The organism is Streptomyces sp. NPDC056169 (genome assembly GCF_042268445.1).
Taxonomy (GTDB): domain Bacteria; phylum Actinomycetota; class Actinomycetes; order Streptomycetales; family Streptomycetaceae; genus Streptomyces.
Genome location: NZ_JBHJUO010000012.1, coordinates 57,672 through 284,613, shown reverse-complemented (window position 1 = coordinate 284,613; position 226,942 = coordinate 57,672). Strand labels below are relative to the sequence as shown.

The following is a 226,942-nucleotide window of genomic DNA, read 5'->3' as shown; positions in this document are numbered from 1 at the left end:
AGGAGGGCGGCGACGGCGCTGCCGAAGACCATGACGAGGAGGACGAGGGTGAGGGGCAGGGCGATGAGCTCGGCCCGCAGCAGGTCCTCCTGGATGATCACCTGCATCTCGTGGCGGACGGCGAGGCCGCCGCCGAGGGTGACCTCGACGGGTCCGTGCGTGCCCCGGTACTCGGGAGCGATCCGTTCGAGGACGGCGCCGGCGTCCTTCTCGTCGCCGTCGATCCGGGCGGCGATCACCGCCTGCCGGCCGTCCTCGGAGCGGAGGGCGGGCGAGCCGGTGGACCAGTAGGAGCCGACGCCGTCGACGCCCGGCTCGGCGTCGAGGCGCTCGGCGAGCTTCCGGGCCTCGGCGGCGACGGCCGGCGCGTCGACCGCGGCGGTCCCGCCGGTCCCGGCGTCTCCGGCGGTCCCGGTCTCCTCGGTGTCGGGCTTGGTGTCGAGGAGGAGGAGCAGGTTCGGCTGCGAGCCGGGGAACTCCCGGGCCAGCGCCTCCGTCGCGTACGTGGACTCGGCGGCCGGGTCCTCCCAGCCGCCGCTGCCCATCCGGTCGGCGACGCCGCCGCCCGCCAGGACGGCGAGGGCGGTGAGCACGAGCGCCACGAGGAGCGTGAGGCGCGGCCGGGCGGTGACGAACCGCGTCCACCCGCCGCCCGTACCCCCACCGGGTGTGGATTTCTTGACTTCGGCCATGACGCGGTGTCCCCTTCACCTGACCCATGTGCGCGCTTCCCGGCAGGTCACATGGGTCGCCCATTGCCATAGAATGACAAACACGAGTGATCACTCGCGTTTTCCAAGAATGCGAGCGACCTCTCGCATTTGTCAAACGTGTCGCGAGGAGAGCTGGGGACAGCCATGTCCGAGAAGCGCGAGAAGCCCGAGATGTCCGAGGAACCGAAGCCGCGCCGCCATCAGGCGCGCGGCGAGCGCCGCATCACGCAGCTGCTCCAGGCCGCCGCGAACGTCTTCTGCGCGAACGGCTACACGGCGGCCAGCACCAACGCGATCGCCCGCGAGGCACACGTCTCGCCCGGCACGCTCTACCAGTACTTCCCGAACAAGGAAGCCATCGCCATAGAGCTCGGCGGCCGCCTCATGCACGAGATGCGCGAGGCCCACGGCCAGGTCTTCACCCCGGAGAACCTGTCCCTGCCGCTGCCCCTGCTGCTCGACGCGATCGTCGACCCGCTGATCGAGTTCAACTGCGCCAACCCCGTCTTCCTCGCCCTGATGCACGGCTCCGAGATCCCCGGCCGGATCGCGGAGGAGCACGACGCCCTGCACGCCTCGCTGATCGAGCGGGTCCGCCTCCTGATCACGCACTACCTCCCGGGCCGCCCGACCGAGGAGTGCGTCCGGATCGCCGACATGGCCTTCGCGGTCTTCAAGGGCGGCCTCGCCCTGGTCCTCGCCGCCCCCGAGGGGCCCGAGCGGGACGCCACCGTCGCCGAGCTGAAGCTCGTCCTCCTGCGCTACCTCGACCCGGTCATCGGCGACGCCGCCGTCGCCACCCGCGCCGGGCTCACCACGCCTCGGAACCCCTGACCGCCTCGGAGGGCAGCGCCTTCTCCCCCGCCCGCGCCCGCAGCTTCAGCGCGAGCAGCGGGAAGACGAGGACGGAGGCCATGCCGGCCCCGACGAGCGCCGCCGCGTCGCCCGCCGTCAGCTCGTGGTCGTCCACGCCGATGGTCGTGATCGCGACGACGAGCGGCAGCGCCGTGGAGCCGTAGAGGACGAGCCCGCCCCGGTCCTTGCGGTCGAGGTCGCGCGGGGCGAGGAACCAGATCGGCCCGCCGCGCACGACCAGGAAGAGCAGCAGGAAGACCGGGAGCAGGAGCAGGGTCCGGCCGCCGGAGAGCAGCGAGTCCAGGTCGAACTCGATCCCGGTGACGACGAAGAAGACCGGGACGAGGAAGCCGAAGCCGACGGCCTCGATCTTCTCCAGGATCTCCGGGCCCGCCTGGGGCGCGGCCCCGGTCAGCACGAGCCGGGTGATGAGCCCGGCCGCGAAGGCGCCGAGCAGCACGTCGAGCCCGAGCGCCGTCGAGGCCCCCAGCATCAGGGCGAGCAGCAGGAAGACGAAGCGGACGGCGAACTGGCCGCTGCTGTGCAGGGTCTTGGCGATGATCCGGGAGAACCACGGCGGGCGCGGGCGCAGCGCCCAGAAGACGGCGGCGGCCGTGAGCGCGGCGAAGACCGCGAGGAGCACGGTCGACTCGGCGGCGGCGCGCCCGCTGAGCAGCAGCGCCATCGCGATGATCGGGCCGAACTCGCCCACCGCGCCGAAGGCCATGACGACCGAGCCGAACCGGCCGTGGAGCTCGCCCGCGTCCCGCAGCACGGGCAGGACGGTGCCGAGCGCGGTGCTGGTCAGCGCCACCCCGATGAAGACGCCCTTGGCATAGCCGCCGCCCAGCAGGATCCCGGTGCCGAGCCCCAGCACGAGGGCGGCGACCCAGGCCCAGACGGCGCGCTTGAGGGTGTCGCCGCGGACCTTGCCGAACTCGATCTCGTACCCCGCGAGGAAGATCAGCATGGTGAGGCCGAGCTCCGAGAGGCCGTCGATCAGCGCGTCGGGGTGGGCCCAGCCGAGCACGTCGGGGCCGATGAGGATGCCGAGCAGGATCTCGAAGATGACCAGGGGTACGGGGATCCGGCGTCCCACCCCGTAGGCGAGCAGCGGCGCCAGGACGGCGATCGCCATGATCAGGATGAGCGTGGTCCCCGAATGCGACATAACGGGTATTTACCATAAGCTCCGGTCAGATGACCTGTCGGCGGAGGGACTTGGAGGTCTTCCGGTGCACGAGTACCCACCCACCACACAGACGCCCCCGCCGCCGGCGGCCCCGCCCACCCCGCAGCCGCGCCCCGGACTGTGGAAGCGCTGCCTGTGGGGCGGCCTGGCGCTCTGGATCCTGACGGCGGTCGTCACGTACGCCACCGAGAACACCACCCTGCTCCCCACCCTCATCCTGCTCGGCAGCTTCCTCGTCCCGGCGGTCTTCGTGCTCTGGGCGTACGAGCGGCACGGCCAGGACTTCGGCGTGCCGGTGATCCTCGGCTGCTTCCTCACCGGCGGCATCCTCGGCGTTCTCGGCGCCTCCGTCATGGAGTACTACCTGCTCCACCCCTCCCTCTGGATGTTCCTGGGGGTCGGGCTGATCGAGGAGGCCGTGAAGCTGGCGGCCCTGATGTTCGTCGTACGCCGCTATCCGCGGCTGCGCGGCATCCGCGCCGGACTCGTCCTCGGCGGCACGGTCGGCTTCGGCTTCGCCGCCTTCGAGAGCGCCGGGTACGCCTTCAACGCCGCCGTCACCATGGACGGCATCGACCTGCGCTCCCTCCTGGAAACCGAGATCCTGCGCGGGGTGCTCGCCCCCTTCGGCCACGGCCTGTGGACGGCGATCGCCGGCGCGGTCCTGCTCGCCTACCGCCGCCCCGACGGCCGCTTCCGCTTCGCGGGGCCCGTCATCGGCACGTACCTCGGGGTCGCGGTGCTGCACGCGCTCTGGGACTCCATGCACGGCATCGCGCTCTGGCTGGTGCTGCGCATGACCACCACCGACCTCGACCGCTCGCTCTTCGCCCAGGGGTACCTCCCGCAGCCCACCTCGCAGCAGGAGCACCTCTTCACCCTCTTCTCGGTGGGCGGGCTCGTCCTGGTGACCCTGGCGGGACTCGCCTGGCTGAGATCACTCGCGCGGCGCGACCGGGACAGGAGTGGAATTTATACCCCCTAGGGGTATAACCTGGTTGGGTAAGGACCTGAACCCCGAAGGAGCGCGCCATGTCCGCCGAGACGAAGACCGAACTCACCACCGTCTACCAGGTCAAGGGCATGACCTGCGGCCACTGCGAGGGCGCGGTCTCCGGCGAGATCTCCGAGATCCCCGGCGTCTCCTCGGTCACCGCCGTCGCCAAGACCGGCGAGGTCACCGTCGTCTCCGACGCCCCGCTCGACGTGGAGGCCGTGCGCGCCGCCGTCGACGAGGCCGGCTACGAACTCGTCTGACCGACCCCTTCTCGTCAACACCGCGCAGGGCCGTACCGTTACCGGGTACGGCCCTGCTCTCGTTGGGAAGCACTCATGACGTCCACGATCACCGAGCTGACGATCGGTGGCATGACCTGTGCCTCCTGCGCGGCCCGCGTCGAGAAGAAGCTCAACCGGATGGACGGGGTGACCGCGACGGTCAACTACGCCACCGAGAAGGCACGCGTCGAACATCCCCCGGAGCTCCCGGTCGGCGACCTGATCGCCACCGTCGTCAAGACCGGCTACACCGCCGAGGAACCCCTGCCGCCGGAGCCCGAGCCCGAGCCCGACGAGGCCCCCCGGGAGGACCCCGAACTCGCCTCCCTCCGGCAGCGGCTGACCGTCTCCGCCGTCCTCGCCGCGCCCGTGATCCTGCTCGCCATGGTCCCCTCGCTCCAGTTCGACAACTGGCAGTGGCTCTCGCTCACCCTCGCCTCCCCCGTCGTCGTCTGGGGCGGGCTGCCCTTCCACCGGGCCGCCTGGACCAACCTCCGGCACGGCGCCGCCACCATGGACACCCTCGTCTCGGTCGGCACCCTCGCCGCCTACGGCTGGTCGCTCTGGGCCCTCTTCCTCGGCGACGCCGGCATGCCCGGCATGCGCCACGGCTTCGACCTCACCGTGGACCGCTCCCAAGGCGCCTCCACCATCTACCTGGAGGTCGCGGCCGGGGTCATCACCTTCATCCTGCTCGGCCGCTACCTGGAGGCCCGCGCCAAGCGGAAGGCGGGCGCCGCGCTGCGGGCCCTGATGGAGCTCGGCGCCAAGGACGTCGCCGTCCTGCGCGGAAGCACGGAAGTACGGATCCCGGTCACCGAGCTGCGGGCCGGCGACCTCTTCGTCGTACGCCCCGGGGAGAAGATCGCCACCGACGGCACCGTCACCGCGGGCGCGTCGGCCGTCGACGCCTCCCTCCTCACCGGCGAATCGATGCCGCTGGACGTCACCGAGGGCTCCGAGGTGACCGGCGGCTGCGTCAACGTCTCGGGCCGGCTCGTCGTCCGGGCCGCCGCCGTCGGCGCCGACACCCGGCTCGCCCGCATGGCGAAGCTCGTCGAGGACGCCCAGAACGGCAAGGCCGAGGTGCAGCGGCTCGCCGACCGGATCTCCGCCGTCTTCGTCCCGGTCGTGCTGCTCATCGCGCTCGGCACCCTCGTCACGTGGCTCCTGCTCACAGACGACCCGACCGCCTCGTTCACCGCCGCCGTCGCCGTCCTGATCATCGCCTGCCCCTGCGCCCTGGGCCTCGCGACCCCGACCGCGCTGATGGTCGGCACGGGACGCGGCGCCCAGCTCGGCATCCTGATCAAGGGCCCCGAGGTCCTGGAGTCCACCCGCCGCGTCGACACCGTCGTCCTCGACAAGACGGGGACGGTCACCACCGGCCGGATGCGGCTGACCGGCGTGCACGTGTACGGCGGCGGTTACGGCACCTCGGGCACCGACGAGACCGAGCTGCTGCGCCTCGCGGGCGCCCTGGAACACTCCTCCGAGCACCCGGTCGCCCGCGCGGTCGCGGCCGGCGCCGCCGAGCGGTGCGGCGAGCTCCCCGTACCGAAGACCTTCGAGAACGTCCCCGGGCTCGGCGTCCGCGGCTCCGTCGACGGCCGGCTCGTCCTCGTCGGCCGCGCCGCCCTCCTCACGGCCGAGGGCGTCGAGGCGCCCGCCGCCGCGGAGCCCGGCGCCGTCCACGTCGCCTGGGACGGGGTCGCCCGCGGCACCCTGACCGTCGCCGACACCGTCAAGGACACCAGCGCCGAGGCGGTCGCCCGGCTGCGCGGCCTGGGACTCCACCCGATCCTGCTCACCGGGGACCACCGGGCGGTCGCGGAGGCCGTCGCGGCGGAGGTCGGCATCGACGAGGTGATCGCCGAGGTGCTCCCCGAGGAGAAGGCCGGGGTGATCCGGCGGCTCCAGGAGGAGGGCAGGACGGTCGCGATGGTCGGCGACGGGGTCAACGACGCCGCCGCCCTCGCCACCGCGGACCTCGGCCTGGCGATGGGGACGGGCACGGACGCGGCCATCGAGGCGAGCGACCTGACGCTGGTCCGCGGCGACCTGCGCGTCGCGGCGGACGCCATCCGGCTCTCCCGCCGCACCCTGGCGACGATCAAGGGCAACCTCGGCTGGGCCTTCGGCTACAACGTCGCCGCCCTGCCCCTGGCGGCGGCCGGACTGCTCAACCCGATGATCGCGGGGGCCGCGATGGCCTTTTCGTCCGTCTTCGTCGTATCCAACAGCCTGCGACTGCGGCGCTTCACGTGAATTGACCTACACGTGACGCACAGGACCTTCACAAAGAGATCTAGATCACAGATATTGGGGGGTAACCATCTGGGCTGTTCGCGAGTCTAAGTGGGCGATGCCGAGAACGTCTTGGGGGACGTTCATGGAATGTCTTGGGGGACGTTCCTAGGCAAGCGTTGGCCGGGGCACGTGCACCGGGGAGCTTTGAGCGGCCCTCCCGTACGTACCCCGGCAGACCGCCCCGCGCCCGACCGCGCAGCTACTGCTGACGCCGGCAGACGCCCGGCCCGGATCCCGTGGGGGGAATCCGCACCGGGGGATATGGGAAGCGCCCCGACCGTCGACCCGTGGGGGGATCGGCGGCGGGGCGCTTCCTGCTTTCTTTTAAGGCTCGGTTCGCCTCCGGGGCGCGGTCAGGTCCTGAACCGGACTAGCGGGCCTCGACCGGGACGAAGTCGCGGAGGACCTCGCCCGTGTAGATCTGGCGCGGGCGGCCGATGCGGGAGCCCGGCTCCTTGATCATCTCGTGCCACTGGGCGATCCAGCCGGGAAGCCGGCCGAGCGCGAAGAGCACGGTGAACATCTCGGTCGGGAAGCCCATGGCGCGGTAGATCAGGCCCGTGTAGAAGTCCACGTTCGGGTAGAGGTTGCGCGAGACGAAGTACTCGTCCGAGAGCGCGTGCTCCTCCAGCTTGAGCGCGATGTCGAGCAGCGCGTCGTCCTTGCCGAGCGCCGAGAGGACATCGTGCGCCGCCGCCTTGATGATCTTGGCGCGCGGGTCGAAGGACTTGTACACCCGGTGGCCGAAGCCCATCAGGCGGACGCCGTCCTCCTTGTTCTTCACCTTGCGGATGAAGGAGTCGACATCGCCGCCGTTGGCCTGGATGCCTTCCAGCATCTCCAGGACCGACTGGTTGGCGCCACCGTGCAGCGGGCCCCACAGGGCCGAGATGCCGGCGGAGATCGAGGCGAACATGTTCGCCTGCGAGGAGCCGACCAGACGCACGGTGGACGTCGAACAGTTCTGCTCGTGGTCCGCGTGCAGGATCAGCAGCTTTTCGAGCGCGGCGACGACGACCGGGTCCAGGTCGTACTCCTGCGCCGGGACCGAGAAGGTCATGCGCAGGAAGTTCTCGACGTACCCGAGGTCGTTGCGCGGGTAGACGAAGGGGTGGCCGATCGACTTCTTGTACGCGTACGCCGCGATCGTCGGAAGCTTGGCGAGCAGCCGGATCGTGGAGAGGTGGCGCTGCTTCTCGTCGAACGGGTTGTGGCTGTCCTGGTAGAAGGTGGACAGCGCGGAGACCACCGACGACAGCATCGCCATCGGGTGGGCGTCCCGCGGGAAACCGCGGAAGAAGTTCTTGACGTCCTCGTGGACGAGCGTGTGCTGCGTGATCTCGTTCTTGAAGGTCGACAGCTCGTCGACCTTGGGCAGCTCACCGTTGATCAGCAGGTACGCCACCTCAAGGAAGGTGGAGCGCTCGGCCAGCTGCTCGATGGGGTAGCCGCGGTACCGCAGGATCCCCTGCTCACCATCGAGGTAGGTGATCGCGGATTTATAGGCGGCGGTGTTGCCGTATCCGCTGTCCAGGGTGACCAGACCGGTCTGGGCTCGGAGTTTCCCGATATCGAAGCCCTTGTCGCCGACGGTGCTCTCGACCACCGGGTAGGTGTATTCACCGTCCGCGTACCGCAGTACTACAGAGTTGTCGCTCACGTCATCCCTCACCGACGTAGTGCCTCTTCTTCGAGGTGCCCTGACTGTCTCTACCATCCCCCATTTGGCTCAGGAGAGTGCACTCGGGGTCGACCATTGGGCCAATCGGCGGCACTCAGTGCCGCCAACCTTCATATCCTGCCCCCTTCGCCCCGGTTCCGGTAGACCTCCGTGATCTTTCACACCGGAGCTCCACCTGTGAGGCGATGAGACAGTGCGGTAAAGCGCCTGCCCGCCGACACCGTGCGGACCGCCTGGGCTATCGCCCGGCGCGAGCCGACCAGGACGACCAGCTTCTTGGCCCTCGTCACGGCCGTGTAGAGCAGATTCCGCTGGAGCATCATCCAGGCGCTCATGGTGACGGGGATCACCACCGCCGGATACTCGCTTCCCTGCGAGCGGTGGATGGTGACCGCGTACGCGTGGGCGAGTTCGTCCAGCTCGTCGAAGTCGTACGGCACCTCCTCGTCCTCGTCCGTGCGCACGGTCAGCCGCTGCTCGACGGCGTCCAGGGCGGTGACGACGCCGACCGTGCCGTTGAAGACGCCGTTCGCCCCCTTGTCATAGTTGTTCCTGATCTGGGTGACCTTGTCGCCGACCCGGAAGACCCGGCCGCCGAACCGCTTCTCGGGCAGGTCGGGGCGGGCCGGGGTGATCGCCTGCTGGAGCAGTCCGTTGAGCGAACCCGCGCCCGCCGGACCCCGGTGCATGGGGGCCAGGACCTGGACGTCCCTGCGCGGGTCGAGGCCGAACTTGGCCGGAATGCGGCGGGCCGCGACCTCCACGGCGACCCGCGCGGCGTCCTCGGTCTCCTCCTCGACGAAGAGGAAGAAGTCCGGCAGGCCCTGGGTGAGGGGCGGCGTGCCGGAGTTGATCCGGTGCGCGTTGGTGACGACCCCGGACTGCTGGGCCTGCCGGAAGATCCGGGTCAGCCGCACGGCGGGTACGGGGCTGCCGGGGGCCAGCAGGTCGCCGAGGACCTCGCCCGCGCCGACCGAGGGGAGCTGGTCGACGTCCCCCACGAGGAGCAGGTGGGCACCGGGTGCCACGGCCTTGACCAGCTTGTTCGCCAGGAGCAGGTCGAGCATGGAGGCCTCGTCGACGACGACCAGGTCGGCGTCGAGCGGCCGGTCCCGGTCGTAGGCCGCGTCCCCGCCCGGTTTGAGCTCCAGGAGCCGGTGGACGGTGGAGGCCTCCGCGCCGGTCAGCTCGGCGAGCCGCTTGGCGGCCCGGCCGGTGGGCGCGGCGAGGACCACCTTGGCCTTCTTGGCCCGGGCCAGCTCCACGATCGAGCGGACCGTGAAGGACTTGCCGCAGCCGGGGCCGCCGGTGAGGACCGCGACCTTGCAGGTCAGGGCGAGCCGGACCGCCTCCTCCTGCTCGGGCGCGAGCGTGGCCCCGGTGCGCTCGGCGAGCCAGGCCAGCGCCTTGTCCCAGGCCACGTCCCGGAAGGCGGGCATGCGGTCCTCGCCGGTCCGCAGGAGCCGGCCGAGCTGCCCCGCGAGCGACAGCTCGGCGCGGTGGAAGGGCACCAGGTACACGGCGGTGACCGGCACCCCCTCGGGGCCGGGCACCGACTCCCGTACGACCCCCTCGGGGTCCTCCGCGAGCTCGGCCAGGCACTCGATGACGAGCCCCGTGTCGACCTGGAGGAGCTTGACGGCGTCGGCGATCAGCCGCTCCTCGGGCAGGAAGCAGTGGCCCTGATCGGTGGATTGCGACAAGGCGTACTGCAGGCCGGCCTTCACCCGGTCCGGGCTGTCGTGCGGGATGCCGACGGCCTGCGCGATGCGGTCGGCGGTGAGGAAGCCGATGCCCCACACGTCGGCGGCGAGCCGGTAGGGCTGGTTCTTCACGACGGAGATGGAGGCGTCCCCGTACTTCTTGTAGATCCGGACCGCGATGGAGGTGGAGACGCCCACTCCCTGGAGGAAGACCATGACCTCCTTGATCGCCTTCTGCTCCTCCCAGGCCGCCGTGATGTTCCCGGTGCGCTTGGGGCCCAGACCCGGGACCTCGATCAGACGCGCGGGGGACTCTTCGAGGATGTCGAGGGTGTCGAGCCCGAAGTGCTGCGTGATGCGGTCGGCGAAGACCGGGCCGATGCCCTTCACGAGACCGGAGCCGAGATAGCGGCGGATGCCCTGGATCGTCGCCGGGAGGATCGTCGTGTAGTTGTCGACGGTGAACTGCTTGCCGTACTGCGGGTGGGACCCCCAGCGGCCCTCCATCCGCAGCGACTCCCCCGGCTGGGCGCCGAGCAGCGCACCGACGACCGTGAGGAGGTCGCCGGCGCCGCGCCCGGTGTCGACGCGGGCGACCGTGTACCCGCTCTCCTCGTTGGCATAGGTGATCCGCTCCAGCACCCCTTCGAGCACTGCCGGACCGCGACCCTCGTTCGACATGCACCGACCGTAGCGAAGGCCTCGGACACCCGGGACGCCCTGTGGACAACTCGCGTCCCGGGGTGCCGGGAAGCTCAGAGCGCCGCGGTGAGGTCCAGTTCGACCCGCTGTCCGGGGAATCCGAGCTGCGCGACCCCGAGCAGCGTGCTCGCCGTGGTGAACGCCGGACCGAGGGCGGACGCGCTGAGCCGTGCCCAGACGGCGGCGAGTACCGGCCGCTCGTCGCTCACGACGTAGATCACGGACCTGACGACCCGGTCCGGCGTCGCACCGACGGCCGCCAGCGCGGCCAGGGCGTTGGCCACGATCTGGTCGACCTGTCCGTCCACGTCGTCCCCGACGAGCGTGCCGTCCGGCCCCAGGGGGCACTGCCCGGCCAGGTAGGCCGTACGGCCCGTCTCCACGACCGTGACGTGGTGGTATCCGGGGGTCGGGTGCAGGCCTTCCGGATTGACGCGCCGTATCTCCGTTGTCATGGCCCTCATCGTGACGTCCGTCCGGCAGCCCGGCAACGGAGATTCTCCCGACGTGCCGTCCCACCGCTCCCCGCCTAGCGTTTCCGGCATGAGTGAACCTTCCTTCCAGGACGACGTCCTGACCGAGCTCGGCGACGACCGGCTCCAGGAGATCGCCGGGCTGCTCGGGACCGACGCCACCGGGGCCCAGGAGCTCGTGGACAGTTCGGTCACGGAGCTCTCCGGCGAGCTGCGCCAGGCGGCGGCCGAGCCGGCCAGCGCGGACGAGGTCCGGGCCGCCGTCGACGAGGTCGCGTCGGCCGAGCCGCCGCTCCAGGGCGTCGCCACGCTCGGCGGCCTGGCGGCCGGGGGCCTGATGGCCGGGGTGCTCGCCAAGCTCGCCCGCCCGGCGGCGAGCGCGGTCGCCAAGCGCACCGGCCTGCCGCCCGCGACGGTCGACCGCGCCGTCGACATCCTGGTCCCGGTCATCGTCGCCGCCCTCACCAAGCGCGCCGCCGCGAAGAAGGGCGGCGACGGCCTGGGCGACCTGCTGGGCGGCGGCAAGAAGTAGCCGCCGGCCTCGAAGCCTCAGGCAAGCCGTACCGTTCGCGGCACTCTCAGACCGCCAGGAAGCGTTCCAGGGTCTCCTCCAGGACCTCGACGCCGTCCCGTGCCCACAGTTCGTCGTTGAAGAGTTCCACCTCGACCGGGCCGGTGTAGCCGGCCTTCTCGACGAGGTCCGCCCAGGCCCGGAGGTCGATCGCGCCCGTGCCCAACTGGCCCCGGCCGTTGAGGACTCCCGCCGGGAGCGGGGTCGTCCAGTCGGCGAGCTGGAAGGAGTGGACGCGGCCCGCCGCGCCCGCGCGTTCCACCGCGGCCGGGGCCCGGTCGTCCCACCAGAGGTGGTACGTGTCGACGGTGACGCCCACCTGCTCGGCCGGGAACCGCTCCGCGATGTCCAGGGCCTGATCGAGCGTGGAGACCGCGCAGCGGTCGGAGGCGTACATCGGGTGCAGCGGCTCGATGGCGAGGCGGACGCCGCGCTCCCCCGCGTACGGGGCGAGTGCCCCGATGGCCTCGGCGATCCGGGCCCGCGCGGAGGGCAGGTCGGGACAGGCGGGGGTGAGGCCGCCGGAGACCAGGACGAGGGTGTCGGTGCCGAGCGTCACGGCCTCGTCGATGGCGGCGCGGTTCTCCGCCTCCCAGCCGTCCGCGGTGAAGAACCCGCCCCGGCAGAGGGTGGTGACGGCGAGGCCCGCGTCCCGTACGAGAGCGGCCGCCGCCTCGACCCCGTACTCCTGGACGGGTTCGCGCCACAGGCCGACGCCCGGGACGCCGAGCCGGACGCACTCCGCGACCAGTTCGGGCAGGGCGAGCTGCTTGACGGTCATCTGGTTGATGCTGAAGCGGTCGAGGTTCACTGCGGTACTCCGTACACGGCGAGCAGGGAGCGCATGCGGGCCTCGGCGAGCGCCGGGTCGGGGAACAGGCCGAGTCCGTCGGCGAGTTCGTAGGCCCGGGCGAGGTGCGGGAGCGAGCGGGCGGACTGGAGGCCGCCGACCATCGTGAAGTGCTCCTGGTGGCCGGCGAGCCAGGCGAGGAGGACGACGCCCGTCTTGTAGAAGCGGGTCGGGGCGGCGAAGAGGTGCCGGGAGAGCCTGACGGTCGGGTCGAGGAGCTTGCGGAAGCCCGCGACGTCGCCGGTGTCGAGGGTCCGGACCGCCTCGGCCGCGAGCGGGGCGAGGGGGTCGAAGATGCCCAGCAGGGCGTGGCTGAAGCCCTGTTCGTCGCCGGCGATGAGCTCCGGGTAGTGGAAGTCGTCGCCCGTGTAGCAGCGGACGCCCTCCGGGAGGCGGCGGCGCAGCTCGACCTCGCGCCGGGCGTCGAGGAGGGAGACCTTGATGCCGTCGACCTTGTCGGGGTGGGCGGCGATCACGTCGAGGAAGGTCTCGGTGGCGGCGTCGAGGTCCGCCGAGCCCCAGTAGCCCTCCAGGGCCGGGTCGAACATCGGGCCGAGCCAGTGCAGGACCACCGGTTCGCTCGCCTGGCGGAGGAGGTGGCCGTACGTGTCGAGGTAGTCATCCGGGGTCGCCGCCGCGGCGGCGAGGGCCCGGGAGGCCATCAGGATGGCCTGGGAGCCGGTCTCCTCGACGAGGGCGAGCTGCTCCTCGTAGGCCTGCCGGACGGTCAGGAGGTCGGCGGGTCCGGTGAGCTGGTCGGTGCCGACGCCGCAGGCGATGCGGCCGCCGACGGCCTTCGCCTCGGCGGCGGAGCGGCGGATCAGCTCGGCGGCCCCGGCCCAGTCGAGGCCCATGCCGCGCTGGGCGGTGTCCATGGCCTCGGCGACCCCGAGGCCGTGGGACCAGAGGTGGCGGCGGAAGGCGAGGGTGGCGTCCCAGTCGACGGCGGCGGGCGAGTCGGGGGTGGTGTCGGCGTACGGGTCGGCGACGACGTGCGCGGCGGAGAAGACCGTACGGGAGACCAGCGCGCCGCCCGTGGGGACGGCGAGGGGCTCCGTGCGGGGCGTGTGCTCCCCTACGCCTCCGCCCGCCTGCGGGAGGCGGATCACAGGGAGACCTCCGGGACGTCGAGGCGGCGGCCCTCGGCGGCCGACTTCAGTCCCAGCTCGGCGAGCTGGACGCCGCGGGCGCCGGCGAGGAGGTCCCAGTGGTACGGCTCGCCGAGGGTGACGTGCCGCAGGAAGAGCTCCCACTGGGTCTTGAAGCCGTTGTCGAACTCGGTGTTGTCGGGGACCTCCTGCCACTGGTCGCGGAAGGACTCGGTGACCGGGATGTCGGGGTTCCAGACGGGCTTCGGGGTGGCCGAGCGGTGCTGGACGCGGCAGTTGCGGAGTCCGGCGACGGCGGAGCCGTGGGTGCCGTCGACCTGGAACTCGACGAGCTCGTCGCGGTTCACGCGGACCGTCCAGGAGGAGTTGATCTGGGCGACGGCGCCGCCCTCCAGCTGGAAGATGCCGTACGCGGCGTCGTCGGCGGTCGCGGCGTACGGCTTGCCCTGCTCGTCCCAGCGCTGCGGGACGTGGGTGGCGACGTGCGCGGCGACGCTCGTGACCCGGCCGAAGAGCTCGTGGAGCACGTACTCCCAGTGCGGGAACATGTCGACGACGATGCCGCCGCCGTCCTCCGAGCGGTAGTTCCAGCTGGGGCGCTGGGCGTCCTGCCAGTCGCCCTCGAAGACCCAGTAACCGAACTCGCCGCGCACGGACAGGATCTCGCCGAAGAAGCCGCCGTCGATGAGCCGCTTGAGCTTGAGCAGGCCGGGGAGGAAGAGCTTGTCCTGGACGACGCCGTGCTTGATGCCCTTCGCCTCGGCGAGCCGGGCGAGCTCCAGGGCGCCGGCGAGGTCGGCGGCGGTGGGCTTCTCGGTGTAGATGTGCTTTCCGGCGTCGATGGCCTTGGTGAGGGCGTCGACGCGGGCGGAGGTGACCTGGGCGTCGAAGTAGATGTCGACGGTGTCGTCGGCGAGGACGGCGTCGAGGTCGGTGGACCACTCGGTGAGGCCGTGGCGCTCGGCGAGCGCGCGCAGGGCGTGTTCGCGGCGGCCGACGAGGACGGGCTCGGGCCAGAGGGTCTCGCCGTTGCCGAGGTCGAGTCCGCCCTGCTCGCGCAGCGCGAGGATCGAGCGGACGAGGTGCTGGCGGTAGCCCATGCGCCCGGTGACGCCGTTCATGGCGATGCGGACTGTCCTGCGTGTCACGAAATCTTCCTCTCCCGGCAATTCCGCGCCTCGATAGAAAGCGCTTTCTGTCTGGGAGGAAGCTAACCTGCCGACATCACGCCGGACAAGGGCCTCGGAGGTAACGCACACGATGACCGTCACCCTGGCGGACGTGGCCGCCCGCGCCCGGGTCTCCCCCGCGACCGTGTCCCGGGTCCTCAACGGCAACTACCCGGTCGCCGCCTCGACCCGCGAGCGGGTCCTGCGGGCGGTGGACGAGCTGGACTACGTCCTCAACGGCCCCGCGAGCTCCCTGGCCGCCGCCACGTCCGACCTGGTCGGCGTGCTGGTCAACGACATCGCCGACCCCTTCTTCGGGATCATGGCGAGCGCGGCGCAGAGCGCGATCGGGGAGGTCGCGTCGGGGCGGGCCGGGGGCGAGAAGCTCGCCGTCGTCTGCAACACCGGCGGCTCCCCCGCGCGCGAACTGACCTACCTCACCCTGCTCCAGCGGCAGCGGGCCGCGGCCGTGATCCTCATGGGCGGCTCGCTGGAGGACCCCGAGCACCTGGCGGCGACGGCGGGCAAACTGGCCAAACTCGCGGAGGCGGGGACCCGGGTGGTGCTGTGCGGGCGGCCGCCGGTGCCGGGCGACGCGAACACGGCGGCGCTCGTCTTCGACAACCGCACCGGCGCGCAGCGCCTGACCGAGCACCTGCTCGACCTCGGACACCGGCGCATCGGATACGTGGCGGGCCCGGCCGACCGGACGACGACCCGGCACCGGCTCGAAGGCCACCGGGCGGCGCTCGCGGCGGCGGGGGTCGCCGAGGGGCCGACGGTCCACGGCCCGTACGACCGCCGGTCCGGCTACGAGGCGACCGCCGAACTCCTCGACCGCGAACCGGACTTGACGGCGGTCGTCGCCGCCAACGACACGGTGGCGCTCGGCGTCTGCGCGGCCCTGCGGGAGCGGGGCCTGTCCATCCCGGACGACGTCTCGGTGGCGGGCTTCGACGACCTGCCCTTCTCGGTGGACGCGGTCCCGGCCCTCACGACCGTCCGTCTGCCCCTGCACGACGCGGGCGTACGGGCGGGCCGCCTGGCCATGGGCGCGGAGGAGCCTCCGGCGGGGGGTCCCGTGAACGTCCCGGGGGAGCTGGTGCTCAGGGGGTCGACGGCCCGGCCGCGGGGGTAGCGGGTCAGTATCGTGAGACGTACCGAAACGCGGAGGCCCCATGGCACCACCGATGATGAACGCACTCAGCGCCTGGGAAGTGCTGGACGGCGTGAACCTGCCCGGTGGATACCGCGTGGAGATCACGGACGGGAAGATCATCCTGACGCCGCGCACCGAGCAGCAGTCAGACGTCGTCATCGACGCGGCACCCCAGATCGATCAACAGCTGGCCGACGAGGGCGAGATCCTCTCGGACGTCATGATCGACTTCCCGTCCAGCCTGTACGGCTACGCCCCTGATCTCGCCATCGTCGCCCCCGGCTCCGAGCTGAACAGTCGGGGGCGCTACGAGTGGCACAGCCTGGAGGCGGTGATCGAGGTCGTCTCGAAGAGCACGCGGGACGACGACTTCGACAAGAAGTTCCGGATGTACGCCCAGTGCGCCATCCCGCTCTACGTGATCATCGACCCGTCGGACAGCACCTGCACCATCCACCGGAACCCCACGCGTACCGGCGCCTACATGGACCAGGAGCAGATCGCCTTCGGCGAAGACCTGGTCCTCCCCCTCGAAGGGCGGGAGATCGTCGTGAAGACCGACGGATTCCCCCGCTCCGAGAGCTGACCTAGTTCTCCGGCGTCAGGCCCGTCGCCGTCAGGACCGCTTCGACCGTCTCCTCGATCGTCTGGTCCGCGTTGTCGATCCAGACGCCCTCGCCGGAGAGTTCCTCGCGCATGGCCTCGTCGAGGAAAGCCCAGTTCGTGGTGAGCTTCTTGTGGCGGGCGTTGTTGCGTTCCCAGGCCTTGTCCGGGCCCGGGGCCAGGATCACCACGTGGAGCGGGACCGCCTTCGTGTGGGCGCGGTAGAAGTCCAGGTGGGAGCGGCGTACGACCACGTCGTCGAGGACCGGCAGGAAGCCGGCCGCGGCGAAGCTGTCCGCGAGGAGGCAGCCGTTGCGGGCGCGCAGCAGGATCTGGCGGTCCGCCTCCGGGTCGCCGTCCGGGCTGGGCCAGCGGCAGCCCTGGACGATCAGCTCCTGGAGGTGGTCGACCTCGATGTGCGCGGAGCGGGCGAAGCGGGCCGCGAGGGCCGCCGCGACGGTCGACTTGCCGCTGCCCGGGATGCCGGCGAGCAGGACGGCGCCGGGCGCGGGCTCGGGGGTGTCGACGGTGATGTGCTCGAAGGTCATGCGGGCCTTTCCTCGCAGGTGGGACCGGACGACGATACGGTCACGGGCTCCCGTGCCGCCAGGGAATTACGGGGCGGCGGCGTCCGGCGCGCTCCCGGTGCGAAGGAGGTCAGCGCCACTCCCCCGACCAGCAGCGCCGCCGCGCACCAGCGGAGCGGGCTCACTCCCTCTCCCAGGAACAGGGCGGCCGAGGACATGCCGAAGACGGGGACGAGGAGCGAGAAGGGCGCGACGGAGGAGGCCGGGTGGCGGCGGAGCAGCCACCCCCAGGCACCGAAGCCGAAGACGGTCGTGATCCAGGCGACGTAGAGGATGACGCCGACGCCCGTCCAGTCGAGTCCGCGCAGGGCCGCGAGGTCGCGCTCCGGTCCCTCCAGGAGGAGGGAGAGGGCGAGCAGCGGCAGGACGGGCACGGTGCTGACCCACACCATGAAGTTCAGGGCGTCGGGCGGGGAGGCCTTGCGGGTCAGGACGTTGGAGACGCCCCAGCAGGCCGCCGCCGCGACCACCAGGGCGAAGCCCGTGAGCGCCCCCGCCGCACCGTCGAACGCGCCCTCGTCGACCGCCGCGACGCCGATGCCCGCGAGGGCGACCGCCATGCCCGCGACCTTGAGCCGGCCGGGGCGCTCGCCGAGGGCCGCGAAGGCGAAGAGCGCGGTGAAGACCGCCTGGACCTGGAGGACCAGGGACGAGAGTCCGGCCGGAGCGCCGAGGTCCATGCCGGTGAAGAGCAGCCCGAACTTGGCCACGCCCAGGACGAGTCCGACGCCCACGATCCACTTCCAGGCGACGGTGGGGCGGCCGACGAGGAAGACGGCCGGCAGGGCGGCGGCGAGGAAGCGGAGGGCGGAGAAGAGCAGCGGCGGGAAGTGGTCGAGGCCGATCTCGATGACGACGAAGTTGACGCCCCAGACGGCCGCGACGAGGGCGGCGAGGGCGAGGTGGGCCGGGGCGAGACGGGTGGGGACGGAGGGGAGAGTGGGGGCCGAGGGGAGGGCGGGGGCTGAGGAGCGCGAGGGGGCGGGGCTCATGTGTCGAGCATCGCGCCGGCGACCGTGTAGCACCAGCACGGGTTCCTTCATGGTGGGATGAAGCAACACTTCATCCACTGCACCCGAACCCACCCCGACGGGAGCCCCCCGTGCTCGATCTCGGCCGTCTGCGCGCCCTCCACGCCGTCGCCGTCCACGGCAGCGTCGGCGCCGCCGCCTCCGCCCTCGGCTACACCCCGTCGGCGGTCTCGCAGCAGATCGCGAAGCTGGAGCGCGAGACCCGTACGACCCTGCTCGAACGCAGCGGCCGTGGCATCCGCCTCACCGACGAGGCCCATCAACTCGCCGACACAGCACAGCAGTTGCTCGCCATCGTGGAGGAGGCCGAGGTGCGGATCGAGGAGCGGCGCGGTCTGCCGTCCGGGCGTCTGACGATCGGCTGTTTCGCGAGCGCGGCGCGCGGTCTGATGCCCCGGGCGCTCGCGGAGCTGGCCCGGCGCCACCCCGGTCTCGACGCCCGCCTGTCGGAGGTGGACCCGCACCTCTCGATCGACCTGGTGGCGCGGGGCGTGATCGATCTGGCCGTGGTGCACGACTGGGACATCGCCCCGCTGCCGGCCCCGCCGGGGGTCGAGCGGGCGGCCGTCGGCGACGACCTGTGCGACATCCTCGTCCACCGGGACCACCCGCTGGCGGGCCGGAAGTCGGTGCGGCGGGAGGAGCTGGCGGACGAGCGGTGGATCTCGCAGCCGCCGGGCACGGTCTGCCACACCTGGCTGACCCGGACGCTGCGGGCGACGGGGTACGAGCCGCTGATCGCCCATCAGGCGGAGGAGAACCACACCCAGGTCGCCCTGGTGGCGGCCGGTCTGGGCATCGCGCTCGTCCCGCGGCTCGGCCGCGGCGGGCTGCCGCCGGAGGTGACGCCGGTCCACCTCGACCCGGTGCCGACGCGCCGGCTGCACGCCATGTGGAGGACGGGGGCGGCGCGGCGCCCGGCGATCCGGGAGACGGTCCGTACGCTCCAGGAGCTCTGGCCCTCCGTCACGTCCGTCACGTCCGTCGCGGGCGCGTAGTCGGCCGGGGCCCGAGGCGATTCCTGCGCGGATCCTTGACCTGGCAGTTACTTTCGGGCTATCCGTGACACCTTGGAAGTTTCCTTCAACCTCGCACGGCCGGAAGGAGCATCAGTGCACCACCGCGCCCCCGCCCCCTCCCGACGCACCCTTCTCACGGTGACCGCCGCAGCCGCCGCGGCCGCCGTCACCGGAGTCACCGCCCCGGTGGCCCACGCCGCGCAGGAGCGGCACGACGACAAGAAGCTCCAGCGGATCATCGATCGGATGTCCCTGGAGGAGAAGGTCGGCCAGCTCTTCGTCATGCGGGTGTACGGCCACTCCGCGACCGCCCCCGACCAGGCCGACATCGACGCCAACGTCAAGGAGATCGGCGTCCGCACCGCCGCCGAGCTGGTCGAGCGCTATCACGTCGGTGGCGTCATCTACTTCTCCTGGGCCCACAACACCCGCGACCCGCAGCAGATCGCCGAGCTCTCCAACGGCATCCAGCAGGCCGGTCTCGCGCAGCCGACCCCGGTCCCCCTGCTCATCTCCACCGACCAGGAGCACGGCATCGTCTGCCGGGTCGGCGAGCCGGCCACCCTGGTGCCCGGGGCGATGGCCCTCGGCGCGGGCGGCTCGCTCGCGGACGCCCGGAAGGCCGCGCAGATCGCGGGCGCCGAGCTCGCCGCCGTCGGCATCCGGCAGAACTACGCCCCGGTCGCCGACGTCAACGTCAACCCGGCCAACCCGGTGATCGGCGTCCGCTCTTTCGGCTCCGACCCCCAGGCGGTCGCCGGTCTGGTCGCCGCCCAGGTCAAGGGCTACCAGCGGGCCGGGGTCGCGGCCACCTCCAAGCACTTCCCGGGCCACGGCGACACGGCCGTCGACAGCCACTACGGTCTGCCGACGATCACCCACACCCGGGCCCAGTGGGCCGAGCTCGACGCGCCGCCCTTCGCGTCGGCGATCGCCGCCGGGATCGACTCGATCATGACCGCGCACATCGTGGTGCCCGCGCTCGACCCCAGCGAGGACCCGGCGACGCTCTCCCGGCCCATCCTCACCGGCATCCTGCGCGAACAGCTCGGCTACGACGGCGTGGTGGTCACCGACTCGCTCGGCATGGAGGGCGTGCGCACCAAGTACGGCGACGAGCGCGTCCCGGTCCTGGCGCTCAAGGCCGGGGTGGACCAGCTGCTCAACCCGCCGAACCTGGACGTCGCCTGGAAGGCGGTCCTGGCGGCGGTCAAGGGCGGCGAGCTGACGGAGAGCCGGCTCGACGAATCGATCCTGCGGATCCTGCGGCTCAAGGCGAAGCTGGGCCTCTTCCGGCAGCCGTACGTGACCCGTGCGGGCGTCGACCGGGTGGTCGGCACCCGGGCGCACCTCGACCGGGCCGACCGGATCGCCGAGCAGACCACGACCCTGCTCCTCAACGAGGGCGGCTTCCTGCCGCTGAGCCCCGCCGGCCACGGCAAGGTCCTCGTCGTCGGCGCCGACCCCGCCTCGCCGTCGGGCACGACCGGGCCGCCCACCACGACCCTGGCCACGGCCCTCGGGGAGCTCGGGTTCACCGCGACGGCGCTCTCCACCGGGATCACCCCGACGGCCGCGAGGATCGAGGAGGCGGTGGCGGCGGCAGCCGGGCAGGACGTCGTCGTCGTGGGCACGTACAACATCACCGCGACCAGCCCGCAGCGCACGCTCGTCGCACGGCTCGTCGCGAGCGGCGTGCCCGTCGTGACGATCGCGATCCGCAACCCGTACGACATCGCCCGGATCAGCGGCCAGCGGGCGACCCTCGCCGCCTACTCCTGGACCGACGTCGAACTCCGCGCCGCGGTCCGGGTCCTGGCCGGGCGGGCGCGGCCGAAGGGGCGGCTGCCCGTCCCCGTGCAGAGCGCGGACGACCCGACCCGGGTGCTGTACCCGGTCGGCCACGGTCTCTCGTACGGCTGACACGCGATACGGGTGTGCCCGGCGGTCCTCCGAGGACCGCCGGGCACACCCACGCGTACTGGGGAGTTACGGGCGCAGCCCGTGCTCCCGCGTCACGTCCTCGTCGACCGCCTTGTCGAGGCGGGCGTCGAAGCGCGCCAGGGGCTGCGCCGCCTCGACGGCCGGGGCGGAGACGCCGGCCCAGGCCAGGATGCGGGCGGTGGCGTTCTCGCGCTCGGCGTCGACGAGCCCGGCGACGTTGGCGCCGTGGTTCGCGCCCGGCGCCGTGTAGACGTAGCTGTCGCGCGCGCCCTTGCCGAGGTGGAACGGCTCGGAGCCCCACGGGTCGTTGCCGCCGTAGACGAAGAGCATCTGGTTCGCGTTCCTGCGGACCCAGTTGTCGACGTCCCGCATGACCTGCGGCTGGAACTTCATCGGGATGGAGCTCGGCACGAAGTTGCGGGCCGGCTGGTAGCCGTAGCGGCTGAGGCCCCCGAGGTGCGGCTGCTTGATGCTGGGCGAGCCGAGCTGGGTGGCCGCCTGGTAGTAGTACGGCGTGTAGTAGTCCAGGCCCTGGTCGGTGTAGGCGGCCCAGCCGGAGTAGGCGTCGATCGTCTCGTAGACGGCGTCGTCGCTCGCGGTCGCCGCGTCCGGGATCTGGTCGCAGACGTCCTCGCCGTAGTACTGCCAGAAGCCCCAGACGAAGTCGAGGACGACGGCCTCGTAGGCCTTGTCGACGGTGCCGATGGTGTTGAAGGTGGCGCCGTCGGCCTCGGACTTCTCCTTGAACTTCTTCTGCAGCGGCTCGCGGCGGACGAGGGCCTCGCGCTGCATGTTGTTCAGGCGGTCGCGGCAGGCCTTGGTGCCGACGTTCGCGAAGAAGCGGTCGTAGGCCGAGTCCTCGTTGTTCACCACGTCGTTCGGGGCGACGTACGCGACGACGCCGTCCATGTCACGCGGGTAGAAGCGCTCGTAGTAGGTGGCGGTCATGCCGCCCTTCGAGGCGCCGGTGGAGAGCCAGTTCTCCTGGTAGATCTTCTTCAGCGCGGTGTAGATCCGGTGCTGGTCGCTGGCCGCCTGCCAGATGTCGAGCTTGGACCAGTCGGCCGGCTGCGGGCGGGACGGCGTGAAGAAGCGGTACTCCATGGAGATCTGGTTGCCGTCGATGATCCGGGTCGGCTCGGCGCGGCTGGGAGTGGTGCTCAGGCCGTAGCCGCTGGTGCGGAAGACGGTGGGACGGCTCGTGTCCTTGTGGAGGACGGAGAGCCGCTGCTTGAAGGTGCCCGCCCACGGGCGCTTGTGGTCGATCGGCTGGACGTAGTCCAGGACGAAGTAGCGGTAGCCGGCGTAGGGCTTCTCCTCGATCAGGCTCATCCCGGGGATCGCCAGGATGCGGTCCTTGATGTCCGTGCTCTGCGAGTCGGCGACGGCGGTGGGGCTGTTGGCCTCCGTGTCCGCCGCGGTGGCCACGCCCGCGGTGCCGACGGTGCCTATGAGCACCGCGAGCGACACCAGCCCTCTGAGCGACTTGCGCATTCGTCCTCCCCTTGGTTCACAACGGTGTCGCGAACCTAGCGGGGGCAACGTGTGGACCGCCAGACCTTGTTGGTCCTTACTCTTGGACTTTCCTGTGCTTCAGCAGAGGAAAGACCCGGCGTCAGCAGGGGAAACGGGTCGGCGTCAGCACAGGATCCAGCCCGTGGACCTGCCCTGTCCGGCCACCGAACCGTAGGCGCGGACGCAGCGGTTGAGGGCGTGGACGGTGACCGGGCCGGTCTGCCGGCCGAACCGTCCGGCCTTGACGGCGGGCCGGCCGCCGCGCGGCTGGAGGGAGACGGTCATCGGACGGGCGGCGCCGGGCCGCTTGGCGACGGTGACGGCGCAGGCGTAGTGACGGGTCCGGTAGAGGCGCAGCTCGCCGGTGGCGAAGCGGTAGGTCTTGGCCGGGCGGCCGGTGCAGACGGAGACGGCCTCGGCGGTGGCGCCGCCGCCCGGTCCGGGCCAGGGGGTCAGGAGCAGCGCGAGGGCGGCGAGGAACGGGACGAGGACGCGCGCGAGCAGCCGTCGGCGGTGTGGTGCGGGTGTCGCGTCCGTCGGCATGTCCGTGAGCATGCGGTCCCCTCCCGAGCGAGTCGCCGTACGGACGTACGGAGATTCAGGCGTACGGGCGTACGACGCACGAGCCACCGGAATGGTTGCCTCCGCGTGCTGACGCGAACGTCGTCAGGACGAACAGCGGGAAGACGGCCTCGGCGCGGGGGCGGGGGTCGGGGCGCATGCCCTCGTCCAAGCCTGCGGGGCGGAGGACGGGAATCCGCTCGGATACTCAGCCGGGCGGACGGCCCGCACTCACCCGCGCACGCCCACCCGCACGCCCGCCCGTACTCACCCGCGCCCGCCCGCCCGTGCTCACACCCGCTCGGGCTCCGGTTCCTCCGCCTCCCCGATGAAGGCGCTCCACAGCGACGCGTACCGGCCGCCCAGGGCGAGCAGTTCGTCGTGGGTGCCGTCCTCGGCGACCCGGCCGTGGTCCATCACGACCACCCGGTCCGCGCGGGCCGCCGTGGTCAGGCGGTGGGCGACGACGAGCGTCGTCCGGCGGCCCGCGAGGCGGTCGGTGGCCTGGTTGACCTGGGCCTCGGTGGCCAGGTCGAGGGCGGCCGTGGCCTCGTCGAGGAGCAGGACGTCCGGGTCGACGAGCTCGGCGCGGGCGAGCGCGATGAGCTGGCGCTGGCCGGCGGAGAGGTTGCGGCCCCGCTCGGCGACCTCGTGGAGGTAGCCGCCGTCGAGCGTGGCGATCATGTCGTGCGCGCCGACCGCGCGGGCCGCCGCCTCGACCTCCGCGTCGGTCGCCTCGGGGCGGCCGTAGGCGATGGCGTCGCGGACCGTCCCGGGGAAGAGGTACGCCTCCTGGGGGACGACCCCGAGCCGGTGGCGGTACGCGGTGAGGTCGAGGTCCCGCAGGTCGGTGCCGTCGGCGGTGACCCGGCCGCCCGTCGGGTCGTAGAACCGCGCGACCAGCTTGACCAGGGTCGACTTGCCCGCGCCGGTCTCGCCGACGAAGGCGACGGTCTGCCCGGCCGGGATGCGCAGGTCGATGCCGGTGAGGGCCTCTTCCTCGCCCCCGTACGCGAAGGACACGTCCTCGAACGCGATCTCGCCGCGCAGCGACCGCACGTCCCGGGGCGCGTCGGCGGCGGCCGTCGACGTCGGCTCCTGGAGCAGCTCCTGCATCCGCTTCAGCGAGACGGCGGCCTGCTGGTAGCCGTCGAAGACCTGCGAGAGCTGCTGCACGGGGGCGAAGAAGAGGTCGATGTAGAGGAGGTAGGCGACGAGCGCGCCGGTGGTGAGGGTGCCGCCGTCGATACGGTTCGCGCCGACGATCATGACGCCCGCGGCGGCCACCGAGGACAGCAGCGTCACGAACGGGAAGTAGATCGAGATCAGCCACTGGCCGCGGACGCGCGCCTCGCGGTACTCGTCGCTGCGGGCGGCGAACCGCTCCGCGCCCGAGCGCTCGCGGCGGAAGGCCTGCACGATCCGCAGCCCGACGACCGACTCCTGGAGGTCGGCGTTGACGACGCTGATCCGCTCGCGCGCCAGCTCGTACGCCTTCACGCTCGACCGGCGGAAGAAGTACGTGGCGACGGCGAGGACCGGCAGGGTCGCGAAGACGACCAGGGCCAGCTGGAGGTCGAGCACGAGCAGCGCGACCATGATCCCGAAGAAGGTCACGACCGAGACGAAGGCGGTGACCAGACCCGTCTGCAGGAACGTGGAGAGCGCGTCCACGTCCGTGGTCATGCGGGTCATGATCCGGCCGGTGAGCTCGCGCTCGTAGTAGTCCAGGCCGAGGCGCTGGAGCTGGGCGAAGATCTTCAGGCGCAGGGCGTAGAGGACCCGCTCGCCGGTGCGGCCCGTCATCCGGGTCTCGGCGGTCTGCGCGACCCACTGCACGAGCACGGTGACCAGGGCGAGCGCGGAGGCCGCCCAGACGGCGCCGATCGCGAGCCGGTTCACGCCCTCGTCGATGCCGTGCCGGATCAGGACCGGCAGCAGCAGGCCGGCGCCCGCGTCGAGGGCGACCAGGCCGAGGCTGATGAGCAGCGGGACGCCGAAGCCGCGGAGCAGCCGGCGCAGACCGTACGCGTCCTCCGGGGAGACCGCGCGGGCCTCGTCGATCCCGGGGGTGTCGGTGGCGGGCGGCAGGGCCTCGACGGCGGCGAGCAGCTCGGGGGTGGCTCCGGGGGCCGGGCTCTCCTCGTCGGCGCGGCCGTCCCGTACCCACAGGGCCGGGGTGATGCCGCGCTCCGCGTCGAACTCGGCGTCGAGCTCGGCCCGCAGCGTGGCGTCCTCGGGGAGCTCGGCCGGGGTCACGTGCCCGGGCGAGACGGCGCCGAGCTCGTCGGGGTCGGTGAGGAGACGGCGGTAGAGCGCGGAGCGCTCCTCCAGCTCCTCGTGGGTGCCGATGTCGGAGAGCCGGCCGTCGTCGAGGACGGCGATGCGGTCGGCGAGGCCGAGGGTGGAGCGGCGGTGGGCGATGAGCAGGGTCGTACGGCCCGCCATGACCGCCTTCAGGGCCTCGTGGATCTCGTGCTCGACCTTGGCGTCGACGGCGGAGGTGGCGTCGTCGAGGAGGAGGAGCCGGGGGTCCATGAGGATCGCGCGGGCGAGCGCGACGCGCTGGCGCTGGCCGCCGGAGAGGGTGAGGCCGTGCTCGCCGACCTTGGTGTCGTACCCCTCGGGCAGCTCGGCGATGAACCGGTCGGCCTGGGCGGCGCGGGCGGCGGTCTCGATCTGCTCCTGGGTGGCGTCCGGGGCGCCGTACGCGATGTTGGCGCGGACCGTGTCGGAGAAGAGGAACGAGTCCTCGGGGACGAGGCCGATCGCGGCCCGCAGGGAGTCGAGGGTGAGCTCGCGGACGTCGTGGCCGCCGACGAGGACCGCGCCGTGGGTGACGTCGTAGAAGCGGGGCAGGAGGAGCGAGACGGTGGACTTGCCGGAGCCGGAGGCGCCGACGACGGCGACGGTCTCGCCGGAGCGGATGTCCAGGGAGAAGCCGTCGAGGACGGGGCGCCCGTCCTGGTACGAGAAGGAGACGTCGTCGAACTCGACGGTGGCCGGCGCGTCGGCCGGGAGCTCCTTCGTGCCGTCCTGGATCACCGGCTCGGTGTCGACGAGGTCGAGGACCCGCTCGACGCCCGCGCGGGCCTGCTGGCCGACGGTGAGGACCATGGCGAGCATCCGGACCGGGCCGACGAGGGACGCCAGGTAGGCGGAGAAGGCGACGAAGGTGCCGAGGGTGATCTGGCCCTTGTAGGCGAGCCAGCCGCCGAGGGCGAGGACGGCGACCTGGCCGAGGGCGGGCACGGCCTGGAGGGCGGGGGTGTACTTCGAGTTCAGCCTGATCGTGCGCAGCCGGCCGGCGAAGAGCTTGCGCCCGGCCTCCCGGATCTTGCCGGTCTCCTGGTCCTCCTGGCCGAAGCCCTTGACGACCCGGACGCCGGTCACGGACCCGTCGACGACGCCCGCGACGACCGCGGCCTGCTGCTGCGCGTGCCAGGTGGCGGGGTGGAGGCGGGTGCGGCTGCGCTTGGCGATGAACCAGAGGGCGGGGGCGACGGCGAGCGCGACGAGCGTGAGGGGGAGGGAGAGCCAGGCCATGACGGCCAGCGAGATGACGAAGAGCAGGACGTTCCCGATCGTCATCGGGAGCATGAAGAGAAGGCCCTGGATGAGTTGCAGGTCGCTGGTGGCCCGCCCGACGACCTGCCCGGTGGACAGCTCGTCCTGCCGCCGCCCGTCGAGCCGGGTGATGGTCCCGTACATGTCGGTACGGAGGTCGTGCTGGACGTCGAGGGCGAGACGGCCGCCGTAGTAGCGGCGGACGTACGTGAGGACGTACACGAGGACGGCGGCGCCTATGAGGAGCCCGGTCCAGACGCCGAGGTCCCGGGTCTTCGTCCCGACGACGTCGTCGATGATCACCTTGGTGACGAGCGGTACGAGGGCGAGCACGGCCATGCCGACGAGCGACGAGCCGAGCGCGAGCACCACGTTGGCCTTGTAGTGCCACGCGTACCCGGCCAGCCTGCGCGCCCATCCCTGCTGCCGCTCGCCCGCCTGTTTCTGCCCGACCGCCGCCACGAGTGGCCTCCCGTTCGTCCTGCTCTACCGGAAGGCCCAACACGCCTGGGCTGCGATTTCATCCCGCTGCAACAAACCGAGCGAGTGATAGGGAATGAGTCGCACCGAGGGACGACGGAGCGAGCCGCATCCGGGGACGGGGACGGGGGCGGGGACGGGCCGGGAACGCCGCCGCCCCGCCACCCGGGCGAGGGCGGCGGGGCGGTTCGGGCCGGACGTCGGTCAGAGGTGCGTCGGTTCGAACATCCTCAGGAGGGCCGGGAGCACGACCACCGACGGGCCCGGGGTCGCCAGGGCCTTCGTCAGGTCGGTCGTCAGCGTTTCCGGGGTCGTCGTCGTCGCCGGGACGCCGAAGGACTCGGCGAGGGCGACGAAGTCCGGGCGGGTGAGCTCGGTGCCCGTGGCCTCGCCGAACGCGCCCGTCATGTACTCGCGCAGGATGCCGTAGCCGCCGTCGTCGACGATCAGCCAGGTCACGTCGAGGTCGTACTGCTTCGCCGTGGCCAGCTCCGCGATCGAGTACATCGCGCCGCCGTCGCCGGAGACCGCGAGGACCGGCCGCGAGGAGTCCGCGACGGCCGCGCCGAGGGCGGCGGGGAAGCCGTAGCCGAGGCCGCCGGCGCCCTGGGCGGAGTGCATGGTGTTCGGGTGCCGGGCGTCGAAGGCCGACCACGCCCAGTACGCGAGGATCGTCATGTCCCAGAAGCTCGGGGCCCGGTCCGGGAGCGCCTCGCGCACCGCGGCGACGATCCGCTGCTCCAGGCCGAGGTCCTGGGCGGCTATCCGGTCCCGCACCTTGGCCAGGACGGCCGAGACCCGCTCGGGGGCGGTCGGGTCCGTGCGCTCGTCGACCGTCTCCAGGAGCGCCTGGAGGGCGAGCCGGGCGTCCGCGTGGATGCCGAGCGCCGGGTGGTTGGACTCCAGCTTGCCCGCGTCGGCCTCGATCTGGATCACCCGGCCGCGCGGGGCGAAGGTGTGGTAGTTCGAGGACAGCTCGCCGAGGCCCGAGCCGACGACGAGGAGGACGTCGGCGTCCTCCAGGAAGTCGGTGGTGTGCCGGTCCTCCAGCCAGGACTGGAGCGAGAGCGGGTGCTCCCAGGGGAAGGCGCCCTTGCCGCCGAAGGTGGTGACGACGGGCGCGTCGATCCGCTCGGCGAGCGCGAGGAGCTTGCCGGCCGCGTCGGAGCGTACGACTCCGCCGCCCGCGATGATCACGGGCCGGGCGGCCTTCGCCAGCAGGTCGGCCGCGACGGCGGTGAGCTCGGGGCGCGGGACGACGTCCTCGGGGGTCGCGTCCATCGCCGTCACGACCGGCAGGGTCGTCTCGGCGAGGAGCACGTCCTGCGGGATCTCGACCCAGACGGGCCCGTGCGGGGCGGTGAGCGCCGATTCCCAGGCCGCGGCGATCGCGGACGGGATCTGGGACTGCGTACGGACCGTGTGGACGGACTTCACGACGTCCCGGAAGGAGGCCTGCTGGTCGCGCAGCTCGTGGAGGTAGCCGTGCCGGCCGCCGCCGAGCCCGGCGACCGGGATCTGGCTGCCGATCGCGAGGACCGGGGCGGACGCGGCGGCGGCCTCCTGGAGCGCGGCGAGCGACATGAGCGCGCCGGGTCCGGTGGAGAGCAGCAGCGGGGCGGCCTCGCCGGTGATCCGGCCGTAGGCGTCGGCGGCGAAGCCGGCGTTGTTCTCGACGCGGAGGCCGACGTACCGCAGGGCGGAGCGGCGCAGGGCGTCGAACATGCCGAGCGCGTGCTGGCCGGGGAGGCCGAAGACGGTGGTCGCGCCGAGGCCGGTGAGGGTCTCGACGACGAGGTCGCCGCCGTTGCGCCCGGCGGGCGGGTTGAGCGCGGCCTCGGTCTGCGCGGCGGTCGGGCGCAGGACCAGGTCGTGGTCGTGGGTCATGGACGGTCCCCTTGCGGCGTGGCGTGGCGTGGTCGGTGCGGTGCGGCCCGGCGGCCCGGCCCGGCGCCTGCCGTCGGCGGGCGCCGGGCCGGGCGGGACGTTACTTCGCTTCGCGGCTCGCCGCGATCTGGCGGGACATGATCGTCGTGAGTTCGTACGCCGTGTGCGAGGCGGCGACCGCGGTGATCTCGGCGTGGTCGTAGGCCGGGGCGACCTCGACGACGTCGGCGGAGACCAGGTTGCAGGAGGAGAGGCCGCGGAGGATCTCCAGGAGCTCGCGGGAGGTCATGCCGCCGGCCTCGGGGGTGCCGGTGCCGGGCGCGTGGGCCGGGTCGAGGCAGTCGATGTCGATGGAGATGTACAGCGGGCGGTTGCCGATGCGCTGGCGGAGCTGGTCGGCGACCTCGTCGGCGCCGCGGCGGTAGATGTCGGCCGAGGTGACGATGCCGAAGCCCATCTTCTCGTCGTCGGTGAGGTCCTGCTTGCCGTAGAGGGGGCCGCGGGTGCCGACGTGGGAGAGCGCCTCGGTGTCGAGGATGCCTTCCTCGACGGCCCGGCGGAACGGCGTGCCGTGGGTGTACTCGGCGCCGAAGTACGTGTCCCAGGTGTCGAGGTGCGCGTCGAAGTGGAGCAGGGCGACGGGGCCGTGCTTCTTGGCGACGGAGCGCAGCAGCGGCAGCGCGATGGTGTGGTCGCCGCCGAGGGTCATCATGCGGGCGCCGGTGCCGAGGAGGTCGTCGGCGGCGGCCTCGATGGTCTCGACGGCCTCGTTGATGTTGAACGGGTTGGCGGCGATGTCACCGGCGTCCGCGACCTGGGCGAGGGCGAACGGGGAGGCGTCCTGCGCCGGGTTGTAGGGGCGCAGGAGGCGGGAGGCCTCGCGGATGGCGTTGCCGCCGAAGCGGGCGCCGGGGCGGTAGGAGACGCCGCTGTCGAAGGGGACGCCGACCACGGCGATGTCGGTGGTGCCGACCTCGTCGAGTCGCGGCAGCCGGGCGAACGTCGCGGGACCGGCGTACCGCGGCGTGCGGGACGAGTCGATCGGGCCGCGCGGGGTGTTCTGGTCGCTGCTGCTCATGGTCGGGTCCTCCTGGGTGTGGCGGGTGTCGTCCGGACGGGTCTCGTCCGGTGGTGCGGGTGGTTCAGCCGGTCGCGGCCACCGGGACGGGCCCGGCCTCCGGCTCGGGTGCTCCGGTGGTGTCCTGGCCCGCGAGCCGGGCTCGCCAGTTCGCGAGCACGGCCGCGTCCGTCGGGCGGGTCGCCAGGGAAACGATCACATACGCGGCGAGCGAGGCCAACAAACCATAGTAAACAGGCTCATTTGCCAGGATTCCGTAAGTCCACATCAGGCCAATGACGGCGAGACCGCCGACGGTGACCGCGGCGAGGGCGCCCTGGACGGTGCCGCGGCGCCAGAGCAGGCCGCCGAGGATCGGCACGAGGAGCCCGCCGACCAGCAGGTTGTAGGCGACGGTGAGGGCCTGCACGACGTCGTTCAGGGCGATGGCGATGACGATGACCGCGACGCCCATGATCAGGATGAAGAGGCGGTTGCCCTTCACTTCGTCGTGGTCGTCCTTGTCCGCGGTCGCGGTGCCGCGCAGCCGCGACCAGATGTCGTTGTTGGCGACGGTGGCGCAGGCGATGAGCGCGCCCGAGGAGGTGGACATGACGGCGGCGAGCGCGGCGGCGAGGACGAGGCCCCGGACGCCCATCGGCAGCTCGTCCTTGACGATGGTGGCGAAGGCGTCGTCGGCGCTGGGCAGGTTCGGGTAGAGCACCTTGGCCGCGGTGCCGATGACGGCGCCGGCCAGCGCGTACAGCAGACAGTAGGTGCCGGCGACGGTGCCGCCCCACTTGGCGACCTTGTCGGTGCGGGCGGTGAAGACCCGCTGCCAGATGTCCTGGCCGATGAGCATGCCGAAGGTGTAGATCAGCACGTACGTGAAGATCGTCTCGCCGCCGATGCCGAGGGGCTCGAAGTACGAGGTGGGCAGCGCGGCCTTCATCTCGGCGAAGCCGCCGGCCTTGACGACGGCGATCGGCAGGAGCAGGAGCAGCACGCCGATGGTCTTCACCACGAACTGGACCATGTCGGTGATGGTGATCGACCACATGCCGCCGAGCGTCGAGTAGGCGACGACGATGGTGCCGCCGAGGATGATCGCGAGCGTCCGGGGGAGGTCGAAGAGGACGTCGAAGATCGTGGCGTAGGCGATGGTCGAGGTGACCGCGAGCATCAGCGTGTACGCCCACATGACGACGCCCGAGATGACGCCGGCCCGGCCGCCGTAGCGCAGGTCGAGCATCTCGGAGACGGTGTAGACCTTCAGCCGCGCGATCCGGGCGGAGAAGAAGACGGAGAGGGCGAGCAGGCCGAGGCCGATGGCGAAGACCATCCAGGCGCCCGAGAGGCCGTACTTGTAGCCGAGCCCGACACCGCCGATGGTGGAGGCGCCGCCGAGGACGATGGCGGCCATCGTCCCGGAGTACATCCAGGGCCCGAGGCGGCGGCCCGCGACCAGGAACTCGCTCTTGGACTTGGCGCGGCGCATGCCCCACCAGCCCATCGCCAGCATGCCGGCCAGATACAGGGCGATCACTGTGTAGTCGACGGCCATGCGGCCCTCCTTCGCGAACCTCGGTGGCGTGTCGTGCGGGGGAATGACCCAGGTGCTGATCGCGGGGACATCCGCCCGTACCCGCGGCTCTGGGATGTCACGACAGTAGGTGGCCGGAATGCGACGAAGAAGTGTACGTTTCCTCCACTGTCCGGGCGGGGGATGTACGAAAGGCCCATGACGTCCATGCCCCCGACGACTCCCACGCCCCCTGTGGATCCGGCCTCCACTCCCCCGGCGCCACCGGTCCCGCTGTCCGCGCTGCTCGCCCGCCGGGACCTCGGGCTCCGGCTGCTCACCGGGTCCGAGGACGTCCCGCTCCACTGGGTGCACACCTCGGAGATGGCCGACCCGTATCCGTACCTCCTCGGCGGCGAGCTGCTCATGACGGCCGGCGTCCTGCTCACCGACCCGGCGCACTACGTCTCCCGCGTGGTGGAGGCGGGGGCGGCGGCGCTCGGTTTCGGGGTGACGCCCGTCTACGACACGGTCCCGGCGGAGCTCGTCGAGGCCTGCGCCCGGCACGGCCTCCCGCTGGTCGAGGTGCCGCCGAAGACCCCGTTCACGGCGGTGGCCCGGGCGCTGTGGCGGCTCATGGCGGAGGCCCGGCTGCACGAGCTGCGCCGGGTGACGGAGGCGCAGCAGTCCCTGGCGACGGCCGCGGCCCGGCCCGCCCCGGTCCCGGCGGTGCTCGGCGCGCTGGCGTCCCGGCTGGGCGGGCGGGCAGTGCTGTTCGGGGCGGACGGTACGGAGTCGACGGCGGCGGGCCGGGCGATCCCGGCGGAGGCGGCGCGGGCGCTGCGCGAGCTGGTGGGGGTCCTCGGGCCGCGACCCGGCGGTCCCGCCTCGGCGAGCGGGGACGGCGGCGGGCTCCGGCTCGCCGCGTACGCGCTGGGCGGCGGGGACGGGCTGACGCTCGGGGTGGCGGCGGAGCGGCGCGATCCCGGCGACCACACGATCGCGGGCGTCGCCGTGGTGCTGCTGTCGCTCCTGACGGCCCCGCACCGGGGCGCGGACGTGACGGTACGGGACGGGGTCCTGGTGCGGCTCCTCCTGGGCGCGGCCCCGGAGGAGGTCGCGGGGGCGCTGGGCGCGGGGCCCTGGACGGTGGTCCACGCCCGCGGCGGCGACGGCACCCCGTTCGCGGCGACGGCGCTCGCGGCGGCCCTGGGCACACCGCTGGTGGAGGCCGCCCCGTCGGAGGAGGCGGGCAGCGGCCCTTCCCACGGCACCCCCGTGACCGTGCGACTGCTGCTGCCCGCCTCCGCCCCCGTGACCGTCCAGCCCGGCTGGACCCTGGGGGTCGGTGCGCCCGCCGAGGCGGCGGAGCTCGCCGCCGCCGACGCGCAGGCGGCCCGGGCCCTGCGCCGGGCGGAGGCCACCCGGACGCCCCTGGCCCGGCACCGCCCGGGTGGCATCGCCGCCCTGGTGGACCCGGACGAGGCCGCCGCCCACGCCCGCGCGCTGCTCGCCCCTCTGACGGAACCGCTCGGAGAGACCCTGCGCGTCTGGCTGTCCCTGCACGGCAGCTGGGACCGGACGGCGGCGGCGATGGACATCCACCGCAACACCGTCCGGCAGCGGATCGCCCGCTGCGCCGCGCTCCTGGAGCGGGACCTGGACGACCCGGACGTCCGGATGGAGCTGTGGTTCGCCCTCGGCACGGTTTAGCCCGGAACCGGATCCGCGGGCACGACAGCGGCGCGCCCGGGTTCCGGCCTCGTCGCCGCGGAGCCGTGGTGAGCCCTTGGGGGAGCCCCCGGGTCAGTAGAGCTTGTTGACGGCGGTCTTCGTCGTCGTGCGGAAGGCGGTCAGCGGGGCGTCCTTGAAGTCGCCCATCTGACCCCAGCGGACGAGGGTGACGGTGCGGCCGTCGCGGCCGACGGAGAAGAGGTGGATGTCGGTGCTGCCGATCTGCGGGTCGGCGGTGTCCAGGCTGTAGACCCAGGCGCCCTCCTCGACGGCGAGCTTGCCGTGGGAGGCGCTGACGGCGTGGAGGCCCGGGTTCTGCCGCTCCAGCAGGGGCCCGCAGCCGGCGAGGGCCTTGCGGAGGGTGTCGACCAGCTTCACGGCGTCGGCCTCGGTGCGGGCGACGGTGGTGATCTGGACGCCGTTGGTGTCGAGCTCGGTGTTGAACTCGCGGTAGCGGGTGTTCTGCGCCGGGATCTTGTACGGGGCGCAGAGGGCGCCGCCGTTCTCCGGGACGCCGGTGAAGACCTGGGTGGCGGTCCACGGCGTCGACGACGGCGGCATCTGGGAGGCGGCGAGGAAGGCGGGCTGGGCGGCGGCCTGCGCCGGGCCCGTGGCGAGGGCGGCGAGGCCCAGGGCGGCAGCGGCGGTGGCGGCGAGTGCGGTACGGAGCTTGTTCATGGTGGTGGATCCCCCGTCGGGTCGTTCGGTCAGTGCTTCCACCAGCGTCGGGGCCCCCGCCCGCCCCGGGCAACGGCGGCGCGCCCTCCACCCGTCCCGGAACCATCCCACCCCCGCTGACGTGCAAGGACATAAAGCGTGGGACGCAGGGGCGAGGGGGATGGAATGCCGAAGGACGCCGCCGTCGAGGAGTTCGCGCGGCTCGTGCGCGCGCTGAAGGCGCGGGACGGCAGGAGTTACGAGGCGCTGGGCCGGCGCCTGAGCGTCAGCGCGTCCACCCTCCACCGCTACTGCTCCGGCGCGACCGTTCCGGAGGAGTTCGCCGTGGTCGACCGCCTCGCCCTGCTGTGCGGGGCGGGCGAGGAGGAGCGGCGGGCCCTGGAGGTGGCCTGGAGCCGCGCGGACCGCACCCGTCGCCCCCCGGTGCCGGAGCCCGACGCGGAGCCCGCGCCCGGCCCGGAACCGAAACCGGCACCGGAGCCCGAGCCCGAGCCGGCCGCGGCGCCGGAGTCCGACCCGGCCCCGGAGCCTGCGTCCGAGCCGGCCCCCGAGCCTGCGCCCGAGCCCGAGCTGGAACCCGAGCTGGAACCCGTGCACGCGCGCGTGCCGGGCCTCCCGTCCGAGCGGCGGAGGCGCCGGTGGGGGTGGGTGGGCGTGGTCGGCGGGGCGCTGGCGGTCGTGGGGACGGTGACGCTCGGAGCCGTACTCCTGCCCGGGAAGACCCCGGAGCGGGCCGCCGAACCACCGGCGCCGCTGACGTGGACGGTCGCCTCGCACCTCTGGAAGAACGGGTGCGGGCACACCTACCTCGTGGAGCGGACGCCCCCTCCCCCGCCGGAGGCGGCCGACGCGCGGAGCTGGGCGGCGGCGCGGGGGGCCGTGCACGGCGGGGAGACGCTGGTGCGGGTGTCGGTGCAGGGGAAGGGCGCGGCGGCGGTGGTGCTCCAGGCGCTGCACGTGCGGGTGGTGGAGCGGGGCGCGCCGCTGCCGTGGGCGGCGTACCGGATGGACGACGGGTGCGGCGGGGCGGTGACGCCGCGCCTCTTCGAGGTGGACCTGGACCGGCCGCGGCCGGTGGCGCGGGCGCTGGACGGGTACGACGCCTCCGGGGAGGAGGGCCGGACGCTCCCGGCGGTCTCCTTCCCGTACGCGGTCAGCGCCGCCGAGCCGGAGGAGCTGCTGGTCTCGGCGGGGGCGGCGGGGTGCGACTGCCGCTGGTACCTGGAGCTGGAGTGGAGCTCGGAGGGGCGCCGGGGCACGGTCCGGATCGGGGACGAGGACGGCGCACCCTTTCGGACGAGCGGGGCGAAGGGGCGGCCCGTGTACGGGTACGACTCCGTGGGGCGGGCCTGGATCACAGGCGAGGAGTCTGGACAGGGTGGGTGACCGCTGGGTAACTTCGTTGACGACAGACTGAGCAAGCGCTTAGACAACTGGGCCCGCCCGCACACCGGAGGAGTCGCACCGTGCGCCGTACCGTATTCAACGAGGACCACGAGGCGTTCCGGGAGACCATCCGCGCCTTCATCGAGGCCGAGGTCGTCCCCGTCTACGACGAGTGGTTCGCGGCGGGCCAGGCGCCGCGCGAGTTCTACGACAAGCTCGGCGAGCTGGGCATCTTCGGCATCAACGTGCCCGAGGAGTTCGGCGGCGCGGGCCTGGACACCCACAAGTTCGAGGCCGTCCTGTACGAGGAGACCTCGCGCGCGGGCGTGGCCTTCGGCGGCTCCGGCGTGCACGTGCTGCTCGCCCTCCCCTACATCAAGATGCTCTCCACCGACGAGCAGAAGAAGCGCTACCTGCCGAAGTTCGTCACCGGCGAGGAGATGTGGGCGCTGGCGATGACCGAGCCGGGCACCGGCTCCGACGTCGCGGGCATGAAGACCACCGCCAAGCTCTCCGAGGACGGCACGCACTACGTCCTCAACGGCTCGAAGACCTTCATCACCGGTGGCGTCCACGCCGACCGCGTGATCGTCTGCGCCCGGACGTCCGCCCCGTCGGCCGAGGACCGCCGCTTCGGCATCTCCCTCTTCGCCGTGGACACCAAGTCCGAGGGCTACTCCATCGGCCGCAAGCTGGACAAGCTGGGCCTGCGCACCTCCGACACGGCCGAGCTGGCCTTCGTCGACGTCAAGGTGCCGGTCGAGGACCTGATGGGCGAGGAGGGCAAGGGCTTCTCCTACCTCGGCCACAACCTGGCCTCCGAGCGCTGGGGCATCGCCTTCGGCGCCTACGCCCAGGCCAAGGCCGCCGTCCGCTTCGCCAAGGACTACGTGCAGGACCGCACCGTCTTCGGCAAGCCGGTCGCGCACTTCCAGAACACCAAGTTCGAGCTGGCCGCCTGCCAGGCCGAGGTGGACGCGGCCGAGGCCGTCGCCGACCGCGCCCTGGAGGCCCTGGACGCCGGCGAGCTGTCCCCGGCCGAGGCCGCGAGCGCCAAGCTCTTCTGCACCGAGGTCGCGCACCGCGTCATCGACCGCTGCCTCCAGCTGCACGGCGGCTACGGCTACATGAACGAGTACCCGATCGCCCGCCTGTACGCCGACAACCGCGTCAACCGCATCTACGGCGGCACCAGCGAGATCATGAAGTCGATCATCGCGAAGTCGATGGGCCTGTAGTCCAGGTGCCCGAACCGCACGACGCACTGGATGCCCTGCTCGATCTGCTCGACCTGGAGCGGATCGAGCGGGACATCTTCCGCGGGGAGTCCCGCTCCGCGCTCGTCCCCCGCGTCTTCGGCGGCCAGGTGGCCGCCCAGGCGCTGGTGGCGGCGGGCCGCACCGTGCCCGAGGACCGGCTCGCACACTCCCTGCACGCGTACTTCCTGCGCCCCGGGGACCCGGGCGCGCCGATCGTCTACACGGTCGACCGCATCCGCGACGGCCGCTCCTTCACCACCCGCCGGGTCGTCGCCGTCCAGCACGGCCAGCCGATCTTCCACCTCTCCGCCTCCTTCCAGGCGTACGAGGAGGGGCTCGACCACCAGGCGGACATGCCGGCCGCGCCGGACCCGGAGTCGCTGCCGACGGCCGCCGAGATGCTTCCCCGGCACCTGCCGGCGGAGGTCGCGGAACGGCTGGTCGAGGCGCGGGCGGCGGTGGACCTGCGGTACGCCGACACCCCGCCCTGGGGCTCCGTCGGGGAACCGCGCGAGCCGCGCTCGCAGGTGTGGTTCCGTACGAACGGCAAGCTGGCCGACGACCACCTGCTGCACGTCTGCCTGGCGACGTACGTCTCCGACATGACGCTGCTCGACTCCGTCCTGCTCGCGCACGGGCGGGGCGGCTGGGCCGTCGGGGACGTGGTCGGGGCCTCCCTCGACCACGCCATGTGGTTCCACCGGCCCTTCCGGGCCGACGAATGGCTGCTCTACGACCAGGAGTCGCCCTCCGCCTCCGGCGGACGCGGACTCGGCCAGGCCCGGATCTGGACGCAGGACGGGAAGCTGGCCATCTCCGTCATCCAGGAGGGTGTCGTTCGCGTTCCGCGCTGATGATCGGACATACCGTCCGGTCATGGCGGATAACGGCGAAAGCACGGGGACCGGCGAGCGCGCGGGAAACGGCGAGCACGCGGGCACCGGCGAGAGCCCGGGGAACGGCGAGAGCACCGTCACGGTGATCGTGGCGGCGGCGGCGAACCTCGGGATCGCCGTCGCCAAGGCCGTCGCCGGCATCATCAGCGGATCGAGCGCGATGCTGTCGGAGGCGGCCCACTCGGTCGCCGACACCGTCACCGAGGGCATGCTGCTCACCGCGCTCAAGCGGAGCGACAAACCGGCCGACGAGGAGCATCCCGTCGGATACGCGGGCGAACGGTACGTGTGGGCGATGCTGGCGGCCGTCGCGACCTTCGTCGGCGGCGCGGTCTTCTCCATCTACGACGGCATCCACACCCTCGTCCACGGCGAGGAGCTCGGCGACCCGCTCGTCTCCTACATCGTCCTCGGCGTCGCCTTCCTCCTGGAGGGCTACTCCCTGCGGACCGGGATCAAGCAGGTCCAGGCCGAGGCGGAGCGGATGAAGACCCCGCTCGGCCGCTACCTCCGGTACACCGCGGACACCACCGTCAAGGCGGTGGTCATGGAGGACTCCGCCGCCCTCGCCGGACTGATGCTGGCGGCGGGCGGCCTCCTCGGCGGCCAGATCACCGGCTCCGGCGTCTGGGACGGCGTCGCCTCGATCCTCATCGGCTTCCTGCTCGTGTACGTGGCCTGGGTCCTCGGCCGCTCCAACGCCGAACTCCTCATCGGCCGCCCGCTCCCCCGGTCCCTGCGGGACGCGGTCCGCGAGGAACTGCTCACCGTCCCGCACATCGTGGACGTCGTCGAGCTGACGACCCTCATCCAGGGGCCCTCCGAGGTTCTGATCGCCGCGAAGATCGACTTCCGGGACGTGGCCTCGGCGGAACAGATCGAATGGACCTGCGAGGACGCCGAGGCCCAGCTCCGCGAGCGCTTCCCGTCGATCCGCCGGGTGTACCTGGACCCGACGCCGGGCCTGGGCCAGCTCCGGGCCAGGCCCTCGGATCCCTCAGAGCAGGCCTGAGGCGTCCAGCGTGTACGCCGTCATCGGCTCGTAGAAGCGGGGGTCGACGACGTGGTCGTCGAGCGGGATCGTGACCTGCATCGTGCCCTCGGCCTCCCCGATGAAGAGGGCGGGGTCGTTGCAGTCCGCGTAACCGACGGAGTCGATGCCACGCTGGCCCGCACGCCCGGCCCAGCCGTGGTCCGCGATGACCAGGTCGGGGCGGCCCTCCTCGCCGAGCGCGTCGAGGATCGCGTTCATCGGCTCCGGGGAGTGGGTGTGCCAGAGGGTGGCACCGCGCTCGAAGACGGCGACGTCGGCGAACTGCACGACGTACCCCTCGTCGGCGATCAGCCCGCCGGGGATGCGGACGATGTCGCAGCCCTGGGCGCGCAGCGCGGCGGCGACCCGGCTGTGGACGTCGATGAGCGCGCCCGGGTGACCGGTCGCGAAGAGGACCCGCTCCTTGCCGGCGGCGGCCTTGCGGAGGCGGGCGGCCATCCGGTCGAGGCCGTCGACGGTCAGCTCGGGGTCGATGGTGTCCTGGCCGGTCCGGTGGGCCGGGTCGTCGACGACCCCGCACCGCTCGGCCATCACGGCGAGCACGTCCTGCTCGTCGGCCCAGCGGTCGCCCAGCTCCAGACCGAGCCAGTAGTGCCGGTCGCCGTTGGCGAGCTTTCTGTAGTGGGACAGGTTGTTGTCGCGCGGCGTGGCCACGTCTCCGGCGATCCGGGTGCGGACGAGGTGCTCGACAAGGGCGGGGCGGCTGAGTATCGGCATGGGGTTCATTCTGTCCGAGTGCGCTCTGTGACGAGCAGCCCGTCCCGGACTACGGACCCCGGACCCCGTCGCGCCCTACTCGGCCCCCAGCGCTCCGAACGCCCCGTGCGCCAGCCGGCGCAGCAGCGCCTCCATCGGTTCGCGCCCGAGTGCGGCCAGGTGCGGGGTCGAGTTCAGGAGCCCGAAGACGGCGTGGACGGTGGTCCGCACCTCGGCCTCGCCGACGGCCGGGTACAGCTCCCGCACCACCGGCACCCACAGCTCCACGTACTGGCGCTGGAGCTGCCGCACCCGCTTGCGGTCCTCGTCCTTGAGCCGGTCGAGCTCCCGGTCGTGGAGCGTGATCAGCGGCCGGTCGTCGAGGGCGAAGTCGATGTGCCCGTCGACGAGGGAGGCGAGGACGGCCTCCGGGTCGCCGGTGGTCTCGCCGACCCGGATGCGCCCGCCGGTGAGGAGCCGCTCGCTGATCCCGACGAGCAGCTCGGCGAGCATCGCGTCCTTGCCGGGGAAGTGGCGGTAGAGCCCGGGGCCGCTGATGCCGACGGCCGCTCCTATCTCGTCCACGCCCACGCCGTGGAAGCCGCGCTCGGCGAACAGGCGGGCGGCCTCTTTGAGGATCTGCTCGCGTCGCGTCGGTGCGGTGGTCCTGGCGGTCGTGGTCATGCGATCGATTCTAGACAACCCGGTTAGCGGTCGTTAACCTGAGCGGCATACGTTAACGCTCATTAACCGAGCAAGGGAGCTCGAGGGATGCAGCAGGCACCTGTGCTGACGAGCGCGGCGGATCCCGCGTCCGCGGCCTGGCAGGCCAACGAGGCAGCGCACCACGAGCTGGCCGCGACCCTGCGCGCCAAGCTCGCCGCCGCCGCGCTGGGGGGCGGTGAGAAGTCCCGCGCCCGGCACACGGCGCGCGGGAAGCTGCTGCCGCGGGACCGCGTGGACACGCTCCTCGACCCGGGCTCTCCGTTCCTGGAGCTGGCCCCGCTCGCGGCGAACGGGATGTACGGCGACCAGGCCCCGGCCGCCGGCGTCATCGCCGGCATCGGCCGGGTCTCGGGCCGCGAGTGCGTGATCGTCGCGAACGACGCCACGGTCAAGGGCGGCACGTACTACCCGATGACCGTGAAGAAGCACCTGCGCGCCCAGGAGGTGGCGCTGGAGAACCGTCTCCCCTGCCTCTACCTGGTCGACTCGGGCGGCGCGTTCCTGCCCATGCAGGACGAGGTCTTCCCCGACCGGGAGCACTTCGGGCGGATCTTCTACAACCAGGCCCGGATGTCGGGCGCCGGCATCCCGCAGATCGCGGCGGTCCTCGGCTCGTGCACGGCGGGCGGCGCGTACGTCCCGGCGATGAGCGACGAGGCCGTGATCGTACGGAACCAGGGCACGATCTTCCTGGGCGGTCCGCCGCTGGTGAAGGCGGCGACCGGCGAGGTCGTCACGGCGGAGGAGCTCGGCGGCGGCGAGGTCCACTCGCGGATCTCCGGCGTCACCGACCACCTCGCGGAGGACGACGCGCACGCCCTGCGGATCGTCCGGAACATCGTCGCGACGCTCCCCGAGCGCGGCCCGCTCCCCTGGTCGGTCGAGCGGCCCGAGGAGCCGAAGGTCGACCCCGCCGGGCTGTACGGCGCGGTGCCGGTGGACTCCCGCACCCCGTACGACGTGCGCGAGGTGATCGCCCGGGTCGTGGACGGCTCCCGCTTCCAGGAGTTCAAGTCCGAGTACGGGCAGACGCTGATCACCGGCTTCGCCCGCATCCACGGCCACCCGGTCGGGATCGTCGCCAACAACGGCATCCTGTTCGCCGAGTCCGCCCAGAAGGGCGCGCACTTCATCGAGCTGTGCGACCAGCGCGGGATCCCGCTCGTCTTCCTCCAGAACATCACCGGCTTCATGGTCGGCAAGGCGTACGAGCACGGCGGCATCGCCAAGCACGGCGCCAAGATGGTCACGGCCGTGGCCACCACCCGGGTCCCGAAGCTGACGGTCGTCGTCGGCGGTTCGTACGGCGCGGGCAACTACTCGATGTGCGGCCGGGCGTACTCGCCGCGCTTCCTGTGGATGTGGCCCAACGCCAAGATCTCCGTCATGGGCGGCGAGCAGGCCGCGTCCGTCCTCGCGACGGTCAAGCGGGACCAGCTCGGCGACGAGTGGAGCGCGGAGGACGAGGAGGCCTTCAAGGCTCCGATCCGCGAGCAGTACGAGACCCAGGGCAGCGCCTACTACGCGAGCGCCCGGCTCTGGGACGACGGGGTCATCGACCCGCTGGAGACCCGGCAGGTCCTCGGCCTCGCCCTGACCGCCTGTGCCAACGCGCCGCTGGGTGACCCCCAGTTCGGCGTCTTCCGGATGTGAAGGGCTCCCAAGAGATGCGCAGCATGTTCGACACCGTGCTGGTGGCCAACCGAGGAGAGATCGCCGTCCGCGTCATCCGCACCCTGCGGGAGATGGGCGTGCGGTCGGTGGCCGTCTACAGCGACGCGGACGCCGACGCCCGGCACGTACGGGAGGCGGACACGGCGGTACGGATCGGTCCGCCGCCGGCCGCCGAGTCGTACCTGTCCGTCCCGGCCCTCCTCGACGCCGCCGCCCGCACCGGGGCGCAGGCCGTGCACCCGGGGTACGGCTTCCTCGCGGAGAACGCCGGCTTCGCGCGGGCGTGCGCCGACGCGGGTCTGGTCTTCATCGGCCCGACCGCCGAGGCGATCGCCCTGATGGGCGACAAGATCCGGGCGAAGGAGACCGTGAAGGCGGCGGGCGTGCCCGTCGTCCCCGGCGCGGCCGACCCCGAACTGGTCGAGGCGGCCCGCGAGCTGGGCGCACCCGTCCTCCTCAAGCCGTCCGCCGGCGGCGGCGGCAAGGGCATGCGGCTCGTCCGGGACCTGGCGGTCCTGGAGGAGGAGATCGCGGCGGCCCGCCGGGAGGCGCGGGCCTCGTTCGGTGACGACACGCTGCTCGTGGAGCGGTGGATCGACCGGCCGCGGCACATCGAGATCCAGGTCCTCGCGGACACCCACGGGAACGTGATCCACCTGGGCGAGCGCGAGTGCTCGCTCCAGCGCCGCCACCAGAAGATCATCGAAGAGGCGCCGTCCGTGCTCCTCACCCCGGAGGTCCGGGCGTCGATGGGCGCGGCGGCCGTCGAGGCGGCGCGCTCCTGCGGCTATGTGGGCGCGGGCACGGTCGAGTTCATCGTCCCGGGCGTCGACCCGTCGGCGTACTACTTCATGGAGATGAACACCCGCCTCCAGGTCGAGCACCCGGTGACGGAGCTGATCACCGGCGTCGACCTGGTGGAGTGGCAGCTGCGGGTCGCCGCGGGCGAGCCGCTCCCGTTCGCGCAGTCGGACATCACGCTGACCGGCTGGGCGATCGAGGCCCGCATCTGCGCGGAGGACCCCTCGCGGGGCTTCCTCCCCTCGGGTGGCACGGTGCTCGCCCTGAACGAACCGCAGGGGCAGGGCGTCCGTACGGACTCGGGCCTGTCGCAGGGCACGGAGGTCTCGTCCCTGTACGACCCGATGCTGTCGAAGGTCATCGTCCACGCCCCGGACCGCCCCACGGCCCTGCGCCGGCTGCGCGCTGCCCTCGCCGACACGGTCACCCTCGGCGTCCCCACGAACGCGGGCTTCCTGCGGAGGCTGCTGGCCCACCCGGACGTCGTCTCCGGTGCCCTGGACACGGGCTTGGTGGAACGGGAAGCGGAAAGCCTGGTCCCGTCGGGCGTCCCGGAAGAGGTGTACGCGGCGGCGGCGGCCGTACGGCTGGCGGAGCTGACCCCGGCGCCCCGGGACGGCTGGGCGGACCCCTTCTCGGTCCCGAGCGGCTGGCGGCTCGGCGGGCGTCCGGCCCCGCTGCCCTTCCCCGTACGCGTCCCGGGACTCGAACCCGTGACGGTCGAGGCGCCGGGCGGCGCCCGGGTCACGGACACCGCCGTGACGGTCACGCTCGACGGGCTCACCCATCACTTCCACCGCAGCGGCAACTGGCTCGGCCGGGACGGCGATTCCTGGCACGTGCTCGACCACGACCCCGTCGAGGCCGCGCTCAGCGGGGCCCGGCACGGTGGGGCGGACACGCTCGCCGCGCCGATGCCCGGCACCGTCACCGTCGTCAAGGTGGCCGTCGGGGACGAGGTCGAGGCCGGGCAGAGCCTGCTCGTCGTCGAGGCGATGAAGATGGAGCACGTCATCTCCGCCCCGCACGCCGGCACCGTCACCGAGCTCGACGTCACGCCCGGTTCCACCGTCGCCATGGACCAGATCCTGGCCGTCGTCGCCCCCCGGGAGGAATCATGACCACGGGCCTGGGTCTGCCCATGACCGTGCGCGACCCCGCTCTGCCCGCCCGGGTGCGGATCCACGAGGTCGGGGCCCGCGACGGGCTGCAGAACGAGAAGTCGGCCGTCCCGACCGCCGTGAAGGCCGAGTTCATCCGGCGGCTCGCCGCCGCCGGCCTGGACACGGTCGAGGCGACCAGCTTCGTGCACCCGAAGTGGGTGCCCCAACTGGCGGACGCCGAGGAGCTGTTCCCGCTCGTCCGCGACCTGCCCGTCCGCCTCCCGGTCCTCGTGCCGAACGAGCGCGGTCTCGACCGGGCCCTCGCGCTCGGGGCGCGGGAGATCGCGGTCTTCGCCTCCGCGACGGAGTCCTTCGCGAAGGCCAACCTCAACCGGACCGTCGACGAGGCGCTCGCGCTCTTCGCGCCGACGGTCACCCGCGCCATAGAGGCGGGGCTCAAGGTCCGCGGCTATCTGTCGATGTGCTTCGGCGACCCCTGGGAGGGCGCCGTCCCGATCGAGCAGGTCGTCCGCGTCACGAAGGCCCTCGCCGAGATGGGCTGCGACGAGCTGAGCCTGGGCGACACCATCGGTGTCGCCACCCCGGGCCACGTCCAGGCGCTCCTGGCCGCGCTCGACGAGGCCGGGGTCCCCGCCTCCCGTATCGCCGTGCACTTCCACGACACCTACGGACAGGCCCTGTCCAACACCCTCACCGCGCTGCGGCACGGGGTGACCACGGTCGACGCCTCCGCCGGCGGCCTCGGCGGCTGCCCGTACGCGAAGAGCGCGACCGGCAATCTCGCCACCGAGGACCTCGTGTGGATGCTCGACGGTCTCGGCATCGAGACCGGGGTCGATCTGGCCGCCCTCACCGCCACGAGCGGGTGGATGGCCGAACAGCTGGGCCGGCCCAGCCCTTCCCGTACCGTCCGCGCCCTCTCCCACAAGGAGTGACGAAACCCATGTCCCTCGACCACCGGCTCACCGAAGAGCACGAGGAACTCCGCCGTACCGTCGAGGCCTTCGCGCACGACGTCGTCGCCCCGAAGATCGGCGACTACTACGAGCGGCACGAGTTCCCGTACGAGATCGTCGCCGAGATGGGCCGCATGGGCCTGTTCGGGCTGCCGTTCCCCGAGGAGTACGGCGGCATGGGCGGTGACTACCTCGCGCTCGGCATCGCCCTGGAGGAGCTCGCCCGGGTCGACTCCTCCGTCGCCATCACGCTGGAGGCGGGCGTCTCCCTCGGCGCCATGCCGGTCTTCCGTTTCGGCACGGAGGAGCAGAAGCGGGAGTGGCTGCCGAAGCTGACCAGCGGCGAGATGCTGGGCGCCTTCGGTCTGACGGAGCCGGGCGCGGGCAGCGACGCCGGCGGCACCCGCACCACCGCCGTCCGGGACGGCGACCACTGGGTCATCAACGGCTCGAAGTGCTTCATCACCAACTCCGGTACGGACATCACGGGTCTGGTGACGGTCACGGCGGTCACCGGCCGCAAGCCCGACGGCCGCCCGCTGATCTCCTCGATCATCGTCCCGTCCGGCACGCCGGGCTTCACGGTCGCCGCCCCGTACTCGAAGGTCGGCTGGAACGCCTCGGACACCCGGGAGCTCTCCTTCTCCGACGTCCGCGTCCCCGTGGAGAACCTGCTCGGCGAAGAGGGCCGCGGTTACGCGCAGTTCCTGCGGATCCTGGACGAGGGCCGGGTCGCGATCGCAGCGCTCGCCACCGGGCTCGCGCAGGGCTGTGTGGACGAGTCGGTGAAGTACGCGCACGAGCGCCACGCCTTCGGCCGGCCGATCGCCGACAACCAGGCGATCCAGTTCAAGATCGCCGACATGGAGACGAAGGCTCACATGTCCCGGATCGGCTGGCGGGACGCGGCCTCACGGCTCGTCCTCGGCGAGCCGTTCAAGAAGGAGGCGGCGATCGCGAAGCTGTACTCCTCCACGGTGGCGGTGGACAACGCCCGTGAGGCGACCCAGATCCACGGCGGCTACGGCTTCATGAACGAGTACCCGGTGGCCCGCATGTGGCGCGACTCGAAGATCCTGGAGATCGGCGAGGGCACGAGCGAGGTCCAGCGCATGCTGATCGCGCGGGAGTTGGGCCTTCCGGCCTGATCCACCGACGCACCGAAGGAGCCCGTCACCCCCACCCGGGGCGGCGGGCTCCTTCGCGTGATCCACGCCTCACGCCCCCACCCCTACTGATCGACGTTTGGTTAGGCTAACCTACCTTCGACTTACCTTGGCCCAGCATTTCGGCCCCACTTCGGCCGACCCCTGCTCGTACCGAAAGCGACTCCGCCATGCCCAGCACCGCCCGCGCCACCCGTCTCACCCGTCGCGGCCTGCTGGCCGCGGGCGGTGCCCTCGGGCTCGGCGCCGCGCTCGCCGCCTGCGGCAGCGACACGAAGAAGGACGGCGGCGCGACGGCCCCCTCCGCCTCGGCCAAGTCCGGTTCCTGGGAGTTCAAGGACGACCGTGGCCTGACCGTGAAGGCGAAGACCACCCCGAAGCGGATCGTCGCCTTCACCGGCACCGCCGCCGCCCTGCACGACTTCGGCGTCGAGGTCGTCGGCGTCTTCGGCCCGACCTACGTCGAGGACCCGAAGACCAAGGCGAGGAAGCCGGACGTCCAGGCGGGCGACCTCGACATCGACAAGGTCGCGGTCATCGGCAACGTCTGGGGCGAGTTCAAGATCGAGGAGTACCTCAAGCTGAACCCCGAGGTCCTCGTCACGGACATGTGGGAGAAGAACGACCTCTGGTACGTCCCGGCGGAGCAGAAGGACAAGATCCTCAAGATCGCCCCGAGCGTCGCCCTGTGGGCCTCGGACCTGTCGATGCCGGCCGTCCTCCAGCGCCATGCCGACCTGGCCGCCTCGCTCGGCGCCGACGTGCAGACCGCGCAGATCAAGGCCGACAAGGCCCGCTTCGAGGCCGCCGCCGAGCGCGTCCGCAAGGCCGCCAAGAGCAAGAAGGACATCAAGGTCCTGATCGGCTCCGGCTCCCCCGACCTCTTCTACGTCTCCACCCCGGCCCGCCCGACCGACACGCTCTTCTTCAAGGAGCTCGGCGTCAACCTGGTCGTCCCGACCAAGCTGGACCAGGGCGGCTGGTTCGAGGGCCTCAGCTGGGAGAACGTCGACAAGTACCAGGCCGACGTCATCATGCTCGACAACCGCACCGGCACCCTCCAGCCCGAGCAGCTGAAGGCCAAGCCGACCTGGGGCGCGCTGCCCGCCGTCAAGGCCGGCCAGGTGATCCCGCGCGTGACCGAGCCCGTCTACTCCTACGCCAAGTGCGCCCCGCTCCTGGAGGACCTGGCGAAGGCCCTGGAGAACGCGAAGAAGGTGTCCTGACCCGTGACGACCGCCGAGACCGCCCCCTTCCAGTTCTTCTCCCTCCAGGTCGACCGGACCCGGCGGCTCGGCCCGTCGCTGGTCCGCGTCACCTTCACCGGCGAGGACCTGAAGAGGTTCGCCGCCGGGGGCCGCGACCAGTCGCTCTCCCTCTTCCTGCCGCACCCCGGCCAGGAGGCGCCCGTCCTGCCGCCGCTGGACGACCCGGACATGTACGCGATCCTGGGCGCGTGGCGGGCGATGCCCGACGGCGAGCGGGCCGTGATGCGCTCGTACACGGTCCGCGAGCAGCGCACGGACCCGAACGAGATGGACATCGACTTCGCGATCCACGAGGACGGCGGACCGGCCTGCCGCTGGGCCGCGCAGGCCACGCCGGGCGACCGCGTGGTCGTCCTCGGCCCGGCGGTCGCCGCGAACACGGGCGTCCGCTTCCAGCTGCCCGAGGACGCCGACTCCGTACTGATCTGGGCGGACGAGACGGCCCTGCCGGCCGCCTCGGCGATCCTGGAGTGGCTCCCGGCCGAGACCCGCGCGCAGGTGTTCCTCGAAGTGCCGTACTCCGGCGACCGCATGGACCTCGCGACCGAGGCGGACGCCACGGTCACCTGGCTCGTACAGGAGGAGGGGGCGCCGTCCGCCGTGGACGCGGTGCGCGGGGTCGAACTCCCCGGTGAGGCCCCGTACGTGTGGATCGCGGGCGAGTCCGGCGCGGTGAAGGCGCTGCGCCGCCACTTCGTGCGCGAGCGCGAACTCGACCGCCGCCGGGTGACGTTCGTCGGCTACTGGCGCAAGGGCCTGTCCGAGGACGCGCTGCGCGAGGTGCCGGACGAGACGCAGGAAGACGCGTAACCCCTCCCTCCCCCGCCCTCCCGTAACCCCTCCCCCCCCGCTCCCCCCGTTTCCCCAAATGACCCCCAACCCTTCCCGGTTGGGGGTCATTTGGCTTTCAAAATTAGGTTAGGCTAACCTTACTTTTGCACGGCTTCCCTCAGCGTTCCTCCCGAAAGGGCCCCCACATGCGCTCCCACCTGCTCAACGACGCCACGGCGGAGAGCTACCGGCGCTCCGTCACCGAAGGAGTCGAGCGGGTGGCGGACAAACTCGCCGCGACGCGCCGCCCGTTCACCGGTGTCACGCCCGCCGAACTGGCCCCCGTCATCGACGCCGTGGACCTCGACCGGCCGCTCGGTGACTCCTCCGCCGCCCTCGACGAGCTGGAGAGCGTCTACCTCCGCGACGCCGTCTACTTCCACCACCCCCGCTACCTGGGCCACCTCAACTGCCCGGTCGTCATCCCCGCCGTCCTCGGCGAGGCCGTCCTCTCGGCCGTCAACTCCTCGCTCGACACCTGGGACCAGAGCGCCGGCGGCACCCTCATCGAGCGGAAGCTGATCGACTGGACGACCGGCCGGATCGGCCTCGGCCCCGCCGCCGACGGCGTGTTCACCAGCGGCGGTACGCAGTCCAACCTCCAGGCCCTGCTCCTCGCCCGCGAGGAGGCCAAGACGACGGACCTCTCCAGGCTCCGCGTCTTCTCCTCCGAGTGCAGCCACTTCAGCGTCCAGAAGTCGGCCACCCTCCTCGGCCTCGGCGCCGACGCCGTCATCTCCATCCCGGTCGACCGGACCAAGCGCATGCAGTCCGTCGTCCTCGCCGCCGAGCTGGAGGCCTGCCGCGCCGAGGGCCTCGTCCCGATGGCGATCGTCGCCACCGCCGGCACCACCGACTTCGGCTCCATCGACCCGCTGCCCGAGATCGCCGCCCTCGCCGACGAGTACGGCGCCTGGATGCACGTCGACGCGGCCTACGGCTGCGGACTGCTCGCCTCCCGCACCCGCCGCCACCTCCTGGACGGCATCGAGCGGGCCGACTCGGTCACCGTCGACTACCACAAGTCCTTCTTCCAGCCGGTGAGTTCCTCCGCCCTCCTGGTCCGCGACGGCGCCACCCTGCGCCACGCGACGTACCACGCGGACTACCTCAACCCGCGCCGCACGATCGCCGAGCAGATACCGAACCAGGTCGACAAGTCGCTCCAGACGACCCGCCGCTTCGACGCGCTCAAGCTCTGGATGACGCTGCGTGTGATGGGCGCCGACGGCGTCGGCGAACTCTTCGACGAGGTCTGCGACCTGGCCCGGGAGGGCTTCGCGCTGCTCGCCGCCGACCCGCGCTACGACGTCGTGGTCGAGCCGCAGCTCTCCACCCTCGTCTACCGCTACGTCCCCGAGGCCGTGACCTCGCCCGACGAGATCGACCGGGCGAACCTCTACGCCCGCAAGGCCCTCTTCGCCTCCGGCGAGGCCGTCGTCGCCGGCACCAAGGTCGACGGCCGCCAGTACCTGAAGTTCACCCTGCTCAACCCCGAGACGACCGCGGCCGACATCGCCGCCGTCCTCGACCTGATCGCCGGCCACGCCGAGCAGTACCTGGGAGAGACCCTTGTCCACGCCTGAGACGCCCGAGACGTACGACTTCATCGGCATCGGGCTCGGCCCGTTCAACCTCGGACTCGCCTGCCTGGCCGAGCCCATCGACCACCTGAACGGTCTCTTCCTGGAGTCCAAGCCGGACTTCGAGTGGCACTCGGGCATGTTCCTCGAAGGCGCCCACCTCCAGACGCCGTTCATGTCGGACCTGGTCACCATGGCCGACCCGACGTCCCCGTACTCCTTCCTCAACTACCTGAAGGAGAAGGGCCGGCTGTACTCGTTCTACATCCGCGAGAACTTCTACCCGCTGCGGACCGAGTACAACGACTACTGCCGCTGGGCCGCCGGAAAGCTGACCTCGGTCCGCTGGTCGACGACCGTCGCCGAGGTGACCTTCGACGCCGCCGACGACGTCTACGTCGTCGCCACCGAGACCGGGGAGACCTTCCGCGCCCGCCGGATCGTCCTCGGCACCGGCACCCCGCCGTACGTCCCCGAGACCTGCCAGGACCTCGGCGGCGACCTCATCCACAACTCGCGCTACCTCCCGAACAAGGAGGAGCTCCAGAAGAAGAAGTCGATCACCCTGGTCGGCAGCGGCCAGAGCGCGGCGGAGATCTACTACGACCTCCTCTCGGAGATCGACGTCCACGGCTACAAGCTGAACTGGGTGACCCGCTCCCCCCGCTTCTTCCCGCTGGAGTACACGAAGCTCACCCTGGAGATGACCTCCCCGGAGTACGTGGACTACTTCCACGCGCTCCCCGAGCAGACCCGGTACCGCCTGGAGACCCAGCAGAAGGGCCTCTTCAAGGGCATCGACGGCGAGCTCATCGACGCCGTCTTCGACCTGCTCTACCAGAAGAACCTGAACGGCCCCGTCCCCACCCGCCTCCTGACCAACTCCGCGCTGCACGCCGCCGCGTACGACGACACCAGCGGCACGTACACGCTCGGCTTCCGCCAGGAGGAGCAGGAGAAGGACTTCACCCTGGAGACCGAGGGCCTGATCCTCGCCACCGGGTACAAGTACACCGTCCCCGCCTTCCTCGAACCGGTCCGCGACCGCATCAACTGGGACGCCCAGGGCCGCTTCGACGTGGCCCGCAACTACGCGATCGACACGACCGGCCGCGGGATCTTCCTGCAGAACTCGGCCGTGCACACCCACTCGATCACCTCGCCCGACCTGGGCATGGGGGCGTATCGCAACGCGTACATCATCGGGGAGATGCTGGGCTCCCAGTACTACCCCGTAGAGAAGACCATCGCTTTCCAGGAGTTCGCGATATGACCGTCCGCTTCCGCCCGCTCGATCCCCTCAAGGACGCGGAGCTGATCCACGCCTGGGTCACCCACCCCAAGGCCGCCTTCTGGATGATGCAGGACGCGAGCCTGGAGGACGTCGAGCGCGAGTACGCGGCGTTCGCCGCCCACCCGCACCACCAGGCCTTCATCGGCCTGGTCGACGAGGTGCCCGCCGTCCTCATGGAGCGCTACGACCCCGCCCACCTGGAGCTGGTCGGCCTCTATGACCCGCTGCCCGGCGACGTCGGCATGCACTTCCTCGTGGCCCCGACCGACACCCCCGTCCACGGCTTCACCCGCAAGGTGATCACCGCCGTGATGGCGGAGCTGTTCGCCGACCCGGCGACGGCCCGCGTGGTCGTCGAGCCCGACGTCTCCAACAAGGCCGTCCACGCCCTCAACGAGATCGTCGGCTTCGTGCCGGAGCGCGAGATCCAGAAGCCGGAGAAGAAGGCACTGCTGAGCTTCTGCACCCGGGAACAGTTCGAGGCGGCCGTGGCGGTGTCGATATGAGCACGATCAACCACTCCCCCGACCCGGTGGCCCACCTCACCCCCGACCGCTGGGCGACCGCCAACCGCGCGCTGATCCGCAAGGGCCTCGCCGAGTTCGCCCACGAGCGGCTCCTCAACCCGCAGGAGCTGGGCGAGAGCCGCTACAAGGTCCTCGGCGACGACGGCACGACCGAGTACCGCTTCACGGCGGACCGGTTCGCGCTCGACCACTGGCAGGTCTACCCCGACTCGATCAGCCGCCACCGGGGCGACGAGCAGCTCCCCCTGGACGCGCTCCAGTTCATCACCGAACTGCGCGGCGCCCTCGGCCTCAGCGACGAGATCCTGCCGGTCTACCTGGAGGAGATCTCCTCCACCCTCGCCGGCACGGCGTACAAGTCGGCCAAACCTCAGATCACCTCCGCCGAACTGGCCCACGCCGGCTTCCAGGCGATCGAGACCGGGATGACCGAGGGCCACCCCTGCTTCGTCGCCAACAACGGCCGGCTCGGCTTCGGCGTCGACGAGTTCCGCGCGTACGCCCCCGAGGCCGCGAGCGACATCCACCTGATCTGGCTGGCGGCGCGGCGCGACCGCACGACCTTCACGGCCGGCGCGGACATCGCGTACGAGACGTTCATCCGCGCCGAGCTCGGCGACGCGACGGTGGACGCCTTCGCCGCGACCCTCGCCGCCCGCGGCCTGAACCCGGCCGACTACCTCCTCATGCCCTGCCACCCCTGGCAGTGGTGGAACAAGCTGTCCGTCACCTTCGCGGCCGAGGTGGCGCAGCAGCGCCTCGTCTACCTGGGCGAGGGCGACGACACGTACCTGGCGCAGCAGTCCATCCGTACGTTCTTCAACACGTCGGACCCGACGAAGCACTACGTGAAGACGGCCCTCTCGGTCCTCAACATGGGCTTCATGCGGGGCCTGTCGGCCGCGTACATGGAGGCGACCCCGGCGATCAACGACTGGCTGCACACGCTGATCGAGTCGGACGCGACCTTCCGGGCGGCCGACTTCTCGATCATCCGCGAGCGGGCGGCCGTCGGCTACCGGCACATGGAGTACGAGGCCGCGACCGACCGCTACTCCCCGTACCGCAAGATGCTGGCCGCGCTGTGGCGCGAGTCCCCGGTCCCGACGCTGGCCGAAGGCGAGCGCCTGGCGACGATGGCCTCGCTCCTCCACGTGGACCACGCGGGCGCGTCGTTCGCGGGCGCCCTGATCAAGGAGTCGGGCGTCGCGCCGACGGCCTGGCTCCGCCGCTACCTGGACGCCTACCTCCTCCCGATCCTCCACAGCTTCTACGCCTACGACCTGGCGTTCATGCCGCACGGCGAGAACGTGATCCTGGTCCTGGACGAGCAGGGCGGGGTGTCCCGCGCGATCTTCAAGGACATCGCCGAGGAGATCGTCGTGATGGACCCGACGGCGGTCCTCCCGCCGGCGGTGGAGCGCGTCCGCGCCGAGATCCCCGAGGACATGAAGCTCCTCTCGGTCTTCACGGACGTCTTCGACTGCTTCTTCCGCTTCCTGGCGGCGACGCTGGCGACGGAGGGCGTCCTGGACGAGGAGAGCTTCTGGCGGACGGTCGCGGAGTGCACCCACGCCTACCAGGCGTCGAAGCCGGAACTGGCGGACCGCTTCGCGCAGTACGACATGTTCGAGGAGACCTTCGCCCTGTCGGCCCTCAACCGCCTCCAGCTCCGCAACAACAAGCAGATGGTCGACCTCTCGGACCCGTCGGCGGCCCTCCAGCTCGTCGGCGACCTGGTCAACCCGATAGCCCGCTTCGCCTGACCCACCCCTGAACCGACGCGAGCCCCACCGGAGTACGGTCCTCCGGCGGGGCTAGCGTCTGTGAGCGGTACCGCTACTCGCCCGGCCAGGGCACCTGCGGCGAGCGGTAGTAGTCGATGCCCAGTGCGTCGAAGCGGAAGGACTGTTCCGCGAGGCGGACCTTGTACGTGTCCCAGTCGTGGGTCTCCGCCGGGGACCAGCCCAGTTCCGCGAGGCCCGGGAGGCGGGGGAAGGCCATCACGTCGAGGTCGTCCGTCGTCGCCAGGGTCTCCGTCCAGAGCGGGGCCTCGACGCCGCGGACGGCGCTCTCCGGGGCGCCCGGCAGGTAGGTCGCCGGGTCCCAGTCGTAGGAGCGCTGAACCTCGACCGTGCCGGCCCAGGCGAGGCCGAGTGGGGTGTCCTTCGTGTACTTCATGTCGAGGTAGGAGCGGTCGGCGGGCGAGAGGATCAGTCCGGCGCCGTTCCGCGCGGCCGCCGCGACCCGCTCCTTCTCGGCTGCGGGGGTGCGGTCGAGGCCCCAGTACTGGACGAGGGCGCCGTCGACGGGCTTCGTTCCGGTCAGCTGGTGCCAGCCGACGACCGTCTTGCCGTACTTGGCGACGACGGGCTGCACCTTGTCCATGAAGGTCACGTAGTCGGCGTGGCTGGTGGAGTGGGCCTCGTCGCCGCCGATGTGGAGGTAGCGGCCGGGGGTGAGGGCGGCGATCTCGCGGATCACGTCGTCGACGAAGTCGTACGTGACGTCCTTGGGCACGCAGAGGGAGCTGAGGCCGACCTTGACGCCGGTGTAGAGGGGCGGGGCGACGCCGTCGCAGTTCAGCTCGGCGTAGGAGGAGAGGGCCGCGAAGGTGTGGCCCGGCATGTCGATCTCGGGGATGACCTCCTGGTACCGGGAGGCCGCGTACCGCACGATCTCCTGGTACTCCTCCTTCGTGTAGAAGCCGCCGGGGCCGCCGCCGACCTCGGTGGAGCCGCCGTGGGTGGTGAGGCGGGGCCAGGAGTCGACGGCGATGCGCCAGCCCTGGTCGTCGGAGAGGTGCAGGTGCAGGGTGTTGATCTTGTAGAGGGCGAGCTGGTCGATGAACCGCTTCACCTCGTCGACGGTGAAGAAGTGACGGGCGACGTCGAGCATGGCGCCGCGGTAGGCGTAGCGCGGGGTGTCGGTGATCGTGCCGCCCGCGATCTTCCAGGGGCCGGTCTGGACGGAGTCGCGCTCGACGGCGGCGGGCAGCTGCTGGCGGAGGGTCTGGACGCCGCGGAAGAGGCCGGCGGGCTCGCGGGCCGTGAGGGTGACGCCGTCGGGGCCGGAGTGCAGGCGGTAGCCCTCCTCGCCGAGCTCGGTGTCGTCGGGGTCGAGACGGAGGCGGATGCCGTCGTGGGCGGAAGCCTCGTCCACGATGTGGAGCGGGAAGCCGGTGGCGGGGCGGAGCAGCCCGGCGAGGTAGCGGCCGACGGCCCGGGAGTCGCGGGAGCTCTCGTCGACGCCGATGCGGGTGGCGGGGGTGAGGGTGTACGGCTCGCCCTCGGGGGCGACGGAGGCGGGTACGGGCACGATGCGGCCGAGCGGGCGGACCTCGGGGTCGGCGGCGGCGGCCTTGCCGTCGGCGCTTCCGGTGTCGGCGGTGGCCTCGCCGCAGCCCACCCCGGCGGTGGCGACCAGGAGGAGTGATCCGATGAGGCGAGGGATCCTTCGGCGCTGACTCACGGGCATGGTCCCCTTCGGGTGATCGACACGTCTTCGGGTGATCGGCACGGCTCCGACGCCTGCTCTTCCGACGTCCTGTTGTTCTTCAGTTCTCTATATCCCGTCGGCAACCATGCGTACCGCCACCCCCACTCCGGGTCAAGGTCTGGACCAATCTCCTCGTTTCCGCTCCCGAACAGGACACGCCTGCCCGATTTCGGGCAGGATTCTTGCATAGGGGTCGCGGTACCCCTCAGTATTCACGGGTGCTCGAACGCCGCCCGTCGCATGACGACCTCGTCGACCATCTGGTCCGCAGCACCGCGCTCCAGCGCGGTGAGGCCGCCCGGGTGGTGCTCGACGTGCTGGCGTACTTCGACGAGACGACCGAGGAGTTCGTCCGCCGCCGCCACCGCGAACTGCAGTCCGGCGGGGCCGTGAACGCCGAGATCTTCGAACGGATCGCGGCGGAGCTGCCGCACCGGGCCGTGGCGCCACCGGAGCTCTCGCTCCGGCAACTGCGCCGCATCGTCTACGGCTGAACCGCCTACGGCCGAGCAGCAGCACCTGTCACCAACCTGGAGGGGTTTCACCTTTATGTGCGGAATTGTCGGTTACATCGGAAAGCGCGACGTCGCCCCCCTGCTCCTTGAGGGCCTGGCACGTCTGGAGTACCGCGGCTACGACTCCGCGGGCATGGTCATCACCAGCCCGAAGGCCACCGGCCTGAAGATGGTCAAGGCCAAGGGCCGGGTCCGCGACCTGGAAGCCCGCGTCCCCAAGCGCTTCTCCGGCACCACCGGCATCGCCCACACCCGCTGGGCCACCCACGGCGCCCCCAGCGACGTGAACTCGCACCCGCACCTGGACCCCGAGAACAAGGTCGCGGTCGTCCACAACGGCATCGTCGACAACGCCCAGGAGCTGCGCGCGAAGCTGGAGGCGGACGGCGTCGTCTTCGCCTCCGAGACCGACACCGAGGTCATCACCCACCTCATCGCCCGCTCCCAGGCCACCACCCTGGAGGAGAAGGTCCGCGAGGCGCTCAAGGTCATCGAGGGCACCTACGGCATCGCCGTGATGCACGCCGACTTCAACGACCGCATCGTCGTCGCCCGCAACGGCTCCCCGGTCATCCTCGGCATCGGCGAGAAGGAGATGCTCGTCGCCTCCGACGTCGCCGCCCTGATCGCCCACACCCGCCAGGTCGTCACCCTCGGCGACGGCGAGATGGCCACCCTCAAGGCCGACGACTTCCGTACGTACACGACCTCGGGCACCACCACCACGGCCACCCCCGAGACCGTCGAGTGGGAGGCCGCCTCCTACGACATGGGCGGCCACGACACGTACATGCACAAGGAGATCTCCGAGCAGCCCGACGCGGTCGACCGCGTGCTGCGCGGCCGGATCGACGACCGCTTCTCCACCGTGCACCTCGGCGGCCTGAACCTCGACGCCCGCGAGGCCCGCACCATCCGCCGCATCAAGATCCTCGGCTGCGGCACCTCGTACCACGCCGGCCTCATCGGCGCCGGGCTCATCGAGTCCCTGGCCCGCATCCCCGCCGACGCCGAGCCGGCCTCGGAGTTCCGCTACCGCAACCCGGTCGTGGACCCCGACACCCTCTACATCGCCGTCTCCCAGTCCGGTGAGACGTACGACGTCCTCGCGGCCGTCCAGGAGCTCAAGCGCAAGGGCGCCCGCGTCCTCGGCGTCGTGAACGTCGTCGGCTCCGCCATCGCCCGCGAGGCCGACGGCGGCGTGTACGTCCACGCGGGCCCCGAGGTCTGCGTCGTCTCCACCAAGTGCTTCACCAACACGGTGACCGCCTTCGCGCTGCTCGCCCTGCACCTGGGCCGCATCCGCGACCTGTCCGTCACCGACGGCAAGCGGATCATCGAGGGCCTGCGCAAGCTGCCCGCGCAGATCAGCGAGATCCTCGAGACCGAGGACGAGATCAAGAAGATCGCCGCGGAGTACGCGGGCGCCCAGTCGATGATGTTCATCGGCCGTGTGCGCGGCTACCCCGTCGCCCTGGAGGCCTCCCTCAAGCTGAAGGAGATCTCCTACATCCACGCCGAGGCGTACCCGGCCTCCGAGCTGAAGCACGGCCCGCTCGCCCTCATCGAGCCGGCCCTGCCGACGGTCGCGATCGTCCCCGACGACGACCTGCTGGAGAAGAACCGCGCCGCCCTGGAGGAGATCAAGGCCCGCAGCGGCCGCATCCTCGCGGTCGCGCACCAGCCGCAGGCGAAGGCCGACCACACCATCGTCGTGCCGAAGAACGAGGACGAGCTGGACCCGATCCTGATGGGCATCCCGCTCCAGCTCCTCGCCTACCACACGGCGCTCGCCATGGGCCGCGACATCGACAAGCCGCGCAACCTGGCCAAGTCCGTCACGGTCGAGTAGCAGCCGGTCGGGGCCTGTCCCCCCGACCCGCACCGCACCGCCGGGCCTGTCCCCCGGCGGTTCGACCGGACACGAGAACGGTCCCTGTCGCACACCCAGGTGCGACAGGGACCGTTCTCATTTTTTCGGGGCTCGGTTCGCCTCCGGGGCGCTGGTGCGACTGCCGACGGTCGACCGTGCTCGATCCCTCGTTCCTCGGGACCTCCGCGCGCTCTCCCTTTCGACAGCCGCGCGCCCCTTCGGCTCACTCGCCGGCGCTCGTGGTCACCCCGCGGCCGGGGCGCTCGTGCCCGCCGAGCGCCGGAGGGCCGTCGGCCAGCCCGCCACCGCGGCCGTGGCGCCGTACCAGGCGGCGAAGCCCGCGACGGCCGCGACCCAGCCGCCCGCCTTCGCGAGGCCGCCGTTGTCGGCCAGCGCGCCGATGCCGATCAGCAGCAGCGCGACGAACAGCAGCCCGTACACGCCCTGTCCGAACAGACCGCTCCCCGCGGCCGCCATCGTCAGCGTGAGCGCGAGAAGCGCCCACAGGAGCATGAAGAGCCCCACGGCGTCCGCCGAGGCCCCGCCGCCGACGGCGGTCCCCCAGGTGAACCAGAAGGCGCCGAGCGCCGCGTACGCCGTGCCCTCACCGGTGCTGCCGCCGCGCAGGGCGAGCAGTCCGACGAGGAAGAGCGCCACCCCGCCGACCCAGGTGGCGAGGCCCGCGGCATCCGCTGCCGCGACGTTGTCGATGACACCCGTCCCGCCCAGCCCGAAGGCCAGCAGGGTCAGTCCGAGTGCGAGGTTGCCGAGAGTGGAGGTGCTGTTCCCCGCGGCGACTTCGTTGTCCACGGCGGGCTCCCTTCAGGAGTGCAGACGTGCTGCGTGAGCTGCTGTGATCCGGTGACCCTTATCTACCCTTCACAAGCGCACAATTCACCTGCGGAAGGCCGAATTATTGTCCGGTGCACGCCAGTTGGGGATCGGAGCACGGGAGCGAGCCGCCGCGAAGGGGCCCTACGGGATGACGATCACGGGCCGCTGGGCGCGGCGCGCGAGGCGGCCGGCCACCGAGCCGAAGATCCGCCCGACGATCCCGTGGGTGGAGCCGACGACGATCGCGTCGGCCGAGTACTCGCGGCCGACCTCCTCCAGCTCGTGACAGATGTCGCCACCGCGCTCGACGAGGATCCACGGCACCTCGGAGAGGTGCTCGGCGCAGGCCAGCTCCAGACCGAGGACCTCGGTGCGGTGATCCGGTACGTCGACGAAGACCGGCGGCTCGCAGCCGGCCCACACCGTGGTGGGCAGCCGATTGGCCACATGCACGATGATCAGGCCGGACCCGGAGCGGCGGGCCATGCCGATGGCGTACGCGAGGGCTCTCTCACTGGACGTGGAGCCGTCGAAACCGACGACCACCCCGTGCCGGAAGGCCGGGTCGCAGGAGTGGCGTGGCTGTTCTACCGCGAGGGGGTCGACCGTGGAGTCGGCGACGCGCTTGCGGTCCGCGGGTTCGGGGAATTCGTGACCGGCCATCGGTGTCTCGGCGAAGAGAGTCCTCGTGGGAAGGGACGGGGAAAGGAGGGGGCGGAACAACGGGTGGCGGCGGAGCTGTGTCCGGGAATCATCTTCCCAAGCCCATACCCCCAAGGGTACGGCGACACTCCTCTCCTGCCCAGAGCCCGCCGTGCCACTCCCCGGCGCACGCCCCGCTCGCGCACGGCGTCCCAGGGAGCATGCCCGAGGGGTTCGCGATCTGGCAATGCCGGTTGTGCCCTACAGGCGTCCGTACGGGGGCCAAACGGACGTCGCCCACAGTGACCGGAACGTTCCACTCCTCGTTCCCCACAGGTCCAGCCCACCGTCGTAGGGAGACCGCCCGTGCCCGCACCATCGACCGCCGCAGGCCAGACCTCCACCGGATCCGTCCCCGCCGCCGCGACCGCGACCGTGATCGCGCCCGCGACCGCGTCGGCGGGTCCGGGCAGGGAGCGGGACACGGGCGCCGGGACAGGAACCTCGGACGCGGCCGGTGACGTCGTCCGGTGGGCGGTCTTCTGTTGCGTCCTCGTGCCCGTGGTGCTCGTCGTCTACGGCACCTCGATCGGCGGAGCCGCCGGGACCGCGCTGGGACTCGTCTCGGTGACGGCGGCGTGCCGGCTGCTGCTGCGCCGCTCGGAGCGCGGACTACGGGCCGAAACGGTACGAACCAGGCACCGAAACTGAGCCGGGGACGCGTCCGACCCCCTTCGAGTTGACAGGTTCGCACACCCGAACCCATATGTTTTCAGCCAACTTCCATTCCCCGGCGAGTCCTTGGCGGAACGGTTGGCCAACCCCGGCGCCGACAGCCCCCGAAGCCCCGGAATACGGCCCCACCCCCTACGCCCACCGGGCGTTCACGGCGCCGCCCCTTCCCTTGGCGGCCGCCAGGTGGAACGCTTCGCGATCGATCGCTTCGCGCCAAGTGGCCTTGTCGACAATCCACCGGATGGAGAACTTGTCACGCCGGTGCCACGGGACACAGTAGATTCGATCATGGGTACCGAAGACTGGGGTCTCGTGCAAAACCGAGGGGAAACGTGCAGGAGCGACACGACCAGGGAGACGCGAACACCGAGGGGGGCTTAGCGTCATGAGCCAGGACTCCACCGCACCGGAGGTCGCACGGAAGCTGTCCGGGCGCCGCCGTCGCGAAGTCGTCGCGGTGCTGCTGTTCAGCGGCGGCCCCATCTTCGAGAGCTCCATCCCGCTCTCTGTTTTCGGCATCGACCGGCAGGACGCCGGCGTGCCCCGCTACCGGCTGCTCGTCTGCGCCGGCGAGGACGGACCGCTGCGGACCACCGGCGGGCTCGAACTCACCGCGCCGTACGGCCTGGAGGCCATCGGCCGCGCCGGGACCGTCGTCGTGCCGGCCTGGCGGTCGATCACCTCGCCGCCACCGCCGGAGGCGCTCGAAGCGCTGCGCCGCGCCCACGAGGAGGGCGCGCGGATCGTCGGCCTCTGCACGGGGGCCTTCGTCCTCGCCGCGGCGGGCCTGCTCGACGGCCGGCCGGCGACCACGCACTGGATGTACGCGCCGACGCTCGCCAAGCGCTACCCGTCGGTCCACGTGGACCCGCGGGAGCTCTTCGTCGACGACGGCGACGTCCTCACCTCCGCCGGCACCGCGGCCGGAATCGATCTGTGTCTGCACATCGTGCGGACCGACCACGGCACCGAGGCCGCGGGCGCGCTGGCGCGCCGGCTGGTCGTCCCGCCGCGGCGCAGCGGCGGTCAGGAGCGCTACCTCGACAGGTCTTTACCAGAGGAGATCGGCGCCGACCCGCTGGCCGAGGTCGTCGCCTGGGCGCTGGAGCACCTCCACGAGCAGTTCGACGTGGAGACCCTGGCCGCGCGCGCGTACATGTCACGGCGGACCTTCGACCGCCGGTTCCGCTCGCTGACGGGCTCCGCCCCGCTCCAGTGGCTGATCACGCAGCGAGTGCTCCAGGCGCAGCGGCTGCTCGAGACCTCCGACTACTCGGTCGACGAGGTCGCGGGCAGGTGCGGCTTCCGCTCGCCGGTGGCGCTGCGCGGCCACTTCCGGCGCCAGCTCGGCTCCTCGCCGGCGGCCTACCGGGCCGCGTACCGGGCCAGGCGACCGCAGGGTGAGGTCGGCACGGTGGTGCTCGATTCCGCCGTGCCCGCCCAGGTCGCCGCCGGCATGCGGCGCCCGGTCTCCCCGCTGGACCAGGGGAAGCCGCACGCGGACGCCTACGCTCCCGGCCGCCCCTCCTTGCCGGGCCAGCGCAGCGCGCCGTAACGATGACCCGCGCGGCCACAAGCGGCGCACCGCAGGACCGACGGGCGCCCGGGGACACCTCCCCCGGGCGCCCGTCGGCCGCTCCCCCGGGGGAAAGGCACCTGGGGGTGACACCCCCTAAGGTGGACGCATGAACGATCGCATGGTGTGGATCGACTGCGAGATGACCGGGCTCTCGCTGACGGACGACGCACTCATCGAGGTGGCCGCACTGGTCACCGACTCGGAACTGAACGTGCTCGGCGACGGGGTGGACATCGTGATCCGCCCGCCGGACGCGGCCCTGGAGACCATGCCCGAGATCGTGCGCCAGATGCACACGGCCTCGGGACTGCTCGACGAGCTCGCCGGCGGCACCACGCTCGCCGACGCGGAGGCCCAGGTCCTCGCGTACATCCGCGAGCACGTCAAGGAAGCCGGCAAGGCGCCGCTGTGCGGGAACTCGGTCTCCACGGACCGCGGCTTCCTCGCTCGGGACATGCCTGCCCTGGAGGGCCACCTGCACTACCGGATCGTCGATGTCTCCTCGGTCAAGGAGCTGGCCCGCCGCTGGTACCCGAGGGCGTACTTCAACAGTCCGGAGAAGAACGGCAACCACCGGGCGCTCGCCGACATCCGCGACTCCATCACGGAGCTGCGCTACTACCGGGAGGCGGTCTTCGTCCCGCAGCCCGGACCGGACTCGGAGACCGCGAAGCGGATCGCCGCGCGCCACTCCGCGCCGACGGAGTAGACCCGTCCGAACGGGGTCGCTCGCGTCCGGAATCAATGCGGGCGCGAGCACCCCCCAGGACCCTGTAGACTTCTTCTCGGCCGGTCGGGGAAACCCGAGAAAATCGCCGGTCATGGTGGGTATAGCTCAGACGGTAGAGCACCTGGTTGTGGTCCAGGATGTCGCGGGTTCGAGTCCCGTTACTCACCCTGAAGGACGAGGCCCCGGTTCGAAAGAACCGGGGCCTCGGTCGTTTTCGTGTGCCGCTAGCCGCAGGCGAAGACCGTCGGGGGCGGGTTGGTGCCGGTCCAGGTGCCCGTGAAGCCGAAGGAGACCGAGGCGCCGACGGCGACGGGGCCGTTCCAGCCGACGTTCCGGGCGGTGACGGTGGTCACACCGGTGCTGCCGGTGCCCGTCTGTGTCGGGGTCGCGTTCCACATCTGGCCGATGCGCTGTCCCGCGCGGTACTCCCAGCCCAGCGCCCAGCCGGTCCAGGCCGTGGTGGAGGTGTTGGTCAGGGTGACGTCGGCCTGGAAGCCGCCCTGCCACTGGTTGGTGACCTTGTAGGCGACCTCGCAGGCACCGGAGGGGGCGGGCGGGTCGGTGGGGTCTGTGGGGTCCGTGGGGTCGGTGGGGTCGGTGCCGCCGCCGGTCTCCGCGGTGTCGCCGTAGATGATGCCGCGTCCGTTGGTGGAGACATAGACCCGGCCGTAGACCCGGGGGTCGCCGGTGATCGCGCCGCCGGTCCAGCCCCACTGGTGGGCGTCGTCGTTGATCCGGACCCAGCTCGCGCCCGCGTCGGTGGAGCGGAAGACGCCCCGTACGCCGCCGATCTTCGCGCTCGTGTAGAGCGCGGGGTACGTGGCGCCGGGTGCGGCCTTGCCGAAGCCGACGGTGTCGGCCTGGTCGACGCCGGAGACCCGGGTGAAGGTCGCGCCGCCGTCGGTGGAGTGCCAGAGGCCGTAGGCGGAGTCGGCGGCGCCGCCGGCGAACCAGATGTCGCCCTTCCTGCCGGGGACGGCCTTGAAGCGGGCGTTGCCCTTGGCCGGGAGGCCGGTGGCCCGGGCGGTGAAGGTCGCGCCGCCGTCCGTACTGGCGTAGAAGGTGCCGTCCTTGACGCCGTAGAAGGTCTTCGGGTCGACGCGGTCGGACTCGACGGTCGCGCCGGCGGGGATGCCGGTGGAGGCGGTCCAGGCGCCTCCGGTGCCCGTGTGGACGCCGGTGCCGTCCGGGCTCCACACGTACCGGCCGCCGTCGGCGGACGCGGCGACCGTGCCGCCGCCGGTGACGCCGGAAGGGTCCTGTCCCGGGGACCAGTCGGCGCCGTTGTCGGCGGAGAAGGCGATGTGCGGCCCGCCGTCGAGGTTGCCGGAGCGGACGACCGCGTTCGGGTTCGTCTCGGCGTAGTCGAGGCTGGTCGTGGAGGTGAAGTTCGGGGAGGTGAACATCATCGACGGGACGGTGGCGAGGTCCGTGTGGCGGAACCCGCCGATGTCGCCGAGGGCGCTGATGAGCGGGGCGCCGGAGGGCGGGGAGACGAGGTCGAGGACGGCGGTCTCCTCAAGCCCCCTCACCATGGGCCTGATGGTGAAGTTCGTCCCCGTGTCCCAGTGGGTGAGTTCCTGGGTGCCGTAGATGGTGGCGCCCGTGCCGTACATCATGCGGTTCGAGTCGAAGGGGTCGATCTCCAGGGCCTCGGTCATCCAGCCGAGCTTCGGGGTCTGTTCGGGCGCGGCCGGGGTGGCGCCCCAGGTCAGCCAGGGGACGGAGGAGACGTCCATCGTGTAGCGGTCGGCGCGGGTCGGGTACGAGGTGTAGTCCCAGGCCCTGGTCCAGGTGGCGCCGGAGTCGGTGGAGCGGAAGATCTGGGTGTCGGGCCACCAGGCGCTGTAGGCGGAGACCATGACCGTGCCGGGCTTCCGGCGGTCGACGGTGAGGCCGCTGAAGCCGTGGAAGGTGTCGGCCTCGGCGACGGGGCTGATGTTCTTCCACTCGCCGGTGGCGGTGGCGTACCGCCACACCTGGCCCTTGCCGCCGTCGTACGGGCCGGCTTTGTCGCTGTACGCGAGGTAGAGGTGGCCGTTCCGCGCGTCGAGGACGCCCTTGTGGGCGAGGTATCCGGTGGGCTGGCCGGGCAGCCGGGTCCAGGTGGCGCCGGCGTCGGTGGAGCGGTAGACGGCGTTGTCCTTGTCGCCCACGCCGACGTAGATCGTCTTCGTCGCGGTGCCGGCGGTGCCGGTGGACTCGTCGAAGGTGACCCAGACGATGCCCTGCTCGTCGGAGTCGTAGCCGCTGGTGTCGGTCGGGTCCTGCTGGTATCCGCCGGGGTTGGTGAAGGTGGTGACCTTCGACCAGGTGACGCCGGAGTCGGTGGAGCGCCACAGGCCGTTGCCGCTGGGCGCGCCGAGGTAGAGCACGCTGTTCCTGTGCGGGTCGACGGCGAGGCGCTCGCCCATGCCGCGGCCCGGCATGTTGCCGCCGAGCTTGAAGGGGAGGTCGGTGCGCTGCCAGGTGGCGCCCCGGTCGGCGGAGCGGAGGACGGCGCCGTTGCCGGGGTCCCAGTCGTTCGTGTACGTGCCGACCGCCGCGTACAGCCGGTCGGGGTCGACGGTGTCGGAGGCGAGGCCGACGACTCCGGTGTGGCCCCAGTGGTCCCAGTCGACGGAGTCGAGGAGCGGGGTCCAGGAGGCGCCGGCCTGGTTCCAGCGGTAGACGCCGCCGATGTCGGTGCGGGCGTAGACGAGGTCCTTCTCGGTCCGGTTGAAGACGATGCCGGGGACGAAGCCGCCGCCGTCGACACGGACGTTCTTCCAGGTGTACGAGGCGCTGGGGGCGGCGGAGGCGGGTGCGGCGGAGGCGGGCTCGGGGGAGGTGGGCTTGGCGGAGGCGGACGCCGCTGTGACGTTCGGCGCCGCTGCCGTGAGGAGGCCCGCGGTCAGGGCGAGGCCCGCGAGGAGGTGGCGTGTTCTGCGCATGGGTATCCCGTCGAAGATGAGTGGGAGCGCTCCCACTATTGAGTCGGGGTCAGAACACGGTCAAGGTCCGGGAGTCGTCGAAGACGTTCGACGACGCGCCCGCCGCGTACGGCCGGGAGGGTGGTGCGGGCGGGTGGATTCCGCGCGGCCCGGCGAGCTGTCCCCCGCCGCCCGGACGGGGCCGCACTACGGTCGGGGCCCATGGGGAGCAGGAGGAGGAACGGGCCCGTCGCCGTGCTCGCCCTCGCCCTCCTCCTGGGCGCGGCGCTCGCCGGCGGCTGCGCGACCGACCCCGCCGCGCCGCCCGCGGCGGGCGTCCCGGTGCGGGAGCCGGTGGACGGGAGCGGGCGGCGGATCACGCTCACCGTCGGGGTGTTCGGCACGTTCGGCCTCCAGGAGGCCGGTCTTTACGACACGTACATGCGGCTGAACCCGGACGTCGCGGTCCGGCAGACCTCCCTCACCCGCAACGACGTCTACTACCCGCAGCTGCTCACCCACCTCACCGCCGGCTCCGGCCTCGCCGACGTGCAGGCCGTCGAGGTCGGCAACATCGCGGAGGTCCTCGCCACGCAGGCGGGCCGGCTGGACGCGCTCGGCTCGGCGCCGGGCGTCGACCGGGATGCCTTCCTGCCGTGGAAGTGGGCGCAGGGCACGGCCCCCGACGGGCGCACGCTCGCGCTCGGCACCGACATCGGGCCGCAGGCCGTCTGCTACCGCAAGGACCTCTTCGCCCGCGCCGGACTGCCGACCGAGCGGGGCGCGGTGGGGCGGCTGTGGGCCGGGGACTGGCGCAAGTACCTGGCGGCCGGGGTCCGTTACCGCGAGCGGGCCCCGGAGGGCACGGCGTTCACGGACTCCGCCTCCGGGGTGATGGCGGCGGTCACGGGCAGCGCGGCGCTCCGGTACTACGACGAGCGGGGCGACCTGATCGTGGCGGTCAACCCGGCCGTACGGGAGGCGTGGGACCTCGGCGCCGCGTTCGCCCGGCAGGGGCTGACGGCCCGGCTCCAGCAGTTCACGCCCGGCTGGGACCAGGCCTTCGCGAACGGCGCGTTCGCCACGGTCGCCTGTCCCGCCTGGATGCTCGGCTACATCCAGGACAAGGCGGGCCCGGCCGGGCGGGGCCGGTGGGACGTGGCGGCGGCGCCCCGGCCGGGCAGCTGGGGCGGCTCGTTCCTCGTCGTGCCGTCCGCCGGGCGGCACCGCGCCGAGGCGGCGCGGCTCGCGGCCTGGCTGACGGCTCCCGCCCAGCAGGCGGTGCTCTTCGAGCGGCGCGGCAGCTTCCCGAGCGCCTCGGCCTCGTACGCGCTCCCGGCGGTCGCGGAGGCGCGGCACCCGTACTTCGGCGACGCCCCGGTCGGCGCGGTCTTCGCCGCGGCGGCCCGGGGCGTCCCCCGGGCCCCGGTCGGCCCGAAGGACGCCCTCGTCGCCCAGACCCTGGCGGACGTCGGCATGCTCCAGGTCGACCAGACGGGCCGCCCGCCGGAGTCGGCCTGGCGGGCCGCGATGAAGGCGATCGACAACGCGCTGGACCGGTGAGGGCGCGGTGACGGAGACACAGACGCCCACGGACCCGCCGGAACCGACCGACCCACCGGAGCCCCGACGACCGGCCGACCCGCCACCGCCGACACCCGGCCCGGGGCCCGCCGGACCCGGGGCCGGAACCGGAGACCAGGCCGGGGCCGGAACCGGAGACCGGGCCGGGGCCGGAGACCGGGCCGAGGCCGGACCCGGAGACCGGGCCGGAGCCGGACCCGGGGCCGCCGCCGCCGCCCCCTCCCGGGGTCTCGGGGTGCGCGGTCGCCCCCGGCGTACCCCCGTCGGCTCGCGCTGGGCGCCGTACGTGCTCGTCGCGCCGTTCTTTCTCTTCTTCGGGGCCTTCGGGGCGTTCCCGCTGCTCGCCACCGCCTGGACCTCGCTGCACCGGGTCGAGCTGACGGCGCCCGCCGAGGCGGAGTGGGTGGGGCTGCACAACTACGCGCGGCTGCTCGACGACGCGTTCTTCTGGAACGCCCTCGTGAACACCGTCGTCATCGGCGTCCTCTCCACCGTCCCGCAGCTGCTGCTCGCCCTCGGCGTCGCGCACCTCCTCGACGTGCGGCTGCGGGGCCGGGGGGTCTTCCGGGTCGTGGCGCTCGCCCCGTACGCCACCTCGGTCGCCGCCGCGACCCTCGTCTTCGCGCTGTTCTACGGGCGGGACCACGGGATGGCCAACTGGGCCCTGGGGGCGGCCGGGCTGCCCCCGGTGGACTGGCAGAACGGCCCGTGGGCGTCGAAGCTCGCGGTGTCGTCGATCGTGGTCTGGCGTTGGACCGGCTACAACGCGCTGATCTATCTGGCGGCGATGCAGACGGTCCCGCGCGAGCTGTACGAGGCGGCGGCGCTCGACGGGGCGTCGCGGTGGCGCCAGTTCCTGCACGTGACGCTGCCCGGGCTCCGGCCCGCGCTCCTCTTCACGGCGCTGGTCTCGACGATCGGCGCGACCCAGCTCTTCGGCGAGCCGCTGCTGTTCGGGAGCGGGGCCGGTGCGTCCGGTGGCGCGGATCACCAGTTCCAGACCCTCGGGCTCTATCTGTACGAGCAGGGCTGGGTGAACCTCCATCTGGGGCGGGCCGCGGCCATCGCCTGGGCCATGCTGCTCGTCCTGGTGGCGCTGTTCGGGGCCGTACGGCTGCTGCGCGGCGGTCTCGGGCGGCGCCGGGGGCGGGTCTCGTGAGGACGGAGCGGGCCGGCTGGGGCACGTACGCGCTGCTCGCGCTCTTCACCGCCGTCTCGGTCTTCCCGCTGCTGTGGACGGCGGTCGCCGCCTCGCGGACCGGTACGCGGCTCGCGGCCACGCCGCCGCCCTTCCGGTTCGGGCGGAACCTGCCCCGGAACCTGGAGCTCGCCTGGACCGACGCCCGGCTGGGCGAGGCGCTGGCGAACACCGCACTGGTCGCCGGGGCGGTCGCGGCGGGGACGGTGCTCTTCTCGACGCTCGCCGGGTTCGCCTTCGCCAAGCTGCGGTTCCGCTTCAGGGGCACGCTGCTCGTGCTCGTGGCGGGGACGATGCTGATCCCGCCCCAACTGGGGGTCGTCCCGCTCTATCTGCTGATCGCGCGGCTGCGCTGGACGGACGAGCTCCAGGCGGTGATCCTGCCCTCGCTCGTCTCCGCCTTCGGGGTCTTCTTCATGCTCCAGCACCTGCGGCGGGCGCTGCCGTCCGAGGTCCTGGAGGCCGCCCGGATGGACGGGGCGGGGACCCTGCGGACGGTGTGGCACGTGGTGCTGCCGGCGGCGCGTCCGGCGATGGCGGTCCTCGGGATGCTGTCGTTCGTGGCGGCCTGGAACGACTTCTTCTGGCCGGTCCTCGCCCTGACGCAGACGGGGAACCCGACGGTGCAGGTGGCGCTCACGGGCCTGGGGCGGGGGACGGTGCCCGACCAGTCGGTGGTGATGGCGGGGGCGCTGCTCGGGACGCTGCCGCTGCTCGTCGTCCTCGCGCTGTTCGGGCGGCACATCGTGGGCGGGGTGATGCGGGGTGCGGTGAAGGGATAGGGCGCTCGCGAAGGGGCGGGCCGCTCACGTCACGTCACCCGTACGGGCGAGGCGTTGATCCATAAACCCCCACCCGCTGTTAACTTCCCCTTATGTCCGATCTTCTTACCTTTTCTCCCCCTCGGGCGAGGTGACGGCGGATGGGAGTCCTGCGTGACAATCCCGAACTCGCCCTCTTCCTCTGCCTCTCGGCCGGCTACCTCGTCGGCAAGCTCCGGGTCGGTCCCATCACGCTCGGCGGCATCTGCGGCACCCTGATCGTCTCGCTGCTCGTGGGCGCCTGGACGAAGGTCACCGTCTCCGACGACGTGAAGACGATCTTCTTCGCGCTCTTCATCTTCTCACTCGGCTACATGGCGGGGCCGCAGTTCTTCTCCAACCTCAACAAGAAGAGCCTGCGCTTCTTCGCCCTCTGCCTCATCGAGGTCGTCTGCGTCGTCGGCATCGCCCTCGGCCTCGCCGAGGCCTTCGACCTCGACGTCGGCACCGCCGCCGGCATCCTCGCCGGGGCCGCCACCGAGTCCGCGGTCGTCGGTACGGCCACGGAGGCCATCGGCAACCTCTCCGACCTGACGCAGGCGCAGATCAGCGAGTACCAGGGCCATGTGGCCACCGCGTACACGGTCTGCTACCTCTTCGGCCTCGTCACCATCGTCATCTACACCAGCCAGATCATGCCGATGATGCTGCGGATCAACCTCCGCGACGCCTCGCGCGAGCTGTGGGAGAAGATGCGCGGCTCCGGCGGCGGCCTGGAGTCCGACGAGCGCGAGGCGCTCCCGGGCATGGTCGGCCGGACGTTCCTGGTCACCCTCGCGGACGGCGCCAAGGTCGGCGACCTGGAGCGGCGGCTCGGCGACCGGGTCACGATCGAGGCGGTGAAGCGGGGCAGCAAGGTCCTCACCCCTCCCCCGCCCGACTTCGAGCTGACCCTCTCCGACCTCGTGCTGACGGTCGGCCGGCGGGCGAACATCATCGAGGCGGGGCGGGTCATCGGACCGGAGACCCCGGCCGTCCCCGGCCTGGACACCCCGCTCGCCACCACCGAGGTCTCGCTGACCGACAAGAGCATCGTCGACAAGTCCCTGGACACCCTCTTCAAGGAGCACCCGGAGTTCTCCTCCGGCGGGGTGTACGTGACGGACGTGGTGCGCAACGAACAGCATCTGCCGGCGACCCCGGAGACCGTCGTCGGCCGCGGTGACGTGCTCACCCTGGTCGGCTCCCGCTCGGGCCTCGGGAAGCTGGCGTCCAAGGTCGGCGCGGTCGTCAAGAACGACGCCACGGACTTCATCTACCTGGGCCTCGGCATCGTCTGCGGTTCGCTCCTCGGGCAGGTCGTGGTCGAGTTCGGCGACGTCCCGCTGTCGCTCGGCACGGGCGGCGGCTGCCTCATCTCCGGCCTGCTCTTCGGCTGGTTCCGCTCCCGCACGCAGACCTTCGGCGCCTTCCCGCCGCAGGCCGCCACCACCCTCAAGGACATGGGCCTCGCGATCTTCATCGCCTGTACGGGTCTGATCTCCGGCCCGCAGGCCTGGCCGCTGCTCAAGGAGTACGGGGCGCTGCTGCCGTTCGCCGGGATCGCGATGGTCCTGGTGCCGGCGACGATCTCGCTGATCGTCGGCCGCAAGTTCCTGAAGATCGAGAAGCCGCTGCTCATCGGCGCCATCGCGGGCCAGCAGTGCTCGACGCCCGCGATCACCTCGATCACCCAGGTCGCCCAGAGCTCGGTACCGATGCTCGGCTACACGGTCACGTACACGCTCTCCAACTTCCTGCTTCCGCTGACCGGCCCCCTGCTCGTCGGCATCCTCGGAGCGTGAGAGGAACCCATGATCGATTTCCTCAACCGGAACATCTTCCAGCCCCACCCCGAGCTGCTGATCTTCATCACGGTCGCGCTCGGCTTCCTCTTCGGCAAGCTCCGCTACAAGGCGATCGCGCTGGGCGCCGTCACCGGCTGTCTGGTCGCCGGTCTGCTGCTCGGCGCGCAGTTCAAGGTCACGATCGACGGCACGGTGAAGAACCTCTTCTTCACGATGTTCCTCTTCGCCCTCGGCTACAAGGTCGGCCCGCAGTTCTTCCGCGGCCTGAAGAAGGACGGCCTGCCGCAGGTCCTCAACGCGGTCATCGTCTGTGTGACGGGTCTGCTCGTCTCCTGGGGCTTCGCCGTGATGCTCGGGTACGGCCCCGGGCTCTCGGCCGGTCTCCTCGGCGGCGCGCTCACCCAGTCCGCCGTCATCGGTGTCGCCCAGGACGCCATCGGCAACCTGCCGGGGCTCTCCGCCGGCCAGATGAAGAACGAGGAGAACCTGGTCGCGATCGGCTACGCCGTCACGTACCCGCTCGGCACGATCCTCTGCGCGATGCTCCTCGCCAACGTCCTGCCCAAGCTCTACAAGCGGGACCTGGCCGCCGAGTCGGCGCAGCTAGCCAAGGAGCTGGACGCGCCGGGCGACGACCCCGACCTGGCCGAGGGCTACTACGAGGTCGTCCTCCGCGCGTACCGCATCGACCGCCCCGACCTCGTCGGCCGGACGATCGACGACTTCGAGAACCAGCAGCGGGAGCTCGGCCACCGCATCTACCTCACGCGGGTGCGGCGCGACGGGAAGATCATCGACCACACGCAGTCGACGGTGCTCCGCGAGGGCGACGTCGTGGCCGTCAGCGCGCTGCGCGGCTCGCTCGTCGAGTTCGACGCCCGGACCCACATCGGCCCGGAGACCGACGACGTCGAGCTGCTCGGCTACCAGACCGAGTCGCTGCACGTCGTCGCCTCGGACAAGGCACAGCTCGGCAAGACGGTCGCCGACCTGCGGCGCGAGCCCTTCATGGTCGGCGTGTACATCGACAAGATCTACCGCTCGGGCGCGGAGTTCCCGTACCGGCTCTCCACGGCCCTGGAGCGCGGCGACACGGTCGTCCTGACGGGCCCGAAGCGGCTCGTGGACCCGGCGGGCAAGGCGATCGGCAAGCCCGTGCCGACCTCCTTCGCCACCGACATGCTCTGGGTGGGCCTCGGCATCTTCCTCGGCGGCTGCATCGGCATCCCGGCGCTCACCGTGTCGGGCGTGCCGATCTCGCTCTCCACCTCCGGCGGCGCGCTGATCATGGGCCTGGTCTTCGGCTGGATCCGCGGCAAGTACCCGACGTACGGCAACGTGCCGCCCGGCGCCCAGTGGTTCATGGACACCCTCGGCCTCTGCCTCTTCGTCGCGGTCGTCGGCATCAACGCCGGCCCCAGCTTCACCAGCGGCCTGTCGACGGCCGGCTGGGGACTGCTGGTCTGGGGCGCGGTGGCGACGGTGATCCCGCTGATCGTGGGCTTCCTGTACGGCCACTACGTCCAGAAGATCCGCTTCCCGATCCTGATGGGCGTCCTGGCCGGCGGCCAGACGACGACCGCGGCGATCGGCGCGATCAACGAACAGTCCAAGTCGCAGATCCCGACGCTCGGTTACACGATCCCCTACGCGGTGGGCAACGTCCTGCTGACCATCTGGGGTGCCGTGATCGTCATCCTCAACCACTGACGCGAACCCCTCACCAGTAAGGACGAGCCGTGCCCAAGACCACCTTCACCCGCGAGGAGATCCAGTCCTTCGCGCAGCTCTCGCCGTTCGAGCTGAAGGACAAGTTCATCCAGATCGCGCAGGCCGCGCAGGCCGACAAGCCCGGCCAGAAGGAGAAGTCGCAGGCCCAGATGCTCAACGCGGGCCGCGGCAACCCGAACTGGGTCGCCACCGGCCCCCGCGAGGCGTTCTACGCGCTCGGCTACTTCGCGCTCTCCGAGTCGCGCCGCGTGTGGACCGCCGACAACCTCGGCGGCATGCCCGAACTCGCCGGCTCCGGCACCCGCTTCGACACCTTCGTCCGGCAGCACCCGGACCTGCCCGGCGTCGAGATGCTCCAGGACTGCGTCGCGTACGCCGTCGAGCGCTTCGGCTTCGACAAGGACGCCTTCGTCCACGAGCTGACCGACAGCACGATCGGCGACAACTACCCGGTGCCGGACCGGATCCTGGCCCACACCGAGCAGATCGTCCGCGGCTACGTGCACGACGAGATGTTCGACAAGCGCCCGCCGGCCGGCAATCTGTCGCTCTTCGCGACCGAGGGCGGCACGGCCGCCATGTGCTACATCTTCGACTCCCTCATGAAGAACGGGATCCTGAAGAAGGGCGACAAGATCGCCCTGATGGTGCCGGTCTTCACCCCGTACATCGAGATCCCCGAGCTCGACACGTACGAGTTCGACGTCGTCAACGTCCACGCGAGCCTCTTCGCGGAGACCGGCGTGCGCGAGTGGCGCTACCCCGAGGAGGAGGTCGCCAAGCTGGCGGACCCGTCGGTGAAGCTGGTCTGCCTCGTCAACCCGTCCAACCCGCCGTCGCTCGCGCTGAGCCGGCGGGTCGCGGACCAGATCAAGGACATCGTCGCCACGCGGAACCCGAACCTGCTGCTCGTCACGGACGACGTGTACGGCACGTTCGTCGAGGGCTTCCGCTCGCTCGCCGCGGACCTCCCCCGCAACACGCTCCTCGTGTACTCGTACTCCAAGCACTACGGCTGCACCGGCCACCGGCTCGGCGTCATCGGCCTCCACGACGACAACGTCATCGACGGGATGATCGCGAACCTGCCGCAGGCGGAGAAGGACCGGCTGGACAAGCGGTACGGGACGCTGAGCCTGGAGCCCGGGAAGATCCGGTTCATCGACCGGCTCGTCGCCGACTCCCGGCAGGTCGCCCTCAACCACACCGCCGGGCTCTCGCTGCCCCAGCAGGTGATGATGTCGCTCTTCTCCCTCTTCGACATGCTGGACGAGGGCCAGGCGTACAAGGAGAAGATCCGGGCCATCGTGCGCCAGCGCCTCGACCTGCTCCTCGAAGGCGCCCAGATGAAGATCGCCGACGACCCGAAGCGGGCCGGGTACTACATCGAGCTCGACCTGATCGCGGAGGCCGAACGGGTCCACGGGAAGGACTTCGCGGCCTTCCTGGAGAAGAACTACGAGCCGGTGGACCCGCTGTTCCGGCTGGCCGAGCAGACCAGCGTCGTCCTCCTCAACGGCGGCGGCTTCGACGGCCCCGAGTGGTCCGTCCGCGTCTCCCTGGCCAACCTCGACGACCTGGACTACCTGAAGATCGGCCACCACCTGCGGGCGATCTTCAACGACTACGCGGAGGAGTGGAAGGCCTCCCGCGCCTGAGGCTCCGGGAAGGGAAGCGCGCCCCGGCCGGGGTGGGGTGTCTCGGCCGGGGCGCGCGCTGTGGGGGGACGGGGGCGGCTGACGGGGGTGGCCTTGCGGGGGCCTGCGGCCGGCGGCCTACTTGTAGGCGGCGAAGGCCTTCGTGAAGGCCAGGGGCTGCTGGAGGATCGACGAGCAGGTGGCGTCGGCGTAGTTCACGGCGCCGGCCGCGCACTGCTTGTCACGGGTCGAGGACCACATCGAGAGCCAGCCGATCCCCTTCGACCGCGCGAAGTCGACGAGCTGCGTGGCGTCGTCGACCCGGAAGACCTCGCTCGCGACGTCGTTCACGCCGATCATCGGGGTGACCGCGACGGCCTTCCATGCGGCCTCGTCCGAGAGCCCGAGGACGCCCTTGACCTGGGCCTGGGTGGCGGTGGCCGCCTGGATCGCGTACGTGCCCATGTCCGCGCTGTACGCCGGGCCGTAGTCCATCGCCATGATGTTGACGGCATCGACGCGGACCCCGTTCTTCTTCGCGTCGGCGAGCAGCGCCACGCCCGGCTGCGTCAGGCCCTCGGGCATGACCGGCAGGGTGAAGGAGACGTTCAGACCCGGGTGGGTCTGCTGGAGCTGGGCGATCGCCTGGGAGCGGCGGGTGTTGGCGGCGGTGTCCGGCAGGGCCGCGCCCTCGACGTCGAAGTCGACCTTGGTGAGCTTGTACTGGTCGATGACCTTGCCGTACGCGGCGGCCAGCGCCGAGGAGGACGAGCAGTTCAGGGCCAGCTCGTGGCCGGCGGCGCCGCCGAAGGAGACGCGGACGTCACCGCCCTTGGCGCGGAGGGCGCCGATCTGGGCCGCGACCTTGTCGTTCGCCAGGTCGGTGACCCCGCCCCAGAGCGGGGCGCAGGAGCCGCCGGAGGTGATGAAGGCGAGGTTGAACTCCTTCACGCCGGTGGCGTCGGCGGTCGCGAGCAGGTCGTACGTCGGGTAGAGCGAGGTGTCGACGTACGGGGCGTACTTGGCGGCCGTGGGCTCGGGGGCGGGGCCGCCCGTCGCGGTGGGGGTCGGGGTGGGCTTCACCGTGGCCGTGGCCGTGGCCGTGGGAGTCGGCGTCGGGGTCGGCTTCACGGTCGCCGTGGCGGTGGCGGTCGGCTTGGGGGAAGCGGTCGCCGTGGCAGTGGCCGTGGCCGTCGGCTGCGGGGAGGCGGTCGCGGTGGGCTGCTCGGTGGGGCGGCCGCTGGGCGTGGGGGCGGGGCCTCCGACGGAGCACGCGGCCTTGTTGATGAGGCAGTCGACCGGATCGCCCGCCGCGCCCGCGGCGGAGGTCACGAAGCCGACGGTGACGGACTGGCCGGGTGCCAGCTGCTTGTTCCAGCTCGCGGGCCGCACGGTGACGTGGCCGCCGGAGACGGTGTACTCGCCGTTCCAGAGGGAGCCGATGGCCGTCCCCGCCGGGAGGTCGAACTCCAGCGTCCAGTCGTTCTGGGTGGTGGTCGTCTCGTTGGTGACGACGTACTGGCCGGTGTAGCCGCCGGCCCAGGCGCTGGTCCGGGTGTACGCGGCGCCGACGGCGGCGGCCTGCGCGGTACCGCCGAGCGCGAAGGCGGTGCCGCCGGCGATCGCCGCCGCGACGACGGCTCCGACGACCTTGGTCCTGGTGCTCGCCCTGCGCCGGTGCGAACTGGTGCCCATCGCGTGCCTGCCTCTGTGTGCCGGGGTGTGGGGGTGGGGTGCGGCAGCACGCTAGCGACTGGGAAAGGGACAAATGACCACGATCGGCCAGGGGTTGGGATTCTTAGGCTCCGCTTAAGGAAGGCATCGGAACCACGAAAGGTTCGGCCCCGCGCACCCCGTTCCGCTCAGGCGTCGGCGGCCCGGCGGGTGCCCGTGCCGCCGCGGCGGCGGCGGGCCGGGCGGTGGCCGCGGCGGCCCGTCGTGGCGCCCGCGCGGCGCCCGTCGAGCCCGATCCAGACGCGGACCTCGGTGCCGCCGAGCACGGAGTGCCCGATGGCGACGTCTCCCCCGGTGGCCTCGGCCATCCGCCGCACGATGTCCAGGCCGAGGCCCGTCGAGCCGGGCCTGCCCCCGCTGTTGCCGCGGGCCAGGGCGGCGGCGGGGTCGGCGATGCCGGCGCCCGCGTCGGAGACCAGGACGATGACGGCGTCGTCGCCGTTGTGGACGTCGATGGAGAAGGCGGTGCCCTCGGCGGTGTGCCGGAAGACGTTGCCGAGGAGGGCGTCGAGGGCGGCGACGAGTTCGGGGCGGGCCACCGGGATGCGTACCGGACGCTCGACGCCCGCGACCCGTACCCGCCGTCCCTCGTCCTCCGCGAGCGCCGACCAGAAGTCCATCCGCTCGCGGACCACCTCGGCGGCGTCGCAGCCGGCGCCGGGACCCGTCGCCTGGGTCTGCGGCTTCGCCTCCCGGGCCGTACGGATGATGATGTCGACCTCGCGCTCCAGCTGCTCGACGGCGGCCCGGGTCTGCTCGGCGGCCGGACCCGAGCCGAGCGAGGCCGCGTTGAGCCGCAGCACCGTCAGCGGGGTGCGGAGCCGGTGGGAGAGGTCGGCGGCGAGCTCGCGCTCGTTGGCCAGGAGCTGGACGACCTGGTCGGCCATCGAGTTGAAGGCGACGGCCGCCGACTTGAGCTCCGGCGGGCCCTCCTCGGGCACGCGCGCGCCGAGCCGGCCCTCGCCGAGGTCGTGGGCGGCGCCCGCGAGCCGCTGGGCGGGCCGGACCATGCGGACGCCGAGCCGGTCGGCGACGGCGACGGAGCCGACGATCAGCGCGATGCCGACCCCCGCGAGGACCAGCCAGGCGGTGGCGACACCGTTGGTGACCTCGCCCTCGGGGACGAAGAGTTCGACGACGGCGACCTCTCCGCTGCTGAGCGCCGTGGGCTGGAGCAGCGCGAAGCCGCCCGGCACCTCGGCGATGGAGGCCCGGCCGAGCCGGCGGGTGGCGGCGAGCTCCTCCGCGTCGGCCCTGCGGGTGCCGATCTCCAGCGCGGTCCCGCCCGAGTCCTCGGCGGGCACGTGGACGGCGAGCCGCCCGGCGGCCCCGTCCTCGGTGGTGGCGACGGCCTTGTCGAGCTCCTGGCGGTCGGTGGTGATCGCGAGGACGGGGGCGAGCCCGGCGGCCCGCCGTTCGGCGTTGGAGAAGGCCCGGTCGCGGGCCATCTCCTTGACGACGAGCCCGAGGGGTACGGCGAAGGCGACGACGACCATGACGGTGACGGCCAGCGACACCTTGACGAGCGCCCACCTCACGGCTGCGGCTCCCGGGGCGGCTCCAGCTTCACGCCCACGCCGCGCAGGGTGTGCAGGTAGCGGGGCCTGGCGGCCGTCTCCCCCAACTTCCGGCGCAGCCACGACAGATGGACGTCGATGGTCTGGTCGTCGCCGTAGGACTGCTGCCACACCTCGGCGAGCAGCTCCTTGCGCGGGACGACCACACCGGGCCGCCCGGCGAGGAAGGCCAGCAGGTCGAACTCGCGCCGGGTGAGGTCCAACGGCGCCCCGTCCAGCTCCGCCTGACGGCGCAGCGGGTCGACGGTGAGCCCGCCGACCCGGATGGCCCGGGAGGGGGGCGCCTCGCCGGCGGCGGACCGCGCCCGGCGCAGGACGGCCGCCATGCGGGCCGAGAGGTGGTCCACCGAGAAGGGCTTCACGAGGTAGTCGTCCGCGCCGGCGTGCAGGAGCCGTACGATTTCGGCCTCGTCGTCCCGGGCGGTCGCGATGATCACCGGTACGTCGGTGATTCCGCGCAGCATCTTGAGCGCCTCGGACCCGTCCAGGTCGGGCAGTCCGAGGTCCAGGATGACCACGTCGAAACGGAAATGGGCGACCTCGCGCAACGCCTCCAGAGCCGTACCGACGCTCCGTACCGTGTGGGAGGCCTCGGAGAGCTGGCGGATGAGGGCGGAGCGCACGAACTGGTCGTCCTCGACCACGAGCACACTTGCCATGGGCCGCACCGTACGCCATTCGGGGGAACAGGTGAGCAGGGGCGACCCCGGTCATGATCCGCCGGGCACGCCCCAGGTCCACCCTCGCGTACGCCCCCTCACAGGGTGGTGCACTATGGGCCGGTGCGAAGAGGACTCGTTCACGCCCTGGCCTGGTCGCTCGCCACCGGCGCGGCGGTCACCCTGTCCTGGTGGGGAGTGCACACGGTGCTGTCCGGCACGGTGTACGACCCTCCGCGCGCGCTGCCGCTGCCGGTCGGCACCACCGAGGACGCGTCGGCCGTGTCCGGCGGTGATCCGCTGACCTCCTCGACGCACGGTTCCGAGACCCCCGGGGCCTCGGCGCCGCCGTCCCCGAAGTCCACGCCGAGCGAGCGGCGCACGACCTCCGCCACCCCCTCTTCGGCCCCCGCTTCGCCTCCTTCCGGCCGGCCGGAGACCACGGCCGCGGCGCCCGCCACCACCACGCCCGCGCCCGCCACCACCGGCGCGGCCGCCTCCGCCTCCTCGGTGAAGAGCTACACGGTCGACGGCGGCCGGGTCACGTTCGACCTCGGCGAGACGTCCGCCGAGCTGGTCTCGGCGACGCCCGCGTCCGGCTGGCAGATGCAGGTGTGGAAGCAGCCGACGTGGATCCGGGTCACCTTCACCCAGGGCGGCCGCGAGCTCTCGGTCTTCTGCCTGTGGCACGACAGCGCGCCCCGCGTGGAGATCGAGGACCGGCAGACCTGACCGGCCCCGGCCCCCGGCTCAGCGGAAGACAGACGCGGGCGGTACGGGCGAGGGCTTGGCGCTCGCGTCGGTGACGGGGGCCGCTCCGCCGGCGAAGTCGGCGAGCTCCCGGCCGTGCTCCACCCGGCCCGGGTGCGGATCGGTGGCGACCCGGCGGGTGAGCTCGGCCACCGGCAGCTCGCGGTCGGAGGCGAGCAGCACCGCGTTGCCGAAGCGGCGGCCGCGCAGCACCGTGGGGTCGGCGGTCAGCGCGAGTTCGGGGAAGACGGCGGCGGCCGTGGCGATCTGGCCGCGCAGATGGGTCAGGGGCGGGCCGTCGGCGAGGTTCGCCGCGTAGAAGCCGCCGGGCTTCAGGACCCGCCGCACCTCGCCGAGGAACTCGGTGCTGGTGAGATGGGCCGGGGTGCGGGCCCCGCTGAACACGTCGGCGATGACGAGGTCCGCCCAGCCGTCCTGCACCTTGGCGAGTCCGGCGCGGGCGTCTGTTGAGCGGACCCGGATGCGCGCCCCCGCGTCGAGGGGCAGTTCCCGGCGGACGAGCTGGACCAGGGGCCCGTCGAGCTCGACGATCTGCTGGGTGGAGCGGGGCCGGGTCGCGGCGACGTACCGGGCGAGGGTGAAGGCGCCGCCGCCGAGGTGCACGACCTGGAGCGGCCGGTTCGGCGGGGCGGTGAGGTCGGCGATGTGGCCGAGGCGCCGCTGGTACTCGAAGGAGAGGTGGGCCGGGTCGTCGAGGTCGACGTGCGACTGGGGGGCGCCGTCGATGAGCAGCGTCCAGGCGCGCGGACGTTCCCGGTCGGGTATGAGTTCGGCGAGCCCGCCGTCGACGGTCTCGGCGACGGAGGCGGCGGAGGCCGCCCGGTCACGCTGTTTGTTCCTGGCCACGGTCCCCATTATCGGGGCATCTCCGGCACGACCCCGCCGGTACGCCCGCCGGGGGGCTCAGTGGCAGCCGTCGGCCGCTTCGATGAGCCGGGCCGCCTCGCCGAGCGCCTCGCGCAGCACGACCGGGTCGGTGACGGGGTCGGTGTCCCCCGGCGGCAGCAGCCAGCCGGCCGGGCGGGGCGTGTCGCCCGTCGGTTCGGGCAGTTCCGGCAGCTCGGGGAGGCGGAGCCCGCGCCCCGAGGTCCGCGTACACGCGCTGCCCGGCATGTCCCAGGCCGCGGCCGTGCCCGGCGGGACGAGGAAGCCGAGGGTGTCGCAGGCCCCGTCGTGCACCACCGGGCCGACCGCGGGGGCGCTGCCGCGGCGCAGGATGTCGACGGCCTCCAGGCCCTGCCGGACCGGCACGGTCACCAGGTCCCAGGGCTCGACGGGGGGCTGGGGGGCGCCGCCGTCCGGGGCGGGTGCGTGCCACGTGGCCGACTGCGAACCGATGTCCGTCATGGGGACCCCTCCTCGCTCCAGAGGAGACACGTTCCGTCTCTCCCTTACGGTTCAACGCCCGTGCGCGTCAACGGCTACGGCGGCATGCCGCTGCAAAGGATGGCAGTTCATGGCAGATCGCAGGCGAGATATCCGATTTGTAGCCAAACTCAGCGTACGCATCCGGTCACAGCAGGTACGTTCTTGCCGCCGGACCACCCGGCAGCACCAGGAGAGGGCTCGGCCATGGCGATGTCACGGGCAGTTCCCAATCTCGCCTTCCGCCGGCTCCGCGGACAGCACTCGCCGGCGGAGTTCGCCGCGGCTGTCCGCCGGGCGGCGCGGGAGATCGGCGAACAGGTCGCGTGCGACGCCCGCTACATCGGGCGCGTGGAAGCGGGCGAGATCCGCTGCCCCAACTACGCGTACGAGCGGGTCTTCCTGCACATGTTCCCCGGACTCGGCCTCTCCGACCTGGGCTTCTCCGCGCGCGAGACCGTACGCGGCCGGCGGCAGGCCGCCCCGGCCGGGGCTCCGCCTCCCGCCGCGATCACGACCCGGAACGATGAGGAGAGCGACGTGCTGCGTCGCGCATTCATGACGAGCGGCTCCGCCACCCTGGCGGCCGCCTCGCTGGGACTCGGCGGCCCCGTCGTCGCGATCCCCGCCCCCCGCGGCACCCACAGGATCGGCGAGGCCGAGGTCCGGGCCGTCGAGGAGGCCGTACGGCAGATCCGTCTGCTCGACGACCGGCACGGCGCCGACGGGCTCTACAAGGTGGCCGCGCAGCCGCTCCGTACCGCGTACGCGCTGCTCGACACGGGAACGATGACCCGCCGCTCCACCGAGGACCGGCTGCACGCGGGCGCCGGCGAGCTGTCCCTCTCCGTCGGCTGGCTCGCCCACGACTCGGGCCGCCACGAGGACGCGCGCTCGCACTACGCGGAGGCCCTCGCCACCGCGCGGGTCTCGGGGAACGCGGCCCTGGAGGCGCACGCCTTCTGCAACACCTCGTTCCTGGCCCGGGACACCGGCAAGTACCGGGAGGCCGTCCGGGCGGCCCAGGCGGGGCTGCGGGCCGCGCAGCCCCTCGACTCGGCCCGGCTGCTGTCGCTGCTCTCGCTGCGGGAGGCGGCCGCGTGGGCGGGGCTCGGCGACCGGTCCGCCTGCGAGCAGGCCCTCGGCCGCGCCCACGGGCACTTCGACCGGGGGCCCTCCGACGGCGACCCCGAGTGGATGTCGTTCTTCGGCGAGCCCGAGCGGGAGGCCCTGGAGGCCCAGTGCTGGTCGGCCCTCGGCGACTGGGGCCGCGCCGCCCGCCACGCCCACCGGGCCACGGTCCTGCAGAATCCGTACTTCGCCCGGAACCTCGCGCTCTACCGCGCCCATCTGGCCAAGGACCTGGCGCACGCCGGGCGCCCGGACGAGGCGGCGGCGGAGGCGAAGCGCGTCGTGGACTCCCTCGAAGGCATCGCCTCGGCCCGGATCCGCGGGATGCTCGCGGAGACGAGCAGGGTCCTCGCCGCGTACTGACGGCCGGGGCCGCCAGGGCCCTCTACTCCAGGTGGCCGGTGTCGTTCCAGCGCTCGATCGCCGGCGCGCCGTACGCCCAGCCCAGGGCCGAGAGGCTCGTCGGGTCGAGGCGGATGCGGGAGGCGAACGAGACGTCCTCGCCCAGCCAGCGCGCGCCGATCGACCGCAGGATGTGGCCGTGGGCGAAGACCAGGACGTCGCGGTCGGCGGAGCGGGCCCACTCGACGATCTCGTCGGCGCGGGCCGACAGCTGCGCGAGCGACTCCCCCTCGGGAACGGCGTCGCGCCAGATCAGCCAGCCGGGGCGGACGGCCTGGATCTGGGCCGGGGTCATCCCTTCGTACGCCCCGTAGTCCCACTCCATCAGCGCGTCCCACGGCTCGGCGCGGTCGCCGAAGCCGGCGATCTCGCAGGTCTCGCTCGCCCGGACCAGCGGGCTGGTGCGCACCTCCACGTCGGGCAGCCCCCGCCAGGGTCCGCGGTGGAGCCGCTCGCCGAGCAGCTTCGCGCCGCGCCGGCCCTCGTCGAGCAGGGGGATGTCGGTCCTGCCGGTGTGCCGGCCGAGAAGAGACCACTCGGTCTGGCCGTGCCGGGCGAGCAGGATGCGCGGTGCCATGGGAAGGCTCTCCAGGGGTTCACGGTGTGCGGACGTGCCTCTCCCATCATCTCCCACCCGAATTCGGGGTGACGAACGGGCGACCTCGGGACGGTTGTCAGTGGCGGATGCGAGACTTCCGCGGGTGAGCGCATCCCCGGACAGCGGTCTGCCCCGACCCTCGCAGACGACCCTTCGGCATCAGCTGGCCGATCTGCGCGGACCGGGCACGGCACCGCGCGCCCTGGACGCGCGGGCGCTCGCGGCGCTCGCCGCCAATCCCGGCTGCCGGCGTCGGGCGCTGCTCGACGGCGCCGGGGTCGACAAGGCGGCGCTCGCTTCGAAGCTGGGCTCCCCCGCGCCGTTCGGCCAGTCGCAGTTCGCGATCATGCGGGGGAACTCCTTCGAGGCGAAGGTCAAGGCGGACGGCGGCCGTGAGCTGCTGCGGCTGCTCGGCGTCGAGGAGCCCGGCGCGGTCTCGGTGCCCGATCTGGCGGCGGCCGGGCCGCAGGGGCGGACGGCCCGTACGGCGCTCGCGCTGCGGGAGGCGACCGCGGCCGGGGCGTGGGCGCTGCTCGACCATCCGCTGCTCGCCCTGGAGGTGGCCGGCGCCCCGGTCTATCTGGAGCCGGACGCGGTGGTGGTCGATCCCGACGGGCGGTGGACGGTCGTCGAGATCAAGTCCTTCCCGATGATCGACGGCGCGGCCGACGCGTCGAAGGTGGGCGCGGCGGCCCGGCAGTCCGCCGTGTACGTGCTCGCGCTCGAACGGGTGGCGGCGGTGACCGAGGGCGCGCGGGTCGCGCACTCGGTGGTCCTCGTCTGCCCGAAGGACTTCTCGAACGTGCCGACGGCCTCGGTCGTCGACGTGCGCAAGCAGCGGTCGGTGACCCGGCGGCAGCTCGCCCGGCTGACCCGTATCGACGAGATCGCGGACGCCGTGCCGGAGGGCGTCACCTTCGACGTGGCGGGGTGTTCGGCGGCGGAGCTGACGGAGGCCGTGGAGTCCGTGCCCCACGCGTACGCGCCGGAGTGCCTGGCCGCCTGCGAGCTGGCCTTCCACTGCCGGGCGCGGGCCCGGGAGGCGGGCGCGGTGGAGACCCTGGGCCGGGCGGTACGGGGTGAGCTGGGCGGCCTGACGACGGTCGGCGCGGTCCTGGCGGCGGCGCGCGGCGAGGCCGGCGACCCGGACGATCCGGCGGTGGCGGCCCTGCGCCGGGCGCGGGCGCTGCGCCAGGAGGCGCTGGACCGGGCGTCTGTCCCGCGCGCGAAGGTTTCGGGCCGGGCGTCGGCACGGTCCGAGGAGGCTCCCGTATGTCACTGATCTCCGCGCTCGCCCGGATGGAGGCCGTCGAGTCGGGCCGCGCCCAGCCGCTGGCCACCGTCCGCCACCGGCACGTGTCCGCGCGGCCGCTCGTCCTCGTCCCCCTGACGACCGCCGGTGAGGCGGGCGCGCCGCTCGGCGCGCTCGTCGGCACCGACCGCGAGGAGCCGCGGCTCCTGGTGGTGGCGCAGCCCCGGGACCGGGACCTGCGGTTCGCGTTCCTCGCCGACCTGGCGGAGGAGGTCCTGCCGTACGTCGACGCGTTCGCGGACGCCGTCGAGGCGGCGGAGCGGAGCGAGGTCGACCCCGAGACCGGCAAGAAGGTGAAGGTCGAGGTCGAGCTGTGCGCGGACGCGCCGCAGCTGATCGTGCCGAGCCGGGCGGGCATCGAGTACGTACGGCTGCTGGGGCGGTCGACGCGGTTCCGGCGGACGGCCGAGCAGGACCCGGAGACGCCGTTCCCTGCGCCGCCGCGCGTGCCGCTGCTCGGGCGCTGGCTGACGCACTTCGGCGAGCGGGCGCGGGTCCCCGGGTCCTCGCTGCTGCTCGCCGCGACGGACCTGCTCAACCGGCACTGGGCGACCGGCCAGTCCTCCCTGGAGGACCAGCACCTGGGCGCGCTGCTCGCCTGGATCGACCCGTCCGACGGGGAGACCGGCCCCGAGGGGGCGCTGCGGGCCGAGGCGGGGCGGGACGAGCGGGGTCAGCTGCTGTGCCCGCCGGCCGGTCCCGCCACCGACCCGGCCTTCGACAACAGGCTGCTCGCGCCCGCGATCGAGCGGTACGACCGGGCCCGGCAGGCGCTCGGCGCGGCCGAGGACGGCGAGGCGGCCGACACGGGCCTCGGCGAGCTGCACCGGGCCGAGCGGGAGATCCGGCGGCTCGTCGCCTCGCAGCTGAAGCCGACCTGGGACGCGGTCTGGCAGGCGCTCGACCTGCTGCGGGAGCTGCCGGAGGGCGCCAGGGTCGAGGACCGCTGGACCCGCGACCGGTGGTCGTTCACCGGCCACCGGGACCGGATCACGGCCGGTGAGCCGCCGCAGCCGCGCCGGGACGACGCCGTGGGGGCGGCCTCGAAGCTCGCGGCCCGCGAGCAGGCGCAGGGGCAGCTGGAGGCCCACGAGGCGCTCGACGACCCGCTGGTCCTGGCGGGGCGGCGGCTCGCGGGCGAGGCGTTCGCGGCGGAGGTGGCCGAGGTGACGATGGCGTGGACGGAGTCGAAGCGGCCCGCGCCGCGCCCGCTGCTCACGGTCCGCACGGAGGACCGGCCGCACCTGGCGGAGAAGGCGAAGGTGTTCCGCTCGCTCGACGGGAAGCCGCAGGCGGCGGAGTTCGTGCGGTACGAGGAGGACGGCTCGCTGGTCCTGCGGCTCCTCGACAGGATGGGGCGGTCGAAGGAGCCGGCGGCGGGCTCGGTGCCGGAGAAGGGCGAGCGGATCGCCTGGACGCTGTTCGAGCACGAGCAGCGGGTCGGGCCGAAGCTGCCGGACCCGGAGGAGACGCCCTGGACGCACGGCGGTCCGCCGCGGACGGACGCCGTCGAACTGCCCGACGCCGTGACCCCCGAGGACGTGCTGTGACCGTGACGACCGGTGAACCTCGCTTCGATCCGTCCGCCGAGGCCGGCCGGGCGACGGACGGCATCCTGGCGGACACCCTGCACGGCACCTCCCGCGGTGTCGTCGTGGACTCCCCGCCGGGCGCCGGGAAGTCGACCCTGGTCGTCCGGGCCGCACTCGAACTGGCCGCCGCCGGGCGTCCCCTGATGGTCGTCGCACAGACGAACGCGCAGGTGGACGACCTGGTGCTGCGGCTCGCCGAGAAGGAGCCCGGCCTGGAGGTGGGCCGGCTGCACTCGAACGACAGCGACCCGTACGACAAGGCGCTCGACGACCTGGCCAACGTACGGAAGTCGGCGAAGCCCGGGGAGCTGACGGGGCTGCCGGTCGTGCTCTCCACCTCCGCCAAGTGGGCGCACGTGAAGAACGTCGAGCCGTGGGCGCACGCGATCGTCGACGAGGCCTACCAGATGCGCTCGGACGCGCTCCTCTCCGTGGCGGGCCTCTTCGAGCGGGCGCTGTTCGTGGGCGACCCCGGGCAGCTGGACCCCTTCTCGGTGGTGGGAGCGGAGCAGTGGGCGGGGCTCTCGTACGACCCCTCCGCCTCGGCCGTCTCCACGCTGCTCGCGCACAATCCGGAGCTGCCGCAGCACCGGCTGCCGGTGTCGTGGCGGCTGCCCGCATCGGCGGCGCCGCTGGTCTCGGACGCCTTCTACCCGTACACGCCGTTCCGCAGCGGCACCGGGCCCGGGGACCGGACGCTCTCCTTCGGGGTGGCGTCGGACGGTTCGGGTCCCGACCGGGTCCTCGACGAGGCGGCGGAGTCGGGCTGGGGGCTGCTCGAACTGCCGGCCCGCACGACCCCGCGCACCGATCCGGAGGCGGTCGGCGCGGTCGCCCTGGTCGTCCGGCGGCTCCTGGACCGGGGCGGGGCGGCGGTCTCGGAGCGGTCCGATCGTCCGGTGCCCCTGACGCCCGACCGGATCGCGGTCGGCACCGCCCACCGCGACCAGGCGGCGGCGGTCCGGGCGGCGCTCGCGGGCCTCGGTGTGACGGGCGTGACGGTGGACACCGCGAACCGGCTCCAGGGCCGCGAGTACGACGTCACCGTCGTCCTCCATCCGCTGTCGGGGCGGCCGGACGCGACCGCCTTCCACCTGGAGACGGGCCGCCTGTGCGTGCTCGCCTCCCGGCACCGGCACGCCTGCGTCGTGGTCTGCCGCGCGGGCGTCTCGGAGCTCCTCGACGAGCATCCGTCGACGGAGCCGGTGCGGCTCGGCGCGGCCGTGTCGTTCCCCGACGGCTGGGAGGCGAACCACGCGGTCCTCTCCCACCTGGCGGAGCACCGGGTGGCGTGGGATCCGGGCGCGGCGTAGGGCCGGTCCGGGGAACGGGCCCCGAAGGCGGGGTCCGGGCGCCAAACAGGGGTCCGGGAGCAGAACCGGGGCGCGCGGCGGGGGCCTCGCGCTCTTGCGCGGGGCGGGACAATGGAAAGCGGCCCGGGATCCCGGGCCGTGCCTGTGCGAGGAGGAGAAGAACGATGGCGGAACCCGCTGAGCGGAGCGGACAGCGACGGCTTCGGCCGGCACCGCTGGTCTTCGAGCCTGCCGAGGCGACCGCCGATCCGGAGCATTTCTTCGACCTGGAGTCGATAGACGACCCGCGTGAACTGCTGGCCCGGGCGACGGAGCTGACGCTCGCGTTCCGCGCGGCGACGGACCGCGCGACGGAGTTCCAGGCGATCGCGGCGGCGCAGCTGGCGGATCCGCGCCGGTTCGACCGGCTGACGGCGGCGGACGTCGCCGAGCGGGCGGAGTGGACCGAGGACTACGCCCTGAAGATGATCGAGTTCGGCCGCGGTCTGATCCGGTCGAACGGGCGCTCGGCGGAGGAGTAACCGCCAGGCGCGAACCTGGGGCGCGGGCCGGGGCGCGGACGGGGGCGCGGGCCGGGAAGCAGCCCGCGAGTAGGCCGGGCGGAGGCGTCCCGTGGCATATGCGGGGCGCACGATACTCCTCGCCCACCCCTCTTGTCCGAGATTCCGGCAACTCTCGGAAACCGCATGGTCACGGCCGGTAGATCTGATCACATGACGACCTGGTTGCGCGACGAGACCCCGTACGACATCTTCCGTTTCCTGCGGGAGGGCGACGAGGGGCGCCACCAGACGGCCCGCGTGACCGCCGACGGGGCGGCCTGGCTCGCCTCGGCCGCCGGGGGCCGGCCAGGGGCCGCGCTCACCCGCTGGGAGGCGAGCCCGGCCTCGCCGGCGGCGCTGCCCTGCGGGACGGTCTTCGACGTCGTCAACGTGGACCCGGTCTTCGGGCGCCGGATGCTGGACCGCCTGTGGGAGGAGGGCCCGGGTTCCGGGCCCGTCGCCGTGCACCGGGGCCGGATGATGCTGTTCGCCGCGCCCGGGACGGCCCAGCGTTTACCGGCACTGCTCGACTGGGAGGAGTGGGGCGACGCCGTCCCCCGGCCGCTCTGTCACGGCGTCGGGGACGCGGTGACCGTGCCCCCGCTCACCCCGGCCGACTCCGCCGGACCCCGCTGGCTGGTGGCGCCCGACACGCGGAACCCCTGGCTGCCCGGGCCCGAGGTCATGCTCTGGGCCTGCGTGCGGGCCGCCCGGGCCGCCTCCGCCCCCGACGTGCGGGTATCGATTTTTCCTCCCGCCGATCCGGGTGCTAATGTCTACGACGTCAGCAGGCGCCGCTAGCTCAGTTGGTTAGAGCAGCTGACTCTTAATCAGCGGGTCCGGGGTTCGAGTCCCTGGCGGCGCACAGACGGAAGAAGCCCCTCGCGGAAGCGGGGGGCTTCTTCGTTCTCCCGTGACCTCCCGGGTCAGCCCGCTCCCGGCGGGGTGACCTTCACCGTCCAGCCGCCCGCCTCGGTACGGTCCGCCACCTCGACGCGGACGCCCGTCCCGGGCACGGTGAACGTCTCGCCCTCCTCCAGCGGCGCGTCCGCGAGCGGCGGGTAGACGGAGCGGTCCCAGCACGCCTCGGTGCGCGGGTGGGCGTCGACGACCTGGACCGGGCCGTCGCCGGAGGCCGCGCCGTTGCGCACCCGGTAGACGAGGACGCCCTCGGTGCAGGTGTCGGCGTCGTTGCCGGTGGAGCCCCGGGCCTCGATGGCCAGGACGCTGTCCGGGCCGGTCCTCACGACCGCGAGCCGGGTGCCGAGAGCGCCGCTCTCGGTGGGCGGGGCGTCGGTCGGCTCCAGGCTGACCAGCCGGGGGCCGGGCCCCTGCACGCAGGTCACCTGGGCGCGGGAGAGCCAGCCCAGCTTCCACTTGTGCCAGCCGAAGAGGTCGGGCGCGAGACCGAACTGACTGCCCATGACGTCCCAGTCCCCCACATGGGTGTCCCAGTCACCCTTGCCGTCCGCCGGACGGTGGTAGAGGTCGGGCAGGTCGAAGACGTGGCCGGTCTCGTGCGCGAGGACGTTCCGGTCGGGCGGGTGCCGCTCGAAGACCGTGACGACCCGCTTGATCTCGGTGCCGTCGACCTCCATCGGGCGTTCGAGGTTGACGACCTTCGTCGCGTCGGAGTCCACGCCGGGCGCGTCCGGGTCGGCGACCAGGTAGACGACGTCGTACAGCGAGAAGTCGACGTCCGCGTCGGCGGCGGCGACCGCGTCGCGCAGATAGGCCGCGCGCTTCCCGGAGTCCCAGTCGCGCCGTATGTCGTACGCGCTCGACTCCCGCGGCATCCGGGTCCACTCGGACCGGGCGTGCGGGCGCAGGGCGAAGCGGCCGTAGGAGGCGCGCTCGAAGTACTCGCTGGTGGCCGGGAAGTGGTCGGCGGTGAGGTCGGCGGGGGTGGTGAGCGGTGTGGCGTCCGGGAACGACAGGAAGATCATGACCGCGTCGAGGGTGCGGGTGGGACGCGGATAGGAGCCGTTCCAGGTGTCGAGGCCGAGCGAGTGATGGGCCGCGGTGCGGGGCAGGACGCAGGGGTTCGCCACGGGCGCGCCCACGGCGGGGCCGGCGACGAGCCCGGTGGCGGCGAGCGCGGCGAGCGCGGTGAAGGCCGCCGCGCCGGAACGCAGGCTCGGCCGCTCCACTCCCCCGGGTGGCTGCTGACCCCTCACGTGGACCTCCGGATCGATAGGGCGGGACACCACAACCACCTTGTGATGGTTTGCGGCGTTTCGCATGTTTCCGCTGCCCCGGTCGGGTGAGGGAGCACCGCGGGGTCGACGCGACACGAGCGGGCATCGGCTCACGGAAAGTCACAATCGGTCACGTCACCACCGACCCGTGTCAGACCCGTGCAGAAACGGTCAGGCGGGGGGTGGCGGTGGGGAGCCTCACAGCGGTCGGCGCTCCCCGCGGCGGCCTCGAAGCTGGAACGGGCCCCCGAGCTGGCTCTATGATCGGCACACTTTCCTTGGCCGACCATCCCGACCACATGTGAACGGCCCGACTGCACTACGGGAGCGAGCGGTGAGCGAAACCCCCGAAGGACCGGTGCATCCAGAGCCGCCGGAGACGACCCCGACCGACCTCGCCGTCACGGAGCGTCACGTCGACCCCTGTGCCACGCAACAGACCGGCCACGACCCCGGCCACGTCGCCGACCTCCGGCCCGGCCTCTGGTCCGGTCGCCGCCCCGAGTTCGACCCCGAGCTCCGGACCGACCGCCGGACCGGGCTCCCCACCGACCGCCGGGCCGCCGAACTCCGGGACTACCGCGCCGCCTTCCGGGCCGCGCAGCTCGCCATGGCCGTCGTCGACCAGGACGGCATCGTCGTCACGGCCAACGACTCCTTCGGCGCCCTCCTCGGGACCGAGGCCGGGGCGCTCCGCGAGCAGGCCGCCGCCGATCTCGTCGACCTCGCCTCCGACGGCCGCACCTGGCACGCGTACCGCGAGGTGCTCCGCGGCCGCCGCTCCCGCTTCCGCTGCACGCGCCGCCTCAAGCACCCCGACGGGCGCTCACTGTGGGCCGAGGTCACCGTCTCCCCCGTACCGGACAGCCGGCGCGTCCTCCTGTCGATCGCGGACATCAGCGACCGGCGCGAGCTCCAGGCGCGGCTGCGCCACCTCCAGATGCACGACCCGGTGACCCGGCTGCCCAACCGGGCCCTGTTCTTCGAGCGGCTCTCGGCCGCGCTGGAGGCCGCCGCCCAGGACGCCGCCCAGACCGCCGCCGAGGAGATCGCCCAGGACGTCGCGACGGACGGCGCGCCGCCGGTCGGCTCGTCATACGAGTCGCATGAGTCACACGAGTCACATGAGTCGTACGGGTATGGCAGAACAGGGCGGATCGGTCTCTGCTACCTCGATCTCGACGGCTTCAAGGCCGTCAACGACACCCTCGGCCACCGCATCGGCGACCGGCTCCTCGCCGCCGTCGCCGCCCGCCTGACGGAGTGCGCGGACAGCGACGGCTACACCCGCAGCGGCGGCCACCTCGTGGCGCGGCTCGGCGGCGACGAGTTCGCGATCCTCGTCGAGGACTCCACCGGTACGGAGCAACTGGCCGACCTGGCCCGCTCGGTGCTCCGCGCGCTCCAGCTCCCCTTCGACCTGGGCGGTCAGCGGCTCGCGGTCTCCGCCTCGATCGGCGTCGTCGAGCGCACCGCGCACGGGACGACGGCGACCGCGCTCATGCAGGCCGCCGACACCACGCTGTACTGGGCGAAGGCGGACGGCAAGGCCCGCTGGACCCTCTTCGACCCGGAGCGCAACGCCCACCGGATGACCCGGCAGGCCCTCTCCTCCACGCTCCGCCCGGCCGTGGAGCGCGGGGAGTTCGGCCTGGAGTACCAGCCGCTCGTGGATCTGGCGGACGGGGCGGTGCGCGGGGTGGAGGCGCTGGTGCGCTGGAACCACCCGCAGTTCGGCTCGCTCCCGCCGAATCGGTTCATCGGCATCGCCGAGGAGGACGGCTCCATCGTCGAGCTCGGGCGGTGGGTCCTGCGGACCGCCTGCCGGCAGGCCCGGCAGTGGCAGAAGGACCATCCGCGCGAGCGCCCGATCTTCGTCAGCGTCAACGTGGCGGTCCGTCAGGTCTGGGACTCCGACCTCGTCGCGGACGTCGCCGGGATCCTCGCGGAGACCGGGCTCGCCCCGCACCTGCTCCAGCTCGAACTGACCGAGTCCGCCGTGATGGGCTCGGCCGGACGGCCGCTCCAGGCCCTCCAGGCGCTGAGCGACATGGGCGTGCGGATCGCGATCGACGACTTCGGCACCGGCTACTCGAACCTCGCCTATCTGAGCCGGCTGCCGGTCTCCGTGCTCAAGCTGGACGGCTCCTTCGTCCGCGGCTTCCAGGACGAGGAGCACGCCAACCCGGCCGACGAGCTGATCGTCGAGGCGCTCGTCCAGCTCGCGCACCGGCTCGGGCTCACGGTCACCGCCGAGTGCGTCGAGACCTCGGGGCAGGCCGCCCGGCTGCGCCGGATCGGCTGCGACACGGGGCAGGGCTGGCTGTACTCGCGGGCGGTGGCCCCGGACCGTATCGCCGAACTGATCGGCACGGAGCCCCTGCGGGTCTGACCCCGCCCGACCCTTACGACCCCGACCCGTACGACCCCGCCCGCCCTCGCCCCCGCCCCCGTAGGACGCAGGGCATGGAACTGCCCCCGGCCGGAGGGACATTCCGGGCGGGGGCAGTGGCTCATGAGGTGGTGCGCGGTGGGGTACCGCGTGGGGTGCCGAGTGGGGTGCTCAGCGGGTCAGGCACTCAGCAGGCGCCGAGGTCCTTCCAGACGCCCCACTCGCCGGTCGTGCCCGGCGTCTCGTTCTGGGTCCACCACTGGGCCTTGTACTTGCGGCCGTTGTGGGAGACCTCGTTGCCCGAGTTGTAGACCGTGCCGGCCACGTACGCCGGGACCGAGCCGCAGCCCGTGGGCGGCGTCGTCGGAGGCGTGGTCGGGGGCGTGGTGGGCGGGGTGGTGGGCGGCGTCGTCGGCGGGGTGGTCGGCGGCGTCGTGGTCGGCGGGGTGGTGGTGGCGCCGAGCGCGGTGTTGATCTGGCCCAGCAGGGTGGCGTTGTCGTCCAGGCCGAGGAGCGAGTACATCATCGCGCCGGCCAGGCCGCGCTGCTTGGAGTAGTCCACGCGGGCCTGGATGGACTTCTGGTTGAGGCCGGTGAAGAACTCGCCGTCCTTGTAGAAGTACGAGGACTTCGACTGGTCGTCCCAGAAGGTCGTCGACGCGTTGTCGACGATGCCGCCGAGCTCCTTGTAGTGCGCGATGCCGGCCTGCTGGCTCAGCGGGCGGACGTTGGAGCCGCCGGTCGCGGTCTGCGCGAGGCCGTTGGTCGTGCCGGCCGGCACGCCCTTCCAGCCGCGGTAGTAGAACTCGTAGCCCAGGGTCAGCTTGTTGGCGGGGAAGCCGCCCGCGATGCCGTAGGTCGGGTTGCCGTCGATCCAGGAGTCGATGGCCGAGTCGATGCTGTACTTCTCGGTGCCCGGCGCGATCACGTCGGTCGGGTCGTTCGTCGAGGGGTACAGCGGGGACTGGTGGTACGTCGGCCCGTCGCCGTCCCAGGCGCCGTGCATGTCGTACGTCATGATGTTGGCGTAGTCCAAGTACTGGCCGATCTTGTCGGTCTCGATGTACTTGATCTTGTCCTGGCCGGCCGGGAGGGCCGAGGTCAGCAGGTACTTCTTGCCGCCGTTGGCCGCGCCGTACTCGTCGAGCTGCTTGCGGAACTCGGCGAGGAGGAGGGTGAAGTTCTGCTTGTCCTCGGGGGCGTAGTGGTTGCCCAGGTGGCCGCCGGAGGAGCCCGGGTACTCCCAGTCGATGTCGATGCCGTCGAAGATGCCGGCCGCCGTGCCCGCGCCGCCGAAGCCGCCCTCGACGGGCAGGTTGCCCTTGATGTACTGGTCGATGCAGGAGGAGACGAGCTTCTTGCGGCTCGCGTCCGTCTTCGCCGCGTCGCTGAAGTACTTGGAGTAGGTCCAGCCGCCGAGCGAGATGTTGATCTTCAGGTGGGGGTACTTCGCCTTCAGTTCCTTGAACTGGTTGAAGACGCCCACGATCGGCTGGTCCCACTTGTCGGCGACGCCGTCGACGCTGTCCGCCGCGCTGAAGGACTTCTGGTAGTCGGCGTACGAGTCGCCCGCACCGTCACCCGCGTTGGGGTTGTTGTCGTCACCGGCGGCCTTGTTGGCCTCGAAACAGGTGAGGTTGGTGGGGTGGATGTTGCCGAACGAGTAGTTGATGACGTCCAGCTTGCTCGCGATGCCCCGGGTGTCGAGGTGCTTGGGGTAGAACGCGTTGCCGTAGACGCTCCACTGGTCGTAGTACGCGATGCGCACGTTGCCCGCAGAGGCAGTGGTCGACGAGTCGGCCGCCTGGGCGGAGCCGAGGCCGACGGTCGCGGCAAGCGCGCCGGCGGCGAGGGCCGAGCTGAGAAGCGCGGCGATCAAGGGCTTACGGGGGTGCACGTGCGGCCTCCGAAGTGGGGGAGAACTGGGTGGTGCCGTACAGGAGCTGAGGAAGTGATAACCGGCACATGAACATCGCGTCAATGGTCTGAACCAGATTGAGGACTAGACCAATTCGCGCACGAAAGCCCTTGTCAGAGAGGTGCAGCACAAAGCGGAACCGCCCGCCACCATGGGTGACGAGCGGTTTAAGGTTCGCTTAGGGGTGCCGCGAGGGTGGTTCAGGGGTGAACCAACCGGTCGCGGAATCCCGGGTTTTTTACCCGGCCGACCCCGGCTCGGAGTCCGACGGCGCGGGGAGATCGGGGAGCTCGGGGAGCTCGTACGCGTCGGCGATCAGCTCGTAGCTCCGGATCCGGGCCTCCCCGCCGTGCCCGTTGGCCGTGATCATCAGCTCGTCCGCGCCCGTGCGCTTCCGGAGGTCGTCCAGCCCCGTCCGGACCTCGTCCGGGGTGCCGTAGACGATGTTCGCCAGCCAGCCGTCGACGAACTCCCGCTCGGCGGGGCTGAAGTCGTACGCCTCCGCCTCCTCAGGCGTCGGCACCAGGCCCGGCCTGCCGGTGCGCAGGCGCAGCATCGCGAGGGCGCCCGCGAGGACCTCGCCGCGCGCCCGCGCCGCCTCGTCGGCGGCGAACGCCGAGACGCCGATCATCGCGTACGGGGCGTCGAGGACCCCCGAGGGCCGGAAGGAGTCCCGGTAGAGGTCGAGCGCCGGGATCGTGTTGCGGGCGGAGAAGTGGTGGGCGAAGGCGAAGGGCAGCCCGAGCAGGCCGGCGAGGCGGGCGCTGAAGCCGGAGGAGCCGAGCAGCCAGACCGGCGGCCGGCCCTTCGGGCCCTGCACGGGGCCGGGCACGGCGTGGATCCGGGCGTACGGGTGCCCGTCCGGGAAGTCGTCGTCCAGGAAACGGGTGAGCTCGGCGAGCTGCTCCGGGAAGTCGTCGGCACCTTCGTTCAGGGTGTTCGTGCGCCGCAGGGCGGCGGCCGTGGCGCCGTCGGTGCCGGGGGCGCGGCCGAGCCCGAGGTCGATCCGGCCCGGGGCGAAGGCCTCCAGGGTGCCGAACTGCTCGGCGATGACGAGCGGGGCGTGGTTGGGCAGCATCACGCCGCCGGAGCCGAGGCGGATGCGGCGGGTGTGGGCGGCGAGGTGGGCGAGGATCACGGCCGGGGACGAGGAGGCGACGCCGGGCATGGAGTGGTGTTCGGCCACCCAGTGCCGATGGAAGCCGCGCCGCTCGGCGAGCCGGCTCAGCTCGACGCTGGTGGCCAGCGCCTGTGTCGCGGTCCGCCCGCTGCCGACGGTCACCAGGTCCAGTACGGACAGCGGTACGGGCGCGGTTCCCCGCACCTCTCCTCGAATAGCGTCGGTCACCGTAGGGACCCTCCTCGGCACACGTGCGGTTGGTGCGGACACTGCATCCGATCCACAACAGGAGGGGGTCTCCGGTTATTCCGTACGTTCTCGGCCACCGGAAGGGCCCTGGGCGGGTCCGCTTCCACGTAAAAAATCTTCCGGTCCTCACCACCCGAACGCGCGCGCGAACCCGACCCCGCACGGCCCTGACCTGAGACTCCCTGAAGGAGTCATGACATAGGCATATGCCAGGGTGGTGCGCCGCAGCGTACGGCGGGGATCCTCCGCATCATTCTCGCCAACAGCCGCCCCTGAAACGGTCCTTGGCGGCTATCGTGGTACGAAAGCTTGCGGTCACAACCTGGTAGGGGGAAACCGTGGCGCTGAAGCCCGAGCCCACCGCGCCGTTCCACTCGGTGCAATACGCCTTGCGCGTCCTCGAGACGGTCTCACGGCACGGTGGCGGAGTGACGGACGTCCAGATCGCCCGCGAGACCGGCCTGCCCGTCGCCCACCTCTCGTCACTGCTCCTCATGCTCCGCCGCGAGGGGTACGTCGAGCAGGTCGCCGACGGCGCCTACGTCATCGGGGACTCCCTCGTCCTCCTCGGTTCCGGCCTGACCCGCCGCGAAGCGCTGGAGGCCAAGCTCCAGGAGACCCTGACCGAACTGCGCGACTCCGTCGGCGCGGCCGTCTACATCAGCCGCTACATCGACGGCGAGGTGAAGATCACCCAGTTCGCCGACGGCCCGCGCACCCCGAAGGTCAACGAGTGGGTGGACTTCCGCTCGGCGGCGCACGCCAGCGCGGTCGGCAAGTGCCTGCTCACCCAGCTCGACCAGAACGGGCGGCGGGACCACCTCGCCCGCCACAAGATCGCCCGGCTGACCTCCCGGACGATCACCAACGAGCGGATCCTCTTCTCGAAGCTCGACAGCCAGCCGGCGACCGTCCCCGTGCTGGACCTCCAGGAGTACGCGGTCGGCACGGTCTGCGCCGCCGTCCCGCTGACGGCGGGCTCGGCCGTGGGCTGCCTGGCGCTCTCCCTGCCGATCGAGCACGCCCACCGGCTGCGCGCCGCGGCGGACACGCTCAACCGGCGGGCCGCTCCGGTGGTGCTGTCGCTGGCGATCTAGCCGGGGTGCGCGAACCCGCCGGACGGTGCTCCGGCGGGGCGGTCACGAGCACCCCGGAACACCAGGTAGTATTTTCTCTGTCAGCAAGCGCCGCTAGCTCAGTTGGTTAGAGCAGCTGACTCTTAATCAGCGGGTCCGGGGTTCGAGTCCCTGGCGGCGCACAGACAGAGAAAGCCCCTCGCTTCGGCGGGGGGCTTTCTTGTCGTGCTCGTGCGCGTACTCCCGCTCCTCCCGCCCCTCCCGCCCCTCAGGCCCTGAGGTAGGTGAGGACGGCGAGGACGCGGCGGTGGGTGTCCTCGGCCTGCGGCAGGTCGAGCTTGGCCAGGATGTTCCCGATGTGCTTGCCGACGGCGGCCTCGGTCACCACGAGCCGGCGGGCGATCTCCCCGTTGGAGTGCCCCTCCGCGACCAGGCCGAGGACCTCCCGCTCGCGCGGGGTCAGCGCCTCCAGCGGGTCCCGGTGGCGGCGCAGCAGCTGCCGTACGACCTCGGGATCGACGACCGTACCGCCGTCGGCGACCTGGGTGAGGGCCTCGACGAACTCCTCGACCTGCCCCACCCGGTCCTTCAGGAGGTAGCCGACGCCGGTGCCGTCGCCCGAGTCGAGGAGGTCGGCGGCGTAGCTGCGCTGCACGTACTGGCTGAGGACGAGGACCGGCAGGCCGGGCCGCTCGGCGCGGAGCGCGACGGCGGCGCGCAGCCCCTCGTCCTGGAAGCCGGGCGGCATCCGGACGTCGGTGACGACGATGTCCGGGTCGTGGGCGCCGACCGCCTCGCGCAGGCCGTCGGCGTCACCGACGGCGGCGACGACCTCGTGGCCGAAACGCGTCAGGAACCCGATCAGTCCCTCGCGGAGGAGGACGCTGTCCTCGGCGAGGACGACGCGGAGCTTTCGGGGAGCGCGGGGAGCGATCGGCACGGGATCTCCACTCGGAGGAGGGTCGGCCCGCCCGGCGGGCTCATGATCGTCAGTGTGCCATCGAGGACGGCGATCCGGTCGGCGAGTCCGGTGAGCCCGCTGCCCCGGGCCGGGTCGGCGGCGCCCCGCCCGTCGTCCTCGACGTCGAGCCGCAGGACGCCGTCCGCGTGCCGGGCGGTGATCCTCGCCTGGGCGGCCCCGCTGTGCTTGCCGATGTTGGCGAGCGCCTCGCAGCCCGCGAAGTAGCCGGCGCTCTCCACGGAGGCGGGCAGCCGGGGCAGCTCGATGTCGGTGGCGACGGGGACGGCCGAGCGGTCGGCGGCGTCGGCGAGGGCCGCGCCGAGGCCGTAGTCGGCCAGGACCTGCGGATGGATGCCGTGGATCAGCTCCCGCAGCTCGGTCAGGACCTGCCCTGCCTCCGCGTGGGCCTTGGCCAGCTGGTCGGCGAGCGGTCCCGGCGGGGCGTCGAGGCGGGCGAGGCCGAGGGTCATGGTGAGGGCCACGAGCCGCTGCTGGGCGCCGTCGTGGAGGTCGCGCTCGATGCGGCGGCGCTCGGCCTCGAAGGCGTCGACGAGCCGGGCGCGGGAGGCGATGACCTCACCGATCCCGCCGTCCCCCGCGTCGGTCTCGCGCGGGGCGAGCAGGGCCCGGGCGAGGGCGGCGCGGGCCCCGGCGACGGCGGCGAGGGGGTAGGCGAGGGCGACGAGGAGGAGGGCGCCGAGGAGGGCGGCGGCGAAGGCCTCGGGGTAGGAGGTGACCAGGTACGCCTTGACGACCTTGGCCTCGTGGCCGTCGGCCGCCAGCTGGAACGGGGCGCTGAGGAGGGCGACGGGCAGGCCGACGCCGACGGCGAGCGCGATGAGGTCGAGGGGCCACAGGACGGTGGCGAGCAGCAGCCCGTACCCGAGCTCCCGCCAGGTCGCCTGCTCCCCCGCGCGGAGCCGGAGCCAGGCGGCCAGGCCGGGTGCGGTGGGGACGCGGTGCGGGTCGGGGGCCGGGTCCAGGTCGACGAGCCTCAGCCGGAGCCGCTCGACGGAGCCGAGGGCGACCCCGGAGAGGAGGAGCAGCGGCAGCCCGACGAGGAACAGCGAGAACACCCCGAGCACGAGGAGCACGAGACAGGCGAGGCCCCCGACGATCCCCCCGGTCGCGAGGTACCCGGCGGCCCGCCAGGGCCAGGAGCCGAGCGGGAAGCGTGACCGGGTGAGCGCCTGCCAGGGGTTACGGGGTTCCATGGGCGCCCACGGTAGGCGCGGGACCGGGGGCGGGGCCATGGGCCTGGGGGGCGTGGCGGGGGTGGGGCTGGGCCTACCCCGGGGCCTTCCCGCCGATCAGGCCGGGGTGCGGCCGTGGCGGGCGTACTCCTCCTGGAGGGTGGCGGTCGCCTCGGGGGTCAGGGGTTCGTACGGGGCGGTGGGGGTCGGGCGCCACCAGACCGGGTCAGGGCAGAGGAAGGACGCCCGGCGCAGGCCCACGCGGTGGATCTTGTTGGTGGCCGTGAGGGGCAGCTCGCCCATCACGCGGACGAAGCGCGGCGGCATCTTCGTGCCCAGGTCCGGCTGCGCGGCGAGGAAGTCCGCGAACTCCGCCGGGTCGAAGACGGCCCCCTCGCGCAGGGCCAGCGCCGCCATGACCTGGTCGCCGGCGACCGGGTCCGGTATCGCGTACACCGCCACCCCGGCGGCCCGGTCCCAGCGGGCGAGGATGTTCTCGATCATCGCCGCCGCCAGGTTCTCGCTGTCGACGCGCAGGCGGTCGTCCGTGCGGCCCGCGAAGTAGAGGAAGCCGGCCTCGTCCCGGTAGAAGAGGTCGCCCGTCCAGTACCAGCCCCCGCGCAGCCGGACCGCCTCCGCCTCGGGGTTGCGCCAGTAGCCCTCGAAGGGGCTTCGGCCCCGGTTGACGAGCTCGCCGACCGCCTCGTCCGTGTTGAGGAGCCGTCCCGTGGGCGAGAAGCGGGCCGGTGCGCACTCCTTGCCGGTCTCCGCGTCCAGGACGGCCAGGTCGTCGCCCGGCGCGGCCCGCCCGATCGCCCCGGTCGGGGTGTCCGGGGTCCGCTGGATCGCCGCGCCGCCCTCGGAGGAGCCGTACCCCTCGACGAGCGGGACCCCGAACCGCTCCCGGAACCGGGCCGCGTCGACCGCCCCCGCCTCCGTGCCGAAGCCGAGGCGCAGCCCGTGCGCACGGTCGTCCGGGCCGGGCGGGGTCGCGAGCAGGTACTGGACGGCCCGGCCCACGTACGTGAAGTAGGTGGCGCCGAAGCGGCGTACGTCGGGCAGGAAGCCGGACGCCGAGAAGCGGGCCCGCAGCGCGACTCCCGCGCCCGCGGAGAGCGCGGGCGCCCAGTCCGCGATCACCGCGTTGCCGTGGAACATCGGCATGCAGACGTAGTGGACGTCGTCGGCCCGTACGCCGAAGTGGGCGACGAGCGAGGCGCCGGCGGCCGCGAGCCGTCCCTGGCTGCAGAGCGCGGCTTTGGGCGCGCCCGTCGAACCGGAGGTGAAGGAGAGCAGGAAGCGGCTGTCGGGGCGTACGGGACCGAGGGTCGCGTCGCCGGGGCGGGCGTCCCCGTAGGGGGCGAGGAGCTCCCGGTAGGCGTCGGTGTCCGTGACGAGGATCCGCAGCCCGGGCAGCGCCAGGCCGTCGAGGAGCGGCAGGTGGGCGCGCTGGGTGACCAGGATCCGGCAGTCGGTGTGCCGGATGTCCCGGGCGAGTTCGGCGCCGCGCCGGGTGGGGTTGATCCCGGCGACGGCGGCCCCCGCGAGGGCCGCCGCGCTGAGCCAGAGCGGGTACTCCGGCGTGTTGTCGAGCAGGATGCCGAGGTGCGGCTCGCGCCCCGGCAGGGGTGGCATCAGGTCCACGAGCAGTGCGGCCCGCGCGGCGGCGCCCGCGGCGACCTCGTGGTGGCTGAGGGTGTGGTGCTCGTCCCTCAGGCCGATCCGGTGGTCGCCCCATTGGCGCCGTACGAGCTCCGCGACGGTGTCCGCACCCCTCATGGACCGGACTTTAACTGACGTTCCGTCAGATCTGAACGGTCAGGACGCGACCGTCAGAACGCGACGGTCAGGACGCGGCCGTCAGAACTTGACGTCCGAGCAGGCGTAGAAGGCGTTCGCGGTGTCCGCGATCGTCCACACCGCCAGGATCAGGTGACGGCCCGTCTTGCCCGCCGGGATCGTCCCGGAGTGCGAGAGGGTCGCCGGCGGCTGCTGGTTGTTGTAGGGGACGGTGAGGAACGGCTGCGGGTCGAGCGCGGCCCGGGTCAGCTTCTGACTCGGGTCCCAGCCGTTCTTGGTGATGTAGTACTTGAAGTTGCTGGTGGCGTGCCGGGCCGTGAACTGCCAGCGGAAGCTGTAGCTCTGCCCGGACGTGAGCTGCGTCGCGGGCCACGCACCGCCTCGGGGGTCGTCGAGCTGGGCGAACTGCGTGAGCCCGGCGGAACAGATCTTGCCGTCGGCGGGACCGGCGGCGGGGAAGCCCTTGAGGCCCTCGACCGACTGCGGCTCCCACTGGATGGAGCCGCAGTTGGTCACGGTGCCGTTGGCGCAGAGCTTCTGACGGCTGATCGGCGAGTCGGTGTAGCCGTGGCTTCCCGCGCTGCCGGTGGCGAGGAGGGAGGCGCCGGCGACGCCGAGCGCCACCACCGCCGTCCCGACGGACTTCTTGCGCATGTGCATGCTGTCGCTCCAGGAGAACGTGGGGGAGTTCCGTTGGGCCGTGCGCACGCGTGCGGTCTTACCGGGTTTGCTTCGGGTGACTCATTTTGGTCTGGACCAAGTACCAAGGTATGGACGGAAGTTGAACATGTCCATCCCCTCAGGCCCCCTCCGCCGGCGCCGTCCTCCCCGTGTAGAACGCCACCGTCAGGTCCTTGACCAGCGCCTTGCGCTCGTAGTCGTCCAGCTCCACCAGACCACGACTGGTCAGCCGGTGGACCACGTCGTCCACCGCGTCCACCACCGACGTCAGGACACTGTCCCGGTGCTTCGCGTCGATCGCCGCGATCCGTCGCCTCTGCATCGCCGCCGCGACCTCCGGGGCGTACTCGATACGGGTCGGCTGCGCCGAGAAGACGTCGACCCCGACCGGGGCGCACTCCGCCGACAGCATCCGCGTCAGGGCCTCGCCGACCGCCTCCGCGTCCCGGAGCGTCGGGGCGTCCTCGTGGAAGGCGTCCGCCGGAAGCTGCGACAGCACCCGGGCCATCGCCGCCTCCACCTGCTCGCGCAGGTACTCCTCGTGGCCGTCGACCCCCAGCGCGGCGCGGACGGTGTCCCGCACCCGCCACACGACGAGGACGACGACGTCCAGGGCCGTGCCCTTCGCGTCGACCGCGGGCAGCGGCTCGCTGCGCCAGTGCCGGAGCCGGACGTCGACGCGACGCCGGAGCAGGAGCGGGCTGACCCAGACCAGGCCCGTACGGCGGACGGTGCCGCGGTAGTCGCCGAAGAGGGTCAGGACCCAGGCGTAGCCGACCCGGCCGCGGCCGAGCCCGCCGAGCGCGAAGAGGGTGGCGACGACGCCGAGCGCGAGCAGCGCCCACTGGCCGAGGTGGATGCCGTGGTACGGGCGGGCCGGCAGCCGCAGCATCCGCGCCGCCTCGGCGGGCACGGCCCCGGTCCACCACACGAGCGCCGCGCATCCGGCGAGCGCGAGGGCGCCGCCGGCCACACCGACCCAACCGGGCAGCACCGGGCCTGGCCGCTCGACGAGATCCGGATCGGCGGTGGGCGCGGGGCGGGAGGCGGACCGGGACTGCTCGCGGGTGGGGGCCGGGGGGAGGGCCGGAGTCGGAGCCGGGGTCGAGGACCAGGGCTTGGCTTGCCCCTTGGTCCTCGCCTGCGGCTGCGCCTGCTTCTTCTGGCTCTCGGTCTGCGTCTGCGTCTTCGCGGGTGCCGGGATGGCGGCCTTGCCGTTCTTCGCGGGGGCGGTGGGCGCGGCCATCGCGAGGGTGTCGGGGCCTCCGTCGTCCACGGTCGCGCCGAGCGCGGGGGCGCCGCCCTCCGGCTCGTCGCGGAAGAGCAGGTGCACCGGGATGGAGCCGGTGGTCTCGGCCCCGATCACGTTCTTGCGCCGCGCCACCCGTACGACACCGGCGACGGGCACGGCGAGCGCGGCGACCCGCGCACCCGTGATCCGCGCGAAGTCGGGCACGTCGACGCGCTCCTTCACCACGGAGACCTTGGCGGTGGCCTTCGCGGTGACCGGGGGCACGGGCACGGCGGCGGGCGGGGTGTCCACGGCGGCCGAAGCGGCCACCGGGGCCGACCCGGTCACCGGAGCCGAAGCGGCCACCGGGGCCGGCGACGCGCTGTCGGCCGTCTCCGCCGGTGTACCGGTGGAGGGACGGTCGGCCTCGGGGGTCGCCGTACGGGCGGCGGTCGGGGTCAGGGCGACCGCCGGGGTCGCGGCGACCGTCGGCTTCACGGCGACCGCCGGGTCGACGGGGCGTGCGGTGGCGGGTCGCTCGGCGGCGGGCTGTTCCGCCGCCGGGGAGGCCGCGCTCGGCGCGGTGGGGGCGGGTGCCCCCGCGGGCGCGCTCGTCGGCGGCTCTTGCCGAGGTGCCGCCGGGGCGGACGGCCCCGTGGTCGTACCGGCGACCGAACCCAGGGGGTGCGCGCCCGTCGGCGTAGCCGCCTCGGGAGCCGAAGGGGCGGGCGTACCTGAGGGCGCACCCGAGGGCACACCCGAGGGCGCATCCACGGGCGCGGGCGCACTCGCCGCCGGAGCGGACGGCCCAGCGGTCTCGCCGGGGGCCGGGTGCGGCGCGATCCGGTCGGCCCGATCGGCCGGGGCGGCCGGGGCGGCCGGGGCGGCCGTCGGCGTGTCGGCGACGGTCGGGCTCGGCGGGGCGGCGACGGTCGGGCTCGGAGGCGCGGCGGTCGCGGTCGTGGCCGCCGGGGCAGGTGGTGTCGGGGTCTGGTGCGGGGGCGTGGCCGTGGCCGTGGCGGGCGGTACCGGTTCCCCGCCCGGGTGGGGTGACGTGCGCGGAAGGGTGCCGTCCGTCAGACGTCTGGCCGTGCGGGCCGCGTCACGCGAGGCCGCCGCGCCGGAGTCCGCGGGGGTCGGGGTCGATGCGGTCATTCGGGTCCACCTCATGCTCTCGGGGTCATCGGAACAAGCGCCGCCAGGTCTCCGGGCCCGGGTAGCCGTCGGCCGCTCCGCCGCGCCAGCCCTGAGCCCGCTGGAACGCCTCGACGTTGCGGCGGTCCGCCTCCGTCCAGCGCGGACCGGGTCCCGACAGGTAGTGCTTGCCGAAGCCCCGCTTCACCAGTTGTTTGCCCAGCTTCTCCACATATGCGTTGGATTGGCCCGGACGGAAGGAGCCACGCCCGGGGAACTCCGTCCCATCCGTGCTCGACCCTCCCGAACCACCCGATCCGCCGATGCTCTTCCCCGCGCCGGTCACGAGCAGCCGCCACGTCTGCGGCCCCGGCAGACCGTCCGCTTCCTTGCCCTTCCAGCCCTGCGCCAGCTGGAACGCCTGGGTCGCCCGCCGGTCCGCATCGCCCCACTTCGGACCGGCGCCCTTGCTGTAGTACTTCTTGCCGCCGCGCTCGATGAGGAGCTTCCCGAGCTGCGTGACGTACGCGTTGTCGGCGCCCGGGCCGAACATCGCCGTCCCCGGGTACGGCGTGGCCGGCGTCGTCGGATTCGACCCGCCGCCGGTCGTGCCGCCCCCGCTGCCGCCGCTCACCACGCCCTTGTAGCGGTAGGCCACGTACCGGTCGGAGTTCTCCCAGTACGCCATCGGCGTCGCCTGCTTCCGCGTGCGCGGCTTGGTCTGCTCGTACGCGATGTACGAGGTGTGGGTGTAGTCGGTCCAGCCGCCGAAGATCGTGACGTGCGAGCCGCGCGTCGGGTTGGCCGGGTTGTGGAACAGCAGGATGTCGCCGGGCTGGAGCTCGGTGCGGTCGATCCGCTCGGCGAAGCGGTCGAGGCTGCCGGTCCACTCGTTGCTGCGCAGGTTCCAGGCCATGGAGATGTAGCCGGAGCAGTCCTGGCGGTACCCGTCCGACCAGTACTTCTCCATCGAGTACGGGACCTGCGCGGTCACCCACAGCTTGGCGCGGTTGATGATCTCGGCCCGGGTCGTCTGCCGCAGCGTGCCCGTCGAGATCTGACTGGTCGTCGGGGTCGTGCCCGTACCGGTGCCGGTGCCCGGCGTCGCGTTCGGGGAGGGCTGGGAGCCGGGGCCCGGCGCTCCGTGCAGCGGCTCCCGCCCGCCCTGCGGGGTCTCCGGCCCGGGCCAGGGGGTCACCGCGTCGGCGGCGTCCGCGGCGGCCGAGCGCTCCCGCAGGACCGCCGACTCCACCTCCACGCCCGCACCCGCGCTCGTGCTCGCCCCCAAGCCCGCACCGGCACCCGTATCCGCACCCGCGCCCGCGCCCGGGGCCGCAACCGCGCCCGGGTCCGCGTCCGCCGGGGTGAACGGGCCCGTCGGGCCGGCCGGCTCCGCCGGGCGGGCGAGGGCCGTCGCCACTCCCGCCCCTCCCCCGCCAAGGACCACTCCCGCCGCCGTCACCAGGACCAGCGCGCGGCGCGCGCCGTGCGCGGCCGGGTGGCCGCCTGCCCGTACGGGCAGGCCAAGCGCGAGGCCACGGCGCTGCTGGGCGCAGCCCGGGCAGCCGCAGTCGGCCGCGGGTTCGAACTCCTCGAAGACCGGCACGCTCATGCGATTCCCCTCCACACTCGTCAAGATCTTTTGACCCTCGTTTCGGGCGCCAGTGTCTCAACTGTCTGGACAAATCGCATTTTGACGGATCGACGGCCTGATACGACCATCCGACAGGCCGGGCGCGACCGGTATTGGTCAGGAGCACACCTCCAGGTCGGGTAGAGTTCTCTCTGTCAGCAGGCGCCGCTAGCTCAGTTGGTTAGAGCAGCTGACTCTTAATCAGCGGGTCCGGGGTTCGAGTCCCTGGCGGCGCACGCAGAGTCAAGACCCCCTCACCATCGGTGAGGGGGTCTTGGTCGTTCCCGTGGCGCTTTCCCGCCCGAACTACCGGGCGTTGCGGGTCAGTTCCAGGGCGTACTCGTCGAACCACTCCCCCGCCCTCGGTCCGCCCCGGCACTCCCCGTCCGACTCGCCCGGCCGCTTGATCCACAGATGCGCGGCGACCAGCGGGTCCCCGGTGCTGCGGGTCGGCGGCGCGCCGAGCGCGCGGCCCGGCGGGTTGCACCAGTTCTGGGCCGGGTCGCCCTCGGCGTAGGGGCCGTTTCCGTTCCTGCTGGTGTCGATCACGAAGGGCTTGCCGCCGACCAGGGCCGACAGCTGCCGGCCGTAGGCGGTGCTCGCCGCCGTCGTCTGGAAGTTCGAGACGTTGACCGCGAAGCCGTCGGCCTCGGCGATCCCGGCTTCTTGGAGCGGGCCGCTCAGCTGCGAAGGTCCGACCCAGCCCGCGTTGCCCGCGTCCAGGTAGACGGTGGTGGCCGGCTGCTGCTTGAGCCGTCGGACGGCCGCGCCGAGCAGCTCGTACCGCTCCGCGCGGTGCTGCTCCTCGGTGCAGCCGTCGACGACGTGCGTCACGGCGTCCGGTTCGAGGACGACGGTCGCGCGCCGCGCGCCGATGCCGCGGGCGACCCCGTCCACCCAGGCGCGGTAGGCGTCGGCGTCCGCCGCGCCGCCCGCCGAGTGCCGGCCGCAGTCGCGGTGCGGGATGTCGTAGAGGACGAGGAGCGCCTCGCGCCGGGCGCGGGTGGCGGCCTCGGTGAGCGCACGGGTCTCGGCCTCGGGCCGGTCGGTGCCGATCCACTCGGCCACGGGCCGGGACGCGATCTGCCGCAGGAGCCCGGCCTCGGCGGTACGGCTGGCTGCGAGGTGCGCGGCCATCTGCCGGGCGGCCTTGCCGTCGGGGTTCACCCAGTACGGGACGGGAGCGGACGGCGTGGGGGCGGGGGCGGCACCGGCGGCGGGCGGGTCGCTCCGCGCGGCGGGCGGGGTGGCCGGGCCCGGGCTCGTACAGCCGGCGGCGAGGAGGAACGCGAGCGCGAGGGCCGGGAGGGTGAGTCCCGCACGACGCACGCAAGGAGATACGGACATTCGGGGCCCCTCGGCACGTACGGAGCGGTCGCGGTCATCGTGACACGACAGCCCTCTGGACCGGGCGAGGCAGGGCCTCTACGGTTCCGGAACCCCGACCTCCCGCGGCCGGCACCGGGCTCCTCCCGCCGCCCGTGAGCCCCGCGGTCGAGGACCGGTCCGGCCGGTGGCGCCCGCGGGACGCGAGCCACCGGCCGGAACCCGGTCGCCGGGATCGGTCGCCGGGGGTTCAGGTGCCCGGCGCAGCTGTCCCCGTCCCCGTGCCCGTGAGGTACGCCGAGACGACCACGTTCGCCGAGTACGTGCCGGCCGTGCGGTCGAAGGTGCCGCCGCAGGTGATCAGGCGCAGTTCGGCGCGGCGGGGCTCGCGGGGGCCGTAGACCTTCGTCGCGTCGAAGTCGTCGCGCGGGAAGACCTGGATGTCGTCGACCGTGAATTCGGCGACCGTGCCGTCCGTCCGGGTGACCCGGATCTTCGCGCCGGGGCGGGCCGCGCTCAGGCCGTAGAAGACCGCCGGGCGGGTGTCCGTGTCGACGTGGCCGACGAGGAGGGCCGCCCCGGCCGCACCCGGCCGCGTGCCGGCGCCGAACCAGCCCACCGTGTGGGGCGTCTCGAAGGGCGGCGGGTCGATCGCGCCCGTACCATCCAGGCCGCGCGCCACGACGGGCGCGGCGATGCCGAGGGACGGGACCTCCACGCGCCGGGGCTCGGCGGCGGCGATCGGCGCGTGGGCCGGGGGCAGGTCCACGCCGAGCGGCCGGCCGACGGCGGCGATGTCGCCGTGGGTGGGCGCGGAGCTGCCCCCGGGGCCCTCGGTGGCCTCGCGGCCCCAGAGCCAGAGCCCGAGGAGCAGCAGCGCCCAGGTCACGCCGGTGACGAAGCGCCCGGTGCCCGCCGGGCGGGTTCCGGGCGACATCCTCAGTCCGTGCCCGTGCCGGTGCCCGCACCGGTGCCGGCGGTCCGGCGGCGGGAGCTGCGGAAGGCGACCGCCACCGCCGCGATCGCGGCCAGGCCGAGGCCGAGCAGGGTGTACGGGGTGCCGAGGCCGCTCTCGCTCGTGGTCTGGGCGACTCCGGGGGCGGCCGGGGCGGCGAAGGCGGCGGTGCCGCCGCCGCCCGCGCGGACCGGGGCGACCGGGGTCGCGTGGTGGGTCGGCTCATGGGTCGGCTCGTGGGTCGGCTGCTGGTGCCTGACCTGCACCGTGCCGACGTCCCGGTGGTCGTGGCCGTCGCAGGTCACGCTGACCTTGTACGTACCGTCCTCGAGTCCGGACTTGACCGTGGTGTCGCCGAACAGCGGATAGCCCCCGCCGTCCCGGCCGGTGAGCTCCACGTCGGCGACGAACGCCCGGGACTTCGCGGCACCGGTCGTGCCCTTGCAGCCCTGGACGCGGACGTCCACGTCGGCGCCGGGCGAGGCGGTGGACGGGGTGACGGTGACCTTCACCCCGTCATGGGCGTACGCGCTACCGGCCGTGGGTGCCAGTACGAAGAGCAAGGCCGCCCCTGCGGCACGGAGAGCAATGGGACCTGAACGCATCGTGACCTCCTGGTACTGGCAGGGTCACCCGGATCGGCGCTCTTCGCATCCGCAGCGGGGCCGGGCGGGGCCTCAGACGCGGTCGACGATGTCCGCGATCGAGTTCACGATCTTGGACGGGCGGAACGGGAAGCGGTCGATCTCCGCCTTCGACGTCAGCCCGGTCAGCACCAGGAAGGTCTGCATGCCCGCTTCGAGGCCGGCCAGGATGTCGGTGTCCATCCGGTCGCCGATCATCGCGCTGGACTCCGAGTGGGCGCCGATGGCGTTGAGGCCGGTGCGCATCATGAGCGGGTTCGGCTTGCCCGCGAAGTACGGCTCCTTGCCGGTGGCCTTCGTGATGAGCGCGGCGACGGAGCCGGTGGCCGGGAGGGGGCCCTCCAGGGAGGGGCCGGTCTCGTCGGGGTTGGTGCAGATGAAGCGGGCGCCGGCGTTGATGAGCCGGACGGCCTTGGTCATCGCCTCGAAGGAGTACGTCCGGGTCTCGCCGAGGACCACGTAGTCGGGGGCGTGGTCGGTGAGGACGTAGCCGATGTCGTGCAGCGCGGTGGTGAGGCCGGCCTCGCCGATGACGTACGCGGTGCCGCCGGGGCGCTGGTCGTCGAGGAACTTGGCGGTGGCGAGGGCCGAGGTCCAGATGTTCTCGACGGGGACTTCGAGGCCCATGCGCGCGAGGCGGGCGTGCAGGTCGCGGGCCGTGTACATCGAGTTGTTCGTGAGGACCAGGAAGGGCTTCCCGGTCTCCCGCAGCTTCTTGATGAACGCGTCGGCGCCGGGGATCGGAACGCCCTCGTGGATGAGGACGCCGTCCATGTCGGTCAGCCAGGATTCGATCGGCTTGCGCTCTGCCATGGGTGCGGGACTCCTGCCGTACAAATGCACGCACGGGACGTGCGGTGTGCTGGGGGCGCCGCGACAGCGCTGTGGCGACGCCCCCAGGGTAGTCAGGAAGCCGTGACCTTGACCCCGTCGGTGATCAGGAAGCCGTGACCTTGACCCCGTCGATCGTCCAGTACCAGTTGTTGGCGCCGGTGTAGCGGAAGCGGAAGCTCACGCTGGACGCCCCGGCGGGGACGTTCACGGTGAGCGACTGGGGCTGGGAGATCACGTCGGAGGTGTAGCTCTTGACGACGGTCGGGGTGCCGCCGTTGAAGCTCGCCAGGACCTGGGCCGTCTGGCTGCCCTCCTGGCGGTAGAAGGTCGTGAAGTCGAGGGTGGCCCTCGTCGCGCCCGAGACGCTGTACGCGGGGGTCACGAGGGTCGTGTCGTACGCGCCCGAGAAGGACTTGTCCGCCCACTCGTCGGAGTCGGCGACGGCGAAGACGCCGCGGGCGCGGACGTTCAGCTCGCGGGACTGGTCGCGCTGGGCGCGGGACCAGAACTCGTCGGTGGCGAAGGACCAGCCGCGCCACTCGGTCATGCCGCCGGTGCCCATGGCGTTGTTGATGACGGACCAGCCGCTGGGCGCGGTGTGGGTGAAGCCGAGGATCCCGGCGGGGATGCCCGTCTCGTCGACGCGGCCGGCGAGCGAGCCGTACAGGCCGTCGAAGGGGTCGGTCGAGCGCTGCTGGACCGGCTTGCCGTCGAGGCCCCAGGACGGGTCGGGGACGATGCCGAGCTGGTGGAAGACGGTGGCGGCGACGTCGACGAGCCGGGTGTCGATCGGGCGGGCGCCGGCGGCGATGCCGGGGCCCTGCGCGAGGACGAAGGTGCGGCGCTCCTCGATGGTGGAGCCGCCGTGGCCGCCGCCGTCGGTGTGGCCGTGGTCGGTGGCGACGATGACCGTCCAGCGCTCCGTGGCGTACGCCGGGCGGGCCTTGATCGCGGTGAGCAGCCGGCCGAGGTAGGCGTCCTGGACGTCGATGGCGTCGAGGTACTTGCTGTGCGCCGCGCCGTAGCTGTGGCCGATCTCGTCGGTCTCGCCGAAGTAGACGAAGAGGACGTCGGGGTTCTGGTTGCGGAGGATGTCCTCCGTCGCGTCGGTGATCACCAGGTCGTTGACCGCGTAGTCGTTGTTGTAGACGAGCTTGGCGTCGGCGCCGGGGGTGACGGTGCCGTGGGTGTCCAGCTCGGGCCAGTCGACGGCGGCGAAGAGGGAGAGCTCGGGGCGGATCTGGTGCAGGCGGGCGAGGAAGCCGGGGTACTGGCCGTAGTTCTTGCCGGTGAAGGTGTTGTCCTTCACGCCGTGCTTGTCGGGCCAGACGCCGGTGGAGATGGTGGACCAGCCGGGGCCGGAGGAGGTCGCGGCCATCGGGTTCGCGTAGAGCAGGGAGCGGCCGAACGTGCCGTTCGTCATCAGGGACTTGAGGTTCGGGGCCTTGGCGGCGTCGATCCTGTCGTACCGCAGGCCGTCCATGCCGACGACGAGCACCTTGTCCTTGCTGGTGCCGTTGGGGAGCGTGGGCGCGGCGGTGGTGGCCGCGTGGGCGGCGGGGGCGGTGAGCGCGCCGGTGGCGGCGACGGCCGCGGTGGCGCCGGCGGCGGCGAGCACGGTGCGGCGGGAGATGCCGGTGATCGGCATGTCGTAGTCCTCCGTCAGGGGTCGATAGGGGGCGAACGCGCGCCAACGCCCCTGATTTCTCAGGGGCGTTGGTTCGTACCCGTTATCTTTCCGCGATCTGCGGAGGCTTTCCAGGGTCGTGCGGTGAACTCTTGGCTGCCGGTCGGCTACCGGTCAGCTGCCGGTCGCGGACTTCCACGCGTCGACGTACGTCTTCAGGTTCTTGTCGATGTCCGCCCAGTCCGGCTCGAAGATCTCGACGCCGTCGAGGATCTTGGCGAGCTCGATGGCGTTGGCGTCGGTGGGCTTGACGTCCTTGCGGGCCGGGAAGCCGCCGCCGATGGCGCTGACCTCGCGCTGTGCCTGCTCGCTCAGCATGAAGTCGAGGAGCTTCTTGCCGTTCTCGCCGTGCGGGGCCTTGTCGACCAGGCCCGCGGCGTACGGCAGGGCGAAGGTGGTCGGCTTGCCCGCGCCCTTCGCCGGGAACCAGATGCCGAGGTTCGGCATGGACCGGGCCTGGGCGTAGTTCATCTGGACGTCGCCGTTGGCGACGAGCAGTTCGCCCTTGTCGACCTTCGGGGCGAGCTTGGAGGTGGAGGAGGACGGGCCGACGTTGTTGGCCTGGAGCTTCTTCAGGTACTCCATCGCCGGCTCCTGGCCGCCGAAGTCGTGCATGGCCTTGATGAGGACGGCGGTGCCGTCGCCCGCGACGCCGGGGGTCGAGTACTGGAGCTTGTTCTTGTACTTCGCGTCGAGCAGCTCCTCCCAGCTCTTGGGGGCGGCCGGCAGCTCCTTCTTGTTGTGGATGAAGCCGAAGTAGTTGTTGACGACCGAGGTCCACTTGCCGTCGCCGGACTTGTCGGCGCCGCTGACCTGGTCGGAGCCCTGGGGCTCGTACGCCTGGAGCAGGCCCTTCGAGTCGGCCTGCTGGATGAAGGGCGGCAGGGTCACGAGGACGTCGGCCTGGGTGTTGCTCTTCTCGCGGAGGGCGCGCTGCACCATCTCGCCGGAGCCGCCCTCGACGTACTCGACCTTGATGCCGGTCTGCTTCTCGAAGTCCTTGAAGACCTTGTCGTACCAGCCGTCGCCCGCCTCGCCCTTGAGGCCGTCGGCGCTGTAGACGGTGACGGTCTTCTCGTCGGAGGCGGCGGAGGAACCGCCGCAGGCGGTGAGGGTGGAGGCGAGGGCGAGAGCGCCGGTGACGGCGGCGATCGGCTTGGCGTACGTACGCATAACGTCGTTCTCTCCTGGTGACGGGCGTGACTGCGTGACGGGCGTGGCTGTGTGACGGGTGCGACTGTGTGGCAGGCGTGACTGTGTGACGGGTGCGACTGCGCGACTAGCGGAAGGAGGCCTTGGTGCGGATGCGGGAGACCGCGAGCAGGGCCAGCAGGGTCGCCGCCATGAGGACCACGGCGAGCGCCGAACCGGTGAAGAGCGAACCCCGGTCGGTGGACGTGAAGATGAGCACCGGAAGCGGCAGCCAGTCCGGCGGGTAGAGCATCATCGTGGCGCTCAGCTCGCCCATGGACAGGGCGAAGCAGAGCCCGGCCGCCGCGTTCAGGGACGGCAGCAGGAGCGGGAGCCGCACCCGGAGCAGGACGTACGAGGGGCGGGCGCCGAGGCTGGCCGCCGCCTGCTCGTACATCGGGTCGAGGCGGCGGATGGCGGCCGCGACCGACTGGTGGGCGAAGGCCGTGACGAGCACGGTGTGCGCGAGGATCACGATCCAGCGCGTGCCGTTGAGGAGCAGCGGCGGCTGCGAGAAGGCCACGAGGACGGCGAGTCCGACGACCACGGACGGCACGGCGACCGGCAGCATGAACAGGGCGTCGAGGACGCGGCGGCCCCGCTTGCCCATCGCTGCGGAGGCGAGCGCCGCCCAGGTGCCGAGGGTCAGGGCGATCAGGCTCGCGGTGACGGCGGTGACCAGGCTGGTGGTGAGCGCCTGGAGGGACTCCCCGCGCACGGCCGCCGTGTAGTGGGCGGTGGTGGGGCCGGAGGGGAAGGCGCCGGACCAGTGCGTGGAGAACGAGGCGGCGACGATGACGAGCAGGGGCAGGGCGAAGAGGGGGACGAAGAGGACCGCGAACAGCGCCCACGCCGTCCACTTGCCCGTACGGCTATGCACCAGCACGGCGGCTCACCCCCCGGTAGAGGACGTAGAGGCCCACGGAGAGCGCGACGTTGACGACGGCGACGACACAGGCGGCGGCGTAGTCGGATTCGAGGATCGCCTTGCTGTAGACGAGCATCGGGAGGGTCGTGACGCCCTTGGCGCCGGTGAAGAGGACGATCCCGAACTCGTTGAGGCACATGACGAGGACGAGGCTGCCGCCGGCGGCGAGCGCGGGCAGCGCCTCGGGCAGGATCACCTGCCGGATGATGCGGGCCGGCCGCGCCCCGAGGGAGGACGCCACCTCCAGCTGGGCGGTCTCCAGCTGCGAGAACGCGGCGAGGAGCGGGCGCATCACGAAGGGCGTGAAGTACGTGATCTCGGCGAGGAGTACGCCCCAGGGCGTGGTCAGGAACTGGAAGGGGCCGGTCGCGTCACCGGTGACGTCCGTCCAGACGCCGTTGGCCATGCCGACCGTGCCGTAGAGGAACAGCAGGGCGAGCGTGATCAGGAACGACGGGAAGGACAGGAACACGTCGATGAACTTCGCCACCGCCTTCCCGCCGGGGAAGGGCACGAAGGCGATCACGAGCGCGAGCGCGAGGCCGAGGACGAGACAGCCGACGGTGGAGGCGACGGCCAGCCACACGGTGGTGACGAGGGCGTCGCGGAAGGACGCGGAGGCGAAGACGTCGGCGTAGGCGCCGGGCGCCAGGGACTCCTGGACGACCAGCACGAGGGGGTAGAGGAAGACGAGCGCGAGGACGGCGACGGGCGGCAGCGCCCAGACCCAGGCGGGCAGCGAGCGGGGCGTCCTCGCGGACCGGCCGGGCTCCTGGTCCGTCGCCGGGTCCCGGCCGGTCTCCTCGTCCGTCGCCGCCGGGGCGGCGATCCGCACGGCGCTAGCCATCGGTCACCCCCGCGCCGAGCAGCACCGCGTCCTGCGGGGCGAAGTGGAGCGCGACCTCGGTGCCGAGCGCCGGGGTCTCCCGGAGCTCGCGCACGTCCGCCTTCACGCGGTGGCCGCCGACCTCGACGTACAGCCGGTGGGTGGAGCCGCGCCACTGGACCTCGGTGATGCGGCCCCGGAGCGCGTTCGGCCCGTCGCCGAGGCCGACCAGGTGCGGGCGGACGCAGAGGGTGGCGCTCGCACCGGAGGCCACCCCGTCGGTGGGCACCTTCAGTTCGGTGCCCGCGAAGGCCACCCCGTCCGCGCCGACCGTCACCGGCAGCAGGTTGGCGTTCCCGACGAACGACGCCGTGAACTCCGTACGCGGGCGGCGGTACAGGTCCTGCGGGGTGCCGCAGTCCTGGAGCCGGGCCCTGTCCATGACGGCGATCCGGTCGGCGAGGGTGAGCGCCTCGACCTGGTCGTGGGTGACGTACAGGATCGACACGTCGGGCAACTCGCGGTGCAGCCGGGCCAGTTCGGCCAGCATGCCGGAGCGGAGCTGCGCGTCGAGCGCGGACAGCGGCTCGTCGAGGAGGAGGACGCGCGGCCGGATCGCGAGGGCGCGGGCGATGGCGACGCGCTGCTGCTGCCCGCCGGACAGCTCGCGGGGGTAGCGGCGCGCGTACGCCGCCATGCCCGTCATCTCCAGGGCCTCGGCGACCCGGGCGGGGATCTCGGCCTTGGGCGCCTTCTGGGCCTTGAGGCCGAAGGCGACGTTGGCGTCGACGCGCAGGTGCGGGAAGAGGGCGTACTGCTGGACGACCATGCCGATGCCCCGCTTGTACGGCGGGAGGGCGGTGACGTCCTGGCCGCCGATGAACACCCGCCCGGAGGCCGGCCGGACGAATCCGGCGACGGCCCGCAGCGCGGTCGTCTTGCCGGATCCGGAGGGGCCGAGGAGGGCCATGACCTCGCCGGGTTCGACGGTCAGGTCGAGCGAGTCGAGGACGGTGGTGCCGCCGTACGCGACGGAGACGCCGTCGAAGCGGATACCGCTGTTCCTGCCCGTGCCGCCGTTCATGCCTCCAACTCCCGGAGGAGGGAGGGGAGTTCGGCGATCGAGGCGAGGACGTGGGTGGCGCCGTGCTCCGTGAGCGCGGGCTCGCCGTGGGCGCCGGTCAGCACGCCCGCCACGACGCCCGCGCCCGCGCGGGAGCCGCTGAGCATGTCGTACGAGGTGTCGCCGGCGACCGCGATCCGCCGGACGTCCTCGACCGCGCCCGTACGGAGGAGGGCCGCGAGGACCATGTCCGGGTAGGGACGGCCCCGGCCGCCGGCGTCGGCCGGGCAGAGGGTCAGCCCGACGAGGTCGCGCCAGCCGAGGGCGTCGAGGATGGCGTCCTGGGTGACCCGGGCGAAGCCGGTGGTGAGGACGACGGTCCTGCCCTGCTCCTTCAGCGTGGCGACGGCCTCGGCGGCGCCGGGGATCGGTGCGATCAGGCCGCCGGAGACCAGCTCTCCGTACGCCGCCTCGAAGGCGAGGTTGGCCTGCTGGGCGCGGTGCTCGTCGCCGCCGAAGAGGTGGCGGAAGACGGAGATCTTCGACTCGCCCATGGTGGCGCGGACGTAGTCGATCATCGTGGCGGGGTCCTCGCCGAGGCGCTCGGCGGCGGTGGCGAACGCCCGCTCGACGAGGCCGCCGTCGGCGACGGTCGTGCCGGCCATGTCGAGGACGACGAGGTCGTGCTGCTTCGGGTTGTTCACTGTGTTCACCAGCCCAGTTCGTTCGCGGTCGTCTCGGCGATGGCCGGCGAGCAGGTCATGCCGCGCCCGCCGGGCCCGGTCACCAGCCACACGCCGTCGCCGACCTGCTGGCGGTGCACGACCCTGCTGGTGTCGACGCACTGCGCGTACACGCCGGCCCAGCGGCGCCTGATCTTCGGCAGCGGGCGGCCGAGGAAGGACTCGACGACCCGGGTGAGGTGCTCGTAGGGGTCTTCGAGGGTGTCGAAGGCGAAGGGGTGCTCGTACTCGTGGGTGTCGCCGATGGTCAGTCCGCCGTCGAGCCGCTGCACCATGAGGAGCTGCATCTTGTGGGCGGCGGCGGTCGGGTCCTGCGGCTGCCCGGCGTCGAGGGCGTCGAGCGCCTCGGAGGCGTACGCCGGGTAGTAGCGGAACGAGTCGGCGTCGGCGACGGAGGTGGTGAGGGGCTCGCCGAGGGGCTCGGTCTGCATCATCTGGAGCCGGACCCGGCGGACGGGTATCTCGCCGGCCACCTCGCGGACGAGGCCGGAGAGCCAGGCGCCGGTGCACAGGACGACGGCGTCGCCGGTGTGCGTCTCGCCCCGGTCGTCGCGGACGGCAGCGGTCCCGCTCCCGTTGGCGGCGACGACGTCACGGACCTCGCGGTTCGGCAGGAAGGTGTACTTGCCGGTGGCCAGCAGGGCCTCCCGGAGGGCGAGTTGGGCGAGGCGCGGCTCGACCGCGGCGTCCCGCTCGCACCAGAGCGCGGCCTGGAACTCGCCCCGCAGGGCGGGGTTGACCGCGCGGGCCTCGTCCGCCGTCAGCAGCTTGTAGCCGCGGGCGGCGGCGTCGGGCCGCGCCAGGGCGGCCTCGGCGACGGCCAGTTCCAGGTCGTTGCGCACGGGCGTCAGGGAGCCGTTGGCCCGGAAGCCGAGGCCGGGGACGCGGGCCCCGATGCCCTCCCACAGTTCGCGGGCGCGCAGGGCGGTGTCGAGCTCCTCCCCGCCCGCGCGTCCGCTCACCCAGATCTGGCCGAAGTTGCGGAGGGACGCTCCGCGCGCCTCCGCCTCGCGCTCGATGTGTACGACCTCATGGCCGCGTTCCACTGCGTGCCAGGCGTGCATGGTTCCCACCACGCCGGCTCCTACGACGATCACCTTCATGGCCGAAACGGTCGTGGGGGCGGGTGGCCCGGACGGATCCGGTGGGCAACGGGACGGTGAACGGCCCGACAAGCTTGGACCAGACCCGTTACCCTTCTGTGATATTAGAGGGGGAGTGAGTGAACGGGCCGGTCGCGTCAGCCCTGGCGGCCCAGGTGCGCGGTGAAGCTGAAGCGGTCGCCGCGGTAGAGCGTGCGGACCCGCTCCAGGGGGCGCCCCGAGGTGTCCCGGGAGACGCGGTGGAGCAGCAGCATCGGCAGGGCGGGCGGGGTGCCGATGAGCAGGGCCTCGCGCGGGGTCGCGAGCACGGTCTCGATCCGCTCGTCGGCGTCGCCGAAGGTCACGCCGAGGTGGTCGTGGAGGTAGGAGTAGAAGGAGGAGTCCGGGTCGAAGTCGACGTCCAGGCGCGGGACGCGGGCCTCGGAGACGTACGTGCTCTCCAGGCCGACCCGCTCGTCGTCGGCGAGCAGCACGCGCTCCATGTGCCAGACGGGCTCGCCGCGTTCGGCGCCGATCTCCGGCGCGAGCGCCTCCGGGCAGGGGAAGCGGTCGAGGGAGATCAGACTGCGGCCCGGGCGGCGGCCCTGCCGGCGGACGCCCTCCGTGTAGCTGGCGAGCGAGAGGGGCTGTTCGAGCTTGGGGCCCGCGACGACCGTGCCCCGGCCCTGGCGGCGCACCCTGCCCTCCAGGAGGAGTTCGCGCAGCGCCTGGCGGACGGTCTCGCGGGACACCTCGTACCGGACGGCGAGGTCGCGCTCGGTGGGCAGCAGCCCACCCTCCCCCAACTCGTCGACGAGCAGGGCCAGTTTCGCCTTCACGGCGTAGTACTTCGGGACCCTGCCGTGCTCGGGAACGCCGGAACGGACGGGGGCGCCGGGGTCGGCGGGGGCGGTCTGGTAGTTCACCTGGGGATCGTCGCAGACGGGGATGAACGGGGAGGTGTACGGAGCGTGGCTCAGGGGTGCCGGGGGTGGCGGGAGTGGCGGGGGCGGTCGGAGTGGGGGGACGCGGTGCGGCGGGCGGTACGGCGGGCGGTGCGGACGAGGGCGGTGCCGAGCAGGACGAGCGCGGCGGCGAACGGGGCGAGGAGGAGGGCGTCCCGGTCGGACTCCCGTCCGGTGTGGGCGAGTTCGGGGGTCGTGCCGGTGGTGGTGCCGCTCTTCGGATCCTTCGGTTCCTTCGGTTCCTTCGGGTCCTTCGGGACCTTCGGAGGCTTGGCCGCGGGGCCCGTGGGGGCCGGGGGCGGGTCCGTCGCGCCCACGGTCGGCTCGGGCGTACCGGATGCGGTCGGGGCGACGGGGCCGACGGTCAGGCGGTAGTCGCCGGACGCGCCGATCCAGTCGCCGTCGGCGCCCCGGCGCTGGACGACCGCCGCGCTCACGACGACCTCGTCGGGGGCGGCGTCCTCGCGGAACGCAAGCCGTACGGGGACGGTGAGGCTCCGGCCCGCGGGGACCGCGAAGCCGCCGAAGCCGGTGAACGCGCCGACGTTCTCGGCCTCCTCGGTCTCCTCGAAGGCCACCGGCCGCCAGCGGGCCGACCCCTCGTCGTAGAACTCGAAGCGGATCTGGTCCGGCCGGAGGGCGCGGTCCCGGTCGGTGAGGACGAGGACGGGGTGGACGCCGGTGCAGGAGGCGTCGGTGACGTTCTCGAGGTCGAGCTTCCAGGCCTGGGGGGAGCCGCCGGCGGCATAGTCGGCCGGGCCGCCGTGGATCCGGGTCGCGAGCGGGAACCCGCCGTCCGGGGCCGTGCCGCAGGAGGGCGTGGGCGGGTCGGGGGCGGGGATGCGGGGGGCCGGGGCGTTGGGGGCGGGGGCCGCGGTGGCCGGCGCCCCCAACGGGGCACGGGCCGTCAGGGTCAGGGGTGGGACCACGGGGGACACGGCCGCCGGCGCCCGGCTCGCGAGGGCGAGGGACGCGAGCGCGGGGGACGCGAGCGCGGGGGACGCGAGCGCGGGGGACGCCGCGGCCGGGGCCGCGAGGGCTGGGGACGCCAGGGCCGGGGATGCCAGGGCCGCCAGGACGGGGGCCGCCAGGGCCGGGGACGCGAAGGCGAGGGTCGCGGTCGCGGTGACGGCCGAGGCGACCGCCGCTCTCGCCGTCGCGGCCAGGGTCACGGTCACGGTCTCGGCGAGGGCAGTGCGCTGGCGCAGGGGGGCGGGTGCCATGGGGTGGCTGCCTTTGCTGCTCGCGGGCGTACGGGTCGGCCGCGACGCTGCCACGCCCGTGCGGGCGGGCCGGACAGCGACACCGCTCGCGCCCCCGGACGGCCCGCACAATCCGCCTGATCAGCCTATTGTCCGAAGATCGGAGTAAGGATGAGCCACGCCGCCCCCACCGCCACCGCCTCCGGGTCCGCGGCCACGGCGACCGGCGTCGGGAGCCCGAGACCCGCGAGGACGTCCCGGGACCCGCCGGCGAACACCTCCGGCGCGCCGAGCACCACCCGCCCGCCCAGCAGGACCTGATCGATGTCGAGGAGCCGTACGAGGTTGGCCGCGCCCGCGCCGAGGATCCGCGCGGCCTCGGCGAGTTCGCCGCGCCCGACCGCCGCCAGGCAGAGGACCTCCAGGCAGCCGCGCCCGCCGCAGCCGCACGGGGGCCCGTCGAGCTGCACGGTCTGGTGCCCGAACTCGCCCGCCCCGGTCCTGTCCCCGCGCAGCGGCGCGCCGCCGAGGACGAGACCGGCGCCGAGCCCCGTACCGAGGTGGACGTAGGCGAAGGAGCCGGGTGCCCCGGGCCGCAGGGCGAGGCCGAGGGCTGCGGCGTTCGTGTCCTTGTCGAGCACGACGGGCAGCCCGAGGCGCCGGGCCAGCTCGTCCCGTACCGGATACCCGTCCCAGGAGGGGAAGCCGGTCACCCGGCCGGGCACCCCGGCACGATGGTCCAGGGGGCCCGGCATGGCGACGCCGACTCCGAGGACGGGACGGAGGGCGGGACCGAGGACGGGACCGAGAGCGCCATCGAGAGCGCCATCGAGAGCGGCATCGGGAACGGCGCCGGGAACGGCATCGGGAGCGCCATCGAGAGCGGCATCCGGAATGGGGTCCCCCTCCGCGAGCAGCGCCCGTACCTCGCCCGTCACCGCCTCCAGGACCGGCCCCGCCCCCTCCCCCAGGTCGACCGGGCGGCGACGCAGGGCCACGACCGCGCCCGCGAGGTCCGTCAGGAGGGTCGTCAGCTCGTCGCGGTCGAGATGGACGCCGACCGCGTACCCGGCGGAGGGCTCCAGGCGCAGGACCGTGCGGGGCTTGCCGCCCGTCGAGGCGCGGTGGCCCGCCTCGACGGCCAGGCCCTCGGCCCGGAGCCTGGCGGTGATCTTGCTGACGGCCTGGGGGGTGAGCCCGGTCCTCTCGGCCAGTTCCAGGCGGCTGATCCCCGTCTCCCCCGCCGTGCGCAGCAGGTCGAGCACGAGCGCGGCGTTGTGGCTGCGCAGCGCCGGTACGTTCACTCCGCCCACGCCCAGGCCCCTCGCATGCCTCTGCTCCCTCTTCACGCCCCCATTGTCGCGGTCGCTTGCACTTTGGCAACAGCGTTGCTTAAGTGAGACGCATGACTGGCACCGCCCCCCGTACCCCGCGCGACCCGCACGAACCGCGTGACCCGCTCCGCGTCGGACTCGTCGGCTACGGCCTCGCGGGCTCCGTCTTCCACGCCCCGCTGATCGCCGCCTCCGAGGACCTCGTCCTCGCCGCCGTCACCACCGGCAATCCGGAGCGGGCCGCCGAGGCCCGCGCCGCCCACCCGGGCGTACGGGTCGCGGCCTCCCCCGAGGAGCTGTGGGAGCGGGGCGCGGACGCGCTCGACCTCGTCGTCGTCGCCTCCCCCAACAAGACGCACGTCGCGGTCGCGACCGCCGCCCTGGAGTCCGGGATCCCGGTCGTCGTCGACAAGCCGCTCGCCGGGACCGCCGCCGAGGCGCGCGGCCTCGCCGCCCTCGCCGAGGAGCGCGGCCTGCTGCTCTCGGTCTTCCAGAACCGCCGCTGGGACAACGACTTCCTGACCCTCCGCCGCCTCCTCGACGAGGACGCGCTCGGCGAGGTCCAGCGCTTCGAGTCCCGCTTCGAGCGGTGGCGCCCGCGCCCCAAGGGCGGCTGGCGGGAGTCGGGCGCGCCCGAGGAGATCGGCGGGCTGCTGTACGACCTGGGCAGCCACGTCGTCGACCAGGCCCTCGTGCTCTTCGGCCCGGCGGTCTCGGTGTACGCCGAGTCGGACGTGCGCCGCCCGGGCGCCGCCGCCGACGACGACACCTTCCTCGCGGTCACGCACGCCGGCGGCGTCCGCTCCCATCTGTACGTGAGCGCCACCACCGCCCAGCTCGGCCCCCGTTTCCGGGTGCTCGGGCAGCGCGCGGGCTTCGTGAAGTACGGGCTCGACCCGCAGGAGGCCGCCCTGCGCGAGGGCCTGCGGCCGGTGCCCGGCACGGTCTGGGGCGTGGAGCCGGAGGAGCTGTGGGGCCGGCTCGGCTCCGGGGAGTCCCCGCTGACCGGCGGCGGCACCCCGGTCCCGTCGCTGCCCGGCGCCTACCCGGCGTACTACGCGGCCGTCGCAGCCGCCCTGCGCGGCACCGGCGAGAACCCGGTCACCGCGCACGAGGCCGCCGCCGCGCTCGACGTCCTGGAGGCGGCGAAGCGGTCGGCCCGCGAGGGGATCACGGTGACGCTGTGAGCGAGGTCAGCGAGGTCCACGAACTGGAGGCCCAGGAGGCCCGCCTGGTCCTTCCGCGCTTCACCCACGAGGACGCCTGGACGCTCGGCACCCTCCTCGTCGGACTGGCCCGGGAGCGGCGGGCGCCCGTCGCGATCGACATCCGGCGTGGGGCGCAGCAGCTGTTCCACTGCGCGCTGCCGGGGTCCAGCGCGGACAACGACGCCTGGATCGACCGGAAGCGGCGGGTCGTCGAGCGGTACGGCGCGAGTTCGTTCCTGGTCGGCGCCCGCTTCCGCGCCAAGGGGACGACCTTCGAGGCGTCCTCGCGCCTCGACCCCGACCGGTACGCCGCCCATGGCGGTGCGTTCCCGGTCGCGGTCGAGGGCGCGGGGGTGATCGGCTCGGTCACGGTCTCGGGCCTGCCGCAGGCCGAGGACCACGCGCTGGTCGTCGAGGCACTGGAGCGACTGCTCAGTTCGTACGCCGCCGGCGACGGCTGAGGGTCACGAGGATCCCGCCGCCGAGGGCGAGACCGACGGCGGTGGCACCCATGACGATCTTCCCGGTGCCGGCGCCGGTCTCGGGCAGTTCGCCGTTCGGGCCGTGGTTGCCGCCGGAGTCGCCGTAACCACCGGAGTCGCCGTAACCGCCGGTGTCACCTCCGCCCGTGCCACCGCCGTTCGTGTGGCCGCCCGTCGAGCCGCCGGTCGTGGGGTCGGTGGGCGTCGGGGTGGGATCGGTGGGGGTCGGCGTGGGGTCGGTCGGGGTCGGAGTGGGATCGGTCGGGGTCGGCGTCGGGTCGGTCGGCGTGGGTGTGGGGTCCGTCGGCGTCGGGGTGGGATCGGTCGGGGTCGGCGTCGGATCCGTCGGCGTGGGCGTGGGGTCCGTCGGCGTCGGGGTCGGATCCGTCGGCGTCGGGGTGGGCGTGGGGTCCGTGCAGGACGGGAGGTCGCCGTTGAACGGGTAGGCGTGCATCTCCTGGCCACCGCCGCCGTCGGGCTCCGAGGCGTGCGTCAGGTTCCCGGTGGTGAAGAAGCGGCCGTTCGTGCCCGGCATCGTGACCGTCGCCGTGCTGGCCTGGTTGCCGATGAGCACGCTGCCCGCGAACTGGGCCGTCCCCTCGAACTTGACCGTCGCGGCGTCCGGGAAGTTCCACAGGACGCGGTCGCGCAGGCCGTCCGGCAGCCCGGCGATGTAGGTGTCGACGGTGCGGTCGGCGCCGAGGACGTTGACGAGGACGGTCGCGTCGGCCGGGATGTTCGCGAAGCGGATGCCCTGCTGCCCGCCGCTCGCCGACTCCAGGTCGAAGTCGGCGTTGAAGACCTGGAGCGCCGAGGTGCCGTCACCCGTGAAGACGGTCTCGGTGTCGTTGTTGGAGGCCGTTCCGGTGGGGGTGCGGGAGGCGCCGTTCACGTAGGCGTAGCACTGGCTGGCGTCGGTGAGCTGCCCCCGGAGGGCGGTGTACGGGTCGGCGGCCTCGGTGTCGTGGACCGGGGTGGGGTTCACCGTCCCGGAGAGCAGGCCCCCGTACCGTACGACGCCCTTGACCTCGGCCTCCTCGGCGAGGAGGCGCTGCCCGGACGCCACCGTCAGGTCCTTGCCGACGGTGAGGAAATCGGTGCCGTCGTCGGGCGGGACGCGTGAGCCGGCGCCGACGATGCCGACGTTGTAGACGCCCGAGACGCCGGCGCGCTTGTTCTGGTCGAAGCCGCCGAGGACGACGACCTTGCCCTCGGCCTCGGCCGCGGCCTCGCGGACGAGGAAGTCGCCCCCGACGAAGATGTTGATGTTGTTGTCGCGATAGATGACGGCGCCGCTGTTGATGTCGGGGAAGCCGTTGGGCGGGCAGTTGCCCGGCAGGCAGGGGCCGAGGCCGCCCGGCAGGGGATCGGCGAAGCCGTTGACGGCCAGCGCGCCGACCAGGGCGGTGGCCCCGACCGTGGCCGCGGCGATGACGGCGAGGCGGCGCCGGGTGGGCCGCCGGTCGTGCGTGTCGTGTTCCATATGGGGCAATATGCAAAAACGATACGAAAATGGCGACGCCCCACGCGGGACGCCGCCAATTTCACGCCAGTGCGTTCAGGCCACGCTCAGGCGCTCCCGAGCCGCCCTCAGGCGCCTTTCAGCTCCTGCCGCTGCCGGCCGAGGCCCTCGACCTCCAGCTCGACGACGTCGCCGGGGCGCAGGTACGGCTTCGGCTCCGGCTGCCCCATGGCGACGCCCGCGGGCGTACCGGTGTTGATGATGTCGCCCGGGTAGAGCGTCATGAACCGGCTGACGTACCGGACGACCTCCGCGACCGGGAAGATCTGGTCGGAGGTGTGACCGTCCTGCTTGAGCTCGCCGTTCACCCAGAGGCGGAGGGAGAGGGCCTGCGGGTCGGGCACCTCGTCGGCGGTGACCAGCCAGGGGCCGAGCGGGTTGAAGGTCTCGCAGTTCTTGCCCTTGTCCCAGGTGCCGCCGCGCTCGATCTGCCACTCGCGCTCGGAGACGTCGTGGGCGACCGCGTAGCCGGCGACGTGCGCGAGGGCCTGCTCGTCGGTCTCCAGGTAGCGGGCGGTGCGGCCGATGACGATCGCGAGCTCCACCTCCCAGTCCGTCTTGACCGAGCCGCGCGGCACGAGCACGGTGTCGTCCGGGCCGACGACCGTGTCGGCGGCCTTGAGGAAGACGACCGGCTCGGCCGGGGCGGCCTGGCCGGTCTCGGCGGCGTGGCCGTGGTAGTTCAGCCCGATGCACACGACCTTGCCGATCCGGCCGACCGGCGGGCCGACGCGCAGCCCGGTCGCGTCGAGCGGGGGCAGCACACCGGCCCCGGCCGCACCGCGGATCCGGTCGAGCGCGGAAGCGTCGGCGAGCAACCCGCCGTCGATGTCGTCGACGAGCGCGGACAGGTCCCGGAGGACCCCGTCCTGGTCGAGCAGGGCGGGACGCTCGGCTCCCGGCGGGCCTACGCGCAGCAGCTTCATGGTCTTCTCCCGGTGGTCGAGGTGGGCCCGGGAAGGGCCCTGAGGGTGCCCCGGCCGATGGAGTGCGGCCATCGGAGGATTGGTCGATCCTCCAAGAGAACGGGTCACTCTGCAAGACCCCGTTCACGCACTGGACCCTTACGCGCGAGTAGCAACGGCGCCGGAGGCCTTCTTCCCGACCTCTTTCCCTGTCTCTTTCCCTGCCTCTTTCCCTGCCGCCTTCCCTGCCTCCTGCTCCCCCTGGTCCCCCTGGTCCCGGAAGAGGAACGCCCGCTCGACGGCGCTCCAGGTGGTGCTGGTGACGACGTAGAGGGCGGCGGCGAGGGGGACGACGGCGACCGTGATCAGGGTGGCGAAGGAGAGCAGCGGCATCACCTTGGCGATGGCCCCCGCGCCGGGCGTGGGCTGCCCCAGGTCGAGGGGCTGGGCGGCGAGCTGCCGCTTCGTGCGGCGGTAGGTGAAGACGGCGACGGCGGTGACGATCGCGAAGAGGACGAGGTAGACCTGCCCCGCCGGGCCGAACACGCCTCCGCGGGAGAGGGCGTCGGCCCAGTGGTCGCCGAGCGGGGCGGCGAAGAGGGTGTGCCCGGCCATCCGGTCGCCGGAGAACAGGTGGTACATCAGGAAGAACGCGGGTGCCTGGAGGAGGCTGGGCAGGATCCCGGCGAAGGGCGAGACCTTCTCCTTGGCGTGGAGCTCCAGCGTCGCCTTGCGGAGGCGGTCGGGGTTCTTGGCGTGCTTCTTGCGGAGGGCGGCGAGCTGCGGGGCGATCCGGGTGCGGGCCTTCTGGCCGCGCGCGGCCGCCCGGGAGAGCGGATGGACCGCGAGGCGTACGAGCATCGTGAAGAGCACGATCGCGGCGGCCGTGGCGGTGGTGGCGAAGAGCGGCTGGAGCAGGTCGGCGAGCCGCTCGACCAGGGAAGCGAAAACGGACAAGGGGAGCCCTCCGTGGGGTCTCGTCGTGCCGGGAGAGATTCGGGTCTCGGCATGACGGATCCGCGTGAGGACCTTCCGGTGTGCGTCGGGCTCCGGCGTGGGCTCCCTACGCGGCCGTCGGGAGGGGACGGCCGGGAGCTCGGGGTCTGCGGCGGCCTGCGGCGTCGGGATCGCGCTGGGGCAGGAAGGCGGTACGCCGCTCCCGGTCGCGTATCGCCGTACGGACGCGGGTGGCGGGGACGGCGGGGGCCGTGGGGGCGCCGATGAGGGCGCAGACGACGGTGGTCGCGGCGAGGACGACGGCGGCGAGGCCGGCGCCGTCGGAGAGGAAGAGGCCGGCGAGGGCGAGGAGGAAGAAGAGCGGCGCGAGCACGCGCAGGAGTACGTTCCTGACCGTCATCGGCCACCCCCTCTCGCACGTCTCTCGGCTTTCCTACCCAGATGACGCACGGGATCGATCAGGAGTTCCCGACGGCCTCGGGAACAACAGGAACGACGGTACCGATGGGAACGACAGGATCGACGGACTTGCCGAGCTCGCCGGGACCAACAGGGACGAGGAGCCGGCGAGGCCGCAGCAGGGCGCGGCCGACCGGATCGCCCGGGTCCGGGTCGAGCCCGGCGCCGGGCCGCATCTCGACGTCGGCGGGCGGCACGGGGAGGCGGCAGGCGGGGCATTCGCCGTACGGGCCGAGCTCGGTGCCGCAGTCGGCGTGGTGGAAGTGGCGCACCGGTACGGCTCCGGGGACCTCGGCCCGCCCCCAGGCGCCGAGCGAGCGCAGGACGGGCCAGAGGGCGAGGCCGCGCTCGGTGAGCACGTACTCGTCGCGCGGGGGCGACTCCTGGTAGCGCCGCCGGTCGAGGACGCCGGCCTCGACGAGGGCCTGGAGGCGGGCGGCGAGGACGGCGCGGGGGGCGCCGAGGTGGACGAGGAAGTCGTTGTAGCGGCGGACGCCGTAGAAGGCGTCGCGGACGACGAGGAGGGTCCAGCGCTCGCCGACGACCTCAAGGGCGCGGGCGATGGAGCACTGCTGGTGGGCGTAGTCCTTGCCGAGAGCCATGGAACCATCGTACCCATTGCAGGTTCATTGAACGAACCTAGCTGCTAGGTTAGGTTCGTTCATTGAACTGACGGGTGGAGGTCCCTGCCATGCCCCAGCTAGCCACCACCTCCGGAGCCCCTGCCCGCACGCGGCCGGCCCGCCCCTCCGCCACGCTCGCCGTCACCGGCGCCGCCACGGCCGTCGCGCTGATGAACTACACGGCCCCGATGCTCACCCTCCCCGACACGGCGGCCGCCTTCGGGACCCCGGACTCGGCCCGGGCCTGGCTCCTCAACGGCACCCCGCTCGGCCTCGCCGTCCTCCTCCTGGTGGCCGGCAGCCTGGCCGACGCGCACGGACGGCGCCGGGTCTTCCTCCTCGGCACCCTCGCCCTGGGCGTCACCACCGGCCTCGGCGCCTTCGCGGGCTCCACCCTCGCCTTCACCCTGGCCCGGATCGCCCAGGGCGCGGCGAGCGCGGCGGTCCTCGCGGGCAGCCTGGGCCTGCTGGCCGACGCGTACCCCTCGGGGCGCGACCGGATCAGGGCGACCGGCATCTGGGGGGCGTCGGTGAGCGGCGGCATCGCGCTCGGCCCGCTGCTCGCGGGCGCGCTGAGCCTGGTCGACTGGCGGCTCGCGTACGAAGCGCTGGGGCTCGCCGCCCTGGTGATCGCGGCGGCCGGCGCACGCACGCTCGCCCCCGACACGGCGAAGAAGGCGCGGCGGACCCGCCCCGACATCCCGGGCGCGGTCGCCCTCGGCCTGGCCCTGGCGGCGCTGCTCACCGCGCTCACGCTCGGCAGGGACGGCTGGCTGCGCGCACCGGTGGGCCTCCTCCTGCTGGCCTCCGTCGCGCTGGCGGCGGTCTTCGTGGCGGTCGAGCACCGGAGCCGTACGCCCATGATCGACCTGGCGCTCCTGCGCCGGCCCGCGTTCCTGGCGTCGACGCTCGGGGCGCTGTTCACGGGCCTGGCGGTGATCGGCCTGTTCAGCGTGGTGCCCGCACTGCTCCAGAGCGGGGCGGGGATGTCGCCGCTGGGAGCGGCCGGACTGTTCGTGCTCTGGTCGGGCACCGCGTTCGTGGTGGCCCTCCAGGCGCGCCGCCTCGCGGGCCGGCTGTCCGCCGCGTACCAGCTGTCCGTGGGCTTCACCCTGTCGGCGGCGGGGGTCCTCGCCCTGCTCGGCGGCCTGGAGGGCCCCTGGCCGCGCCTCCTCCCCGGCCTCCTCGTGGCGGGCGCGGGCAGCGGCCTCCTGAACGCGGCGCTGCCCCGGCTCGCCGTCGACTCCGTACCGCCGGAGCGGGCGGCGATGGGTTCGGGCGCCAACAACACCGCCCGCTACATCGGTTCCGCGGCGGGCGTGGCCCTGACGCTGGCGCTGACGACGGCGGGCCCGGACACGGCGCTCCTGGTCTCGGCGGGCCTGGCCCTGACCGGCGCCGCGCTCACCGCCGTACTGGGGAGGCGGCCGGAACGACGGCCGCGTCCGTGAACTCCTCCAGGGCGAGGACGTCCTCGTCGGGCCGCTCGTCGCCGGTCTCCGGCGGCCCGAGGAGGCTGACGGAGACGGCCACGGCGAGATTGGCGACGAGGGCGAGCAGCCCGGCGTTGACGCCCCACAGCGGATCGTTCCCGGAGAAGACGAGCGCGCAGACGATCGCAGCCCCGACCCCGAGCCCGCACACCCCACCCCTCAGCGTCATCCCCCGCCACACCAGCCCCAGCAACACCAACGGCAGGAGCTGCGCCATCCCTTCGTAGGAGATGAGGGAGAGACGGACGAGGGTGTTCGGCGCGGTGTACGTCATGACGAGGGCGAGCGCCCCCGCGACGACGACCACGAGCTGGGCGGCGCCCTTCTCCCGGCGCCGCAGACGGGGGGAGAGCGAGAGCACGCTCCGCCCCCACATGGTGCCGATGACGAGCATGAACACGGCCATCGGGACGATCGAGGAGAGCGCGGCCGCCACCCCGACGAGACCGACGGCCCAGGCGGGGAGCGAGTCGGTGACGAGCTCGAAGAGGGCGAGGTTCGACTCGGCGCCGACGAGACCCGGGACGACGAAGAGGGCGGCCATGCCGAGGAGCATGGGAACGAAGAGAAGGACGTTGTAGGCGGGCAGCCAGACGGCGTTGCGCCGGAGGGTGTCGGCGTCACGGGCACCGAGGTACCCGGCGACGGTGGTCGGGAAGATGACGACGGTGAGGGAGTTGAGGACGGTCGTGGAGGCGAACCAGCCGACGCCGTACCCGCTCTGCTCGCCGCCGTGCCCGGGAAGCGACAGCCACTCGCTCTTCTCGTCGACGAGCCGCCCGAAGAACTCCCCGATCCCGCCGAAGTAGTGCAGCGGCACGTACACGGCAAGAAATCCCAGCGTGAGGATCACGAGCGCGTCCTTGAGGACGGACACCCAGGCGCTGCCGCGGAGCCCGCTGACCACGACGAAGCCGGTGGTGACGGCGAAGGCCAGGAAGTACGCGAGATCCAGCCCGATCGTGCCGTACGAGATCGTCGACACGACCACGCCCATGCCGGTGATCTGGAGCTGGATGTACGGCAGGAGGAACACGGTCGCGAGGACGGCGACGGCCGCGCCGAGCCAGGGCCGGCGGTAGCGGTGGGCGGCGATGTCGCTGAGGGAGACGAGCCCGTGCTTGCGGGCGTACCCCCAGAGCATGGGCCCGACGACGTAACCGACGGCGTAGCCGCAGGACATGTAGGCGACGACGTACAGGACGGGGGCGCCGTAGTTGTAGCCCCAGCCGGCGGCCCCGAGATAACTGAAACTCGTATAGCCCTCCCCCGCCATCAACACCCAGATGAAGACGGGCCCGAGCGAACGCCCGCCGACCGACCACCCGTCGAGCCCACCGCCGGTGTCCCGCCTCACGGCGAGAAGCCCGAGGAGAACGGTGAGCACCATGAAGACGCCGAAGACGGTGACGGCGACGAGCGCAGGACTCACGACCGCCCCTCCCGCCGGTCCCCCTGCCGGTCCCCTCGCCGGGCGAGGGCGACGGCGAACGGCGTGAGGACGGTCGCCCCGAACAGCCACAGGACGAACAGCGGAACGGAGTTCACCAGCGGCAGCGCGGCGACGAACAACACGTACGGAACGAGGAGCCACAGCAACTGGGGCCTGCGTCTGATCAGCCGGTTCACCCGGTCGAGACTAGCTTCGCCCAGACGACGAGCCGGTAGGCACTGCTGAACTCGGGGGTGCAGGTGGTGAGGGTGAGGTAGGACCCGGCGGCGGAGTACCCGTAGGACGGCTTGACGAGCGACCGCGGAACGGCGCGGACGACCCCGACGTCACGGGGCGCGGTCTGCGGAAGGACCTGGTCGACGCGGTACGTGTACGTCCGCTCCCGGGTCCGCACGGTGATGCGATCCCCTTCGCGGAGCCGGTTGATGTACCGGAAGGGCTCGCCGTGGGTGTTGCGATGCCCGGCAACCGCGAAGTTCCCGGGAAGCCCGGGCCCGGCGGTGCCGGGATAGTGCCCGACGTACCCCTTGTCGAGGACAGAACGCTTGGAGACGCCGCGGGCGACGGGCGCGGTAAGGCCGATCCGGGGAATACGGAGAACGGCGAAGGCGCGGGAGTCGGAGGCGGAGGGGGTACGAGGCGAGGAGGCCCGGGGAGGAGCCTCGGACCCCTGAGAAAAACCACCGACCTCCCCAGCATCGGCTTCAGGCTCCCCGGGGTCCCCGGCAAGATCCCCCGGCTCAGCCGTCACATCAGCCACATCGTTCGCATCGGCCAAACCGTCCACGGGGGGAGAGATCTCCCACTCCCGCTCGAGAACGCTCACCTGCTCGCGGGCCTCGGCGCGGGCTTGCTGGTTGGTCCACCAGAGCTGGTGCACTACGAGGAGGAGTACGAGAACCCCGCAGGTGACGACGGTCTCGGCCCCCGCCCACAGCACGCGGGCGCCGGCACGACGCCGCCCTCGCCCCTGGACGACAACCGGCACGTGCTCCCGCCGCTCCCGCACCCTGTCCCGCACCCTGTCCCGCACGCGGGGCACGATAAGCGCTGAGGCGCCAACTCTCCAGGCCCAGGCCCGTACAGCAGTACGTTGACATCCTCCCCCTCTCAGAAGAGGGGGATTCCAACCCAGGAGGGTTGAGGTTCACGGGCACTCGAGCGGCCGGTAGCCGCTGTCACCCCTCCGGCACCGGCTGAGCGCCGGGGACGGGGAATCCCGCCCTGTCCTGCCGCGACGTTATTGGCCGAGTTCTCGTCCGCGTTGCAGGTGAAGCCGCAGAGGGTGCAGACGAACTCGGCTTGGCTCTTGCGTGAGTTCTTGTCGATCCATCCACAGGCGCTGCATCGCAGACTGGTGTACGGGGCCGGAACATCCTCGACCCGACCCGGGGCTTTGTGCTCCGTCCTTCGGCGCAGGAGGCCCCAGCCTTGGGCGAGGATCGCCCGGTTCAGCCCGGCCTTCTGACGTACCTGCCTGCCAGGCCGGTCGACGGTTCCCCTCGCCGAGCGCGTCATGCTCTTGATGTTCAGCTTCTCGAAACGGATCAGGCCAAAGGAACGGGCGAGCATTGTCGAGGTCTTCTCACACCAGTCCTTGCGTCGGTTCGCCTCACGCGCCTTCAGCCTGGCGACCTTCGTGTACTCGGCCGCCTTGGCCTCACTCCCCCTGGCGGAGCGCGCAGCCCGCCGCTGATGCTTGCGGATCTGGGCACGTTCCTTGACAGTCAACTGCGGGCAGTTCAGCTTCCGTCCGTCCGACAGCGCAGCCGTGATGGTGACGCCCCGGTCGATGCCGACGACCTCGCCGGTTCCAGGTCCGGCGATCGCCTCGGGGATGACAGCGAACGCCACGTGCCACTGGCCGTTGCGGAAGCTGATCCGAAAGGTCTTCGCGGACGGAAGCTCGGCGCGCGTGAGACGAAAGCGAACCCATCCGCAGCCGGGCACCTTGACCTGCGCCCACCTGCGGTTGATCTTCTGCACCACGACAGAGCGGCCCATGACCTGCTTCCCCTTGGCATTCAGCCTGGGTGCGCCGTCCGGTTGATACTCGGGTACGCGGTCCGTGCCAATGACGCGGAAGCCCTCGTGTCTGTACCTCTTGCGCCAGGTCGGCTCACCGAACCCCAAACGGAAGCGGGCGCTCTTGGCCTTGGCGAAGTCCTTCAGGGCTTGCTGCTGCACATCCGCATTTCCGGAACCCAGCCATTCGTTACCTCGGCGGGCGTCAGTGAGCTGACGACACTGTTCCGCGAACCCCGGTGCGTTCCTACGCCCGGGCTTCCAGTGCGCGTGCTGCTCGACAGCCAGGTTCCAAACGTACCGAGCGTGCGCGCAGTGCAGGATCATCTGCTCCATCTGCACAAGTGTCGGATACATCCGGAAACGCGACATGCCACCACGATAGCGCCATAATGGTGGCGTGATCAAGCTCACTTTGCGCATCCCGGATGAACTACACGAGCGTCTGACCAGCCAAGCCGACACCGACCGGCGATCCCTCAACTCCGAGATCCTGTACCTGCTTGAGGTAGCCCTCGGCACCATAAGAGGGGACGATGAGTCGCCCTGACGGCGATTCGGCTGTCCCTGTCCACTAGCAGAAGCGGACACTCGACCCGGCCCTGAAGGGCCGGGCAGCCTACCCGGAAAGAGAGGTGGAGGGCATGCGCCCCGACACTCCTGCCGCCCACACCACCGAAGCCGAGCGCCTGCTGCGTACGGCAGCGCAGTACCCGGGAGACCGGGAACCCCTGTACCTCCAGGCCGCGGCCCACCGGGAACTGGCGGGCGACCGCCCGGGGGCGACGGCCCTCTACGACGAGCTCCTGACCTCCTCCCCCGCGAACCCGCACCTGATCAGAGCGCTGAAGGCGGCGAACCTCTGGGAGTACGGCCACGAGGCCGAGGCGCGGGCGATCATCGACGGCGTCCGGCGCGCCAAGCCGGCGGACGCGGCCCCGTGGGAGATCACGGCGGAGACGCTGGAGGCGCACGACGAACTGGAAGCGGCGGAGTCCACGCTCACCGAAGCGGCGACGCTCCTCGCCACAACCCCCCGCGATCTCCCCCACGCCACCCAGTCGCTCCTCACGACCCGCCACAGGATCCGCAGGATGCTGGCGCTCTCCCACGACGACTGGGACACCCTGGCGGACCGGCTCCACACGGCGGCCGTCCCCCTGGACGAACTCCACGACCCGAAGCGCCTCTGGTCACTGGGCTCCTCGGACCCGGCGGAACTCCAGGCCGAGATCACCCGCCTCCGCTCGGAACTGGGCACTTACCGCACGGCCCTCTCCCGCCCCTTCCCGGTGGCGGTCCTGCACTGGCCGGAAGCGGAACTCGACGAGCTCCTGACGGCGTACCCGGAACTGGAGGCGGAGTACCCCACGTACAGAGCCCACCTCACCGACATCGAAGCCTCCCTCCGCGAACTCTCCCAGGCGGGCACCCCCAACCTGGGCATCGTCCGAGCGACGGTCCCCTCCTACGAAGCCTTCGCAGCCTCGGAAGCCACCCCACCCTCCAACGCCGACCTCCTCCCCCAATACGCCACCACCCTGGCAGCCCGCGGCCGCGCCACCGCCTGGCCCCCGGCCCGCGACGCGGCGTGCTGGTGCGGCTCGGAGCGGGCATACGGGGAGTGCCACGGGACGGAGCAGCCATGAGACGCTCATCTCCAAACCCGCGCAACAAGGACGGAAACCTGGGATGGCTAGGCTTGTCCTGCAGGAACCTGGAGATCTCTGCGCAAACAGAGATGTAGGCGACCACGTTCTGCTGGACCCTGCCGACGATTCAGAGGCACAGTCCGTCCTCACCTGGCTCAGGGAACGGCCCGTTGCCCACATCTATACGGAGTCGGTAAGGAATTCGATCGACTACGTTCTCGACGGCGGCAGGACCGGAAGGTTCGACCTCCGGTCGCCTGAGGTACACCCCGGCGAGCGCGCGTCCGTGGGCGCGAAACTTGAGTACGAAGTCCTCCGGAGCTTCTCTCTGTCCAAGACAAAGCCCCTGGACACGCACATCGCGGGCGTACCTGTAGACATCAAAGCAACCGTGGGAAGCAACTGGGCGATCCCTGCAGAGGCCCACTGCCAGCTCTGCCTCTGCACCCAGATACAACTGAAGAACAACCGGCACAGAACCTGGCTTGTGCGGACACACCGCTCTTGGCTCTACCGTGGAAAAGGAAACAACGACGGCAAGCGGGGCCTGGCCGTCGAGGCTCGTGAACGATGGAGCGTACCTCTGTATGACTGGGCACCATTGCCCGTCAATCCACTCCAGTACCTGCCCGAGGAAGTGGCCCATCAGGTACTGGCAGAAAAGCCTGGGCAGGTGGAACGGCTGCTCATCATGTTCCGGGCACTTGAAGGGCGCGTCATCCCGCGCAACACCCTCCTTACGGTGGCACGGAGCCACGACCCCATGCGCCGAGCCAGGGACGTGAAGAAAGCTGCCGCCGCAGAGGGGATGACGCTGCTCTGCGGGCGCGACGCAGGGGCGGCTCGGGGAATCTCCCTGCAGGCTGGGGAGTGGATAGCCATACGGGACGGCGCCACTGGGGATACGCCACCAGCGGCAGGTGACAGTCCCACCGGGCAAGGAAGTGGATCCAGTGCCTGAGAACGCGGAATGGACCCCGCCCGAGGGGTCCTGGGCCTCTTCCGCCGCCAGGCGCAGGAACATGCAGGCCATCCGCAGCCGCGACACCAAGCCAGAACAGGCCATCCGTCGGCTTGTCCACGCTCAGGGGCTCCGCTACCGCGTTGCCGCCAAACCACTGCCGGACCTTCGCCGAACCGCGGACATGGTGTTCCGGCCCGCGAAAGTAGCCGTGTTCATCGACGGCTGCTACTGGCACGGCTGCCCCGAGCACTACGTTCCCCCCAAAACCAACCCCGGCTACTGGTCGAAGAAGGTCGAAGGGAACGTAGCCCGGGATCGCGATACCGACCAGCGGCTCACGGCTGCGGGGTGGCTGGTGCTGCGCTTCTGGGAGCACGCAGCCGCAGAGGAATGCGCGGCTGAGATCACCCGAACCGTGGCCAGAAGGCGACCCGTGTCTTAGACAAGGGTGCTCTGAGCCGACTCCCATGTCGTACCGTCGGGCTCCAGGTCTCCAGCGGACGGGACAAGCACGGCACCCTCACGCTCGAGGGCCTCCTTGATCGCACGGCCCACAGCCTCGGCTACCAGCGGCGGGAAGGCGTTGCCCACCTGGCGGTACCGCGCTGTCTTCCGGCCGGCGAACTCCCACTCGGCCTTCTCCGGAAAGCCCTGGATCATCGCCGCCTGCTCCACAGTCAGCATGGGTCCGATCCCCTTCTGCAGGTTTCCGAGATCCCTGTCCAGGTTCACTTCATGCTCGTCGTTGGCGACACCCATACCGTTCACGCCGAGCGCGGCCCAAGCCCTCTTGGCCCGGGTAGGGCCAAGGTCGGCGCCGCCATGCTTCTTGGATCCGCCTACGAGCGTGGGAGCCACGCCTCCGCTACTGGCATCATCGAGCCACTTGTCAAAACCCTCAAGGCGGCCGGCCTCAACGAAGCGACGCTTCATGGAATCCTCGAGGACCGCGGCAACCGTGACCCGCTCCCTTCTGGGCGCGGGCCAGTCAAATCCCCTGTACTGATCCGCTCGAATAGCGACGAGGATCGCCCGGGGCCGTAGCTGCGGTACTCCGTAGTCGGCGGCCTCAAGAAGCCTCCAGCCGCACACGACATATCCGGCCTTGCGAAGACGCTGCTTGATCTCATCCCGGTACTCGAGGAACTTGTCTCGGGGCTTGACCAGTCCCGCGACATTCTCGATCATCACCGCACGGGGCTCCAGCTCCTCGACAAGATCAAGCATCGTCGGAAAGAGATCCCGCTCGTCATCCCTGCCCAGCTGCTTTCCCGCGACAGAAAAGGGAGGGCAGGGAACGCCTCCGGCAAGAAGCCCGAGTTCCCTCTTCTCAATAGAGCGCCCCATGCGTGCCTTGAACTTCTTAAGATCCCTGGCAGGCCGGAACTGCGTCACGTCCATTTCAAGGACGTCGCACTCTGCCGCAACGTCGGCGCCCCAGCGCTCGCCCTTGATAACGTTGAGTTCCAGCGTCTTCGCTGCGTGTGTATCGATCTCAACAAGCGCGAGGTGCCGGAACCCGGCCCTGTGAAGACCGACTGCTTGGCCTCCCGCCCCCGCGCAGATCTCAATCGACGTCAGCGGCTGACCGCTGGAACTCATCGGAGCCTCCTGGTGTGACTGACTACAGACACGCAAGTGTCGCATCCGCCAGTGACATCCCCCGGCGTCGCTACAGTCTCCCAGGCCAGCCGGCCCCGGCGCGCCACGCCCCACCCTGGTTCCACGCCCAGACGAACATCACACAGGGACGGTGGCGGTGATGCGCCCACCCCCTGGTCACGACGGAGTCTCCCGCACGTCCGGACAGTAAAGAGCAGGCGCGTGACCCGCCGCACACACGGAGCACCGCCCCGTCACCTGACGGCAGGAACCCCCATGTGACTCAACAGGGCGGCCATGTCACTCGGCGCCAGCCCAGCCGCTACCGCGGGCTCCTCCTCCAGGTCCGCGAGCTGCTGCACCGACGGATCATCAAGGATCCTGCCCATGAAATCCAGCTTCTGCTCCAGCCTCGTCATCACCACTTCATCGACGGTATTCCGGGCCACAAGCACCGTAGCGTTCGTTTCGGTATCCGGAGAGAGCCCAAGACGGTGGATCCGGTCCATGCTCTGAAGGAAACGACCGGCCATAAAGTCGCGGTCCACGTAGACCGCATCGTGACACACCTGGTGCAGACTGATCCCTTCACCCAGAGTAGCCGGATTAGAGATCAGCACCATACAGTCCGGATCTTCACGGAAGCGCCGCAGTTGCTCCTCCCTGTCGGGAGTCCCGCCGTAGACAACTGCGGGACCGAACTTCCCGAGAAGCTTCTCAAGTGTGGCGAGGCTCCGGACAAAGGTCGTCCAGACCAGAGTTTTGCGCCCCTTTTCCGCGTTCTCCGCCACAATAAGCGCCGCTTCCTGGTACTTGGGCGACATCTCGTGATCAGGAAGGTTCTGCATCAAGGAGTACAGAGAGCTTCCCTGCGGCACTTCCAGGGGCGGAAGCTGATAGGCAAGCGGGTCATACCGGTTCGTGCCTTCGGTAAGGAGCGCAGGGCACACCGCCGCCATCAGCAGCCGCAGGGCCGTCTTCCCGAGCGCACTGAGATCCTCACGCGCCGCACCACTCGCTTCTCCCCCGACCAGGGACGCGTAGATCTCCTCATGCAGCGGCGGCATGTCCACGTAGCGCATCTGGAGCGACATCGGCGGGAGCCCGAGTTCCTGCTTGGTCGTGCGGGTGAACAAGGGCCGCAGGACAGTGCTCGCATACGCCAGGTCTCCGCCAGCGACCGCCTGCGAAACCGTGCGCTGGCCATGCCCAGGCCAGACGAAGCCGAGCAGATTCTCCAGGTCCTTCGCTCCGTTGGGGGCCGGAGTACCGGTGAGAATCAGCCTGCGCCGGGCGAGCGGCCCGAGGGCCATACACGCGGCGCCATACGTACCCCGCGCGCCGAGCTTCATCCGGTGCGCCTCATCGAGAATGATCATCGAAGGGGCTGCCTTCAACCATGCAGCCAGCGCCGTGAGCGAGCGGTCCAGCCGCTCGTAGTTCACGATCAGCACCTCCGCCCACTGGTCATGGGATTGCCCGAGGATGTTGGTGCGCAGTGCATGACGGAAGCAGACCGCACTCTCGTACTGCCATGCCTCGTAAGCGGACTTGGGGCAGACGATGAGCAGCCGACTGACCTTCCCCTCCGCCTTCTGGCTGGCGTAGACGGCCAGGCCCACACGCGTCTTGCCAGCGCCGGGAACGCTGAAGTTGGCTCCATGCTGAAGCGCGAGCAGTTTGGCGACATCACGGCGCTGGAAGTCACTGAGGTCTGCCTTCCACTCCTCTCCCAGCAGAAAGGGAACCTCGTCGGGCTGGACCTCTCCCGCGTGGTCCGGCGCGTCCAGACGCCGCTTGACCGCCTGGGCATCCTGAAGGACACCGACGACCAGTTCCTGAAGCTCTGGAGCCCACTCGACACCGGAGGCGTCCGACCAGGTCGCGAGTGCGCCCAGGCCTCCCAGTAGGTCGTTGAGCTCCACTACGGCGGCTACGGGGCTGAGCTGGCCGCCCGAGCGGAACTGGGCGGCCAGCTGTACGAGTTCGACCCGGTACTGATGCGTCGTCCGGAGAACGACCTTCGTGCGCGTCTCATCGAAGTCGAGACGGAGTGACATGCCTGCGGTGAGCTCGCTCATCCCGATGCCTCCAGGGCCACGGCCTCGATCAGCCAGGCCACACCGTCACCGGGAGTCGAAGAGCCCCGCCCCGCCTGCTGAGCGAGCTTGCGCAGGCTCTCGCGCAGCTTCAGCACAGCCTCGTCGAGTGCTTCCTCGTCGAGGCTGCGTGACGCCCGCGCCTGTACGAGCTCCACGACGCTCTGGTCGATGTCGGCGCAGGCATCCGCGATGCGGGCGGGTGCCATCTGCTTTCTCTTCTTGAGCCTGGCGTCACGGCCCGCCGCGTCAATCGCCTGGTCGAAGGCTTCGCGTGCCTCCTGGAAGACGTCCTGAGCCCGCCGCCGGTCCTGGTCCGAGGCCACGTCGCTGGAGGCACCGGCCATCGCCTTCGCACGAAGCACCTTGTCGTTCAGAGCGCGAGCCGCCGACACTGCGGAGGAAGCGCCCGGAAGCGTCACACCACTCAGACCCGGTACGGTCACGGCCGCCTGCTCGCCCGCCGGCTCACTGAAGCCCGAGGGCATCGTCCGGGACAGGTACCGGTCACGGAAGCCCTCATCGATGTGCCGCACGTCTGTCTTGGCGAAGCCCATGACGATGGCTGCCATGCGGAGCTCCTTCAGCACGTCCGCACGGTCAGGGTCGGCCGCGAAAAGCTTCTCGTACGCGCGGTGCAGCTCCTTGAGCTTCTCCTGGTGGTCCTCGAAGTCCACGAGCCGCAGCCCAGCCACGTCGCCGTTCGCGCTGCGGGCGATCTGCTCGCGGATCGTGGCCAGGATCCAGCGCTCCTGGTGGTAGGTGGACGGCCGGATGCGGAAGTCCTTCGCGATCGCGTCAGGCGTCCTGCCGAGGCCAGCCTGCTCCTCCATGGCGAGCAGGCGGTTGATGTACGAGTAGTCCCGCCGGTGATCCCGGCGAAGCTGGAGCGCGAGCTCAACGGAGTTGATGTCATCCCAGGTGAACCACTCCGGCAGAACGCCCACTCGCATCGACTGCTGGCCCAGCTCGCGGAGTGCTGCCATACGCGTGTTGCCGTTGACGAGGATGCCGTGATGCGTAATAAGGCCGGGGTCGTTCTGACCGAACTGGTCGAGACTTTCCTTCAGCTTGTCGAAGTCCGGATCTCTGCGGTTGGGATCAGCCGGGTCTGCCTGGAGAAGCAACCGCAGGTAATCCTGGCTGCCTCCCGTCCAAGGATCCGCGGCCAGGGCCGCGTCCTTGGAGGGATCATGGCTGCGCTGCGCGCGGATGCGGTGGGTTCCGGGGTTGTAGAAGACAGAGCTGATGGTGCAGTCGATCACCTCGCAGTGAAGCGCCTGGCCGTTCCAGTCCACCGTGACCGTCTCGCGGGTTCCGCCGGCGCTCTTCACGTCCTGAAGCCGCTTCGTGACCTGGTCGCTGAACTCGGCAGCGCGCGGCGGCGTCGGAAATTCCTGCTTCATCTGCTTACTGCATCCCCTCGTCTACTTACCCATGCCGTGCACAGCGTCCCGCACCGTGTCACGGGCTGCCTCAGGCAGGGTGCGGTACTCCCCCCAGAGCCGCTCCAGCGGGCTGGGGTCACGGCGGTCAGCGTTCAGCCAGCTGATGAAAACGTCCCGCTCCAGCGGAGTGAGGCGCTCCAGGCGGCCCAGGATGCCCGGCAGATCGGCCTGACGCTGACGACCGCCCACACGGCACCTGTTGCACTCGGTAACGAGCTGGGTCTCACTCGTCCCGCCCGGAAGCTGAACCTGACGTCGCGCCACGTCCAGCTGAGCGTCCTGACCGCCATCGCCGAAAGACTCACCCGCACCGATGCCGCAGGACCGGCAGAGGAAACTGTCAGCGGCCAGGACCTTGGTCCTCTGAGCCGACGTCAGCCCCGACTTCTCCTTGGGCGACTTGGACTGCCCAGGAAGCCAGACATCAGCACCCTTCTTCACGAAGCGCTGCTCGTCGAGGTGGAGCGTCTCGTCCTCCCGCCTGGTGTCGATCTGCCAGTCGTGGTCCCGCAAGTCGCGCACCCGCCGGTCGATCTGCGCCACCTCAGGGAACGCGGCCCGCAGCTGACCCTTGGTGAAGACGTTGCCTTCCCCTACCTCCGACACCAGCCACAGGCCGGCACGCACCTTGCTACCGAACGTCTTGTCGAGCCACGACGGCACAGCCACTTGCAACCTCCGCTCAACGGAAACCTTGGAGAGCCGTCGCCTGACAGCGCACGCCCCGGGGGAATGCCCTGCCGCGCTTCCGGCTGACCCACCCATTCAGTACTGCGCACAGAGGCGCCGTCTACCCCCGGCTGGCTTTGCGCGCAAGGTAGTCAAAACCCCTTGCTGCACAATGGAATGCATTCATTCGCAGGGGGTGGCGATGGCGGAAAGAAGCGGGGCAGGCGCGGCGGGAACAGATCTGCCGCCGGGCAGGAGGGCGCTCGCTCAGGCAGTAGCAGTTCTCTACCGGCACATGGCCGTAGAGACACTGGCCCAAGCGTCAGAACTCCTGGCGGCGGATGGATGGCACAAGGGTCCGAGCGAGATCTCCCGCTATCGCAGTGGGCGCAGGAAGCCGCCCATCGAGTTCGTTCTTCTGCTCCATCGACTCGCCGTCAAGCGGTCGGCGCCCAACGCAGTTGCGCTCTCCACGGCAGAACTCCGTGATCTCCATGCAGCTGCTGAGGCAACCCTCTGCCGGAGCTGCAGCCCTCTGCGGAGCGAAAACGAGCGCCTTCGCAGCGAGAACAGCCGGCTTCTTGCCCACCAGTCCACTCCGTGCTCCCCGCAACCTGCTAGCGCCGGTGGACGCAATCCGGCCGGATCCGCACCGTGTGGTCCGCTGCCGGTCCCCCTTCCAGCGGGAGACCGGCAGCGCAGAGCCCGTGATGTGGCTGCGGCTCAGCAGCTCGCCATCAGCGCCACCACCCTCCACGAAATGGGGCAAATCGGGTATGCGGTCGCCCTGATCCAGGACGCTTCGACGTCACTGACCCCTCTGGAGAGCGCGGCGTCCATCGCGCTGCTGCGCGAAGGACAGGATGACCTTGCGGAAACCGCCATCGGTATCAACGGCCGGAGCCGTGCCGAAGAGGACGTCATGCGCATCGCTGTCGAGCTGCACGCGCTGGGCTTGCCGGATGATGCCGGCGCGATCCTCCGGGCCGCTCTTGCCCAGACGCCGACGCAGACCTGACAAAGAACGGGACATCGGAAAAGACAGATGACACCCGGCTGCGGCGCTGGGACGGTTCGGCCTCTTGTTAAGTTCAAACCCGTAAGCACCAGATCACGAAAGGCCCTCGTCATGCCCCGCATCCCCTCCCCCGCCATAGCCGCCGCCGGACTCGTCGGGGGTTATGCCGTTGCTCGGTGGACCAAGAAGCGGCCGCTTGGCGGGGTGGTGCTCGCCGTGGCCGGTGGGGTGGCCGCGCGGGAGTGGCAGCGGGTGGGTGGGACCAAGGCGGCGGTCGGGCTGACCGGTGCCTACGTGGCCGCGTTCGCCGGGTCGCATCCGCTCGCGAAGAAGATCGGAGCCTGGCCCGCGGTGTTCTCCGTCGCCGGGGGTGTGGCCGCCGCGTCCTGGGCCGTCACCCGCGGCGAGGGCTGAGGCCTCCGCCCTTGCTCGTGGCGAGGGCTAATGCCTCAGCCCTCACCGCGGCGAGGGCTGAGGCCGCACGCCGTCGCCCGTGGCGAAGGCTGAGGCCTCGCGGCGGTCTCGGGTCTCAGCCTCCCAGTGCGTGGCTGAAGGTATAGATCAGGAGGCCCGCCAGCGCGCCCACCACCGTGCCGTTGATGCGGATGAACTGGAGGTCGCGGCCGATGTTCGCCTCGATCTTCTTCGAGGTCTGGGTGGCGTCCCAGCCGGCGACCGTGTCCGTGATCAGGGACGTGATCTCGTCCCGGTACGTCGTGACGACGTACGACGCCGCGTCCTCCGCCCAGCCGTCGACCTTCCGCTGGAGGCGGGGGTCCGTCGCCAGGCGGTTGCCCAGGGACATCAGTGAGGTGCGTGCGCGCAGGCGGAGTTGGCTGCGGTCGTCGTCGGCCGCCGCGATGATGAGGGTGCGGATCGAGGACCATGCCGAGGCGATGATGTCCTGGATCTCCGGGCGGGCCAGGAGGTCCGCCTTCAGGCGCTCGACGCGGGCCCGCGTGTCCGTGTCCGCCTGGAGGTCGGCCGCGAAGTCCGTCAGGAAGCGGTCGATCGCGCCGCGCGCCGGATGCGCCGGCATGTCCCGCATCTCCGTCACGAAGCGGAGCAGCTCCTTGTAGACCCGCTCGCCGATGCGCTTGTCGACGAAGCGCGGGGTCCAGCCCGGCGCGCCGCCCTGCACCGCGTCCATGACCGAGTCGCCGTGCGTGACCAGCCAGTCGTGCGCGCGGGTGCAGACGAGGTCCACCGCCCGGTGGTGCGCGCCGTCCCCGACGATCTTTTCGAGGGTCTTCCCGAGTCCTGGGGCGATCTCCGCCGACTCCGCCCGGCGCGTGATGGCCTCGCCCACGACCGCCTGCACGTCCGAGTCGCGGAGGACCGTCAGTGCCCCCCGCAGCGCCGTCGACGCCTCCGCCGTCACCCGGTCCGCGTGCGCCGGGTCCGCCAGCCACGCCCCCAGCCGGCTGCCGATGCCGAAGGCCTGGAGCCTTCCCCGTACGACGTCCGCGGAGAGGAAGTTCTCGCCCACGAACGAGCCCAGTGAGGCGCCCAGCTGGTCCTTCTTCGTCGGGATGATCGCCGTGTGGGGGATGGGGAGTCCCAGGGGCCGGCGGAAGAGCGCCGTCACCGCGAACCAGTCCGCGAGCGCGCCGACCATGCCCGCCTCCGCCGCCGCTGCCACGTACCCCGCCCAGGGCCCCGCCCCCGAGCTCCGCGCCCAGGTCGCGAGACCGTAGATCACGGCCACCGCCAGCAGCAGAGACGTCGCCAGCGTTTTCATCCGCCGGACGCCTCTGCTCTTCTCCTCGTCAGCCGCCGTGTACGAGAAACTCACCAATGGACTCGACCTCCTACGTCCCTACATCAGGGACTCCCGGCGACCCTCCCGAGTTCCCCCGTACATCTTCGCGATCACCGCCTCGATGTCCGGCTCCCGCACCGACAGGTCGAGAAGGGGGTACCTCGCCGCCACCGCCGCCACCAGTGGCGCCGCCGAGGCGGAGGCCGGGAAGGCCAGCCACTGGCGGGGGCCCTCCCTCCGTACGAAGCGCGCCCCCGGCACCTCGATCGGCGGCAGCTCCCGCTCCAGGTCGACCACCAGGAGCCGCTCGCTCTCCCCGACCGCGTGCAGCCCGGCCAGCTGCCCGTCGTACATCAGCTTCCCGTGGTCGATCACCATCACCCGCGAGCACAGCTGCTCGATGTCGGTCAGGTCGTGGGTGGTCAACAAGACCGTGGTGCCCTGCGCCGCGTTCAGGTCCTTCAGGAACTCCCGCACCCTCGCCTTCGACACGACGTCCAGACCGATCGTCGGCTCGTCCAGGTACAGCACCTCCGGGTCGTGCAGCAGGGCCGCCGCGATGTCGCCGCGCATCCGCTGCCCGAGGGAGAGCTGCCGGACGGGTACGTCGAGGAGGTCGCCCAGCTCCAGGAGCTCCACGCAGCGAGCGAGGTTCTCGCGGAAGCGGTCGTCGGGGATCCGGTACATGCGGTGCATCAGCCGGTACGAGTCCCTCAGCGGCAGGTCCCACCAGAGCGTCGTCCGCTGCCCGAAGACCACCCCTATCCGCTGGGCCAGCCGGGTCCGCTCCCGCGCCGGGTCGATGCCCGCGACCCGCAGCCGGCCCCCGCTGGGCGTGAGGATGCCGGTCAGCATCTTGATCGTGGTCGACTTCCCGGCCCCGTTCGGACCGATGTAGCCGACCATCTCCCCGCGCTCCACACCGAAGCTGATGCCGTCGACCGCCCTGACCTCGCGTTTCGACCGCCGCAGCAGGCCCGTCCTCCGGCGGATCGTGAAGGTCTTCTCCAGTGACTCCAACTCGATGAACGGCACGGCCTCAGCTTCCTGTCGATCGGTACGAACGGATTCCGGCCCGCCACGCGAGCCCCGCCACCCCGCAGCAGACCGCCGCCACCAGCGGCGACGCGAACACCGCCCAGCCCGGCACGCCCGCCGGGGCCGGCCGGTCGAGCACGTACAGCGCGGGCAGCCAGTTCACGAACGCCAGCGGTACGACGTACACGACCCCCCGCACCAGCTCCTGCGCGAAAATCGTCGGCGGGTACCCGAGCAGCGTGTTCCCGCCGTACGTGAACGAGCTCGTGACCTCGGCCGCGTCCTGCACCCAGAACAGCGCGGACGCGCCCAGCACCATCACCGCCGAGAAGATCACCGCCCCGCAGAGCAGCATCACCGGCAGGAGCAGCACCTTCACCGGCGTCCAGTCCACGTCCAGCAGGACGAGCGACCACACCAGGACCAGCAGGCCCTGCGCGACCCGGCCGAACCGGCGCAGCGCGAACTTGTCCGCCGCGACCTGCGCGAGCAGCGGCGCCGGACGCATCAGGAACATGTCGAGCGAGCCGTCCCTGACCCGCTTCCCCATCCGCTGGACCGAGCCCATCGTCAGGTCCGCCAGCCCGAAGGACGTGCCCGCCGTCCCGTACAGCAGCGCGACCTCCGCGAAGGCGAAGCCGCCCAGGCCCTTCACCTGACCGAACATCAGGAGGATGACGACGAAGTCGAAGAAGGTGACGCAGAAGCTGGTGGCCAGGGTCAGGGCGAAGGAGGAGCGGTACGTCATCGTCGACCGGATCCACATCCCGGCCACCATCCGGTACGTACGCCAGGACTCCGACACCCACCGGTACGGACGCCAGGAGTCCGGCGCCTGTCGTTGCCCGCCCAGGTGCGCGCCCCGAGGTTCCTCCTTCGCGCGGAGCGTCTCAGCCACCCTGCACCACCACCTTCCGCGTCGCCGCCGCCTGCACCAGCCGACCCGCCCCGAACAGCACCAGCGCCCAGCACCCCTGGAAGGCGTACGCCCCCGCCAGCTCCCGCCCGCCCGCGTACTTCCCCAGGTACACGTCGGCCGGCACCTGGAGCATCGACGCCCACGGCAGCACCCGCGCCAGCTCGCCCAGCGCGCCCGGGAAGACGGTCAGCGGGAGCAGCATCCCCGAGAAGAACAGGCCGCCCAGCCACGCCACCTGCACCACGCCCTGGCCGTCGAGCAGCCAGAACGCGCTCATCGCGACCAGGTACCAGATCGCGAAACTGACGATCGAGCCGAGCGCCACCGCCACCAGGAACGCGAGCCACGTCCCCGGGCCCGACGGCAGCGTGAAGTCGAAGACGAGCGCGCCGACCGCCATCGGGACGACCCCGCGGCCGAGCAGCTGGTAGGCCGACCGGCCCAGGTTGGCCGAGAACCACCAGGTCTGGAGGTCGGCGGGGCGGTAGAGGTCGACCGCGATGTCCCCGGTCCTGATCCGCTCGATCAGCTCGTCCTCGAAGCCGCCGCCCATCAGCCCGCAGACGGTGATCAGCCCCTGTCCGATCCACACATAGGCGAGGGCGTCGTCCATGGAGTAGCCGCCGAGCTGCGGCCGTTCGTCCCAGAGAGCGATGTACGTGTACGACAGGATGAAGCCGAAGACGGTGTTGGTGAACACCCCCGCCGCCGTCGCCACCCGATAGGTCGCATGGCGCCGGAAGCCACCCGCGGCCACCGTCGCGTACAGCCGCAGCATGCCTCTCCTCCCCGGAAACGTGCGCAATGCGCCGAAAAACGCCGAAGCGCACGACCCTAGCGAGGAGCGACTCCGCACCGCGAGCGGTTTTCTCGCCGCCTTGCCCTCACATTCGGGTCGCATTCAGGAGTTTCATCGCATGACGTGCAATATGAGGTGCCATGCCCCCTTCCTCCGGTACGAGCGACACCCCCCGGCCATCCCGACCGGGCTGGGAGCCGAGGGACCCCACCCTCTCCGCTCCGCCACCCCCCGCGCCGAACCGGCCCCGACGCGCGGGACGCGTCCGGCGCGTCCTGCGGACCCTGTTCGGCCTCTGCCTGCTCGGCGTCCTGCTCCTCGCCGGAGCCTTCGCCGCCGGCTACCTCCTGGTGGACATCCCGCCCGCCAACGCCGCCGCCGTCGCCCAGTCCAACGTCTACCTCTACCGCGACGGCAGCCCCATCGCCCGCGACGGCGAGGTCAACCGCGAGAACGTCCGGCTCGACCAGGTCCCCCTCGGCGTCCGCCAGGCCGTCCTCGCCGCCGAGGACCGCGACTTCCACACCTCACGCGCCGTCGACCCCAAGGCCATGGTCCGCGCCGCCTGGAACACCGTCACCGGCAAGGGCCGCCAGTCCGGCTCCACCATCACCCAGCAGTACGTCAAGAACTACTACCTCGGCCAGGAACAGACCCTCACCCGCAAGGCCAAGGAGTTCTTCATCGCGATCAAGCTGGGCCGCGAGAAGACCGCGGAGGAGATCCTCCAGGGCTACCTGAACACCAGCTACTTCGGCCGGAACGCCTACGGGATCCAGGCCGCCGCCCGCGCCTACTACGGCAAGGACGTCGAGCAGCTCGACACCGCCGAGGGCGCGTACCTCGCCTCCCTCCTCAAGGCCCCCAGCGCCTACGACGTCACCACCCACCCCGAGAACCGGGCCACGGCCGTCGCCCGCTGGAACTACGTCCTCGACGGCATGGTCACCGAGGGCTGGCTCGGCCGCGCCGAACGCGCCGCCGCCCGCTTCCCCCTCCCCCAGACCGCCCGCCCCGCCACCGGCCTCTCCGGACAGCGCGGCTATCTCGTCCAGGCCGTCGAGGAGTACCTGACCGGCCACGACGTCATCGACGAGAACACCCTCGCCGCCGGCGGCTACCGCATCACCACCACACTGGACCGCGCCCAGCAGGAGACGCTCGTGCAGGCCGTCGAGGACCGGGTCATCTCCCGGCTCGACCCGGCACGCGACCCCGTCGACCGCTACGTACGGGTCGGGGCGGCCGCCGTCGACCCGGCGACCGGGAAGGTCGTCGCGATGTACGGCGGCATCGACTACACCCGGCAGTACGTCAACAACGCCACGCGCCGCGACTACCAGGTCGGCTCCACCTTCAAGCCCTTCGTCTTCACGGCGGCCGTGCAGAGCGGGGCGCAGACCCAGTACGGCCTGCCGATCACCCCGTACACCCTGTACGACGGGACCAACCGGCGCCCGGTCGAGGGCTGGAACGGCAGCCCGTACGACCCCGCCAACGAGGACGACACCAGCTACGGCGAGATCGCCGTCGGCGAGGCCACCGGCCTGTCGGTGAACGCGGTGTACGCCCAGATGGCCGTGGACGTCGGCCCCGCGCACGTACGGCGGACCGCCATCGCCCTCGGCCTGCCCGGCTCCACCCCCGACCTCACCGCCTCCCCGTCCATCGCCCTCGGCCCCGCCACCGCCAGCGTCCTCGACATGGCCTCGGCGTACGCGACGCTCGCCGCGCACGGCCGGCACGGCACGTACACGCTCGTCGAGGGCGTCACGAAGGGCGGCGAGACGGTGGACCTGCCGTCCCGCCCGGCCGGGCAGGCGGTCACCAGGGAGGCCGCCGACACGACCACGTCGATCCTGCGGAGCGTCGTCGAAGCGGGTACGGGCACGGCGGCGCAGGCCGCGGGGCGGCCGGCGGCGGGCAAGACGGGCACGGCGGAGGACGACAAGGCCGCCTGGTTCGCGGGCTACACCCCGGAACTCGCGACGGTCGTCGCGCTGATGGGCCAGGACCCCGAGTCGGGCCGGCAGGAACCGCTGTACGGGGCGCTCGGACTGCCCCGGATCAACGGCGGCGGGGCGCCGGCCGAGATCTGGGCCCGGTTCACCCGGGAGGCGCTGGCGGGAACGCCACCGCGCGACTTCGACCTCCAGCTGATGGCGGGGGCGGAGGCACTGCCACCGGTACCGCCGATGCCGGACGGCCCGGAGGGCCCGGAAGGACCGGGCGGACCGACCGAACGGAACGAACCAGGCGGACCGGACGGGCCGGCCGGCTCGGGCGGCTCGGGCGGCGAGGAAGACCTCTACCTGACCGGCGAGGCGGGCCCGGGGTCAGCGGTCTCCCGCAGCCCCCTGCCGCCCCGCAGCCCCCAACCGCCCGGCAGTCCCCTACCGCCTGGAAGTCCCCAACCACCCGGCAGTACCCACCCGCCCGGCAGCAGCCCTCGTCAGTGACCGGAGGTCGCCTTCAGACCCACCACCGCGACGAGCAGCAGACAGACGAAGAAGATCCGGGCGGCGGTCGCCGGCTCACCGAGCACCACCATGCCGAGCACCGCCGCACCGGCCGCGCCGATACCGACCCACACGCCGTACGCGGTACCGATGGGCAGCGTCTTGGCGGCGTGCGAGAGCAGCAGCATGGAGGCGACGATCCCGGCGCCGGTGAACACGCTGGGCCAGAGCCGCGTGAAGCCGTCGGTGTACTTCATACCGATCGACCAGCCGACTTCGAGCAGACCCGCGACCACGAGAAGAACCCAGGCCATGACGACGACACCTCCGCGAGACGGAACAACAGGGGGTGCGTCGTCTTGTCGTCATCCCGGTACGGCGCGTCTCGTCGGGTGTGTCTCCAGGCTAGCAAAGAACATGCAAAGGCCCTGGTGACGATGGTCACCAGGGCCGGCAGCTCTACGTCTACAGATACAACCCGGTCGAGTCCGTAGCGCCCTGGAACCGGTCCGCGGCCACCGCGTGCAGGTCCCGCTCCCGCATCAGTACGTACGCGGTGCCCCGCACCTCGACCTCGGCGCGGTCCTCGGGGTCGTACAGCACGCGGTCGCCGATCTCGACGGTCCGGACGTTCTGACCGACCGCGACGACCTCGGCCCAGGACAGGCGACGGCCGACGGCGGCGGTCGCCGGGATCAGGATGCCGCCGCCGGAGCGCCGCTCCCCCTCGGGGGAGTCGGTGCGGACCAGGACCCGGTCGTGGAGCATCCGGATGGGCAGCTTGTCGTGCGTGTTCTCGCTCACGGTCCGAACCTACCTGCCCGGGCGTGTCGCCCGCGGCCGGGAGGGGCCATCGACCGCTATCCCTTGCTCCTGCGGGAGGACGCGGCGATCAGCCCGACCACCGCGACGGCGACGAGCGCCACCGGCACGACCCGCTCCAGGCGGGGTGCGCCGTCCTCATGGGTGAAACGGGCCTTCACGTCCGAGACGACCCGGTTGACGGCGACGAAGGCGCGGCCGGCGGTCTGGTCGACCGTCGAGGCGACCTTGGCCTTGGCGTCCCCGATGATCGTCTTGGGGTGCACCCGAATGCCGATCTCGTCGAGAGTGACGGCGAGCTGCTCGCGCCGGCGGACGATGTCCGCCTCGATCTGCGCAGGGGTCCTGGCGTCCGACACCGCGCTGCCTCCGTAGTCGTGTATCCGGTCGTTGACGGACAGTCTGTCAGCTCCACCGCCGATGGGCCGCCCCCGACCCCTATTAGGCGACCCCCATTAGGCTCTGAACGCGTAAGCGCACTTTCCTGAGGAGAGCCATGAGCGAGCGACTGCAGACCGGCGACACCGCCCCCGCCTTCACCCTGCCCGACGCGGACGGCAACGACGTCTCGCTCGCGGAGCACAAGGGCCGCAAGGTCATCGTCTACTTCTACCCGGCGGCCCTCACCCCCGGCTGCACGAAGCAGGCCTGCGACTTCACCGACAACCTGGACCTGCTGGCAGGTGCGGGCTACGACGTCATCGGCGTCTCCCCCGACAAGCCGGAGAAGCTCGCGAAGTTCCGTGAGAAGGAGAACCTGAAGGTCACGCTGGTCGGCGACCCGGAGAAGACGACCCTGGAGGCGTACGGCGCCTTCGGCGAGAAGAAGCTGTACGGCAAGACGGTGACGGGCGTCATCCGCTCGACGATCGTCGTCGACGAGAACGGCCTGGTCGAGCACGCCTTCTACAACGTGAAGGCGACGGGCCACGTAGCCAAGATCATCAGAGACCTGGGCATCTGAGCCTCCCTGCCCTTCGATGCCGAACGGGCCGCACCGCCTTCCAGGGCGGTGCGGCCCGTTCCGCTTATCGGACGCGACAGTACGCGATATGGCGTAACCGTCCGATATTCGGCTCGTTACTCCGTGCGAGGCCACGAACTGGTGGCCGGAGCGGAGGGGGCCCGATGGGAACGAGCGCGTACACGAAGGAGCGCCTCGAAGCGGCGGCGCGGGGAGCGCGGACGCTGACGGAGGCGCTGGAGCGGCTGGCGGTGGATCCGAAGAGCTCGTCGCGAAGGTACGTGCGGGAGCGGATGCGGAAGCTGGGGGTGGACATCTCGCACTTCGAGCAGGAGGGGACACGTTGGACGCGTGACGTCCTGGCGCAGGCCGTGGCCGCCTCGACGAACATGTCCGAGGTGCTGCGGCACCTCGGGGTGGAGGTCGTCGGCGGGCAGCACACCCACATCAGCCGACGGATCAAGGCGTACGGGATCGACACCTCGCACTTCCACGCACCCTCCCGACGAGGAAAGCCCTGGCGCCCCCGAACACCCGAGGGTCTGCTCATCGAGCAGACCGGCCCACAGACCCGACGCGTCCCGAGCGACCGCCTCGCCTGGGCGATGACGGAGTCCGGGGTACGGAAGAGGTGCGCGATGTGCGGCACCGAGGCAGCATGGCGCGGCCGCCCGCTCCCGCTGGAGATCGACCACCTCGACGGCGACTGGCGCAACAACCGCATCGAGAACCTGCGGTTCCTCTGCCCGAACTGCCACTCGACGACCGACACCTACCGGGGGCGCGGCAGGAGGCGGACCTCGTGACCACCGGCCCGCGATACACGCGCGAGCGATTGACCGAGGCCGCCGCGCAGTGTTCGAGCATGGACGAGGTAGTCGCCTTCTTCGACTCGCAGCCCTACGACAAACTCCGCCGCTATCTGCTGAAGCGCTTCGCCCACTACGGAATCGACGTCTCGCACTTCCACAGCCTGAGGCGGCGCGGGGTGCAGCCTCCTCGCCCAGAGCCGGACCAACTGCGGCGAGCTGTCACCCAGGCCGGCTCGGTAGCCGGCGCTCTCCGCATCCTGGGCAGGCCCTGCACCGGGCAGATGCGCGTCCTGTTCCATCAGTGGACCGCGGCCGATGACCTGGACACGTCCCACTTCTTGGGGCAGGCGCACCAGCGAGGAAAACGAGGACCCACTCCGGTGAAACGGCCCGAGGACATTCTCATCCGCCACGACCGGGGGCGTCGGACCAGAACTCACCTGCTGCGTCGAGCACTCCACGAGTCCGGCGTCCCCGAGGAGTGCGCCGACTGCGGCGTCGGCGCCGAGTGGCTCGGCAAGCCCATGACGCTGGAGGTCGACCACACCAACGGGGACTGGGGCGACGACCGGATCGAGAACCTGCGGCTTCTTTGCCCCAACTGCCACGCGACCACGAGCACCTGGTGCCGAGGGGGTAAGCGGTCGGCCCGGAGCTAGCGCACCCTGAACGCAGCAGCCGCCCGCCCGCTACCATGGCAGGCAGGCGGCCGTAGCCAAATCGGTATCGGCGGGTGTTTTAGGGGCATCTGGGAGAAATCCTGTGTGGGTTCGAATCCCACCGGCCGCACCAACCTGACAATCGAAGGCCCGGTTCGCATCACAAGGCGAACCGGGCCTCGCCGTACCCCCTCAGCCCAGCAGCTCCCGAACCACCGGTACGAGTGCTCGGAAGGCCTTGCCTCGGTGGCTGATCGCGTTCTTCTCCGCCGGGGTCAGTTCCGCGCAGGTCACCTCGTGGCCCTCCGGCTGGAGGATCGGGTCGTAGCCGAAGCCGTTCGTGCCGACCGGGGCGTGGCGGAGGGTGCCGCGCATCTGGCCCTCGACCACTCGTTCCGTGCCGTCCGGGAGGGCCAGGGCCGCCGCGCAGGCGAAGTGGGCCGCGCGGTGGGAGTCGTCGATGTCGGACAGTTGGGCCAGGAGCAGGTCCAGGTTGGCGCGGTCGTTGCCGTGGGTGCCGGACCAGCGGGCCGAGAAGATGCCGGGGGCGCCGTTGAGGACGTCGACGCAGAGGCCGGAGTCGTCGGCGACCGCCGGGAGGCCGGTGGCCCGGGCCAGGGCGTGGGCCTTGAGGAGCGCGTTCTCGGCGAAGGTGACGCCGGTTTCCTTGACGTCGGGCACGTCGGGGTACGCGTCCGCGCCGACGAGTTCGAGGTCGAGGCCCGCGTCGGCGAGGATCGCGTGGAGTTCGGTGATCTTGCCCGCGTTGCGGGTGGCGAGGATCAGACGGGTCATGCCCCGATTATCCGGGGCTGGCGCGGCCCGTTGGACCTCTAGCCCGGGGTGCAGACCTTCGCCACTTCGCTCGCCCCGTCCGTGATCGGCTGGATGTCCGGGGTCGTGTCGCCGTTCTTGACCGCTGTACGGACGGATTCGACGCCCTTGGTGAGGTCGTCCACCGCCTTCTTGAGGTCGGCGTTGTCCGTGGTGTCCTTGAGGTTGCCGAGCTCGGTGCTGATCGAGTTCAGGGACTCCTCGATCTGCGTCGGGTCGTTCGAGGCGTTGGAGACGGCCTGGCTGAGCTTGTCGACCGACGTGGCTATCGCGTCGGCGGTCTTGACGCAGTCCATGGCGGTGTCGAGGGCTCCGCAGCCGCTCAGGACGGTGGTGAGTGCGGCGGCGGTGGCCACGGCGAGTGCGAGACGGCGCTTCACGGCGGGTTCTCCCCCAGGTACGTAGGACGAACGACGGGCGGGCGCACGGAGCTTATCCGTGTGCCCGCCCGTCATGACGCAGCGAGGGGTCAGAGGGTTCCTTCGAGCGCCTTGCGCTGGATCTCGGCCAGTTCGGCGCAGCCGCCGGAGGCGAGGTCGAGGAGCGCGTTGAGCTCCTCGCGGTCGAAGGGCTCGGCCTCGGCGGTGCCCTGGACCTCGACGAAGCGGCCGTCGCCGGTGCAGACGACGTTCATGTCGGTGTCGGCGCGGACGTCCTCCTCGTAGCAGAGGTCGAGGAGGGGGACGCCGTCGACGATGCCGACGGAGACGGCGCCGACGGTGCCGACGAGGGGCTGGCGGCCGGCCTTGACGAGCTTCTTGCCCTGGGCCCAGGCGACGGCGTCGGCGAGGGCGACGTACGCGCCGGTGATGGCGGCGGTGCGGGTGCCGCCGTCGGCCTGGAGGACGTCGCAGTCGAGGACGACGGTGTTCTCGCCGAGGGCCTTGTAGTCGATGACGGCGCGGAGCGAGCGGCCGATGAGGCGGGAGATCTCGTGCGTGCGGCCGCCGATCTTGCCGCGGACGGACTCGCGGTCGCCGCGGGTGTTGGTGGCCCGGGGCAGCATGGAGTACTCGCCGGTGACCCAGCCTTCGCCGCTGCCCTTGCGCCAGCGCGGGACGCCTTCGGTGACGGAGGCGGTGCAGAAGACCTTGGTGTCGCCGAAGGAGATGAGGACGGAGCCCTCGGCGTGCTTGCTCCATCCGCGTTCGATGGTGACGGGGCGGAGCTGTTCGGGGGTACGGCCGTCGATACGAGACATGGGACGAGGGTAGCCGGAGACGGCGGAGGGCCTCGCCCATGACGAAGGGCCCGTTCCCCTGCCGGAACGGGCCCTTGTCGATGCGAGTCAGTCGCTCGCATCAGGTCTCACATCAGGTCTTCGATCTCCGCGGCGATCGGGTCCGCGTCGGTGCCGATGACGACCTGGATGGCGGTGCCCATCTTCACGACGCCGTGGGCGCCGGCGGCCTTGAGCGCGGCCTCGTCGACGAGGTCGGCGTTGATGACCTCGGTGCGCAGGCGGGTGATGCAGCCCTCGACCTCTTCGATGTTGTCGATGCCGCCGAGCCCGGCGACGATCTTCTCAGCCTTGCTGGCCATGTGTTTCTCCCTGTCCGTTCCGTTCGCGCGAGCGCGAATCTCGGCGCACCTGTGGTCCGCTTTGTCACGGTAACCCACGGTTGGCCCAACTTCGCGAGCGAGTGCCGCCGTTCTGCCGAATGATGACGATCACCGGCGGCCTGTCCTCAGCGGGCTCCCGGAGCCTATCGCAACTGGTCTACACCAGTGTGCAACGGAATGCGGACCCGGCATGTTCCGGGCAGGGAGGACGCCGATGAGTACGGACAGCGCCGCGGCGCGGCCGCAGAAGTCCCTGTGGGGCGGGCTCTTCCAGGGGCTGCAGAAGATGGGGCGCAGCCTTCAGCTCCCCATCGCGGTGCTGCCGGCCGCGGGCATCATCAACCGGCTCGGCCAGCCGGACGTCTTCGGCGCGGAGGGTCTCGGCTGGGACAAGGTCGCCGCGGTGATGGCGGGCGCGGGCGGCGCCCTGCTCGACGGCAACCTCGGTCTGCCGCTGCTGTTCTGCGTCGGTGTCGCCATCGGCATGGCGAAGAAGTCGGACGGCTCGACCGCGCTCGCGGCCGTCGTCGGCTTCCTCGTCTACTACACGGTCCTGCGTCAGTTCCCGAAGGACTGCCCGCCGGGTACGAGGGACATCGGCGGCGGCTGCCTGGCGCCCGGGGAGGCCTTCGCCGCCTACACGTACCAGAACCCCGGTGTCTTCGGTGGCATCGTCATGGGTCTGATGACCGCGTACCTGTGGCAGCGGTACCACCGGACGAAGCTGGTCGACTGGCTGGGCTTCTTCAACGGCCGCCGTCTCGTCCCGATCATCATGACGTTCGTGGCGATCGTGTTCGCCTCGCTCTGCCTGTGGGTCTGGCCGCCGATCGGTGACGCCCTGGAGAACTTCAGCGACTGGCTGGTCGGCCTCGGCGCCTGGGGTTCCGGCATCTTCGGTGTGGCGAACCGTGCGCTGCTCGTCATCGGCCTGCACCAGTTCCTGAACGTGCCGATCTGGTTCCAGTTCGGCACGTACGAGAAGCCGGACGGCACGGTGGTCCATGGCGACATCCCGATGTTCCTGGCGGGCGACCCGAACGCGGGCCAGTTCCTGACGGGCTTCTTCCCGATCATGATGTTCGCGCTGCCGGCGGCGGCGCTCGCGATCACCCACTGTGCGAAGCCGCACCGCCGCAAGGAGATCGGGGGTCTGATGCTCTCGGTGGCGCTGACCTCGTTCGTCACGGGCATCACGGAGCCGCTGGAGTACTCGTTCCTCTTCATCGCGCCGGCCCTGTTCGCGATCCACGCGGTGCTGACGGGTGTCTCGATGGCGGTGACGTGGGCGTTCGGCGTGAAGGACGGCTTCAGCTTCTCGGCGGGTCTGATCGACTACGTGATCAACTGGGGCCTCGCGACGAAACCGTGGCTGATCATTCCGATCGGTCTCGCCTTCGCGGTCGTGTACTACGCGATCTTCCGTTTCGCGATCACCAAGTTCAACCTCCAGACGCCCGGCCGCGAGCCGGACGAGATCGGGGACGAGATGGAGCGGGAGAACGTCAAGTAGCGCTGCGGTCACCCTGGAGAACCTGACCGATTCGGGGCTTTCGCCCCCCTCGTAAGCCCTGCACAAGGCCCCTGGACCTGACGGTCCGGGGGCCTTATGTCGTGCATTTCCAGCTATGGCCGAGCACACAAAATTCGCAGGTTCCTTATCTAAGTCTCACGTGCTAAAACTGGTCTACACCACTGATTGGTGTAGACCACGCGGTCCAGACCACCGCGTTCCACGAGACGTCGCCTCCCCCCGTGTTCACTGTCCCTGGCGGCGCCTTGCCTTACTGGAGGAAGTTGATGAGTACGGCCACCGCCCAGGCCGCCGCTCCCGCGAAGAAGCGCGGATCCGGCCTGTTCCAGGGCCTGCAGAAGGTCGGTCGCAGCCTGCAGCTGCCGATCGCCGTTCTGCCGGCCGCGGGTATCTTGCTCCGTCTCGGCCAGGCCGACGTCTTCGGAAAGGACGGTCTCGGCTGGGACAAGGTCGCTTCCGTCTTCGCCACCGCCGGCGGCGCGGTCTTCGACAACCTGCCCCTGCTCTTCTGTATCGGCGTCGCCATCGGCTTCGCCAAGAAGGCGGACGGCTCCACCGCCCTGGCCGCGCTCGTCGGCTTCCTGGTCTACAGCAACGTGCTGAAGGCCTTCCCGATCACCGAGGCCGTCGTCAACACGACCGCCAACAAGGGTGTCGACGTCGCCGCGACGTTCAACAACCCCGGTGTCCTCGGCGGCATCCTGATGGGTCTCATCTCCGCCGTCCTGTGGCAGAAGTTCCACCGCACCAAGCTCGTCGACTGGCTCGGCTTCTTCAACGGCCGCCGTCTCGTCCCGATCATCATGGCCTTCGTCGGCACCGCCATGGGTGTCCTCTTCGGCCTGATCTGGGAGCCCATCGGTGAGGGCATCTCCAGCTTCGGCGAGTGGATGACCGGCCTCGGCGCCGGTGGCGCCGGCCTCTTCGGCCTCATCAACCGCGCGCTGATCCCGGTCGGCATGCACCAGTTCGTGAACACCGTCTCCTGGTTCCAGATCGGTGACTTCACCAACGCGGCCGGCGAGGTCGTCCACGGTGACCTCAACCGCTTCTTCGCCGGTGACCCGAGCGCCGGAATCTTCATGTCCGGCTTCTTCCCGATCATGATGTTCGGCCTCCCGGCCGCCGCGATCGCCATCGCCCACGCCGCTCGCCCCGAGCGCCGCAAGGCCGTCATGGGCATGATGGTGTCCCTCGCGCTGACCTCCTTCGTCACCGGTATCACCGAGCCGATCGAGTTCACCTTCATGTTCATCGCGCCGGTCCTCTACGCGATCCACGCGGTCCTGACCGCCGTCTCGATGGCCGTCACCTGGGCGTTCGGTGTCCACGCGGGCTTCACCTTCTCCGCCGGCGGCATCGACTACCTGCTCAACTGGAACCTCGCGACCAAGCCCTGGCTGATCATCCCGATCGGTCTCGTCTTCGCGGCGATCTACTACGTGGTCTTCCGCTTCGCGATCACCAAGTTCAACCTCCCCACCCCGGGCCGCGAGTCCGACGAGGAGCTCGAGGACCTCACCAAGGCGTGATCCTCACCCGCAACGCGGAAGAGCCCCGGAACCGTACGGTTCCGGGGCTCTTCCCGTGTGCTCAGATCTCGTAGACCGCGCCCGGTCTCGCCAGCTCCGACGGGCCCGTGTACACCTCGCGCGCGTCCGCCAGGTTCTGCTCGCCGTCCGTCCACGGCGGGATGTGGGTGAGGACCAGCCGGCCCACATCGGCGCGGGCCGCCTGCGCCCCGGCCTCGCGGCCGTTGAGGTGGAGCGCCGGGATGTCCTCCTTGCCGTGGGTGAAGGAGGCCTCGCAGAGGAAGAGGTCGGTGCCCTCGGCGAGCTCGTGCAGCGCGTCGCAGACCCCGGTGTCACCGGAGTACGTGAGCGAACGGCCGCCGTGCTCGACGCGGATGCCGTACGCCTCGACCGGGTGGCACACCTTCTCCGTCCGGACCGTGAACGGGCCGATCTCGAAGGTGCCCGACTTCAGCGTGCGGAAGTCGAAGACCTCGCTCATCGAGGTGGGCGAGGGGGTGTCCGCGTACGCCGTGGTCAGCCGCTGCTCGGCGCCCTCCGGCGCGTAGACGGGAATCGCGTCGCAGCGCCCGCCCTCGTGCCGGTAGTAGCGGGCGACGAAGTAGCCGCACATGTCGATGCAGTGGTCCGCGTGCAGATGGCTGAGGAAGATCGCGTCGAGGTCGTACAGACCGATGTGTCGTTGCAGCTCGCCGAGGGCGCCGTTGCCCATGTCGAGGAGCAACCGGAAGCCGTCGGCCTCGACGAGGTAGCTCGAACAGGCCGAATCCGCGGACGGGAACGACCCGGAGCAACCGACGACGGTGAGCTTCATGGAGCGTGAACCTCCGTGGACGGGTGCGGAAAGCGCGCTGAGGGAGGGGGAGGCTGTGCGGTCTGTCGAGCGTAAGGCGCACCTGGGCCTGTCGCTCCTTCGCGGCGGCCCGTTGTGGGCGAACTCACGGGCTCTGTCACCGGTTCGGATGGATGGCGGGGCGCCACGGCGGAGGGAGCCGCGCGCCGGTACCGTCTTGAGGTATGGACACGTCATGGTGGCCCGCGCTGGTCGCGGTCGTGGTGATCGCGCTGGTCGTGGTGGTCGCCGGCGGACGGAAGAGTTCGTCGAACAAGCCCACGGGCCGGCGGCCCTCGGGGCGGGGCCGGGCGCCGCAGCGGACCCGGCCGCCGGGCCGGCCGACCGGGCCGCGGAAGGCTCCGTCGCGGCTGCCGCGGGCGGGCGAGATCTGGTGGGCTGACGTGCCCTTCGAGGACGGGCCCGGTTCGAAGGACCGGCCGTGTCTGGTGCTCTCGCTCCGCGGTGACAGCGTGCTCGTCGCCAAGATCACCAGCAAGTACCACGACGAGCGGCCGGGCGTGATCGCGCTGCCGCCGGGGGCGGTGGGCGACGCTCAGGGGCGGCCGAGCTTCCTGGAGACGGACGAGCTGCGGGACGTTCCGGTGCGGGACTTCCGCCGGAAAGCGGGAACGGCGGACCCGGTCGTATGGGACCAGGTCCGCCATCTGGCGCGCTGATGCAGCGGATGTAGCTGTAGCTGTAGCTGTGGCTGTGGCTGTGGCTGTGGCTGTAGCTGATGGAGCCGGGGGAGGCTCAGGCCCAGAGCTGACCCTGGACCGTCTTGATCGCCTCTTCGGTCGTCGCGGCCGTGTAGAGGCCGGTCGACAGGTACTTCCAGCCGCCGTCGGCGACGACGAACGCGATGTCGGCGCTCTCGCCGGCCTTGACCGCCTTGTTGCCGACGCCGATGGCCGCGTGCAGGGCGGCGCCCGTGGAGACGCCGGCGAAGATGCCCTCCTGCTGGAGGAGTTCCCGGGTGCGGGTGACCGCGTCGGCTGAGCCGACCGAGAAGCGGGTGGTGAGGACGGAGGCGTCGTACAGCTCGGGTACGAAGCCCTCGTCCAGGTTCCGCAGGCCGTAGACGAGGTCGTCGTACCGCGGTTCGGCGGCGACGATCTTGACGTCCGGCTTGTGCTCGCGCAGGTAGCGGCCGACGCCCATGAGCGTCCCCGTCGTGCCGAGGCCGGCGACGAAGTGGGTGATCGAGGGGAGGTCGGCGAGGATCTCGGGGCCCGTGGTGGCGTAGTGGGCGCCCGCGTTGTCCGGGTTGCCGTACTGGTAGAGCATCACCCAGGACGGGTTCTCGGCGGCGATCTCCTTGGCGACGCGTACCGCCGTGTTCGATCCGCCCGCCGCGGGGGACGAGACGATCTCCGCGCCCCACATGGCGAGCAGCTGGCGGCGCTCCTCGCTGGTGTTCTCGGGCATGACGCAGACGATGCGGTAGCCCTTGAGCTTGGCGGCCATGGCGAGGGAGATGCCGGTGTTGCCGCTGGTCGGCTCCAGGATGGTGCAGCCGGGCGTGAGCCGGCCGTCCTTCTCCGCCCGCTCGATCATGTGGAGCGCGGGGCGGTCCTTGACCGAGCCGGTCGGGTTGCGGTCCTCCAGCTTCGCCCAGATGCGGACGGAGTCCGAGGGCGAGAGCCGGGGGAGGCGGACCAGCGGCGTGTTGCCGACCGCCGCCAGCGAGGAGTCGTAGCGCATGTGGATCAGACCATGCCGCCGGCGACGGCCGGCAGGATCGTGACGCTGTCGCCGTCGGTGAGCTTGGTGTCGATGCCGTCGAGGAAGCGGACGTCCTCGTCGTTCAGGTAGACGTTGACGAAGCGGCGGAGCTTGCCGTCGTCGACGATGCGGGCCTCGATGCCGGTGTGGCGGGACTCCAGGTCGGCGAAGAGGTGGGCGAGGGTGTCGCCGCTGCCCTGGACGGCCTTCTCGCCGTCGGTGTAGGTGCGGAGGATGGTCGGGATGCGGACCTCGATGGCCATGACGTGGGCTCCTGTCGGAAGTGGCGTGATCGGCGCGTGGCGGGGGCCCCCGCGCGGAGGGGGGTCGTACGGGAGTGCGCTCGATGTCGCGTGGGTCGCTCAGAGCGCAGCGCGGGACGTACACATCGCGCTGGAGAGGCGGCACAGGTCGACGTGCAGGCGTGCCACGAGCAGGGGTGTGCCCGGAGTCTCTTCGCTCACGTCGTGGGAAACCATGGGCTCATCGTATCGATTCCCGGTCCGGGTTCCGGAATGTGATCTCACATGGTGGATAGTTTCTGACCGACTGCCGGACTGTGCAGGTAGACGACGGTCGGGCTGCCGGTCCTCGGATGCGGGATGACCTCGGCGTCCACCCCGTAGACGGCGTCGAGGAGGGCGGGGGTGAGGACCTCGGCGGGGGTGCCGCCGGTGACGACCCGGCCACGTTCGAGGACGTAGAGGCGGTCGCAGTACGCCCCCGCGAGGTTGAGGTCGTGCAGGGCGAGCAGATTGGTGGTGCCCAGGGTCCGCACGAGCTGGAGGACGTCGAGCTGGTGGCGGATGTCCAGGTGGTTGGTGGGCTCGTCGAGGACGAGGAGCGCCGGGTCCTGGACGAGGGCGCGGGCGACGAGGGCGCGCTGGCGTTCGCCGCCGGAGAGGGTGGGGTACGGGCGGTCGGCGAGCTCCGTGAGGCCGACGCGGGCGAGGGCGGCCCCGGCGCGCTCCCGGTCGGCGCCGGTGTCGCCCTCCCAGAACCGTTTGTGCGGGGAGCGGCCGAGGGCGACGAGTTCGCGGACGGTGAGGTCGAACTCGGTGCCGCCGTCCTGCGGGACGGTGGCGACGCGGCGGGCGCGGGCCTTGGGGCCGAGGGCGTGGAGGTCGTCGCCGTCGAGCGTGGCGCGGCCGGCGGTGGGGGCGAGGGTGCCGTAGACGCAGCGCAGGAGGGTGGTCTTGCCGCTGCCGTTGGGGCCGATGAGGCCGACGGTCTCGCCGGGGCGGACGGTGAGGTCGACGGAGCGGAGGCGTTCCTCGTACGAGAGGCCTTCCAGGCGCAGTTCGGTCACCGGGGTGCTCCTTCGGTCACAGGGGTGCCCCTTCCGGACGGCGGCGCATCAGCCAGAGGAAGAACGGGCCGCCGGTGAGTGCGGTGAGGACGCCGACGGGGATGTCCTGGGGTGCGGCGACGGTCCGGGCGGCGAGGTCGGCGAGGACGAGGGCGAGTGCCCCGCCGAGCGCGGCGACCGGGAGGAGCCGGCGGTGCGGGGCGCCGACGGCGAGCCGGGCGGCGTGCGGGGCCATGAGTCCGATGAAGCCGACGGCGCCGCTGGCCGCGACCATGACGGCGGTGACGAGGGAGGCGAGGACGAAGACGGCGGCGCGGAAGCGGGCGGTGTCCAGGCCGAGGACGGTGGCGCCCTCCTCGCCGACGAGGAGGAGGTCGAGGGGGCGGGAGAGGGTGAGGAGGGCGCCGACGCCGAGGACGAGGACGGCGGCGGGCAGGGCGAGGGTGTCCCAGCGGGCGCTGCCGAGGCCGCCGAGCGACCAGAAGAGGGCTTCCTGGAACTGTTCGGGCCGCCCGGCGACGACGAGGAGCAGGGTGGCGAGGGCGGAGAGGACGTACGAGACGGCGACCCCGGCGAGGACGAGCCGGGCGCCGGTCATGGTCCCGCCGCGGCGCGCGAGCCCGTAGACGAGGACGAGGGCGACGAGGGCGCCGGCGAAGGCGCCGCCGGGCAGGGCGATCGTGGTCGTCACCCCTCCCCCGACGCCGAGGACGAGCACGAGGACGGCTCCGGCGGAGGCGCCGGAGGAGATCCCGAGGAGGAAGGGGTCGGCGAGCCGGTTGTTGACGAGGGCCTGGAGGACGGCGCCGACGACGGCGAGCCCGGCGCCGACGACGACGCCGAGGAGGACCCGGGGCAGCCGGACGTCGAGGACGATCGTGCGGTACGGGGAGGGGGCCGCCCGCCCGGTCAGGGCGTCGAGCACCTGGCCGGGCGGGATGCGGACGGAGCCGAGGGCGAGGGAGGCGAGCCCGGCGAGGGCGAGGGCCAGGGCGAGTCCGGCGACGACGAGGACGTACCGCGACGTGCCGGAGGCCGACGTCCCGGAGGTCTGCGCAGCCTTCGCGTCGGTCTTCTCCTCGGCCCTGTCGAGGGTCGTGGTCACCGGGCCGGGTGGAGCTGGGCGGCGAGCTTGTCGACGGCGGCGGGGACGCGGACGCCGAGGACGGTGTCGGAGAGCGGCATGACGGCGAACCGGCGGTTCTTGACGGCGGGCACGTCCTTGAGGGCGGGGTCGTCGAGGAGCCGCTTCTTCTTCTGCTCGACGGTGGTGGAGCCGTAGTCGTAGATGACGATGACCTCGGGCTTCCGGTCCACGACCTGTTCCCAGGTGGCGTCGCCGAAGGACTTGTCGAGGTCGGCGAAGACGTTCCGGCCGCCGGCCCGGGTGATGAGCTCGTTGCCGATGCCCTTGCCGCCCGCCGTGAACGCGGTCTTGTCGCCGCTGTCGTAGACGAAGACGGAGACCGGCGGGGTGCCCTTGAGGCGCTTCTCCGTGGCGGTCACGGTCGTGCGCGCCTCGCGGGTCCAGGTCTCGGCGCGGTCGGCGACGCCGAAGGTCCTTCCGATCTCGCGGACTTCGCGGTAGAGGTCGTCGATCGAGGTCGAACCGGTCGGGCAGTACTCGGTGTTGAGGCGGGTCGCGATGCCGGTGCGCTTGAGGTCGTCGCGGCTACGGCCGTCCTTGGCGTCGAAGGCGGAGGCGTAACCGCCGTACACGAAGTCGGGGTTGGCGGCGAGCAGGGCCTCCTTGGAGGGGTACTCCTTCGCGAGGACGGGGACGGCGTCGTAGGCCTTCTTGTAGGCGGGGAGGACCGCGTCGTCGAGGTAGGCGGTGCCGACGAGCGACTTCTCCAGGCCCAGGGCGAGCATCACCTCGGTGACGTGCTGGTTCATGGTGACGACGCGCTTCGGCGGGGCCTGGTAGGTGGTCTTCACGCCGCAGTTGTCGACGGTGTACGGGAATCCCGGGGCGGGCTTCGCCGAGGAGGTCTGCTCCGCGGGGGCCGAGCAGGCGGCGAGGAGCGGGACGAGCGCGAGCGCGGGCAGCAGGGTGCGGCGGGGCCGGGACATGACGGTTCGAGCCTCCTCCGGGGATTTCCACGTCCCCGATCGGTGGTGGAGGCGGCAGGTCAGTTCCTGGCTCCCGGCGCCCGAGGGCGCCGGTCACAGTGGCGGGACCGTGCCGGATTCACACCGGCTTCCTGGGTCCTGCCGCCCGTTGGTCCGGGCCAGTCTCTCACCCGGGTCGTCCGTCACTCGGGCCAGGCGGAGTTCCGGATGGTCTCCACGAAGTCGCCGGGCGTGAAGCCGGGGACGTAGTGGCGCAGGACGTCGGCCTTGACGTTGCCGAAGGTGGTGTCGGGCTTGGGGGCGATGCCTTCGGCGAAGGCCTCCAGGATGCGGCGCTTGAAGTCGGGGCGGGGGTGGGCGGCGACGATCGCGGCCCGGTCCTGGGGTGTGACGGCGGCGGGGTCGTCGTAGCCGATGCCGAGGACGTCGTACTCGACGCCGGCGGTGACGAGCGCGACCTCGGGTTCCATGAACTCCGGGATCCCGGGGGTGGTGTGGAGGGCGATCGCGGTCCAGACGCGGCGGACGGCGTCCTCGTCGGCGCCCTGCGCGCGCAGGAAGGCGGCGGCCTCCTCGGCGCCGTCGACCTCGAAGCGGCGGCCGCTGGACCGGTGGGCCTCGCCGAGGCCGAGGTCGTGGAACATCGCGCCGACGTAGAGGAGTTCGGGGTCGAAGGCGAGGCCGAGGGCGCGGCCCCGGAGGGCGCCGAAGAGGTAGACGCGGCGGGAGTGGTGGTAGACGAGCTCGCTCGCGGTGTCGCGGACGAGTGCGGTGGCGGCGGTGGCGAGCTTGCTGTCGGGGATCAGCGCGAGTGCGTTCATGCGGACCAGCCTCGCCGCCCGGCCCGTACCCACGCCATGTCCTCACGGACAGGCATCCCACAGAATCGGACACATGACTCTCCACTCTGTGCTGGTGCTCGCCTTCGACGGGGTCCGGCTCCTCGACGTCTCCGCTCCCCTTGAGGTGTTCTCCACGGCGGGAGCGGCGGGGGCGGCGGGGGCGGCGGGGGCGGGCTACGAGGTGCGGGTGTGCTCGCCCGGTGGGCGGGACGTCCGTACCTCGTGCGGGCTGCGGATCGGTGCCGACCTCGCGGCCGGGGAGGCGTCGGGCGCGGACACGCTGATCGTGCCGGGGGCGGTGGACGTGGAGCTGTGTACGGCGCTGGCGCCGACGGTGGCGGCCCTGGCGGCGCGCTCGCGGCGGGTGGCGTCCGTCTGCACGGGCGCGTTCGCGCTCGGGGCGGCGGGGCTGCTGGCCGGGCGGCGGGCGACGACGCACTGGGAGCACGCGGCGGGGCTGGCCCGGCGGTATCCGGACGTGGAGGTGACGGCGGACGCGATCCACGTGCGGGACGGCGAGGTGTGGACCTCGGCGGGGGTGACGGCCGGGATCGACCTGTGTCTGGCCCTGGTGGAGGAGGACCGCGGGCCGGCGGAGGCCCGTGCGGTGGCGCGGGACCTGGTGGTCTTCCTCCAGCGGCCGGGCGGGCAGTCGCAGTTCTCGGCGGCCTCGCGCACGCCCCCGACCGGGCATCCGGTGGTCCGTCCGCTCCTGGACGCGGTGGCGGCGGATCCGGCGGCGGACCACAGCGCGTCGGCGCTGGCCCGGCGGGCGGGGGTCAGTGCCCGGCATCTGGCCCGGCTGTTCCGGGAGCAGATCGGAGCGACCCCGGCGGCGTACGTGGAGCGCGTACGGGTGGAGGCGGCGCGGATGCTGCTGGAGGGCGGGGCGAGCGTGACGGGGGCGGCGGCGCGGAGCGGGCTCGGCAGCGACGAGAGCCTGCGGAGGGCGTTCGCCCGGCACTTCGGGGTGACGCCCTCCGCCTACCTGGCCCGTTTCCGTACGACGGCGGGCAAGGCCTACGCGTAGGCCTCGACGATCTCGACGTCCTCCTCGGTCACGACGCCCTCGACGATCGTGAAGGAGCGGAACTGGAAGGGGCCCGCGCCGTCGGTGTCGGCGGTGGAGACGAGGACGTAGTGGGCCTGCGGCTCGTTCGCGTACGAGATGTCCGTGCGGGACGGGTAGGCCTCGGTGGCGGTGTGCGAGTGGTAGACGATGACGGGCTCCTCGTCCCGGTCGTCCATGTCGCGGTAGAGCTTGAGCAGGTCCGCGGAGTCGAACTCGTAGAAGGTGGGCGAGCGGGCGGCGTTCAGCATCGGGATGAAGCGCTCGGGGCGGCCGGTGCCGGCCGGGCCCGCGACCACGCCGCAGGCCTCGTCGGGGTGGTCCGCGCGGGAGTGTTCCACGATCTGGTCGTACAGGGCCCGGGTGATGGTCAGCATGCCGACAGGATAAGCAGACGGGCCGTCCCGTACCGAGGAGTGGTACGGGACGGCCCGGATGCTGGACAGGGGTCGGTCAGGAGCGCTTGGCGAAGGCGGCGCCCTCGGGGTTGCGGGCCTTCAGGACCAGGTACGAGACGGCGAGGATCAGGCCCCACACCGGCGCGCCGTAGAGGGCGACCCGGTTGTCCTTGTCCATGCCCATGGTCACGACGACCATGGCGATGAAGGCGAGCGAGAAGACGCTGAACCAGATGCCGCCCGGCGCCTTGAACGGCGACTGCGGGAGCTCGCCCCGGTCGGCCTTGAGGCGGTAGCGGATCTGACAGATCAGGATGACGATCCAGGCCCACATGCCGGAGATGGTGGCGAAGGAGACGACGTAGTTGAACGCCTCGCCGGGCCACTGGTAGTTGATCCAGACGCCGACCATCATGAGCGCGGCCGAGACCGTGGTGCCGATCAGCGGGGTGCCGGACCTGGTCAGCTTGGTGAAGGCCTTCGGGCCCTGGCCGTTGAGCGCGAGGTCGCGCAGCATGCGGCCGGTGGAGTACATGCCCGAGTTGCAGGAGGACAGGGCCGCGGTCAGGACGACGAAGTTGACGATGGCGGCGCCGACGCCGAGGCCCATCTTCTCGAAGGCGGCGACGAACGGGCTGACGCCCGGCTTGAACTCGGTCCAGGGGACGACCGACAGGATCATGATCAGCGCGCCGACGTAGAAGACCGCGATGCGCCACGGGACGGTGTTGATCGCCTTGGGCAGGACCGTCTTCGGGTCCTTGGACTCGCCCGCGGTGACGCCGACGAGCTCGACGGCGAGGAAGGCGAACATGACCATCTGGAGGGTCATCAGGGTCGAGAAGATGCCGTCCTTGCCGGCGAAGAAGCCGCCGAGGTCCCACAGGTGGGTGACGGAGGCGGTGTCGCCGGCGTCGGAGAAGCCGAGGGTGAGGATGCCGGCGCAGATCAGGATCATGCCGACGATCGCGGTGACCTTGACCATGGAGAACCAGAACTCCAGCTCACCGAAGAGCTTCACGGAGATCAGGTTGGCGCCGTAGAGGATCACGGTGAAGACGAGCGCGGAGAGCCACTGCGGGATGTCCCACCAGTACGTCATGTAGGTCGCGGCGGCGGTGACCTCGGTGATGCCGGTGACGACCCAGAAGAGCCAGTACGTCCAGCCGGTCGCGAAGCCCGCGAACGGACCGATGAACTCCCGTGCGTACTCGGAGAAGGAGCCCGAGACCGGGCGGTACATGAGGAGCTCGCCGAGCGCCCGCATGATGAAGAAGATGACGAGGCCCGCGACGGCGTACGCGAGGATCAGGCTGGGTCCCGCGATGGAGATGCCCTTGCCCGCCCCGAGGAACAGGCCGGTGCCGATGGCGCCGCCGATCGCGATCATCTGGATCTGGCGGGCGCCGAGTGCCCGGTGGTAACCCTCGCCCGATGCGGAGTCCTCGGCCTCATTGCCGTCGTGCTGCTTGTCGACCTGCACTGAGGTCATGGTGGTGCGCCTTTCTCCATGCTGATCCGCGCGACTGCGAGTGCGTCTGTCGCGGATCAGGTCCTGATCCCCCCGGATGTGGAATGGAGTGCCACCGGCGGTCAGCCGGTCGAAGCGCCCTCGGGAACATGGGTGGCGTGCCCGAGTGGTCGTGAAGATTTATCACGGGGTGGGGGGTGATCGACGGAGGTGCGTGTGGCGTGGACCACAGAAAAAGACGGACAAAAAGGACTCAAGACGGCAAAGGCGGACGCTCTGATAACGCATTCGTTATCCGGATTTGAGCGTCCGCTGAGCGAACATCCCGCACGCCCGAGGGCGCGGCCACTGCATCGGCCACCGCATCGGCCACTGCATCGACTGCGACTACGACATCAGGGTCTCGACGAGGGACTCCTGGAGCGCACCGAGCCAGAGGTACGCCATCACCATCGGCTTGCGCGGGTCGGAGTCCGGCAGCCGGTACAGCTGCTCGCTCTCCTCGTCCGTGAGCTCCAGACGGGTGCCGATGGTCAGCCGGAGGTCGTTGAGCGAGCCGAGCCAGGCCCGGGACTCGTCCGGCGTGAGCTTCAGGACGACGCCGCCCTCGCCGATCGCGTCGCCGGAGAGCGCGTCCAGGGCGCGCACGACCACGAGGGCGTCCTCGCGCTTGCGGGCCCGCAGGTCGTTCTCCGTGTAGCGGCGGAAGTCGGCGGCGGACGCCCGCAGCTCCTCGCTGTCGTCCCCGTACGCGTCGGGGAAGAGGCGCCGGAGGGCGGGGTCGGACGGGGGCTCGCTCGGCCCCTCGGCGAAGAGCGCGGCCAGCGGGTCGGCGTCGGCCGCGGGCTCGTCGCCGGGGCCGATCAGCTCCATCAGTTGGACGGTGAGGGAGCGGAGGATGGAGACCTCGACCTCGTCGAGCGCGACGGCCGCGCCGCCGCCGGGCAGGGTCTCGAAACGGCCGGCCATCAGAAGCGGTCCTGGGAGAGCGTCGCCCACAGTCCGTAGCCGTGCATCGCCTGCACGTCCCGTTCCATCTCCTCGCGGGTACCGGCGGAGACGACCGCCTTCCCCTTCTCGTGCACGTCGAGCATCAGTTTGTGCGCCTTGCCCTTGGAGTATCCGAAGTACGACTGGAAGACGTAGGTCACATAGCTCATCAGGTTGACCGGATCGTTGTGCACGAGGGTCACCCAGGGCACGTCCGGTTCGACGACCGCGGAGACCTCCTCGGCCGATTCCGTACGTTCGATCTCAATAGGCGCGACGCTCACTCACCCCATGCTGCCACCCCGAGGGCCCCATCGCACAAACGGGTCACCCGTACCGCCCCCCTATTCGTCACTCTGACGATTTCTGCGCTAGCATCGCTGACATGAACGCTGCGGACCTTGGGCTGCCGGTGGACGTGCCGTCGACCGCGCTCTTCACCGATCAGTACGAGCTGACCATGCTCCAGGCGGCCCTGCGGGCCGGCACCGCCGACCGGCACTCGGTCTTCGAGGTCTTCACCCGGCGGCTGCCCGAGGGGCGCCGCTACGGCGTCCTCGCGGGTGTCGGCCGGGTCCTGGACGCCGTCGAGAACTTCCGGTTCGACCCCGCCGTCCTCGGCTTCCTGCGCGAGCGCGGCATCGTCGACGAGCCGACCCTCGCCTGGCTGGCCGAATACCGCTTCTCCGGGGACATCTGGGGCTACCCCGAGGGCGAGGTGTACTTCCCCGGCTCGCCCGTGCTGCGCGTCGAGGGCTCCTTCGCCGAGTGCGTGCTCCTGGAGACGGTGATCCTCTCCATCCTCAACCACGACTCGGCGATCGCGGCCGCCGCCTCCCGCATGTCGGCCGCGGCCGGCGGGCGCCGCCTCATCGAGATGGGCGCCCGGCGCACCCACGAGCTGGCGGCCGTCGCCGCCTCCCGTGCCGCGTACGTCGGCGGCTTCGACTCCACCTCGGACCTCGCGGCCGGCTTCCGCTACGGCATCCCGACCGTCGGCACCTCCGCCCACGCCTTCACCCTGCTCCACGACAGCGAGCGGGACGCCTTCCGGGCGCAGGTCGAGACCCTCGGACGGGGTACGACCCTGCTCGTCGACACGTACGACGTGACCGAGGCCGTCCGTACCGCCGTCGAGGTGGCGGGGCCCGAGCTGGGAGCCGTCCGCATCGACTCGGGCGACCTGCTGCTCGTCGCGCACCGGGTGCGGGCGCAGCTCGACGAGCTGGGCGCCCGGGCCACGAGGATCGTCGTCACCTCGGACCTCGACGAGTACGCCATCGCCTCGCTCGCGGCGGCGCCGGTCGACGCGTACGGGGTGGGCACGCAGCTGGTCACCGGCAGCGGCCACCCGACCTGCTCCATGGTCTACAAGCTGGTCGCCCGGGCCCGCTCGGCCGACCCGAAGGCGCCCCTGGTGCCGGTCGCGAAGAAGTCCATGGGCGGCAAGGCCTCGGTCGGCGGACGCAAGTGGGCGGCCCGGCGGCCCGACGCGTCCGGGATCGCCGAGACGGAGGTCGTGGGCACCGGACCGGTCCCGCCGGAGCTCATGGACCACCAGCTCCTGGTCGAGCTGGTCAAGGGCGGCGAGGTCGTGGCCCGGGAGCCGCTGGAGGCCGCCAGGTCCCGCCACATCGCGGCCCGCGCCGGGCTGCCGATGTCGGCGATCCAGCTCTCGCGCGGCGAGCCGGTGCTGCCGACGGAGTACGTCTAGGACCTGTCGGGCGGATCAGACTCCGCGCGACCCCGGCCGTGATCCGCCGGACAGGCCCTGGAAGCCTTGGGGCTTCCCCTCCCCTGCGGAGAGGGAAGTCTCTAGGCTCGATGCCACCCCTATCCGACGCGCTAAGGACACCCGCCATGCACCGCGCATTGATCGTTGTGGACGTTCAGAACGACTTCTGCGAGGGCGGCAGCCTCGCGGTGACGGGCGGCGCGGACGTCGCCGCCGCCATCACCGACCTGGTCGGCCAGACGGCGGGCTCCTCCTACCGGTACGTCGTGGCCACCCGGGACCACCACGTCGACCCGGGCGCGCACTTCGCGCCGGAGGGCGAGGAGCCGGACTACGTGTCCTCCTGGCCGGTGCACTGCGTGGCCGGTACGGAGGGGGTCGGCTTCCACCCGAACTTCGCGCCGGCCGTCGCCAGCGGGGCGATCGACTCCGTCTTCGACAAGGGCGCCTACGACGCGGCGTACAGCGGCTTCGAGGGTCTCGACGAGAACGGGCGGACGCTCGCGGGGTGGCTGCGGGAGCGGGACGTCACCGAGGTCGACGTGGTGGGCATCGCCACCGACCACTGCGTCCGGGCGACGGCCCTGGACGCGGTGCGGGAGGGCTTCCGGACCCTCGTGCTGCTCGATCTGACGGCCGGGGTCGCGAAGGCGACGACGGAGAAGGCCCTGGAGGAGCTGCGGGCGGCCGGCGTGGAGCTGACGGGCGAACCGGTGGTGTGATGTGAGCGGTGGTGCGCCAGGCCCTGTCGTGTGGTGCGTCAGGCCCTGTCCTGCGGTGCGCCGGGCTCTGTCCTGACCTTGATCCGCCGGGCGCCCTACGCCGCGGGCTCCTTCGGGAGCGTGCGGACCGGGTGCCAGAGTTCCTGGGCGGCGCCCGGGGCGGATCTCCAGAGCAGGCCGTCGGGGTGGTGCAGGACGGCCGTGATCTCGTCCGGGGTGGGCGGCTCGGTGTTGCCGCGGAGGTAGACCGCGCGCAGGCCGAGGTTCCGCAGCCGGGTCAGGGCGCGGGCACGGTTGGCGGCGTGGACCAGGAAACGTACCGAGGCCCCGTCGCGGGCCGGGCTGGGCAGCCCTATCGCGACGACCACACTGCCTCCCGGCAGCTTGCAGAACCCTCCGTTGGGCATGCGGAACCACTCCCCCGTGGATCAGATGTCAATAAGAACTGCGTCAGACGCACCTAAACACGATCGGCCGCCGCCCGCTAGGGGGCGACGGCCGATCATGCTTTGACCTGCAATTTTATCGACTACTTGGTCGACGGGCCAACCTGAACCGTGATCGTCTGGCCGTTCTTCGGCTCCTTGACGACCTGGATCTTGGTGTTGGTGTCAGTTACCTTCACACCGGCCCGCTCGGTCTCCGGGTACCAGTAGGTGCCCTTGCGGTCGTCGAAGACCGGGTTGCCGGCCTGCGACGGAACCCAGGTGCCCACGCCCGCCTTGTGCAGCTGGAAGCCGTCGGTGCGGGAGAGGCTGAAGGGAGAGTCGTACGCCTGGACGCGGTTGCGCATCAGCGTGCCGTCGGACCACTTCAGCGGGCTCGGGTGCGCGTCGATCGGGAGGATCCGACCCACGCCCGGGTGCTTCGAGGTGTTGTTGTCCTTCTGGGACAGGTCCCACTTCCAGATGAGCAGACCGTTCTGGTACGGGTAGTGCTCGACCCAGCTGGACTTGTCACCCGTGAAACCGAAGTTGTACGGGCCGACCTTGAGGGTCGCGTCGTACGAGACGTACTGGCGGTTCTCCGCGATGTAGTACTGCTCGTAGTCCTTGCTGAAGCCCTTCCCGATGCGCGAGAAGCCCTTCGAGACCCAGCCGTTGTCACCGTTCTCGGCGTTGTCCGAGAAGACGTTGGCACCGTCCGCGGCGAGGGTGATGGCGTCGGCGGTGAAGCCCTTGCCGCCCGCGCCGCCGTCCGTCTGGTAGCGGAAGCGGAGGTCGAACTTCTTGCCCGCGTAGGCGTCGAGGCCGTAGACGAGCTTCTTGTGCGCACCGGAGACGTCCGTCAGCGACGGGGAGCCGGCCGCGTCGCGCGGGAGCGCCACGCCGTCGGCGGTGCCGTCGAGGGCGGTCCAGTTGGCGCCGCCGTCGGTCGAGACCTCGGCGTAGAGGAAGTCGTACCCCTTCTCGATGTCCCACCAGCCCTGGAGTTCCAGGGAGGCCGAGGACTTGCCGGTCAGGTCGACCGGCCGGGTCAGGGTGTTCTTGAGGTCGTCGCCCATGTTGCTCCACCACTGGGTGGCACCCTCGGCGGGGGCCACGACATCGGTGGGGACGGACTTCTTCGGCAGCTCGACGACGAGCGCCTGCGGGTTCTTGGTGTTGTACTCCGAGACGCCCAGCTTGTGGGTGGTCTTGGTGCCACGCTGCCAGTCGTTGACCTTGGCGTAGTTCAGCCAGCCGAGCTGGAGCTTGTCCCAGGCGGTCATGTCGCCGGGCAGGTCGCCGATGGCGTCCTTGCCCTGGCCGAGCCAGGAACCGGACGACATCAGGGTCCAGAACCCGGTCGAGTTCTCGCCGCCCGAGGTGTCGTAGTGGTCCGGCAGACCGAGGTCGTGGCCGTACTCGTGCGCGAAGACGCCGAGGCCGCCGTTCTCCGGCTGCATCGTGTAGTCGCCGACCCAGATGCCGGTGTCGCCGATCTGCGTGCCACCGGACTTGTTGTTCGCCGGACCGGTCTTGCCCGCGTTGGTGCCGTACGCGTACCAGCGGTGGGCCCACAGCGCGTTGGTGCCCTCGGCGCCGCCACCGGCCGACTCGTCCTCGCCCGCGTGGACGATCTGGAAGTGGTCGATGTAGCCGTCGGGCTCGTTGAAGTTGCCGTCGGCGTCGAAGTCGTAGCGGTCCCACTGGTCGTACTGCGCCAGCTCGGCCTTGATCTGGGCGTCGGTCTTGCCGGCGGCCTTCTGGGCGGCGGCCCAGGCGGTGACGCCGTCACGGACGGTGTCCCAGACGTTGGAGCAGTTGGTGTCGCCGCACCAGTTCGAGCCGTAACGGGCCTCGTTGTAATCGACCTTGACCCAGTCGGAGACCGTGCCGTCGACCGAGTAACGGCCGGACGAGGTCTTCTCGTAGTAGGTCTTCAGCGACTGCTTGGGCTGTCCCTTGGCGTCCTTGCCGGTGCCGAAGTACAGGTCCTGGAAGTGCTTCTGGTTGAAGTCCGCCTGCCAGGCCGTGGAGTTGTCGTTCGCACGGTCCGGCTCGGCTATGGCGTTGTGCAGGGGGCCGGGCTCGCCGCCGTACTTCGGCTTCAGCTCGGTCGTGTCGTCGTCGTCACGGTCGACGAGGGTGGTGTTGTCCACCTTGTCGCCGAACTCGACGAGGATCGTGAAGATCTTGTCGGTCTTCTCGCGGCCCAGCTCGACGTACTTCTTGCTGTCGAGCTTGACCACCTTCGAGCCGCCGCGGCTCTCGACCTTGGCCTCGCCGCTCAGCACCTGCTCCAGGGCAGCCTTGCGCTGCTGCTCCTGCTGCTTGCTGAACGGACCGTCGAGGTCGTGGTCGACCGTCGTCTTGTCGACGGTCTGGATGCCGGCCGGCGACACGTTTCCGTTGCTGTCGGCCCAGGCGGTGGAGAAAGTCGAGGCGGTGGCGGCGGTGGCCGCGAGCGCCACGACGACTGCGGACGCTCTGATCGCCCGTCGTCTGTTGGTCACTTGATGTAGTCCTCCCCGGCGCCCACGCACCCGGACCGAGGTGGGGAGTCCGGCCGGCGGGGGTCGCGCGTCACAAGTGACGACATTTGACCGGAGTGGCGCAAGAAAAGACAGATCTTGACTTGCACAGACCAACTGCACTATGTGGGAGCGGATTTCCGATAATCGGGCATCCAACGGGCGCATCGCGGCGGACGACGGGGGTTTGCGTGACTCTGTGCGCCCCCCGTGCACCGGCACGGTGGGTTAGGTCACGCTTACCACTGGTTCCCTCCGGGCATCCACCGTCATAGAGTCGAACCGATGTCCTGAGGGGGCGGTACCTGTCATGCAGCGACCGAACGCCGCACAGCTCGCCTACGGTTCGGCCACCGTCGTCCTCGCGACCGTCGCCCTGCTGTTGCTCTCCCGTACGACGACGACCCTCGGGATCGCGGTGATCTGCGCCGCGGGCCTGCTGCTGGGCGTGCTCGTGGCGGTGACGATGCCGGTACGGACGAGACCCGTCAAGACCTCCGCGGCGCCGGTTCCGACCGCTCCCGCCGCCCTCGGGAACGAAGAGATCCGGATACCGGCCGCGCGCGTGGGCGCGGGCGCCGATACCCGGATCGGTTCGTGACGGTTCGTCCGTACTCGTACCGGACGGGTTCTACTGCGCGGTGACGACCACCACCGTCTTCGCCGCCTTGTCGTGCAGACCCTGCTTGTAGGGCTTGTCGACCAGGATGAGGATCAGCAGGAGCAACGGCCACAGGCAGGCGCAGCAGACCAGCGCGGGCACCCACAGCACGACGGCCCGCAGCAGCGACTGGTTCATCGGGGGCGTCGAGCCGTCGTTGAGCATCGCGACCCGGAGCTTCAGCAGCTTCTTGCCGAGCGTCTGGCCGCCCTTGGCCACCATCACGGTGTCGTAGGCGACGAACGCGACGATCGTGAGGAGCTGGAAGACCAGCTGGCTGCCGCCGTTGAAGCTGTTGACCGTGTCGCCGAAGTCGTTGCCGTCGTCGGTCACGCGCTTGTAGACGTCGAACGGGATGCCGATGAGCGCCAGCGGCACCGCGACGATCAGCCAGTCGATCAGGCGGGCCAGGATGCGCCGGCCGGACTCGGCGAGCGGCGGCATCCCGGAGAGCGGATCGGTCCCGCCGTAGCCACCGCCGTAACCGCTCCCGTACGGAGGCGGGGGCGGCGGCATGTTGTCGTACGGGGAACCGGGCGGGGAGCCGTAGGGGTTCCCGGGCGGGGGGCCGCCCGGGGGCGGTCCCGACGGAGGGGGTCCGCCCGGGGGCGGGCCCGACGGGGGCGGTCCGCCCGGCGGCCGGCCCGGCGGGGGCGTTCCGTCGGGCGGTGGCTGGCCGGCGGAGGGCGGGTTGGGCTCCTGCGGCCTCTTGAGGAACGGGTCCTCCTCGGGCGGCTGGCCGGACGGCGGCTGGTCGGTGCTCATGGGGGCAGTGCATCCCGGGGGCGACCACCCCGCAAGGAATCATCGCCCGTTCGGGGGACCGCCTCCGCCGACCGGCCCTGAACCGGCGGACCGGCGGACCGGCGGACCGGCGGACCGGCGGACCGGCGGACCGGCGGACCGGCGGTCCGACCGGCCCCGGACCACCGAACCGGCCGGCCCCGGACGACCCGGACGCCCTGGACGCCCTCTAGCGGGCGACGAAGGTGCGGGCCGCCTTGTCGTGCCAGCACTGGCGCCAGGGCCGGTCGAAGAGGCACCACAGGACGTTGAGGACGCCGATGACCAGGAGGCCCAGGACGCTGTAGACGAGCCAGCGCCGCAGGGCCGCGCCGAACCGCGGCGGCTGGTGCGACTCGATGTCCCGCACCTCGAGCCCGCACAGCTTCTTGCCCAGGGTGCGCCCCCACTTGGCGGTGGGCAGCGCCTCGTACAGGACGCCGATGACGAACAGCGAGGCGAGCGCGATGCCGAACTGCACGGAGGTCGTCGAGTCCAGGAGCCAGACCTGGACGGTGGTGCCGGACTGCTTGGCCGCCTCGATCTTGCCGTCGATGTGGTCGAGGGCTGCGGTCACGAAGGGGACGGCCGCGGCGCCGACGAGCGCGCCCAGGACGAGGGTGTCGATCAGCCGGGCCAGCAGGCGCCTGCCGAGACCCGCGGGGCGGGCGGAGGCCTGGGCGCGGGCCGCCTGCTGGAACACGTCCTCGACCGGCGGCTTCCACGGCAGGACCGGCTGCTGCGGCTCCTGTTGCGCCTGGGGGTGGGGCTGGGGCTGAGGTCGGGGCTGGGGCTGAGGTCGGGGCTGGGGCTGAGGCTGAGGTCGCGGCTGGGGTTGAGCCTGGGGCTGGGGCTGCTGGGCCCAGGAGGGTGTGGAGGGGGCGGGGGCGGGCGCCTGGGCCACGGGCTCGGGGGCCGGCTGCGGCTGCGGCACGGGGGCGGGCGCGGGGGTGACGGGCATGCCGCCGAGGCGCGCGGCTCCCCCGGCCGACCGGGGGTCCGCCGCCGGGGCGGGGGCCGGAGCGGGCGCGGGAGCCGGCGCGGCGGCGCGGGGCTCGACCGGCTCGCCCGCGCCCGCCACGGGCCACTCGGCCGGGCTGCGGGGGTCGGGGACGGCAGGGGCCTGCCGCTGCGGCAGGGCCTGGGCCGGGGCCTGGGCCGCCGGGGCTTGAGCCGGGGCCTGGGCCTCCGGCTGCGCCTGGGGCGCGCCCCAGGCGACCTTCTGGTCGCGGTCGCCGCCGAAGCCGGTCTGCCGGGAGGTGTCCGCCTGCCAGGCCGAGGAGGGCTCCGGCGTCGCCGGCGCCTCGTCGATGTCGTCGAAGAAGACGGGTCCCGTCTCCTCGACCGCCGGCACGGGAGCCGCGGGAAGGGCCGCCGGGACGGGCGCCGGGGCCAGAGCCGGGCTGTGGGCCTGGTGCTGCGCCGCGCTCGGGGCCTGATGCGGGGCCTGATGCTGAGCCTGGTTCTGGGCCTGGTGCTGGGCCTGGTTCTGGCTCGGTACGGGAGCGTGGTGTTGGGCCGGCGCGAGGTTCCGCGCCGCCGCCGGGTACTCCGCGACCACCGGCGCGGGCGCCGGGCCGGAGGCCAGGATCGGACCGGCGGGGACCGCCCCGGCGGGCGGGTTCGGTGCGCCCTCGCCGTCCTTGGGGGCCGGCCGGCTCGTACCGGGCACCCAGGCGCCCCCGTTCCAGTACCGGATGTACCCGGGAATGGACGGGTCCGGGTAGTACCCCGCCTGCGGTACCTCTCCGCCGCCTCCAGGAGGAGTAGCCACTGCCCCGACTCCGTTCAGTCACAACGCCTTTGATCCCACGGCCGCACCCCCGGGCATGCCGCGCCCAAGGAGGACAGTAACGAAGAACGTCCCCGAGGGAAGAAAGAGCCCACGAGAAAGACCGCCTTCGGGCGACAGAGGCCGGAATTGATCACTCACCGTGATGTTCGGGCCGAGACCTCCGGGGTCGGCGGGGTCCCTCAAAAACTTTCCGAAAAAACTTCCCGAAGTCGCGTAATGAACGGCGTGGACCCCGCTCTCTCCAGGTGAAGGCCCGTTCGGGGCCCATCGCGAGAGGACGTCCGACCATGCAGAACACCGACAACACCACCGTCGAGCGCGAGCTGGAGCTCAAGCTGGTGCTCTCCCCCGAGCGCGCCGTTCCCGTCCCCGCCCGGCTCGCCTACCGCACCGACGACCCGTACGCCGTCCACATCACCTTCCACGTCGGCACGGACCACCCGGTCAACTGGACCTTCGCGCGCGAGCTGCTCGTCGAGGGCGTCTTCCGGGCGTGCGGCCACGGCGACGTCCGCATCTGGCCGACGAAGGTCGACGGCCGCAGCGTCGTCCTGATGGCGCTCTCCTCCCCCGACGGCGACGCCCTGCTCGAAGCCCCCTCCGCGCAGGTGTCCGCCTGGCTGGAGCGGACCCTGCGCGCGGTGCCGCCGGGCACCGAGTCCGAGCGGCTCGGCATGGAGGACGGGCTCGCCGAACTCCTGGCGACCACCGTGATCACCGACGAGCTGTGGCTGCGCGACCCGTGGCCGTCGGACGAGTCGCAGGACGGCGAGCTGTGAGCCGGGTCCCCTACCTCACCCTCGTACCGGAGCTCTCAGAACAGCTTTCCGGGGTTGAGCAGCCCCAGGGGGTCGAAGGTGTGCTTGATCCCGCGCTGGAGCTCGACGCCGACCGGACCCAACTCCCTGGCCAGCCACTCCTTCTTGAGGACGCCCACGCCGTGCTCGCCGGTGATCGTGCCGCCGAGGGCGAGCCCGAGCGCCATGATCTCGTCGAAGGACTCCCGCGCCCGCCGCGACTCGTCCTCGTCGGCGTGGTCGAAGCAGACGACGGGATGGGTGTTGCCGTCCCCCGCGTGCGCGCAGACGCCGATGGTCAGGTCGTACTTCTCCGCGATCGCCGACGTGCCCTCCAGCATCGCGGCCAGCTTCGTCCGCGGCACGCACACGTCGTCGATCATCGTCGCGGGCCTGATCGTCTCCAGGGCCGTGAGGGAGAGCCGGCGCGCCTGGAGGAGGAGTTCGGACTCGGCGACGTCCGCGGCCGGCACGACCTCGGTGGCGCCCGCGGCCGTGCACAGCTCCCCGACGGCGGCCAGATCGGCGGCCGGGTCCGGGCTGTCGAAGGCACACAGGAGAAGCGACTCGGTGGTGTCGGGCAGACCCATGCGCGCCAGCTTGTTGACGGCCTGGACGGTGGTGCGGTCCATGAGTTCGAGCAGCGACGGGGTGTGGCCGCGCTCCATGATCGCGCAGACGGCCTCGCAGGCGGCGGCCGCGGAGGGGAACTCGGCGGCGAGCGCGAGCTGCGCAGGGGGCTGCGGCCGGAGCGCGAGGACCGCCCCGACGACGATGCCGAGGCTGCCCTCGGAGCCGACGAAGAGCCTGGTCAGGTCATACCCGGCGACGCCCTTGGCGGTGCGGCGGCCGGTGGTCAGGAGCCGGCCGTCGGCGAGGACGACGTCGAGGCCGAGGACGTACTCCGCGGTGACGCCGTACTTCACGCAGCACAGACCTCCGGAGGCGGTGCCGATGTTCCCGCCGATGGTGCACGTCTCCCAGCTGGAGGGGTCCGGCGGGTAGTACAGGCCGTGTTCGGCGACGGCCCGTGACAGCACGGCGTTGACGACGCCCGGTTCGACGACGGCGATGCGGTCGACCGGGTTGATCTCCAGGATGCGGTCCATCTTCACCAGGGAGAGCACGATGCAGCCGTCGGAGGCGTTGGCGCCGCCGGACAGGCCCGTGCGGGCTCCCTGGGGGACGACGGGGACACGGAGTTCGGTCGCGGTCCGCATGACGTGCTGGACCTGTTCGACGGTGCGGGGGAGCACGACGGCCGCGGGGGTGCCGGCCGCGCAGAAGCTCGCCATGTCGCGGGAGTAGGAGGCCGTCACGTCCGGGTCGGTGAGGAGCGCCTCGGCCGGGAGCCCGGCGCGCAGCCGCGTCAGAAGATCGTCCATGCCTCCAGCGTGGCACCCGGGGCCATCGGTGTGAACCCGCCGGGGCGGGCGCTTCGTGTGCTCTTCGTACAGGCGCGTACGGGCGCACAGTGAGCGCCATGAAGACCCAGAACGTGTCGAGGACGGTCCTGGCGGCAGGTGTGGGCGCGGTCCTCGCGGCGACGGCCCTGCTGTACGTCCCCGAGCTCGTCGGCCAGGGGCCGCCGCGCCCGCCCGGTCCGGCGGAGCGGGCGGCGATCGCGGCGCACGCCGGCGCGCAGGCCGCGCTGCCGGATCTGGCGGCGCTGATCACCGACCGCGAGACGTGGCTGCGGGCCCACCCCGACGACGACGCGTCCTGGGCGGCGCTCGGCGCGGCGTACACGGAGCGCGGGACGCGGATCGGTGACGTACGGGACTACCCGAGGGCCGAGCGGGCGCTGAAGCGCTCCCTGGCCGAACGGCCCGCCGCCCGGGGCAACGTCGACGCGCAGCTGGGTCTCGGGGCCCTCGCGGGGGCGCGTGGCGACTGGCGGTCCGCCAAGGAGTGGGGCGAGCGGGTACGGAAGGCGGCGCCGCGGCGCTGGCCCGCGTATCCGGTCCTGATCGACGCGTACAACGGCCTCGGCGACTACGAGGCCGCAGGGAAGGCGACGGAGAAGCTGGGCGAGCTGCACGCGGGCGCGGTCGTGCGCGCGCGTGCCGCGCAGACGTACCGGAACCGGGGCTGGCGCGAGGACGCCGACGCGGCGGCGCTGGACGCGGTGGCGCTGGCGGAGACGGACGCGGAGAAGGCGGCGTCGCACGCGCGGCTCGGGGACCTGGCGTGGGAGCGGGGCGAGGCGGCGGAGGCCGTTGCCTCGTACGGCGCGGCGCTGCGGCTCGTACGGGACCACGGGCCGTCGCTCGCGGGGCGTGCGCGGGCGCTCGCGGCCCTGGACCGTCCGGACGAGGCCCTGCGGGACTGGCGGGCGGCGCTGGCCCGGCTGCCGCTGCCGGAGTACGTCCTGGAGGCCGGTGAGCTGTACGAGGCGATGGGCCTGGACGGGGACGCGCGGGCGCTGTACGAGCGGCTGCGGACGGGCACGTGGGTGCGGGCGGAGGTGGCTCTGGGGCTGCTCGACGCGGACCACGGCGACCCGGCGGCGGCGGTCACGCGGCTGCGGGCGGAATGGGCGCGCGGGCACCGCTCGGTGGCGGTGGCGGACGCGCTGGGGTGGGCGCTGTACCGGGCCGGGCAGCCGAAGCAGGCGCTGGAGTTCGCGAAGCGGGCCACGGACGAGGGGCTGCGGAGCGCGCTCTTCGCGTACCACCGGGGGGAGATCGAACGGGCCCTGGAGCTGCACGGACCGGCCCGCCGCCATCTGGCCGAGGCGCTGCGGATCAACCCCCGCTTCTCGCCCCTGCTCGCGCCGAAGGCGGCGGAGGCGGTGGCGGCGCTGGGCGAACCGTCGGACGAGCTCCCGCGGGAACTGCGGCCGGAGAAGCCGGAGAAGGCGGAAAATCCTGAGAGGAAGGCGGAGAAGGCGGAAGCGGAAAAGGTATCGGGGCCGGCCGCACCGGAGCCCCCGCGCGCCTAGGGGGTGTCTTGTCGATCAGGCCGGATCAGGGAGCGGCGTCTGGTGCCGTGGATCGCAAGGCGGAGGAGGGAGTCAACGCGGAGCGTTGGCGACCGACGACAACGCGGCGAGGCGCGGTGCCAGACGCCGCGAGCCCGGCCTGATCGGCAAGACACCCCCTAGGGGGTGTCTTTCCGATCATCGGATCGTTGGTCCGGTCGTGAGGGATGGGGAGATTTCTGACGCTGCGTGGGCGGTGATCGAACCACTGCTGCCGCCCGCCGGTCGGGCTCGTGGCCGGTGGCGGGACCACCGCCAGGTGCTCGAGGGCATCGTGTTCAAGTTCCGCACCGGGCTGCCCTGGAGGGACCTGCCCGAGCGGTTCGGCCCCTGGCAGACCGTCCACGGACGGTTCGCCCGCTGGGCCGTCGACGGCACCTTCGGCCGCCTCCTTGCTGCGGCCCAGTCCCGGGCGGAGGTGGACTGGCTGGTCGCGATCGATTCCACGATCGTGCGGGCCCATCAGCACACGGCCGCCAAAGGGGGCTCGAGGAACGTGGGCTCGGACGCTCCCGCGGCGGGCTGACCAGCAAGATCCACCTGGCCTGCGACGGCCGAGGCCGGCCTTTGGCCTTCCTGGTCACCGCGGGCAACCGCGGGCAACCGCAACGACTGCACTCAGGCCGAGGCCGTCATCGGTCTCATTCGCGTGCCCCGGCCGGGTCCGGGAAGACCCAGGACCCGGCCCGACCGCGTGGTCGGCGACAAGGGCTACTCGGCCCGTACCTTCCGGGCCTATCTCCGCCGGCGCGGGATCAAGGCCACGATCCCCGAACGCGTCGACCAGCTCGCGGGCCGCAGACGGCGCCGTGAACGGCCCTGCGGGTTCGACAAGACCGCCTACCGGCGCCGCAACGTCGTCGAACGCTGCTTCCACCGCCTCAAGCAATGGCGAGGCATCGCCACCCGCTACGACAAACACCCCGACCGCTACCTCGCCGCCATCACCCTCGCCAGCACCCTCATCTGGCTCGACACATGATCGACAAGACGCTCCCTAGGGGCGTACGCGCGCGTGAGGGGCCCGGGGCTGTGGCCCCGGGCCCCTCACGCACAGCGACGACCGTCAGAGGTTGCCGCGCTTCTCCTGCTCGCGCTCGATCGCCTCGAACAGGGCCTTGAAGTTGCCCTTGCCGAAGCCCATCGAGCCGTGGCGCTCGATCATCTCGAAGAAGACGGTCGGGCGGTCCTGCACCGGCTTGGTGAAGATCTGCAGCAGGTAGCCGTCCTCGTCGCGGTCGACGAGGATCTTCAGCTCGCGCAGGGTCTCGACGGGCACGCGGGTCTCGCCGGCCCACTCGCCGAGGGTGTCGTAGTACGAGTCGGGGGTGTCGAGGAAGGACACGCCCGCCGCGCGCATCGCGCGGACCGTGGCGACGATGTCGTTGGTGGCGAGGGCGATGTGCTGGACGCCGGCGCCGCCGTAGAACTCCAGGTACTCGTCGATCTGCGACTTCTTCTTCGCGATCGCCGGCTCGTTGATCGGGAACTTCACCTTGAGGGTGCCGTCCGCGACGACCTTCGACATCAGCGCCGAGTACTCGGTCGCGATGTCGTCGCCCACGAACTCCTTCATGTTCGTGAAGCCCATGACCTTGTTGTAGAAGCCGACCCAGTCGTTCATCTTGCCGAGCTCGACGTTGCCGACGCAGTGGTCGATGGCCTGGAAGGTGCGCTTGGCCGGCGGCTCGACGATCGGGTTCGCGGAGACGAAGCCCGGCAGGTACGGGCCGTCGTACCCGGAGCGCTCGACGAGGGTGTGGCGGGTCTTGCCGTAGGTGGCGATCGCGGCGAGGACGACGGTGCCGTTCTCGTCCTTCACCTCGTACGGCTCGGTGATGCCGGTGGCGCCGTGTTCGACGGCGTAGGCGTACGCGGCACGGGCGTCCGGCACCTCGATGGCCAGGTCGACGACGCCGTCACCGTGCTCGGCGACGTGGTCGGCGAGGAAGCGGCCCCAGTCGGTCGAGACCTTGATGACGGAGGTGAACACGAAACGGGCGGCACCGTTGGTGAGGACGTAGCTGGCGGTCTCTCGGCTGCCGTTCTCCGGTCCGGAGTAGGCGACGAGCTTCATGCCGAAGGCCGTGGAGTAGTAGTGCGCGGCCTGCTTGGCGTTGCCGACGGCGAAGACGACCGCGTCCATTCCCTTGACCGGGAAGGGATCGGCCTTACGCGCGGTGGAGGGGGTGTGATCGATGGTCTCAGTCATGGCAGCAATGTCCCGCCGTTCGGCAAGGTGCGCAAGAGTTCGTTGATCTGCTGGTCAATCTGCACAGCGGCAGACGAGTATGGCCGTGCGACTTGTACATCATGACCACGAGGAGACCGTCATGGCGATCGATCATTTGGACGGCCGGCTGATCACGCTTCTCGCGCGCGAGCCGCGCATAGGGGTCCTGGAGGCCTCTCGGCGCCTCGGGGTGGCGCGCGGGACGGTGCAGGCGCGGCTCGACCGGCTCCAGGCGACGGGGGTGATCTGCGGTTTCGGACCGCAGGTGGACCCGGCGGCGCTGGGCTATCCGGTGACGGCCTTCGCGACGCTGGAGATCAAGCAGGGCCAGGGCGCGGACGTGCGGGGGCACCTGGCGACGGTGCCGGAGGTGCTCGAACTGCACACGACGACGGGCCACGGCGACATGCTCTGCCGGCTGGTCGCCCGCTCCAACGCCGACCTCCAGCGGGTGATCGACAAGGTGGTGGGCTTCGAGGGGATCGTGCGGGCGTCGACGGCGATCGTGATGGAGAACCCGGTGCCGCTGCGGATCATCCCGCTGGTGGAGCAGGCGGCGCAGGAGTAGGCGGCGCAGGCCCGGGGTGGGGGCGCAGGTCGGGGGTGGGGGCGCAGGTCTGGGGCGGGGGGTGCAGGTCCGGGGCGGGCGGAGAGCGGGGAGACGCAAAGAAGATGCTGCAAAAAGGTCTCTGCAAAGAAGAAGTTGCAAAGAACCTCTTGCAACTCCTTCTTTGCAACTCTAGGGTTGAGTCATGTCCGAGCCCGAGGAATTCCTGAGCCGCACCCTCGACCCGCGCTCCCTGCGCGGGCTCGCCCACCCCCTGCGCATCCAGCTCCTGCGCGCGCTGCGCCGCCACGGCCCCGCCACCGCCTCCCAACTGGCCGAGCGGCTCGGCGAGTCCAGCGGCGCGACCAGCTACCACCTGCGCCAGCTGGCCGCCGTCGGCTTCGTCGAGGACGACCCGACGCGCGGCAAGGGCCGGGAGAGGTGGTGGAAGGCGGCCCAACAGGGGACGCGCCTGGACGAGACGCTCCACAAGAACCCCGACCCCGAGGTCCAGGGCGCCATAGAGGTCTTCCTGTTCGAGATGGCGACCATCCACACGCAGGAGCTGAACACCTACCTCGGCACCCGGCACGACTGGGACGAGAGCTGGCACGGCGCCTCGGACATGAGCGACTTCACGCTGCAGCTGCCGGCCGAGAAGCTGCGCGAGCTGAACGAGAAGGTGCACGAGCTCATCGACAGCTACCGCGACACGGCCGACTCGGACGCGCCGGGCGCCGAGCGCGTACGACTCCATCTGCACGCGTTCCCCCAGCCGGCGGACTGACGCCACGACCTGCACAGGCTGCTCTCCTCACCGCTCACGGAAGGAACCCGCACCATGCACGCCGACATCCACCTCCACCTGCACGCACTGACCTCCGCGGAACTGCGCCACGAGGCCGCCGCCGACCGGACGTACGAGTTCACCCGCACCCCTGCCACCCCGCTCCGCATTCAACTCGGCTGGAAGCTCGTCGAGTTGGGGCTGCGGATGGTCACGCCGACGGACCGTCCGGTCACCCTGGCCGCATGACCGTTCCGGGGGGAAAAGAAGCTGATGCAGCGCCGGGCTCCCGTGGCCCTCTGACCACCGTCCTGGCCGCCAACGCCGTCTCGATCACCGGCAATTCACTCACACTGATCGGCGTCCCGTGGTTCGCGCTCGACACCACGGGAAGCCCCGGCAAAGCAGGGTTCGTCGCCTTCTGCGCGGCCCTCCCCGTCCTCCTCTCCACCCTCGCCGGCGGTCCGGTCATCGACCGTCTGGGCCGCCGACGGGTCAGCATCGCCTCCGACCTGATCTGCGGGCTCGCGCTCGCCTCGATCCCCCTGCTGCACCGCCTCGGCGTCCTCGAGTTCTGGATGCTGTGCGCGCTGATGGCGGTCACCGGTCTGTGCCACGCGCCCGGCGAGATGGCCCGGCACGTCCTGGTCCCCGACCTCGCCCAGCGCGCCGGGACGGCGCTCCCCCGGGCGGCGAGCCTGTACGACGCCGTGGCGCGCGGCGCCCGGATGACGGGCGCGGCGATCGCCGGACTGCTCGTCGCCTTCTTGGGCGCCGACACGGTCCTGTTCCTCGACGCGGCCACCTTCGCCCTCTCCGCGCTGCTCGTGACCGCGGGTCTGCGCGGGGTGCCCTCGGCGGAGCCGATGCGCGACGGGCCGCCGCTCTCCCCCGCCCGCTACCGGGCCGACCTGCGCGAGGGGTACGCCTACCTGTTCCGGGCCCGGCTCATGCTCGGGATCATGGTCATGGTGATGGTCACCAACGGCCTGAGCCAGAGCTGGAGTTCGGTGCTGCTGCCCGTCCACGCCCGGGAGGAGCTCGGCGGTCCGGCCGCCCAGGGCCTGCTGGTCTCGGTCTTCGGCGGCTGCGCGCTCGCGGGGGCGCTGCTGTACGGGGCGGTCGGGGAGCGCTTCCCCCGCCGGGCCGTGTTCGCGACGGGGTTCCTGATAGGCGGCGCCCCGCCGTACGTGGTGGCCGCGCTGACCGACACCACGGCACCGCTGCTCGTGACGATGGCGGCGGCCGGGTTCGGCGTCGGGGTCCTCAACCCGATCCTGACGACGGTCATGTACGAGAAGGTGCCGGAGGCCCTGCGCAGCCGGGTCGTCGGCGCGAGCACGGCCGGGGTGCTGCTCACGACCCCGCTCGGAGGTCTGGCGGCCGGCTTCCTGGTCGAGCGGGTGGGACTGACGTCGACGCTGCTCGGGATCGGCGGGCTCTACTTCCTGACGACGCTCGCCCCGCTGGTCTTCCCGGCCTGGCGGGAGATGGACATCCGGCCGCCGTCGGCGGACATACCCGGCGGCGGACCGGCCGCCGACACGAGACCCGGCTCCGACCCCGCCGGCTCCGACCCCGTCAGCAGCTCGGGATCTTCGACTCCTGTCCCTGCTCCAGGGCCCGGAGGGACGCCACCGCGTCGCTGAGCGCGGTGACGGGGACGAGCCGCAGGCCCTTGGGCTGCTCGGCCTGGGCGTCGGAGCACTCCGCCTTCGGTACGAGGAAGACGGTGGCCCCGTCCCGCGCGGCGGCCTGAGTCTTGAGGGAGACGCCGCCGACGGCGCCGACCGTGCCGTCGGCCTGGATCGTTCCCGTACCGGCGACGGTCCGGCCGCCGGTGAGGTCGCCGCCGTCCCCGTCGCCGTCGAGCTTGTCGACGATGCCGAGGGAGAAGAGGAGCCCGGCGCTGGGCCCGCCGATGTCGGCGAGCTGGAGGGTCACCTTCACCTCCTCGGGGTTCAGCTTGAGGTAGCCGAGGGCGGCGAGGGTCGCCGCGTCCTGGGACTCCTTCATCTGGCCGAGGTTGTGCTTCTCGATCTCGGCGTCGGACTTCCCCGACGGGTAGACGGAGTCGTGCGGCAGGACGGCCTGGTCGGTCCGGAACCAGGCGTCGGCCACGTCCCCGAGGTCGACCTCGGTGGACGGTCCCGTCGCGACGATGGTCGTCATCCGCAGCTGCCCCTCGGTCGGCCGGACCGGGGCGCCGGTGATGGTGATGATCTCCCGCCCCTTGTCCTTGCCGAGCACGTCGACGGTCGTGCCGGGCTGCGCGATCGCGAACGGCAGCGGCGCGAACCCGACGACGGCGAGGAGCGCGGCGACGGGCAGGGCGCAGAGCGCGAGGGCACGGTGACGAGGAAGGCTGGAGAGCACGCCCCCAATCTACTGGGACGCGTACCGCCCCCGGGCCGGGGGCGCGGGCGCCGACAGATGCCGCGCGAAGAAGAACCGCGTCCCGCGCCGCACGGCGTCGACCGCCACCGCCGGCTCGGCGTCCCCGACGAGCCCGGCCCGCGCCTCCGGGGTGACGAGCCCGGCGGCCTGGAGAGGGGGGACGAGGAACGCGTAGTCGGAGAAGACCCAGTGGTCGCTGTCGGGCAGCAGGACGCGCCGGGCGCGCAGCCCCTCCCAGGAGCGTCGGACGCGCTCGGCGCCGTCGAAGCCGTCGGTGCGGAAGAGGAGGAGCGGCCGGTCGAGCCCGTCCATCGGGTCCAGGTCGAGGTACCCCTCCAGGTTCACGCCCGCGGCGAGCCGGTCGTCGGCGGCCAGTGCGTGCACGGCGGCAGTCCCGCCCGCCGAGTGCCCGTACACACCGATCCGGCGGAGGTCCATGACGGGTGCGAGGGGCAGGGTTCCGAGCCGGTCGAGGACGAAGCGGATGTCCGCCACCCGGGTGTCGATCATGGTGCGGAAGGTCGCCGGGTCCGGCTCCCCGCGCAGGACGGTGACGCGCACGCCGCTCGGGAGCTCCACCTGGCTCGCGTCGCCGGGGTGGTCGATCAGGACGACGATCCGACCGTGGCTCGCCAGGTCCTCGGCGAGGGTCGTGCCGAGGGTGCGGGAGTCGCCGCCGCCGGGGCTGTACAGGAGCACGGGGCGGCGCCCCGGGAGGGCGGGCGCGTCGACGTGCCCGTGGGTGAGGACCGCGCCCCAGTCGACGGCGCCCGCGGCCGGCAGCCCGGGGCGGACCAAGGGCGCGAGCTCGGCGAAGTACCGGGCCTCGACCGGGGTGAGCTGCGGGGCGCGCGGGCGGCCGAGGACGGTGCGGGCCGGGTACAGGACGGTGATCTTGACTTGCCGTACGCCGGTCCCGGGCTCCCAGGGGTCGTCGCGGGAGGTGTCGGTCAGGACGAAGGTGCGCAGGCCCACGGGGTGCGGGCCGGTCGGCGCGGGCAGCCGGAGGACGGCCGGCTCCGCCGCAGGGCTGGCCGGCCGGGCCGTCGCCCGGGGGCCGGGGCCGAGCAGGGTGGCGGCGGCCGCGAGGAGGGCGCCCTTGGTGACGGTGCGGCGGCGGGGTGCGGGGTGCTGGGTCATGCACGGCATCCTTGGATGGCGCGGGGCCGCGCGCGAAGGTTCAGGGCCTGCCCGAAAGGCTGGCGGACGGCGAGGAGTTCGGACAGGTGCTGCGTATCCACTTCACCGCGGACGACTTCGCGCGGGTCCGGTTCGCGCCCCGGCCGTCGCCCGTGCCGGAGCTTCACGCGGCCCTCATGATGCTGGGCGCGCCGCACGAGGAGCTGCTCTTCGGCCGCTGGCGGGGCAGGCTGTCGCGCACCCTACCGGCGGCGGCCGAGCCGCTCGCGGACCTGGTGCCGGGCGGGGTGCCCCCGTCCTTCCTCGACGTCCTCGGCGGGACGCGCGAGGAGGGCTTCGCGCTGATCCGCGAGAGCCGCCCGGAGTTCGTCCGGTCCGAGCTGGAGCGGGTGTACGCGGGCGGGGGCCCGGTGCCGCCGTGGATCCGCGCCCTGCACGGCGGGGACGCCGGGGCGTGGCGCACGCTGGGCCGCGCGCAGGAGGCGGCGTACGAGACGGTCCTGGCCCCGGTGTGGCCGCAGGTCCAGGACCTGCACCGGGCGGAGTTCACCCGGCACGCGCTGACGGTCGCGGAGCAGGGCCTCGGCGCCGCCCTGCCGGCCTCGGCGCCGGGCTCGCGGCTGCGGGACGGGGTCTGGGAGTGGCCCGGAGTCCCGGGCTGCCGGGACGTCCGCCTCGACGGCCGGGGGCTCGTGCTGCTGCCGACCTTCCACTGGCGGGGCGGACCGCTGGTCCAGGACCTGCCGGGGCGGCCGGTGGTCCTGGCCTATCCGGCGGGCCGGGGGCTGCCGCTCGCCCCTGACGGCGGCGGCACGCGGGAGGGGGCCCTCACGGGGGTCCTCGGCAGGACCCGCGCCGAGCTGCTCCGCGCCCTGGACGAGGTCAGGACGACGACGGGACTGGCCCGCCGCCTCGGCGTCAGCAACGCGACGGCCTCGGCCCACGCCCAGGCCCTCCGCGCGGCGGGCCTGATCACGACGATCCGCACGGGCAGATCGGTCCGCCACGAGCGGACCGCCCTGGGCAGCCTCGTCGCGGGGAACCGGCCCTGAGACCCGTGATCCGGTCCCGTGACGGGGGCAGCCGCCCCGGAGCGGCTGCCGTGCGCGCTAGCGCAGTGCGTCGGCGACCTCGCGGGCCGCGTCCACGACCCTCGGGCCCACGCGCTCCGGTACGGCGTCCGCGAGCATCACGACGCCGACGCTGCCCTCGACGCCCGTGACGCCGACCAGCGGCGCGGCGGCGCCGCTCGCACCGGCCTCCAGCTCACCGTGGGTGAGGGTGAAGCCGGGTTCGATCAGGGAGCCCTGGCGGGCGGCGAGGATCGCCCGGCCGGCCGCGCCCCGGTCGAGCGGGTGGCGGAATCCGGCCCGGTAGGCGACGTGGTAGTCGGTCCAGGTCGGTTCGACGACCGCGACGGCGAGCGCCTCCGCCCCGTCGACGAGCGTCAGGTGGGCCGTGGCTCCGATGTCCTCGGCGAGCGAGCGCAGCGCGGGCAGGGCGGCCTCGCGCACCAGCGGGTGCACCTGGCGGCCGAGCCGCAGCACACCGAGGCCGACGCGGGCGCGTCCGCCCAGGTCGCGGCGGACGAGGGCGTGCTGTTCGAGTGTGGCGAGCAGACGGTAGACCACCGTCCGGTTGACACCGAGTTTGTTGGACAACTCGGTGACGGTCAGGCCGTGGTCGGTGTCGGCGAGCAGTTTGAGGACTCTGAGTCCCCGGTCGAGCGTCTGGGAGGTCTCCGCGGTCACGACGCCCTCTCCTTCGGAGTGAGTGGCGGCGGGCTCTCACGGGATTGCGACGCCGGTCCCGTCGGCGACGCACGTCAGAGGCCGCCGGCAGGAAGGGGTACACCGGCTGCGCTCCGCGGCGGCGCTGCCACGGGGCGATTGCTTTTGAGCCGGGACAGTAGCGACCCGCTCCGCTCAGCGGAAGACCTCGTCCAGAATCCGGGCGTCGGGGACCGGATAGAGACGGTTCGGGACTTTCGTCGGCCGGACGAAGGACTTTGGCTGACAAGATCGGCTTTGTCGTGCATCTAGCGTGGAGGGTGCCCGGAGGCCGACCGTGGGGGCCTGCCTCCGGACCGTGTCCCCTCACGCCGGGACGCGTGAGGCCCGTACGCGCAGACTCGTACGGGCCTCACTGACATCTCCGGACCTGACATCTCCGGACCGGGCGGCCCAGGGACGGGCAGCCCCGGGAGGGCGCTCAGCGCATCCGGGTGGCCCACTCCTGGACCTTCTTGATCCGCTCTCGGATCTGGCCGGCGGTGGCCTCGGCGCTCGGCGGCCCGCCGCACACCCGCCGCAGCTCGGTGTGGATCACACCGTGCGGCTTGCCGGTCTGGTGGACGTAGGCGCCGACCATCGTGTTGAGCTGCTTGCGCAGCTCCAGGAGCTCCTTGTGGGAAACGACAGGACGCCGCTCGGCGGGAAGCTCCAGGAGGTCCGCCTCGTCGTCCGGCTTCTTGCGGCTGTGCGCGATCTGCCGGGCCTGGCGCTTCTGCAGCAGCAGCTGGACCTGGTCGGGTTCGAGGAGTCCGGGGATGCCGAGGTAGTCCTGCTCCTCGGCGCTGCCGGGGTGGGCCTGCATGCCGAACTCGGCGCTGTTGTACAGCACGCGGTCGAAGACGGCGTCGGACTCCAGGGCCTCGAAGGGCAGCATGTCCTGCTCGCCGGTGTCCTCGTCCTGCTGGCGCTCGGCCTCGGCGAGCTCCTTCTCGGACTCGGCGTACGGGTCCTCCTCGCCCTGCTTCTTCGGCTTGTCGAGGACGTGGTCGCGCTCGACCTCCATCTCGTTGGCGAAACCGAGGAGGCTGGGGATCGTCGGAAGGAACACGGAGGCGGTCTCGCCGCGCCTGCGCGAACGCACGAAACGGCCGACGGCCTGGGCGAAGAACAGCGGCGTCGAGATGGTCGTCGCGTACACGCCGACCGAGAGGCGGGGTACGTCGACGCCCTCGGACACCATGCGGACGGCGACCATCCAGCGGTCGGTGTTCTCGCTGAACTCGTCGATGCGGTTCGAGGCGCCGGTGTCGTCGGAGAGGACGACGGTGGCCTTCGTGCCGGTGATCTCGCGGATCAGCTTGGCGTACGAGCGGGCCGAGTCCTGGTCGGAGGCGATGACGAGGCCGCCCGCGTCGGGGATGGACTTCCGGACCTCGGTGAGCCGCTGGTCGGCGGCCCGGAGCACGTTCGGCATCCAGTCGCCCTTCGCGTCCAGCGCGGTGCGCCAGGCCTGCGAGACGGCGTCCTTGGTCATCGGCTCGCCGAGCCGGGCGGCGATCTCGTCGCCCGCCTTGGTGCGCCAGCGCATGTTGCCGCTGTAGGAGAGGAAGATGACCGGCCGGACGACGCCGTCGCCGAGGGCGTTGCCGTAGCCGTAGGTGTAGTCCGCCGAGGACCGGCGGATCCCGTCGTTCCCCTCCTCGTACGTGACGAAGGGGATGGGGTTGGTGTCGGAGCGGAACGGGGTGCCGGTGAGTGCGAGGCGCCGCGTGGCGGGCTCGAAGGCCTCCAGGCAGGCCTCGCCCCAGGACTTGGAGTCTCCGGCGTGGTGGATCTCGTCGAGGATGACGAGGGTCTTGCGCTGCTCGCAGCGGTTGCGGTGGAGCATGGGCCGGACACCGACGCCGGCGTAGGTGATGGCGACCCCGTCGTACTCCTTGCTGAGGGGCCCGGCGCTGTAGTCCGGGTCGAGCTTGATCCCTATCCGCGCGGCGGCGGCGGCCCACTGCTTCTTGAGGTGCTCGGTGGGCGCGACGACGGTGATCTGCTGCACGACGTGGTGGTGCAGCAGCCAGGACGCGAGGGTCAGGGCGAAGGTCGTCTTGCCGGCGCCGGGGGTGGCGACGGCGAGGAAGTCTCGGGGCTGCTCCTGGAGGTACCTGTCCATGGCGCCCTGCTGCCAGGCTCGCAGCTTGCCGGCGGTACCCCAAGGGGCCCGGCCGGGGAAGGCGGGAGAGAGGTGATGGGAGGAGGTGGTGGTAGTAGTCACGATCTCCGGGTTCGACGCTCGTCCAGATATGACAACCGGGCCACCTTACCGGCGGCCCGGTCGGAACCTCGTATGAAACGGGGTGGGGATGGTGCGGTTGCGATTCAGCTCACGTCGGTGAGGACCAACTCGCGGAGCCCGCGCGCGATGTCCTCGACCTCCTCGGTCTCACCGGTCGCCACGGCGATGACCAGGCGTTCCGCGGCTTCGACGTCCGGTCGCAGCTGGACGCCGTTCATGGCGAGGAAGGTCACGCAGGACAGCCAGGCCGTGCGCGTGTTTCCGCCGACGAAGCCGCGGCGGAAGGCCAGCGACTGGAAGAGGGCCGCGGCCTTCTCGATGGCACCCGGGTAGACGTCCTCGCCTGCGTGAGCCGCCGACGGCCGGAAGGCGGCCTCCGCGACGAGCCCCACGTCACGCACGAGCGGTGTGTCCCCGCACGCGTCTTCGGCGATCCCGACGACGTCCTCGGCGGACAGGTAGACGCACGTCATGCCAGGCGCTCCAGGAGTTCGTTCCACCTGGCCGCCTGCTCGCGAGAGGTCTGCCTCACCCTCGCCTCGTGCGCGGTCCGTACGAGGTAGTCGTCCACGGCCCGGAGAACGAGCGCGTGCATGCTGACGCCCTCTTCCTGGGCCCGCCGCCTCAGCGCTTCGGTCTGGTCGTCCCGAAGACGAAGGTTCATCGCCATACCCGAACGGTACCCCCGTGGGGCCATTCCGGTACCGGATGTGTCACGCCCGCTCCGGCTCCGCCCGCAGCCGCGTCGCCACCCACGCGCCCGCCGCCGCCACCCCCGCCATCGGCAGGAAGACCGCCGCGAAGGCCGCCGGGTGGGAGCCCGTCGCCGCGTGGGAGCTCACCGCGTGGCCCACCGCGCCGCCGCCGAGGGCCGCGAAGGCCGCGCCGCCCACGGCGAGGAGCAGGACGTTCGAGAGGCCGTCCGAGATCTGGAGGGCGGCCGAGTTCGCGCCCGCCTCCTCCGGGGCCGAGAGCTTCATGAGCAGCACGCTCGTCGAGGCGATCACCGCGCCCATGCCGAAGCAGCCGAAGGCCCAGGCCACCGCGACCACCCACACCGGCACCGCCGTGATCAGCACGCTCGGCGCGGCCGCGATCGCGAGGGCGACGAGGACCATCCCGAGGACGACCAGGCGTTCGCGGTACGGCTCCGTCCGCGGCCTGGACTGGATCCACGAGCCGAGCGCCCAGGTCAGGCCGCCGACGGCGAGGGACAGCCCGGCCAGGGTCACGCTCAGGCCGCGCTGGGTGACCAGCATCAGCGGGACGAAGGACTCGGCCGCGATGAAGGACCCGGCGGCGATGCCGCGCAGCAGGATGACCGAGGGCAGGCCGCGCGCCGCCCGGACGGTGCCGCGCGGCAGCAGCCCGCGGACGGCGGGTACGAGGAGCGCGACGCCCGCGGCGGCCGGGAGGAGGGAGAGCCAGCGCAGCTCCTGCCCCGCGTACTGGAGCAGCCCCGCGCCGGCCGAGATGGCGAGCGCGAGTCCGATCTGCCGCCGGTCCCAGGGGGCGACGGGCGTGGACGGGTCGGCGGGGCCGGAGGCGGTCCTGCGTATCGCGGGGAGGGCGAGGGCGAGCGGGAGGACGACGAGGGCGGGGATGCCGACGAAGACCCAGCGCCAGCCGAGGTGCTCGGTGATCGTTCCGGCGGCGAGCGGTCCGACGACGGAGGGGACGACCCAGCTCGCGGCGAACGCGGCCATGATCGCGGGCCTGAGGTGCTCCGCGTACGCCCGGCTGACCACCACGTACAGAGCGACGATGACCAGGCCGCCGCCCAGCCCCTGCACGGCCCTGCCGAGGATGAACAGCCACATGCCGCCGGCGGTCCCGGAGAGCAGCAGTCCGGCGGCGAAGGCGGTCATTCCGGTGGCGAGGGATCCGAGCGGCCCCCGCCGGTCGGACCACTGGCCGGCCAGGACCATGCCGAAGAGGCTGGTGGTGAAGTACGCGGAGAAGGCGAAGGCGTAGAGGGAGACGCCGTTCAGCTCGCGGGCGGCGACGGGCATCGCGGTGCCGACGGCGGTCGCCTCGAAGGCGATGAGCAGGACGACGGAGACGATGCCGATGCTGAGCGCCCGGTGGTCGCCGTCGAGGACGGACCCCTTGGTGTCGTCGTGTGCGGCACGGGGTCCGGGGAGGCGGGCGTCGGCGACATCGACATCGGCGTCGGTGTCGGCTTCGCGGGGTTCGAGGGCGCTCATCCCCCCAGAGTAAGAGGTCAACCGCCGGATGACCCCTGTCAGGGTTCTCGGTCTTTGGTCCCCGGTCTCCGGTCGGAACGCCGACGGGGCGGCGTACTCCGACCTGGTGTCGGTGTACGCCGCCCTGGGGCGGAACGGGGTGCGGAAGGCTTGGCGGCGGTGGTCCGCGCTGTCACGGCGGGGCTGCTTACTTCGGGTCCCCGTTGAACTTCGACGTCGACCAGAAGTAGCCGAGGACGGTGAGGCCGACGCACCAGGCGAGGGCGAGCCAGCCGTTGTGGCCGATCTCGGTGCCGAGGAGGAGGCCGCGGAGGGTCTCGATGGCGGGGGTGAAGGGCTGGTACTCGGCGATCGGCTGGAACCAGCCGGGCATCGAGGCGATGGGGACGAAGGTGCTGGAGATGAGCGGGAGGAAGATCAGGGGCATCGCGTTGTTGCTGGCGGCCTCGGCGTTCGGGCTGATCAGGCCCATGCCGACGGCGATCCAGGTGAGGGCGGTGGCGAAGAGGACGAGGAGTCCGAAGGCGGCCAGCCACTCCAGGGCGGTCGCGTCGGTGGACCGGAAGCCGATGGCGACGGCGACGGCGCCGACGAGGATCACGCTCATCACGCACTGCAGGACGCTGCCGACGACGTGTCCGACGAGGACCGAGGGGCGGTGGATCGCCATGGTGCGGAAGCGGGCGATGATGCCCTCGGTCATGTCGTTGGAGACGGACACCGCGGTGCCGATGGTCGTGCTGCCGATGGTCATCAGGAGCAGACCGGGGACGAGATACGCGATGTAGTCGGAGCGGTCGCCGCCGCCGATGCCGGCGCTCATGGTGTCGCCGAAGATGTAGACGAAGAGCAGCAGGAGCATGACCGGCGTGAGCAGCAGGTTCAGCGTCAGGGACGGGTAGCGCCGGGCGTGCAGGAGGTTGCGGCGCAGCATCGTGGACGAGTCGCGCACGGCGAGGGAGAGAGAGCTCATCGGACTGCATCCTTCGGCTGGTCGGTCTGGCCGGGCTGGCTGGGGACGGTGGTGCGGCTGGTGAGGGCGAAGAAGACGTCGTCGAGGTCGGGGGTGTGGACGGTCAGTTCGTCCGCCTCGACGCCGGCGGAGTCGAGCCGGTTGAGGAGGGTACGCAGGGCGCGCTGGCTGCCGTCGCTGGGGATCTGGAGCGTCAGCGACTCGTCGTCGCGAGTGGCGGCCTCGCCGAGGGCGGCTGTCGCGCTCCGGTACGCGGTCGGGTCGGTGAAGCGGAGGCGGACGTGCCCGCCGGGGACGAGCCGCTTGAGCTCCTCGGCGGTGCCTTCGGCGGCGATCTTCCCGTCGTTCAGGACGGCGATGCGGTCGGCGAGTTCGTCGGCCTCTTCGAGGTACTGAGTGGTGAGGAAGACGGTGACGCCGTCGGAGACGAGCTCGCGGATGATCTGCCACATGCTGTGACGGGAACGCGGGTCGAGCCCTGTCGTCGGCTCGTCGAGGAAGATGATCCGCGGACTGCCGACCAGCGTCATGGCGATGTCCAGGCGGCGCTTCATGCCGCCGGAGTACGTGGAGGCCGGCTTCTTCGCGGCGTCCACCAGGTCGAAACGCTCCAGGAGTTCGGCGGCGACCCGCCGCCCCTCGCGCTTCGACAGGTGATGGAGGTCCACCATCAGGAGCATGTTCTCCTCGCCGGTGATCAGACCGTCGACCGCGGAGAACTGGCCGGTGACACCGATCGCGGCGCGGACCGCCTGCGGGTCGGCCGCCAGGTCGTGGCCTCCGATGCGGATGGCTCCCGAGCCGGGTCCCGCGGAGACGAGCGTGGAGAGGATCTTGACGGCGGTGGTCTTGCCGGCGCCGTTCGGGCCGAGCAGGGAGAAGATCGTTCCTTCGGGGACGGCCAGGTCGACACCGTCGAGGACGACCTTGTCGCCGTAGGACTTGCGCAGCCCGTTCGCCGCGATGGCCAAGTCGGTCATGGGGAGTGCTCCTTCAAGGGATGGGGACGATCAGGGGCTGCGCGGGGGTCTCGGGTGCTTGCGTGGGCGTCTCGGGTGCCTGCCGCGGGCGTCTGGTGCTTGCCTGGGCGTCTGGTGCTTGCGTGGGTGTCTCGGGTGCTTCAGAGGCTGCGGGCGGTGATGTCGCCGTAGGCGGTGGTGGCGTGGATGGCGAGGCCGGCGCCGGCGCCCTCGCTGTTCTGGAGGGTGTTGGTGATGCGGCCGTAGGCGGTGCCGGCGTCGAGGGTGGCGGAGACGCCGCGACCGGCGCCGACCGCGATGTCACCGGCCTGGGTGCTCAGCGCGACGGTCCCGCGCAGGGCCTCGGCGACCCGGAGGTCGCCCTTCTGCGTACGGATCTCCGCCGGGCCGCCCAGGCGGCCGACCGCGATGTCACCGGCCTGGAGGGTGAGACGCGCGGCGGCGGTCTCGTCGAGCTTGACCGTGCCCTGCGCGCCCTCGAAGGTGACGTCGCCGAGGCGTCCGACGCCCCGGAGTTCGGCGGCGGCCGTCTTCGCCTCGACCCGGGAACCGGCCGGCAGCTGGACGGTGACCTCGACCGCACCGGAGTTGCCCAGGATCTTGTTCTTGGCCTCGGCGGCCTCGATCCGCAGGACACCGTCGGCGTAGGCGACCGCGATCTGCTCCGCGGCCTTCACGTCGCGGCTCTTCCCGGCGTCCGCCGGGAGGACCTCGACCGTGGTGTCGGCGCGGTCGGCGGCGATGAAGCGGATGTGGCCGGCCGGGACGTCGAGGATGACGGCGATCGGGGCGGTGGTGGCGAAGTTCTGCATGGTTGCTCTCCTTGTTTTTCCGGACTTCCGGCCTTCCGGGCTGTTGCCCGGCGCCGTTTCCGACAAGGGAAAAGCTACGTTGCATTCAAAGAACGAGCAACATGCACGTTGCGCCAGATCTGCATCATTGCAGCTCAAAGCCTGGATTTCATTGCAATCATCCTGAGGCCTAACGCAACAAGCCTCATCGTTGCGTTGCAATGAATTGAGCGTGAACGCTATAGTGAGGCACTCAAGGAGCACGAAGGAGAACGCGATGCCCGGTGGCAGGCTCACTCAGCAGGAACGTCAGCAGATCGCACTGGGACTGGCCGACGGCCTCGCCTACGCCGAGATCGCCCGACGTCTCGACCGCCCGACCTCGACCGTCACGCGTGAGGTGATGCGGAACGGCGGCCCCACCGGCTACCGCGCCGACCTCGCCCACCGCGCCACCGAACGCCGGGCCCACCGGAGCAGGCAGGCCACGCCCCGCAGCCCGGAGGCGCTCCCCCAGGCCCACGGGCGCGACCCCGAGGCCGTGCGCGCGTACGAGGAAGTCCTCACCACCGTCTTCATGCAGTCGGGCATGCCCAAGATGATGTCCGGGGTGATGGCCTGTCTCTGCATCAGCGACACGGGCAGCCTCACCGCGGCCGAACTCGTCCAGCGCCTCCAGGTCAGCCCGGCGACCGTCTCCAAGGCGATCACGTTCCTGGAGAGCCAGAACCTGGTCCGCCGGGAACGCGGCGAAGGCCGCCGCGAGCGCTACACCGTCGACGCCGACGTCTGGTACCAGTCGATGATGGCCAGCGCCCGGTCCACCGCCCAGATCGTCGAGACCGCGCGGCAGGGCGTCGGCGTCCTCGGCCCCGGGACCCCCGCCGGCACCCGCCTCGAGAACATCGCCCGGTTCCTCGACTTCGTCAGCGAGAGCACCGCCCGCGCCGCGGAGCAGGCCCGCGCGATCCTCCACGAGGGCCCCGAGACGTCCGCGGAGGACCCTGAGGACCCGGAGGACACGCCCGCCTGACCCTTCGGCCCGAGGCCCAAGACCCGAGGCCCAAGGCCCGAGGCCCGAGGCCCGACTGTGAACGGGGTGTGGCAGCACCATTGCAGTCGTATGGCACAGCCCGGGAAACCCTTGAGCCCCTCGCGGCACCCGCTCTACGGTCGTACCAGTGCACAACACGACCGTGTGCCCGAGTGGTTCAGGGACTCGCCTGCAAAGCGAGTTACGTCGGTTCGATTCCGATCACGGTCTCTCCCAGAGGGACGGCCTTCGCCGTCCCTCTCCCTTTTCCCCTCCCCTTTCCTTCCCCCCTCCCTACTTCCTCACGGAAGCAGGTCGTCGGGGACCGTGACCTTCTCCTCGCAGCCCAGGAGCTCGCGCGTGCTCTCGGCGAGGGACTTCAGGAGCTGCTCCGTCGACACGGCCGGGTCGCCGGCCTTCCGGGCCTCGTCGTTCACCGCCACCTGGAGCGGCAGCTCCCGCCCCTGGCCGGTGGCCGTGCCCGGGACCGTGCAGGGCATGACGAGCGGCGTTCCCCAGGTGTCGGGCCGGGAGGCCACGTACACCCCGTCCGCGACCGCGCGCCAGCGGAGCCTGCCGTCACCGGACTTCACGAAGTCGATGTCGTACATCGACCATCCGACGGTGCCGGTGACGCGAGCCGTGGCCCCGTCCTTTTCGCCCTCCATCTCGCACGGGTGGAACGTGGTGCGCTGGAGGTCGTCCTTGCCGGCGGTCCAGCCGCGCGCCTCCGTGACCAGGCGTTCCTTCATCTCCGGGAGCGAGCGGTCGAACGGGCGGAACCCGTCGCCCAGATCGGCCTGCACCGCGTCGACGTTGGCCGTGCCGAAGACCTCCTGGCAGGTCTTGAGCGCCGTCGGCGACACGGCATCCGTCGCGTTCGGCGCCGGGGAGTCCCCGCCGCCGCAGGCCGCCGCCGAGAGCACGACGGCGAGCACGACGGCACTCCTGCCCACCCACCCGCTGGTGACCGACATGCTCACCTGACCTTCTGTTCGGTGCCGCTGACGAGCTGCTCGCCATCGAGATAGGCGCCCCTCGCGTCGTCGAGGAACGCACGCCGCTCGGCCTCCGTCATGCCGGTGGCCTCCGCGTAGTTCAGCAACGGGCTCATGGCACTGCCGCGCCCTGCCTCCCGTGTGGAGCCGATCGACACCCGCGCCTCGTCGTCGTTCTTGAACTCGTTGTCCTTGAGGTACTCAAGGGTGCCGGACGCGTACGACGTACTGACGGTCGACCCGACGCTCTCCATGATGATCGGCACGACGGTGGCCGCCACGACACCCGCCGCGGGGCCGAGCACGACGGCCGAGCCCACGCCCACGACCGCGGCGACACCGCCGCTGACCGCGGACTTCCGCCACTCGGCCTGCTGCTCCAGGGCCAGGTTCTTCTTGTCCTCGTCGTCCTTGAAGTCCTCGGCGATCTGGGTGACGCGCGACTCGTCGAGGACGCCGTGGACGAGGGAGCCGTTCTTGGCGAACGCCATCGCGTCGTCCCGGTCCCCCTCCAGCGCCTTGATGCCGCTCGCCTCGAAGACCTGCTGGGCCGCCGACATGCTCTTGTACGCGTCCTCGTCGCCCGCGACGCCCTTCATGAACTCCAGCGACGCGTTGAACCCGAAGTCCGTCCGCTTGCTGCCGTCGCTGCTGTTCCCGAAGAGCTCGTCCCGGTTGTACGCGTCTCCCGTGCCGCCGAAGTTCATCATCGAGTAGTTCAGGTCGTCGATGTAGGCCGCGCCCATGTTGCCCAGGCTGTCCATCATCGCCTTGTGCTGCTCCCGCAGTTCGGTGCTCGAACCGTAGGAGTCGATGACCTGCTTCATGATCTCGGCGGACTTCTCGTCGCGGTGCAGCTCGGGGGTGGGGTCGTCCCAGCCGTGACCCGTGGTCGCCGCCTCCAGGGCGTGGCCGAGGGCGTCCGGCATGTAGGCCGCGGTCTTCTTCCAGTCGTCCGGGTTGTGGCCCTCGATGTCGGGGAAGAAGTCGTACTCCTTGTTCTGGAAGTAGTCCAGGTAGCCCTTCTGGTTCCCGTCCTTCTTCGGGTCCAGGTCGACGGTGCCGCCGAGGCTGCCGTCCTTGTTGTAGGACGTCGGCTCCTTGGAGAAGTACTCCTTCGACGCGTCCGGGCTGTGCCCCAGCGCCTCCAGCATCGAGACCATCGGGTCGAAGCCGGAGCCGTTGACTCCCGACGGGTTGTACTGGTTCTGCAGCCCGCCGCTGACCATCGGCTTGCTGTTGGCGAAGAGGTACGGGTCCTTGGCGTGAAGCTGTGTGACGTGCTCCGCGATGGGGACCAGGAACTTCTTGTCGTAGTCGCCGTAGCGCATGATGCCGCCGAGCAACTGGTAGCCGAAGGCCGGGTTGTTGTCGTACTTGACGAGCGGGATGCGCTCCGTGCCGAGCTTGCGCATGTCCGTGGACCACTTGTCGGTCCAGGCGTCGCCGCCCTGCGTGGCCGTCGCCAGGTTGAGGCCCAGGTTCTTCTGGAGCTCCTGGACGTCCGCGAGGCGCTCCTTGTCGACCTTCGTGTAGTCGTACGTGTCCGTGGACAGCTGCCCGAAGAACTCCAGGGAGCCCTTCGGACCGAGACCGTCGTAGAAGTTCCTGGAGAACTCCTTCGAGCCGCTGTTGTCCTTCAGCAGCTCGTTGAGGCGCATCAGCTCCTCGTGGGAGATGTCCCGGCCCTTCTTGGCCAGGTCGACGGCGCGCTGCGCCTCCTCGGCGTCGAGGCTCGCGTACTTCGGGGCGCTGAAGTTGTTCTTGTCGCCGGTGATGTTGGCCTTGAGGGCGTTGGAGCAGGCCACGTCGGCCTCGGTGCAGACCTCCAGGATGGCCTTGATCCGCTCCTCCATCGCGTGGATGTCGGCGCGTTCCTTGCGCACCAGGTCCTGGAAGTCGGGGTCGTGCCGGGCCGCCGGGTCCTTGATGGCGGAGAGCGGCTCGCGGGCCGAGACGGTGCCGTCGGAGTTCACCCTGAAGCCCTTGGCGGGGGCGTCGGTCTCGGCGATCGTCGTCAGGTCGTCCTTCGCCTTCTTGAAGGCGTTGTAGCCGTCCTCCAGGACCTTGTGGATGCCGTCGGCGGCCTTCGCGGCGTCGTCGAACTCCTTGGCGGTCTTGTCCACGAACGGCTTCGTGACCTCGGCGTTCACCCCGCGCCAGTAGTCGTCCTTGGCCTTCGCGGCCATCGTCGTACGGGCGTCCTCGGCGAGCTTGTCCAGCTTGGCCTTCATCGCGGACCAGTCGTCGGCCGCGGCCTTCATCTTGTCGAGCGGCGCGTGGTGCACGTTGTCGTAGGTCAACACAGCAGGGCCCCCGGCCTACTTGAAGTACTCGTTGATCTTGGAGGCCGCCAGGGCCGCCTTGATGTCTTCCTCTTCCTTCGCGTGGGAGGCCGCGCTGTAGTCGAGGTGGTTGGAGATGTTGGCGCAGGCGTCGAGCAGCGTGTTCAGCTGCGAGCTCCACGTCTCCTGCACGGTCGACATCGCGGAGCCCGTGAGGAAGCCGTTGCTCGACATGCCCGTCGCGGCCTCCGTGGTGTTCGTGCGCGCGTGGTTCCCGTCCTTGACCAGCCGGCCGTGCAGGGCGTACGCGGCGCTGCCGATGGCCCCGAGCTTGTCCTGGTCGACGCTGAGGTCGGCACTGCCGCCACCGCCGCCACCGGGCTCCGGGGCGACCTGGTTGAGCCTCATGCTCACGTTGGTCGCGGATGTGGACCGGACCGACGCCCACTCCTCTTCGAACGACATGCTCTCCCCCGTGCGGTGATCGCGCCGACGATCGCGTGGTGATCGTTCCGGCTTCGCCTCAGCAAGTTCCGTGCCCACGGAATCACGGCGATCGTAGTCCCACGACCATGCGTTCGAGCACTCCTCACCGGGAAAACCCTCACGGAAAGAGATCTCCACGACGCTTCACCGCGCACACGGGCCCACTTCACCTTCGCAACCCGGACAGCCTCGGACGTTCCGGGCCCGCCCCTCCCCGGCCCGTACGCCGCCGGGGTCCGCCGCCCTCCCCCGCCCCGCCGCGGAGGCCGGCCGCCTCGATAGGCTCGACCCGCCCCGGGGCCGCCCCGGGAGCCAACGCAACGCCAGCCGCAACAGCCAGTGGCAACAAACGGTCACGACAAGCAGCGGCAACAAGCAGTGGCAACGAGCAGTCGCAGCAACAGGGGGACTCACCGGTGGAACGGTCGCGCACGCAGGGGGACGCCGCACCGTCAGGGGCGGCGCCGCGGACGGCCCCGAACCAGCCCGCGGCCCCGAACCGGCCCGCGGCGGACCGGCCCTCGGCCCCGGACCGGCGGATCGGCCCGTACCGGCTGATCACCCGCCTCGACCCGCCCGGCTCCGCCGTCCCCTGCCGCCGCTTCGTGGCCCGCACCCCCGACGGCGGCCGTACGGTCCTGCTGAGCGCCCCGCTGCCCGGCACCGACCCGGCGCGCTTCGCCGCCGAGGCCACGGCGGCCCGGCACCTCCTCGGCCCCTGGATCACCCCGGTGACGGACCTCGCCGACCCGGCCGATCCGACCGCCCCCGCCTGGTACGCGAGCCCGTACCTGCCCGCGCTCCCACTCCCCGTAGCCCTCGCCGTCCACGGCGGCCCGCTGCCCGAGGCGACCGTCCGGGCCGTCGGCGCCGCCCTCGCCGAGGGCCTCGCCGCCGCGCACTCCCAGGGCCTCACGCACGCCGGGGTCTCCCCCGCCGCGGTCCTGCTCACCGCCGACGGGCCGAAGCTGAGCTGCTTCGGCGCGGTACGGGCCGCCGCGGCCGACGGCGAGCCGCGCACCGGCCTGCCGGGCCTCGAACCGGGGTCGCTCGCCCCCGAACAGGCCTCGGGCGGCCGGCCGCGACCCCCGGGCGACGTCTTCGCGCTCGGCGCCGTCCTCGCGTACGCCGCCACCGGCCACACCGTGCCCGAACGCGAGGAACTCCCGCCCGCCCTGCGCCAGGTGGTCTCCTCCTGCCTGGCCCGCGACCCGGCCGACCGCCCCACGGCGGCCGCCCTGATGGCCGCGCTCGCGCCGCCGACCGCGCACCAGACGGTGCTGAACTCGGCCGGCACTCTGCTCGTCCCCGGCTGGCTGCCGGGCCGGGTGGTCGCCGCACTCGCCCGCCAGTCGGCGGAACTGCTCGCCGCCAAACTCCCGGCGGTACCGGACGCGCAGGCGCACACGACCCCCGCGAACCACGCGAACCACGCGGACCACGCGGACCACGCGACACGGGCCCGCACCTGAAGCCGAACCGGCACCACCGACCCTCCCCCCTCCTCGATCCGACGGACCTGACCTCATGCTGTCGCCCCTGACCCACGACGACCCGGCCGCCGTCGCCACGTACCGACTCCTCGCCCGCCTCGGCTCCGGCGGCATGGGCACGGTCTACCTGGCGCGCACGCCCGGCGGCCGCACGGTCGCCCTCAAGACCGTGCACGCCCGGCTCGCCACCGACCCCGCCTTCCGCGCCCGCTTCCGACTGGAGACGGACGCCGCGCGGATCATCGGCGCGCGCCACGGCGCGGCCGTCGTCGACGCCGACCCGCTCGCCGAGACCCCGTGGCTGGCCACCGAGTACGTCCTCGGCCCGCCGCTCGACGACGCCGTCGCGCTCGGCGGCCCGCTCCCCGAGCCGACCGTCCGCGCCCTCGGCGCCGCGCTCGCCGGAGCCCTCGCGCAGCTGCACTCCTCGGACGTGGTCCACCGCGACCTGAAGCCCTCGAACGTCCTCGTCACCGCCTACGGCCCGAAGATCATCGACTTCGGCATCGCCCGCGCGGCCGGCGACGACCACCTGACCCGTACGGGAGCGGCGGCCGGCACGCCCGCGTTCATGTCGCCGGAGCAGGCGAGCGGCCAGGAACACCCCCCGGCGGGCGACGTGTTCGCGCTCGCCGGCGTACTCGTCTTCGCCGCCACCGGCCACGGCCCCTTCGGAACGGGCTCGCCGGCCGACCTCCTGTACCGCGTGCGGTACGCCGAGCCCGACCTCGGCGGCGTACCGGAGGCGCTGCTGCCGCTCCTGACGGCCTGCCTGTCCAAGGACCCGACGGCCCGCCCCACCACCGCCGACCTGACCACCCATCTCCACGACGGCCACGGCGAGTTCGCCGACCACCTGCCGCCCCTCGTCCTCGCCGACATCGCCCGCCGCGCGACGGACGTCTGGCTCCACGCACCGCACCGCCTCCCGGTCCCGGCGGGAGCCGCGACCGCGGAGACCGCCCCGGACACCCCGCTCTCCCGCCGCCGCGCCCTCACCCTGGGCGGAGGCTCCCTCCTCGGCGTCGCGGGGGCGGGCGCGGGAGTGTGGGCGTGGCTGAACTCCCGGGACACAGACGCCGATACAGCCAAGGGCGGCGCCCCGACCCCGACCGGCCCCACGGCCGTCCCCGCCCCGACGGCCGCCGACGGCGCGCCCGCGCCGCTGTGGCAGGCCTCGGTCCTCGACCGCGAGGAGAGCATCACCCCGCTGCTGGCCGGTACCGATGTCGTGGGCTTCGCCGAGACGGTCTCCTTCCGCGCCGTCGACACGAAGAGCGGCAGCGAACTCTGGGCCGACTCCATGGTCATGGAACCCCACCAGATCACCACCGACGGCACGAACTACTACGCCTCCGACGGCAACTTCGAGGGCCCCGGCGCCCTGAAGATCCGCACGCTCGCGGCGCGCACCGGCAAGGAAGCGGCCAAGACGATCGAGCTGAAGGGCATCGACGGGACGACCACGGAGCTCCTCACCGCGGTCGGCGGCATCCTCTTCACCGCCTCGCGCCTGGGCAAACGGGAACTCGACTCGGACGCGAACCAGGTCGGCTGGCACCTGCTCGCCGTCAACCTGCGCACGGGCAAGGAGGCGTGGCGACAGCCGTACGCATGGGACGGCGTCCGCCCGTGGCTCGCCCAGGTCGTCGGCGACCAGCTGATCCTCGGCAAGAACAGCGGCGACCTCGACTCCTTCCTGGTCCAGTCGAGGGACGTGCGCACGGGCCGGCAGCTGTGGAAGCGACGGCTTCCGCTGACGGAGTCGTCCGGCTTCGTCCCCGGCCAGCTCGCCACCGACGACCGGCACGTCTACACGGGCGGCGACCGCCTTCGGGCCGTGCGCCTGACGGACGGGGCGGTCGCCTGGGAGTACGGCAGCGGTAACGACCCCTTCGCCTACGGAATGCCCGCTGTCACGGACGACCTCGTCTACACGAACGCGAGCGGCAAGGGGCTCGTGGCCGTCAGTACGGGCAAGGGCGCCGAGTTCTGGGCGGAGAAACCCGGCAGCCGTTCCTTGACCCCGCACTTCTACTACCGGCCGATCATCGGAAAGAAGTACGTCTACGCGCCGGTGCGGGGAGGTCTGAGCGCGGTCGACCTGTCGACCCGCCGCTCGGCCTGGGTTGTCCCGACGGACGCCACGCGGTACGTCGTCGACAAGGAGCGGACCCGCATCATCGGGGCCGGCGAGTCGTCGGTCGTGGCGATCCCCTTCGCCTGAGCACGCCCTCGCCTAGCTCTACCTCCACCTCCACCAACCGGAAAGCACCCTCCGTGACCACGCAGCCCCTCGCCACCGGCGACCCGCTCCGGCTCGGCCCGTACCGCCTGCTCGGCGTCCTCGGCGAGGGCGGCATGGGCAAGGTGTACGTCGGCCGCGACGCCTCCGGAGCCCCCGCCGCCGTCAAGGTCCTCCGCCCCGAGCTCGCCCACGACCAGCACCTCGCCCAGCGCTTCGTCCGCGAGGCCGACATGGCGCGGGCCGTCACGAGCCACGGCGTGGCCCGGGTCCTCGACGCGCAGACGGAGGGCGGGCGGCCGTGGATCGCCGCCGAGTTCCTCGCCGGTCCGACGCTGGACGTCGCGGTCCGCGCGTACGGGCCGATGGACGTGCCGACGGTCCGTGCCCTCGCCGCTCAGCTCGCCCGCACCCTCCACGACATCCACGCCGCCGGGCTCGTCCACCGCGACCTGAAGCCCGCGAACATCGTGCTCACCTCGACCGGTCCGCGGATCATCGACTTCGGCATCGCCCGCCCCGAGCACGGGCTCACCCTCACGACGACCGGCCAGATCCCGGTCACCCCCGGGTACGGGGCGCCGGAGCAGGTCCTCGGGCAGCGCGTCGGTCCGGCCTCCGACGTCTTCTCGCTCGGTGCTGTCCTCGCGTACGCGGCGAGCGGCCGGCGCACCTTCGACGCCGCCCATGTGGCGGCGGTGCAGTACGAGGTCGTCCACGGCACCCCGGACCTGAGCCTGGTGCCGCCGGAGCTCCAGGAGCTGATCGGCCCGTGCCTGGCGAAGGACCCTGCGTTCCGCCCGGCTCCGCCGCAGGTGGCCCTGGCCTTCGCCCCGCCGAAGGGCGCCGACCGGGCCTGGCGCAAGGGCCCGCTCGCCGAGGACATCAAGCGGCGCGAGACCGCCACGAAGCGCCTCGCGGCCCCCGAGGAGACCGCCGTACCCGGCGCAAGGCCGTCCCGGCGCCGCTTCCTCACCGGCGCGGCCGTGGGCGTGGCCGTCCTGGGCACCGGTGGCGGGGCGGGCGCCTGGTGGCTGAACCGCGGCGAGCCGAAGTCACCGACAGCCGACGTGCCGCCCGCCGTGCCGACCCCCGAGGCCGCCTTCGTCTCGATCATCGACAGCCCTTACGGCGAGGTCCCGAAGCCCTTGTGGGGGCCCCAGGACGTCACGGCGGCCGACGGAGAACTCCCCCTGCCCGTACGGGACGTGGTCATCGTGCAGGCGAGGACGGGCGGTCTGCTCGCGCTCTCCGTGACGACCGGCAAGGAGCGGTGGCGGGCCAAGGAGATCGACGCCGACGCCGGCTACGTCTCCGTCGCCGACCGGCTCGTCGTGGGCGTCGACAAGAACGGCGTCGCCCACGCCTTCGTCGCCTCGACCGGAAAGCCCGTCTGGCAGACCCAGAACGACGTCGACGACCTCCTCGCCGCCGACGACACCCACGTCTACCTGGTGTCGAAGGACAACGAGCTGCGGGCGGTCAACGCCTGGACCCTCGCCACCACCTGGACGCGCCCGATGACGTCCCCCCGCTCCCACAACGGCCCGGCGAAGGCCGCCGTGGGCAGGAAGCGGCTCGTCATCCACGGCAGGGACGGCTACGTCGCCGGGCTCTACACCGAGACGGGCGAGACGGACTGGGAGGTCAAGAACCTGGGCACCGACGGCCAGGCTCCCGTGCTCGGCGACAACACCGCCTACCTCGGCGGCCGCAAGCTCACCGCCCGCCGCCTCGACCGCGGCGACTTCCTGTGGGAGGAAGAGGCCAAGAACGACACGGGGCCGGGCTGGAGCACACCGGCCCTCGACGGCGACTACATCATCGCGGCCGACGGCTACAACATCTACCGCTACAGCACCATGCTGGACATCCGCTTCCCCGTCTCGGACTGGTACGACGTCCTGGACGGCACGGGCGTCGGCAACGTCAACCCCCCTGTCGTGGCGGGCTCGACGGTCTGGCTCCACGCGCCCGACAACAGCCATGTCCAGGTCATCCACAAGACCACCCACGAGCATCTCTTCGTCGCGAAGATGCAGCGCGAGGGTGCCTACCAGCTGGCGAGTGACGGCAACCGCGTCTTCATCGCCCGCGGCGGCCGGATCTACGCGATGCCGGCCTACGGGCAGTGACCCGCTTGCGGACGGTGAAACGCAGCGGTTGAGCGATCTCCTCAGGACGTCGGGTTCGCGGTGGGCGAGGGAACGCCCGTCGCGAGCCCGTCGTCCTCACAGCCCAGCTCCGCGGAGACCTGCCGGGCCGCCGCGTTGGCGAGGGTGATCAGGCGGGTGCGCTGCGCCAGGTCCGTGTCTGGGACACCTGCCGGGCCCCAGATGGTCGTCTCGACGACGATCTCGTGGGCGGGCGCCTTGAGGCGGCAGGAGAAGTAGACAGAACCCAGGCTGGAGGAGGTGAAGGCCTCAAGTCCCGAGGTGTAGGAGGTCACCTTCGGGGCAAGCTTCGGGCCCAGATACGGACCCTTCCCCACCGCGCCCACCTCGATCTTGAGGTTCTTCGGTCCCCCCTCGGCGGGCAGGAGGCCGCAGTACGTCACCGGCTGGGGCCGGTAGGAGTCGGCCCACGGCGCGGCCGCGTCGTCACGCAATCTGTCGAGAGCCTTGTCCGGCTTCGAGTAGTTGTCCTCGAAGCGGTCACCGCCCAGGACGGCCTTGAGCGCCGCCGTGGAGGCCGCGTCCTTGGCGAAGCCACCGCAGGCCTCCGCCGCAGTCAGGCCCTCCGGTTCCTTCGTGCCCTCCCCGCTGCCGCCGCCAGAACAGCTCGCGAGAGCAGCAACTGCCACGACCGCACCAATAATTGCCAGCGCAGGCCTCACGTCAGTCCTTCTTCTCATACGGGTCGGGGAGGTTGTTGTCCTGGGCGTGGAGGCGTGCGGTCCGGGTGTAGTTGACCAGCTCCTCCCTGAGGTAGCGGCGCTCCTCAGTACTCCAGGCGGGGTCCGTCGCGTAGGCGACACCCGGCCTGAGCGAGTTCTCCTTGCCGCTATCCAGCGCCTCGGCCTTCAGGTCGTCCGACTTCTTCTTGAGCAGCTCGTCCTTCTCGTACTTCTCCGCCATGTCATCGGCTTCCATCCCGATGAAGGTCGTCACCGCGCCGCCCACCGTCTCCGCGGCCAGCGGTACGAGTACGCCACCGGCGCCGCCGGTCAGGGCGACGACACCGCCCGCCGCGACCGCGCCGACCCCGAACTTGACCCATTCGGTCGACTTGGCAACGGCCTTCTTGTGCTCCTCGGAGTCCTTCTCGTAGTCTGCGTCGATCTGCGCCATGCGGGACCCGTCCATGATCCCCTGCGCCTCCGACCCGATCCGCAGAGTCGTCCGCGCGTCCGTGAGATCTCTCTCGTCGAAATCCGTGCCCGGCTTCGGGCCCACCTGATCGAGAACGCTCGTCGTGTACAGCGACTCGGCCGCGGAGAGTGTCGAGTGACCGGACTCGCTCTGCGACACGATGCCCATGAAATTGATGGCGTCGCCACGGTTCCAGAGCAGTCCGGTGTCGAACTCCTCGCCGAACCGGGACTTGCCCTTGGCGTCGTTGTTGCCGAAGGGGGAGCCGTCCACCTCCTCCATCGTCGAGTCGCTGTCCGTCTCCAGAGAGCGGTTCAGCTCGTCGACGTAGGCCGCGCCCATCTTGCCGAGGCTGTCGTCGATGCCCGGCTGCTCGTGCATGTACTTCGGGTCGCTGCCGTACCGCTCGACGACCTTCTGCATGACCTCCGCGTTCTCCTTGGTCCGCACATCCTTGAGGCCCTCGCCCTCGGCGTCGGACGGGTGGCCGGTGGTCGCGGACTCCAGGGCGTGACCGAGCGCGTTGTAGCCGGGCTCCTTGGTCCTGTCACCCTTGTCGTTGAGCTCCTCGGGCCACTCGCGGTCCTTCGTGAAGTAGTCGAAGGGGTCGATCTTCTTGTTGTCCTTGGAGTTCTCGGGCGTGACGTCGATGCTGCTGTTGAAGAAGTCCGTCGACGCCTTGGGGTTGTGCCCGAGCCCCTCCATGAAACCGATCATGGGGTCGTTGCCGAGGTCGCCGCCCTGCCAGTTCAGGTGGGACGGCATGCCGTTCATCGCGTGCCAGGCGCGGTCGGCGGGCAGCCGGCCGTCATGCGTCATCTTCCGCTCGGTGGTGACGAGCCCGTTGCCGTAGTCCTTGAGGAACTTGTCGTCGTAGTCGCCGACCCGCATCAGGTTGCTCATGACCTGGAAGCCGTACGGGCTGGTGCCGCGCGTCTGGATGGGCTCGCTGCCGGCCTTGATGACGTCGGCCTTCCACTGCTCCATCTCGGGGCTGGTGGAATGGGTCGCGGTGGCGAGCGTCAGACTCCAGTTCGTCTGGAGTTCCTTCAGCTTGTCGCGGTGGTCGACACCGAGGCGCGAGCCGTCGCTCGGGTCGCCCATGTCGGCCCAGTACTCCATGGAGCCCTTCGGTCCGACTTCCAGGGCGAACTTCTCGGCGAAGTACGGGTCCTTCTGGTTGGCCTTGAAGAGGGCGTTGAGCTTGTCGATCTCCGCCGGGGTGGCCTCGTCGCCCTTCTTGTACAGCTCGTACGCGGCGTGCGCGTCCTCGGCGTCCTGCACCTTCGAGGCGGCGGCGAGCGAGTCGTACTTCGTGCCGGAGAAGTTGTTCTTGTCCGGACCGACGAGTCCGCGCAAGGCGCGGGACGCCACGTCGTCGGCGTTGTTGGCCCGGTCGATCGCGGCCTTGATCGCCGCGGACATGGCCTCGAAGTCGGCCACCTCGGGCTTGGGCCCGTCGTAGTCCTTGGACCGGCTGTCGGGGCGGATCAGGTGGCTGACGGCGCCCTGTTGGTCGATACGCATCCCCTTGCCCGGGGCCTCCGCGACCAGCCTCTCCAGCTCGGTCTTCGCGGCCTGGAACTCGCTCTCCGCGTCCCGCAGGATGTTGCGGATGCTGGTCGCCTCGGTGAGGGCGTCGCCGAACTCCTTGGCGGTCTTCCTGACGAACGCCTGGGTCACCCCGGCGTTCTCACCCTTCCAGTCGGCCTTCTCGGCCTTGCTCTGGAGGCCGGTGTCGGCCTTCTCCTTGGACTTCTCCAGCTTGGACACCGCCTCCGACCAGCCCGTGACAGCCTCCTTGAGGCTGCCGAGATGGGCGTGGAGAACCTGGTCGAACTTCAGCATCTAACGTCCCTCGTCAGCCGTTCCCGTGTCGTGCTGTGCCGTGCCGTCGGCTTACTTGAAGTGTGCGTCGATCGTGGACATGGAGAAGTTCGTGATCAGCGTTTCCTCATGGTTGGCGTGGCTGACGACCGTGTCCTCAAGGTGGTTGTGGATGTGCGCGCAGGCGCTGAGGAGCGTCTCGCACTGGTCGCGCCATGTGTCCCACATGGTCCACATCGCCGACCCGGTCAGGAAGCCGTCTCCGTCGAGGCTCTTGGCCGCCGCGTCAGTCTGGGCGCCCGCGTGGAAGGCGTCCCGCTCGAACCAGTGGAAAAGCTCCTGGGCCTCGTTGCCGATGGCCTTGAGATCGGCGGAGGTCACCTTGTAGTCGCTGGGACCGCCACCCCCGCCCCCCTCGGCGGGCACGCCGTTGAGCCTCATGGCAGCTGCCTCGCTGCGGACTTGGCCCCACTCCTCGTCGAACGACATCTACTTCTTCTCCATGTGAGTCACGGACGTTCAGCGGCAGGGACGGACGGACTCAGCTCCGCCGCGAACGAAGTACGGATACGGCGACACCGGCACCGAGCAGCACGGCCGCACCGATCCCGAGCCCGATCCAGAGGCCGGTGTTGCCGCCTTCCTCGGCCGAGGCCTGCGGGGCCGGCGCGGGGGCCGCGGTGGTGGTCTCCACCGGACCGGGGTCGGCCGAGGGCAGGGTTTCCGGGGCGGAAGGCGTGGCGGTCGCGGCCTCGGTCAGGTCGTCGATCGGCCGGACGTCGGCCGGACCCGGGTCGCCGGGAGTCTTCAGCGTGCGAAGGGGGCGGATGGCCCCGTAGCCGATGAAGTCGCTGCGCTTGTCGCCGTCCTTGGGCCCGGCGATGGTGTTGAGCATGACCTTCAGGACCTGGTTGTTGGTCCAGTCGGGGTGCTTCGACCAGAGGAGCGCGGCGGCCGCGGAGGCGAGGGCGGTGGCGTCACTGGTACCGGTGGACTTGCAGACGCCGCCGTCGTCGCAGGCGGCGACGATGTCCTTGCCGGGGGCCACCATGTCGACCTGATCCCCGTGCTGGGACATCGGGATGTGCGTGAGCTTCTGATCGACCGCCCCGACGCCGACGACGCCGGGAGTGGCCCCCGGGTACTCCACGACGTTGCCCTTGTCGGCGGTGTTGCCGACGGACGCGAAGACGAGGGCCCCCTTGTCGAGGGCGTACTTCACCGCATCGGTGAGCTCCTGCGAGCCCGACTTGGCGCCTTGCGAGATGTTGATGACCTTGGCACCGGAGTCGACCGCGAAGCGGATGGCCTCGGGGGCCAGCTTGTTGAACTGCTTGTCCGCGTCGGCCATGCTGCGGTCCTGGTCCGGGGCCGGAAGCCGAACGGGGAGGATCTTCACCCCGGGGGCGAGGCCGAACGCCCCCGCGCCGCCGTTGGCCTTGCCCGTGCCGGCGATGATCCCCGCCATGCTCGTGCCGTGGCCTTCGACGTCGGTGTGTTCGTCCCCCGGCGCCTCGGGAGCCAGGTCCTTGCCGTCCAGCACCTGCCCCTGGAGGTCGGGGTGGGTGTCCTCGACGCCGCTGTCGATCACTGCGACCGTGACGCCCTTGCCCGTGCTGAGCTGCCAGATCTTCTCGGCGCCCATGGCGTCGAGGTGCCACTGCCGGTCTCGGATACCCGCCGCCTGGGCAGGGACGGAAGCGATGCCCACCAGCAGCATCCCCAAGGCGGCCGAGGCGGTGACTCGGGCACGGCTCCGACGCGTACTGCTGGTAGACATCTGCTTCCTCGCGCTGATCAGTCGATGACGGGCGGCGCCACGCGGCGGGTGCCCTGCTGCCAGGTTTCCTCGTCCTCGACAAGGTAGTCGGGACGCTCTCCGTTCGTGTCCTCGCGCTCGTCACCGGCCCGCGTGGTGCCTCCGCGCACGAGGCCGGAGCCGCCGGGCGTGAAGGGACGCGCGCCGCCCGCTGCGGTGCCGGGACGCTGCGCCTTGCCGCCGACGACCCCGCCGGTCTCACCGGCGAGGCGGCGACCGCCGCTGATGCCGTTCTGGCCGGCGCCCATGCCGCCCGTGGAACCGCCCATGCCGCCGCCCATGCCACGGCCCATGCCCGAGCCGTTGCGCCCGCCCTGCTCCGTGCCGATGGCGGTGGTGCGCGGGAGGCCGGTCGCGGGGCGCCCCTGCGTGCTCTGCACCTGGCGTCCGCCGCTGATGCCCTCGCGGGGAACGTTGAGGCCTGCGCGCTGGCCGCCGGTCACGGGACCGCGGGGGTTGCCGGTGCCTCCGGTGACGGGCCCGGTGGGCCCCACGGGACCCGGGCCGCCCTTCGAGGGGAACGGCGGCATGCCCGTGGTGACGAACGGAGGCGTACCGCCGTCCTTCGTGATCGGCGGCGGCGTGCCCTGCGTCGTCGGCCCCGGCCCGGTGGTGGTGTGGGTCGGGGACGGCAGCGTGTCCACGCTGTCGATGCCCAGGTCCACAGGAACCTCGGGCCGGACCTCGGTGCTGACGGGGGGCCGGTCGGTAGGCCGGATCACGTCCGTCGGCCCGGTCGTGTCGCCCTTCGGCGGGATCGTGGTCGTCTCGTGCGTGGACTGGGTGTCCGGCTGGGTGCGCGTGGTGTGCGTGCCCGTGCTCGTGTCCGTGCCCGTGGTGCGGCGGTCGCTCGTCGGGTACTGGACGCGCTCGGTCTCGCCCTGACGGCCGCGCCCGGGGTCCGGCGGAACGAACGCCCCCGGCGGCGGCGGGAACGTCGGCGGGACGTTGTTCTTCATGTTGGAGCTCGACCACTGGTACGCGGACGAGAGGCGCTCCATCTCGGCCGCCGCCGCCTCCTTGTTCGCCTTTTCCTTGGCCTCGATGGCGGCGAGCTCCTCGCTCGCGGCCATCTGGGACCGGGCGTTGCTGGCGATCGTCCGGGAGTCGGGATCGTTGCGGTACTTCAGCGCCGCTTCGAGGTTCTCCTTGGCGGACGCGTGGGACGTGTACCGGGGCACGGCGCTCTGCGCCGAGGCGATGGCCGCGGAGTTGTCCTCCATCCAGATGGCCCCGCGCTCGCTGTAATCCGCGAGCCCCTTGGTTGAGTTGGCCACGTTGGTGGCCCACTCGACGAAGGCCTTCTCGGCCTCGCCCTCCCAGTCCATGCGCCGCATGCTGGCGCTCAGTTCTTCGGCGATCCGCTCCAGCTGCACCGCGACCGACTTCAGCCGCTGTGCCGCGTCGCCGACGTAGAAACTGCTGGCCTCGTCCAGCCACGCCAGCATCTGCTGATGGGACATGCCGCGGAAGTTCGTTCCGCCGCCTCCGCCGCCCTCTGCAGGCCTCATGTCTCGCCTCTTCCCCGTGTCCCCGAAATTCCGTCCGCACCCGCCTACTGCAAGGAGGTGTCGCCCTCGGCGGCCTTGTCGCCGCTGCTCTCCGGCGCTCCACGGCCCGCTTCCTTGTCCGCCTTTTCCTTGGCGTCGAAGGTCCGCTGGTGGATGTCGATCATCTTGCGCTTGATGTCGTCGTCCATCTCCTCGAAGCCGTTCTTCGAGGCGACGACCGCGATCCCCAGGCCCTCCAGGCAGTCGTTGAGCAGGCCGGACAGCTCCACGAGGCGCGAGAGGGTCCCGTCGTACGCCGCGTAGGCGCCCTGGGCCTCGCCCCAGGCGGCGCCGCCGCCGCCGAACTGCGTGCGGGTCACCGGATTCTCGGCCTTCAACTTCCCGGGTTCGGCGTGCGAGCCCTGGAGGTCCTCGATGAGCCCCTCGACCTGCTTCCTGAAGGACTCCATGGAGTCGGCGCTGTACTTGACGGCCGCCGCCCGCATCCCGGACGCCATCCCACCCAACGAGGCTTCCATGCCGCGCTCCTCCCCCGTGTGAACCACCGTGCCGCGTCAACACCGTGCCGCGTCAACCAAGTCTAGGAGTTCACTGTAGTCAGGAACGACGACAGTCCGCACCTCCCGGTTGCACAAGCAACGGACATCACATGGTTACGAATTGGGCACGGCGACGGCCGCCTGTGGGCGGATCGGGAGGCGGTTGACAGGTCGTCCGGTCGCCGCGCGCACCGCTGAGGCCACTGCGGCGGGTGAGGTGACGACCGGGACCGCGCTCGCCGCCTTCGCGCCGAACGGGGCCACGACATCGCGTTCCTCGACGAGTTTCACGATGCGAATGTCCGGGGCATCCAGGGATGTCGGAAGTGCGTAGCCGGTGAAGTCGGGGTGCCGGACCAGGCCGCGGGCGGTGCGGAGGTTCTCCGTGAGGGCCGCGCCAACGCCCTGGGTGACGCCCGCCTCGATGCGGGTGGCGAGCTGGGCCGGGTTGAGGATGCGGCCGACGTCCTGGGCGACGGCCATCTCCACGACCCGTACCGCGCCGAGTTCGATGTCCACGTCCACCACCGCGCGGATCGCGCAGAAGGCGAGGCCGACGAAGGCGTCGCCCTGGCCGTCCTCGTCGAGGGGCTCGGTGGGGTGGGGCCGGCACTGGGCGGTGGCCCAGAGTTCCTTGCCGTCCATCGCCTCCGTGACCGTCGTCGAGAGCACGCCGTCGTACGAGGTGATCTTGCCGTCGGTGATCTGGAGCAGCTCGGTCGACATGCCGAACTTGTGGGCCAGCGGCTGGAGGAGCTGCGTACGGACCATCTTGGCGGCGCGTTCCACCGCCCCGCCCGAGACCCAGGTGTGGCGGCCGTGGGCGGACGGGCCCGCCGGCGGCTGGTCGGTGTCGACGGGTGCGACCTGGACCTCGTCGATGCCGAGGGTCTCCTGCACGATCTGGCGGGCGAGCGTGGAGAATCCCGAGCCGGTGTCCACGGCCGAGCAGATGACCGTGGCCACGCCGTCCATGACCCGCACGGTCGCCGTCGAGACCTCGTCCATGCCCTCCGCTCCCAGCATGTGCACCATGCCGAGGGCGTAGCCCACGCCCCGCCGCACCGCGCCGGGTTCGCCCGCGCCCTCGGGGCCGCCGGGCAGCAGCCAGTCGTCCTCCGAGGTGTCCTTGGGCAGCGGGGGGAGCGGGAAGTCGCGTACGGCGGCGAGGAGTTCGGCCACGGGGGCCGGGCAGGTCACGGTCTGGCCGGTCGGCAGGATGTCGCCGGTGGCCATCACGTTCCGCATGCGCAGCTCGGCCGGGTCCACGCCCAGTTTGGCCGCCAGCTTGTCCATCTGCGCCTCGTAGGCGGCGCACACCTGCATCGCGCCCTCGCCGCGCACATGGCCGGACGGCGGGTTGTTCGTGCGGACCGCCCAGCCTTCGACGAAGGCGTGCGGGACGACGTACGGGCCGCAGGCGAAGGCCACGGCCGCCGCGAGGGACTCGGACGAGGAGTCGGCGTACGCGCCCGCGTCGAGCAGGATCTGCGCCTCCACCTTCACCAGGTGCCCTTCCGCGTCCGCGTGGTGGCGGTAGCGCAGCAGGGTGGGGTGGCGGTGGGCGTGGCCGAGGAAGGACTCCTCGCGCGTAGCGGTGAGTTTGACGGGGCAGCCGGTACGGAGCGCGAGCAGGCCCAGCGGGATCTGGAAGCCCGGGTCCTCCCGGTCTCCGGTGGCGCCGGGGACGCCGGTCACGACCACCTTGACCTGCTCGGCCTGGAGGCCGAAGCAGGCGGCGGCCAGGTCCCGGTCGGTGTGCGGGTCGGTCGAGGCCGTGTACAGCTCGACGCCGCCGTCGGGGCGGGGCACGGCGAGGCCGGCCTCCGCGCCGATGGGCGCGGGGTCCTGGCGGCCGATCCGGTACAGGCCCTCGACGATGACCTCGCCGGTCGCGTCCGGGTCGCCGAAGCGCAGCGGGATGTGCCGGATCAGGTTGCCGTCGGGGTGCAGCGCCTCGGCGGCGAAGGCCTTCTCGGGGTCGGTCACCGGGTCGAGGAGCTCGTACTCGACGCTGATCGCGGCCGCGGCGAGCCGGGCCGTGTCGGGGTGGTCGGCGGCGATGGCGGCGATGGCCTCGCCGTGGTGCCGGACCAGGTCGGAGGCGAAGACGGGCCGGTCGGCGACGCGCCGGCCGTAGGTCGCCGCGCCCGGGACGTCCGCGGCCGTCACCACGGCCCGTACGCCCGGCATGGCGGTCGCGGCCGTCGTGTCGACGGAGACGATCCGGGCGTGCGGGTGCGGGGAGCGCAGGATCGCGGCCCAGAGCAGGCCCTCGGCCCACAGGTCCGCGGCGTACGGGAAGGTGCCCTCGGTCTTCGCCCGTGACTCGGCCTGCGGGAGCGAGGTGCCGAGGCCGTGCGCGGCCGGCTCCTGGTCCAGTGCCCCGGGGGTGTCCAGGACAGGGGGAACGGGAACGGCGGTGGTCGCGTCGCTGCTCACGCCATGCCTCCGTCGTGCGGGTGGGGAATCTGGTGCGGGACGCGGAGCTCGGCGGCGGCCTCGGGTCCGGTGGGTGCCGTGGCCGCGGCGCTCGCCTCGCGCTCGGCGACGACGTCCCGTACGGCTTCGAGGACGCCCCGGTAGCCGGAACAGCGGCAGAGGTTGCCGGCGAGCGCCTGGCGGGTCTCCAGCTCGGTGGGGGCGTGGTTGCCCTCCAGGAGGTCATGCACGGTCATGCACATGCCCGGGATGCAGAAGCCGCACTGGACGGTGCCGCACTTCGCCATCGCCCGCTGCACGTCGGACGGCTCGCCGTCGGTGGCGAGGCCCTCGACCGTCCGCACCTCGGACCCGGCGGCGGTCGCCGCCGGCACCAGGCAGGAGGCGACGAGCCGGCCGTCGACCTGCACGTTGCACGCGCCGCACTCGCCCTGGGAGCAGCCGTCCTTGGCCCCGGCGAGGCCGAGGCGCTCGCGCAGGACGTAGAGCAGGGACTCGCCGATCCAGGAACCGGTGACGGGCCGGTCGGCGCCGTTGACCCGCAGGGTGTACGAGGTGTGGGGGTGCTCGTCGCTGTCCGTGGACGCGTAGACGTCGGGCGCGGGGTCGGGCTCGGGCACGGGGGCCGGGGCCGTCTCCTCCAGCGCCTCGACCGGGATCTCGGCCGGGGCGTCCGCGTCGGGCTCCGGCTCCCGCTCGGGCTCCGGCCCGGAGGCGTCCTGGACCGCATCGGCGTCGGCCTGGCCGGCCTCCGCGACCGGCTCCTCCGGCAGCGCCCACGGCGCGGGCGCGCCGCCCGGCAGGGTCGCCGGGGCCTGGTCGTACGAGGTGCGGTGCGGGGGCTCGACCGCTTCCGCTGCGGCGGTCTCCGGTACGGCGGACTCCGGTACGACCTGCTCCGGTACGGCCTGCTCCGGCGCGACCGGGATCTCCCACTGGCCCGTGGAGTCGACCGAGGCCGTCGAGCCCGCGAAGTTCCACTCGGCCGTCGCGTGCGGGTCCTGGCCGAACCCCTCCGCGTGCTGCGACCCGTGCTGGACGTACTCGCCCTGCTCGAAGTACTCGGTCCCCTGGCCCTGCCCGAAGTCCTGCGCCTGGCCCGCGTGCTCGACGCGATCCACGTGCTCGACGTGATCCACACGATCGACGTGATCCACGTGCTCGACCTGGTCGAAGTGCTGGACCTGCTCCGCCTGCGTCGGCAGGTGCACCGTCCACGCGCCCGTCGCCGCCGGGTCGGTCGCCGCCGCCGGGGTGAGCGGCTGCAGCGGCATGATCATCGGCGGTACGTAGCCGTGGCCCGGCGCCTCCAGGGGCACGCCGTCCAGCATGAAGTCGGGCGGCAGCTGGACGAAGGCGGTCGCGTCGCCGTCGTACCCCTCGCTCTGCGGGATCGGCTCCCAGCCGCCCGGGTTCCCGTGCTGTTCGTCGTTGCTCATGCCAGTGCCCTCCCCAGTGCCCGTCGGGCGAGTGCGGCGACCGTGCGCCGCAGGTGCTGTACGGCGGGCGGCAGCTGTTCGTCGCCCGGCGGGTCCGGAATGCAGGCGGCGGCGACGTACTCGCCGAACGCCGCGAGCGCCTCGGGGGCCAGGCCCCGGTCGTTGTCCCAGTCCACCAGCGAGGCGATCCAGCGCTCCGCCTCCAGCGGGCGCAGCGGCATCGGGGCGACGGCGCCGACCGCGCAGCGCACGCCGCGCCGGGCCGGGTCGAGGACGACGGCGACGGAGGCGGTGGCGCGGGCCGGGCCGGTGCGGCCGGTGGCCTTGAGGAAGACCTGGGGGGCGTGGAGCAGCGGTACGCGGACGAAGCCGACGAGCTCGCCGGGGGCCAGCAGATCACGGCCCGCGAGCAGGTGGGAGACGGGGATCTCGCGGGTGCCGAGGGGGCCCACGACGACGAGGTCGGCCTCCAGGGCGGCGAGCACGGGCAGCGAGTCGCCGGTCGGCGCGGCGGTGACCACGTTGCCGCCGAGGGTGCCCGCGTTGCGGATCTGGGGCGGTCCCGCGGCGCGGGCGGCGGCGGCGAGGGCAGGGATGAGGGCGGCGAAGTCGGGGCGGCCCATGCGGGCGTGGGTGAGGCCCGCGCCGAGGAGGGCGTGGCCGTCCTGGTACTGCCAGCCGCGGATCTCGTTGATGCGGCTCAGGCCGACGAGTCCGGCGGGGCGGAGCTGACCTCTGTTGACGGCGGCCATCAGGTCGGTGCCGCCGGCGACGGGCACGGCGGCCGGCATGGCGATGAGCGCCGCCACGGCCTCGTCGAGCGAGGCGGGCAGCGTCACGGACTGCGCCGTCTGTGGTGCGTGCGTGGTCAACCCGCTGCCCCTTCCCGGTGTCCCGGTGGTCCCCGACTGTGCCCGGCGGTCGCGCCTGCGTGTGGGCGTACCGTACGTGCTCACAGGCCGGACGTGGCAACTCTGGCACATCTTCCGAGCCGTCCGGCGCGAGGGTCCGCGAAGGACTGTTCCGTCCGGGACGCCCCAGGAGCGACGGTAACTTCCCTTTCGCCGCTCTTGGGTGAACCGGGGACGCGAGCTGTCTCACACGATCGGGGGCGCTCCTTCCAGGGGCCTGCCGAGCACTCCCGGGCGACGCTGCCGGGGCTGGGGGCCGGTCGGCGGGCGGTAGTCGACGCCGAGGGCGTCGAGGCGCCGGTAGTGGGTGTTCATGCGGCGCTCGAAGCCGGTGTAGTCGCGGTCTTCCGGGGCGGGCAGCGCGGACCAGGCGACCTCGGCGAAGGCGGCGAGGCGCGGGAAGACCTGGTAGTCGACGCGGGACCGGTTCTCCATGACCTCGGTCCAGACGTTGGCCTGGGTTCCCAGGATGTGGGCGGCGGCCTCCGGCGAGAGCCCCGGCGGGACGGGCTCGAAGCGGTAGACGTCCTCCAGGGTGCGGACGTACCCGATGGGCATCGGCTCGTCCTCGCCCGGCGCCTGACGGTGGTCCAGGTACACCTGCTGTTCGGGGCACATGACGACGTCGTGGCCGGCCTCGGCGGCGGCGATCCCGCCCGCGTACCCCCGCCAGGACGAGACGGCCGCGCCGTCCGCGAGGCCGCCCTCCAGGATCTCGTCCCAGCCGATCAGGCGGCGTCCGCGGGCGGCGAGCCAGCGGTCGAAGTGGCGGATGAACCAGGACTGGAGCCCGTCCTCGTCGGCGAGCCCGAGCTCCTTGATGCGGGCCTGGGCGGCCGGGGAGGCCTTCCACTGGTCCTTGGGGCACTCGTCGCCGCCGACGTGGACGAAGGTGGACGGGAAGAGGCCGAGGACCTCCTCGAAGACGCCCTCGTAGAACCGCAGGACGTCCTCGGTCGGGGCGAGGACGTTCGGGTTGACGCCCCAGGTGTCCCAGACGGTGAGGGCGGCGGTGTCGACGACGTCGGTGTTGCCGAGTTCGGGGTAGGCGGCGATGGCGGCCTGCGCGTGGCCCGGGAGGTCGATCTCGGGGACGACGGTGATGTGCCGCTCGGCGGCGTACGCGACGATCTCGCGGATGTCGTCCTGGGTGTAGAACCCGCCGTACGGGGCCTCCGTCCAGAGGGGCGAGGCCCGGTGTCCCCATTTGGTACGGGCCCGCCAGGAGCCGACCTCGGTCAGCTTGGGCTGGCGCTTGATCTCGATGCGCCAGCCCTGGTCGTCGGTGAGGTGGAAGTGGAAGACGTTGAGCTTGTGGGCGGCGAGGAGGTCGAGCTGGCGCAGGATGTCGTCCTTGGGCAGGAAGTGCCGGGAGACGTCGAGGAGGAGCCCGCGCCAGCCGAAGCGGGGGGCGTCCTCGACCGTGACGTACGGGAGGTCCCAGTCGCCGCCCCTCACGGGCGCGCTGCGGTACGCCTCCGGGCCGAGCAGCTGACGGAGGGTCTGGGCGCCCCAGAACACCCCGGCGGGGCCGCCGCCCTCGATGACGACGGCGGCGTCGGGGGCCTCGGCCTCGGTGGAGAGGCGGTAGCCCTCGGGGCCGTGCTCCCGCTCCACCTCCTCGCTGATCCGCAGCCGTACGGCGTGCGGTCCCGCGCCGTCGGCCAGCGGCAGTCCGGTGGCGGCGCCCAGGGTGGTGCGCAGCCAGCGCGCGGTGCTCTCGGTGCCGGGTCCCGCGTCGAGCGTCGTCCGCGCGTCGAGCGCGACACGGGTGGCGCCGGGGCCGGTCCCGCCGCGCGCGACGGTCAACGGCGCCGGGATCAGGTTCACGTCGTCGGTCGTCACGTCGTCGGCCATCACGTCGTCTGTCATCACGTCAGTCCTTCACCGCCCCGCCGAGGCCCGAGACCAGGCGGCGCTGTACGAGTACGAAGAAGACGAGGACCGGGATCGTCATCACGGTCGAACCCGCCATGATGCCTCCCCAGTCGTTCTCGTCGGGCTTGAAGAAGACGAGCAGCGCCATCGGCAGGGTCGACTGCGAGGTGTCGCTGATCAGGAAGGACTTCGCGAAGAGGAAGTCGTTCCAGGTCGAGATGAAGGAGAAGACGCTCGTCGCCACCAGGCCGGGGAAGACGAGCGGGAAGAGGATCTGCCACAGGAACCGGGTGCGGCTCGCCCCGTCGATCTGGGCCTGCTCCTCCAGGGCCTCCGGGACCGCCTTGACGAAGCCCCGGAGCATCCAGATCGCGAAGGGGAGCGAGAAGGCGAGGTGCGGCAGGATCAGCGAGCCGAGGGTGTTGAGCTGCCCGAAGTCCCGCATGAGGAAGAACAGCGGGATGGTGAGCGCCTCGACCGGCACCATCTGGGCGACCAGGAACATGACGAGGAGCGTCGTCCGGAACCGGAAGCGGAACCGCGTGACCGCCGTCGCCGCCAGGAAGGCGATGAGCGCGGAGGCGAGGACGACCGTGCCCGCCACGATCAGCGAGTTGAGGAAGTAGCGGCCGAAGTCCTGCTGCTCGAAGACCCGCCGGAAGGAGTCGAGGGACGGGGAGAGCGTCCACGGCCGGGGGTCGGTCGACTGGATCTCGCCCGCCGGCTTGAGGGCCGAGAGGACCATCCAGTACAGGGGGAAGGCGACGGCCGCCGCGACGAGGAGCGTGACCGCCTCGGCGGCGAGGCGCCCGGGCCGGCGTATGCGGAACGCGCTCACAGTTCTTCTCCCTGGCGTCGCAGGAGCCGCAGGTAGACCAGGGTCACGGCCAGCAGGATCAGCAGCATGACCACGCCGATCGCCGAGCCCAGGCTGTACTGGGAGGAGGCGAAGGCCTTCTGGTACGCGTACACGTTGAGGACGAGGTTCTGGCCGGCGATGCCGCCGCCGTTGGTCATCACGTAGATCTGGGTGAAGAGTTTGAAGTCCCAGATGATCGACTGGATGGTGACGACGACCAGGATCGGCCGGAGCATCGGTGCCATGACCGAGCGCCAGATCCGCCACTGCGAGGCGCCGTCGAGGGCGGCGGCCTCCAGGACCTCCGACGGGATGGCCTTGATGCCCGCGTAGACGGTGACCATCACGAACGGGAAGGAACACCAGACGACTTCGAGGAGGACGAGGGCGAAGGCGCTGTACCGCCCGTACGTCCAGGAGAAGTCGCCCAGGCCGAGGAGCCGGTTCACCGGGCCGAAGTCGGGGTCGAAGAGGAAGACCCAGACGGTGGAGCCGGTGACGGCCGGCGTGGCCCAGGCGCCGAGCGCGGCCACCATCAGGACGAGCCGGGGCAGGGCCCGGACCCGGGTCAGGAGGACCGAGAGGGCGCAGCCGACGGCGAGCGTGGTGACGACGCAGGCGGCGGCGAAGACGACGGTGGCGAGGAGGACCTGCCAGAACTGGGGGTCGGAGAAGAGGGTCGTGTAGTTGCCGAACCCCTTGAAGGACGTGGGTTCGCCGCCGCTGACCTGGGCCTGGGTGTACTCCAGGAAGGAGATGAGGCCGAGCTGGTAGACGGGGTAGACGAGGAGTCCGCCGATGACGGCGAGGGCGGGCAGGAGGTACAGCCAGGGGGTCCAGGCGCTGGTGCGCCGGGCGGTGCGGGGGGTCCGCGCGCCGCGCCGGGGGGCCGGGCGCGCGGTCGTGCCGGTCCGCTTCTCCGTGCGTTCGATCGAGGTCGTCATGCGTCTCAGCTCGCCGGCGCGAAGGCCGCGTCCATCTTCTTCGCGGCGTCGTCGGCCGCCGCCTTGACGTCCTTACGGCCGCTGACGACCTCCTGGAACATCGTCGGCAGGACGAGGGAGGAGTCGATCTGGCCCCAGCCGGGGGACGCGGGGACGAACTTGGTGCCGGCGTCGAGGGTGTCGATGAAGGGCTTCACGAAGGGCTGGCGCTGGGCGGCGGCGGCCCGTACGTCGGTGTAGGTGGGCAGGAAGCCCATCGCGTCGAAGAGCTTGCCCTGGGTGTCCTTGCCGGTGAGGGACTTCAGGAGGTCGACGGCGAGGGTGCGGTGCGAGGTGCTCTTGAGGACGCCGATGTTGTTGCCGCCGGCGAAGGCCGGGGCGATCGAGCCGGGGGCCGTGCCGGGCAGCGGGACGACCGCGTACTTGCCCTTGACCGTGCCGGCCTCGACGGCCGCGTGGCTGAAGTCGCCGCCGATGGCCATGGCGGCCTTGCCGGAGGCGAAGGCGGTGACGGTGGCGTTGCCGCCCATCTGGGCGCACTTGGCGGCCGGGCAGTTGTCGTCGCCGAAGAGCGAGGTGTAGGTGGCGATGCCCTTGCGGGCGGCCTCGCTGTTGATGGCCGCCTTGTAGGAGCCGCTGTTCTCGGTGGCGATCTCGCCGCCCGCCGACCAGACGAAGGGCATGGCGCCGTAGGTGTAGGCGCCGCCGACGGCGATGCCGTAGAGGTCGGGCTTCGCCTTGCGGACCTTCTTGGCGGTGGCGATCAGTTCGGCCTGGCTCTTGGGGGCGGTGAGGCCGAGTTCCTTGAAGACGTCGGTGCGGTAGTAGAGGGCGCGGAGGCCGACGAAGAGCGGGGAGCCGTAGACCTTGCCGCCGACGGTGACGGACTGCCGGGCCGTCGGGTCGGTGTCCTTGGCCTCGTCCCAGGCCGCGAACTCGGCGCTGATGTCGGCGAGTCCGCCGTCCTTGACGTATCCGGCGGTGTCGGTGTTGCCGTACTCGATGAGGTCGGGCGCGGACTTGGGGTCGTTGAACGCGGCCTTGACGCGCTGGGCGCGGGTCTCGACGGGGATGTACTCGACCTCGACCTTCGTGCCCTGGTTCCGCTTCTCGAAGGCGGCGACGGCCTGGTCGACGACCTGCTCCTTGGGCTTGTTGCTCACCTCCTGGAAGAGCCAGACGCGCAGGGTGCCGCTCTTCTCGTCCGCCGTCGCCTTGCCGTCGGACGTCTGGGGCGCGCAGGCCGTGGCGGTGAGCCCCGCGAGCAGGAGTACGGCTGCCGGGGCGGCGAGGCGGGCAGGAAGCTTCATGGGCGGATCCCCTCCAAGTACGTCCGTTGCAACATGTGCAATGTGCGTTTCGTTCTGCACAACACGCGTGAGGTTAGGCGTGCTTCCGGCGAGCCGACAAGAGGTCTCGACCACTTCAACCACTCCGTGACCGGCGAAAGCACCCTGTGCAACGGCCCCGACGCACTGCCCGGAAACGCGAAACGGCCCCCGTCGCGCATGCCGAAGCACGCACGACGGGGGCCGTCCCCGACGTCAGGACCTACCGGACCCGCGGGATCCACACGCCCCGAGGGATCCGCCTACTTGTCCTTGCCGCCCTTGTCCTTGTCGCCACCGCCGGCGCCCATGGACTCGTAGATCTCCTTGCACATCGGACAGACCGGGTACTTCTTGGGGTCGCGCCCCGGCACCCAGACCTTTCCGCACAGCGCCACGACGGGAGTCCCGTCGAGGGCGCTCGCCATGATCTTGTCCTTCTGGACGTAGTGGGCGTAGCGCTCGTGGTCGCCGTCACCGTGGGACACCTGCGGAGTCGGCTCCACGAGGGTTCCCGTACCTGCCCCGCGCTCGGGCTCGAGAGTGCTCATAACCGCCAAGGGTACTGAAAGCCGCGGGGGTCAGTTGAGGGACGGGTCGTCGGGGTACGTCGCGATCATCGCGAGTTCACCGCGCTGGCGGCGCAGCACCTGCCGCCAGAGGGTCTCGGGGTGCGGCGCGGAGACGTCGCCGGGCTCCGACTCGACCACGTACCAGGCTCCGTCGCCCAGCTCGGTCTCCAGCTGGCCGGGTCCCCAGCCCGCGTACCCGGCGAAGATCCGCAGGGAGCCGAGGGCCGGTCCGAGGAGCTCGGGCGGGGCCTCCAGGTCGACGAGGCCGATCGCTCCGTACACCCTGCGCCAGCCGAGGGGGCCCTCGTCGCCGGGGATCACGGCGACGCCGAGCGCCGCGTCGAGCGAGACGGGGCCGCCCTGGAAGACGACGCCGGGTTCGCCGGCGAGTGCGGCCCAGGGCGCGAGGATGTCGCCGACGGTCACCGGCGTCGGCCGGTTGAGGACCACGCCGAGCGAGCCCTCGTCGTCGTGGTCGAGCAGCAGGACGACCGCGCGGTCGAAATTCGGGTCCGCCAGCGCGGGGGTGGCCACGAGCAGCCGTCCTGTGAGCGAGGACACCTCGGTCATGCGACACATGATCCCGCATCTTCGGCGTTCGCGGGGGCTGTCGGGCGCGATGGGGGTGCGGCGGCGGGAAGTCGACGGCCTTCGCAGTTCAGAAGGGCGCGGCGGGTCTTCCCGTACGGACGAACCGGCACAAGCGGACGGTAACGCTCCGCAAGATCACGGGAACAGAGGGTGTTGTGCCGAATTCATTACATCTGACAGACCCCCCGACACACCCGAACGGGGTCCCATGGCCCCTTACCCTTTTCTCTGGCCACCCGACCGACCCGACCGGAACGCGAGATTCATGACCGGCACAGACGATGTCCTGCTTGTCCACGGCGGAACCCCGCTGGAGGGCGAGATCCGCGTCCGCGGCGCGAAGAACCTCGTGCCCAAGGCGATGGTCGCCGCCCTGCTCGGCAGCGGTCCCAGCCGACTGCGCAACGTTCCCGACATCCGTGACGTCCGCGTGGTCCGCGGACTGCTCCAGCTGCACGGGGTGACGGTCCGTCCGGGCGAGGAGCCCGGCGAGCTCGTCCTCGACCCGACGCACGTGGAGTCCGCGAACGTCGCCGACATCGACGCGCACGCCGGCTCGTCCCGCATCCCGATCCTGTTCTGCGGCCCGCTGCTGCACCGACTGGGTCACGCCTTCATCCCGGGTCTCGGCGGCTGCGACATCGGCGGCCGGCCGATCGACTTCCACTTCGACGTCCTGCGCCAGTTCGGCGCCACGATCGAGAAGCGGGACGACGGTCAGTACCTGGAGGCCCCCCAGCGTCTTCGCGGTTGCAAGATCCGCCTCCCGTACCCCTCGGTCGGTTCGACCGAGCAGGTGCTGCTCACCGCCGTCCTCGCCGAGGGCGTCACCGAGCTGTCGAACGCGGCCGTGGAGCCCGAGATCGAGGACCTCATCTGCGTTCTGCAGAAGATGGGCGCGATCATCTCCATGGACACCGACCGGACCATCCGGATCACCGGTGTCGACCGCCTCGACGGCTACACCCACCGGGCGCTCCCGGACCGCCTCGAGGCGGCCTCCTGGGCGTCGGCGGCGCTGGCCACCGAGGGCAACATCTACGTGCGCGGCGCCCAGCAGCGCTCGATGATGACCTTCCTCAACACGTACCGGAAGGTGGGTGGCGCCTTCGAGATCGACGACGAGGGCATCCGCTTCTGGCACCCGGGCGGCTCGCTCAACGCGATCGCCCTGGAGACGGACGTGCACCCCGGCTTCCAGACGGACTGGCAGCAGCCGCTGGTCGTGGCCCTGACGCAGGCCTCCGGCCTCTCCATCGTCCACGAGACGGTGTACGAGTCGCGCCTCGGCTTCACCTCCGCGCTGAACCAGATGGGCGCGCACATCCAGCTGTACCCCGAGTGCCTGGGCGGCTCCGACTGCCGCTTCGGCCAGCGCAACTTCCTGCACTCCGCGGTCGTGAGCGGGCCCACCAAGCTCCAGGGCGCCGACCTGGTCATCCCCGACCTGCGCGGCGGCTTCTCGTACCTGATCGCGGCCCTGGCGGCCCAGGGCACATCCCGGGTCCACGGCATCGAGCTGATCAACCGCGGCTACGAGAACTTCATGGAGAAGCTCGTCGAGCTGGGCGCCAAGGTCGAGCTCCCGGGCAGCGCACTGGTCTAACGAAGGTCGTACGGGCCCTCCGGGGCCCGTACAGCGCCTTCTGAGGCCCGTACGACGCCCTCTGAGGCACAAACGGAAGGGCGGCCACCCCCTGACAGGGTGGCCGCCCTTTCTGCGCCTACAGGCTGCCTTACTTGCCCTTGGCGGCTTCCTTGAGCTTCGAGCCCGCGGAGACCTTCACGCTGTAGCCGGCCGGGATGTTGATCGGGTCGCCGGTCTGCGGGTTACGAGCGGTGCGAGCGGCACGGTGGGTGCGCTCGAAGGTCAGGAAGCCGGGGATGGTGACCTTCTCGTCGCCCTTGGCGACGACCTCACCGACGGTCTCGGCGAGAGCGGCCAGCACGGCGTCGGCGTCCTTGCGGGTCACCTCGGCGCGGTCGGCCAGGGCGGCCACCAGCTCACTGCGGTTCATGTTGTTACTCCCGTGTTCTTCTTGCCTGTGAGGCGTGCCACGCGGCGGAAGCCGCGTGATTGGGTACAGCGAAGCCGATGCTGCCAGGGCCTTCGGACAGTCCCCGGACCCGGGTCTAATGACAGACCCTCGCGCCCAAACACGCATCCTGCCCCCACCAGCGGCGGGAACGCCAATCCGGCACCCCCTGGGGTCACACGAAAAGCGCCGGAGCCCCGTAGTGGTGACGTTCCGTCGACTCCGTGATTTCCGTACGGAGCCGAAAAGCCACCCTAAAGGCGGGTTTGCGGCATCGCGAATCGCGACGCGCCGTCAGCGACCGCTCGCCGCCTTGGCCGCGTTGCGCACCGCGCCCGCCACCGCGCCCGCGACCTTGTCGTTGAAGACCGACGGGATGATGTAGTTCGGGTTCAGCTCGTCCTCGGTGACCACGTCGGCGAGGGCCGAGGCCGCCGCCAGCATCATCTCCGTGTTGACCGTACGGGACTGGGCGTCCAGCAGGCCGCGGAAGACACCCGGGAAGACGAGCACGTTGTTGATCTGGTTCGGGAAGTCCGAGCGGCCCGTGGCGACGACGGCGGCCGTCTGGCGCGCGGCGGCCGGGTCGACCTCCGGGTCGGGGTTCGCGAGCGCGAACACGATGGCGCCCTCCGCCATGGCGGCGACGTCCTCCGCGCCCAGCAGGTTCGGGGCCGACACGCCGATGAAGACGTCCGCGCCGACGACGGCCTCCTTGAGGGTGCCGGTGACGCCCTCGGGGTTGGTGTTGTCGGCGATCCAGCGCAGCGGCGAGTCGGCCGGGGCGTCCACGAGGTCCGGGCGGTCCGCGTGCACGACGCCCTGGATGTCGGCGACGACCGCGTGCTTGACGCCCGCCGCGATGAGCAGCTTGAGGATGGCCGTACCGGCCGCGCCCGCACCGGACATGACGACCCGTACGTCGCCGACGCTCTTGCCCACCACGCGCAGCGCGTTGGTGAGGGCGGCGAGGACGACGATGGCGGTGCCGTGCTGGTCGTCGTGGAAGACGGGGATGTCGAGGGCCTCGCGCAGCCGGGCCTCGATCTCGAAGCAGCGGGGCGCGGAGATGTCTTCCAGGTTGATGCCCGCGAAGCCGGGGGCGATCGCCTTGACGATCGCGACGATCTCGTCGGTGTCCTGCGTGTCGAGGCAGATCGGCCAGGCGTCGATGCCGGCGAAGCGCTTGAAGAGGGCGGCCTTGCCCTCCATGACCGGCAGGGAGGCCATCGGGCCGATGTTGCCGAGGCCGAGGACGGCGGAGCCGTCGGTCACGACCGCGACGGAGTTGCGCTTGATGGTGAGGCGGCGGGCGTCCTCGGGGTTCTCGGCGATCGCCATGCACACGCGGGCGACGCCCGGGGTGTAGATCATGGAGAGGTCGTCACGGTTGCGGATGGGGTGCTTGGACGCCATCTCGATCTTGCCGCCGAGGTGCATCAGGAACGTACGGTCGGAGACCTTGCCGAGGACGACGCCCTCGATGGTGCGCAGCTGCTCGACGATCTCGTCGGCGTGCGCGGTCGAGGTCGCGGCGATGGTGACGTCGATGCGGAGCTTCTCGTGGCCGGAGGCGGTCACGTCGAGGCCGGTGACGGATCCGCCGTGGGACTCCACCGCCGTGGTGAGCTGGGAGACCGCGGTTCCGCTGGCGGGAACCTCCAGCCGGACCGTCATCGAGTACGAGACGCTGGGCGCCGTTGCCATGGCCGACTTCCTCTGCTTTCCCTGAGCTTCGTTGCTACGCCGCCCCGGCTGGTTGCCTGGCGGCGCCCTCCGATGGTCGCACCTACCTGCCGGTAGCAGGTAATGCGGTCATTTTGTTTTCGGAAAGTAGTTTCCACCATACGAGAAGTCCGGGGGAAACAGAAGAGGCCCCCGTCACCGGAGGTGACAGGGGCCTCAACTTTGTGCGTATGTCTAAGTGGCACCGACCCGCCATGCTCGCCTCGCGGCAAGTGGTCCCTCAAAGGGACGAAGGTTGGGCCCGGGGGCTTGGATCGAGCCGGTGCCACGACAAGGCTAACAAACCACTCTGGATAGTGATTCCGGCGCCACAGGTTGACTGGAAATCGGCCCCCGACGGGCGCGGGAGCCCCGCCCCCCCGCGGCCCCGGGCTCAGTCCCGCAGCAGGTCCGGCACCCCCGCCTCGTCCGGCATGTCCCCCGCCCCCGCGACCACCGTGAGCTGCTGCGTCGCCCGCGTCAGCGCCACGTACAGCACCCGCAGACCGGCCGGGGACTCGTCCGCGATCTCCGCGGGCGAGA

200 protein-coding genes, 6 tRNA genes, 2 pseudogenes and 2 riboswitches (2 of these 210 only partly in view) are annotated in these 226,942 nt (G+C 71.7%); of the genes and pseudogenes, 83 read left to right on the top strand and 125 right to left on the bottom strand.

Going from position 1 to position 226,942, the window contains the following annotated elements:
* Positions 1-692 carry the beginning of an MMPL family transporter gene (locus ACFC0G_RS21915; RefSeq protein ID WP_376405678.1) on the bottom strand. The gene continues 1,603 nt to the left of window position 1, outside the view, so the window shows 692 of its 2,295 coding nt (coding positions 1-692); the start codon lies at positions 690-692; its stop codon lies off the left edge, out of view.
* 165 nt (positions 693-857) lie between these two features.
* On the opposite strand from ACFC0G_RS21915, the gene ACFC0G_RS21910 reads away from it, so the two are divergent.
* Complete coding sequence (locus ACFC0G_RS21910) at positions 858-1,547, top strand: TetR/AcrR family transcriptional regulator (protein ID WP_376405676.1); 690 nt, start codon at positions 858-860, stop codon at positions 1,545-1,547.
* Here the strand turns inward: ACFC0G_RS21910 and ACFC0G_RS21905 are convergent.
* Positions 1,525-2,739: a cation:proton antiporter gene (locus ACFC0G_RS21905; RefSeq protein WP_376405674.1), complete on the bottom strand. Its 1,215-nt coding sequence runs from the start codon at positions 2,737-2,739 to the stop codon at positions 1,525-1,527. The genes ACFC0G_RS21910 and ACFC0G_RS21905 overlap by 23 nt on opposite strands.
* 64 nt (positions 2,740-2,803) lie before the next feature.
* On the opposite strand from ACFC0G_RS21905, the gene ACFC0G_RS21900 reads away from it, so the two are divergent.
* The 3 genes from ACFC0G_RS21900 (at position 2,804) to ACFC0G_RS21890 (ending at position 6,306) form a co-directional block, all read left to right on the top strand.
* Positions 2,804-3,745, top strand: coding sequence for a PrsW family intramembrane metalloprotease (locus ACFC0G_RS21900; RefSeq protein ID WP_376405672.1), 942 nt, complete (start codon positions 2,804-2,806; stop codon positions 3,743-3,745).
* Positions 3,746-3,792: 47 nt separating this feature from the next.
* Positions 3,793-4,017: a heavy-metal-associated domain-containing protein gene (locus tag ACFC0G_RS21895; protein WP_376405670.1), complete on the top strand. Its 225-nt coding sequence runs from the start codon at positions 3,793-3,795 to the stop codon at positions 4,015-4,017.
* Positions 4,018-4,092: 75 nt separating this feature from the next.
* Entirely contained in the window at positions 4,093-6,306 is a 2,214-nt protein-coding gene (locus tag ACFC0G_RS21890) for a heavy metal translocating P-type ATPase (protein WP_376405668.1), read from the top strand.
* Between the two features lie 412 nt (positions 6,307-6,718).
* Here ACFC0G_RS21890 and ACFC0G_RS21885 read toward each other — a convergent pair whose 3' ends face one another.
* The 3 genes from ACFC0G_RS21885 to ACFC0G_RS21875 form a co-directional block, all read right to left on the bottom strand.
* On the bottom strand, positions 6,719-8,008 hold the full coding sequence (locus tag ACFC0G_RS21885; protein ID WP_351809704.1) for a citrate synthase: 1,290 nt from the start codon (positions 8,006-8,008) through the stop codon (positions 6,719-6,721).
* Positions 8,009-8,187: 179 nt separating this feature from the next.
* A complete protein-coding gene (locus ACFC0G_RS21880; RefSeq protein ID WP_376405665.1) occupies positions 8,188-10,413 on the bottom strand; it encodes an ATP-dependent RecD-like DNA helicase in 2,226 nt (741 codons plus the stop codon).
* 74 nt (positions 10,414-10,487) lie between these two features.
* Complete coding sequence (locus tag ACFC0G_RS21875; protein ID WP_376405663.1) at positions 10,488-10,889, bottom strand: RidA family protein; 402 nt, start codon at positions 10,887-10,889, stop codon at positions 10,488-10,490.
* Between the two features lie 88 nt (positions 10,890-10,977).
* Between ACFC0G_RS21875 and ACFC0G_RS21870 the strand changes: the two genes are divergently transcribed.
* Positions 10,978-11,439 carry a DUF937 domain-containing protein gene (locus ACFC0G_RS21870; protein ID WP_376405661.1) on the top strand — a complete coding sequence of 154 codons (462 nt, stop codon included), beginning with the start codon at positions 10,978-10,980 and terminating at the stop codon, positions 11,437-11,439.
* A gap of 46 nt (positions 11,440-11,485) precedes the next feature.
* Here ACFC0G_RS21870 and ACFC0G_RS21865 read toward each other — a convergent pair whose 3' ends face one another.
* The 3 genes from ACFC0G_RS21865 to ACFC0G_RS21855 are packed head-to-tail and all read right to left on the bottom strand — an operon-like array spanning position 11,486 to position 14,585.
* A complete protein-coding gene (locus tag ACFC0G_RS21865) occupies positions 11,486-12,259 on the bottom strand; it encodes a sugar phosphate isomerase/epimerase family protein (RefSeq protein ID WP_376405774.1) in 774 nt (257 codons plus the stop codon).
* A 26-nt stretch (positions 12,260-12,285) separates the two neighbouring features.
* A complete protein-coding gene (locus ACFC0G_RS21860; protein ID WP_376405659.1) occupies positions 12,286-13,437 on the bottom strand; it encodes a dihydrodipicolinate synthase family protein in 1,152 nt (383 codons plus the stop codon).
* Complete coding sequence (locus ACFC0G_RS21855; RefSeq protein ID WP_376405656.1) at positions 13,434-14,585, bottom strand: Gfo/Idh/MocA family protein; 1,152 nt, start codon at positions 14,583-14,585, stop codon at positions 13,434-13,436. The genes ACFC0G_RS21860 and ACFC0G_RS21855 overlap by 4 nt, the downstream gene beginning before the upstream one ends.
* A 112-nt stretch (positions 14,586-14,697) precedes the next feature.
* On the opposite strand from ACFC0G_RS21855, the gene ACFC0G_RS21850 reads away from it, so the two are divergent.
* Positions 14,698-15,744: a LacI family DNA-binding transcriptional regulator gene (locus tag ACFC0G_RS21850; protein WP_376405654.1), complete on the top strand. Its 1,047-nt coding sequence runs from the start codon at positions 14,698-14,700 to the stop codon at positions 15,742-15,744.
* A 40-nt stretch (positions 15,745-15,784) separates the two neighbouring features.
* Positions 15,785-16,351 carry a Uma2 family endonuclease gene (locus ACFC0G_RS21845; RefSeq protein WP_376405652.1) on the top strand — a complete coding sequence of 189 codons (567 nt, stop codon included), beginning with the start codon at positions 15,785-15,787 and terminating at the stop codon, positions 16,349-16,351.
* 1 nt (position 16,352) lies between these two features.
* Here the strand turns inward: ACFC0G_RS21845 and ACFC0G_RS21840 are convergent, their stop codons facing one another.
* Together ACFC0G_RS21840 and ACFC0G_RS21835 are read right to left on the bottom strand one after the other, a co-directional pair.
* The gene (locus tag ACFC0G_RS21840; protein WP_376405650.1) at positions 16,353-16,916 is read right to left on the bottom strand and encodes an AAA family ATPase; all 564 of its coding nucleotides are present in this window, start codon (positions 16,914-16,916) and stop codon (positions 16,353-16,355) included.
* The gene (locus ACFC0G_RS21835; RefSeq protein WP_376405648.1) at positions 16,913-17,947 is read right to left on the bottom strand and encodes an EamA family transporter; all 1,035 of its coding nucleotides are present in this window, start codon (positions 17,945-17,947) and stop codon (positions 16,913-16,915) included. Before ACFC0G_RS21835 ends, ACFC0G_RS21840 begins: the two co-directional genes overlap by 4 nt.
* A 110-nt stretch (positions 17,948-18,057) precedes the next feature.
* Between ACFC0G_RS21835 and ACFC0G_RS21830 the strand changes: the two genes are divergently transcribed.
* Both ACFC0G_RS21830 and ACFC0G_RS21825 read left to right on the top strand, forming a co-directional pair.
* On the top strand, positions 18,058-18,984 hold the full coding sequence (locus ACFC0G_RS21830; RefSeq protein ID WP_376405646.1) for a LysR family transcriptional regulator: 927 nt from the start codon (positions 18,058-18,060) through the stop codon (positions 18,982-18,984).
* A 114-nt stretch (positions 18,985-19,098) separates the two neighbouring features.
* The gene (locus ACFC0G_RS21825) at positions 19,099-20,928 is read left to right on the top strand and encodes a glycoside hydrolase family 3 protein (protein ID WP_376405644.1); all 1,830 of its coding nucleotides are present in this window, start codon (positions 19,099-19,101) and stop codon (positions 20,926-20,928) included.
* Between the two features lie 66 nt (positions 20,929-20,994).
* Here ACFC0G_RS21825 and ACFC0G_RS21820 read toward each other — a convergent pair whose 3' ends face one another.
* From ACFC0G_RS21820 to ACFC0G_RS21795, 6 genes are all read right to left on the bottom strand, one after another.
* A complete protein-coding gene (locus ACFC0G_RS21820; RefSeq protein ID WP_376405642.1) occupies positions 20,995-22,443 on the bottom strand; it encodes an aminopeptidase in 1,449 nt (482 codons plus the stop codon).
* A 144-nt stretch (positions 22,444-22,587) separates the two neighbouring features.
* Complete coding sequence (locus tag ACFC0G_RS21815) at positions 22,588-23,019, bottom strand: hypothetical protein (protein ID WP_376405640.1); 432 nt, start codon at positions 23,017-23,019, stop codon at positions 22,588-22,590.
* Between the two features lie 297 nt (positions 23,020-23,316).
* A complete protein-coding gene (locus ACFC0G_RS21810) occupies positions 23,317-27,054 on the bottom strand; it encodes an ABC transporter ATP-binding protein (protein ID WP_376405638.1) in 3,738 nt (1,245 codons plus the stop codon).
* Positions 27,055-27,276: 222 nt separating this feature from the next.
* Positions 27,277-28,959, bottom strand: coding sequence for a thiamine pyrophosphate-binding protein (locus ACFC0G_RS21805; protein ID WP_376405636.1), 1,683 nt, complete (start codon positions 28,957-28,959; stop codon positions 27,277-27,279).
* 100 nt (positions 28,960-29,059) lie between these two features.
* Positions 29,060-30,037 carry an agmatinase gene (speB, locus tag ACFC0G_RS21800; RefSeq protein ID WP_376405634.1) on the bottom strand — a complete coding sequence of 326 codons (978 nt, stop codon included), beginning with the start codon at positions 30,035-30,037 and terminating at the stop codon, positions 29,060-29,062.
* A 64-nt stretch (positions 30,038-30,101) separates the two neighbouring features.
* Positions 30,102-31,580, bottom strand: a complete 1,479-nt coding sequence (locus ACFC0G_RS21795) for a sodium:solute symporter (RefSeq protein WP_376405632.1) — start codon at positions 31,578-31,580, stop codon at positions 30,102-30,104.
* A 186-nt stretch (positions 31,581-31,766) separates the two neighbouring features.
* On the opposite strand from ACFC0G_RS21795, the gene ACFC0G_RS21790 reads away from it, so the two are divergent.
* Positions 31,767-33,251, top strand: coding sequence for a PucR family transcriptional regulator (locus ACFC0G_RS21790; RefSeq protein WP_376405772.1), 1,485 nt, complete (start codon positions 31,767-31,769; stop codon positions 33,249-33,251).
* A gap of 93 nt (positions 33,252-33,344) precedes the next feature.
* On the opposite strand, the gene ACFC0G_RS21785 is transcribed toward ACFC0G_RS21790, so the two are convergent.
* Positions 33,345-33,950 carry a hypothetical protein gene (locus ACFC0G_RS21785; RefSeq protein ID WP_376405630.1) on the bottom strand — a complete coding sequence of 202 codons (606 nt, stop codon included), beginning with the start codon at positions 33,948-33,950 and terminating at the stop codon, positions 33,345-33,347.
* Between the two features lie 165 nt (positions 33,951-34,115).
* On the opposite strand from ACFC0G_RS21785, the gene ACFC0G_RS21780 reads away from it, so the two are divergent.
* The 4 genes from ACFC0G_RS21780 to ACFC0G_RS21765 all read left to right on the top strand — a co-directional run bounded on the left by ACFC0G_RS21780 (position 34,116) and on the right by ACFC0G_RS21765 (position 38,503).
* Positions 34,116-35,336, top strand: coding sequence for a helix-turn-helix domain-containing protein (locus ACFC0G_RS21780; protein WP_376405628.1), 1,221 nt, complete (start codon positions 34,116-34,118; stop codon positions 35,334-35,336).
* Positions 35,337-35,416: 80 nt separating this feature from the next.
* Positions 35,417-36,574, top strand: coding sequence for an acyl-CoA dehydrogenase family protein (locus tag ACFC0G_RS21775; protein WP_376405626.1), 1,158 nt, complete (start codon positions 35,417-35,419; stop codon positions 36,572-36,574).
* A 5-nt stretch (positions 36,575-36,579) separates the two neighbouring features.
* Entirely contained in the window at positions 36,580-37,449 is an 870-nt protein-coding gene (gene tesB / locus ACFC0G_RS21770) for an acyl-CoA thioesterase II (protein WP_376405624.1), read from the top strand.
* 22 nt (positions 37,450-37,471) lie between these two features.
* Positions 37,472-38,503 carry a cation diffusion facilitator family transporter gene (locus ACFC0G_RS21765; RefSeq protein ID WP_376405622.1) on the top strand — a complete coding sequence of 344 codons (1,032 nt, stop codon included), beginning with the start codon at positions 37,472-37,474 and terminating at the stop codon, positions 38,501-38,503.
* Here ACFC0G_RS21765 and ACFC0G_RS21760 read toward each other — a convergent pair.
* Positions 38,489-39,262, bottom strand: a complete 774-nt coding sequence (locus tag ACFC0G_RS21760) for a phosphatase (RefSeq protein WP_376405620.1) — start codon at positions 39,260-39,262, stop codon at positions 38,489-38,491. The genes ACFC0G_RS21765 and ACFC0G_RS21760 overlap by 15 nt on opposite strands.
* Before the next feature lie 75 nt (positions 39,263-39,337).
* A complete protein-coding gene (locus tag ACFC0G_RS21755; RefSeq protein ID WP_376405618.1) occupies positions 39,338-39,925 on the bottom strand; it encodes a TetR/AcrR family transcriptional regulator in 588 nt (195 codons plus the stop codon).
* An 87-nt stretch (positions 39,926-40,012) separates the two neighbouring features.
* Between ACFC0G_RS21755 and ACFC0G_RS21750 the strand changes: the two genes are divergently transcribed.
* From ACFC0G_RS21750 to ACFC0G_RS21705, 10 genes are all read left to right on the top strand, one after another.
* Entirely contained in the window at positions 40,013-41,620 is a 1,608-nt protein-coding gene (locus ACFC0G_RS21750; RefSeq protein WP_376405616.1) for a carboxyl transferase domain-containing protein, read from the top strand.
* A gap of 14 nt (positions 41,621-41,634) precedes the next feature.
* Positions 41,635-43,563, top strand: coding sequence for a biotin carboxylase N-terminal domain-containing protein (locus ACFC0G_RS21745; protein ID WP_376405614.1), 1,929 nt, complete (start codon positions 41,635-41,637; stop codon positions 43,561-43,563).
* Complete coding sequence (locus tag ACFC0G_RS21740) at positions 43,560-44,501, top strand: hydroxymethylglutaryl-CoA lyase (protein WP_376405612.1); 942 nt, start codon at positions 43,560-43,562, stop codon at positions 44,499-44,501. Before ACFC0G_RS21745 ends, ACFC0G_RS21740 begins: the two co-directional genes overlap by 4 nt.
* 8 nt (positions 44,502-44,509) lie before the next feature.
* Positions 44,510-45,670: an acyl-CoA dehydrogenase family protein gene (locus ACFC0G_RS21735; RefSeq protein WP_376405610.1), complete on the top strand. Its 1,161-nt coding sequence runs from the start codon at positions 44,510-44,512 to the stop codon at positions 45,668-45,670.
* Between the two features lie 188 nt (positions 45,671-45,858).
* Complete coding sequence (locus ACFC0G_RS21730; RefSeq protein ID WP_376405608.1) at positions 45,859-46,914, top strand: ABC transporter substrate-binding protein; 1,056 nt, start codon at positions 45,859-45,861, stop codon at positions 46,912-46,914.
* A 3-nt stretch (positions 46,915-46,917) separates the two neighbouring features.
* Positions 46,918-47,766, top strand: a complete 849-nt coding sequence (locus ACFC0G_RS21725) for a siderophore-interacting protein (RefSeq protein ID WP_376405605.1) — start codon at positions 46,918-46,920, stop codon at positions 47,764-47,766.
* A 167-nt stretch (positions 47,767-47,933) separates the two neighbouring features.
* The gene (locus ACFC0G_RS21720; RefSeq protein WP_376405603.1) at positions 47,934-49,373 is read left to right on the top strand and encodes a pyridoxal phosphate-dependent decarboxylase family protein; all 1,440 of its coding nucleotides are present in this window, start codon (positions 47,934-47,936) and stop codon (positions 49,371-49,373) included.
* Positions 49,360-50,643, top strand: a complete 1,284-nt coding sequence (locus tag ACFC0G_RS21715) for a lysine N(6)-hydroxylase/L-ornithine N(5)-oxygenase family protein (RefSeq protein WP_376405601.1) — start codon at positions 49,360-49,362, stop codon at positions 50,641-50,643. Before ACFC0G_RS21720 ends, ACFC0G_RS21715 begins: the two co-directional genes overlap by 14 nt.
* Positions 50,640-51,170 carry a GNAT family N-acetyltransferase gene (locus ACFC0G_RS21710; protein ID WP_376405598.1) on the top strand — a complete coding sequence of 177 codons (531 nt, stop codon included), beginning with the start codon at positions 50,640-50,642 and terminating at the stop codon, positions 51,168-51,170. Before ACFC0G_RS21715 ends, ACFC0G_RS21710 begins: the two co-directional genes overlap by 4 nt.
* Positions 51,167-52,957, top strand: a complete 1,791-nt coding sequence (locus ACFC0G_RS21705) for an IucA/IucC family protein (RefSeq protein ID WP_376405596.1) — start codon at positions 51,167-51,169, stop codon at positions 52,955-52,957. Before ACFC0G_RS21710 ends, ACFC0G_RS21705 begins: the two co-directional genes overlap by 4 nt.
* A gap of 73 nt (positions 52,958-53,030) precedes the next feature.
* Here the strand turns inward: ACFC0G_RS21705 and ACFC0G_RS21700 are convergent, their stop codons facing one another.
* Positions 53,031-54,668, bottom strand: coding sequence for a beta-N-acetylhexosaminidase (locus ACFC0G_RS21700; RefSeq protein ID WP_376405594.1), 1,638 nt, complete (start codon positions 54,666-54,668; stop codon positions 53,031-53,033).
* A 239-nt stretch (positions 54,669-54,907) separates the two neighbouring features.
* Between ACFC0G_RS21700 and ACFC0G_RS21695 the strand changes: the two genes are divergently transcribed.
* The gene (locus ACFC0G_RS21695) at positions 54,908-55,183 is read left to right on the top strand and encodes a hypothetical protein (RefSeq protein ID WP_024758123.1); all 276 of its coding nucleotides are present in this window, start codon (positions 54,908-54,910) and stop codon (positions 55,181-55,183) included.
* Between the two features lie 55 nt (positions 55,184-55,238).
* Positions 55,239-57,056, top strand: coding sequence for a glutamine--fructose-6-phosphate transaminase (isomerizing) (gene glmS / locus ACFC0G_RS21690; protein ID WP_376405591.1), 1,818 nt, complete (start codon positions 55,239-55,241; stop codon positions 57,054-57,056).
* A gap of 264 nt (positions 57,057-57,320) precedes the next feature.
* Here glmS and ACFC0G_RS21685 read toward each other — a convergent pair whose 3' ends face one another.
* Together ACFC0G_RS21685 and ACFC0G_RS21680 are read right to left on the bottom strand one after the other, a co-directional pair.
* Positions 57,321-57,887, bottom strand: coding sequence for a GPR1/FUN34/YaaH family transporter (locus tag ACFC0G_RS21685; RefSeq protein ID WP_376405589.1), 567 nt, complete (start codon positions 57,885-57,887; stop codon positions 57,321-57,323).
* Positions 57,888-58,052: 165 nt separating this feature from the next.
* Positions 58,053-58,574 carry a universal stress protein gene (locus tag ACFC0G_RS21680; RefSeq protein WP_024758120.1) on the bottom strand — a complete coding sequence of 174 codons (522 nt, stop codon included), beginning with the start codon at positions 58,572-58,574 and terminating at the stop codon, positions 58,053-58,055.
* Between the two features lie 345 nt (positions 58,575-58,919).
* On the opposite strand from ACFC0G_RS21680, the gene ACFC0G_RS21675 reads away from it, so the two are divergent.
* The 4 genes from ACFC0G_RS21675 (at position 58,920) to ACFC0G_RS21660 (ending at position 61,764) form a co-directional block, all read left to right on the top strand.
* Positions 58,920-59,264: a hypothetical protein gene (locus ACFC0G_RS21675; protein WP_376405586.1), complete on the top strand. Its 345-nt coding sequence runs from the start codon at positions 58,920-58,922 to the stop codon at positions 59,262-59,264.
* A gap of 409 nt (positions 59,265-59,673) precedes the next feature.
* Positions 59,674-60,843, top strand: coding sequence for a helix-turn-helix domain-containing protein (locus ACFC0G_RS21670; RefSeq protein ID WP_376405584.1), 1,170 nt, complete (start codon positions 59,674-59,676; stop codon positions 60,841-60,843).
* 130 nt (positions 60,844-60,973) lie between these two features.
* On the top strand, positions 60,974-61,576 hold the full coding sequence (gene orn / locus ACFC0G_RS21665; protein WP_376405582.1) for an oligoribonuclease: 603 nt from the start codon (positions 60,974-60,976) through the stop codon (positions 61,574-61,576).
* Positions 61,577-61,691: 115 nt separating this feature from the next.
* Positions 61,692-61,764: transfer RNA gene (locus ACFC0G_RS21660), tRNA-His, on the top strand.
* A 57-nt stretch (positions 61,765-61,821) separates the two neighbouring features.
* On the opposite strand, the gene ACFC0G_RS21655 is transcribed toward ACFC0G_RS21660, so the two are convergent.
* Entirely contained in the window at positions 61,822-64,530 is a 2,709-nt protein-coding gene (locus ACFC0G_RS21655) for a cellulose binding domain-containing protein (RefSeq protein ID WP_376405580.1), read from the bottom strand.
* Positions 64,531-64,731: 201 nt separating this feature from the next.
* Between ACFC0G_RS21655 and ACFC0G_RS21650 the strand changes: the two genes are divergently transcribed.
* The 6 genes from ACFC0G_RS21650 (at position 64,732) to ACFC0G_RS21625 (ending at position 73,288) form a co-directional block, all read left to right on the top strand.
* A complete protein-coding gene (locus tag ACFC0G_RS21650) occupies positions 64,732-66,072 on the top strand; it encodes an ABC transporter substrate-binding protein (protein ID WP_376405578.1) in 1,341 nt (446 codons plus the stop codon).
* A 256-nt stretch (positions 66,073-66,328) separates the two neighbouring features.
* Positions 66,329-67,252: a carbohydrate ABC transporter permease gene (locus ACFC0G_RS21645; protein ID WP_376405770.1), complete on the top strand. Its 924-nt coding sequence runs from the start codon at positions 66,329-66,331 to the stop codon at positions 67,250-67,252.
* Positions 67,249-68,073 carry a carbohydrate ABC transporter permease gene (locus tag ACFC0G_RS21640; protein ID WP_376405576.1) on the top strand — a complete coding sequence of 275 codons (825 nt, stop codon included), beginning with the start codon at positions 67,249-67,251 and terminating at the stop codon, positions 68,071-68,073. The genes ACFC0G_RS21645 and ACFC0G_RS21640 overlap by 4 nt, the downstream gene beginning before the upstream one ends.
* A gap of 140 nt (positions 68,074-68,213) precedes the next feature.
* Complete coding sequence (gene aspT, locus ACFC0G_RS21635; RefSeq protein ID WP_376405574.1) at positions 68,214-69,896, top strand: aspartate-alanine antiporter; 1,683 nt, start codon at positions 68,214-68,216, stop codon at positions 69,894-69,896.
* A gap of 9 nt (positions 69,897-69,905) precedes the next feature.
* Positions 69,906-71,609, top strand: a complete 1,704-nt coding sequence (aspT, locus tag ACFC0G_RS21630; protein ID WP_376405572.1) for an aspartate-alanine antiporter — start codon at positions 69,906-69,908, stop codon at positions 71,607-71,609.
* A gap of 29 nt (positions 71,610-71,638) precedes the next feature.
* Positions 71,639-73,288 carry a bifunctional aspartate transaminase/aspartate 4-decarboxylase gene (locus ACFC0G_RS21625; protein ID WP_376405570.1) on the top strand — a complete coding sequence of 550 codons (1,650 nt, stop codon included), beginning with the start codon at positions 71,639-71,641 and terminating at the stop codon, positions 73,286-73,288.
* Between the two features lie 117 nt (positions 73,289-73,405).
* Here the strand turns inward: ACFC0G_RS21625 and ACFC0G_RS21620 are convergent, their stop codons facing one another.
* From ACFC0G_RS21620 to ACFC0G_RS21610, 3 genes are all read right to left on the bottom strand, one after another.
* On the bottom strand, positions 73,406-74,962 hold the full coding sequence (locus ACFC0G_RS21620; RefSeq protein WP_376405568.1) for a cellulose binding domain-containing protein: 1,557 nt from the start codon (positions 74,960-74,962) through the stop codon (positions 73,406-73,408).
* Positions 74,963-75,129: 167 nt separating this feature from the next.
* A complete protein-coding gene (locus tag ACFC0G_RS21615; RefSeq protein ID WP_376405565.1) occupies positions 75,130-76,539 on the bottom strand; it encodes a sensor histidine kinase in 1,410 nt (469 codons plus the stop codon).
* Entirely contained in the window at positions 76,536-77,237 is a 702-nt protein-coding gene (locus ACFC0G_RS21610) for a response regulator transcription factor (protein WP_376405563.1), read from the bottom strand. Before ACFC0G_RS21610 ends, ACFC0G_RS21615 begins: the two co-directional genes overlap by 4 nt.
* A gap of 123 nt (positions 77,238-77,360) precedes the next feature.
* Between ACFC0G_RS21610 and ACFC0G_RS21605 the strand changes: the two genes are divergently transcribed.
* Entirely contained in the window at positions 77,361-77,969 is a 609-nt protein-coding gene (locus ACFC0G_RS21605) for a hypothetical protein (protein WP_376405561.1), read from the top strand.
* Between the two features lie 18 nt (positions 77,970-77,987).
* On the opposite strand, the gene ACFC0G_RS21600 is transcribed toward ACFC0G_RS21605, so the two are convergent.
* Together ACFC0G_RS21600 and ACFC0G_RS21595 are read right to left on the bottom strand one after the other, a co-directional pair.
* Positions 77,988-78,863, bottom strand: a complete 876-nt coding sequence (locus ACFC0G_RS21600; RefSeq protein ID WP_376405559.1) for a spermidine synthase — start codon at positions 78,861-78,863, stop codon at positions 77,988-77,990.
* Between the two features lie 48 nt (positions 78,864-78,911).
* Positions 78,912-79,355 carry a hypothetical protein gene (locus ACFC0G_RS21595; protein WP_376405557.1) on the bottom strand — a complete coding sequence of 148 codons (444 nt, stop codon included), beginning with the start codon at positions 79,353-79,355 and terminating at the stop codon, positions 78,912-78,914.
* Positions 79,356-79,580: 225 nt separating this feature from the next.
* Between ACFC0G_RS21595 and ACFC0G_RS21590 the strand changes: the two genes are divergently transcribed.
* Entirely contained in the window at positions 79,581-80,867 is a 1,287-nt protein-coding gene (locus ACFC0G_RS21590) for a tetratricopeptide repeat protein (protein WP_376405555.1), read from the top strand.
* A 22-nt stretch (positions 80,868-80,889) separates the two neighbouring features.
* On the opposite strand, the gene ACFC0G_RS21585 is transcribed toward ACFC0G_RS21590, so the two are convergent.
* A complete protein-coding gene (locus tag ACFC0G_RS21585; protein ID WP_376405553.1) occupies positions 80,890-81,483 on the bottom strand; it encodes a histidine phosphatase family protein in 594 nt (197 codons plus the stop codon).
* 124 nt (positions 81,484-81,607) lie between these two features.
* Here ACFC0G_RS21585 and ACFC0G_RS21580 point away from each other — a divergent pair, with 124 nt between their 5' ends.
* From ACFC0G_RS21580 to ACFC0G_RS21555, 6 genes are all read left to right on the top strand, one after another.
* The gene (locus tag ACFC0G_RS21580; RefSeq protein ID WP_376405551.1) at positions 81,608-82,786 is read left to right on the top strand and encodes a hypothetical protein; all 1,179 of its coding nucleotides are present in this window, start codon (positions 81,608-81,610) and stop codon (positions 82,784-82,786) included.
* Complete coding sequence (locus tag ACFC0G_RS21575; RefSeq protein ID WP_376405549.1) at positions 82,777-84,366, top strand: hypothetical protein; 1,590 nt, start codon at positions 82,777-82,779, stop codon at positions 84,364-84,366. The genes ACFC0G_RS21580 and ACFC0G_RS21575 overlap by 10 nt, the downstream gene beginning before the upstream one ends.
* Positions 84,363-85,721 carry an AAA domain-containing protein gene (locus ACFC0G_RS21570; RefSeq protein WP_376405547.1) on the top strand — a complete coding sequence of 453 codons (1,359 nt, stop codon included), beginning with the start codon at positions 84,363-84,365 and terminating at the stop codon, positions 85,719-85,721. Before ACFC0G_RS21575 ends, ACFC0G_RS21570 begins: the two co-directional genes overlap by 4 nt.
* 164 nt (positions 85,722-85,885) lie before the next feature.
* Positions 85,886-86,242: a hypothetical protein gene (locus tag ACFC0G_RS21565; protein WP_376405545.1), complete on the top strand. Its 357-nt coding sequence runs from the start codon at positions 85,886-85,888 to the stop codon at positions 86,240-86,242.
* 192 nt (positions 86,243-86,434) lie between these two features.
* Positions 86,435-87,064, top strand: coding sequence for a hypothetical protein (locus ACFC0G_RS21560; RefSeq protein WP_376405543.1), 630 nt, complete (start codon positions 86,435-86,437; stop codon positions 87,062-87,064).
* Positions 87,055-87,128 (top strand) — tRNA-Lys (locus ACFC0G_RS21555). Before ACFC0G_RS21560 ends, ACFC0G_RS21555 begins: the two co-directional genes overlap by 10 nt.
* A 61-nt stretch (positions 87,129-87,189) precedes the next feature.
* Here the strand turns inward: ACFC0G_RS21555 and ACFC0G_RS21550 are convergent.
* Entirely contained in the window at positions 87,190-88,440 is a 1,251-nt protein-coding gene (locus ACFC0G_RS21550) for a M6 family metalloprotease domain-containing protein (protein WP_376405541.1), read from the bottom strand.
* 355 nt (positions 88,441-88,795) lie between these two features.
* Here ACFC0G_RS21550 and ACFC0G_RS21545 point away from each other — a divergent pair, with 355 nt between their 5' ends.
* Positions 88,796-90,853 (top strand): putative bifunctional diguanylate cyclase/phosphodiesterase, encoded by a 2,058-nt coding sequence (locus ACFC0G_RS21545; RefSeq protein ID WP_376405539.1) that lies wholly within the window; start codon positions 88,796-88,798, stop codon positions 90,851-90,853.
* 187 nt (positions 90,854-91,040) lie between these two features.
* Here ACFC0G_RS21545 and ACFC0G_RS21540 read toward each other — a convergent pair whose 3' ends face one another.
* Together ACFC0G_RS21540 and ACFC0G_RS21535 are read right to left on the bottom strand one after the other, a co-directional pair.
* Positions 91,041-92,750 carry a glycosyl hydrolase family 18 protein gene (locus ACFC0G_RS21540; RefSeq protein WP_376405537.1) on the bottom strand — a complete coding sequence of 570 codons (1,710 nt, stop codon included), beginning with the start codon at positions 92,748-92,750 and terminating at the stop codon, positions 91,041-91,043.
* A 259-nt stretch (positions 92,751-93,009) separates the two neighbouring features.
* Complete coding sequence (locus ACFC0G_RS21535; RefSeq protein WP_376405535.1) at positions 93,010-94,119, bottom strand: LLM class flavin-dependent oxidoreductase; 1,110 nt, start codon at positions 94,117-94,119, stop codon at positions 93,010-93,012.
* Positions 94,120-94,478: 359 nt separating this feature from the next.
* On the opposite strand from ACFC0G_RS21535, the gene ACFC0G_RS21530 reads away from it, so the two are divergent.
* Positions 94,479-95,237 (top strand): IclR family transcriptional regulator, encoded by a 759-nt coding sequence (locus ACFC0G_RS21530; RefSeq protein WP_024758909.1) that lies wholly within the window; start codon positions 94,479-94,481, stop codon positions 95,235-95,237.
* 87 nt (positions 95,238-95,324) lie between these two features.
* Positions 95,325-95,398 (top strand) — tRNA-Lys (locus ACFC0G_RS21525).
* Positions 95,399-95,484: 86 nt separating this feature from the next.
* Here ACFC0G_RS21525 and ACFC0G_RS21520 read toward each other — a convergent pair.
* The 6 genes from ACFC0G_RS21520 to ACFC0G_RS21495 form a co-directional block, all read right to left on the bottom strand.
* Complete coding sequence (locus ACFC0G_RS21520; RefSeq protein ID WP_376405532.1) at positions 95,485-96,156, bottom strand: response regulator; 672 nt, start codon at positions 96,154-96,156, stop codon at positions 95,485-95,487.
* The gene (locus ACFC0G_RS21515) at positions 96,078-97,391 is read right to left on the bottom strand and encodes a sensor domain-containing protein (protein ID WP_376405530.1); all 1,314 of its coding nucleotides are present in this window, start codon (positions 97,389-97,391) and stop codon (positions 96,078-96,080) included. Before ACFC0G_RS21515 ends, ACFC0G_RS21520 begins: the two co-directional genes overlap by 79 nt.
* Positions 97,392-97,487: 96 nt before the next feature.
* Positions 97,488-99,149, bottom strand: a complete 1,662-nt coding sequence (locus tag ACFC0G_RS21510; RefSeq protein WP_376405528.1) for a long-chain-fatty-acid--CoA ligase — start codon at positions 99,147-99,149, stop codon at positions 97,488-97,490.
* Between the two features lie 81 nt (positions 99,150-99,230).
* On the bottom strand, positions 99,231-99,824 hold the full coding sequence (locus tag ACFC0G_RS21505; RefSeq protein WP_376405768.1) for a lytic polysaccharide monooxygenase: 594 nt from the start codon (positions 99,822-99,824) through the stop codon (positions 99,231-99,233).
* Between the two features lie 145 nt (positions 99,825-99,969).
* Positions 99,970-102,237 carry an SPFH domain-containing protein gene (locus ACFC0G_RS21500; protein WP_376405526.1) on the bottom strand — a complete coding sequence of 756 codons (2,268 nt, stop codon included), beginning with the start codon at positions 102,235-102,237 and terminating at the stop codon, positions 99,970-99,972.
* Positions 102,238-102,262: 25 nt separating this feature from the next.
* A complete protein-coding gene (locus ACFC0G_RS21495; RefSeq protein ID WP_376405524.1) occupies positions 102,263-103,828 on the bottom strand; it encodes a peptidoglycan-binding protein in 1,566 nt (521 codons plus the stop codon).
* A 183-nt stretch (positions 103,829-104,011) separates the two neighbouring features.
* Here ACFC0G_RS21495 and ACFC0G_RS21490 point away from each other — a divergent pair.
* Positions 104,012-104,085, top strand: a tRNA-Lys gene (locus tag ACFC0G_RS21490).
* Positions 104,086-104,155: 70 nt separating this feature from the next.
* Here ACFC0G_RS21490 and ACFC0G_RS21485 read toward each other — a convergent pair.
* The 14 genes from ACFC0G_RS21485 to ACFC0G_RS21420 all read right to left on the bottom strand — a co-directional run bounded on the left by ACFC0G_RS21485 (position 104,156) and on the right by ACFC0G_RS21420 (position 118,599).
* Positions 104,156-105,196 carry a glycoside hydrolase family 6 protein gene (locus tag ACFC0G_RS21485; protein WP_376405522.1) on the bottom strand — a complete coding sequence of 347 codons (1,041 nt, stop codon included), beginning with the start codon at positions 105,194-105,196 and terminating at the stop codon, positions 104,156-104,158.
* A gap of 229 nt (positions 105,197-105,425) precedes the next feature.
* Positions 105,426-106,112 (bottom strand): class F sortase, encoded by a 687-nt coding sequence (locus ACFC0G_RS21480; protein ID WP_376405520.1) that lies wholly within the window; start codon positions 106,110-106,112, stop codon positions 105,426-105,428.
* Between the two features lie 2 nt (positions 106,113-106,114).
* Entirely contained in the window at positions 106,115-106,693 is a 579-nt protein-coding gene (locus tag ACFC0G_RS21475) for a hypothetical protein (RefSeq protein WP_376405519.1), read from the bottom strand.
* 114 nt (positions 106,694-106,807) lie between these two features.
* Complete coding sequence (locus ACFC0G_RS21470) at positions 106,808-107,587, bottom strand: HAD-IIA family hydrolase (RefSeq protein WP_376405517.1); 780 nt, start codon at positions 107,585-107,587, stop codon at positions 106,808-106,810.
* A gap of 124 nt (positions 107,588-107,711) precedes the next feature.
* Positions 107,712-109,256, bottom strand: a complete 1,545-nt coding sequence (locus ACFC0G_RS21465; protein WP_376405515.1) for an alkaline phosphatase family protein — start codon at positions 109,254-109,256, stop codon at positions 107,712-107,714.
* Positions 109,257-109,409: 153 nt separating this feature from the next.
* On the bottom strand, positions 109,410-110,468 hold the full coding sequence (locus ACFC0G_RS21460) for a 2-aminoethylphosphonate ABC transporter substrate-binding protein (RefSeq protein WP_376405513.1): 1,059 nt from the start codon (positions 110,466-110,468) through the stop codon (positions 109,410-109,412).
* 106 nt (positions 110,469-110,574) lie between these two features.
* On the bottom strand, positions 110,575-111,372 hold the full coding sequence (locus ACFC0G_RS21455; protein WP_376405511.1) for an ABC transporter permease: 798 nt from the start codon (positions 111,370-111,372) through the stop codon (positions 110,575-110,577).
* Positions 111,359-112,261, bottom strand: coding sequence for a 2-aminoethylphosphonate ABC transporter permease subunit (locus tag ACFC0G_RS21450; RefSeq protein ID WP_376405508.1), 903 nt, complete (start codon positions 112,259-112,261; stop codon positions 111,359-111,361). The genes ACFC0G_RS21455 and ACFC0G_RS21450 overlap by 14 nt, the downstream gene beginning before the upstream one ends.
* The gene (locus tag ACFC0G_RS21445; protein ID WP_376405507.1) at positions 112,254-113,324 is read right to left on the bottom strand and encodes an ABC transporter ATP-binding protein; all 1,071 of its coding nucleotides are present in this window, start codon (positions 113,322-113,324) and stop codon (positions 112,254-112,256) included. The genes ACFC0G_RS21450 and ACFC0G_RS21445 overlap by 8 nt, the downstream gene beginning before the upstream one ends.
* Positions 113,321-114,016: a phosphonatase-like hydrolase gene (locus ACFC0G_RS21440; RefSeq protein WP_376405505.1), complete on the bottom strand. Its 696-nt coding sequence runs from the start codon at positions 114,014-114,016 to the stop codon at positions 113,321-113,323. Before ACFC0G_RS21440 ends, ACFC0G_RS21445 begins: the two co-directional genes overlap by 4 nt.
* Positions 114,013-115,149, bottom strand: a complete 1,137-nt coding sequence (locus ACFC0G_RS21435) for a TIGR03364 family FAD-dependent oxidoreductase (protein WP_376405503.1) — start codon at positions 115,147-115,149, stop codon at positions 114,013-114,015. The genes ACFC0G_RS21440 and ACFC0G_RS21435 overlap by 4 nt, the downstream gene beginning before the upstream one ends.
* Before the next feature lie 137 nt (positions 115,150-115,286).
* Positions 115,287-116,054, bottom strand: a complete 768-nt coding sequence (locus tag ACFC0G_RS21430) for a GntR family transcriptional regulator (RefSeq protein ID WP_376405501.1) — start codon at positions 116,052-116,054, stop codon at positions 115,287-115,289.
* A 50-nt stretch (positions 116,055-116,104) separates the two neighbouring features.
* Positions 116,105-117,316, bottom strand: coding sequence for a hypothetical protein (locus tag ACFC0G_RS21425; RefSeq protein WP_376405499.1), 1,212 nt, complete (start codon positions 117,314-117,316; stop codon positions 116,105-116,107).
* A 125-nt stretch (positions 117,317-117,441) separates the two neighbouring features.
* Positions 117,442-118,599 carry an ROK family protein gene (locus ACFC0G_RS21420; RefSeq protein ID WP_376405766.1) on the bottom strand — a complete coding sequence of 386 codons (1,158 nt, stop codon included), beginning with the start codon at positions 118,597-118,599 and terminating at the stop codon, positions 117,442-117,444.
* A 101-nt stretch (positions 118,600-118,700) separates the two neighbouring features.
* Here ACFC0G_RS21420 and ACFC0G_RS21415 point away from each other — a divergent pair, with 101 nt between their 5' ends.
* Positions 118,701-119,816 (top strand): Gfo/Idh/MocA family oxidoreductase, encoded by a 1,116-nt coding sequence (locus ACFC0G_RS21415; protein WP_376405497.1) that lies wholly within the window; start codon positions 118,701-118,703, stop codon positions 119,814-119,816.
* Positions 119,813-120,298, top strand: coding sequence for a heme-degrading domain-containing protein (locus ACFC0G_RS21410; RefSeq protein ID WP_376405495.1), 486 nt, complete (start codon positions 119,813-119,815; stop codon positions 120,296-120,298). The genes ACFC0G_RS21415 and ACFC0G_RS21410 overlap by 4 nt, the downstream gene beginning before the upstream one ends.
* Here ACFC0G_RS21410 and ACFC0G_RS21405 read toward each other — a convergent pair.
* From ACFC0G_RS21405 to ACFC0G_RS21385, 5 genes are all read right to left on the bottom strand, one after another.
* On the bottom strand, positions 120,270-121,802 hold the full coding sequence (locus tag ACFC0G_RS21405; RefSeq protein ID WP_376405493.1) for a choice-of-anchor A family protein: 1,533 nt from the start codon (positions 121,800-121,802) through the stop codon (positions 120,270-120,272). The two genes, ACFC0G_RS21410 and ACFC0G_RS21405, sit on opposite strands and share 29 nt — an antisense overlap.
* Positions 121,803-121,909: 107 nt before the next feature.
* Positions 121,910-122,767, bottom strand: coding sequence for a fumarylacetoacetate hydrolase family protein (locus ACFC0G_RS21400; protein WP_376405764.1), 858 nt, complete (start codon positions 122,765-122,767; stop codon positions 121,910-121,912).
* Positions 122,768-122,905: 138 nt separating this feature from the next.
* Complete coding sequence (locus ACFC0G_RS21395; RefSeq protein WP_376405491.1) at positions 122,906-123,703, bottom strand: YidC/Oxa1 family membrane protein insertase; 798 nt, start codon at positions 123,701-123,703, stop codon at positions 122,906-122,908.
* 106 nt (positions 123,704-123,809) lie between these two features.
* Complete coding sequence (locus ACFC0G_RS21390; protein ID WP_376405489.1) at positions 123,810-124,103, bottom strand: DUF6412 domain-containing protein; 294 nt, start codon at positions 124,101-124,103, stop codon at positions 123,810-123,812.
* 58 nt (positions 124,104-124,161) lie between these two features.
* Positions 124,162-124,764, bottom strand: a complete 603-nt coding sequence (locus tag ACFC0G_RS21385) for a winged helix-turn-helix transcriptional regulator (protein ID WP_376405487.1) — start codon at positions 124,762-124,764, stop codon at positions 124,162-124,164.
* An 89-nt stretch (positions 124,765-124,853) separates the two neighbouring features.
* Between ACFC0G_RS21385 and ACFC0G_RS21380 the strand changes: the two genes are divergently transcribed.
* Complete coding sequence (locus tag ACFC0G_RS21380; RefSeq protein WP_376405485.1) at positions 124,854-126,236, top strand: MFS transporter; 1,383 nt, start codon at positions 124,854-124,856, stop codon at positions 126,234-126,236.
* Here ACFC0G_RS21380 and ACFC0G_RS21375 read toward each other — a convergent pair.
* From ACFC0G_RS21375 to ACFC0G_RS21360, 4 genes are all read right to left on the bottom strand, one after another.
* Positions 126,190-127,668, bottom strand: coding sequence for a sodium:solute symporter (locus ACFC0G_RS21375; RefSeq protein WP_376405762.1), 1,479 nt, complete (start codon positions 127,666-127,668; stop codon positions 126,190-126,192). The two genes, ACFC0G_RS21380 and ACFC0G_RS21375, sit on opposite strands and share 47 nt — an antisense overlap.
* Positions 127,669-127,706: 38 nt before the next feature.
* Positions 127,707-127,898 (bottom strand): hypothetical protein, encoded by a 192-nt coding sequence (locus ACFC0G_RS21370; protein WP_376405760.1) that lies wholly within the window; start codon positions 127,896-127,898, stop codon positions 127,707-127,709.
* Between the two features lie 5 nt (positions 127,899-127,903).
* A complete protein-coding gene (locus tag ACFC0G_RS21365; RefSeq protein ID WP_376405483.1) occupies positions 127,904-128,764 on the bottom strand; it encodes a class E sortase in 861 nt (286 codons plus the stop codon).
* Between the two features lie 77 nt (positions 128,765-128,841).
* Complete coding sequence (locus ACFC0G_RS21360; RefSeq protein WP_376405481.1) at positions 128,842-130,092, bottom strand: RNA-guided endonuclease InsQ/TnpB family protein; 1,251 nt, start codon at positions 130,090-130,092, stop codon at positions 128,842-128,844.
* 64 nt (positions 130,093-130,156) lie between these two features.
* Here ACFC0G_RS21360 and ACFC0G_RS21355 point away from each other — a divergent pair, with 64 nt between their 5' ends.
* The 4 genes from ACFC0G_RS21355 (at position 130,157) to ACFC0G_RS21340 (ending at position 132,814) form a co-directional block, all read left to right on the top strand.
* Complete coding sequence (locus ACFC0G_RS21355; protein ID WP_376405479.1) at positions 130,157-130,306, top strand: Arc family DNA-binding protein; 150 nt, start codon at positions 130,157-130,159, stop codon at positions 130,304-130,306.
* A gap of 94 nt (positions 130,307-130,400) precedes the next feature.
* The gene (locus ACFC0G_RS21350; RefSeq protein ID WP_376405477.1) at positions 130,401-131,405 is read left to right on the top strand and encodes an SEC-C metal-binding domain-containing protein; all 1,005 of its coding nucleotides are present in this window, start codon (positions 130,401-130,403) and stop codon (positions 131,403-131,405) included.
* Between the two features lie 43 nt (positions 131,406-131,448).
* Positions 131,449-132,369, top strand: a complete 921-nt coding sequence (locus ACFC0G_RS21345) for a NaeI family type II restriction endonuclease (protein ID WP_376405475.1) — start codon at positions 131,449-131,451, stop codon at positions 132,367-132,369.
* A complete protein-coding gene (locus tag ACFC0G_RS21340; RefSeq protein WP_376405473.1) occupies positions 132,362-132,814 on the top strand; it encodes a very short patch repair endonuclease in 453 nt (150 codons plus the stop codon). The genes ACFC0G_RS21345 and ACFC0G_RS21340 overlap by 8 nt, the downstream gene beginning before the upstream one ends.
* Here ACFC0G_RS21340 and ACFC0G_RS21335 read toward each other — a convergent pair.
* The 4 genes from ACFC0G_RS21335 to ACFC0G_RS21320 form a co-directional block, all read right to left on the bottom strand.
* Entirely contained in the window at positions 132,811-133,974 is a 1,164-nt protein-coding gene (locus tag ACFC0G_RS21335) for a DNA cytosine methyltransferase (protein WP_376405470.1), read from the bottom strand. The genes ACFC0G_RS21340 and ACFC0G_RS21335 overlap by 4 nt on opposite strands.
* A 254-nt stretch (positions 133,975-134,228) precedes the next feature.
* The gene (locus ACFC0G_RS21330) at positions 134,229-136,055 is read right to left on the bottom strand and encodes a DEAD/DEAH box helicase (protein WP_376405468.1); all 1,827 of its coding nucleotides are present in this window, start codon (positions 136,053-136,055) and stop codon (positions 134,229-134,231) included.
* On the bottom strand, positions 136,052-137,479 hold the full coding sequence (locus ACFC0G_RS21325; protein WP_376405466.1) for a hypothetical protein: 1,428 nt from the start codon (positions 137,477-137,479) through the stop codon (positions 136,052-136,054). Before ACFC0G_RS21325 ends, ACFC0G_RS21330 begins: the two co-directional genes overlap by 4 nt.
* Before the next feature lie 21 nt (positions 137,480-137,500).
* Complete coding sequence (locus ACFC0G_RS21320; RefSeq protein ID WP_376405464.1) at positions 137,501-138,190, bottom strand: hypothetical protein; 690 nt, start codon at positions 138,188-138,190, stop codon at positions 137,501-137,503.
* A 712-nt stretch (positions 138,191-138,902) separates the two neighbouring features.
* Between ACFC0G_RS21320 and ACFC0G_RS21315 the strand changes: the two genes are divergently transcribed.
* Positions 138,903-139,208 carry a hypothetical protein gene (locus ACFC0G_RS21315; RefSeq protein ID WP_376405462.1) on the top strand — a complete coding sequence of 102 codons (306 nt, stop codon included), beginning with the start codon at positions 138,903-138,905 and terminating at the stop codon, positions 139,206-139,208.
* A gap of 111 nt (positions 139,209-139,319) precedes the next feature.
* Positions 139,320-139,622: a hypothetical protein gene (locus ACFC0G_RS21310; RefSeq protein WP_376405460.1), complete on the top strand. Its 303-nt coding sequence runs from the start codon at positions 139,320-139,322 to the stop codon at positions 139,620-139,622.
* Between the two features lie 115 nt (positions 139,623-139,737).
* Here ACFC0G_RS21310 and ACFC0G_RS21305 read toward each other — a convergent pair.
* The 4 genes and pseudogenes from ACFC0G_RS21305 to ACFC0G_RS21290 form a co-directional block, all read right to left on the bottom strand.
* Positions 139,738-141,006, bottom strand: a pseudogene (locus ACFC0G_RS21305) (DUF445 domain-containing protein); the annotation flags it as partial.
* Between the two features lie 21 nt (positions 141,007-141,027).
* A complete protein-coding gene (locus tag ACFC0G_RS21300; protein WP_376405458.1) occupies positions 141,028-142,005 on the bottom strand; it encodes an ATP-binding cassette domain-containing protein in 978 nt (325 codons plus the stop codon).
* Between the two features lie 4 nt (positions 142,006-142,009).
* Positions 142,010-142,906 (bottom strand): ABC transporter permease, encoded by an 897-nt coding sequence (locus ACFC0G_RS21295; RefSeq protein ID WP_376405456.1) that lies wholly within the window; start codon positions 142,904-142,906, stop codon positions 142,010-142,012.
* On the bottom strand, positions 142,899-143,702 hold the full coding sequence (locus ACFC0G_RS21290) for an ABC transporter permease (protein WP_376405758.1): 804 nt from the start codon (positions 143,700-143,702) through the stop codon (positions 142,899-142,901). Before ACFC0G_RS21290 ends, ACFC0G_RS21295 begins: the two co-directional genes overlap by 8 nt.
* A gap of 164 nt (positions 143,703-143,866) precedes the next feature.
* Here ACFC0G_RS21290 and ACFC0G_RS21285 point away from each other — a divergent pair, with 164 nt between their 5' ends.
* Positions 143,867-146,185, top strand: a complete 2,319-nt coding sequence (locus ACFC0G_RS21285) for a transglycosylase domain-containing protein (protein WP_376405454.1) — start codon at positions 143,867-143,869, stop codon at positions 146,183-146,185.
* On the opposite strand, the gene ACFC0G_RS21280 is transcribed toward ACFC0G_RS21285, so the two are convergent.
* From ACFC0G_RS21280 to ACFC0G_RS21270, 3 genes are all read right to left on the bottom strand, one after another.
* Positions 146,179-146,499, bottom strand: coding sequence for a multidrug efflux SMR transporter (locus ACFC0G_RS21280; RefSeq protein ID WP_028811654.1), 321 nt, complete (start codon positions 146,497-146,499; stop codon positions 146,179-146,181). The genes ACFC0G_RS21285 and ACFC0G_RS21280 overlap by 7 nt on opposite strands.
* A gap of 34 nt (positions 146,500-146,533) precedes the next feature.
* Positions 146,534-146,605: riboswitch (guanidine-III (ykkC-III) riboswitch) on the bottom strand.
* 45 nt (positions 146,606-146,650) lie between these two features.
* Positions 146,651-146,989 (bottom strand): co-chaperone GroES, encoded by a 339-nt coding sequence (locus ACFC0G_RS21275; RefSeq protein WP_317595701.1) that lies wholly within the window; start codon positions 146,987-146,989, stop codon positions 146,651-146,653.
* Positions 146,990-147,045: 56 nt separating this feature from the next.
* A complete protein-coding gene (locus tag ACFC0G_RS21270; RefSeq protein ID WP_329623236.1) occupies positions 147,046-147,366 on the bottom strand; it encodes a DUF3618 domain-containing protein in 321 nt (106 codons plus the stop codon).
* Between the two features lie 137 nt (positions 147,367-147,503).
* On the opposite strand from ACFC0G_RS21270, the gene bcp reads away from it, so the two are divergent.
* The 4 genes from bcp (at position 147,504) to ACFC0G_RS21250 (ending at position 149,575) form a co-directional block, all read left to right on the top strand.
* The gene (gene bcp, locus ACFC0G_RS21265) at positions 147,504-147,971 is read left to right on the top strand and encodes a thioredoxin-dependent thiol peroxidase (protein WP_376405451.1); all 468 of its coding nucleotides are present in this window, start codon (positions 147,504-147,506) and stop codon (positions 147,969-147,971) included.
* 164 nt (positions 147,972-148,135) lie between these two features.
* A complete protein-coding gene (locus tag ACFC0G_RS21260) occupies positions 148,136-148,777 on the top strand; it encodes an HNH endonuclease signature motif containing protein (RefSeq protein WP_376405449.1) in 642 nt (213 codons plus the stop codon).
* 59 nt (positions 148,778-148,836) lie between these two features.
* Positions 148,837-149,442, top strand: coding sequence for an HNH endonuclease (locus ACFC0G_RS21255; RefSeq protein WP_376405448.1), 606 nt, complete (start codon positions 148,837-148,839; stop codon positions 149,440-149,442).
* Positions 149,443-149,488: 46 nt separating this feature from the next.
* Positions 149,489-149,575 (top strand) — tRNA-Leu (locus tag ACFC0G_RS21250).
* A 59-nt stretch (positions 149,576-149,634) separates the two neighbouring features.
* On the opposite strand, the gene rdgB is transcribed toward ACFC0G_RS21250, so the two are convergent.
* From rdgB to ACFC0G_RS21230, 4 genes are all read right to left on the bottom strand, one after another.
* Complete coding sequence (gene rdgB, locus ACFC0G_RS21245; RefSeq protein ID WP_376405446.1) at positions 149,635-150,237, bottom strand: RdgB/HAM1 family non-canonical purine NTP pyrophosphatase; 603 nt, start codon at positions 150,235-150,237, stop codon at positions 149,635-149,637.
* A 38-nt stretch (positions 150,238-150,275) separates the two neighbouring features.
* Complete coding sequence (locus tag ACFC0G_RS21240) at positions 150,276-150,656, bottom strand: hypothetical protein (protein WP_376405444.1); 381 nt, start codon at positions 150,654-150,656, stop codon at positions 150,276-150,278.
* An 89-nt stretch (positions 150,657-150,745) separates the two neighbouring features.
* Positions 150,746-151,477, bottom strand: coding sequence for a ribonuclease PH (rph, locus tag ACFC0G_RS21235; RefSeq protein WP_376405442.1), 732 nt, complete (start codon positions 151,475-151,477; stop codon positions 150,746-150,748).
* A gap of 107 nt (positions 151,478-151,584) precedes the next feature.
* Complete coding sequence (locus ACFC0G_RS21230) at positions 151,585-151,857, bottom strand: glucose PTS transporter subunit EIIB (RefSeq protein WP_376405756.1); 273 nt, start codon at positions 151,855-151,857, stop codon at positions 151,585-151,587.
* Positions 151,858-152,053: 196 nt separating this feature from the next.
* On the opposite strand from ACFC0G_RS21230, the gene ACFC0G_RS21225 reads away from it, so the two are divergent.
* Both ACFC0G_RS21225 and ACFC0G_RS21220 read left to right on the top strand, forming a co-directional pair.
* Entirely contained in the window at positions 152,054-153,352 is a 1,299-nt protein-coding gene (locus ACFC0G_RS21225) for a PTS transporter subunit EIIC (protein ID WP_376405440.1), read from the top strand.
* Between the two features lie 287 nt (positions 153,353-153,639).
* Positions 153,640-154,905, top strand: a complete 1,266-nt coding sequence (locus ACFC0G_RS21220; protein WP_376405438.1) for a PTS transporter subunit EIIC — start codon at positions 153,640-153,642, stop codon at positions 154,903-154,905.
* Between the two features lie 61 nt (positions 154,906-154,966).
* Here ACFC0G_RS21220 and ACFC0G_RS21215 read toward each other — a convergent pair whose 3' ends face one another.
* On the bottom strand, positions 154,967-155,719 hold the full coding sequence (locus tag ACFC0G_RS21215; protein ID WP_376405436.1) for an MBL fold metallo-hydrolase: 753 nt from the start codon (positions 155,717-155,719) through the stop codon (positions 154,967-154,969).
* Positions 155,720-155,922: 203 nt separating this feature from the next.
* On the opposite strand from ACFC0G_RS21215, the gene ACFC0G_RS21210 reads away from it, so the two are divergent.
* Positions 155,923-156,417, top strand: coding sequence for a type II toxin-antitoxin system PemK/MazF family toxin (locus tag ACFC0G_RS21210; protein WP_376405434.1), 495 nt, complete (start codon positions 155,923-155,925; stop codon positions 156,415-156,417).
* A 76-nt stretch (positions 156,418-156,493) separates the two neighbouring features.
* Here ACFC0G_RS21210 and ACFC0G_RS21205 read toward each other — a convergent pair whose 3' ends face one another.
* From ACFC0G_RS21205 to ACFC0G_RS21175, 7 genes are all read right to left on the bottom strand, one after another.
* Positions 156,494-157,444: a PLP-dependent cysteine synthase family protein gene (locus ACFC0G_RS21205; protein ID WP_376405432.1), complete on the bottom strand. Its 951-nt coding sequence runs from the start codon at positions 157,442-157,444 to the stop codon at positions 156,494-156,496.
* A 5-nt stretch (positions 157,445-157,449) separates the two neighbouring features.
* The gene (locus ACFC0G_RS21200; RefSeq protein WP_351809977.1) at positions 157,450-157,728 is read right to left on the bottom strand and encodes a MoaD/ThiS family protein; all 279 of its coding nucleotides are present in this window, start codon (positions 157,726-157,728) and stop codon (positions 157,450-157,452) included.
* Positions 157,729-157,827: 99 nt separating this feature from the next.
* Complete coding sequence (locus ACFC0G_RS21195; protein ID WP_329623224.1) at positions 157,828-157,944, bottom strand: putative leader peptide; 117 nt, start codon at positions 157,942-157,944, stop codon at positions 157,828-157,830.
* 44 nt (positions 157,945-157,988) lie between these two features.
* Positions 157,989-158,774 (bottom strand): ABC transporter ATP-binding protein, encoded by a 786-nt coding sequence (locus ACFC0G_RS21190; RefSeq protein WP_376405428.1) that lies wholly within the window; start codon positions 158,772-158,774, stop codon positions 157,989-157,991.
* A gap of 16 nt (positions 158,775-158,790) precedes the next feature.
* On the bottom strand, positions 158,791-159,765 hold the full coding sequence (locus ACFC0G_RS21185) for a FecCD family ABC transporter permease (protein ID WP_376405754.1): 975 nt from the start codon (positions 159,763-159,765) through the stop codon (positions 158,791-158,793).
* A 110-nt stretch (positions 159,766-159,875) separates the two neighbouring features.
* A complete protein-coding gene (locus tag ACFC0G_RS21180) occupies positions 159,876-160,847 on the bottom strand; it encodes an ABC transporter substrate-binding protein (RefSeq protein ID WP_376405426.1) in 972 nt (323 codons plus the stop codon).
* A 60-nt stretch (positions 160,848-160,907) separates the two neighbouring features.
* Positions 160,908-160,981, bottom strand: a riboswitch (cobalamin riboswitch).
* A 48-nt stretch (positions 160,982-161,029) separates the two neighbouring features.
* Positions 161,030-161,668 (bottom strand): HD domain-containing protein, encoded by a 639-nt coding sequence (locus ACFC0G_RS21175; protein WP_376405424.1) that lies wholly within the window; start codon positions 161,666-161,668, stop codon positions 161,030-161,032.
* 73 nt (positions 161,669-161,741) lie between these two features.
* Between ACFC0G_RS21175 and ACFC0G_RS21170 the strand changes: the two genes are divergently transcribed.
* Positions 161,742-162,719 (top strand): GlxA family transcriptional regulator, encoded by a 978-nt coding sequence (locus ACFC0G_RS21170; protein WP_376405422.1) that lies wholly within the window; start codon positions 161,742-161,744, stop codon positions 162,717-162,719.
* Here ACFC0G_RS21170 and ACFC0G_RS21165 read toward each other — a convergent pair.
* The 4 genes from ACFC0G_RS21165 to clpS form a co-directional block, all read right to left on the bottom strand.
* Complete coding sequence (locus tag ACFC0G_RS21165; protein ID WP_376405420.1) at positions 162,710-163,135, bottom strand: Mov34/MPN/PAD-1 family protein; 426 nt, start codon at positions 163,133-163,135, stop codon at positions 162,710-162,712. The two genes, ACFC0G_RS21170 and ACFC0G_RS21165, sit on opposite strands and share 10 nt — an antisense overlap.
* Before the next feature lie 76 nt (positions 163,136-163,211).
* A complete protein-coding gene (locus ACFC0G_RS21160) occupies positions 163,212-164,648 on the bottom strand; it encodes an amino acid permease (RefSeq protein ID WP_376405418.1) in 1,437 nt (478 codons plus the stop codon).
* 366 nt (positions 164,649-165,014) lie between these two features.
* Positions 165,015-165,596: a DUF2017 domain-containing protein gene (locus ACFC0G_RS21155; RefSeq protein WP_376405416.1), complete on the bottom strand. Its 582-nt coding sequence runs from the start codon at positions 165,594-165,596 to the stop codon at positions 165,015-165,017.
* Complete coding sequence (gene clpS / locus ACFC0G_RS21150; protein WP_024756388.1) at positions 165,596-165,901, bottom strand: ATP-dependent Clp protease adapter ClpS; 306 nt, start codon at positions 165,899-165,901, stop codon at positions 165,596-165,598. Before clpS ends, ACFC0G_RS21155 begins: the two co-directional genes overlap by 1 nt.
* 101 nt (positions 165,902-166,002) lie before the next feature.
* Here clpS and ACFC0G_RS21145 point away from each other — a divergent pair, with 101 nt between their 5' ends.
* Together ACFC0G_RS21145 and ACFC0G_RS21140 are read left to right on the top strand one after the other, a co-directional pair.
* Positions 166,003-167,331: a nicotinate phosphoribosyltransferase gene (locus ACFC0G_RS21145; RefSeq protein ID WP_376405413.1), complete on the top strand. Its 1,329-nt coding sequence runs from the start codon at positions 166,003-166,005 to the stop codon at positions 167,329-167,331.
* 146 nt (positions 167,332-167,477) lie between these two features.
* The gene (locus ACFC0G_RS21140; RefSeq protein WP_376405410.1) at positions 167,478-168,074 is read left to right on the top strand and encodes a nicotinamidase; all 597 of its coding nucleotides are present in this window, start codon (positions 167,478-167,480) and stop codon (positions 168,072-168,074) included.
* 95 nt (positions 168,075-168,169) lie between these two features.
* Here ACFC0G_RS21140 and ACFC0G_RS21135 read toward each other — a convergent pair whose 3' ends face one another.
* Together ACFC0G_RS21135 and ACFC0G_RS21130 are read right to left on the bottom strand one after the other, a co-directional pair.
* Positions 168,170-168,481: a hypothetical protein gene (locus ACFC0G_RS21135; protein ID WP_376405408.1), complete on the bottom strand. Its 312-nt coding sequence runs from the start codon at positions 168,479-168,481 to the stop codon at positions 168,170-168,172.
* Between the two features lie 122 nt (positions 168,482-168,603).
* Positions 168,604-171,012, bottom strand: a complete 2,409-nt coding sequence (locus tag ACFC0G_RS21130) for an immune inhibitor A domain-containing protein (protein ID WP_376405406.1) — start codon at positions 171,010-171,012, stop codon at positions 168,604-168,606.
* A 328-nt stretch (positions 171,013-171,340) separates the two neighbouring features.
* Here ACFC0G_RS21130 and ACFC0G_RS21125 point away from each other — a divergent pair, with 328 nt between their 5' ends.
* Positions 171,341-171,631, top strand: a complete 291-nt coding sequence (locus ACFC0G_RS21125; protein WP_376405404.1) for a hypothetical protein — start codon at positions 171,341-171,343, stop codon at positions 171,629-171,631.
* Positions 171,632-171,661: 30 nt separating this feature from the next.
* Here the strand turns inward: ACFC0G_RS21125 and ACFC0G_RS21120 are convergent, their stop codons facing one another.
* On the bottom strand, positions 171,662-172,456 hold the full coding sequence (locus ACFC0G_RS21120) for an RDD family protein (protein WP_376405402.1): 795 nt from the start codon (positions 172,454-172,456) through the stop codon (positions 171,662-171,664).
* A gap of 208 nt (positions 172,457-172,664) precedes the next feature.
* The gene (locus ACFC0G_RS21115) at positions 172,665-174,248 is read right to left on the bottom strand and encodes an RDD family protein (protein ID WP_376405400.1); all 1,584 of its coding nucleotides are present in this window, start codon (positions 174,246-174,248) and stop codon (positions 172,665-172,667) included.
* Positions 174,249-174,556: 308 nt separating this feature from the next.
* Between ACFC0G_RS21115 and ACFC0G_RS21110 the strand changes: the two genes are divergently transcribed.
* The gene (locus ACFC0G_RS21110; protein WP_376405398.1) at positions 174,557-175,048 is read left to right on the top strand and encodes an SsgA family sporulation/cell division regulator; all 492 of its coding nucleotides are present in this window, start codon (positions 174,557-174,559) and stop codon (positions 175,046-175,048) included.
* Positions 175,049-175,083: 35 nt separating this feature from the next.
* Here the strand turns inward: ACFC0G_RS21110 and ACFC0G_RS21105 are convergent, their stop codons facing one another.
* Positions 175,084-176,451, bottom strand: coding sequence for an FAD-binding oxidoreductase (locus ACFC0G_RS21105; protein ID WP_376405396.1), 1,368 nt, complete (start codon positions 176,449-176,451; stop codon positions 175,084-175,086).
* A gap of 98 nt (positions 176,452-176,549) precedes the next feature.
* Here ACFC0G_RS21105 and ACFC0G_RS21100 point away from each other — a divergent pair, with 98 nt between their 5' ends.
* Both ACFC0G_RS21100 and ACFC0G_RS21095 read left to right on the top strand, forming a co-directional pair.
* Positions 176,550-178,010: a hypothetical protein gene (locus ACFC0G_RS21100; protein WP_376405394.1), complete on the top strand. Its 1,461-nt coding sequence runs from the start codon at positions 176,550-176,552 to the stop codon at positions 178,008-178,010.
* A 199-nt stretch (positions 178,011-178,209) separates the two neighbouring features.
* A pseudogene (locus tag ACFC0G_RS21095) lies at positions 178,210-179,031 on the top strand (IS5 family transposase).
* Between the two features lie 84 nt (positions 179,032-179,115).
* Here ACFC0G_RS21095 and hppD read toward each other — a convergent pair.
* Positions 179,116-180,261 (bottom strand): 4-hydroxyphenylpyruvate dioxygenase, encoded by a 1,146-nt coding sequence (gene hppD / locus ACFC0G_RS21090; protein ID WP_376405392.1) that lies wholly within the window; start codon positions 180,259-180,261, stop codon positions 179,116-179,118.
* Positions 180,262-180,382: 121 nt separating this feature from the next.
* Between hppD and ACFC0G_RS21085 the strand changes: the two genes are divergently transcribed.
* From ACFC0G_RS21085 to ACFC0G_RS21070, 4 genes are all read left to right on the top strand, one after another.
* The gene (locus tag ACFC0G_RS21085) at positions 180,383-180,850 is read left to right on the top strand and encodes an Lrp/AsnC family transcriptional regulator (RefSeq protein WP_024761701.1); all 468 of its coding nucleotides are present in this window, start codon (positions 180,383-180,385) and stop codon (positions 180,848-180,850) included.
* Between the two features lie 184 nt (positions 180,851-181,034).
* Positions 181,035-181,616, top strand: a complete 582-nt coding sequence (locus ACFC0G_RS21080) for an ArsR/SmtB family transcription factor (RefSeq protein WP_376405389.1) — start codon at positions 181,035-181,037, stop codon at positions 181,614-181,616.
* Between the two features lie 54 nt (positions 181,617-181,670).
* Positions 181,671-181,865: a hypothetical protein gene (locus ACFC0G_RS21075; RefSeq protein ID WP_376405388.1), complete on the top strand. Its 195-nt coding sequence runs from the start codon at positions 181,671-181,673 to the stop codon at positions 181,863-181,865.
* Complete coding sequence (locus ACFC0G_RS21070; RefSeq protein ID WP_376405386.1) at positions 181,862-183,265, top strand: MFS transporter; 1,404 nt, start codon at positions 181,862-181,864, stop codon at positions 183,263-183,265. The genes ACFC0G_RS21075 and ACFC0G_RS21070 overlap by 4 nt, the downstream gene beginning before the upstream one ends.
* On the opposite strand, the gene ACFC0G_RS21065 is transcribed toward ACFC0G_RS21070, so the two are convergent.
* Both ACFC0G_RS21065 and ACFC0G_RS21060 read right to left on the bottom strand, forming a co-directional pair.
* Complete coding sequence (locus tag ACFC0G_RS21065; RefSeq protein ID WP_376405384.1) at positions 183,198-183,992, bottom strand: S16 family serine protease; 795 nt, start codon at positions 183,990-183,992, stop codon at positions 183,198-183,200. The genes ACFC0G_RS21070 and ACFC0G_RS21065 overlap by 68 nt on opposite strands.
* A gap of 9 nt (positions 183,993-184,001) precedes the next feature.
* Positions 184,002-185,153 (bottom strand): alpha/beta hydrolase family protein, encoded by a 1,152-nt coding sequence (locus ACFC0G_RS21060; protein WP_376405382.1) that lies wholly within the window; start codon positions 185,151-185,153, stop codon positions 184,002-184,004.
* Between the two features lie 86 nt (positions 185,154-185,239).
* Here ACFC0G_RS21060 and ACFC0G_RS21055 point away from each other — a divergent pair, with 86 nt between their 5' ends.
* Positions 185,240-186,205 carry an ArsR/SmtB family transcription factor gene (locus tag ACFC0G_RS21055; protein ID WP_376405380.1) on the top strand — a complete coding sequence of 322 codons (966 nt, stop codon included), beginning with the start codon at positions 185,240-185,242 and terminating at the stop codon, positions 186,203-186,205.
* Between the two features lie 57 nt (positions 186,206-186,262).
* Here the strand turns inward: ACFC0G_RS21055 and ACFC0G_RS21050 are convergent, their stop codons facing one another.
* The 8 genes from ACFC0G_RS21050 to ACFC0G_RS21015 form a co-directional block, all read right to left on the bottom strand.
* On the bottom strand, positions 186,263-186,904 hold the full coding sequence (locus tag ACFC0G_RS21050; RefSeq protein ID WP_017237054.1) for an IclR family transcriptional regulator: 642 nt from the start codon (positions 186,902-186,904) through the stop codon (positions 186,263-186,265).
* Between the two features lie 460 nt (positions 186,905-187,364).
* Positions 187,365-189,155, bottom strand: coding sequence for a DEAD/DEAH box helicase (locus ACFC0G_RS21045; protein WP_376405378.1), 1,791 nt, complete (start codon positions 189,153-189,155; stop codon positions 187,365-187,367).
* Positions 189,156-189,259: 104 nt separating this feature from the next.
* On the bottom strand, positions 189,260-189,649 hold the full coding sequence (locus ACFC0G_RS21040; protein WP_376405376.1) for a type II toxin-antitoxin system death-on-curing family toxin: 390 nt from the start codon (positions 189,647-189,649) through the stop codon (positions 189,260-189,262).
* A complete protein-coding gene (locus ACFC0G_RS21035) occupies positions 189,646-189,846 on the bottom strand; it encodes a CopG family transcriptional regulator (protein WP_376405374.1) in 201 nt (66 codons plus the stop codon). Before ACFC0G_RS21035 ends, ACFC0G_RS21040 begins: the two co-directional genes overlap by 4 nt.
* 43 nt (positions 189,847-189,889) lie before the next feature.
* Positions 189,890-191,383, bottom strand: a complete 1,494-nt coding sequence (locus ACFC0G_RS21030; protein WP_376405372.1) for an MFS transporter — start codon at positions 191,381-191,383, stop codon at positions 189,890-189,892.
* Positions 191,384-191,570: 187 nt separating this feature from the next.
* A complete protein-coding gene (locus ACFC0G_RS21025) occupies positions 191,571-192,356 on the bottom strand; it encodes an ABC transporter permease (protein WP_376405370.1) in 786 nt (261 codons plus the stop codon).
* Positions 192,353-193,336, bottom strand: a complete 984-nt coding sequence (locus tag ACFC0G_RS21020) for an ATP-binding cassette domain-containing protein (protein ID WP_376405368.1) — start codon at positions 193,334-193,336, stop codon at positions 192,353-192,355. The genes ACFC0G_RS21025 and ACFC0G_RS21020 overlap by 4 nt, the downstream gene beginning before the upstream one ends.
* A gap of 140 nt (positions 193,337-193,476) precedes the next feature.
* Positions 193,477-194,148 carry a DUF4097 family beta strand repeat-containing protein gene (locus tag ACFC0G_RS21015; RefSeq protein WP_376405366.1) on the bottom strand — a complete coding sequence of 224 codons (672 nt, stop codon included), beginning with the start codon at positions 194,146-194,148 and terminating at the stop codon, positions 193,477-193,479.
* A gap of 256 nt (positions 194,149-194,404) precedes the next feature.
* Here ACFC0G_RS21015 and ACFC0G_RS21010 point away from each other — a divergent pair, with 256 nt between their 5' ends.
* The gene (locus tag ACFC0G_RS21010; protein WP_376405364.1) at positions 194,405-195,160 is read left to right on the top strand and encodes a helix-turn-helix domain-containing protein; all 756 of its coding nucleotides are present in this window, start codon (positions 194,405-194,407) and stop codon (positions 195,158-195,160) included.
* 159 nt (positions 195,161-195,319) lie between these two features.
* A tRNA-Cys gene (locus ACFC0G_RS21005) sits at positions 195,320-195,391 on the top strand.
* 71 nt (positions 195,392-195,462) lie between these two features.
* Here ACFC0G_RS21005 and ACFC0G_RS21000 read toward each other — a convergent pair.
* Genes ACFC0G_RS21000 through ACFC0G_RS20990 form a run of 3 tightly spaced genes read right to left on the bottom strand, consistent with a single transcriptional unit; the run spans position 195,463 to position 198,908 of the window.
* Positions 195,463-196,137 (bottom strand): hypothetical protein, encoded by a 675-nt coding sequence (locus tag ACFC0G_RS21000; RefSeq protein ID WP_376405362.1) that lies wholly within the window; start codon positions 196,135-196,137, stop codon positions 195,463-195,465.
* 2 nt (positions 196,138-196,139) lie between these two features.
* Complete coding sequence (locus tag ACFC0G_RS20995; protein ID WP_376405360.1) at positions 196,140-198,464, bottom strand: hypothetical protein; 2,325 nt, start codon at positions 198,462-198,464, stop codon at positions 196,140-196,142.
* A gap of 15 nt (positions 198,465-198,479) precedes the next feature.
* Positions 198,480-198,908 carry a hypothetical protein gene (locus ACFC0G_RS20990; RefSeq protein ID WP_376405358.1) on the bottom strand — a complete coding sequence of 143 codons (429 nt, stop codon included), beginning with the start codon at positions 198,906-198,908 and terminating at the stop codon, positions 198,480-198,482.
* Positions 198,909-199,468: 560 nt separating this feature from the next.
* Between ACFC0G_RS20990 and ACFC0G_RS20985 the strand changes: the two genes are divergently transcribed.
* Genes ACFC0G_RS20985 through ACFC0G_RS20975 form a run of 3 tightly spaced genes read left to right on the top strand, consistent with a single transcriptional unit; the run spans position 199,469 to position 204,802 of the window.
* The gene (locus tag ACFC0G_RS20985; protein WP_376405752.1) at positions 199,469-200,401 is read left to right on the top strand and encodes a serine/threonine protein kinase; all 933 of its coding nucleotides are present in this window, start codon (positions 199,469-199,471) and stop codon (positions 200,399-200,401) included.
* Positions 200,402-200,456: 55 nt separating this feature from the next.
* A complete protein-coding gene (locus ACFC0G_RS20980) occupies positions 200,457-202,649 on the top strand; it encodes a protein kinase (protein ID WP_376405356.1) in 2,193 nt (730 codons plus the stop codon).
* 53 nt (positions 202,650-202,702) lie between these two features.
* Positions 202,703-204,802, top strand: coding sequence for a protein kinase (locus ACFC0G_RS20975; protein WP_376405354.1), 2,100 nt, complete (start codon positions 202,703-202,705; stop codon positions 204,800-204,802).
* Positions 204,803-204,843: 41 nt separating this feature from the next.
* Here the strand turns inward: ACFC0G_RS20975 and ACFC0G_RS20970 are convergent, their stop codons facing one another.
* The 15 genes from ACFC0G_RS20970 to ACFC0G_RS20900 all read right to left on the bottom strand — a co-directional run bounded on the left by ACFC0G_RS20970 (position 204,844) and on the right by ACFC0G_RS20900 (position 222,617).
* Complete coding sequence (locus ACFC0G_RS20970; protein WP_376405352.1) at positions 204,844-205,470, bottom strand: hypothetical protein; 627 nt, start codon at positions 205,468-205,470, stop codon at positions 204,844-204,846.
* Between the two features lie 34 nt (positions 205,471-205,504).
* Positions 205,505-207,826 (bottom strand): hypothetical protein, encoded by a 2,322-nt coding sequence (locus ACFC0G_RS20965; RefSeq protein WP_376405350.1) that lies wholly within the window; start codon positions 207,824-207,826, stop codon positions 205,505-205,507.
* A 51-nt stretch (positions 207,827-207,877) separates the two neighbouring features.
* A complete protein-coding gene (locus ACFC0G_RS20960) occupies positions 207,878-208,294 on the bottom strand; it encodes a hypothetical protein (protein ID WP_376405348.1) in 417 nt (138 codons plus the stop codon).
* 52 nt (positions 208,295-208,346) lie between these two features.
* On the bottom strand, positions 208,347-209,525 hold the full coding sequence (gene mycP, locus ACFC0G_RS20955; RefSeq protein WP_376405750.1) for a type VII secretion-associated serine protease mycosin: 1,179 nt from the start codon (positions 209,523-209,525) through the stop codon (positions 208,347-208,349).
* Positions 209,526-209,602: 77 nt separating this feature from the next.
* Complete coding sequence (locus ACFC0G_RS20950) at positions 209,603-211,087, bottom strand: hypothetical protein (protein ID WP_376405346.1); 1,485 nt, start codon at positions 211,085-211,087, stop codon at positions 209,603-209,605.
* Between the two features lie 92 nt (positions 211,088-211,179).
* A complete protein-coding gene (locus tag ACFC0G_RS20945) occupies positions 211,180-211,653 on the bottom strand; it encodes a hypothetical protein (RefSeq protein WP_376405344.1) in 474 nt (157 codons plus the stop codon).
* Between the two features lie 135 nt (positions 211,654-211,788).
* Positions 211,789-214,116, bottom strand: coding sequence for a xanthine dehydrogenase family protein molybdopterin-binding subunit (locus ACFC0G_RS20940; RefSeq protein ID WP_376405342.1), 2,328 nt, complete (start codon positions 214,114-214,116; stop codon positions 211,789-211,791).
* A complete protein-coding gene (locus ACFC0G_RS20935; RefSeq protein ID WP_376405340.1) occupies positions 214,113-215,555 on the bottom strand; it encodes a 2Fe-2S iron-sulfur cluster-binding protein in 1,443 nt (480 codons plus the stop codon). Before ACFC0G_RS20935 ends, ACFC0G_RS20940 begins: the two co-directional genes overlap by 4 nt.
* Positions 215,552-216,427: an FAD binding domain-containing protein gene (locus ACFC0G_RS20930; RefSeq protein ID WP_376405338.1), complete on the bottom strand. Its 876-nt coding sequence runs from the start codon at positions 216,425-216,427 to the stop codon at positions 215,552-215,554. The genes ACFC0G_RS20935 and ACFC0G_RS20930 overlap by 4 nt, the downstream gene beginning before the upstream one ends.
* A gap of 225 nt (positions 216,428-216,652) precedes the next feature.
* The gene (locus ACFC0G_RS20925) at positions 216,653-218,338 is read right to left on the bottom strand and encodes a beta-N-acetylhexosaminidase (protein ID WP_376405336.1); all 1,686 of its coding nucleotides are present in this window, start codon (positions 218,336-218,338) and stop codon (positions 216,653-216,655) included.
* 4 nt (positions 218,339-218,342) lie between these two features.
* Positions 218,343-219,182, bottom strand: coding sequence for a carbohydrate ABC transporter permease (locus tag ACFC0G_RS20920; RefSeq protein ID WP_376405334.1), 840 nt, complete (start codon positions 219,180-219,182; stop codon positions 218,343-218,345).
* Entirely contained in the window at positions 219,179-220,147 is a 969-nt protein-coding gene (locus tag ACFC0G_RS20915; RefSeq protein ID WP_376405332.1) for a carbohydrate ABC transporter permease, read from the bottom strand. Before ACFC0G_RS20915 ends, ACFC0G_RS20920 begins: the two co-directional genes overlap by 4 nt.
* 5 nt (positions 220,148-220,152) lie before the next feature.
* Positions 220,153-221,457 carry an extracellular solute-binding protein gene (locus ACFC0G_RS20910; RefSeq protein ID WP_376405330.1) on the bottom strand — a complete coding sequence of 435 codons (1,305 nt, stop codon included), beginning with the start codon at positions 221,455-221,457 and terminating at the stop codon, positions 220,153-220,155.
* A gap of 281 nt (positions 221,458-221,738) precedes the next feature.
* On the bottom strand, positions 221,739-222,026 hold the full coding sequence (locus ACFC0G_RS20905; RefSeq protein WP_024761666.1) for a DUF3039 domain-containing protein: 288 nt from the start codon (positions 222,024-222,026) through the stop codon (positions 221,739-221,741).
* A gap of 30 nt (positions 222,027-222,056) precedes the next feature.
* Positions 222,057-222,617 (bottom strand): YqgE/AlgH family protein, encoded by a 561-nt coding sequence (locus ACFC0G_RS20900; protein ID WP_376405327.1) that lies wholly within the window; start codon positions 222,615-222,617, stop codon positions 222,057-222,059.
* Positions 222,618-222,903: 286 nt separating this feature from the next.
* On the opposite strand from ACFC0G_RS20900, the gene murA reads away from it, so the two are divergent.
* The gene (gene murA, locus ACFC0G_RS20895; RefSeq protein WP_024761664.1) at positions 222,904-224,244 is read left to right on the top strand and encodes a UDP-N-acetylglucosamine 1-carboxyvinyltransferase; all 1,341 of its coding nucleotides are present in this window, start codon (positions 222,904-222,906) and stop codon (positions 224,242-224,244) included.
* A gap of 130 nt (positions 224,245-224,374) precedes the next feature.
* Here the strand turns inward: murA and ACFC0G_RS20890 are convergent, their stop codons facing one another.
* From ACFC0G_RS20890 to ACFC0G_RS20880, 3 genes are all read right to left on the bottom strand, one after another.
* Positions 224,375-224,656, bottom strand: a complete 282-nt coding sequence (locus ACFC0G_RS20890; RefSeq protein WP_017237029.1) for an HU family DNA-binding protein — start codon at positions 224,654-224,656, stop codon at positions 224,375-224,377.
* A gap of 312 nt (positions 224,657-224,968) precedes the next feature.
* Positions 224,969-226,381 (bottom strand): NAD-dependent malic enzyme, encoded by a 1,413-nt coding sequence (locus ACFC0G_RS20885; protein ID WP_376405324.1) that lies wholly within the window; start codon positions 226,379-226,381, stop codon positions 224,969-224,971.
* A 412-nt stretch (positions 226,382-226,793) separates the two neighbouring features.
* On the bottom strand, positions 226,794-226,942 hold the final stretch of the coding sequence (locus ACFC0G_RS20880; RefSeq protein WP_376405322.1) for a HelD family protein. 2,194 nt of this gene lie beyond the right edge of the window; only the last 149 of its 2,343 coding nucleotides appear in the window; its start codon lies beyond the right edge, outside the window; the stop codon is at positions 226,794-226,796.

Coding starts and splice junctions, on each gene's coding strand:
- ACFC0G_RS21165 (WP_376405420.1), bottom strand. CDS start 163,135: ATGCTGACCATCACCCGGGCCCTGTACGACCAGATCGTGGAACACTCC.
- ACFC0G_RS21905 (WP_376405674.1), bottom strand. CDS start 2,739: ATGTCGCATTCGGGGACCACGCTCATCCTGATCATGGCGATCGCCGTC.
- ACFC0G_RS21745 (WP_376405614.1), top strand. CDS start 41,635: ATGCGCAGCATGTTCGACACCGTGCTGGTGGCCAACCGAGGAGAGATC.
- ACFC0G_RS20900 (WP_376405327.1), bottom strand. CDS start 222,617: ATGACCGAGGTGTCCTCGCTCACAGGACGGCTGCTCGTGGCCACCCCC.
- ACFC0G_RS21070 (WP_376405386.1), top strand. CDS start 181,862: ATGACCGTTCCGGGGGGAAAAGAAGCTGATGCAGCGCCGGGCTCCCGT.
- ACFC0G_RS21435 (WP_376405503.1), bottom strand. CDS start 115,149: ATGAAGGTGATCGTCGTAGGAGCCGGCGTGGTGGGAACCATGCACGCC.
- ACFC0G_RS21140 (WP_376405410.1), top strand. CDS start 167,478: ATGCACCGCGCATTGATCGTTGTGGACGTTCAGAACGACTTCTGCGAG.
- ACFC0G_RS20910 (WP_376405330.1), bottom strand. CDS start 221,457: ATGAAGCTTCCTGCCCGCCTCGCCGCCCCGGCAGCCGTACTCCTGCTC.
- orn (WP_376405582.1), top strand. CDS start 60,974: ATGAACGATCGCATGGTGTGGATCGACTGCGAGATGACCGGGCTCTCG.
- ACFC0G_RS21485 (WP_376405522.1), bottom strand. CDS start 105,196: ATGTCCGTATCTCCTTGCGTGCGTCGTGCGGGACTCACCCTCCCGGCC.
- ACFC0G_RS21730 (WP_376405608.1), top strand. CDS start 45,859: ATGCCCAGCACCGCCCGCGCCACCCGTCTCACCCGTCGCGGCCTGCTG.
- ACFC0G_RS21145 (WP_376405413.1), top strand. CDS start 166,003: ATGAACGCTGCGGACCTTGGGCTGCCGGTGGACGTGCCGTCGACCGCG.
- ACFC0G_RS21085 (WP_024761701.1), top strand. CDS start 180,383: ATGGCGATCGATCATTTGGACGGCCGGCTGATCACGCTTCTCGCGCGC.
- ACFC0G_RS21105 (WP_376405396.1), bottom strand. CDS start 176,451: ATGGACGATCTTCTGACGCGGCTGCGCGCCGGGCTCCCGGCCGAGGCG.
- ACFC0G_RS21325 (WP_376405466.1), bottom strand. CDS start 137,479: ATGAAGCAGGAATTTCCGACGCCGCCGCGCGCTGCCGAGTTCAGCGAC.
- ACFC0G_RS21835 (WP_376405648.1), bottom strand. CDS start 17,947: ATGAGCCCCGCCCCCTCGCGCTCCTCAGCCCCCGCCCTCCCCTCGGCC.
- ACFC0G_RS21135 (WP_376405408.1), bottom strand. CDS start 168,481: ATGCCCAACGGAGGGTTCTGCAAGCTGCCGGGAGGCAGTGTGGTCGTC.
- ACFC0G_RS21260 (WP_376405449.1), top strand. CDS start 148,136: ATGGGAACGAGCGCGTACACGAAGGAGCGCCTCGAAGCGGCGGCGCGG.
- ACFC0G_RS21910 (WP_376405676.1), top strand. CDS start 858: ATGTCCGAGAAGCGCGAGAAGCCCGAGATGTCCGAGGAACCGAAGCCG.
- ACFC0G_RS21010 (WP_376405364.1), top strand. CDS start 194,405: ATGCCCGGTGGCAGGCTCACTCAGCAGGAACGTCAGCAGATCGCACTG.
- ACFC0G_RS21680 (WP_024758120.1), bottom strand. CDS start 58,574: ATGGCCGGTCACGAATTCCCCGAACCCGCGGACCGCAAGCGCGTCGCC.
- ACFC0G_RS21195 (WP_329623224.1), bottom strand. CDS start 157,944: ATGGTTTCCCACGACGTGAGCGAAGAGACTCCGGGCACACCCCTGCTC.
- ACFC0G_RS21225 (WP_376405440.1), top strand. CDS start 152,054: ATGAGTACGGACAGCGCCGCGGCGCGGCCGCAGAAGTCCCTGTGGGGC.
- ACFC0G_RS21110 (WP_376405398.1), top strand. CDS start 174,557: ATGCAGAACACCGACAACACCACCGTCGAGCGCGAGCTGGAGCTCAAG.
- ACFC0G_RS21460 (WP_376405513.1), bottom strand. CDS start 110,468: ATGCGTACGTACGCCAAGCCGATCGCCGCCGTCACCGGCGCTCTCGCC.
- hppD (WP_376405392.1), bottom strand. CDS start 180,261: ATGACTGAGACCATCGATCACACCCCCTCCACCGCGCGTAAGGCCGAT.
- ACFC0G_RS21425 (WP_376405499.1), bottom strand. CDS start 117,316: ATGGCACCCGCCCCCCTGCGCCAGCGCACTGCCCTCGCCGAGACCGTG.
- ACFC0G_RS21060 (WP_376405382.1), bottom strand. CDS start 185,153: ATGACCCAGCACCCCGCACCCCGCCGCCGCACCGTCACCAAGGGCGCC.
- ACFC0G_RS21385 (WP_376405487.1), bottom strand. CDS start 124,764: ATGGCTCTCGGCAAGGACTACGCCCACCAGCAGTGCTCCATCGCCCGC.
- ACFC0G_RS21020 (WP_376405368.1), bottom strand. CDS start 193,336: ATGACCGACTTGGCCATCGCGGCGAACGGGCTGCGCAAGTCCTACGGC.
- ACFC0G_RS20980 (WP_376405356.1), top strand. CDS start 200,457: ATGCTGTCGCCCCTGACCCACGACGACCCGGCCGCCGTCGCCACGTAC.
- ACFC0G_RS21025 (WP_376405370.1), bottom strand. CDS start 192,356: ATGAGCTCTCTCTCCCTCGCCGTGCGCGACTCGTCCACGATGCTGCGC.
- ACFC0G_RS20960 (WP_376405348.1), bottom strand. CDS start 208,294: ATGTCGTTCGACGAGGAGTGGGGCCAAGTCCGCAGCGAGGCAGCTGCC.
- ACFC0G_RS21030 (WP_376405372.1), bottom strand. CDS start 191,383: ATGAGCGCCCTCGAACCCCGCGAAGCCGACACCGACGCCGATGTCGAT.
- ACFC0G_RS20890 (WP_017237029.1), bottom strand. CDS start 224,656: ATGAACCGCAGTGAGCTGGTGGCCGCCCTGGCCGACCGCGCCGAGGTG.
- ACFC0G_RS21740 (WP_376405612.1), top strand. CDS start 43,560: ATGACCACGGGCCTGGGTCTGCCCATGACCGTGCGCGACCCCGCTCTG.
- aspT (WP_376405572.1), top strand. CDS start 69,906: ATGATCGATTTCCTCAACCGGAACATCTTCCAGCCCCACCCCGAGCTG.
- ACFC0G_RS21200 (WP_351809977.1), bottom strand. CDS start 157,728: ATGGCCATCGAGGTCCGCATCCCGACCATCCTCCGCACCTACACCGAC.
- ACFC0G_RS21585 (WP_376405553.1), bottom strand. CDS start 81,483: ATGGCACCGCGCATCCTGCTCGCCCGGCACGGCCAGACCGAGTGGTCT.
- ACFC0G_RS21655 (WP_376405580.1), bottom strand. CDS start 64,530: ATGCGCAGAACACGCCACCTCCTCGCGGGCCTCGCCCTGACCGCGGGC.
- ACFC0G_RS20990 (WP_376405358.1), bottom strand. CDS start 198,908: ATGTCGTTCGAAGAGGAGTGGGCGTCGGTCCGGTCCACATCCGCGACC.
- ACFC0G_RS21700 (WP_376405594.1), bottom strand. CDS start 54,668: ATGCCCGTGAGTCAGCGCCGAAGGATCCCTCGCCTCATCGGATCACTC.
- ACFC0G_RS21450 (WP_376405508.1), bottom strand. CDS start 112,261: ATGGCTAGCGCCGTGCGGATCGCCGCCCCGGCGGCGACGGACGAGGAG.
- ACFC0G_RS21175 (WP_376405424.1), bottom strand. CDS start 161,668: ATGAACGCACTCGCGCTGATCCCCGACAGCAAGCTCGCCACCGCCGCC.
- rph (WP_376405442.1), bottom strand. CDS start 151,477: ATGTCTCGTATCGACGGCCGTACCCCCGAACAGCTCCGCCCCGTCACC.
- ACFC0G_RS21895 (WP_376405670.1), top strand. CDS start 3,793: ATGTCCGCCGAGACGAAGACCGAACTCACCACCGTCTACCAGGTCAAG.
- ACFC0G_RS21795 (WP_376405632.1), bottom strand. CDS start 31,580: ATGGCCGTCGACTACACAGTGATCGCCCTGTATCTGGCCGGCATGCTG.
- ACFC0G_RS21170 (WP_376405422.1), top strand. CDS start 161,742: ATGACTCTCCACTCTGTGCTGGTGCTCGCCTTCGACGGGGTCCGGCTC.
- ACFC0G_RS21480 (WP_376405520.1), bottom strand. CDS start 106,112: ATGTCGCCCGGAACCCGCCCGGCGGGCACCGGGCGCTTCGTCACCGGC.
- ACFC0G_RS21210 (WP_376405434.1), top strand. CDS start 155,923: ATGGACACGTCATGGTGGCCCGCGCTGGTCGCGGTCGTGGTGATCGCG.
- ACFC0G_RS21160 (WP_376405418.1), bottom strand. CDS start 164,648: ATGACCTCAGTGCAGGTCGACAAGCAGCACGACGGCAATGAGGCCGAG.
- ACFC0G_RS20945 (WP_376405344.1), bottom strand. CDS start 211,653: ATGGAAGCCTCGTTGGGTGGGATGGCGTCCGGGATGCGGGCGGCGGCC.
- ACFC0G_RS21710 (WP_376405598.1), top strand. CDS start 50,640: ATGACCGTCCGCTTCCGCCCGCTCGATCCCCTCAAGGACGCGGAGCTG.
- ACFC0G_RS21875 (WP_376405663.1), bottom strand. CDS start 10,889: ATGACAACGGAGATACGGCGCGTCAATCCGGAAGGCCTGCACCCGACC.
- ACFC0G_RS21600 (WP_376405559.1), bottom strand. CDS start 78,863: ATGGGGACCGTGGCCAGGAACAAACAGCGTGACCGGGCGGCCTCCGCC.
- ACFC0G_RS21445 (WP_376405507.1), bottom strand. CDS start 113,324: ATGAACGGCGGCACGGGCAGGAACAGCGGTATCCGCTTCGACGGCGTC.
- ACFC0G_RS21495 (WP_376405524.1), bottom strand. CDS start 103,828: ATGAGCGTGCCGGTCTTCGAGGAGTTCGAACCCGCGGCCGACTGCGGC.
- ACFC0G_RS21735 (WP_376405610.1), top strand. CDS start 44,510: ATGTCCCTCGACCACCGGCTCACCGAAGAGCACGAGGAACTCCGCCGT.
- ACFC0G_RS21790 (WP_376405772.1), top strand. CDS start 31,767: ATGCCCCCGACGACTCCCACGCCCCCTGTGGATCCGGCCTCCACTCCC.
- ACFC0G_RS21285 (WP_376405454.1), top strand. CDS start 143,867: ATGCCCCCTTCCTCCGGTACGAGCGACACCCCCCGGCCATCCCGACCG.
- ACFC0G_RS21040 (WP_376405376.1), bottom strand. CDS start 189,649: ATGACGTGCGTCTACCTGTCCGCCGAGGACGTCGTCGGGATCGCCGAA.
- ACFC0G_RS21415 (WP_376405497.1), top strand. CDS start 118,701: ATGACTGGCACCGCCCCCCGTACCCCGCGCGACCCGCACGAACCGCGT.
- ACFC0G_RS20925 (WP_376405336.1), bottom strand. CDS start 218,338: ATGACAGACGACGTGATGGCCGACGACGTGACGACCGACGACGTGAAC.
- ACFC0G_RS21345 (WP_376405475.1), top strand. CDS start 131,449: ATGGCTAGGCTTGTCCTGCAGGAACCTGGAGATCTCTGCGCAAACAGA.
- ACFC0G_RS21405 (WP_376405493.1), bottom strand. CDS start 121,802: ATGGAACACGACACGCACGACCGGCGGCCCACCCGGCGCCGCCTCGCC.
- ACFC0G_RS21565 (WP_376405545.1), top strand. CDS start 85,886: ATGGCGGAACCCGCTGAGCGGAGCGGACAGCGACGGCTTCGGCCGGCA.
- ACFC0G_RS21815 (WP_376405640.1), bottom strand. CDS start 23,019: ATGCTCACGGACATGCCGACGGACGCGACACCCGCACCACACCGCCGA.
- ACFC0G_RS21080 (WP_376405389.1), top strand. CDS start 181,035: ATGTCCGAGCCCGAGGAATTCCTGAGCCGCACCCTCGACCCGCGCTCC.
- speB (WP_376405634.1), bottom strand. CDS start 30,037: ATGAGCAGCAGCGACCAGAACACCCCGCGCGGCCCGATCGACTCGTCC.
- ACFC0G_RS21575 (WP_376405549.1), top strand. CDS start 82,777: ATGTCACTGATCTCCGCGCTCGCCCGGATGGAGGCCGTCGAGTCGGGC.
- ACFC0G_RS21335 (WP_376405470.1), bottom strand. CDS start 133,974: ATGAGTTCCAGCGGTCAGCCGCTGACGTCGATTGAGATCTGCGCGGGG.
- ACFC0G_RS21500 (WP_376405526.1), bottom strand. CDS start 102,237: ATGACCGCATCGACCCCGACCCCCGCGGACTCCGGCGCGGCGGCCTCG.
- ACFC0G_RS21470 (WP_376405517.1), bottom strand. CDS start 107,587: ATGGCAGAGCGCAAGCCGATCGAATCCTGGCTGACCGACATGGACGGC.
- ACFC0G_RS21720 (WP_376405603.1), top strand. CDS start 47,934: ATGCGCTCCCACCTGCTCAACGACGCCACGGCGGAGAGCTACCGGCGC.
- ACFC0G_RS21595 (WP_376405557.1), bottom strand. CDS start 79,355: ATGACGGACATCGGTTCGCAGTCGGCCACGTGGCACGCACCCGCCCCG.
- ACFC0G_RS20905 (WP_024761666.1), bottom strand. CDS start 222,026: ATGAGCACTCTCGAGCCCGAGCGCGGGGCAGGTACGGGAACCCTCGTG.
- ACFC0G_RS21755 (WP_376405618.1), bottom strand. CDS start 39,925: ATGACCACGACCGCCAGGACCACCGCACCGACGCGACGCGAGCAGATC.
- ACFC0G_RS21850 (WP_376405654.1), top strand. CDS start 14,698: ATGACCGTCACCCTGGCGGACGTGGCCGCCCGCGCCCGGGTCTCCCCC.
- ACFC0G_RS21515 (WP_376405530.1), bottom strand. CDS start 97,391: ATGGAACCCCGTAACCCCTGGCAGGCGCTCACCCGGTCACGCTTCCCG.
- ACFC0G_RS21705 (WP_376405596.1), top strand. CDS start 51,167: ATGAGCACGATCAACCACTCCCCCGACCCGGTGGCCCACCTCACCCCC.
- ACFC0G_RS21620 (WP_376405568.1), bottom strand. CDS start 74,962: ATGGGCACCAGTTCGCACCGGCGCAGGGCGAGCACCAGGACCAAGGTC.
- ACFC0G_RS21155 (WP_376405416.1), bottom strand. CDS start 165,596: ATGGCCGGCCGTTTCGAGACCCTGCCCGGCGGCGGCGCGGCCGTCGCG.
- ACFC0G_RS21375 (WP_376405762.1), bottom strand. CDS start 127,668: ATGGTGCTCACCGTTCTCCTCGGGCTTCTCGCCGTGAGGCGGGACACC.
- mycP (WP_376405750.1), bottom strand. CDS start 209,525: ATGCTGCTGGTGGGCATCGCTTCCGTCCCTGCCCAGGCGGCGGGTATC.
- ACFC0G_RS20885 (WP_376405324.1), bottom strand. CDS start 226,381: ATGGCAACGGCGCCCAGCGTCTCGTACTCGATGACGGTCCGGCTGGAG.
- ACFC0G_RS20935 (WP_376405340.1), bottom strand. CDS start 215,555: ATGAGCAACGACGAACAGCACGGGAACCCGGGCGGCTGGGAGCCGATC.
- ACFC0G_RS21760 (WP_376405620.1), bottom strand. CDS start 39,262: ATGCCGATACTCAGCCGCCCCGCCCTTGTCGAGCACCTCGTCCGCACC.
- ACFC0G_RS21805 (WP_376405636.1), bottom strand. CDS start 28,959: ATGACCCACGACCACGACCTGGTCCTGCGCCCGACCGCCGCGCAGACC.
- ACFC0G_RS21125 (WP_376405404.1), top strand. CDS start 171,341: ATGCAGCGACCGAACGCCGCACAGCTCGCCTACGGTTCGGCCACCGTC.
- ACFC0G_RS21610 (WP_376405563.1), bottom strand. CDS start 77,237: ATGGCAAGTGTGCTCGTGGTCGAGGACGACCAGTTCGTGCGCTCCGCC.
- ACFC0G_RS21350 (WP_376405477.1), top strand. CDS start 130,401: ATGCGCCCCGACACTCCTGCCGCCCACACCACCGAAGCCGAGCGCCTG.
- ACFC0G_RS21015 (WP_376405366.1), bottom strand. CDS start 194,148: ATGCAGAACTTCGCCACCACCGCCCCGATCGCCGTCATCCTCGACGTC.
- ACFC0G_RS21505 (WP_376405768.1), bottom strand. CDS start 99,824: ATGCGCAAGAAGTCCGTCGGGACGGCGGTGGTGGCGCTCGGCGTCGCC.
- ACFC0G_RS21465 (WP_376405515.1), bottom strand. CDS start 109,256: ATGCCGATCACCGGCATCTCCCGCCGCACCGTGCTCGCCGCCGCCGGC.
- ACFC0G_RS21590 (WP_376405555.1), top strand. CDS start 79,581: ATGGCGATGTCACGGGCAGTTCCCAATCTCGCCTTCCGCCGGCTCCGC.
- ACFC0G_RS21360 (WP_376405481.1), bottom strand. CDS start 130,092: ATGGAGCAGATGATCCTGCACTGCGCGCACGCTCGGTACGTTTGGAAC.
- ACFC0G_RS21180 (WP_376405426.1), bottom strand. CDS start 160,847: ATGTCCCGGCCCCGCCGCACCCTGCTGCCCGCGCTCGCGCTCGTCCCG.
- bcp (WP_376405451.1), top strand. CDS start 147,504: ATGAGCGAGCGACTGCAGACCGGCGACACCGCCCCCGCCTTCACCCTG.
- ACFC0G_RS21035 (WP_376405374.1), bottom strand. CDS start 189,846: ATGGCGATGAACCTTCGTCTTCGGGACGACCAGACCGAAGCGCTGAGG.
- ACFC0G_RS21400 (WP_376405764.1), bottom strand. CDS start 122,767: ATGAAGCTGCTGCGCGTAGGCCCGCCGGGAGCCGAGCGTCCCGCCCTG.
- ACFC0G_RS21120 (WP_376405402.1), bottom strand. CDS start 172,456: ATGAGCACCGACCAGCCGCCGTCCGGCCAGCCGCCCGAGGAGGACCCG.
- ACFC0G_RS21840 (WP_376405650.1), bottom strand. CDS start 16,916: ATGACCTTCGAGCACATCACCGTCGACACCCCCGAGCCCGCGCCCGGC.
- ACFC0G_RS21330 (WP_376405468.1), bottom strand. CDS start 136,055: ATGAGCGAGCTCACCGCAGGCATGTCACTCCGTCTCGACTTCGATGAG.
- ACFC0G_RS21870 (WP_376405661.1), top strand. CDS start 10,978: ATGAGTGAACCTTCCTTCCAGGACGACGTCCTGACCGAGCTCGGCGAC.
- ACFC0G_RS21215 (WP_376405436.1), bottom strand. CDS start 155,719: ATGAAGCTCACCGTCGTCGGTTGCTCCGGGTCGTTCCCGTCCGCGGAT.
- ACFC0G_RS21785 (WP_376405630.1), bottom strand. CDS start 33,950: ATGAACAAGCTCCGTACCGCACTCGCCGCCACCGCCGCTGCCGCCCTG.
- ACFC0G_RS21205 (WP_376405432.1), bottom strand. CDS start 157,444: ATGCGCTACGACTCCTCGCTGGCGGCGGTCGGCAACACGCCGCTGGTC.
- rdgB (WP_376405446.1), bottom strand. CDS start 150,237: ATGACCCGTCTGATCCTCGCCACCCGCAACGCGGGCAAGATCACCGAA.
- ACFC0G_RS20950 (WP_376405346.1), bottom strand. CDS start 211,087: ATGTCCCATCAGCAGATGCTGGCGTGGCTGGACGAGGCCAGCAGTTTC.
- ACFC0G_RS21390 (WP_376405489.1), bottom strand. CDS start 124,103: ATGACGGTCAGGAACGTACTCCTGCGCGTGCTCGCGCCGCTCTTCTTC.
- ACFC0G_RS21000 (WP_376405362.1), bottom strand. CDS start 196,137: ATGTCGGTCACCAGCGGGTGGGTGGGCAGGAGTGCCGTCGTGCTCGCC.
- ACFC0G_RS21510 (WP_376405528.1), bottom strand. CDS start 99,149: ATGAGGGGTGCGGACACCGTCGCGGAGCTCGTACGGCGCCAATGGGGC.
- ACFC0G_RS21255 (WP_376405448.1), top strand. CDS start 148,837: ATGGACGAGGTAGTCGCCTTCTTCGACTCGCAGCCCTACGACAAACTC.
- ACFC0G_RS21670 (WP_376405584.1), top strand. CDS start 59,674: ATGAGCCAGGACTCCACCGCACCGGAGGTCGCACGGAAGCTGTCCGGG.
- ACFC0G_RS21880 (WP_376405665.1), bottom strand. CDS start 10,413: ATGTCGAACGAGGGTCGCGGTCCGGCAGTGCTCGAAGGGGTGCTGGAG.
- ACFC0G_RS21310 (WP_376405460.1), top strand. CDS start 139,320: ATGCCCCGCATCCCCTCCCCCGCCATAGCCGCCGCCGGACTCGTCGGG.
- ACFC0G_RS21100 (WP_376405394.1), top strand. CDS start 176,550: ATGAAGACCCAGAACGTGTCGAGGACGGTCCTGGCGGCAGGTGTGGGC.
- ACFC0G_RS21890 (WP_376405668.1), top strand. CDS start 4,093: ATGACGTCCACGATCACCGAGCTGACGATCGGTGGCATGACCTGTGCC.
- ACFC0G_RS21845 (WP_376405652.1), top strand. CDS start 15,785: ATGGCACCACCGATGATGAACGCACTCAGCGCCTGGGAAGTGCTGGAC.
- ACFC0G_RS21865 (WP_376405774.1), bottom strand. CDS start 12,259: ATGACCGTCAAGCAGCTCGCCCTGCCCGAACTGGTCGCGGAGTGCGTC.
- ACFC0G_RS21750 (WP_376405616.1), top strand. CDS start 40,013: ATGCAGCAGGCACCTGTGCTGACGAGCGCGGCGGATCCCGCGTCCGCG.
- ACFC0G_RS21075 (WP_376405388.1), top strand. CDS start 181,671: ATGCACGCCGACATCCACCTCCACCTGCACGCACTGACCTCCGCGGAA.
- ACFC0G_RS21780 (WP_376405628.1), top strand. CDS start 34,116: ATGCCGAAGGACGCCGCCGTCGAGGAGTTCGCGCGGCTCGTGCGCGCG.
- ACFC0G_RS21765 (WP_376405622.1), top strand. CDS start 37,472: ATGGCGGATAACGGCGAAAGCACGGGGACCGGCGAGCGCGCGGGAAAC.
- glmS (WP_376405591.1), top strand. CDS start 55,239: ATGTGCGGAATTGTCGGTTACATCGGAAAGCGCGACGTCGCCCCCCTG.
- ACFC0G_RS21220 (WP_376405438.1), top strand. CDS start 153,640: ATGAGTACGGCCACCGCCCAGGCCGCCGCTCCCGCGAAGAAGCGCGGA.
- ACFC0G_RS21650 (WP_376405578.1), top strand. CDS start 64,732: ATGGGGAGCAGGAGGAGGAACGGGCCCGTCGCCGTGCTCGCCCTCGCC.
- ACFC0G_RS21560 (WP_376405543.1), top strand. CDS start 86,435: ATGACGACCTGGTTGCGCGACGAGACCCCGTACGACATCTTCCGTTTC.
- ACFC0G_RS21280 (WP_028811654.1), bottom strand. CDS start 146,499: ATGGCCTGGGTTCTTCTCGTGGTCGCGGGTCTGCTCGAAGTCGGCTGG.
- ACFC0G_RS21820 (WP_376405642.1), bottom strand. CDS start 22,443: ATGCGCAAGTCGCTCAGAGGGCTGGTGTCGCTCGCGGTGCTCATAGGC.
- murA (WP_024761664.1), top strand. CDS start 222,904: ATGACCGGCACAGACGATGTCCTGCTTGTCCACGGCGGAACCCCGCTG.
- ACFC0G_RS20965 (WP_376405350.1), bottom strand. CDS start 207,826: ATGCTGAAGTTCGACCAGGTTCTCCACGCCCATCTCGGCAGCCTCAAG.
- ACFC0G_RS20915 (WP_376405332.1), bottom strand. CDS start 220,147: ATGACGACCTCGATCGAACGCACGGAGAAGCGGACCGGCACGACCGCG.
- ACFC0G_RS21380 (WP_376405485.1), top strand. CDS start 124,854: ATGCCCCAGCTAGCCACCACCTCCGGAGCCCCTGCCCGCACGCGGCCG.
- aspT (WP_376405574.1), top strand. CDS start 68,214: ATGGGAGTCCTGCGTGACAATCCCGAACTCGCCCTCTTCCTCTGCCTC.